This is a genomic window from Streptomyces tubbatahanensis, assembly GCF_022699385.1.
Taxonomy (GTDB): Bacteria; Actinomycetota; Actinomycetes; order Streptomycetales; family Streptomycetaceae; genus Streptomyces; species Streptomyces diacarni.
The window spans coordinates 2,748,253-2,977,402 of the sequence record NZ_CP093846.1; the positions used below are offsets into that span (position 1 = coordinate 2,748,253).

General features: G+C 71.6%; 188 protein-coding genes, 4 tRNA genes, 5 pseudogenes and 2 riboswitches (2 of these 199 running past the window's edge). Of the genes and pseudogenes, 91 read left to right on the top strand and 106 right to left on the bottom strand.

Features of this window, described 5'->3' with window-relative positions:
* Both MMF93_RS11835 and MMF93_RS11840 read left to right on the top strand, forming a co-directional pair.
* Positions 1-2,108: the 3' portion of a DUF6571 family protein gene (locus tag MMF93_RS11835; protein WP_242751284.1), read on the top strand. 196 nt of this gene lie to the left of the window's left edge; 2,108 of the gene's 2,304 nt are visible here — the last part of the coding sequence; the start codon falls outside the window, past its left edge; the stop codon is at positions 2,106-2,108.
* Positions 2,109-2,125: 17 nt separating this feature from the next.
* Entirely contained in the window at positions 2,126-3,190 is a 1,065-nt protein-coding gene (locus MMF93_RS11840; RefSeq protein ID WP_242751285.1) for a hypothetical protein, read from the top strand.
* Positions 3,191-3,294: 104 nt separating this feature from the next.
* On the opposite strand, the gene MMF93_RS11845 is transcribed toward MMF93_RS11840, so the two are convergent.
* Entirely contained in the window at positions 3,295-3,420 is a 126-nt protein-coding gene (locus MMF93_RS11845) for a DUF397 domain-containing protein (protein ID WP_242751286.1), read from the bottom strand.
* Entirely contained in the window at positions 3,383-4,279 is an 897-nt protein-coding gene (locus MMF93_RS11850) for a helix-turn-helix domain-containing protein (protein WP_423835595.1), read from the bottom strand. The genes MMF93_RS11845 and MMF93_RS11850 overlap by 38 nt, the downstream gene beginning before the upstream one ends.
* A gap of 158 nt (positions 4,280-4,437) precedes the next feature.
* On the opposite strand from MMF93_RS11850, the gene MMF93_RS11855 reads away from it, so the two are divergent.
* Positions 4,438-4,674 (top strand): hypothetical protein, encoded by a 237-nt coding sequence (locus MMF93_RS11855; RefSeq protein WP_242751287.1) that lies wholly within the window; start codon positions 4,438-4,440, stop codon positions 4,672-4,674.
* A 135-nt stretch (positions 4,675-4,809) separates the two neighbouring features.
* On the opposite strand, the gene MMF93_RS11860 is transcribed toward MMF93_RS11855, so the two are convergent.
* The 6 genes from MMF93_RS11860 to MMF93_RS11885 form a co-directional block, all read right to left on the bottom strand.
* Positions 4,810-7,176 (bottom strand): FUSC family protein, encoded by a 2,367-nt coding sequence (locus MMF93_RS11860; RefSeq protein ID WP_242751288.1) that lies wholly within the window; start codon positions 7,174-7,176, stop codon positions 4,810-4,812.
* Positions 7,177-7,382: 206 nt separating this feature from the next.
* Positions 7,383-8,888, bottom strand: coding sequence for a CoA-acylating methylmalonate-semialdehyde dehydrogenase (locus tag MMF93_RS11865; RefSeq protein ID WP_242751289.1), 1,506 nt, complete (start codon positions 8,886-8,888; stop codon positions 7,383-7,385).
* A 65-nt stretch (positions 8,889-8,953) separates the two neighbouring features.
* On the bottom strand, positions 8,954-10,840 hold the full coding sequence (iolD, locus tag MMF93_RS11870; RefSeq protein ID WP_242751290.1) for a 3D-(3,5/4)-trihydroxycyclohexane-1,2-dione acylhydrolase (decyclizing): 1,887 nt from the start codon (positions 10,838-10,840) through the stop codon (positions 8,954-8,956).
* Positions 10,837-11,793: a 5-deoxy-glucuronate isomerase gene (gene iolB, locus MMF93_RS11875; RefSeq protein WP_242751291.1), complete on the bottom strand. Its 957-nt coding sequence runs from the start codon at positions 11,791-11,793 to the stop codon at positions 10,837-10,839. Before iolB ends, iolD begins: the two co-directional genes overlap by 4 nt.
* Positions 11,794-11,797: 4 nt before the next feature.
* Positions 11,798-12,694 (bottom strand): Cgl0159 family (beta/alpha)8-fold protein, encoded by an 897-nt coding sequence (locus MMF93_RS11880; protein ID WP_242751292.1) that lies wholly within the window; start codon positions 12,692-12,694, stop codon positions 11,798-11,800.
* A 202-nt stretch (positions 12,695-12,896) separates the two neighbouring features.
* Complete coding sequence (locus MMF93_RS11885; protein ID WP_242751293.1) at positions 12,897-13,952, bottom strand: 5-dehydro-2-deoxygluconokinase; 1,056 nt, start codon at positions 13,950-13,952, stop codon at positions 12,897-12,899.
* Positions 13,953-14,199: 247 nt separating this feature from the next.
* On the opposite strand from MMF93_RS11885, the gene MMF93_RS11890 reads away from it, so the two are divergent.
* On the top strand, positions 14,200-14,394 hold the full coding sequence (locus MMF93_RS11890; protein WP_242751294.1) for a MerR family transcriptional regulator: 195 nt from the start codon (positions 14,200-14,202) through the stop codon (positions 14,392-14,394).
* A 207-nt stretch (positions 14,395-14,601) separates the two neighbouring features.
* On the opposite strand, the pseudogene MMF93_RS11895 reads toward MMF93_RS11890, so the two are convergent.
* Positions 14,602-15,006 (bottom strand): annotated as a pseudogene (locus MMF93_RS11895) (DedA family protein); the annotation flags it as partial.
* 370 nt (positions 15,007-15,376) lie between these two features.
* On the opposite strand from MMF93_RS11895, the gene MMF93_RS11900 reads away from it, so the two are divergent.
* Positions 15,377-15,595, top strand: a complete 219-nt coding sequence (locus MMF93_RS11900) for a heavy-metal-associated domain-containing protein (RefSeq protein WP_242751295.1) — start codon at positions 15,377-15,379, stop codon at positions 15,593-15,595.
* Between the two features lie 517 nt (positions 15,596-16,112).
* On the opposite strand, the gene MMF93_RS11905 is transcribed toward MMF93_RS11900, so the two are convergent.
* Both MMF93_RS11905 and recD2 read right to left on the bottom strand, forming a co-directional pair.
* The gene (locus tag MMF93_RS11905) at positions 16,113-17,429 is read right to left on the bottom strand and encodes a citrate synthase (protein WP_242751296.1); all 1,317 of its coding nucleotides are present in this window, start codon (positions 17,427-17,429) and stop codon (positions 16,113-16,115) included.
* Positions 17,430-17,550: 121 nt separating this feature from the next.
* On the bottom strand, positions 17,551-19,830 hold the full coding sequence (gene recD2, locus MMF93_RS11910; RefSeq protein ID WP_242751297.1) for an SF1B family DNA helicase RecD2: 2,280 nt from the start codon (positions 19,828-19,830) through the stop codon (positions 17,551-17,553).
* Positions 19,831-20,123: 293 nt separating this feature from the next.
* On the opposite strand from recD2, the pseudogene MMF93_RS11915 reads away from it, so the two are divergent.
* From MMF93_RS11915 to MMF93_RS11940, 7 genes and pseudogenes are all read left to right on the top strand, one after another.
* Positions 20,124-21,184, top strand: a pseudogene (locus tag MMF93_RS11915) (LacI family DNA-binding transcriptional regulator).
* Positions 21,181-22,749 carry a sugar ABC transporter ATP-binding protein gene (locus MMF93_RS11920; protein ID WP_242751299.1) on the top strand — a complete coding sequence of 523 codons (1,569 nt, stop codon included), beginning with the start codon at positions 21,181-21,183 and terminating at the stop codon, positions 22,747-22,749. The pseudogene MMF93_RS11915 and the gene MMF93_RS11920 overlap by 4 nt, the downstream one beginning before the upstream one ends.
* Entirely contained in the window at positions 22,739-23,734 is a 996-nt protein-coding gene (locus MMF93_RS33685) for an ABC transporter permease (protein ID WP_423835402.1), read from the top strand. Before MMF93_RS11920 ends, MMF93_RS33685 begins: the two co-directional genes overlap by 11 nt.
* 61 nt (positions 23,735-23,795) lie before the next feature.
* Entirely contained in the window at positions 23,796-24,734 is a 939-nt protein-coding gene (locus MMF93_RS33690) for a substrate-binding domain-containing protein (protein ID WP_423835403.1), read from the top strand.
* 127 nt (positions 24,735-24,861) lie between these two features.
* Positions 24,862-25,920, top strand: a complete 1,059-nt coding sequence (locus tag MMF93_RS11930) for a ribokinase (protein WP_242751300.1) — start codon at positions 24,862-24,864, stop codon at positions 25,918-25,920.
* Entirely contained in the window at positions 25,917-26,306 is a 390-nt protein-coding gene (gene rbsD / locus MMF93_RS11935; RefSeq protein ID WP_242751301.1) for a D-ribose pyranase, read from the top strand. The genes MMF93_RS11930 and rbsD overlap by 4 nt, the downstream gene beginning before the upstream one ends.
* A 57-nt stretch (positions 26,307-26,363) precedes the next feature.
* Positions 26,364-27,191 carry a sugar phosphate isomerase/epimerase family protein gene (locus MMF93_RS11940; RefSeq protein WP_242751302.1) on the top strand — a complete coding sequence of 276 codons (828 nt, stop codon included), beginning with the start codon at positions 26,364-26,366 and terminating at the stop codon, positions 27,189-27,191.
* A gap of 37 nt (positions 27,192-27,228) precedes the next feature.
* Here the strand turns inward: MMF93_RS11940 and MMF93_RS11945 are convergent, their stop codons facing one another.
* On the bottom strand, positions 27,229-28,653 hold the full coding sequence (locus MMF93_RS11945; protein WP_242751303.1) for a S28 family serine protease: 1,425 nt from the start codon (positions 28,651-28,653) through the stop codon (positions 27,229-27,231).
* A gap of 160 nt (positions 28,654-28,813) precedes the next feature.
* Between MMF93_RS11945 and MMF93_RS11950 the strand changes: the two genes are divergently transcribed.
* Together MMF93_RS11950 and MMF93_RS11955 are read left to right on the top strand one after the other, a co-directional pair.
* On the top strand, positions 28,814-29,332 hold the full coding sequence (locus tag MMF93_RS11950) for an NUDIX hydrolase (protein ID WP_242751304.1): 519 nt from the start codon (positions 28,814-28,816) through the stop codon (positions 29,330-29,332).
* 16 nt (positions 29,333-29,348) lie between these two features.
* Positions 29,349-29,570 carry a hypothetical protein gene (locus tag MMF93_RS11955; RefSeq protein WP_242751305.1) on the top strand — a complete coding sequence of 74 codons (222 nt, stop codon included), beginning with the start codon at positions 29,349-29,351 and terminating at the stop codon, positions 29,568-29,570.
* Between the two features lie 121 nt (positions 29,571-29,691).
* On the opposite strand, the gene MMF93_RS11960 is transcribed toward MMF93_RS11955, so the two are convergent.
* Positions 29,692-33,519, bottom strand: a complete 3,828-nt coding sequence (locus tag MMF93_RS11960; RefSeq protein ID WP_242751306.1) for an ABC transporter ATP-binding protein — start codon at positions 33,517-33,519, stop codon at positions 29,692-29,694.
* A 559-nt stretch (positions 33,520-34,078) separates the two neighbouring features.
* Positions 34,079-35,095, bottom strand: coding sequence for an agmatinase (gene speB / locus MMF93_RS11965; RefSeq protein ID WP_242751307.1), 1,017 nt, complete (start codon positions 35,093-35,095; stop codon positions 34,079-34,081).
* 112 nt (positions 35,096-35,207) lie between these two features.
* Between speB and MMF93_RS11970 the strand changes: the two genes are divergently transcribed.
* The gene (locus MMF93_RS11970) at positions 35,208-36,032 is read left to right on the top strand and encodes a phosphatase (RefSeq protein ID WP_242751308.1); all 825 of its coding nucleotides are present in this window, start codon (positions 35,208-35,210) and stop codon (positions 36,030-36,032) included.
* On the opposite strand, the gene tesB is transcribed toward MMF93_RS11970, so the two are convergent.
* From tesB to MMF93_RS11985, 3 genes are all read right to left on the bottom strand, one after another.
* Complete coding sequence (tesB, locus tag MMF93_RS11975; RefSeq protein WP_242751309.1) at positions 35,999-37,018, bottom strand: acyl-CoA thioesterase II; 1,020 nt, start codon at positions 37,016-37,018, stop codon at positions 35,999-36,001. The genes MMF93_RS11970 and tesB overlap by 34 nt on opposite strands.
* Positions 37,019-37,115: 97 nt before the next feature.
* The gene (locus MMF93_RS11980; protein WP_242751310.1) at positions 37,116-38,273 is read right to left on the bottom strand and encodes an acyl-CoA dehydrogenase family protein; all 1,158 of its coding nucleotides are present in this window, start codon (positions 38,271-38,273) and stop codon (positions 37,116-37,118) included.
* A gap of 428 nt (positions 38,274-38,701) precedes the next feature.
* Complete coding sequence (locus tag MMF93_RS11985; RefSeq protein ID WP_242751311.1) at positions 38,702-39,328, bottom strand: SACE_7040 family transcriptional regulator; 627 nt, start codon at positions 39,326-39,328, stop codon at positions 38,702-38,704.
* A gap of 196 nt (positions 39,329-39,524) precedes the next feature.
* Between MMF93_RS11985 and MMF93_RS11990 the strand changes: the two genes are divergently transcribed.
* The 5 genes from MMF93_RS11990 to MMF93_RS12010 all read left to right on the top strand — a co-directional run bounded on the left by MMF93_RS11990 (position 39,525) and on the right by MMF93_RS12010 (position 46,833).
* Positions 39,525-41,204, top strand: a complete 1,680-nt coding sequence (locus tag MMF93_RS11990) for a carboxyl transferase domain-containing protein (RefSeq protein ID WP_242751312.1) — start codon at positions 39,525-39,527, stop codon at positions 41,202-41,204.
* 73 nt (positions 41,205-41,277) lie between these two features.
* On the top strand, positions 41,278-43,536 hold the full coding sequence (locus MMF93_RS11995; RefSeq protein ID WP_242751313.1) for an ATP-binding protein: 2,259 nt from the start codon (positions 41,278-41,280) through the stop codon (positions 43,534-43,536).
* Positions 43,533-44,609 carry a hydroxymethylglutaryl-CoA lyase gene (locus MMF93_RS12000; protein WP_242751314.1) on the top strand — a complete coding sequence of 359 codons (1,077 nt, stop codon included), beginning with the start codon at positions 43,533-43,535 and terminating at the stop codon, positions 44,607-44,609. Before MMF93_RS11995 ends, MMF93_RS12000 begins: the two co-directional genes overlap by 4 nt.
* Positions 44,610-44,614: 5 nt before the next feature.
* The gene (locus tag MMF93_RS12005) at positions 44,615-45,781 is read left to right on the top strand and encodes an acyl-CoA dehydrogenase family protein (RefSeq protein ID WP_242751315.1); all 1,167 of its coding nucleotides are present in this window, start codon (positions 44,615-44,617) and stop codon (positions 45,779-45,781) included.
* Between the two features lie 62 nt (positions 45,782-45,843).
* On the top strand, positions 45,844-46,833 hold the full coding sequence (locus MMF93_RS12010) for a DUF4429 domain-containing protein (RefSeq protein WP_242751316.1): 990 nt from the start codon (positions 45,844-45,846) through the stop codon (positions 46,831-46,833).
* 267 nt (positions 46,834-47,100) lie between these two features.
* Here the strand turns inward: MMF93_RS12010 and MMF93_RS12015 are convergent, their stop codons facing one another.
* Positions 47,101-48,780: a beta-N-acetylhexosaminidase gene (locus MMF93_RS12015; RefSeq protein WP_242751317.1), complete on the bottom strand. Its 1,680-nt coding sequence runs from the start codon at positions 48,778-48,780 to the stop codon at positions 47,101-47,103.
* Between the two features lie 214 nt (positions 48,781-48,994).
* Between MMF93_RS12015 and MMF93_RS12020 the strand changes: the two genes are divergently transcribed.
* Both MMF93_RS12020 and glmS read left to right on the top strand, forming a co-directional pair.
* Positions 48,995-49,273: a hypothetical protein gene (locus tag MMF93_RS12020; RefSeq protein ID WP_114018098.1), complete on the top strand. Its 279-nt coding sequence runs from the start codon at positions 48,995-48,997 to the stop codon at positions 49,271-49,273.
* Positions 49,274-49,407: 134 nt separating this feature from the next.
* The gene (gene glmS / locus MMF93_RS12025) at positions 49,408-51,237 is read left to right on the top strand and encodes a glutamine--fructose-6-phosphate transaminase (isomerizing) (protein ID WP_242751318.1); all 1,830 of its coding nucleotides are present in this window, start codon (positions 49,408-49,410) and stop codon (positions 51,235-51,237) included.
* 349 nt (positions 51,238-51,586) lie between these two features.
* On the opposite strand, the gene MMF93_RS12030 is transcribed toward glmS, so the two are convergent.
* Positions 51,587-52,108 carry a universal stress protein gene (locus tag MMF93_RS12030; protein WP_114025075.1) on the bottom strand — a complete coding sequence of 174 codons (522 nt, stop codon included), beginning with the start codon at positions 52,106-52,108 and terminating at the stop codon, positions 51,587-51,589.
* A gap of 1,057 nt (positions 52,109-53,165) precedes the next feature.
* Here MMF93_RS12030 and MMF93_RS12035 point away from each other — a divergent pair.
* The 3 genes from MMF93_RS12035 (at position 53,166) to MMF93_RS12045 (ending at position 55,530) form a co-directional block, all read left to right on the top strand.
* Positions 53,166-54,689, top strand: coding sequence for a helix-turn-helix domain-containing protein (locus tag MMF93_RS12035; protein WP_242751319.1), 1,524 nt, complete (start codon positions 53,166-53,168; stop codon positions 54,687-54,689).
* Positions 54,690-54,717: 28 nt separating this feature from the next.
* Positions 54,718-55,323: an oligoribonuclease gene (gene orn, locus MMF93_RS12040; protein ID WP_242751320.1), complete on the top strand. Its 606-nt coding sequence runs from the start codon at positions 54,718-54,720 to the stop codon at positions 55,321-55,323.
* Positions 55,324-55,457: 134 nt separating this feature from the next.
* A tRNA-His gene (locus MMF93_RS12045) sits at positions 55,458-55,530 on the top strand.
* 181 nt (positions 55,531-55,711) lie between these two features.
* On the opposite strand, the gene MMF93_RS12050 is transcribed toward MMF93_RS12045, so the two are convergent.
* Positions 55,712-55,933 (bottom strand): hypothetical protein, encoded by a 222-nt coding sequence (locus tag MMF93_RS12050; RefSeq protein WP_114025071.1) that lies wholly within the window; start codon positions 55,931-55,933, stop codon positions 55,712-55,714.
* A gap of 137 nt (positions 55,934-56,070) precedes the next feature.
* Here MMF93_RS12050 and MMF93_RS12055 point away from each other — a divergent pair, with 137 nt between their 5' ends.
* The gene (locus MMF93_RS12055) at positions 56,071-56,550 is read left to right on the top strand and encodes a DUF6233 domain-containing protein (protein WP_242751321.1); all 480 of its coding nucleotides are present in this window, start codon (positions 56,071-56,073) and stop codon (positions 56,548-56,550) included.
* A 58-nt stretch (positions 56,551-56,608) separates the two neighbouring features.
* Here the strand turns inward: MMF93_RS12055 and MMF93_RS12060 are convergent, their stop codons facing one another.
* The 3 genes from MMF93_RS12060 to MMF93_RS12070 all read right to left on the bottom strand — a co-directional run bounded on the left by MMF93_RS12060 (position 56,609) and on the right by MMF93_RS12070 (position 59,782).
* Positions 56,609-57,346, bottom strand: coding sequence for a M23 family metallopeptidase (locus MMF93_RS12060; RefSeq protein ID WP_242751322.1), 738 nt, complete (start codon positions 57,344-57,346; stop codon positions 56,609-56,611).
* Positions 57,347-57,418: 72 nt separating this feature from the next.
* The gene (locus tag MMF93_RS12065) at positions 57,419-58,498 is read right to left on the bottom strand and encodes a LacI family DNA-binding transcriptional regulator (protein WP_242751323.1); all 1,080 of its coding nucleotides are present in this window, start codon (positions 58,496-58,498) and stop codon (positions 57,419-57,421) included.
* Positions 58,499-58,738: 240 nt separating this feature from the next.
* The gene (locus tag MMF93_RS12070) at positions 58,739-59,782 is read right to left on the bottom strand and encodes a chitinase (RefSeq protein ID WP_242751324.1); all 1,044 of its coding nucleotides are present in this window, start codon (positions 59,780-59,782) and stop codon (positions 58,739-58,741) included.
* A gap of 333 nt (positions 59,783-60,115) precedes the next feature.
* Between MMF93_RS12070 and MMF93_RS12075 the strand changes: the two genes are divergently transcribed.
* Positions 60,116-60,346, top strand: a complete 231-nt coding sequence (locus tag MMF93_RS12075; protein ID WP_114018089.1) for a chaplin — start codon at positions 60,116-60,118, stop codon at positions 60,344-60,346.
* A gap of 537 nt (positions 60,347-60,883) precedes the next feature.
* Here MMF93_RS12075 and MMF93_RS12080 read toward each other — a convergent pair.
* Complete coding sequence (locus MMF93_RS12080) at positions 60,884-62,305, bottom strand: sensor histidine kinase (RefSeq protein ID WP_242751325.1); 1,422 nt, start codon at positions 62,303-62,305, stop codon at positions 60,884-60,886.
* Positions 62,302-63,102: a response regulator transcription factor gene (locus tag MMF93_RS12085; RefSeq protein ID WP_242751326.1), complete on the bottom strand. Its 801-nt coding sequence runs from the start codon at positions 63,100-63,102 to the stop codon at positions 62,302-62,304. The genes MMF93_RS12080 and MMF93_RS12085 overlap by 4 nt, the downstream gene beginning before the upstream one ends.
* A gap of 44 nt (positions 63,103-63,146) precedes the next feature.
* Here MMF93_RS12085 and MMF93_RS12090 point away from each other — a divergent pair, with 44 nt between their 5' ends.
* A complete protein-coding gene (locus MMF93_RS12090) occupies positions 63,147-63,716 on the top strand; it encodes a hypothetical protein (protein ID WP_242751327.1) in 570 nt (189 codons plus the stop codon).
* A 61-nt stretch (positions 63,717-63,777) separates the two neighbouring features.
* On the opposite strand, the gene MMF93_RS12095 is transcribed toward MMF93_RS12090, so the two are convergent.
* Positions 63,778-64,635: a spermidine synthase gene (locus MMF93_RS12095; RefSeq protein ID WP_242751328.1), complete on the bottom strand. Its 858-nt coding sequence runs from the start codon at positions 64,633-64,635 to the stop codon at positions 63,778-63,780.
* Between the two features lie 381 nt (positions 64,636-65,016).
* Here MMF93_RS12095 and MMF93_RS12100 point away from each other — a divergent pair, with 381 nt between their 5' ends.
* Positions 65,017-65,442 (top strand): hypothetical protein, encoded by a 426-nt coding sequence (locus tag MMF93_RS12100; RefSeq protein ID WP_242751329.1) that lies wholly within the window; start codon positions 65,017-65,019, stop codon positions 65,440-65,442.
* Between the two features lie 187 nt (positions 65,443-65,629).
* Here MMF93_RS12100 and MMF93_RS12105 read toward each other — a convergent pair whose 3' ends face one another.
* A complete protein-coding gene (locus tag MMF93_RS12105; RefSeq protein ID WP_423835404.1) occupies positions 65,630-66,061 on the bottom strand; it encodes a hypothetical protein in 432 nt (143 codons plus the stop codon).
* A gap of 140 nt (positions 66,062-66,201) precedes the next feature.
* Here MMF93_RS12105 and MMF93_RS12110 point away from each other — a divergent pair, with 140 nt between their 5' ends.
* On the top strand, positions 66,202-67,659 hold the full coding sequence (locus MMF93_RS12110) for an NsdA family TPR-like regulatory protein (protein WP_242751330.1): 1,458 nt from the start codon (positions 66,202-66,204) through the stop codon (positions 67,657-67,659).
* A gap of 85 nt (positions 67,660-67,744) precedes the next feature.
* On the opposite strand, the gene MMF93_RS12115 is transcribed toward MMF93_RS12110, so the two are convergent.
* A complete protein-coding gene (locus tag MMF93_RS12115; RefSeq protein WP_242751331.1) occupies positions 67,745-68,338 on the bottom strand; it encodes a histidine phosphatase family protein in 594 nt (197 codons plus the stop codon).
* Between the two features lie 277 nt (positions 68,339-68,615).
* Here MMF93_RS12115 and MMF93_RS12120 point away from each other — a divergent pair, with 277 nt between their 5' ends.
* From MMF93_RS12120 to MMF93_RS12140, 5 genes are all read left to right on the top strand, one after another.
* The gene (locus MMF93_RS12120) at positions 68,616-69,872 is read left to right on the top strand and encodes a hypothetical protein (protein ID WP_242751332.1); all 1,257 of its coding nucleotides are present in this window, start codon (positions 68,616-68,618) and stop codon (positions 69,870-69,872) included.
* Positions 69,872-71,407 (top strand): hypothetical protein, encoded by a 1,536-nt coding sequence (locus tag MMF93_RS12125; protein WP_242751333.1) that lies wholly within the window; start codon positions 69,872-69,874, stop codon positions 71,405-71,407. Before MMF93_RS12120 ends, MMF93_RS12125 begins: the two co-directional genes overlap by 1 nt.
* A complete protein-coding gene (locus MMF93_RS12130) occupies positions 71,404-72,786 on the top strand; it encodes an AAA domain-containing protein (protein ID WP_242751334.1) in 1,383 nt (460 codons plus the stop codon). The genes MMF93_RS12125 and MMF93_RS12130 overlap by 4 nt, the downstream gene beginning before the upstream one ends.
* Before the next feature lie 132 nt (positions 72,787-72,918).
* The gene (locus MMF93_RS12135; protein ID WP_242751335.1) at positions 72,919-73,323 is read left to right on the top strand and encodes a hypothetical protein; all 405 of its coding nucleotides are present in this window, start codon (positions 72,919-72,921) and stop codon (positions 73,321-73,323) included.
* A gap of 118 nt (positions 73,324-73,441) precedes the next feature.
* Positions 73,442-73,515: transfer RNA gene (locus MMF93_RS12140), tRNA-Lys, on the top strand.
* 77 nt (positions 73,516-73,592) lie between these two features.
* On the opposite strand, the gene MMF93_RS12145 is transcribed toward MMF93_RS12140, so the two are convergent.
* The gene (locus tag MMF93_RS12145; RefSeq protein WP_423835405.1) at positions 73,593-74,783 is read right to left on the bottom strand and encodes a M6 family metalloprotease domain-containing protein; all 1,191 of its coding nucleotides are present in this window, start codon (positions 74,781-74,783) and stop codon (positions 73,593-73,595) included.
* A 460-nt stretch (positions 74,784-75,243) separates the two neighbouring features.
* Between MMF93_RS12145 and MMF93_RS12150 the strand changes: the two genes are divergently transcribed.
* Entirely contained in the window at positions 75,244-77,061 is a 1,818-nt protein-coding gene (locus MMF93_RS12150) for a putative bifunctional diguanylate cyclase/phosphodiesterase (RefSeq protein ID WP_423835406.1), read from the top strand.
* On the opposite strand, the gene MMF93_RS12155 is transcribed toward MMF93_RS12150, so the two are convergent.
* From MMF93_RS12155 to MMF93_RS12165, 3 genes are all read right to left on the bottom strand, one after another.
* On the bottom strand, positions 77,040-78,164 hold the full coding sequence (locus MMF93_RS12155; protein WP_242751336.1) for an LLM class flavin-dependent oxidoreductase: 1,125 nt from the start codon (positions 78,162-78,164) through the stop codon (positions 77,040-77,042). The genes MMF93_RS12150 and MMF93_RS12155 overlap by 22 nt on opposite strands.
* Before the next feature lie 170 nt (positions 78,165-78,334).
* Positions 78,335-79,072 (bottom strand): maleate cis-trans isomerase family protein, encoded by a 738-nt coding sequence (locus MMF93_RS12160; protein ID WP_242751337.1) that lies wholly within the window; start codon positions 79,070-79,072, stop codon positions 78,335-78,337.
* Positions 79,073-79,244: 172 nt separating this feature from the next.
* The gene (locus tag MMF93_RS12165; protein ID WP_114024500.1) at positions 79,245-80,207 is read right to left on the bottom strand and encodes a maleate cis-trans isomerase family protein; all 963 of its coding nucleotides are present in this window, start codon (positions 80,205-80,207) and stop codon (positions 79,245-79,247) included.
* Positions 80,208-80,454: 247 nt separating this feature from the next.
* Between MMF93_RS12165 and MMF93_RS12170 the strand changes: the two genes are divergently transcribed.
* Positions 80,455-81,465, top strand: a complete 1,011-nt coding sequence (locus MMF93_RS12170; RefSeq protein ID WP_242751338.1) for a D-2-hydroxyacid dehydrogenase — start codon at positions 80,455-80,457, stop codon at positions 81,463-81,465.
* Positions 81,466-81,603: 138 nt separating this feature from the next.
* Positions 81,604-83,013, top strand: a complete 1,410-nt coding sequence (locus MMF93_RS12175; RefSeq protein ID WP_242751339.1) for an amidase — start codon at positions 81,604-81,606, stop codon at positions 83,011-83,013.
* A gap of 486 nt (positions 83,014-83,499) precedes the next feature.
* Here MMF93_RS12175 and MMF93_RS12180 read toward each other — a convergent pair whose 3' ends face one another.
* On the bottom strand, positions 83,500-84,021 hold the full coding sequence (locus MMF93_RS12180) for a DUF3830 family protein (RefSeq protein WP_242757501.1): 522 nt from the start codon (positions 84,019-84,021) through the stop codon (positions 83,500-83,502).
* 133 nt (positions 84,022-84,154) lie between these two features.
* On the opposite strand from MMF93_RS12180, the gene ehuB reads away from it, so the two are divergent.
* The 5 genes from ehuB (at position 84,155) to MMF93_RS12205 (ending at position 88,294) form a co-directional block, all read left to right on the top strand.
* Entirely contained in the window at positions 84,155-85,081 is a 927-nt protein-coding gene (ehuB, locus tag MMF93_RS12185; protein WP_242751340.1) for an ectoine/hydroxyectoine ABC transporter substrate-binding protein EhuB, read from the top strand.
* Entirely contained in the window at positions 85,078-85,818 is a 741-nt protein-coding gene (gene ehuC / locus MMF93_RS12190; protein ID WP_242751341.1) for an ectoine/hydroxyectoine ABC transporter permease subunit EhuC, read from the top strand. Before ehuB ends, ehuC begins: the two co-directional genes overlap by 4 nt.
* Entirely contained in the window at positions 85,818-86,468 is a 651-nt protein-coding gene (gene ehuD, locus MMF93_RS12195) for an ectoine/hydroxyectoine ABC transporter permease subunit EhuD (protein WP_114024495.1), read from the top strand. The genes ehuC and ehuD overlap by 1 nt, the downstream gene beginning before the upstream one ends.
* Positions 86,458-87,282 carry an ectoine/hydroxyectoine ABC transporter ATP-binding protein EhuA gene (gene ehuA, locus MMF93_RS12200; protein WP_242751342.1) on the top strand — a complete coding sequence of 275 codons (825 nt, stop codon included), beginning with the start codon at positions 86,458-86,460 and terminating at the stop codon, positions 87,280-87,282. The genes ehuD and ehuA overlap by 11 nt, the downstream gene beginning before the upstream one ends.
* 220 nt (positions 87,283-87,502) lie before the next feature.
* A complete protein-coding gene (locus MMF93_RS12205; RefSeq protein ID WP_242751343.1) occupies positions 87,503-88,294 on the top strand; it encodes an IclR family transcriptional regulator in 792 nt (263 codons plus the stop codon).
* Positions 88,295-88,431: 137 nt separating this feature from the next.
* On the opposite strand, the gene MMF93_RS12210 is transcribed toward MMF93_RS12205, so the two are convergent.
* Together MMF93_RS12210 and MMF93_RS12215 are read right to left on the bottom strand one after the other, a co-directional pair.
* Positions 88,432-88,505, bottom strand: a tRNA-Lys gene (locus tag MMF93_RS12210).
* A 129-nt stretch (positions 88,506-88,634) separates the two neighbouring features.
* Positions 88,635-89,645, bottom strand: a complete 1,011-nt coding sequence (locus MMF93_RS12215) for an ABC-2 transporter permease (protein ID WP_242751344.1) — start codon at positions 89,643-89,645, stop codon at positions 88,635-88,637.
* A gap of 157 nt (positions 89,646-89,802) precedes the next feature.
* Between MMF93_RS12215 and MMF93_RS12220 the strand changes: the two genes are divergently transcribed.
* The 4 genes and pseudogenes from MMF93_RS12220 (at position 89,803) to glxA (ending at position 96,959) form a co-directional block, all read left to right on the top strand.
* Positions 89,803-90,930: a winged helix DNA-binding domain-containing protein gene (locus MMF93_RS12220; protein WP_242751345.1), complete on the top strand. Its 1,128-nt coding sequence runs from the start codon at positions 89,803-89,805 to the stop codon at positions 90,928-90,930.
* A gap of 46 nt (positions 90,931-90,976) precedes the next feature.
* Positions 90,977-91,762, top strand: a complete 786-nt coding sequence (locus MMF93_RS12225) for a FadR/GntR family transcriptional regulator (protein ID WP_274709448.1) — start codon at positions 90,977-90,979, stop codon at positions 91,760-91,762.
* Between the two features lie 251 nt (positions 91,763-92,013).
* Positions 92,014-93,891, top strand: a pseudogene (locus MMF93_RS12230) (glycosyltransferase family 2 protein); the annotation flags it as partial.
* Positions 93,892-94,934: 1,043 nt separating this feature from the next.
* On the top strand, positions 94,935-96,959 hold the full coding sequence (glxA, locus tag MMF93_RS12235; protein WP_242751346.1) for a radical copper oxidase GlxA: 2,025 nt from the start codon (positions 94,935-94,937) through the stop codon (positions 96,957-96,959).
* Between the two features lie 46 nt (positions 96,960-97,005).
* Here the strand turns inward: glxA and MMF93_RS12240 are convergent, their stop codons facing one another.
* Positions 97,006-98,094, bottom strand: a complete 1,089-nt coding sequence (locus MMF93_RS12240; protein ID WP_242751347.1) for a glycoside hydrolase family 6 protein — start codon at positions 98,092-98,094, stop codon at positions 97,006-97,008.
* Positions 98,095-98,274: 180 nt separating this feature from the next.
* Positions 98,275-98,399, top strand: a riboswitch (cobalamin riboswitch).
* A gap of 33 nt (positions 98,400-98,432) precedes the next feature.
* Here MMF93_RS12240 and MMF93_RS12245 point away from each other — a divergent pair.
* Positions 98,433-98,660, top strand: coding sequence for a CbtB domain-containing protein (locus MMF93_RS12245; protein WP_242751348.1), 228 nt, complete (start codon positions 98,433-98,435; stop codon positions 98,658-98,660).
* Positions 98,661-98,682: 22 nt separating this feature from the next.
* Positions 98,683-99,456, top strand: coding sequence for a CbtA family protein (locus tag MMF93_RS12250; protein ID WP_242751349.1), 774 nt, complete (start codon positions 98,683-98,685; stop codon positions 99,454-99,456).
* A 44-nt stretch (positions 99,457-99,500) separates the two neighbouring features.
* On the opposite strand, the gene MMF93_RS12255 is transcribed toward MMF93_RS12250, so the two are convergent.
* The 8 genes from MMF93_RS12255 to MMF93_RS12290 form a co-directional block, all read right to left on the bottom strand.
* Positions 99,501-100,280 carry an HAD-IIA family hydrolase gene (locus MMF93_RS12255; protein ID WP_114024486.1) on the bottom strand — a complete coding sequence of 260 codons (780 nt, stop codon included), beginning with the start codon at positions 100,278-100,280 and terminating at the stop codon, positions 99,501-99,503.
* A 161-nt stretch (positions 100,281-100,441) separates the two neighbouring features.
* Positions 100,442-101,518: a 2-aminoethylphosphonate ABC transporter substrate-binding protein gene (locus MMF93_RS12260; RefSeq protein WP_242751350.1), complete on the bottom strand. Its 1,077-nt coding sequence runs from the start codon at positions 101,516-101,518 to the stop codon at positions 100,442-100,444.
* 73 nt (positions 101,519-101,591) lie between these two features.
* On the bottom strand, positions 101,592-102,389 hold the full coding sequence (locus tag MMF93_RS12265) for an ABC transporter permease subunit (RefSeq protein WP_242751351.1): 798 nt from the start codon (positions 102,387-102,389) through the stop codon (positions 101,592-101,594).
* The gene (locus MMF93_RS12270; protein ID WP_242751352.1) at positions 102,370-103,278 is read right to left on the bottom strand and encodes a 2-aminoethylphosphonate ABC transporter permease subunit; all 909 of its coding nucleotides are present in this window, start codon (positions 103,276-103,278) and stop codon (positions 102,370-102,372) included. Before MMF93_RS12270 ends, MMF93_RS12265 begins: the two co-directional genes overlap by 20 nt.
* Positions 103,271-104,356 (bottom strand): ABC transporter ATP-binding protein, encoded by a 1,086-nt coding sequence (locus MMF93_RS12275; protein WP_242751353.1) that lies wholly within the window; start codon positions 104,354-104,356, stop codon positions 103,271-103,273. The genes MMF93_RS12270 and MMF93_RS12275 overlap by 8 nt, the downstream gene beginning before the upstream one ends.
* A gap of 65 nt (positions 104,357-104,421) precedes the next feature.
* Positions 104,422-105,174: a phosphonatase-like hydrolase gene (locus MMF93_RS12280; RefSeq protein ID WP_423835407.1), complete on the bottom strand. Its 753-nt coding sequence runs from the start codon at positions 105,172-105,174 to the stop codon at positions 104,422-104,424.
* 5 nt (positions 105,175-105,179) lie between these two features.
* The gene (locus tag MMF93_RS12285) at positions 105,180-106,322 is read right to left on the bottom strand and encodes a TIGR03364 family FAD-dependent oxidoreductase (RefSeq protein WP_242751354.1); all 1,143 of its coding nucleotides are present in this window, start codon (positions 106,320-106,322) and stop codon (positions 105,180-105,182) included.
* Positions 106,323-106,495: 173 nt separating this feature from the next.
* Positions 106,496-107,278 carry a GntR family transcriptional regulator gene (locus MMF93_RS12290; protein WP_242751355.1) on the bottom strand — a complete coding sequence of 261 codons (783 nt, stop codon included), beginning with the start codon at positions 107,276-107,278 and terminating at the stop codon, positions 106,496-106,498.
* A 103-nt stretch (positions 107,279-107,381) separates the two neighbouring features.
* On the opposite strand from MMF93_RS12290, the gene MMF93_RS12295 reads away from it, so the two are divergent.
* Positions 107,382-108,455, top strand: coding sequence for a Gfo/Idh/MocA family protein (locus MMF93_RS12295; protein ID WP_242751356.1), 1,074 nt, complete (start codon positions 107,382-107,384; stop codon positions 108,453-108,455).
* A 60-nt stretch (positions 108,456-108,515) separates the two neighbouring features.
* Here the strand turns inward: MMF93_RS12295 and MMF93_RS12300 are convergent, their stop codons facing one another.
* The 4 genes from MMF93_RS12300 to MMF93_RS12315 all read right to left on the bottom strand — a co-directional run bounded on the left by MMF93_RS12300 (position 108,516) and on the right by MMF93_RS12315 (position 112,403).
* A complete protein-coding gene (locus MMF93_RS12300) occupies positions 108,516-109,385 on the bottom strand; it encodes a fumarylacetoacetate hydrolase family protein (protein ID WP_242751357.1) in 870 nt (289 codons plus the stop codon).
* Positions 109,386-109,451: 66 nt separating this feature from the next.
* Positions 109,452-110,219 carry a YidC/Oxa1 family membrane protein insertase gene (locus MMF93_RS12305; RefSeq protein ID WP_242751358.1) on the bottom strand — a complete coding sequence of 256 codons (768 nt, stop codon included), beginning with the start codon at positions 110,217-110,219 and terminating at the stop codon, positions 109,452-109,454.
* 107 nt (positions 110,220-110,326) lie between these two features.
* Positions 110,327-110,689, bottom strand: coding sequence for a DUF6412 domain-containing protein (locus MMF93_RS12310; protein WP_242751359.1), 363 nt, complete (start codon positions 110,687-110,689; stop codon positions 110,327-110,329).
* 184 nt (positions 110,690-110,873) lie between these two features.
* Positions 110,874-112,403 carry a DUF445 domain-containing protein gene (locus MMF93_RS12315; protein ID WP_242751360.1) on the bottom strand — a complete coding sequence of 510 codons (1,530 nt, stop codon included), beginning with the start codon at positions 112,401-112,403 and terminating at the stop codon, positions 110,874-110,876.
* 485 nt (positions 112,404-112,888) lie between these two features.
* On the opposite strand from MMF93_RS12315, the gene MMF93_RS12320 reads away from it, so the two are divergent.
* Positions 112,889-114,187, top strand: coding sequence for an SGNH/GDSL hydrolase family protein (locus MMF93_RS12320; RefSeq protein WP_242757507.1), 1,299 nt, complete (start codon positions 112,889-112,891; stop codon positions 114,185-114,187).
* A gap of 236 nt (positions 114,188-114,423) precedes the next feature.
* Here the strand turns inward: MMF93_RS12320 and MMF93_RS12325 are convergent, their stop codons facing one another.
* From MMF93_RS12325 to MMF93_RS12335, 3 genes are all read right to left on the bottom strand, one after another.
* The gene (locus tag MMF93_RS12325; protein WP_423835596.1) at positions 114,424-115,365 is read right to left on the bottom strand and encodes an ABC transporter ATP-binding protein; all 942 of its coding nucleotides are present in this window, start codon (positions 115,363-115,365) and stop codon (positions 114,424-114,426) included.
* Between the two features lie 92 nt (positions 115,366-115,457).
* The gene (locus MMF93_RS12330; protein ID WP_242757510.1) at positions 115,458-116,222 is read right to left on the bottom strand and encodes an ABC transporter permease; all 765 of its coding nucleotides are present in this window, start codon (positions 116,220-116,222) and stop codon (positions 115,458-115,460) included.
* Positions 116,223-116,325: 103 nt separating this feature from the next.
* On the bottom strand, positions 116,326-117,132 hold the full coding sequence (locus MMF93_RS12335; RefSeq protein ID WP_242751361.1) for an ABC transporter permease: 807 nt from the start codon (positions 117,130-117,132) through the stop codon (positions 116,326-116,328).
* Positions 117,133-117,349: 217 nt separating this feature from the next.
* Between MMF93_RS12335 and MMF93_RS12340 the strand changes: the two genes are divergently transcribed.
* Both MMF93_RS12340 and MMF93_RS12345 read left to right on the top strand, forming a co-directional pair.
* Positions 117,350-120,862 carry a transglycosylase domain-containing protein gene (locus MMF93_RS12340; protein WP_423835408.1) on the top strand — a complete coding sequence of 1,171 codons (3,513 nt, stop codon included), beginning with the start codon at positions 117,350-117,352 and terminating at the stop codon, positions 120,860-120,862.
* 57 nt (positions 120,863-120,919) lie between these two features.
* Positions 120,920-120,990: riboswitch (guanidine-III (ykkC-III) riboswitch) on the top strand.
* Positions 120,991-121,019: 29 nt separating this feature from the next.
* On the top strand, positions 121,020-121,340 hold the full coding sequence (locus MMF93_RS12345) for a DMT family transporter (RefSeq protein WP_114024476.1): 321 nt from the start codon (positions 121,020-121,022) through the stop codon (positions 121,338-121,340).
* A gap of 22 nt (positions 121,341-121,362) precedes the next feature.
* On the opposite strand, the gene MMF93_RS12350 is transcribed toward MMF93_RS12345, so the two are convergent.
* Both MMF93_RS12350 and MMF93_RS12355 read right to left on the bottom strand, forming a co-directional pair.
* A complete protein-coding gene (locus MMF93_RS12350; protein WP_114013724.1) occupies positions 121,363-121,665 on the bottom strand; it encodes a GroES family chaperonin in 303 nt (100 codons plus the stop codon).
* Between the two features lie 73 nt (positions 121,666-121,738).
* Complete coding sequence (locus MMF93_RS12355) at positions 121,739-122,092, bottom strand: DUF3618 domain-containing protein (RefSeq protein ID WP_242751362.1); 354 nt, start codon at positions 122,090-122,092, stop codon at positions 121,739-121,741.
* A gap of 241 nt (positions 122,093-122,333) precedes the next feature.
* Between MMF93_RS12355 and bcp the strand changes: the two genes are divergently transcribed.
* From bcp to MMF93_RS12380, 5 genes are all read left to right on the top strand, one after another.
* Positions 122,334-122,810, top strand: a complete 477-nt coding sequence (gene bcp / locus MMF93_RS12360; protein WP_242751363.1) for a thioredoxin-dependent thiol peroxidase — start codon at positions 122,334-122,336, stop codon at positions 122,808-122,810.
* A 62-nt stretch (positions 122,811-122,872) separates the two neighbouring features.
* On the top strand, positions 122,873-124,381 hold the full coding sequence (locus MMF93_RS12365; RefSeq protein ID WP_242751364.1) for an MFS transporter: 1,509 nt from the start codon (positions 122,873-122,875) through the stop codon (positions 124,379-124,381).
* A gap of 140 nt (positions 124,382-124,521) precedes the next feature.
* A tRNA-Leu gene (locus MMF93_RS12370) sits at positions 124,522-124,603 on the top strand.
* Between the two features lie 268 nt (positions 124,604-124,871).
* The gene (locus MMF93_RS12375; protein WP_242751365.1) at positions 124,872-125,861 is read left to right on the top strand and encodes a DNA cytosine methyltransferase; all 990 of its coding nucleotides are present in this window, start codon (positions 124,872-124,874) and stop codon (positions 125,859-125,861) included.
* Positions 125,862-126,026: 165 nt separating this feature from the next.
* Positions 126,027-127,097, top strand: coding sequence for a DNA cytosine methyltransferase (locus MMF93_RS12380; RefSeq protein ID WP_242751366.1), 1,071 nt, complete (start codon positions 126,027-126,029; stop codon positions 127,095-127,097).
* A gap of 1 nt (position 127,098) precedes the next feature.
* Here MMF93_RS12380 and MMF93_RS12385 read toward each other — a convergent pair whose 3' ends face one another.
* Genes MMF93_RS12385 through MMF93_RS12395 form a run of 3 tightly spaced genes read right to left on the bottom strand, consistent with a single transcriptional unit; the run spans position 127,099 to position 131,104 of the window.
* Positions 127,099-127,968 carry a DUF6339 family protein gene (locus MMF93_RS12385; RefSeq protein WP_341483250.1) on the bottom strand — a complete coding sequence of 290 codons (870 nt, stop codon included), beginning with the start codon at positions 127,966-127,968 and terminating at the stop codon, positions 127,099-127,101.
* A complete protein-coding gene (locus MMF93_RS12390) occupies positions 127,968-128,960 on the bottom strand; it encodes a hypothetical protein (RefSeq protein ID WP_242751368.1) in 993 nt (330 codons plus the stop codon). Before MMF93_RS12390 ends, MMF93_RS12385 begins: the two co-directional genes overlap by 1 nt.
* A complete protein-coding gene (locus MMF93_RS12395) occupies positions 128,960-131,104 on the bottom strand; it encodes a helix-turn-helix domain-containing protein (RefSeq protein WP_242751369.1) in 2,145 nt (714 codons plus the stop codon). Before MMF93_RS12395 ends, MMF93_RS12390 begins: the two co-directional genes overlap by 1 nt.
* A gap of 810 nt (positions 131,105-131,914) precedes the next feature.
* On the opposite strand from MMF93_RS12395, the gene MMF93_RS12400 reads away from it, so the two are divergent.
* From MMF93_RS12400 to drmB, 4 genes are read left to right on the top strand one after another with little or no spacing between them, the layout of a single operon-like run.
* Positions 131,915-136,672, top strand: a complete 4,758-nt coding sequence (locus MMF93_RS12400) for a DEAD/DEAH box helicase (protein ID WP_242751370.1) — start codon at positions 131,915-131,917, stop codon at positions 136,670-136,672.
* Positions 136,669-138,591, top strand: a complete 1,923-nt coding sequence (locus MMF93_RS12405; protein WP_242751371.1) for a UvrD-helicase domain-containing protein — start codon at positions 136,669-136,671, stop codon at positions 138,589-138,591. Before MMF93_RS12400 ends, MMF93_RS12405 begins: the two co-directional genes overlap by 4 nt.
* Complete coding sequence (locus MMF93_RS12410; RefSeq protein ID WP_242751372.1) at positions 138,588-141,899, top strand: helicase-related protein; 3,312 nt, start codon at positions 138,588-138,590, stop codon at positions 141,897-141,899. Before MMF93_RS12405 ends, MMF93_RS12410 begins: the two co-directional genes overlap by 4 nt.
* Complete coding sequence (drmB, locus tag MMF93_RS12415; protein WP_242751373.1) at positions 141,896-143,767, top strand: DUF1998 domain-containing protein; 1,872 nt, start codon at positions 141,896-141,898, stop codon at positions 143,765-143,767. Before MMF93_RS12410 ends, drmB begins: the two co-directional genes overlap by 4 nt.
* Before the next feature lie 66 nt (positions 143,768-143,833).
* Here the strand turns inward: drmB and MMF93_RS12420 are convergent, their stop codons facing one another.
* The 5 genes from MMF93_RS12420 to MMF93_RS12440 form a co-directional block, all read right to left on the bottom strand.
* Positions 143,834-144,268 carry a very short patch repair endonuclease gene (locus MMF93_RS12420; RefSeq protein ID WP_274709450.1) on the bottom strand — a complete coding sequence of 145 codons (435 nt, stop codon included), beginning with the start codon at positions 144,266-144,268 and terminating at the stop codon, positions 143,834-143,836.
* 209 nt (positions 144,269-144,477) lie between these two features.
* Positions 144,478-145,092, bottom strand: coding sequence for an RdgB/HAM1 family non-canonical purine NTP pyrophosphatase (gene rdgB, locus MMF93_RS12425; RefSeq protein WP_242751375.1), 615 nt, complete (start codon positions 145,090-145,092; stop codon positions 144,478-144,480).
* Positions 145,093-145,204: 112 nt separating this feature from the next.
* On the bottom strand, positions 145,205-145,585 hold the full coding sequence (locus tag MMF93_RS12430; RefSeq protein ID WP_242751376.1) for a hypothetical protein: 381 nt from the start codon (positions 145,583-145,585) through the stop codon (positions 145,205-145,207).
* 175 nt (positions 145,586-145,760) lie between these two features.
* Complete coding sequence (gene rph, locus MMF93_RS12435) at positions 145,761-146,486, bottom strand: ribonuclease PH (protein WP_242751377.1); 726 nt, start codon at positions 146,484-146,486, stop codon at positions 145,761-145,763.
* Between the two features lie 117 nt (positions 146,487-146,603).
* A complete protein-coding gene (locus MMF93_RS12440; RefSeq protein WP_114013731.1) occupies positions 146,604-146,837 on the bottom strand; it encodes a PTS sugar transporter subunit IIB in 234 nt (77 codons plus the stop codon).
* Between the two features lie 308 nt (positions 146,838-147,145).
* Between MMF93_RS12440 and MMF93_RS12445 the strand changes: the two genes are divergently transcribed.
* Entirely contained in the window at positions 147,146-148,459 is a 1,314-nt protein-coding gene (locus MMF93_RS12445; protein ID WP_242751378.1) for a PTS transporter subunit EIIC, read from the top strand.
* 259 nt (positions 148,460-148,718) lie between these two features.
* Positions 148,719-149,963, top strand: a complete 1,245-nt coding sequence (locus MMF93_RS12450; RefSeq protein ID WP_242751379.1) for a PTS transporter subunit EIIC — start codon at positions 148,719-148,721, stop codon at positions 149,961-149,963.
* A gap of 94 nt (positions 149,964-150,057) precedes the next feature.
* Here the strand turns inward: MMF93_RS12450 and MMF93_RS12455 are convergent, their stop codons facing one another.
* Positions 150,058-150,819 (bottom strand): MBL fold metallo-hydrolase, encoded by a 762-nt coding sequence (locus MMF93_RS12455; protein ID WP_242751380.1) that lies wholly within the window; start codon positions 150,817-150,819, stop codon positions 150,058-150,060.
* 257 nt (positions 150,820-151,076) lie between these two features.
* On the opposite strand from MMF93_RS12455, the gene MMF93_RS12460 reads away from it, so the two are divergent.
* Positions 151,077-151,490, top strand: a complete 414-nt coding sequence (locus MMF93_RS12460) for a type II toxin-antitoxin system PemK/MazF family toxin (protein WP_242751381.1) — start codon at positions 151,077-151,079, stop codon at positions 151,488-151,490.
* A gap of 50 nt (positions 151,491-151,540) precedes the next feature.
* On the opposite strand, the gene MMF93_RS12465 is transcribed toward MMF93_RS12460, so the two are convergent.
* The 7 genes from MMF93_RS12465 to clpS all read right to left on the bottom strand — a co-directional run bounded on the left by MMF93_RS12465 (position 151,541) and on the right by clpS (position 156,631).
* The gene (locus tag MMF93_RS12465; protein ID WP_242751382.1) at positions 151,541-152,491 is read right to left on the bottom strand and encodes a PLP-dependent cysteine synthase family protein; all 951 of its coding nucleotides are present in this window, start codon (positions 152,489-152,491) and stop codon (positions 151,541-151,543) included.
* Positions 152,491-152,784, bottom strand: coding sequence for a MoaD/ThiS family protein (locus tag MMF93_RS12470; protein ID WP_242751383.1), 294 nt, complete (start codon positions 152,782-152,784; stop codon positions 152,491-152,493). The genes MMF93_RS12465 and MMF93_RS12470 overlap by 1 nt, the downstream gene beginning before the upstream one ends.
* A gap of 128 nt (positions 152,785-152,912) precedes the next feature.
* Positions 152,913-153,023, bottom strand: a complete 111-nt coding sequence (locus tag MMF93_RS33490) for a putative leader peptide (RefSeq protein WP_341483251.1) — start codon at positions 153,021-153,023, stop codon at positions 152,913-152,915.
* A gap of 90 nt (positions 153,024-153,113) precedes the next feature.
* Positions 153,114-153,539 carry a M67 family metallopeptidase gene (locus tag MMF93_RS12475; protein ID WP_242751384.1) on the bottom strand — a complete coding sequence of 142 codons (426 nt, stop codon included), beginning with the start codon at positions 153,537-153,539 and terminating at the stop codon, positions 153,114-153,116.
* 191 nt (positions 153,540-153,730) lie between these two features.
* Positions 153,731-155,263: an amino acid permease gene (locus MMF93_RS12480; protein ID WP_274709451.1), complete on the bottom strand. Its 1,533-nt coding sequence runs from the start codon at positions 155,261-155,263 to the stop codon at positions 153,731-153,733.
* A gap of 358 nt (positions 155,264-155,621) precedes the next feature.
* A complete protein-coding gene (locus MMF93_RS12485) occupies positions 155,622-156,317 on the bottom strand; it encodes a DUF2017 domain-containing protein (protein ID WP_242751385.1) in 696 nt (231 codons plus the stop codon).
* Entirely contained in the window at positions 156,317-156,631 is a 315-nt protein-coding gene (clpS, locus tag MMF93_RS12490) for an ATP-dependent Clp protease adapter ClpS (RefSeq protein ID WP_242751386.1), read from the bottom strand. Before clpS ends, MMF93_RS12485 begins: the two co-directional genes overlap by 1 nt.
* 178 nt (positions 156,632-156,809) lie before the next feature.
* Between clpS and MMF93_RS12495 the strand changes: the two genes are divergently transcribed.
* Together MMF93_RS12495 and MMF93_RS12500 are read left to right on the top strand one after the other, a co-directional pair.
* Positions 156,810-158,129, top strand: coding sequence for a nicotinate phosphoribosyltransferase (locus MMF93_RS12495; RefSeq protein WP_242757513.1), 1,320 nt, complete (start codon positions 156,810-156,812; stop codon positions 158,127-158,129).
* Between the two features lie 494 nt (positions 158,130-158,623).
* Positions 158,624-159,217 (top strand): nicotinamidase, encoded by a 594-nt coding sequence (locus tag MMF93_RS12500; protein ID WP_242751387.1) that lies wholly within the window; start codon positions 158,624-158,626, stop codon positions 159,215-159,217.
* Between the two features lie 191 nt (positions 159,218-159,408).
* Here MMF93_RS12500 and MMF93_RS12505 read toward each other — a convergent pair whose 3' ends face one another.
* Complete coding sequence (locus tag MMF93_RS12505) at positions 159,409-159,675, bottom strand: hypothetical protein (protein ID WP_242757514.1); 267 nt, start codon at positions 159,673-159,675, stop codon at positions 159,409-159,411.
* 913 nt (positions 159,676-160,588) lie between these two features.
* Here MMF93_RS12505 and MMF93_RS12510 point away from each other — a divergent pair.
* Positions 160,589-160,924 carry a hypothetical protein gene (locus MMF93_RS12510; protein WP_242751388.1) on the top strand — a complete coding sequence of 112 codons (336 nt, stop codon included), beginning with the start codon at positions 160,589-160,591 and terminating at the stop codon, positions 160,922-160,924.
* A 37-nt stretch (positions 160,925-160,961) separates the two neighbouring features.
* On the opposite strand, the gene MMF93_RS12515 is transcribed toward MMF93_RS12510, so the two are convergent.
* Both MMF93_RS12515 and MMF93_RS12520 read right to left on the bottom strand, forming a co-directional pair.
* Positions 160,962-161,699, bottom strand: a complete 738-nt coding sequence (locus MMF93_RS12515; RefSeq protein WP_242751389.1) for an RDD family protein — start codon at positions 161,697-161,699, stop codon at positions 160,962-160,964.
* A 97-nt stretch (positions 161,700-161,796) separates the two neighbouring features.
* The gene (locus MMF93_RS12520) at positions 161,797-163,710 is read right to left on the bottom strand and encodes an RDD family protein (protein ID WP_274709452.1); all 1,914 of its coding nucleotides are present in this window, start codon (positions 163,708-163,710) and stop codon (positions 161,797-161,799) included.
* 358 nt (positions 163,711-164,068) lie between these two features.
* On the opposite strand from MMF93_RS12520, the gene MMF93_RS12535 reads away from it, so the two are divergent.
* Positions 164,069-164,479: an SsgA family sporulation/cell division regulator gene (locus MMF93_RS12535; RefSeq protein ID WP_242751390.1), complete on the top strand. Its 411-nt coding sequence runs from the start codon at positions 164,069-164,071 to the stop codon at positions 164,477-164,479.
* Positions 164,480-164,639: 160 nt separating this feature from the next.
* Here MMF93_RS12535 and MMF93_RS12540 read toward each other — a convergent pair whose 3' ends face one another.
* Positions 164,640-166,157 (bottom strand): MFS transporter, encoded by a 1,518-nt coding sequence (locus tag MMF93_RS12540; RefSeq protein ID WP_423835409.1) that lies wholly within the window; start codon positions 166,155-166,157, stop codon positions 164,640-164,642.
* 74 nt (positions 166,158-166,231) lie between these two features.
* On the opposite strand from MMF93_RS12540, the gene MMF93_RS12545 reads away from it, so the two are divergent.
* Positions 166,232-166,765 carry a winged helix-turn-helix transcriptional regulator gene (locus MMF93_RS12545; protein ID WP_242751391.1) on the top strand — a complete coding sequence of 178 codons (534 nt, stop codon included), beginning with the start codon at positions 166,232-166,234 and terminating at the stop codon, positions 166,763-166,765.
* 354 nt (positions 166,766-167,119) lie between these two features.
* Here the strand turns inward: MMF93_RS12545 and MMF93_RS12550 are convergent, their stop codons facing one another.
* The gene (locus tag MMF93_RS12550) at positions 167,120-168,487 is read right to left on the bottom strand and encodes an FAD-binding oxidoreductase (RefSeq protein WP_242751392.1); all 1,368 of its coding nucleotides are present in this window, start codon (positions 168,485-168,487) and stop codon (positions 167,120-167,122) included.
* A gap of 211 nt (positions 168,488-168,698) precedes the next feature.
* Positions 168,699-169,859 carry a 4-hydroxyphenylpyruvate dioxygenase gene (gene hppD / locus MMF93_RS12555; protein ID WP_242751393.1) on the bottom strand — a complete coding sequence of 387 codons (1,161 nt, stop codon included), beginning with the start codon at positions 169,857-169,859 and terminating at the stop codon, positions 168,699-168,701.
* Between the two features lie 151 nt (positions 169,860-170,010).
* Here hppD and MMF93_RS12560 point away from each other — a divergent pair, with 151 nt between their 5' ends.
* Positions 170,011-170,490, top strand: coding sequence for an Lrp/AsnC family transcriptional regulator (locus tag MMF93_RS12560; protein WP_242751394.1), 480 nt, complete (start codon positions 170,011-170,013; stop codon positions 170,488-170,490).
* Positions 170,491-170,515: 25 nt separating this feature from the next.
* On the opposite strand, the gene MMF93_RS12565 is transcribed toward MMF93_RS12560, so the two are convergent.
* From MMF93_RS12565 to MMF93_RS12580, 4 genes are all read right to left on the bottom strand, one after another.
* Complete coding sequence (locus MMF93_RS12565; RefSeq protein WP_242751395.1) at positions 170,516-171,367, bottom strand: S16 family serine protease; 852 nt, start codon at positions 171,365-171,367, stop codon at positions 170,516-170,518.
* A 236-nt stretch (positions 171,368-171,603) separates the two neighbouring features.
* Complete coding sequence (locus tag MMF93_RS12570) at positions 171,604-172,248, bottom strand: IclR family transcriptional regulator (RefSeq protein WP_242751396.1); 645 nt, start codon at positions 172,246-172,248, stop codon at positions 171,604-171,606.
* 398 nt (positions 172,249-172,646) lie between these two features.
* Positions 172,647-174,446 (bottom strand): DEAD/DEAH box helicase, encoded by a 1,800-nt coding sequence (locus MMF93_RS12575; RefSeq protein WP_242751397.1) that lies wholly within the window; start codon positions 174,444-174,446, stop codon positions 172,647-172,649.
* 95 nt (positions 174,447-174,541) lie between these two features.
* On the bottom strand, positions 174,542-175,027 hold the full coding sequence (locus MMF93_RS12580; protein ID WP_242757517.1) for an NUDIX domain-containing protein: 486 nt from the start codon (positions 175,025-175,027) through the stop codon (positions 174,542-174,544).
* 301 nt (positions 175,028-175,328) lie between these two features.
* On the opposite strand from MMF93_RS12580, the gene MMF93_RS12585 reads away from it, so the two are divergent.
* From MMF93_RS12585 to MMF93_RS12610, 6 genes and pseudogenes are all read left to right on the top strand, one after another.
* The gene (locus MMF93_RS12585) at positions 175,329-176,795 is read left to right on the top strand and encodes an FG-GAP and VCBS repeat-containing protein (protein WP_242751398.1); all 1,467 of its coding nucleotides are present in this window, start codon (positions 175,329-175,331) and stop codon (positions 176,793-176,795) included.
* A 251-nt stretch (positions 176,796-177,046) separates the two neighbouring features.
* Positions 177,047-178,189 (top strand): annotated as a pseudogene (locus MMF93_RS12590) (N-acetylmuramoyl-L-alanine amidase); the annotation flags it as partial.
* Between the two features lie 198 nt (positions 178,190-178,387).
* A complete protein-coding gene (locus MMF93_RS12595; RefSeq protein WP_242751399.1) occupies positions 178,388-180,007 on the top strand; it encodes an MFS transporter in 1,620 nt (539 codons plus the stop codon).
* 58 nt (positions 180,008-180,065) lie between these two features.
* Positions 180,066-180,971 (top strand): LysR family transcriptional regulator, encoded by a 906-nt coding sequence (locus tag MMF93_RS12600; protein WP_242751400.1) that lies wholly within the window; start codon positions 180,066-180,068, stop codon positions 180,969-180,971.
* A gap of 99 nt (positions 180,972-181,070) precedes the next feature.
* Entirely contained in the window at positions 181,071-181,640 is a 570-nt protein-coding gene (locus MMF93_RS12605) for a cysteine dioxygenase family protein (protein ID WP_242751401.1), read from the top strand.
* Positions 181,640-182,758 (top strand): YeiH family protein, encoded by a 1,119-nt coding sequence (locus tag MMF93_RS12610; protein ID WP_242751402.1) that lies wholly within the window; start codon positions 181,640-181,642, stop codon positions 182,756-182,758. The genes MMF93_RS12605 and MMF93_RS12610 overlap by 1 nt, the downstream gene beginning before the upstream one ends.
* Before the next feature lie 37 nt (positions 182,759-182,795).
* Here the strand turns inward: MMF93_RS12610 and MMF93_RS12615 are convergent, their stop codons facing one another.
* From MMF93_RS12615 to MMF93_RS12645, 7 genes are all read right to left on the bottom strand, one after another.
* Entirely contained in the window at positions 182,796-185,153 is a 2,358-nt protein-coding gene (locus tag MMF93_RS12615; protein ID WP_242751403.1) for a xanthine dehydrogenase family protein molybdopterin-binding subunit, read from the bottom strand.
* Between the two features lie 48 nt (positions 185,154-185,201).
* A complete protein-coding gene (locus MMF93_RS12620; protein WP_242751404.1) occupies positions 185,202-187,934 on the bottom strand; it encodes a 2Fe-2S iron-sulfur cluster-binding protein in 2,733 nt (910 codons plus the stop codon).
* Positions 187,931-188,803: an FAD binding domain-containing protein gene (locus MMF93_RS12625; RefSeq protein ID WP_114025001.1), complete on the bottom strand. Its 873-nt coding sequence runs from the start codon at positions 188,801-188,803 to the stop codon at positions 187,931-187,933. Before MMF93_RS12625 ends, MMF93_RS12620 begins: the two co-directional genes overlap by 4 nt.
* A 400-nt stretch (positions 188,804-189,203) precedes the next feature.
* Positions 189,204-190,829, bottom strand: a complete 1,626-nt coding sequence (locus tag MMF93_RS12630; RefSeq protein WP_242751405.1) for a beta-N-acetylhexosaminidase — start codon at positions 190,827-190,829, stop codon at positions 189,204-189,206.
* Positions 190,830-190,840: 11 nt separating this feature from the next.
* Positions 190,841-191,803 carry a carbohydrate ABC transporter permease gene (locus MMF93_RS12635; RefSeq protein WP_242751406.1) on the bottom strand — a complete coding sequence of 321 codons (963 nt, stop codon included), beginning with the start codon at positions 191,801-191,803 and terminating at the stop codon, positions 190,841-190,843.
* Entirely contained in the window at positions 191,800-192,798 is a 999-nt protein-coding gene (locus MMF93_RS12640) for a carbohydrate ABC transporter permease (RefSeq protein WP_242751407.1), read from the bottom strand. Before MMF93_RS12640 ends, MMF93_RS12635 begins: the two co-directional genes overlap by 4 nt.
* Complete coding sequence (locus MMF93_RS12645; RefSeq protein WP_242757518.1) at positions 192,795-194,051, bottom strand: extracellular solute-binding protein; 1,257 nt, start codon at positions 194,049-194,051, stop codon at positions 192,795-192,797. The genes MMF93_RS12640 and MMF93_RS12645 overlap by 4 nt, the downstream gene beginning before the upstream one ends.
* Before the next feature lie 327 nt (positions 194,052-194,378).
* Between MMF93_RS12645 and MMF93_RS12650 the strand changes: the two genes are divergently transcribed.
* Together MMF93_RS12650 and MMF93_RS12655 are read left to right on the top strand one after the other, a co-directional pair.
* Positions 194,379-194,951, top strand: a complete 573-nt coding sequence (locus tag MMF93_RS12650; protein ID WP_242751408.1) for a hypothetical protein — start codon at positions 194,379-194,381, stop codon at positions 194,949-194,951.
* Complete coding sequence (locus MMF93_RS12655) at positions 194,951-199,786, top strand: putative T7SS-secreted protein (protein ID WP_242751409.1); 4,836 nt, start codon at positions 194,951-194,953, stop codon at positions 199,784-199,786. The genes MMF93_RS12650 and MMF93_RS12655 overlap by 1 nt, the downstream gene beginning before the upstream one ends.
* Positions 199,787-199,792: 6 nt before the next feature.
* Here the strand turns inward: MMF93_RS12655 and MMF93_RS12660 are convergent, their stop codons facing one another.
* Positions 199,793-200,722, bottom strand: a complete 930-nt coding sequence (locus MMF93_RS12660) for a DUF6000 family protein (protein ID WP_242751410.1) — start codon at positions 200,720-200,722, stop codon at positions 199,793-199,795.
* Between the two features lie 467 nt (positions 200,723-201,189).
* Positions 201,190-202,038: an alpha/beta fold hydrolase gene (locus tag MMF93_RS12665; RefSeq protein ID WP_242751411.1), complete on the bottom strand. Its 849-nt coding sequence runs from the start codon at positions 202,036-202,038 to the stop codon at positions 201,190-201,192.
* Between the two features lie 75 nt (positions 202,039-202,113).
* Between MMF93_RS12665 and MMF93_RS12670 the strand changes: the two genes are divergently transcribed.
* The 3 genes from MMF93_RS12670 (at position 202,114) to MMF93_RS12680 (ending at position 204,330) form a co-directional block, all read left to right on the top strand.
* Positions 202,114-202,473 carry a MerR family transcriptional regulator gene (locus MMF93_RS12670; RefSeq protein ID WP_242751412.1) on the top strand — a complete coding sequence of 120 codons (360 nt, stop codon included), beginning with the start codon at positions 202,114-202,116 and terminating at the stop codon, positions 202,471-202,473.
* Between the two features lie 142 nt (positions 202,474-202,615).
* Positions 202,616-202,864, top strand: a complete 249-nt coding sequence (locus MMF93_RS12675; RefSeq protein WP_242751413.1) for a hypothetical protein — start codon at positions 202,616-202,618, stop codon at positions 202,862-202,864.
* Between the two features lie 110 nt (positions 202,865-202,974).
* Entirely contained in the window at positions 202,975-204,330 is a 1,356-nt protein-coding gene (locus tag MMF93_RS12680) for a DUF1266 domain-containing protein (RefSeq protein WP_423835410.1), read from the top strand.
* Between the two features lie 107 nt (positions 204,331-204,437).
* Here MMF93_RS12680 and MMF93_RS12685 read toward each other — a convergent pair whose 3' ends face one another.
* Positions 204,438-205,277 (bottom strand): M55 family metallopeptidase, encoded by an 840-nt coding sequence (locus tag MMF93_RS12685; RefSeq protein WP_242751415.1) that lies wholly within the window; start codon positions 205,275-205,277, stop codon positions 204,438-204,440.
* Between the two features lie 49 nt (positions 205,278-205,326).
* Here MMF93_RS12685 and MMF93_RS12690 point away from each other — a divergent pair, with 49 nt between their 5' ends.
* Together MMF93_RS12690 and MMF93_RS12695 are read left to right on the top strand one after the other, a co-directional pair.
* Positions 205,327-205,740, top strand: coding sequence for a thiol-disulfide oxidoreductase DCC family protein (locus MMF93_RS12690; RefSeq protein ID WP_242751416.1), 414 nt, complete (start codon positions 205,327-205,329; stop codon positions 205,738-205,740).
* Positions 205,741-205,761: 21 nt separating this feature from the next.
* Complete coding sequence (locus MMF93_RS12695; protein ID WP_242751417.1) at positions 205,762-206,202, top strand: hypothetical protein; 441 nt, start codon at positions 205,762-205,764, stop codon at positions 206,200-206,202.
* A gap of 69 nt (positions 206,203-206,271) precedes the next feature.
* On the opposite strand, the gene MMF93_RS12700 is transcribed toward MMF93_RS12695, so the two are convergent.
* From MMF93_RS12700 to MMF93_RS12710, 3 genes are all read right to left on the bottom strand, one after another.
* A complete protein-coding gene (locus MMF93_RS12700) occupies positions 206,272-207,291 on the bottom strand; it encodes a hypothetical protein (RefSeq protein WP_242751418.1) in 1,020 nt (339 codons plus the stop codon).
* A gap of 14 nt (positions 207,292-207,305) precedes the next feature.
* Positions 207,306-207,998, bottom strand: coding sequence for a hypothetical protein (locus MMF93_RS12705; protein ID WP_242751419.1), 693 nt, complete (start codon positions 207,996-207,998; stop codon positions 207,306-207,308).
* Between the two features lie 84 nt (positions 207,999-208,082).
* On the bottom strand, positions 208,083-208,331 hold the full coding sequence (locus tag MMF93_RS12710) for a hypothetical protein (RefSeq protein WP_242751420.1): 249 nt from the start codon (positions 208,329-208,331) through the stop codon (positions 208,083-208,085).
* A gap of 340 nt (positions 208,332-208,671) precedes the next feature.
* Here MMF93_RS12710 and MMF93_RS12715 point away from each other — a divergent pair, with 340 nt between their 5' ends.
* Complete coding sequence (locus MMF93_RS12715) at positions 208,672-209,481, top strand: helix-turn-helix domain-containing protein (RefSeq protein ID WP_242751421.1); 810 nt, start codon at positions 208,672-208,674, stop codon at positions 209,479-209,481.
* Entirely contained in the window at positions 209,478-209,675 is a 198-nt protein-coding gene (locus MMF93_RS12720) for a DUF397 domain-containing protein (protein WP_242751422.1), read from the top strand. Before MMF93_RS12715 ends, MMF93_RS12720 begins: the two co-directional genes overlap by 4 nt.
* A 134-nt stretch (positions 209,676-209,809) precedes the next feature.
* Here the strand turns inward: MMF93_RS12720 and MMF93_RS12725 are convergent, their stop codons facing one another.
* Complete coding sequence (locus MMF93_RS12725) at positions 209,810-210,157, bottom strand: SbtR family transcriptional regulator (RefSeq protein ID WP_242751423.1); 348 nt, start codon at positions 210,155-210,157, stop codon at positions 209,810-209,812.
* A 123-nt stretch (positions 210,158-210,280) separates the two neighbouring features.
* On the opposite strand from MMF93_RS12725, the gene MMF93_RS12730 reads away from it, so the two are divergent.
* Positions 210,281-211,036, top strand: coding sequence for an SDR family NAD(P)-dependent oxidoreductase (locus MMF93_RS12730; protein WP_242751424.1), 756 nt, complete (start codon positions 210,281-210,283; stop codon positions 211,034-211,036).
* A 173-nt stretch (positions 211,037-211,209) separates the two neighbouring features.
* Here the strand turns inward: MMF93_RS12730 and MMF93_RS12735 are convergent, their stop codons facing one another.
* The 5 genes and pseudogenes from MMF93_RS12735 to MMF93_RS33700 form a co-directional block, all read right to left on the bottom strand.
* Positions 211,210-211,986, bottom strand: coding sequence for a hypothetical protein (locus MMF93_RS12735; protein ID WP_242751425.1), 777 nt, complete (start codon positions 211,984-211,986; stop codon positions 211,210-211,212).
* 266 nt (positions 211,987-212,252) lie between these two features.
* A complete protein-coding gene (locus MMF93_RS12740; protein ID WP_242751426.1) occupies positions 212,253-212,948 on the bottom strand; it encodes a hypothetical protein in 696 nt (231 codons plus the stop codon).
* Positions 212,949-213,725: 777 nt separating this feature from the next.
* The gene (locus MMF93_RS12745; protein WP_114024987.1) at positions 213,726-214,028 is read right to left on the bottom strand and encodes a DUF3039 domain-containing protein; all 303 of its coding nucleotides are present in this window, start codon (positions 214,026-214,028) and stop codon (positions 213,726-213,728) included.
* Between the two features lie 128 nt (positions 214,029-214,156).
* The gene (locus MMF93_RS33695) at positions 214,157-214,774 is read right to left on the bottom strand and encodes a YqgE/AlgH family protein (protein WP_423835597.1); all 618 of its coding nucleotides are present in this window, start codon (positions 214,772-214,774) and stop codon (positions 214,157-214,159) included.
* 6 nt (positions 214,775-214,780) lie between these two features.
* Positions 214,781-215,200, bottom strand: a pseudogene (locus MMF93_RS33700) (YqgE/AlgH family protein); the annotation flags it as partial.
* 363 nt (positions 215,201-215,563) lie between these two features.
* On the opposite strand from MMF93_RS33700, the gene murA reads away from it, so the two are divergent.
* Positions 215,564-216,892, top strand: coding sequence for a UDP-N-acetylglucosamine 1-carboxyvinyltransferase (gene murA, locus MMF93_RS12760; protein ID WP_242751427.1), 1,329 nt, complete (start codon positions 215,564-215,566; stop codon positions 216,890-216,892).
* 66 nt (positions 216,893-216,958) lie between these two features.
* Here murA and sph read toward each other — a convergent pair whose 3' ends face one another.
* The 5 genes from sph to MMF93_RS12785 are packed head-to-tail and all read right to left on the bottom strand — an operon-like array spanning position 216,959 to position 222,042.
* On the bottom strand, positions 216,959-217,939 hold the full coding sequence (gene sph, locus MMF93_RS12765) for a sphingomyelin phosphodiesterase (RefSeq protein WP_242751428.1): 981 nt from the start codon (positions 217,937-217,939) through the stop codon (positions 216,959-216,961).
* Positions 217,936-219,102: an ABC transporter ATP-binding protein gene (locus MMF93_RS12770; RefSeq protein ID WP_242751429.1), complete on the bottom strand. Its 1,167-nt coding sequence runs from the start codon at positions 219,100-219,102 to the stop codon at positions 217,936-217,938. The genes sph and MMF93_RS12770 overlap by 4 nt, the downstream gene beginning before the upstream one ends.
* Complete coding sequence (locus tag MMF93_RS12775; protein WP_114024983.1) at positions 219,099-219,962, bottom strand: ABC transporter permease; 864 nt, start codon at positions 219,960-219,962, stop codon at positions 219,099-219,101. The genes MMF93_RS12770 and MMF93_RS12775 overlap by 4 nt, the downstream gene beginning before the upstream one ends.
* The gene (locus tag MMF93_RS12780; RefSeq protein WP_242751430.1) at positions 219,950-220,879 is read right to left on the bottom strand and encodes an ABC transporter permease; all 930 of its coding nucleotides are present in this window, start codon (positions 220,877-220,879) and stop codon (positions 219,950-219,952) included. The genes MMF93_RS12775 and MMF93_RS12780 overlap by 13 nt, the downstream gene beginning before the upstream one ends.
* A complete protein-coding gene (locus MMF93_RS12785; RefSeq protein ID WP_423835411.1) occupies positions 220,879-222,042 on the bottom strand; it encodes an ABC transporter substrate-binding protein in 1,164 nt (387 codons plus the stop codon). The genes MMF93_RS12780 and MMF93_RS12785 overlap by 1 nt, the downstream gene beginning before the upstream one ends.
* A 338-nt stretch (positions 222,043-222,380) precedes the next feature.
* Between MMF93_RS12785 and MMF93_RS12790 the strand changes: the two genes are divergently transcribed.
* Positions 222,381-223,124: a GntR family transcriptional regulator gene (locus MMF93_RS12790; RefSeq protein WP_242751431.1), complete on the top strand. Its 744-nt coding sequence runs from the start codon at positions 222,381-222,383 to the stop codon at positions 223,122-223,124.
* A gap of 134 nt (positions 223,125-223,258) precedes the next feature.
* The gene (locus MMF93_RS12795) at positions 223,259-223,933 is read left to right on the top strand and encodes an HAD family hydrolase (RefSeq protein WP_274709453.1); all 675 of its coding nucleotides are present in this window, start codon (positions 223,259-223,261) and stop codon (positions 223,931-223,933) included.
* Between the two features lie 782 nt (positions 223,934-224,715).
* Here the strand turns inward: MMF93_RS12795 and MMF93_RS12800 are convergent.
* Positions 224,716-224,997 carry an HU family DNA-binding protein gene (locus MMF93_RS12800; RefSeq protein WP_114013781.1) on the bottom strand — a complete coding sequence of 94 codons (282 nt, stop codon included), beginning with the start codon at positions 224,995-224,997 and terminating at the stop codon, positions 224,716-224,718.
* Between the two features lie 360 nt (positions 224,998-225,357).
* On the bottom strand, positions 225,358-226,803 hold the full coding sequence (locus MMF93_RS12805) for an NAD-dependent malic enzyme (protein WP_242751432.1): 1,446 nt from the start codon (positions 226,801-226,803) through the stop codon (positions 225,358-225,360).
* A gap of 292 nt (positions 226,804-227,095) precedes the next feature.
* Between MMF93_RS12805 and MMF93_RS12810 the strand changes: the two genes are divergently transcribed.
* Positions 227,096-227,302: a cold-shock protein gene (locus tag MMF93_RS12810; protein WP_114013783.1), complete on the top strand. Its 207-nt coding sequence runs from the start codon at positions 227,096-227,098 to the stop codon at positions 227,300-227,302.
* Positions 227,303-227,579: 277 nt separating this feature from the next.
* Here MMF93_RS12810 and MMF93_RS12815 read toward each other — a convergent pair whose 3' ends face one another.
* Positions 227,580-229,150 carry the 3' portion of a HelD family protein gene (locus MMF93_RS12815; RefSeq protein WP_242751433.1) on the bottom strand. It continues 805 nt past the right edge of the window, so 1,571 of the gene's 2,376 nt are visible here — the last part of the coding sequence; the start codon falls outside the window, past its right edge; its stop codon occupies positions 227,580-227,582.

Genomic DNA, 229,150 nt, shown 5'->3' on the forward strand with positions numbered 1-229,150 from the left:
CGTTCGGACAGTGGGGGCGTAAAACAGCCGAGGAATACGACCAAGCCAAGGGCGAGGCCCACGGGGTGGGCGCCCTCTTCCGGCTGGCTCATGCGACTTTGGACGCCCACAAGAAGGCAGTGGAACGTGCCCGTGACGACGCGCAGGATGCCGGCATGGATGTGAACTCACGCGGCCACTGCACGATGAACTTCGACAAGGTCGCGGCGAAGAAGGGCGAGGAAGTCGCCGACGGATACCGCGAGAACCCGAAAGCCAAAGCGGTGGTCGAAGAGAAGTGGACAGACAGGATCAAGCAGGCCGTCAAAGCCACACAAGACGCGGATGCCGGTCTCTGCACCACCTTCATGACCGATCCGAAAGAACCGGAAAAGGGCCTGCCCAACGGTTTCAACGGGGCTGTCGGCGACGACGTCGTGAAAAAGAATGCGGCCCGCGCAGCAAAGACCTACGAAAGTATCAAGGACGGTGGGACGCCCTCTCCTGAAAAGTTGCGCGAAGCGGCCATCTTGGCGCGCGCGCACGGAGACGACCCCGAGTTCAGTCGTACCCTGATCGACTCACTAGGGGGGCCGGAAGGTCTCATCAAGACGCACGACCGCCTCGACGACCTCGCCTACTACGACGACAAGGACCACAAGAAGTCCTACGTGTCGTTGGACAAAGCGCTCGCCACGAACCTAGCCAGCGCCACCAAGAACCCGGACTCGGCTTTCTACAAGAGGTTCCAGGGAAACATGGAGAAGGCCGGCGTCAAGGAATACGACTTGAAAGTTGCCGGCGAGAAGATTCCGGAAGAGAGCGGCAGCACACACCACGGGCAAAAGGTTCGCGGCTACCAGAGTCTGGTTTCCCTCATGCAGCGCGGGGACGGCTACGGCAAACAGTTTCTCTTCGATACAGCCGACGCGATTCGAGAGGCCGAGGACGAGGACCAAGGTGGCGACCCTGACATCTGGGACCTGAGGGGGGACTTCGGCACCAAGCAGGACGCCCACTTCGCTCACGACCCTCTCGACGGAATTCTCGAGGTGATGTCTCACGACCCCGAGGCTGCCACCGAATATCTTGACCCGGGGCCGGAGAATAAGCAGGACGATGATCAGGACTCGGAGGAGAAGCAAGACAACCTCACGTACCTGTTGCAAGGCCGCGACTGGAAGCACGTCGACCTCGGCTCCCCTGACCCGGCGGAGATGCATGATCCGGACAAGGAGAGCAGCGACGCTCGCCAGGGCTTGGCTCGAGCCATCGAGGCCGGAGCGACAGGCGAACAGCCGATCGTGGGCGACGGGGCCGCGCGCCCTCACGCCACACACACGATCCCAGAGGCGAGGATCATGAACCAGGTCATCAACCAGACCGACCCTGGTATGGGTGGCTCCTCACTGCCGGAGAACCTGCAACGTCCGATAGCGAACGCCTTGGCCGACTATGCGCCGGATACCCACGTGACTCTGCACCGCGGCGAAGACATTCGGGATCACATCGGCATATATGGTCCCGAGAGCGACGCGCACCTGTCTGCCAATCCGGAAAAACTCGTCCGTGTCATGCGGGGCGTTTCGGATACACCGGAAGGTTTTGCCATGATGCATCAAGCCGAGCGAGAACAGATCCGGCAAGACATTGCCGAACTGCCGCCGCAGGCAGGACCCAATAGCCGCGATGTCCAAAACACCATGACACACGCAGGTGCTTCCATGGGAGCTTTCGAGGCGATACGGCGGGACCGTGTGCTCGATCTGCGAGATGAGGAAATGAGCGAGGCGGACTGGAACGCCAAGCTCAGGTACCACATTGTCGGCGGGGTATTCACTCCCATACCATTTGTGGGGGATTCGATTCAACGGTCGATTGACACGGGAACCTGGGAGGAGAGCAACAATGTGAAACAGTCAGCAGATACCGAGGCTCGACAAGAGCTTACCCGGCAATGGCTTTCATCGGATTCGCAGATACGATACCTGGTCAACGACTGGGCAGATTCTTCCGGCATAAAAGGACAGGATTCCGCGCTCACTGTGCTGAAATCGACATTCGCGATGAGTGGGCGGGACGCGTCCCGTCGGCAGGCCGACGGGTGGCTCGGCCGCGGAGACGACTGATGCCAAAGCCTAAACATATGGTCGCTGCGTCCGTCGGTCTCGTCGCGTGCGCGACGGCAGCGCTGCTTGTACAGCAGAAAGTGAGCGAGACAGACTTCAAGCCCATGTGCAGAGGAGTTTTCCAGGAAGACGCTGCGCAAAAGCTGTTCCCGAGTGACGAGGTCAACAGCCAGAGTCCTAGATACGGTGGGGCAGTAGGTTCGCAGGGGCTCCTAGCCGAATGTAAGGCAGCCGCCAAGGACAAGAAGCGGCTCGCGACGATCTCGATCGGCACTGCGGCGACGGCGCCCGGAGTCGTCGTACAAGCCAACCAAAAACCCTTGTCAAATCAGGCAACTTCCACTCCTCTAGGCGCTGGTTGGACCGGGGTGCTGACGGTCGACGGGGTCACCGCCGCGCATGCGACAGTGGTGATGAAATGCCGTGCCGGGGAGCGGGAAAACCTGCTTGTCAATGTCAAGTACGATTTGGCTGGAACAGATACCCACTTCTCTGATAGCGCCGAGGAGCGGCTTAGGCTGGCACAGGCCACCACAGTCGTCGCCAGGAAAGCGGATGAAAAATGGAAGTGCCACGCCGAGTTGGGAAAAGAGGTGCGTCAGGCACCTATCGACATGGTGATGAGCGCACCAAAGCCTCTCTCACAGGCCGCAGGAACGTGTCGCAGTCTTCGGAGTATCGCCCGCGAGGCACGAAAATGGGGAATCACCAAGGCCATCGGCACGGAAACGGTTGCTGACGTTCCCGCGCAGGATTGCCTACTCGTAGATGAACGGGGAGAAAAGGTCTATCGCCTTTCCGCCCTCTACGGTCCCCTTGCCCGGGGGTACTCCATCGCCGCAATCATTGACAAGGTGCCAGGAAAGGCGGGGCGAGACGAGGAGACGCCGGGCTGGGCCTGGTCCACAGCACCGTGTCACGGATCGGAGTCGGCTGCCCTCTTCACAGCTGCCAGCTTGACCCCTCCGCCCGGCGAGGAAGACCGACTCGTAGTAAGTGCCGCCTTCGAACGAAAGTTGCTCGACGCCTTCGGGTCGGACCTCGCGGAGCAGCACGGATGTACAAGTCCTGCCCTACCGTGACGCGCATCTCCCGTCTGACTTCCGAGGCATTGTGTCCGTACTCCGCAGCGCCCGAGAGAGTGTGTTCGCGAGCGACGGGATTGAGGTCGCCATCGGCTGGGCTGTCAGCGCACGCGCCGCGCCCACTCGTTGACGAACACGGTCCAGGCCGCTGCCGAGTACACGAGCGGCGTGCGGGCGGGCGCCTTGCTGTCACGCACCGGGACGATGCCGGGGAATCCGTCCGCCACCTCGACGCAGTCCCCGCCCTCCTTGTTGCTGTAGCTGCTTGCGCGCCAGCACGCGCCGCTCAGGTCCACCATGGTCGTTGTACCCCTCCGCTGCGTCAGCGATCATTCGTGCGGACATCGGTCCGGGGAGCGAATCCGCTCGCCCTTGATCGTATGCCCGGCCGAACGAAGCCACGTCGGACGGTTCTTCAAACAACTGCCCGTGGTCTGAGCCCTCTGTGTAGGCGACTTCGGTACCATCGGGCATCGTCAGGAGGGTGAGGGAGCCTCCCAGCATGGGGTGCGCCCCGGAGCTGAACGGAAGCACCTGCACCGTGTGCTGGTCGCATGCTTCGCGTAGCCGTTCCAGTTGCTCCCGCATGGTCTCGTCGCCACCTACGGGACGCGCGATGACGGCCTCGTCGAGAATCACCGACAGTGCGGGAGCGTCTGCGCCCGCAAGGCGAGCCTGCCGTCCCACACGCAGCGCGACACGTTCTTCGAGCATCTCCCTGCTCACCAGCGTCCGTCCGACGCTCAGTACTGCCCGGGCGTAGGCCTCCGTCTGAAGGAGCCCAGGCACGGCTTGTGCCGCATACGTGCGAATGACGACGGCCCGGGCGGCCAGCTCGATGTAACGCCGTGACCAATCCGGGAAGCTCTCCCGGTACACGTACGGCCACAGGTCGTTCAGCAATCCGCCCGCGCCGAGCGCCAGGTCCAGCGCCGCGGTCAGTTCGGCCGTCGGCCGCGCGCCGGAGGCGCGTTCGATCTGGGCGATGCGGGACTGGGTGACGAACACCTTCCCCGCGAGCTCCTGTTGGCTCCAGCCCCGCAGCTCGCGCAGGCGTTTGAGGTGGGTGCCGAAAAGGACGGCCATGCTCGTGGACGGGTCAGGTCGGCCGTTGGCCATGGGCTTACGTCGGCTCATTACTTCGTCACCACTCATGCTGTCGGTGCTGTCGAGATTACGCGCGGTGACGCACTCTTGAGGTCCGGAAGGGAAATCTCCAGCATTCAAGAGGCATAGAGGCAGCCATGGAACGGGAACGAGCGAGCCGCGAGCAGTGTCTGGACTGCGAGTGGTACCGGACGCAGATCAATCGGGCGGCCGGGGACCCGGAGCCGCGGGCCGACCTGGAGGCGCTGTTCGGAGCACACCTGCGGCACAAGCACGGTGACGGCGAGCACGGTGACGGCAAGCACGGTGACGGCGAGCACAGTGACGGCGAGCGCGGTGAGGCCGCGCGTCGCCGCCCGCTGCGGAGTGTGTGACCGTGTGGGGCGAGGGCGAGCGGGTGCGTGACGAGAAGACGGGGAAGGCGGGGACCGTCGTGCAGGTGACGGGGCCCGCGCCGTTCATCTACCGGGTCATGCTGGAGGCGGCCGCCGATGACGGTGCGCCGCCGATCATGATTTATCGGTACGGGCACCAGCTGCGTGGTGCTCCCGTCCGCGTCCCGAGGAGTCGCGAGGGATCACCGCGTGGGCGAGGTCGTCCAACGCGTCGGTGAGGAGTTCGGCGGTGCGCAGGGCGACAGGGGGCGGGTGGTCGGCCTGTTCCCACCAGCGGGTGAGCGCGTCGTGGACGTCGCCCCACTCGACCGGTTCGCTCGATCGGATGGCGGTGGTGGCGGCGGCGACCGCGGGTGCGAGGGCGGCGGAGAAGTCGACGGCACCGGGGTCTGAGGGGGCTTCCCTGTCGGGGAGGTGCGCCTCCAGCAGCATCGTGGCGCGGCCGAGGGTGACGAGCGCGGACTGGGCGTCGCTGGCGGAGCGGCGGGAGAGCGGGGAGTGGGTGCCCCGGTGGCGTACGGGTTCGGCTTCGGCGCGGTTGACGGTCTGTTCCCAGGTCTGGCGTGCCGCGCGGGTGTCGAGCAGGGCTTCGCGGACCTGGCGGGGGGCGCGTTCGGCGGGTTGGGCGAAGGCGTCCATGACGGCGATGGCGTAGCGGCCCGTGGCGGCGAGCCAGTCGGCGAGCCGGTCGCGCAGCAGGGGGGTTTCCCAGGCGGGGAAGAGGGCGTAGCTGAGCATGGCCAGTACTCCGCCGAGTGCGGTGAGTCCGGCGCGTTCGTAGGCGGTCTGGTACCAGTCGGTGCCCAGGATGCCGAGGAGGAAGACGACGTAGGCGCCGGTGCAGATGGAGGTGATGGCCTGGCCTGTGCGCATCAGCAGGTACATGAAACCGACGCTGACCACGGCGAGGGCCGCGCTCAGGTAGGGGCCCGGGCTCGCGAGTGCCATGACGGTGCCGGCGACGGCGACGCCGAGCAGGGTGCCGACGAAGCGGCCCACGCCGCGTTCGTAGGTGCGGGAGAAGTCGGGCCGCAGCACCATGGCGGCGGTGAGGGGGACCCAGTAGCCGTGTGCGGGAGGCAGCGCGTTGCCCAGGAGGTAGCCGACGGAGGCGACGACGCTGACGCGGATCGCGTGGCGCAGGATCGGGGAGCGCCAGTGGAGTTCGCGGCGGAACGAGCGCACGGCGACGGGTACGAGTCCGGCGAGGGTGGGCATGTGCAGGTGGCGTTCGCGGGCGAGCGCGTGCCCCGCGGCGGGGGTGTGTTTGCCGCCTGCCGCCTTGGTCTCCTCAAGGCGGGCCGCCTCGGCCTCCTCGGCTGCCAGGTCCTCCGGGTCGGGGCCGTAGGGTCCGTCGAGGCTGGCGTCGACGAGGGGCGCGCGGTCGGGGAAGCCGCGGCGGCGCCCCTCGCGGTCGGCCACGTGCCAGGTGACGCGGGCCAGTACGCCGCCGCGGGTGACCTCGACGGGTTCCTGCGCGGCTTCGACGGCGTCGTCGGTGAGCGCGATCAGGCGGAGTCCTGCGCGCCGTGCGGGCCCGGAGAGGACGGGTCCGCTCTTGGGTACGCGCAGGACGTCGAGTGCCTGGTCGGGCAGGCGGACGCGTTCGCCGCGCCGTACGGCGCGGGCGGTGGCGTCCAGCACGGTGGCCGCGGCGGACAGGAGTTCGCGTACCCGGTCGCGTTCGGGTCCGACCATCGGCGCGCCGCCGACGACGGGGTCGGCGAGGGAGGCGAGGACGGGGCGGAAGCGTTCGGCCAGCGCGCGGTAGCCGTGCAACTGGCGGGGGCGGCGGCGGGCTTGGCGGGGGGTGACGTAGGCGGCGCTGCGGGCCTCGATCAGGGGTTCGGGGTCGAAGGGTGCCATCGGGTCGTGCCGCAGCCGGCGGGCGTAGTCGGCGACTCCGGCGAGCGCGTCGGCGAGCGCTTCGCGCCGCTCGCCCCAGGGCCTGATGGGGAACAGCACGATGAGTCCGGCCTGCACCACGCCGCCGGCGGCGATCAGCGCGGCGTGGCTGAGCGCGCCCAGTGTGGAGGCGGGCAGGTGGACGGTGATGAGCATCACGGAGATGTTGAACGCGGCGACCACCCCTGAGGTGGGCCCTATTCCCCACGCCATGCCGGCCAGGAACGCCCACAGGGCGAGCAGCAGCACGAACGCCCACGGCCAGCCGACGAGCAGGTAGCCGAGGAAGGTGGAGATCGCCAGTCCGGCGGAGGCGGCCAGCGCCAGCACGGGCCGGGGCCGCCAGCTGCGCTGGAAGGTGGCGATGCCGGAGGCGAAGGCGCCGAAGGCGCTGGAGACCGCGAGTTGCGGCGTGCCGATGAGCAGCGCCAGCCCGACCACGACGCCCACGCCGCACGCGCCGCGTACCGCTATCAGCGGCGTCAGCGACGCGCGCTCCACGGTCAGCCCGGAGCGGGCGGTGTCCTTGAGCGCCCGGAGCCAGGCCAGCGGTGCGGCGTTCATGTTCCCGAGCATGCGATCGAGGTTACCGAGAAAGAGGGGTCATGTGCCGCCTGAGCAGGCGCTCCCCGCCGTGGCGGACCAGGGAAGCTGTGCCACGGCGGCCGGCGGAAGCTCCACCGTGGCGGACCACGGAGGCTCCGCCGCCGTCCGTGGCGGACGGCGGCAGGGCAGGGCAGGGCAGGGCAGGGCAGTCCAGGGCGGGGCGGCCCTACGGGTGGTCAGTGGTTGCTCGGGAAGCCGAGGTTGACGCCGCCGCTGTCTTCCGGGTCGGGCCAGCGGGTGGTGATGACCTTGCCGCGGGTGTAGAACTGCACGCCGTCGTTGCCGTAGATGTGCAGGTCGCCGAAGAGGCTCTGCTTCCAGCCGCCGAAGGAGTGGTAGCCCACGGGCACCGGGATGGGCACGTTGACGCCGACCATGCCGGCCTCGACCTCCAGCTGGAAGCGGCGGGCGGCGCCGCCGTCGCGGGTGAAGATGGCGGTGCCGTTGCCCCACTTGCTGGCGTTGATCAGGGCGATCGCCTCGTCGTAGGTCTCGGCGCGCACGACGCTGAGCACGGGGCCGAAGATCTCGTCGTCGTAGGCGGCCATGCCGGGGGTGACCTTGTCGAGGAGGGAGACGCCGAGGAAGAAGCCGTCGGCGCACTCGGGGTGTCCTGCGACGCTCAGCCCGGTGCCGTCGACGACGACCTCGGCGCCCTGGGCCGCGGCGCCGGTGACGTAGGAGGCGACCTTGTCGCGGTGCTCGCGGGTGATGAGCGGGCCCATCTCGCTGGCCGGGTCGGTGCCGGGGCCGATGCGCAGCGCGCGGGCCCGCTCGGCGATCCGGGCGACGAGCGCGTCGCCCGCGTCGCCGACGGCCACCACGACGGAGACGGCCATGCAGCGTTCGCCCGCCGAACCGTAGGCGGCGCTCACGGCGTTGTCGGCGGCGTGGTCGAGGTCGGCGTCGGGCAGGACGAGCATGTGGTTCTTGGCGCCGCCGAGCGCCTGGACGCGCTTGCCTGCGGCGGTGGCCTCGGCCTGCACGTGGCGGGCGATGGGCGTGGAGCCGACGAAGGAGACGGCGGCCACGTCGGGGTGGGACAGCAGGCGGTCGACGGCCACCTTGTCGCCGTTGACGACGTTGAGTACGCCCTCGGGCAGCCCCGCCTCGGCGGCCAGCTCGGCGAGCCGGTAGGCGGCCGAGGGGTCCTTCTCACTGGGCTTGAGCACGAAGGTGTTGCCGCAGGCCACCGCCAGCGGGAACATCCACATCGGCACCATCGCGGGGAAGTTGAACGGCGAGATGCCCGCGACCACGCCGACCGGCTGCCGGATGGAGGAGACGTCGACCCGGGTGGAGACCTCGGTGGACAGCTCTCCCTTGAGCTTCTCGGGGATGCCGCAGGCCAGCTCCACGATCTCCATGCCGCGGGCGACCTCGCCGAGCGCGTCCGCGTGCACCTTGCCGTGCTCGGCGGTGATCAGCGCGGCGATCTCGTCGCGGTGTGCGTCCAGCAGGGCGCGGTAGCGGAAGAGGAACGCGGTGCGCTTGGCCAGCGAGGAGCGCGACCACTCGCGGTAGGCGGTCTTGGCCGCGGCGACCGCCGCGTCCACCTCGTCCACGGAGGCGAGGGCAACCTGGGTGGGCTGGGCGCCGGTGGCCGGGTTCCAGACGGGTCCGACGGTGCCGGAGGTCGACTCGTACGGCTTGTTGCCGATCCAGTGGCCGAGGGTCTTCATGGGGCCGGGACCTTTCTTGGGACGGGGTTGTGCCGGCTGCCGGCTCGCGCTGCCGCCGGTGGCTGTCACAGGTGGTGGCGCCGCTGGGCGCGTTGCCGCTCGTACTCCTCGCGCGCCGCGCGGGCGGCCGGGCGCGTGGAGGTCTCGGCGACGGCCACGTCCCACCAGGCCTCGGGCCCCGGCGCCGGCACGTCGGGCTCGGTGTCGGTCTCGACGTACACGCAGGTGGGCCGGTCGGAGGCGCGGGCCGCCGCCAGCGCCTCGCGCAGCTGTGCGCAGGTGGTGGCGCGGTGCACCTCCATGCCGAGCGAGGCGGCGTTGGCGGCGAGGTCGACGGGCAGCGGGTCGCCGGTGTAGCCGCCGTCCCGGTCGCGGTAGCGGTAGGCGGTGCCGAAGCGTTCGCCGCCGGTCTGCTCGGACAGGCCGCCGATGGAGGCGTAGCCGTGGTTTTGGACGAGGACGACGTTGAGGGGCACGCCCTCCTGGACGGCGGTGACGATCTCGGTGGGCAGCATCAGGTACGTGCCGTCGCCCACCAGCGCCCACACGGTGCGCTCCGGGTCGGCCAGTGCGACGCCGAGGGCGGCCGGGATCTCGTAGCCCATGCACGAGTAGCCGTACTCGACGTGGTACTGGCGCGGTGAGCGGGTCCGCCACAGCTTGTGCAGGTCGCCGGGCATCGACCCGGCCGCGTTGAGGACGACGTCCTGGTCGCCGACGACGGAGTCGAGCGCGCCGAGCACCTGCGTCTGGGAGGGCCTCGCGTCCGCGTTGGGGGGGTGCGGCGCGAACGCCTCGGAGACGGTGCGCTCCCAGGCCTCCTTGGAGCGGGTGTACTCGGCCTCGTAGTCGAACGAGACGCGGTGGCCGCGCAGCGCGCCGGTGAGCGCTTCCAGCCCTGCGCGCGCGTCGGCGACGGCGGAGAGGCCGGCCATCTTGTGCCCGTCGTAGGCGGCGATGTTGAGGTTGACGAAGCGGGCCGCGCCGGGGAAGAGGGTGCCCGAGGCGGTGGTGAAGTCGGTCCAGCGGGTGCCGACGCCGACGACCAGGTCGGCGGTGCGCGCGAGCGCGTCGGCCACGGCGGTGCCGGTGTGCCCGATCCCGCCCACGTCGCACGGGTGGTCGAACCGCAGGGAGCCCTTGCCCGCCTGGGTGGAGGCGACGGGTACGCCGGTGACGTCCGCGAAGGCCCGCAGCGCCGCTTCGGCCTCGCTGTGGTGGACGCCGCCGCCGGCGACGACGAGCGGCCTGCGCGCGGTACGGACCGCCTCGGCCGCCGCGGCCAGCACGTCGGGCTCCAGCGCGGGGCGGCCCACCCGCCAGGTCCGTTCGGCGAAGAACTGCTCGGGCCAGTCGTGGGCCTCCGTCTGCACGTCCTGCGGCAGCGCGAGGGTGACGGCGCCGGTCTCGGCGGGATCGGCCAGCACCCGCGCGGCACCGAGCGCGGCGGGGATCAGCGCCTCGGGACGCAGCACCCGGTCGAAGTAGCGGGAGACGGGGCGCAGCGCGTCGTTGACGGAGAGGTCGCCCGCGTAGGGGACCTCCAGCTGCTGGAGGACGGGGTCGGGGGCGCGGGTGGCGAAGACGTCGCCGGGCAGCAGCAGGACGGGCAGCCGGTTGAGGGTGGCCAGCGCGGCTCCGGTGACCAGGTTGGTGGCGCCAGGACCGATGGAGGTGGTGACGGCCTGCGCGGACAGCCGGCCCCGGTGGCGGGCGAAGCCGACGGCGGCGTGCACCATGGCCTGTTCGTTGCGGCCCTGGTGGAAGGGGAGCGGCGCGCCGGGGCCCTGGCCGCTCTCGACGAGGGCCTGGCCGATGCCGGCGACGTTGCCGTGTCCGAAGATGCCCCAGCAGGCGTCGATGAGGCGGTGCCGTTGTCCGTCGCGCTCGGTGTGCTGCGCGGCGAGGAAGCGTACGAGGGCCTGTGCGACGGTCAGCCTGACGGTGGTCACCGCTTCGTCTCCCCTTCCCGCGCACCGGCCCGCGCCTCTTCGGGCGAACTGGCGTGCGATGCTGCGGAATCCTTCGCCTCGTACAGCGGAAGCCTGGGATCCACAGGTGTTTCGGCCCACGTACCACGAATCCACGCGTGGTCAGGATGGTCGCAGATATGCCACGCGCGATCCACCCCCGGACCGGCCATCACGTTCAGGTAGTACATGGCGTGTCCTGGCGCGGCCATGGAGGGGCCGTGCCAGCCGTCGGGGATCAGCACGGCGTCACCGCCGCGCACCTCCGCGAGCACGTCGGTGCCGCGCCCGCGGCCGCTGGGGGTGACGCGCTGGTAGCCGACGCCTTCGGTGGCCCCGTGCGGCGCGATCTCGTAGTAGTAGATCTCCTCCAGCTCGCTCTCGACGCCCTCCCGCGCCTCGTCGTGCTTGTGCGGCGGGTAGGAGGACCAGTTGCCGCCGGGGGTGAGCACCTCGACGGCGATGAGCCGGTCGGCCTCGAACACGTGCGCGGCCGCGAAGTTGTTGACCTGGCGCGAGCACTGCCCGCTCCCCCGCAGCTCGACGGGGACGTCCTCGGCGGCGCCGTAGCGCACCGGCAGCCGCCGCTCGCAGCGCGCACCCGTCAGCGCGAACCTGCCGCCCGCCGCGCTGCTGAGCGTCACCTGTGCCTCACGCGGCACGTAGGCGAAGTCGCTGACGGCGGCGAACACGCTCTCCCTGCCGTGCAGGCGGAGCGTCTCCCCCTCGGCCTCCACGGTGCAGCCGCCGGACAGCGGCAGCACGATCCACTCGCTCTCGCCGGTCTCCCACGCGTGCGAGCCGCCCGGCTCCAGCTCCAGCACGCGCAGCGAGGAGTAGCCCCAACCCGCGCTGCGCGGATCGACGTCGAGGGCGTAGGGGCCCGACGCTGCCTGCCCCGCCCGCAGATGGAAACCGTTCGTGGTGTCTGTCATCTCGTCACGACCCTTTCGTCAGTCCGACGGCGGTGTCCACGGCCGCGCTGACGTCTGAGTCAGCCGGGTAGAGCAGAGAACGCCCGACGACCAGCCCGCGCACCGTCGGCAGGCTCAGCGCCCTGCGCCACTTCTCGTAGGTGCCCTCCTGATCGCCGCTCACCTCGCCACCGAGCAGGACGACGGGCAGCGCCGAGGTCTCGCACACCCACGCCATGTCCTCGGGGTCCGCGGTGACCGGCAGCTTGAGCCAGGTGTAGGCGGACGTACCGCCCAGCCCGGAGGCGATGGCGACCGAGCGGGCCACGGCAGGGCCGCTCAGATCGTTGACCAGCCTGCCGTCCACCCGCCCCGCCAGGAACGGCTCGACGAAGACGGGCAGCCCGCGGGACGCCATCTCGTCGATGGCGCGCGCGGTGGCGTGCAGCGTCCGCAGCGAGCCGGGATCGCCGTAGTCGATACGCAGCAGCAGCTTCCCCCCGTCGAAGCGCAGCCGCTCGATGTCCTCAGGACGGTGCCCGGTGAACCGGTCGTCCAGCTCGAAGTCGGCACCCGCCAGCCCGCCCCTGTTCATCGAACCCAGCACGACCTTGTTCTCCAGCGCCCCCAGGAGCAGCAGGTCCTCCAGGATGTCCGCGGTCGCCAACACCCCGTCGACACCGGGCCGGGCAAGGGCGATGACCAGGCGTTCGAGGAGCACGGCGCGGTTCGCCATGGCGAGCGCGTCGCCCCCGACGGCCAGCGCGCCGCGCGCCGGATGGTCCGCGGCGACGATCACCAGCCGCTCGCTCTCGTCCACCAGCGGACGGCGCGCACGGCGAGCCGCCGCCTCGGCGATGGCCTCGGGATGCCGGGTGCGCACGGACGCCAGCTCCGAGAGGCTGACACTGCTGCTGGCCAAGGTGGGCTCGCTTTCGAAGAATCATCGAAGAAATCTGCGAAGGGGCTGCGCAGGATCTGCGAAGGGTCTGCGCGGGGTCCGCGACGGGTGGGGGGCAGGGCGGCGCACGGGGACACGGCGGATCCGCGACACCGCGGGGCGCGGAGACCGCGGCTCGGCGACACCGCGCACCGGAACGGCACCGCCGCGGTAGGGCGCCCGCTCAACCGCGCAGCAGCTCCTCGACCTCGGACGCCGCCGGCATCGCGGAGGAACAGGCCAACCGCGAGGCGACCAGTGCCCCGGCGGCGTTGGCGTACCGCATCAGGTACTCCAGGTCCCAGCCGGCCAGCAGCCCGTGGCACAGGGCGCCGCCGAACGCGTCCCCGGCGCCCAGCCCGTTGACGACCTCCACCGGATGCGGCGGCACCTGCGCGACCGATCCGTCCGCGTGGAGGGCCAGCACGCCCTCGGGACCCAGCTTGACGACGGCCAGCCGGGCGCCGGCCGCCAACAGGGCCTCGGCACAGGCGCGCGGTTCGCGGACCCCGGTGGCGACCTCGCACTCGGCGAGATTGCCCACGGCGACGGTGGCGCGGGCGAGCGCCGCACGGTAGTGGGGGCGGGCCTCCTCGGCGGCCTGGGCCACGCTCAACTCCCCCTCGACGCCGGCGCCCCAGAACATGGGCCGCCAGTCCAGGTCGAAGACGGTGGCGACGGCGGCGCCCCGAGCGCGCGGGCCCGCAGCCGTGCCAGCCGCGGTGCTCTCCGGGGTCCGGTCTTCCGCGCGTGCCGCCAGCGCGGCGAGGGTGGCCGTACGGCTGGGTTCCGCACACAGTCCCGTGCCGGTCATCCAGAAGATGCGGGCGGCGGCGACACCGGCCAGGTCCAGTTCGTCGGCCCGCAGTTCGAGGTCGGGCGCCTTGGGCCGGCGGTAGAAATAGAGCGGGAAGTCGTCCGGCGGGAAGATCTCGCAGAACGTGACCGGGGTGGGGTAGCGCCGCACGGACGTCACCCACCGGTCGTCCACGCCGAAACCGCGCAGCGCCTCGTGGCAGTAGACGCCGAACGGGTCGTCACCCGTACGCGTCACCACCGCGGTGGAGCGGCCGAGCCGCGCGGCGGCGACGGCCACGTTGGTGGCGGACCCGCCGAGGAACTTCCCGAAGCTGTCCACGTGCTGGAGCGGCACGCCGGTCTGGAGGGGGTAGAGGTCGACCCCGATGCGGCCCATGGTGACCACGTCGTGCGGGGTGACCACGTCGTGCGGTGCGGTCATGTATCGCGTCCCCTCTCCTCGGCGGGTGCGTGCCCGGCTCATCGTCCGCCGCCCCGGAGACACCTGTCAACAGTTTGTCCTTACATATTGACCTACCCTCCTGCCCTTCGGTGCGCCCGTCACCAATGTCACGGTTCCACGGGCCAGCTGTCACAGGGCGCCCACAGCGCCCCGCCGAGGATCACTCCGCGTCGTTCACCCCACACAGGCTGACGGCCTGCCCACCAGCCAACCTGGGAGGTGCGAGATGGCCGACCGACGGCTCTGGTCGTACAAGGAGATCGCCGCGCACATCGGCGTGCAGCCCGACACCGTGCGCTCCTACAAGAAACACGGCCTCCTACCGCCGCCCGACCTCGTGGAGGGAGGTAAGCCCTACTGGTGCGCCGACACCATCCGCGACTGGGTCACCCGCAGGCCGGGACACCGCGGAGGCCGCTGAGGCGGACCGCCCGGAGGACCCGCCGAAGGGTTCACCAAAGGACCCGCCACCGTGGGGCGGCACCACTCGTGCCGCCCCACGGGCGCGGCGCCGCAGCCCCCACCGCACCAGCGCGGCGCACCCCGCCAGCGCCCCGGAGGCGCCCACTCCGACCAGCGCCCCGGGCAGCGCCCCCGCGAACGCCCGCCCGCCCCAGTAACCGATTCCCACCGCGTACCCGGCCCACAGCAGCTCCGCAAGCCCCGCACCCAGCAGGAACCGCCGGGCCGGATAGCCGGCGGCACCCGCGGCCAGGCCGCCCAGCAGACGCCCGCTGGGCAGAAAGCGGACGACCAGCACGAAGGGCACGCCGTGCCGCCACACGCGCTCCGCCGTCCAGTCGAACGCGGCCCTGCGGCGCGGACGCGCGCTCAGCAGGGCGTCGAGGCGCCGACCCGCTCTCCGGCCCACCCCGTGGACGACCGCGTCTCCCGCCAGCGCGCTGCCCGCCACGGTCAGCAGCACCAGGGGAAGGGAGAGCCGGCCCTCGGCGGCGAGCGAGCCCGCCGTGGCGATCAGCGCGACGTTGGGAACGAGGGGCGGCAGCGTGGTGAGCGCGAGCAGCACCACCATCCCCCACAGTGCGCTGTCCACACCCCTCACCCGCCCTCCGCCCGTGCGCCCGTCGCACCGGGCGTCTTTCACCTGTCAGAGCAAGCTGACAGGCCCCCGGAGCGGCGGCACAACGCCCCGACGGCCATGCCCGGGGAATCTCAGGGGGCGCCTGGACGCCCCCTCAAGGTGCCCCCTTAGGGGGCGCGGCTCCTGCGGCCGGTGCGGCAGGAACACGGCCGGTGCGCGGCAGGAGCGCGCTTGGCGCATACCCTCTAGGGGTATAAAGTCGGCCTCGCGCCCGCCACCCGGCCCCTCGGGGGCCACCCGTGCGAGCCCCCACTGAGCACTCCGTACGGACACCCCGTACCGCGAGAACGAGGAGTCGGCCATGAGCACCGTCACGACCACGTACAAGGTTTCCGGAATGACCTGCGGCCACTGCGAGGGCGCGGTCTCGGAGGAGATCTCCCGGATCGAGGGCGTCTCGGCGGTGCGGGCCCAGGCCGCCTCGGGACAGGTCGCCGTCACCTCCAGCGGTGAACTGGACGACGCCGCCGTACGCGACGCCGTCGACGAGGCCGGCTACGAACTGGTCGGTCGCGCCTGAGAGCACACCGCTGGACAGCGACCTGAGGACACACCTCTGGACAGCGAAAAGCGCCCCATCGGCCGAGTCCCCCCACGGGCCCGTCGACGGGGCGCTTTCTCTTCCCGGTCATGGATTCCCCCCACGGGATCCTGGCCGGGCGCTCTTCGGGTGACCGTGCGGGCCGGGAGGCCGCTCAAAGCTTCCCGCACACGTTCACCGTTTCTTCACCTCACATCCGTCCCCCAAGACGGACACGAAGTGCGGCGGCGACTCCGCCGGGAGGCCGACGCCACCCGGTTAGACCCCCGAACCCCGCCGATGGTTACCCCCCAATTTCTGTGACCTACGTCTCTTTCGCAACTCTCACAAGCGGAGGGCGGAGATCCGGACACGGAAGGCCCACGCCGCACAACCGGAAGGCCCCGGTCCGCGAGGACCGGGGCCTTCCGAGAGAGCCGAAGAGGGCCGAAGAGGGCTGCCCGGGGGTCGGGGCCGAGGAGGGGAGACGGCCCGCCCCGCCGGGCGACGGCTCGCCTCAGCGGGCCTCGACCGGGACGTACTCGCGCTCGACCACACCGGTGTAGATCTGCCGCGGACGGCCGATCCGGGAGTTCGGCTCCTTGATCATCTCGTGCCACTGGGCGATCCAGCCCGGCAGCCGGCCGAGCGCGAACAGCACGGTGAACATGCTGGTCGGGAAGCCCATGGCCCGGTAGATGAGGCCGGTGTAGAAGTCCACGTTCGGGTAGAGCTTGCGCTCGACGAAGTAGTCGTCGGAGAGCGCGTGCTCCTCCAGGCGCAGGGCGATGTCCAGCAGCTCGTCGCTCTTGCCGAGCGCCGAGAGCACGTCGTGGGCCGCCGCCTTGATGATCTTCGCCCGGGGGTCGAAGTTCTTGTAGACGCGGTGGCCGAAGCCCATGAGCTTGACGCCGTCTTCCTTGTCCTTCACCTTGCGGATGAAGGTGTCGACGTCGCCGCCCGCCGCCTGGATGGACTGGAGCATCTCCAGCACGCTCTGGTTGGCACCGCCGTGCAGCGGGCCCCACAGCGCGTTGATGCCGGCGGAGATCGAGGCGAACATGTTCGCCTGCGAGGAACCGACCAGGCGCACCGTGGAGGTCGAGCAGTTCTGCTCGTGGTCGGCGTGCAGGATCAGCAGCTTGTCGAGGGCGTTGACCACGACCGGGTCGAGGTCGTACTCCTGCGCGGGCACCGAGAAGGTCATCCGCAGGAAGTTCTCGACGTAGCCGAGGTCGTTGCTCGGGTAGACGACCGGGTGCCCGATGGCCTTCTTGTAGGCGTAGGCGGCGATCGTCGGCAGCTTGGCCAGCAGCCTTATGGTCGAGAGGTGCCGCTGCTCCTCGTCGAAGGGGTTGTGGCTGTCCTGGTAGAACGTCGACAGGGCGCTGACGACGGAGGAGAGCATCGCCATCGGGTGGGCGTCGCTCGGGAAGCCGTCGTAGAACCGCTTGACGTCCTCGTGCAGCAGCGTGTGCTGCGTGATCTCGTTCTTGAACCCGCTCAGCTCGTCGACGGTGGGCAGCTCGCCGTTGATCAGCAGATACCCGGTCTCCAGGAAGGTGCCGCGCTCGGCGAGCTGCTCGATCGGGTAGCCGCGGTAGCGCAGGATGCCCTGCTCACCGTCGAGGTAGGTGATGGCCGACTTGTAGGCGGCGGTGTTGCCGTAGCCGGAGTCCAGGGTCACCAGACCGGTCTGGGCACGCAGCTTGCCGATGTCGACGCCACGGTCGCCCACCGTGCTCTCGACGACCGGGTAGCTGTACTCGCCGTCTCCGTAGCGGAGTACTACGGATTTCTCGCTGTCGCGGTTCTCGCTCACGTCATCCCTCACCGACGTAGTGCCTCTTCTTCGAGGTGCCCTGGCTTCTTCCACTCTCCCTTATCCAGCGCTGTGCGGTGCACTGGGGGTCAGCCAGAGGGCTCCATGGTGGCACGGAGTGCCGCCCATCTAGCTATCCTGCACCCTTCTGGCCGTCATGGTCACCCCCCGGAACCCTTCCCGCCTCTCGGGGCGGCCTGCGTCCGGCCAACCGGTGATCGAGCGCCGTGCACCGCCGGCCGGCCGAGACGGTGCGCACCGCCTGGCCGAGTGCCCTGCGTGAGCCGACCAGAACCACCAGCCTTCTGGCCCGCGTCACCGCCGTGTACAGCAGGTTCCGCTGGAGCATCATCCAGGCGCCGGTGGTGACCGGGATCACCACGGCCGGGTATTCGCTGCCCTGCGAACGGTGGATGGTGACCGCGTAGGCGTGGGAGAGCTCGTCCAGCTCGTCGAAGTCGTAGCCGATCTCCTCGTCCTCGTCGGTGCGTACCGTCAGCCGCTGCTCGTCGGCGTCGAGCGCGGTCACGACACCGACCGTGCCGTTGAAGACGCCGTTGGCCCCCTTCTCGTAGTTGTTCCTGATCTGGGTGACCTTGTCGCCCACCCGGAAGACGCGGCCGCCGAACCGCTTCTCGGGCAGCCCGGGACGGGCCGGGGTGACCGCCTGCTGGAGCAGCCCGTTGAGAGCGCCCGCACCGGCCGGGCCGCGGTGCATGGGGGCCAGCACCTGCACGTCGCGCGGGTCGAGCCCGAACTTCGCCGGGACGCGGCGCGCCGCCACGTCCACCGTCAGCGCACCGGCCGCCTCGGTGTCCTCCTCCACGAAGAGGAAGAAGTCGCTCATCCCCTCGGTCAGCGGCGGGGCGCCCGCGTTGATGCGGTGCGCGTTGGTCACCACACCGGACTGCTGGGCCTGGCGGAAGATCCGCTTGAGCCGCACGGCCGGCACGGGCCCCCCGTCGGCCAGCAGGTCGCGCAGCACCTCGCCGGCGCCGACCGAGGGCAGCTGGTCCACATCGCCGACCAGCAGCAGGTGTGCGCCCGGCGGCACCGCCTTGATCAGCTTGTTGGCCAGCAGCAGGTCGAGCATCGAGGCCTCGTCCACCACCACCAGGTCGGCCTGGAGGGGGCGCTCCCTGTCGTAGGCCGCGTCGCCGCCCGGCTTCAGCTCCAGCAGCCGGTGCACGGTGGAGGCCTCGGCGCCGGTCAGCTCGGCCAGCCGCTTGGCCGCCCGGCCCGTGGGAGCGGCCAGCACCACGCGGGCCTTCTTCGCGCGGGCCAGCTCCACCACCGAGCGCACCGTGAAGGACTTGCCGCAGCCGGGACCGCCGGTCAGCACCGCCACCTTGCTGGTCAGCGCGAGCCTGACCGCCTCCTGCTGCTCCGGCGCGAGCGCGGCGCCCGTACGGGAGGCGAGCCAGCCCAGCGCCGCCTCCCAGTCCACGTCCTGGAAGGCGGGCAGCAGGTCCTCGGGCGTGTGCAGCAGCCGGTGGAGCTGGGCGGCCAGTGCGCGCTCGGCGCGGTGGAAGGGGACCAGGTAGACGGCGGTCAGATCCCGCTCGGGGTCCTCGGGATCCGGCACCGCCTCGCGGACGACGCCGCCCTCCTCCTCGTCGGCGGCCAGCTCCCCCAGGCAGTCGATGACCAGGCCGGTGTCGACCTGGAGGAGTTTGACCGCCTCGGAGATGAGCCGCTCCTCGGGGAGGAAGCAGTGCCCCTGGTCGGAAGACTGCGAGAGCGCGTGCCGCAGCCCGGCCTTGACGCGCTCCGGGCTCTCGTGCGGGATGCCGACGGACTGGGCGATGCGGTCGGCGGTCAGGAAGCCGATGCCCCACACGTCGGCCGCGAGCCGGTAGGGGTTGCCGCGCACCACGGAGATCGACGCGTCGCCGTATTTCTTGTAGATGCGCACGGCGATGGAGGTGGAGACGCCGACGCCCTGGAGGAAGACCATCACCTCCTTGATGGCCTTCTGCTCCTCCCAGGCGGCGGCGATCAGCGTGGTGCGCTTGGGACCGAGCCCGGGAACGTCGATCAGCTTCTTCGGGTCCTCCTCGATGACCTGGAGGGTGCGCACGCCGAAGTGGCTGACGATCCGGTCGGCGATGCGCGGCCCGACGCCCTTGACGAGCCCCGAGCCCAGGTAGCGGCGGATGCCCTGGACGGTGGCGGGCAGCACCGTGACGTAGTTGTCCACATGGAACTGGCGTCCGTACTGCGGGTGGGAGCCCCAGCGGCCCTCCATGCGCAGCGACTCGCCTGCCTGGGCGCCCAGCAGCGCGCCGACGACCGTCAGCAGGTCACCGGCGCCGCGGCCCGTGTCGACGCGGGCCACCGTGTACCCGTTGTCCTCGTTGGCGTAGGTGATGCGCTCCAGTACCCCTTCGAGCACGGCAGGCTGGTACGTCATGCATCGAAGGTAACCGCGCGAGACGACAGGCCGGCAGCCCTGTGGACAACTCCTCGTAACCTCCCGGAACTGTCCGCGTAAGGGCAGTAGTTGCGGCTGCACGCGCATCATCACGATCTCGCATCGGCACCGCTCTCAACTTGCGTCACCATGCGCACATCACATTCCATGACCGATGTAATCGTTTCCATGCGCGGCGCGGCGGCCCCTCCGAGTGCCCTGCGCGCGGCGGCACTTCAGCCTCTCCCTCCGGTATCTGATCGCTCACTCCCAGCTTGGAACACGGCACCGCAATGGCAGGCATCAAGGACGTGGCGGCACGTGCGGGCGTCTCCGTCGCCACGGTCTCGCGCGTCCTCAACGACCACTCGGGGGTCCGCGAGGAGACCAGGACCCGGGTGCTGGCTGCCGTCTCCGAGCTGAGCTACCGGCCCAACACGCTGGCCCGCTCCCTGCGCACGGACCAGACCCGCACCCTCGGCCTGGTCATCAGCGACGTGCTGAATCCTTTCTTCACCGAGCTGGCCCGCGCCGTCGAGGACGAGGCGCGCGCCCGCGGCTACAGCGTCATCATCGGCAACGCGGACGAGCAGCTCACGCTCCAGGACCACCACGTGCGCACGCTGCTGGACCGCAGGATCGACGGCCTGCTCGTCTCCCCCGCCGACGGCGACTCCCTCGCGCTGCGCGAGGCGGCGCTCGCCGGTATCCCCATGGTCTTCGTCGACCGGTGGATCGCGGGCCTGGACGTACCGCTGGTGCGCGCCGACGGACGCAGCGCCGTGCGCGAACTCGTCGCTCACCTGTACGCACTCGGCCACCGGAAGCTGGCCATCATCACCGGACCCGTCGCCAGCACCACCAGCAACGAGCGGCTGGCCGCCTTCCGCAGCGCGCTGGCCGAGCACGGCCTGCCGCTGCCCGGCCACTACATCGGACAGGGCGACTTCCAGACGGCGAGCGGCCGGCGGGTGACCGAGAGCTTCTTCACGCTCCCCGAACCGCCCGACGCCGTTTTCGCGACGGACAACCTGATGGCACTCGGCGTCATGGAACAGGTGCGCACCCTCGGCCTGCGGGTGCCCCAGGACGTGTCGCTGGCCGCCTTCGACGACATCCCGTGGTTCCTGCACACCGACCCCCCGATCACCGCCATAGCCCAGCCGACCCAGCAGTTGGGCCACCGCGCGGTCGCCGCACTGACCGACCTGGTGGAGCGGCGCTCCCCCTGGGTGCACCCCCCGGCCCGAGGCCGGGGGAGAAGTCCGGGGGAGGGAGCGCGGGTTCCGTCACGCTCTCCGCCCACCTCATAGCGCGCCGCTCCTGCGGCGAAGACGAAAGGATGCGCCGTTGACCACCCCTGACCCGCCCCCGGCACGGGAGTTGCTGCGCACGGAGGGCATCCGCAAGACGTTCCCCGGCGTGGTAGCCCTCGACGGTGTCGACTTCGACCTGCGCGCGGGCGAAGTCCACGTCCTGCTGGGCGAGAACGGCGCCGGCAAGTCCACCCTCATCAAGGTGCTCTCCGGCGCGTACCGCGCGGACGCGGGGCGGGTGCTGCGCGAGGGCAAGGCGGTGCGCATCTCGGACGCGGAGGCCGCGGAGAAGCTGGGCATCGCCACCATCCACCAGGAGTTCAACCTGGTGCCGCAGCTATCCATCGCCGAGAACATCTTCCTGGGCCGCCAGCCGCGCCGCCTGGGCATGGTGGACCGCAAGAAGATGGAGGCCGACGCCAAGGTCCTGCTGGAGCGGGTCGGCGTCACCGAGCCCCCGCGCACCCCGGTCGGCAAGCTGGGCATCGCCGGGCGCCAGATGGTGGAGATCGCCAAGGCGCTCAGCCTGCGCACCCGCGTACTGATCATGGATGAGCCCACCGCCGTGCTCACCTCCGAGGAGGTGGACCGGCTCTTCGCCATCGTGCGCAGGCTCCGCTCCGAGGGCGTGGGCATCGTCTTCATCACCCACCACCTGGAGGAGATCCCGGCCCTCGGCGACCGGGTCACCGTGCTGCGCGACGGCCGCAGCGTCGGACAGGTGCCGGCGACCACGCCGCAGGACGAGCTGGTGCGGCTGATGGTGGGCCGCAGCATCGAGCAGCAGTACCCGCGCGAGACGGTGAAGGCCGAGGACGCCGCGGCGTCGGCGGCACCCCTGCTGCGGGTGTCGGGACTGCGCAGGCAGGGCGTCTTTCAGGACATCAGCTTCGAGGTGCGGGCGGGCGAGGTCGTCGGCATCGCGGGGCTGGTGGGCGCGGGCCGCACCGAGGTCGTCCGCGCGGTCTTCGGCGCCGACGGCTACGACGCGGGACGCGTCGAGGTGGCCGGCAAGCGGCTGCCCGGCGGTGACGTGTGGGCCTCGCACACCGTGGGGCTCGGGCTCGTCCCCGAGGACCGCAAGGGCCAGGGCCTGCTGCCCGACGCCTCGGTCTCGGACAACCTCTCCCTGGTCTCCATGCGCGAGGCGAGCAAGGGCGGCCTGGTGGACCGCGGCGGGCTGCGCAAGGACGCCGCCCGCATCGCCGACCGGCTGGGGGTGCGGATGGCCGGGCTCGACCAGCACGTGCGCACCCTCTCGGGCGGCAACCAGCAGAAGGTCGTGATCGGCAAGTGGCTGCTCGCCAAGAGCCGCGTGCTGATCCTCGACGAACCCACCCGCGGCATCGACGTGGGCGCCAAGGTCGAGATCTACCAGCTCATCAACGAGCTGACGGCCTCGGGGCACGCGGTGCTGATGATCTCCAGCGACCTCCCCGAGGTGCTGGGCATGAGCGACCGGGTCCTGGTGATGTCCCAGGGCCGGATCGCCGGTGAACTGACCGCGCGGGAAGCGACCCAGGACGCCGTCATGGCGCTGGCCGTCGGCACCTCCGCGCCAGGTAGTACGAGCGAGATGGAGGACTCTCCCCGTGGCCACTGACACGCAGCAGCCGGGTCACCGCCTGGACAAGCGCCCCGGCGGCAGCGGGCCGCCGCAGGCGATACGCCGCTTCCTGCTGGACAACGGGGCGCTCAGCGCCCTCGTCGTCCTGGTCGCGGTCCTGGCACTGGTGAACGGCAACTTCCTCACCACGACGAACCTGCTCAACGTCGGCGAGCAGGCCGCGGTGACCGCGATCCTCGCCTTCGGCGTGACCTTCGCCATCGTCGCCGGGGGCATCGACCTGTCGGTCGGCTCGGTGGCCGCCTTCTCGGGCATCATGCTCGGCTGGTTCACCACGACCCAGGGCATGCCGGCGTTCCTCGGCGTCATCCTGGCCATCCTCACCGGCACGGCCTGCGGCCTGCTCAACGGCGTACTGATCGCCTACGGCAAGCTGCCTCCGTTCATCGCGACCCTGGCGATGCTCTCGGCCGCGCGCGGCCTGCTGCTGGTCGTCTCGCAGGGCAACCCGATCCTGATGCCCGACTCGCTCTCCTGGATGGGCGAGAACATCGGCGGCTGGCTGCCGACACAGGTCATCGTGATGATCGTGATGGGCCTGATCGCCGCCCTGATCCTCAACCGCACCTACAACGGGCGCGCGATGTACGCGATCGGCGGCAACGAGGAGGCCGCGCACCTGTCCGGTATCCGGGTCCGCCGGCAGAAGCTGGTGATCTACACCCTGGTGGGCGCCTTCGCCGCCGTGGCCGGAATCGTCCTGACCTCGCGGCTGGCCTCGGCCCAGCCGACGGGCGCCGAAGGTTTCGAATTGGACGCGATCGCGGCCGTGGTGATCGGAGGTGCGAGCCTCGCCGGAGGCGTCGGCAAGGCTTCCGGAACGCTCATCGGCGCCCTTATCCTCGCAGTTCTGCGCAATGGTCTGAACCTGTTGGACGTTTCCGCTTTCTGGCAGCAGGTCGTCATCGGGGTCGTCATCGCGCTCGCCGTGCTACTCGATACACTGCGTCGTCGCACGTGATCTTTGTGCGACGGGGGGGTTCGCGTAGTTCGTCCATCTGCCGACTGCAAGGAATGCAGCAATGAGCAAGAGAAAGAACACGTCTGTCGTCGTCGTCGCCGCGGCAGTCGCACTGACCGCCTCGGCCTGTGGTTCCGGGGACGACACCAAGGGCGGCAAGGAAAAGCCCAAGATCGGCTTCGCCATATCCGCGCTCAACCAGCCCTTCATGGTCCAGATGAAGGAAGGCGCCGAGAAGGAAGCCAAGGCACAGGGCGCGGACCTGACCGTCCAGGACGCCGCCAACAAGGCGTCCCAGCAGGCCAACCAGATGCAGACCTTCACCTCGCAGCAGGTGGACTCGATCATCATCAACCCGGTCGACTCCGACGCGGCCGCTCCCTCCGTCAAGGGCGCCAACAACGCGGACATCCCCGTCATCGCCGCGGACCGCAGCGTCAACAAGGCCGAGATCGAGACCACCGTCGCCTCCGACAACGTCGCGGGCGGCGAGGCGGCGGCCAAGCAGATCAACGAGCTGCTCGACGGCAAGGGCGAGATCCTCGTCCTCCAGGGCCAGACGGGCACCTCCGCCTCCCGTGAGCGCGGCAAGGGCTTCAAGGACGGCCTCAAGAAGTACCCGGGCATCAAGGTCGTCACCAAGCAGCCCGCGGACTTCGACCGGGCCAAGGGCCTGGACGTGACCTCCAACGCCATGCAGTCCCACCCGGAGATCGACGCGGTCTTCGCGGAGAACGACGAGATGGCGCTGGGCGCGGTCAAGGCGCTGGGCTCCAAGGCGGGCAAGAGCGTCAAGATCGTCGGCTTCGACGGCACCCCGGACGCGATGAAGGCCGTCAAGGCCGGCACCATCAACGCGACCGTGGCGCAGCAGCCGGCCGAGCTGGGCAAGATGGCCGTCCGCAACGCGATGCGCACCATCGACGACGGCAAGGTCCAAGAGCAGATCAAGGTTCCGGTGAAGGTCGTCACCAAGAAGAACGTCGCCCGGTTCTCCTGACCTTCGGGCGGGCCAGTGGCTGTGGCCCGGCACGGGAGAGGCGAAACGGCCCGTCGCGGAGGAAGTGCCGCGCGGGATGTGCCCGCCGCGGGCGAGTGCCCCGGCGGGATGTGAAGGAGCACACCGGATGCACGAGTACGACCTGCTGGTCGTAGGGTCCGCCAACGCCGACCTGGTCATCGGTCTGGACCGAAGGCCAGGGCCCGGCGAGACGGTGCTCGGGTCGGATCTGAGGGTCCACCCGGGCGGCAAGGGCGCGAACCAGGCGGCTGCCGCCGCCCGGCTCGGCGCCCGCACCACGCTGCTGGCGCGCGTCGGCGACGACGCCTACGGCCGGATGCTGGCCGAGGCGCAGCGTCACGCGGGTGCGGCGTTGGCGGGACTCCTCGTGGGCCCGACGGACACGCCGGGCACGGTGGGCAAGGACGGCATCAGGACTCCCGGCGCCACGGGCGCGCCCGAGGCCGTCGAGGGCAAGGACGCACCCACCGGCGTCGCCCTCATCACCGTCGACGCGGCGGGGGACAACAGCATCGTCGTCTCCCCCGGCGCCAACGCCCGCCTCACGCCCGACGACGTGGCGGCGGCGCGGGCACTCTTCCAGGCCGCGGCCGTGGTCTCCCTGCAATTGGAGATCCCCCTGGAGACGGTCGCCGCGGCGGCGCGGGCCGCGGACGAGCACGGGGCGCGCCTCGTGCTCAACCCCTCCCCGCCCGCACGGCTGCCCGAGGACGTGCTGGCGCTGTGCGACCCGCTGGTCGTCAACGAGCACGAGGCACGCCTGCTGCTGGAAGCCCAGTCCCTCGGCGACGAGCCCGAGGAGTGGGCCACCGCGCTGCTGGGCCTCGGCCCGCGCAGCGTCGTGGTCACGCTCGGCGCCGAAGGCGCCCTGGTCGCGGGCCCCGGCGTGGGCGCCGAGGTGACGGACGGGGTCGGCATGGTGCGGGTGCCCAGCCCGCGCGTGCGGGCCGTGGACACCACGGGCGCCGGAGACGCCTTCACCGGCGCGCTCGGCTGGCGGCTGGGCCGCGGCACGGACCTGGAGGAGGCCGTGCGGTACGCGGTGCGTGTCGGCTCCTTCGCGGTCACCCGGGCCGGGGCGCAGGAGTCCTACCCGACCGCGGCCGACGTCGCCAAGGACACCGGGGACGCGCCGGACCACGGCGCCGAGGCGAGCACCCGGTGAAGAAGTCCGGCATACTCAACCGCCACCTGAGCGGGGCACTGGCCGCGCTGGGCCACACGGACCTCGTCGTGGTGTGCGACGTGGGGCTGCCGATCCCCGAGGGGCCCACGGTCGTCGACCTGTCCTTCCGGGCGGGCGTGCCGTCCTTCGCCGAGGTGCTCACCGGGCTCCTGGCGGAGCTGGAGACCGAGGGCGCGACCGCCGCGAGCGAAGTGCACGAGGCCAACCCGGAGTGCGGCGCGCTGCTGGCCTCCCGCTTCCCCGGGCTGCGGCTGGTGCCGCACGAGGAGCTGAAAGCCCTCACCCACCGGTCCCGCCTGGTGGTCCGCACGGGTGAGGCACGGCCGTACGCGAACGTGGTCCTGCGCTGCGGAGTGCCGTTCTGAGGCGTTCCGACGCGTGCGCGGCGTGACTTTCTCCCACGCGTCTGGTCGGGTGGCCGCATGCGACTCGCCTTCTCCACTCTCGGTGTGCCCGGCGCCCCCCTCGACGACGTCCTGCGGATGGCGACACGGACAGGCTTCCACGGCGTGGAGCTGCGGGCCCACCCGGAGGAGCCCGTGCACCCGGGACTCGGCCGGCGCGAGAGGGCCGAGGTGGCCGAGCGGTTCGCGGACGCGGGCATCGAACTGCTGTGCGTCGCGGGGTACCCGAGGATGGCCGCGAGTGGGGATGACGCGCCCGTACTGGCCGAGGTGCGCGCCCTGTTGGAGCTGGCGCACGACCTGGGCGCGCCCTACGCCCGTGTCTTCCCCGGCGGCGACACCGGCCCGGAGGAGGCCGACGTGATCGCCGTACGCCGGCTCACCCAGGCGGCCGGAACCGCCGAAGAGCTGGGCGTACGCGTCCTGCTGGAGACCCACGACTCGCACCGCACCGGCGCCGACGCGGCCCGCGTCCTGGGCGCGGTCGACCGCCCTGGCGTGGGCGCCCTGTGGGACGTGCTGCACACCTGGCGCGGCGGCGAGGAACCGCAGCGCTCCTGCGAACTGCTCGCCCCGCACCTCGGCTACGTGCAGGTCAAGGACGTCCCCTCGCGCCAGGACACCACGCCGCTGCCGCCCGGCGAGGGCGTACTGCCGCTCGCCGAGGTGGCCGAGGTGGTCACCAGGTCGGCGGACGCGCGCACGCCGGCCTACGGGCAGTGGACGGGCGTCGAGTGGCTGTGCTGGGAGTACGAGAAGCGCTGGTACCCCGAGGTGCGCGAGATGGGCGCGCTGCTGCCCGGCGTGCGCGCCCACCTGCTGGAACTGCTCGCCGACGCGGCCTGAAGGCGGCCGCGCCGGCGGGGCAGAGCCAGGTCGGGGGTCACGGACGGAGCGTCCGTGCCTCCTTCCGCGGCGTGTCCAGCTTCTTGTCGTACGCCGTCAGGCGCTGCGGCTTCTTGCCCTTGTCGACGTCGAGGCCGGCGAACTCCAGCACCATGCGGGTGGCGGTCGCCCGGTCGTCCTCGTCGAGCGTGGCGATCTTCGCCCCGTGGTTCTGGCCCGGTGCCCAGAAGACGGCCGTGTCCTCGGTGTGCTTGCCGGGACGGAACGGCTCGGCACCCCACGGGTCGTTCTCGCCGTAGATGTAGAGCATCTGCGAGGAGCTGTGGCGCACCCAGCGGTCGATGTCGCGCATCGCCTTGTCGTGCTTGTTGAAGCGCATCGGGATGTCACGCGGCACGTAGACGCGCGGCGTGTTCAGGCCCGGGTACTTGCGCACGTCGTCGAGGAGCGGCTCCTCGTAGTCGGGCGAGCCCATCTGGGTGCCCGCCTGGTAGTAGTACGGGGTGTAGGGCAGCATGCCCTGGTCGGTCCCGGCGTCCCAGCCGCCGATCTCGTCGGCCCACTTGTAGAGCGTGTCCGTGGAGGCGTCCGGGGAGGGCACCTGGTCGCAGTCGTCGACCAGGTGGTACTGCCAGTAGCCCCACACCAGGTCCTGCGCGATCAGCTCGAACGCCTTGTCGGCGTTGCCGGCCATCGTGAAGGTGTAGTCGTTCTCCTTCGCCCACTTCTTCAGGCGGGGAACCATCTCGCCGCGGCGCTCGAAGATCTCGTGCTGCACGCTGTTGAGCCGGTCCCGGCACTCCTTGGTGCCGACGTTCTCGAAGAACCTGTAGTACGCGGAGTCCTCGTCGTTGCGCACGTCGTTCGGGGCGACGTAGGGGACGGTGCCGTCCATGTCGCGGGGGTAGAAGCGGCGGTAGTACGTCGCCGTCATGCCGCCCTTGCTGCCGCCGGTCGCGATCCAGTTCTTGCTGTAGATCTTCTTCAGCGCCTTGTAGATGCGGTGCTGGTCGCTGGCCGCCTGCCAGATGGTCAGCTTCGACCAGTCGGCGGGCTTGGGCCGGGACGGGGTGAAGAAGCGGTACTCCATGGAGACCTGGTTGCCGTCCGTCAGCTGCGTGGGCTCACTGCGGCTGGGCGTGGTGCTGAGGTTGTAGCCGCCCGTGTAGAAGACGGTGGGCCGGCTGGTGTCCTTGTGGAGGATCGAGATGCGCTGCTTGAAAGTGCCCTTCTTGGGGTGCCGATGGTCGATCGGCTGCTCGTAGTTGAGCACGAAGTAGCGGTACCCGTCGACGGGCTTCTCCTCGATGAGGCTCATCCCGGGCACCGCGAGGATGCGGTCCTTGATGTCGGTGCTCTTGCCGCCCTGGACCGCCGTGGCGGCACCCGCCGACGCGCTGCCGATCCCGACAGTGCCTATGAGCACCACCAAAGACAGCAACCATCTGAGCGTTTTACGCATTCACCCTCCCCATACAACGCCAAAAGTCGACGTGAACCTATCGGCGTGCGTACGGCTCCCGCCAGACCCCGGAGCCCTCCACCTGTACGCATGTGGGGCGGCGCACACCGCTGAGCGGTACCGGACACCGCTGTCACCGCGCCGGTTTACGCTGCGGAGCATGAGTGATTCCGCCACCCCGCCCGCTGTGCTGGCCACGGGTCCCCGCGGGATGCGCCTGCTGGCCTTCCTGCGCGAGCCGGAGGACGCTCGCTTCCCCGACGCCCCCGTCGGCTACGCCCTGGCGGCCGTCCGGCACGCGGGCAGACTGCTGATGGTGCACGTCCGCAGCCGCCGGTGCTGGGAGCTGCCCGGCGGAGGCATCGAGGAGGGCGAGAGCCCGCGCGAGGCCGCAGCGCGCGAACTGCGGGAGGAGAGCGGCCAACTGGTGGACGCGGCGGCGCTGCGCTTCGTCGGCTTCTCCCGGACCGCGCTCGGGCCCGAGCAGCGGGTGCTGTACGGCGCCCTGTTCAGCGGCGAGCTGAGCGAGGTGCTCCCCTTCGCGCCGAACGAGGAGATCTCCGCCATCCACTGGCGCTCCGGCACCGAGCCCCTTCCCTACGGCGAGGTGCAGACGGTGGACGAGTACATGGTCGCGCTCTGCGGGGACGCCTCCGGCCTGGAGACGGAGGAGAGCTGAGCCCTACGCTCCGCTCATGCCTGCACCCCGTGGATTCGCCTACGAGCAGCGCGGGGCGGACGTGGTGATCACCCACCACGGCCGCCCCGTCACCACCCTGCGCGGCGCCCGCGCCGAGCGCTTCCTCGCGGAGGTGCGCGCGGGGGACGAGCAGTTGGTCATGGCCCGCTGGACGGGCAACTACAAGCGCGGCAACGAGCGCGCCGCGCGGGCGCATCCGCGCAACCGCCGCACCTGAGTGCGGCGGCCCGCGCGTACCTCAGCGGCGTGCTCCGGCACGGGGTTCCACTGACTGCGGTATGCGGTCCGCGGGCGGGTGGGGGTGCGCCGCGCCGTTCCCCGCGCCCCTTCGGGGTGCCCTAGACCATCGCGTGTTCCTCGTCGCCGCCCGTAGCCGTGGCGGGCTCTCCCGCGAAGGTGCGCCACAGCTGCGCGTACCGGCCCCGCGCGGCCAGCAGTTCCCGGTGCGTGCCGTCCTCCACGACCCGGCCGTGGTCGAGGACGACGACCCGGTCGGCCCGCGCCGCCGTGGTCAGCCGGTGGGCGACCACCAGGGTGGTGCGGGACCCCGCCAGCCGGTCGGTCGCCTGGTTGACCAGTGACTCGGTCGCCAGGTCGAGCGCCGCGGTGGCCTCGTCCAGCAGCAGGATGCTCGGGCCCACCAGCTCGGCCCGCGCCAGGGCGAGCAGCTGCCGCTGCCCCGCGGACAGGTTGCGGCCGCGCTCGTCCACCTCGTGCAGGTAGCCCCCGGACAGCGAGGCGATCATCTCGTGCGCCCCGACGGCCCGCGCCGCGGCCTCGACCTCGGCGTCGGTGGCCTCCATCCGCCCGTAGGCGATGGCGTCGCGCACGGTGCCGGGGAAGAGGTAGGGCTCCTGCGGTACGACCCCGATCCGGTGCCGGTAGGCGGTCAGCTCGACCTCGCGCAGGTCGTGGCCGTCGACCAGGACGGCGCCCTCGCTCGGGTCGTAGAACCTGGCGACGAGCTTGACCAGAGTCGACTTGCCCGCTCCCGTCTCCCCCACGAAAGCGACGGTCTGGCCGGCGGGGATGGTCAGTTGGACGTCGGCGAGCGCCTGCTCCTGTTTCCGCTCCCCCGCCGGATCGGCCGTGGCGTACCGGAAGTGGACGTCGCGGAACTCGATCTCGCCGCGCAGCGCTCCCGGCTCGGTGGCGGCGGCGGGCACGGGTGTGGTGCTCTCCTCGCGCAGCAGCTCCTGGATGCGACGGAGCGAGACGGCCGCCTGCTGGTATCCGTCGAAGACCTGCGAGAGCTGCTGGACGGGGGCGAAGAACAGCTCGATGTAGAGCAGGTACGCCACCAGCGCGCCCGCCGTCAGGGTGCCGTTGTCGACCCTCGTCGCGCCGACGACGAGCACGGAGGCAGTCGCCAGGGAGGCCAGCAGCTGCACGAAGGGGAAGTAGACGGAGATCAGCCACTGGCCGCGCACCCGGGCCTGCCGGTAGCCGTCGCTGCGCCGCTCGAACTGGTCGGCGCCGCGCTCCTCACCGCGGAAGGCCTGCACCATCCGCAGCCCGGCCACGGACTCCTGGAGGTCGGCGTTGACCACGCTGACGCGCTCGCGCGCCAGCTCGTACGCCTTGACGCTCTGGCGCCGGAAGAAGACCGTGCCGACGACCAGCAGCGGCAGCGTCGCGAAGACCACGAGGGCGAGCTGGAGGTCGAGCAGCAGCAGCGCGACCATGATGCCCAGGAACGTGAACAGTGAGACGACGGCGGTGACGAGCCCCGTCTGCAAGAACGTCGAGAGGGCGTCCACGTCGGTCGTCATCCGCGTCATCACGGCGCCGGCCAGGTGGCGTTCGTAGTAGTCCAGGCCGAGCCGCTGCAACTGAGCGAAAATCTTCACCCGCAGGGCGTACAAGACGCGCTCCCCGGTGCGCCCGGTCAGCAGCAGCGAGCCGACCTGCGCGCCCCACTGTGCGACGACCACCGCGAGCGCCAGCCCCGAGGCGAACCAGACGGCGCCCAGCGCGCCCTGCTCCACGCCGTCGTCGATGCCGTGCCGGATCAGCACGGGCAGCAGCAGCCCGAACCCGGCGTCCAGCGCCGCGAAGACCAGCGCCACCAGCAGGGCGACGCCGAAACCGCGCAGCAGCCTGCGCAGCCCGTAGCTCTCCTCCGCGCGCTCGGCCCGCTCCTCGTCGATGTCGGGGGTGTCGTCGGCGGGCGGCAACGCGGCCACCCTGGCGAGCAGTTCGGGGCTGCCGGGCAGGCCCGCCAGCTCGGAGGCGAAGGTCCCGGGCCGTCCCGCCTGCGCCGCGGTGACGCCCGAGCCGCCCGTGGCGGCGCCGGGCGCCGCGGCGTCGTCCTCGCGCACCCACAGCTGGGGGGTGATCCCCTGGTCCGTGCGGTCGGCGCGCTCCTCCTGGGACGCGGCCAGGCCTGCCGGGTCGCGGCGTACGTCACCCAGCTCGTCCGGGTCGGTCAGCAGCCTGCGGTAGAGGGCGCAGCGGCGCGTCAGCTCCTCGTGGGTGCCGATGTCGGCCAGCCGGCCGCCGTCGAGGACGGCGATCCGGTCGGCCAGCGCGAGGGTGGACTGGCGGTGCGCGATCAGCAGCGTGGTGCGGCCCGCCATCACGCCGCGCAGCGCCTCGTGGATCTCGTGCTCGACACGCGCGTCGACGGCCGAGGTCGCGTCGTCCAGCAGGAGCAGCCGCGGGTCGGTGATCAGGGCGCGGGCCAGGGCGATGCGCTGGCGCTGGCCGCCGGAGAGGGTCAGGCCCTGCTCGCCGACGGCGGTCTCGTAGCCGTCGGGCAGCTCGTTGATGAAGCGGTCGGCCTGCGCTGCGCGGGCGGCGGCGCGGATCTGCTCGTCGGTGGCGTCCGGTGCGCCGTAGGCGATGTTCTCGCGCAGGGAGGAGGAGAACAGGAAGGGGTTCTCGGGCACGAGTCCGATCGCGGAGCGCAGCGAGTCGAGCGTCAGCTCGCGCACGTCCTGGCCGCCGACGCGCACCGCCCCGCCGGTGACGTCGTAGTAGCGCGGCAGCAGCATCGAGACGGTGGACTTGCCGCTGCCGCTCGCCCCCACCAGGGCGACCGTCTCGCCGGGTTCGACGCGCAGGCTGAATCCGTCCAGCACCGGGTCGCCCGCCGTGTAGCCGAAGGTGACGTCCGCGAACTCGATCGAGGCGTCGGTGGTCTCGGGCAGCTCGCGCGCGTACGGGCTCTCGGCCATCTGCGGCTCGGTGTCGATCAGGTCGTACACCCGCTCGACACCGGCGCGGGCCTGCTGCCCGACGGTGAGCATCATCGCGAGCATCCGCACCGGGCCCACCAGCTGCGCGAGGTAGGTGGAGAAGGCCACGAACGTGCCCAGGGTGATCTGGCCGCGGGTGGCCATCCAGCCGCCGAGCGCCAGCATGGCGACCTGCCCGAGCGAGGGCACCGCCTGGAGAACGGGGGTGTAGCGGGCGTTCAGGCGTACGGTGCGCAGCCGCCCGGCGAAGAGCCTGCGGCCGATCGCCCGCAGCTTGCCGGTCTCCTGCGCCTCCTGCCCGAAGCCCTTGACGACGCGGACGCCGGTGACCGCGCCGTCCACCACCGAGGCGACCGCGCCGGCCTGCTGCTGCGCGTACCAGGTGGCCGGGAAGAGGCGCTTGCGGCTGAGGTCGGCCACCCACCACAGCAGCGGGAAGACGGCCACCGACACCAGGGTGAGCAGCGGCGAGAGGACGAGCATCACGCCGAGCGCCACGAGGAACAGCAGCACGTTGCCGATCATCATGGGCAGCATGAACAGCAGGCTCTGTACCAGTTGCAGGTCGCTGGTGCCGCGCCCGACGACCTGTCCCGTGGACAGCTCGTCCTGGCTGCGGCCGTCGAGCCGGACGATCGAGCGGTACATCTCGGTGCGCAGGTCGTGCTGCACGTCCAGCGCGAGCCGCCCGCCGTAGTAGCGGCGGGCGTAGGTGAGGACGTAGATGACGGCGGCCGCGGCCACCAGCAGCCCGATCCACGTCCACAGGCTGCCCTCGCCGCCGACCACCACGTCGTCGATGACGACCTTGGTCAGAAGCGGGACGAGCGCCATGACGCCCATACCGCCCAGCGAGGCGCCCAGCGCCAGCACCACGGCGCGCTTGTAGCGCCAGCAGTACCGGGCCAGCCGTCGGGCCCATCCCGGTTTCTCCGGGCCCTCGGGGGCGATACCCCCACTGTCCACGGCCACGATGCTCCCCGTCCCTTCGACGCTGCCTCCTCCTGCGGAAGGCCCAACATCACAGGATCAGGTTTTCATTCCGGACGGATCGGCGCTCGGTTCGGCTGGACGGAGCGGGCGGACAGAGCCGCCGAGGGCCGTCGGGGGGGGAGCGCGTCGAGCGTGTGAGGAGAGTGACCGGTGGCGGCACGGCGAGCCGCTGGCTCTTCCTGTGCCGCCCCGGTCACCGGCGGCGCGTCCCTGGAGGCGCTCAGGCCGGCACCCCCCACGAGGCCGGCTCTGCTCAGCGCTCCGCACCGCCTTCCCGCGCGGGATCGCTCCTGCAGTCTGTCGAGAACTTCCACGGAATGCACATCGACCGATCAAATTCGGTAACGTCCCGTATTAAACCAGTGGCGCAGTGTGACGGAGCAGAGTGTCCGGCTGTCCCCCGTCAAGTCCGCGTCGACCTGCGTCGTTGATCCGCCCATCGGTACGGACGTGAGCAAACGCGCACGGGCGAGCCCGAACGGCCGACCGCGCCCGCTCGGCAACACGGCCGGAACCCGCTGCCGCGCGCCGCTCACCCGCCGGACGCGGCCCCGCGCGCGGCCGCGATCTGCCGTGTCATCAGCGTCGTCAGTTCGTACGCCGTGTGCGAGGCCGCGACGGAGGTGATCTCCGCGTGGTCGTACGCCGGGGCGACCTCCACCAGGTCAGCCGAGATCAGGTGGCAGTCCGACAGCCCGCGCACGATCTCCAGCAACTCCCTCGACGTCAGCCCGCCCGCCTCCGGCGTCCCCGTGCCGGGCGCGTGCGCCGGGTCGAGCACGTCGATGTCGACCGACACGTACAGCGGACGCGAGCCGATCCGCTGCCGCAGCTGGTCGACGACCTCGTCCACTCCGCGGCGCATCACGTCCGCCGAGGTGACGATGCCGAAGCCCATCTTGGCGTCGTCGTCCAGATCCCGCTTCCCGTACAGCGGCCCGCGCGTGCCCACGTGAGAGAGCGCCGAGGTGTCGAGAACACCCTCCTCGACGGCCCGCCTGAACGGTGTGCCGTGCGTGTAGGGAGCGCCGAAATAGGTGTCCCAGGTGTCCAGGTGTGCGTCGAAGTGCAGCAGGGCGACAGGGCCGTGCTTGCGGGCCATCGCGCGCAGCAGGGGCAGCGCGATGGTGTGGTCGCCGCCCAGCGTCATCAGCCGCGAGCCCGCGTCCAGGAGCTCCCCGGCCGCGTGCTCGACCGTCTCGAGGGCCTCGCCGATGTCGAAGGGGTTGACGGCGATGTCGCCCGCGTCCGCCACCTGCGCCAGCGCGAAGGGTGAGGCGTCCTGCGCCGGGTTGTAGGGGCGCAGCAGCCGGGACGCCTCGCGGATGGCGTTGCCGCCGAACCTGGCACCCGGACGGTAGGACACTCCGGTGTCGAAGGGGATGCCCACTACGGCGACGTCCGCACGGTCGTCCGTCTGGTCGATCCGGGGCAGCCTCGCGAAGGTCGCGGGACCGGCGTAACGGGGGACCTTGGAGGAGTCGACGGGACCGCGCGGCGGGCGCGCGTCGTGCGAGGCGAGGGGGGAGGAGTTGTCGCTGCTGGTCATGCTGGAGAGCGTAGGCCGGACAGGTGGTCGAACCGTTAGACGGTACTGAGCGCCGTACGTCTCCTTTTGGACACTCCGTCCATCGAGCGCCCGTACGAGACACAATGGCCCCATGCCACAGCCTCTCTTGCCCGTGTCGCTCCCCCTGCCTCTCCCGGAAGCGCCCACCCGCCACGAGCTGCTCAGCCATCTGGTGCGCACCCGGATCGCGGGGGATGTCGCCACTCCGCGGGAGAACAACCTCGACCACTACCGCAAGCTCGCCAACGGCGACCGGCACTACTGGCTCGGTCTGGAACTGGGCGAGCGCTGGGCCGACGAGCAGGACGTCCTCGCGGTCATGGCGGAGCGCTGCGGCGTCAGCGACGACCCGGACTACCGCACGGGCCAGGACACCATCGACCCCGAGCTGACCGTCGCCGCGCTCGACCGGGCCGCCGCCGAACTGCGCAAGGCCGCCGAGGGGCGCGCCCGTGTCCTGTTCGCCACCGGACACCCCGGAGCGCTGCTCGACATGCACGGGACGCTGGCCACCGCGCTGCGCGCCGCCGGCTGCGACATCGTGCGCTCCCCGCTGCGGGTCTTCGCGGACGAGGGCGTCATCGTGCAGTTCCAGGGCGTCGCCGTCTACGAGCGGGGCGCCTCGCTGTGGCACACCCACTCCCCCGAGCCGATGGCCGGCGTCCTGTACGGCCTGGAGCAGGCCGGGGAGCGGCTGCCCGACCTGGTGGTGGCGGACCACGGCTGGGCGGGCCGTGCGGCCCAGCACGGCCTGACCACCGTCGGCTTCGCCGACTGCAACGACCCCGCGCTCTTCCTCGGTGAGGCGGAGGGCACGCTGGAGGTCACCGTGCCCCTGGACGATCACGTCGTCGACCCGCGCTTCTACGAGCCGATGACGGCCTACGTACTCGCGGCGGCCGGACTGGCCGGCTGAGCGCCCGAACGCCCCGCGGCGTTGCCACTGTTCGAGCGCGGAACGCTTTCCGAAGTGTTGCCGCCCTCCGAGCGCGGAACGTCCCCCGAAACGTTGCCACCCTCCGAGCGCGGAACCCGCACGACGCCCTCCTGGATGACCGAGACGACCAGCCGGCCGTCCCGGGTGAAGATCCGGCCCTTCGCCAGTCCCCTGCCGCCCTGCGCGGTCGGCGATTCCTGGTCGTAGAGCAGCCACTCGTCCGCACGGAACGGACGGTGGAACCACATGGCGTGATCCAGGCTGGCCCCCACCACGTCACCGACCGCCCAGCCGCCCCTGCCGTGCGCCAGCAGCACCGAGTCCAGCAGCGTCATGTCCGAGACGTACGTGGCCAGACAGATGTGCAGCATCGGATCGTCCGAGGTGCCGTCCAGCTTGCCGTTGGTGCGGAACCACACCTGCGAGCGCGGCTCTGACGGCTTGCCGACGCTGGCGAACGGCGGCGCCTCCACGTAGCGCAGGTCGACCGCGGCCCGCGCCCGCAACAGCCGCTCGGGCACCTGGGGATCGGTGAACAGGTCGTGGTAGCGCGGCAGCATGTCCTCAGCCGTCGGCAGAGTCTCCGGGTCGGGCGCCGACGGCATCGCCTCCTGGTGCTCCATCCCCTCCTCGTACGTCTGGAACGAGGCGGACAGGTGGAAGATCGGCTGCCCGTGCTGGACGCCCACCACCCGGCGGGTGGTGAAGGAACGCCCGTCGCGTATCCGGTCCACCGTGTAGACGATGGGTGCACCGGGGTCGCCGGCGCGCAGGAAGTACGCGTGCAGGGAGTGCGGCAGCCGCCCCTCGGGAACGGTGCGGCACGCGGCGACGAGCGCCTGCGCAGCGACCTGGCCGCCGAAGACCCTCGGGACCACGGAGGCACGGCTGCTGCCGCGGAAGATGTCCTGCTCGACCCGCTCCAGATCGAGCAGGTCGAGCAGGGACGTCAGTTCTTGGCTCATGCGCCCGATTCTGCCGAGGAGCTGTCCTGGGGTGTTACGTCGCAGATCACAGACCCGCGGCACTCAGTCACGTGGTCAGGAGTCACGTGCCCGGGAGTCACAGCCCCATGGACTTCGCGACGATGGAGCGCATGACCTCGCTGGTGCCGCCGTAGATCCGGGAGACCCGGGTGTCGGCGTACAGGCTGGCGATCGGGTACTCCAGCATGTAGCCGTACCCGCCGTGCAGCTGGAGGCACTTGTCGATCACCCGGGCCGCCAGCTCGGTGGTGAACAGCTTGGCGGAGGCGGCGTCGGCGGGCGTCAGCTCCCCCGCGTCCAGCGCTTCGAGAGCACGGTCGCAGACGGCCTGCATCGCGTCCACGTCGGCCTTGCAGTCGGCGAGGACGAACTTGGTGTTCTGGAAGGAGGCGACCTCCTTGCCGAAGACCGTCCGCTCCTTCACGTACTCCTGCGCGAACCGCACGGCCGCCGCCGACTGCGCGTAGGCGCCCAGCGCGATCCCCAGCCGCTCCTGCGGAAGGTTCTGGCCCAGGTAGCCGAACGCCTTGCCCTCTTCGCCGAGCAGGTCCTCGACCGGGACCTTGACGTCGGTGAAGGACAGCTCCGCCGTATCCGAGGCGCGCAGCCCCAGCTTGTCCAGCTTGCGGCCCACCGCGTAGCCCTCGCTCCCGGCGTCCACCACCAGGATGGAGATGCCGCCCCGCCGGTCCTCGGGCGACGGAGGAGCGGTACGGGCGCACACCAGGACGCGGTCGGCCTGGACCCCGCCGGTGATGAAGGTCTTCGCTCCGTTGAGGACGTAGTGGGTGCCGTCCTCCGACAGCTTGGCCGTCGTCTTCATCCCGGCCAGGTCGGACCCGGTGCCCGGCTCCGTCATGGCGATGGCCGTCATCATCTCGCCGGAGACGAAGGCGGGCAGCCAGCGCTTCTTCTGCTCCTCGTTGCCGTACTTGAGGATGTACGGGAGGCAGAGCGCCGTGTGCACGCTCGAACCGCCGAAGCTGACGCCGGCGCGGGCGCACTCCTCGGTGATGACGGCGTTGTACTTGAAGCTGCTCTCGCCCGCCCCGCCGTACTCCTCGGGCACCTCGATCCCGAAGACGCCCAGCTCGCCGAGTTTCTTGTAGAAGTCCTTGGGGACGTAGCCCTGCTCGGCCCACTGCGCGTAGTGGGGCACGACCTGGTCCGCGATGAAGTCACGGATCGTCCGGCGGAACGCCTCGTGGTCCTCGTTGAACACCGTGCGGCGCACAGCACGCCTCCTCGTCGCCTCGGCCATGGCTAAGCGCTTGCTCAGCTTGTAGGGCCAAAGCTACCGACCGGTCACGTCCACTGTCCAGAGCCACTCGCGCCCCGAAGGGGCGCGGGGAACGGCGCGACAAACCACACCCCACCCGCAGCCCGCACACGACAGCCAGGGGCACCCCCTCCCCAAAGCGACACCCGCAGGACGCGGTCCGCGAGCCCGCGAAGACAGGGCAAGCCCTCCATGCGCTGGAGACGCGCCCCGAAGGGGCGCGGGGAACGGCGCGACAAGCCACACCCCACCCGCAGCCCGCACGCGGCGGACAGGGGCACCCCCTCCCGGAAGCGACGCCCGCAGGGCAAGCCCTCAGTCCGCGAGCCCGCGAAGACAGGGCAAACCCTCAGTCCGCGAGCCCGCGGAGACAGGGCAAACCCTCAATGCGCGAGGCCGCGCGGAGCAGCGGCCGAGAAGGCTCCGCGAGCCAGCCGGTGCAGCAGCGCCGCGGTCGTCTCGCGGTCCGGCATCGAGGAGGACCCGCTCAGGTGCGGCGTCGAGTTGAGCAGCCCGAAGACGGTGTGCACGGCGACGCGGGCCTCCAGCTCGGTCAGGTCGGCGTTCACCGCCCGCAGCGCCGAGACCCACAGCTCGACGTACTGCCGCTGGAGCTTCCTGACCTTTTTGCGGTCCGCCTCGGGGAGCCGGTCGAGCTCGCGGTCGTGCAGGGTGATCAGCTCGCGGTCGTCGAGCGCGAAGTCGATGTGCCCCTCGATCAGCGCGTCCAGCGTCTCCTCGGGGCCGAGCCCGGCCGCCAGCGACTCCTCCACCCTGCGCCGCCCGCCGTCGTGGAGCCGTTCGCTGATACCGACCAGCAGCTCGGCCAGCATCGCGTCCTTGCCGGCGAAGTGGCGGTAGAGGCCCGGGCCGCTGATGCCGACGGCGGCTCCTATCTCGTCGACCCCCACCCCGTGGAACCCGCGCTCGGCGAAGAGCCGCGCGGCCTCGCCCAGGATCTGCTCCCGCCGACTTGGTGCAGCTGTGCCCGCCGCCGTCCTGTTGCTCATCCGTCCATTCTAGACAGCCCCGTTAATAGCCGTTAACCTGAAGTCGTCGGTTAACGGGCACTAACTTGTTCTGCCGTGCGGGGGCGGGCCCCGGGCGGTGTGCGGGCTGACCGGCCGGGGCGGCGCGTGGCCGCGGGGGCGCGTGGCGACGGGACGGGACGTGTGCGGTGGTGTGCGAGCGAGGGAGCTGGGTTTGATGGAAGAGCGGGCGGTGCGGAACGCGAGCGGGCACGGGCCCGCCGCGCCACGTCTGGCGAGCACCGTCGACCCGGAGTCGGAGGCGTCGGCGGAGAACCGCAGGGCGCACCGGGAGCTGGCGGGCCGGCTCCGCGAGAAGCTGGCCCGCGCCCGGCTGGGCGGCGGCGCGCGGGCACGCGAGCGGCATGTGGCGCGCGGCAAGCTGCTGCCGCGCGACCGGGTGGACTCCCTGCTCGATCCCGGATCGCCTCTCCTGGAGCTGTGCCCGCTGGCGGCGGACGGGATGTACGAGGACGCGGCCCCGGCAGCCGGGGTGATCGCGGGCATCGGCCGGGTGTCGGGGCGCGAGGTGGTGATCGTCGCCAATGACGCCACCGTCAAGGGCGGCACCTACTACCCGATGACGGTGAAGAAGCACCTGCGGGCGCAGGAGGTGGCGCTGGAGAACAGGCTGCCGTGCCTGTATCTGGTCGACTCGGGGGGCGCGTTCCTGCCGATGCAGGACGAGGTCTTCCCCGACCGGGAGCACTTCGGACGGATCTTCTACAACCAGGCCCGGATGTCGGCCGCCGGTATCCCGCAGATCGCCGCCGTCCTCGGCTCGTGCACGGCGGGCGGCGCCTACGTCCCGGCGATGAGCGACGAGGCGGTGATCGTGCGGGAGCAGGGCACGATCTTCCTGGGCGGCCCGCCGCTGGTGAAGGCCGCCACGGGAGAGGTCGTCACCGCGGAGGAGCTGGGCGGCGGGGAGACGCACTCGCGCGTCTCCGGCGTCACCGACCACCTCGCGGAGGACGACGCGCACGCCCTGCGCATCGTGCGGCACATCGTCTCGACGCTGCCGGCCGGCGGGTCGCAGGCCGGTGCCCTCCCGTGGTCCGTGCGTCCCTCCGAGGAGCCCGCGCTGGATCCCGCGGGGCTCTACGACGCGGTGCCGGCCGACTCCCGCACGCCGTACGACGTGCGGGAGGTGATCGCCCGCGTGGTGGACGGTTCGCGGTTCCATGAGTTCAAGGCGGAGTACGGCACGACGCTGGTGACGGGCTTCGCCCACATCCACGGGCACCCGGTGGGCGTGGTGGCCAACAACGGCATCCTGTTCTCGGAGTCGGCCCAAAAGGGCGCCCACTTCATCGAGTTGTGCGACCAGCGGGGCATCCCGCTGCTGTTCCTGCAGAACATCTCGGGGTTCATGGTCGGTAAGGACTACGAGGCGGGTGGCATCGCCAAGCACGGCGCCAAGATGGTCACGGCCGTGGCGTGCGCCCGGGTCCCGAAGCTGACGGTGGTGGTCGGCGGTTCCTACGGCGCCGGCAACTACTCGATGTGCGGCCGGGCCTACAGCCCCCGTTTCCTGTGGATGTGGCCGAACGCCAAAATCTCGGTGATGGGCGGCGAGCAGGCCGCGTCGGTGCTGGCCACCGTCAAGCGGGACCAGCTGGAGGCCAGGGGCGAAGAGTGGTCCGCCGAGGCGGAGGAGGAGTTCCGTGCCCCGGTCCGCGCCCAGTACGAGACGCAGGGCAACGCCTACTACGCCACGGCCCGGCTGTGGGACGACGGAGTGATCGACCCGCTGGAGACCCGCCAGGTGCTGGGGCTGGCCCTGACGGCGTGCGCCAACGCCCCGCTGCCGCGGCGCGATCCGGAGGCGGCCAGGTTCGGTGTCTTCCGGATGTGACGGCGTCCTGCGGGGTGAGAGGGCGAGCACGGTGGCGGAGCTGAGGGAAGTCGTGAGGGCGAGGAGAGGACCGATGTTCGACACGGTGCTGGTGGCCAACCGCGGTGAGATCGCGGTGCGGGTGATCCGCACGCTGCGCAGGCTGGGCGTGCGCTCGGTCGCGGTCTACAGCGACGCGGACGCCGACGCGCGCCACGTACGCGAGGCCGACACGGCGGTGCGGATCGGTCCGGCCGCGGCCGCGCAGAGCTATCTGAGCAGCGAGCGGCTCCTGGAGGCGGCCCGGCGCAGCGGCGCCCAGGCCGTCCACCCGGGGTACGGCTTCCTGGCGGAGAACGCCGAGTTCGCCCAGCGGTGCGCCGAGGCGGGTCTGGTCTTCATCGGCCCTCCCGCCGCGGCCATCGAGCTGATGGGCGACAAGATCCGCGCGAAGGAGACGGTGCGCGAGGCCGGGGTCCCGGTGGTGCCCGGATCCTCGGGCAGCGGGCTGTCCGACGCCGAACTGGCCGTCGCGGCACGGCAGACGGGCCTGCCGGTGCTGCTCAAGCCGTCGGCGGGCGGCGGCGGCAAGGGCATGCGCCTGGTGCGGGACGAGGCGGCGCTGCCGGACGAGATCGCCGCGGCCCGACGCGAGGCCAGGGGCGCGTTCGGTGATGACGCGCTGCTGGTGGAGCGGTGGGTCGACCGGCCACGGCACATCGAGATCCAGGTGCTGGCCGACGGCCACGGCACGGTGCTGCACCTCGGGGAGCGCGAGTGCTCTCTCCAGCGACGCCACCAGAAGATCGTCGAAGAGGCTCCGAGCCCGCTGCTGGACGCGGCGACGCGCACGGCGATGGGCGAGGCGGCGGCGAACGCGGCCCGCTCGTGCGGCTACCGGGGTGCGGGCACGGTGGAGTTCATCGTGCCGGGGGACGGCTCGGGCGCGTACTACTTCATGGAGATGAACACCCGCCTCCAGGTCGAGCACCCGGTCACCGAGTTGATCACCGGGCTGGATCTGGTGGAGTGGCAGGTGCGGGTGGCCGCCGGCGAGCCGCTGCCCCTCGCGCAGGAGGACATCACGCTGAACGGGCACGCGGTGGAGGCCCGTATCTGCGCCGAGACGGCGCGCCGCGCGCCGGGCGCCGACGACGGGCGGGTCGACTTCCTTCCGTCGGCCGGCCGGGTGCTGCTGCTGGAGGAGGCGCGAGGCGAGGGGGTGCGCACCGACTCCGGGCTGACCACGGGCACCGAGGTGGGCACGGTGTACGACCCGATGCTCGCCAAGGTCATCGCGTGGGCCCCGGACAGGGCCGCGGCACTGCGCGGACTGCGGGCGGCGCTGGCGCGGACGACGGTCCTGGGTGTGGACACCAACACGGCGTTCCTGCGCGGACTGCTCGCCCACCCCGAGGTCGTCTCCGGCGATCTGGACACGGGTCTGGTGGAGCGTGCCGCGGCGGGACTGCTGCCCGAGGGCGTGCCGGACGAGGTGTACGGCGCGGCGGCACTGCTGCGCCACGCGGCGCTGACGCCGGAGCCGGCCACGGCTGCGCCCGGGGCGGTCCCGGGCGGCGGCGGGACCGGCCCCGCCGCGCCCGACACGGTCCAGGGCCCGGGTGGCGGCGGCGCGGCGGCCTGGGTGAGCCCGTTCGCGGTGCCCTCGGGCTGGCGGCTCGGCGGGCAGCGGGCGTGGACGGTGCACCATCTGCGGGTGCCGGGCCACGATCCGGTGGCGGTGCGGGTCCGACCCCCGGCCCCGGACGGCAAACGTCCGCAGGTACCCGTCTCCCGGGGCGAGATGGAGGTCAGTGTCGGGGGCGCCGCCCCCGTGCGCGCCCGTCTGGCCCCGGGCCCCACCGCCGAGGACCACGGGTCCGGCGGGGAGCGGGGCGCCACCGTGCGGCTGGACTGGGACGGGATGAGCGGCGTCTTCACCCGCGCCGTGTGCGGGGACGGCGAGACGCCGGGCGTGTGGCTGGGCCGGGACGGCGAGGCGTGGCAGGTGCGGGTGCACGACCCGGTGGCGGCCGCTTTGCAGCGGGCCGGGGCCGCCCAGGGCGCCGACGCGCTGACGGCACCCATGCCCGGCACCGTCACCCTGGTCAAGGCCGCGGTGGGTGACGAGGTGGCGGCAGGCGAGAGCCTGCTGGTGGTGGAGGCCATGAAGATGGAGCACGTCATCGCGGCGCCGCACGCGGGGCGCGTGGCCCAGTTGGACGTCACGGCAGGCGCCACCGTCGCGATGGACCAGATTCTCGCGGTGGTGGACCCGTTCGAGTCCGCCGCGGACGGCCGAGACGGCGGCGCGACGGACGGCCGAGACGGCGGCGCGGAGGTGGCGGGATGACGGAGCTGCCCATGGCCTTCCCCCTGGAGGGGCTGCCCGCGCGGGTGCGGATCCACGAGGTCGGCCCGCGGGACGGGTTGCAGAACGAGGAGGCGAGCGTTCCGACGGAGGTGAAGGCGGAGTTCGTCCGCAGGCTGGCCGCGGCCGGGCTGACGACGATCGAGGCCACCAGCTTCGTACACCCCCGCTGGGTGCCCCAACTGGCCGACGCGGAACAGCTGTACCCCCGGCTGACCGGGCACGGCGCGGGCGACGCGGCCGGTCCTGACGCGGGTGTCCTGGACGGGGTGCGCCTGCCGGTGCTGGTGCCCAACGCGCGCGGTCTGGAGCGGGCGCTGGCGCTGGGGGCGCGCGAGGTCGCGGTGTTCGCGAGCGCCACGGAGTCGTTCGCGAAGGCCAACCTCAACCGCACGGTGGACGGCGCGCTGGAGATGTTCGAACCCGTCGTGGCCCGTGCCAGGCGGGAGGGGCTCGCCGTGCGCGGGTACCTGTCGATGTGCTTCGGGGACCCGTGGGAGGGCGCGGTACCCGTGGCTCAGGTGGTGCGGGTCTGCCGCGCGCTGGCGGAGATGGGCTGTGCCGAGCTGAGCCTGGGCGACACCATCGGTGTGGCCACTCCAGGCCACGTCCACGCGCTGCTGTCGGCCCTCCGGGAGGCGGGACTGTCGGAGCGGACCGAGGGCGGGCCTCGGCTGGCCGTGCACTTCCACGACACCTACGGCCAGGCCCTCGCCAACACGCTGGCGGCCCTCCAGCAGGGGGTGTCGACGGTGGACGCCTCGGCCGGCGGGCTGGGCGGCTGCCCGTACGCGAAGAGCGCCACCGGCAACCTGGCCACCGAGGACCTGGTGTGGATGCTGCACGGTCTCGGTATCGAGACGGGCGTCGACCTCGCGCGGCTGACCGCGACCAGTGTGTGGATGGCCGAACAGCTGGGCCGCCCCAGCCCCTCCCGCACGGTCCGCGCCCTCGCGGGATCCTCGCCCTCCCCGTATGCCCCGTCCTCCTCCGGCCCCCCGTCCTCCCCGACGGCATCGACTTGTCCGAACTCCCCTGACACCAAGGAGCAGTGAGCAGCATGGCTCTCGACCACCGTCTCTCCCCTGAGCACGAGGAACTGCGCCGCACCGTCGAGGAGTTCGCCCACGACGTGGTGGCGCCCTCGATCGGTGACTTCTACGAGCAGCACGCGTTCCCGTACGAGATCGTGCGCCAGATGGGGGCCATGGGCCTGTTCGGACTGCCGTTCCCCGAGGAGTACGGCGGCATGGGCGGTGACTACCTGGCGCTCTGCCTGGCCCTGGAGGAGCTGGCCCGGGTGGATTCCTCCGTGGCGATCACACTGGAGGCGGGCGTGTCCCTGGGGGCGATGCCCGTCTACCTGTTCGGCACGCGGGAGCAGAAGCAGGAGTGGCTGCCGAAGCTGTGTTCGGGCCAGATGCTGGGTGCTTTCGGGCTGACCGAGCCGGAGTGCGGGTCGGACGCGGGCGGCACCCGCACCACGGCCGTGCTGGACGAGTCCACCGGGGAATGGGTGATCAACGGCACCAAGTGCTTCATCACCAACTCGGGGACGGACATCACGGGCCTGGTCACGGTCACGGCCGTCACGGGACGCAAGGACAACGGCGCGCCGCGCATCTCCTCGATCATCGTCCCCTCCGGCACACCGGGCTTCACCGTCGCTCCCGGCTACTCCAAGGTCGGCTGGAACGCCTCGGACACCCACGAGCTGTCCTTCACCGACGTCCGCGTGCCGAAGGCCAACCTGCTGGGCGAGCTGGGCCGTGGCTACGCACAGTTCCTGCGGATTCTCGACGAGGGGCGTATCGCGATCTCCGCGCTGGCGACCGGGCTGGCGCAGGGCTGCGTGGACGAGTCGGTCGGCTACGCGAACACCCGTATGGCGTTCGGCAAGCCCATCGGTGCGAACCAGGCGATCCAGTTCAAGATCGCCGACATGGAGATGCGGGCGCACACCGCGCGCGTCACCTGGCGCGACGCCGCCGCCCGGCTGGTGGCGGGCGAGCCGTTCAAGAAGCAGGCCGCGCTGGCGAAGCTGTACTCCTCCGAGATCGCCGTCAGCAACGCCCGCGAGGCCACCCAGGTGCACGGCGGCTACGGCTTCATGAACGAGTACCCGGTCGCCCGCATGTGGCGCGACGCCAAGATCCTCGAGATCGGCGAGGGCACGAGCGAGGTCCAGCGCATGCTGGTGGCCCGCGAGTTGGGGGTGGGGGTCTGACGCCACGGCCCGCACCCTTCCCCCGGGTGTGCAGCGCTTCCGCGAGCCCGAATAATCGGAGCATGGCGGAGATTCTGCAGCGAGCCGGAACCTGGACCTTCGACGGGGAGCATCTCAGGATCGTGCCCGGCACCGAGCGTCAGGTGCACCAGCTGCGCAAGGTCCTGGGGGAGATCGTCGTGCCGCTGGCCGCGATGGCCGGTATCGCCTATGAGCCGGGCGGCCGGAAGGGCGGCAGGTTGCGCCTGCGGCTCCGTGAGGGCGCCGACCCCCTCTCCCAGGTGGCCCGGGGGCGGCTGCCCGACTCCTCGGACCCGTACCAGCTCCCGGTGGAGAAGGACCGTACGGGTGTGGCCGAGTACGTCGTCGAGGAGGTGCGCACCGCCCTGCTGCTCGCCGAGGTGCCGGGGACGGCGTGCGACCGCTATCTGCTGCCCGGCCCGGCCGTCCCGCTGACGGCGACCGGTTCGGACGGCACGGTGACGTTCGACGGGGAGAACCTCCAGCTGGACTGGAACTGGATGGCCGAGGAGAGCAAGGCGTCGGCCGGCCCGCGGCGTCTCGGGCTCGGGGATCTGGAGGGCGTGGAGTGGACGCCCGCGCTGGGCTGGGAGAACGGCAGCCTGCGCTTCCGCCTCAGGGGTGACCAGCCCGCGCTCAAGCCGGAGCACGACCCCCACTGCCTGGTGCTGTGGGGCGTGCGGCAGGCGAGGGAGACGAGCGGTGCGGTGCGGCTGGCGGCCGCCGTCGCCGCCCGGCTGCCCCACCCGCACGGCGGCTCCCGCCCGGCGCGGGCGCGGGACGGGCGGGTCCTTCCTGAGGTTCCTGAGGCGGATGCGGCGCAGCACCCGCCCGAGGCGGCCACGGCGGCCGGCGAGCCACGCGCCGAGACGGCCCCCACGGGCGGGGACGTGGGCGGTCCCGGGGCCGCGGGCGCCGACCACGACGTGCTGTTGCGGCGGCTGCGGGAGCTGGGTGAGCTGCACCGCTCGGGTGTGCTGACGGACGAGGAGTTCGCCCTGGCCAAGAAGGCGGTCCTCGACCGCCTCTGACGCCGCGCGCCGGGCCGTCGGGCCGTCGGGCCGGAACGCGGCCGGTGACCGCGCACGCTCGGACGCTCCCGTGGCGGGCTGAGCACGAGAGTCCACCTCGTCGCCGACGCCCGCCCGCCGCTCCCCTGATCTTGCCGTCACAGGCAGGACAGGTGACGCGCCCACGACGCCTCTCCCTACGCGGCACCGGCCCCCGGTACCGACCGGGGGCCGGTGCCGCGTTTCCGGATACGTCCCCGCACGCACGGCCGCGTACGGAAAAAGGTCCTAGCCGTCCCAGGGCACCTGGGGGGACCGGTAGTAGTTCACCCCCATCAGGTCCCAGCGGGGCGCCTGCTGGGCGAGCCGCACGCGGTAGGTGTCCCAGTCGTGGGTGGCGGCCGGGGACCATCCCAGTTCGGCGATGCCGGGCAGTTTCGGGAAGGCCATGTATTCGAGCTGGGCGCTGGTCGAGAGGGTTTCGGTCCACAGGGGCGCTTCCACGCCGAGGACGGCCCGTTCGGGGACGCCGTCGAGGTAGGTGGCCGGGTCCCAGTCGTAGGAGCGCTCGGTGGAGACGTAGCCGGCCCAGGAGAGGCCGAGGGGCGTGTCCTCGTGGTACTTCATGTCGAGGTAGGAGCGGTCCGCCGGGGAGATCACGAGTCGGGTGCCGTTGCGTGCGGCGGCGGCCACCTGGGCGCGTTCCTCGGCCCCGGTCTCGTCGTAGCCCCAGTACTGGGCGATGGTGCCCCGGCGCGGCGCCGCGGTGATCTGGTGCCAGCCGACGGCGGTCTTGCCGTACTTGGCGACGATGGGCTGGACCCGCTTCATGAAGGCGGCGAAGTCCTCCTCGCTGGTGGAGTGGGCCTCGTCGCCGCCGATGTGCAGGTACGGGCCCGGGGTGAGGGCGGCCAGTTCGCGGATCACGTCGTCGACGAAGTCGTAGGTGCGCTCGAGCGGCACGCACAGCGAGCTGAAGCCCACGTCGGTGCCGGTGTAGAGGGGTGGCGCCTTGCCGTCGCAGTTGAGTTCGGCGTACGAGGCCAGGGCGGCGTTGGTGTGGCTCGGCATGTCGATCTCGGGCACGACGGTCAGGTGCCGGTCTGCGGCGTAGCGGACGATGTCGCGGTAGTCGGCCTTGGTGTAGTAGCCGCCGGGGCCGCCGCCGACCTGGGTGCTGCCGCCGTGGGTGGCCAGCCGTGGCCAGGAGTCGATGGCGATGCGCCAGCCCTGGTCGTCGGAGAGGTGGAGGTGCAGCGTGTTGATCTTGTAGAGGGCGAGCTGGTCGATGTAGCGCTTGACCGAGTCGACGGGGAAGAAGTGCCGGGAGACGTCCAGCATGGCGCTGCGGTAGGCGTAGCGCGGCTTGTCGACGAGAGTGCCGCCGGCGATCTGCCAGGGTCCTGACCGGGCGCTGTCGGCCTCGATGGCGGCGGGCAGGAGCTGGCGCAGGGTCTGGATGCCGTGGAAGAGGCCCGCGGGCTCGCGGGCGCTGAGAACGGTGGCGCGTTCGGTGACGTGGAGCCGGTATCCCTCGGGGCCGAGTCCGCGTTCGCCGTTCAGCCTCAGCTGGATGCCGTCGCGTCCGGGGCGGGTGGTGACGGGCAGCCGGTAGCCGGTGGCGGGCCGCAGCAGGTCGGCCAGTTGTTCGGCCACCTGGCGCGCGCCCTTGGAGGCGTCGTGCCCGCTCTTCTTCCCGCGCCCGTGCCCCCGTCCGGGCCCGTGCTCGTGCCCGGGACCGTGCCCGCCGCTCACCCGGATCACGGTCCGCGGGGTGAGGGTGTAGGGCTTGCCCTTGGCCCGTACGGAGGCGGGCGCGGGTATCACCTCATCGAGCGAACGGGGGCCGTGCGCGGTGCCCGGGCCCGACCGCGCGCCGGTGTCGGCGGTGGCCGAGACGGCGGGCAGCGAGGTGGCGGCGAGCAGGGAGGCGCACAGGAGCAGAAGTGGTCGGAGTCGTCGTCCCATTCAGTGATCCCTCCGAGATCCGGTCAGGAATTCTTCGAACGGTCGTTCACTGGGGTGGCGCACTCACAACGAAAGCCGTCTTCGGGACACTTCGTCATGATGGCGGTCCCGAAGACGACCGGGAAGACATCGGATGGCTTCACTTTTCGCCACGCCGTGCCCGCTATCGGGCAGATTTCTTGCGATCGTGACGCCGAGACCGCACTATCGACGAGTGCTCGACGCTCCGACGCCGGTCCACGACGACCTACTCGACCACCTGGTCCGCACCACGCCGCTGCGGCGCGGCGAGGCGGCGCGGGTGGTGCTGGACGTCCTGTCGTACTTCGACGAGACGGCATCCGAGTTCGTCCGGCGCCGGCACCGGGAGCTGCAGGCCAAGGGCCTGACGAATCCGGAGATCTTCGAACGCATCGAGGCCGAGCTGCCGCACCGCGCCGTGGCACCGCCGCAGCTGTCCCTCAGACAGCTGCGCCGCATCGTCTACGGCTGACCTCCCCGGCGCCGTTCCTCCGACGACCACACCGGACGGGGCACGGCACCAAGGGCACTGAGGGCACTAAGGGCACCAAGCCGGCACACCTTCATCAGCAGCACAGCACGACGGAGAGGCAGGGCATCAGCAGTATGTGCGGAATCGTGGGATATATCGGTAAGCGTGACACCGCTCCGCTCCTGCTGGAGGGCCTCCAGCGACTGGAGTACCGCGGCTACGACTCCGCGGGCATCGCCATCCAGACCGGCGGTACCGCGGGCAAACCCGGCGCCCTCAAGACGGCCAAGACCAAGGGCCGCGTCCGCGACCTGGAAGAGCGCGTCCCCAAGCGGTTCTCCGGCACGGCCGGCATCGCGCACACCCGCTGGGCCACCCACGGCGCCCCCAACGACGTCAACGCCCACCCGCACCTCGACCCGGCCGAGAAGGTCGCCGTCGTCCACAACGGCATCATCGACAACGCCGCCGAGCTGCGCGCCAAGCTGAGCGCGGACGGTGTCGCCTTCGTCTCCGAGACGGACACGGAGGTGCTCGTCCACCTCATCGCCGCCGCGCAGGCGGAGAGCCTCGAGGGCCGCGTCCAGGAGGCGCTGCGCCACATCGAGGGCACCTACGGCATCGCCGTGCTGCACGCCGACTTCCCCGAGCGCATCGTGGTGGCCCGCAACGGCTCCCCCGTCGTGCTGGGCATCGGGGAGAACGAGATGTTCGTGGCCTCGGACGTCGCCGCGCTGGTCTCCCACACCCGCCAGGTCGTCACCCTGGACGACGGCGAGATGGCCACCATCAAGGCCGGCGACTACCGCACCTACACCACCGAGGGGTCGCGCACCTCCTCCTCGCCCGAGACGGTCGAGTACGCCGCCGAGTCCTACGACCTGGGCGGCCACGAGACCTACATGCACAAGGAGATCGCCGAGCAGGCGGACGCGGTGGACCGGGTGCTGGCGGGCCGCATCGACGACCGGTTCGCCACCGTCCACCTGGGCGGCCTCAACCTGGACCCGCGCGAGGCGCGCGCCGTGCGCCGGGTGAAGATCCTCGGCTGCGGCACCTCCTACCACGCGGGGCTGATCGGCGCCCAGATGATCGAGGAGCTGGCCCGCATCCCCGCCGACGCGGAGCCGGCCAGCGAGTTCCGGTACCGCAACGCGGTGGTGGACCCGGACACCCTCTACATCGCCGTCTCGCAGTCCGGGGAGACCTACGACGCGCTCGCCGCCGTCCAGGAGCTCAAGCGCAAGGGCGCGCGCGTGCTGGGCGTCATCAACGTCGTCGGCTCGGCCATCGCGCGCGAGGCGGACGGCGGGGTGTACGTGCACGCGGGCCCCGAGGTGTGCGTGGTCTCCACCAAGTGCTTCACCAACACCGTGGTGGCGTTCGGGCTGCTCGCCCTGCACCTGGGCCGCACCCGCGACCTGTCGGTCAAGGACGGCAAGCGGATCATCGAGGGCCTGCGCAGGCTGCCGGCCCAGATCGCCGAGATCCTCAAGCAGGAGCCGGAGATCGAGAAGCTGGCCGAGAAGTACGCGGACGCCCGCTCCATGCTCTTCATCGGCCGGGTGCGCGGCTACCCCGTCGCGCTGGAGGCCTCTTTGAAGCTGAAGGAGGTCTCCTACATCCACGCCGAGGCCTACCCCGCCTCGGAGCTCAAGCACGGGCCGCTGGCCCTGATCGAGCCGGCGATGCCGACGGTGGCGATCGTGCCGGAGGACGACCTGCTGGAGAAGAACCGCGCGGCGATGGAGGAGATCAAGGCCCGCAGCGGCCGGATCCTGGCCGTGGCGCACCAGGAGCAGGAGAAGGCGGACCACACCATCGTGGTGCCCAAGAACGAGGACGAGCTGGACCCGATCCTGATGGGCATCCCGCTCCAGCTGCTCGCCTACCACACGGCGCTGGCCCTGGGCCGGGACATCGACAAGCCCCGCAACCTGGCCAAGTCCGTCACCGTGGAGTAGCGGATGGGCGGAATCCCGCGCGGGCCACCAACCGCGCGGGATTCCGCCTCCCCTGTGCCGGCGTCGCCCATTACGCCGGCAGGTGGGCCGCCGCGCGGGACCGTCACTCCCGGTCGGCGGCACGCCCTCGGTCCGGGGGCGCCCACGTGCTGTCTGTATGCCCCTCACAAGCGCACAACGCACCTCTACGGGCGAGTAGATTTATCGATCCCCACAGAATCAACTCCCGGCGCACACACCGGAGTTGGAGGATCACACACCGGATCGCCCCCGCTCCACACCCGGGGCGCGGGCCGCCGCGACCCCGGCACCGCCGACGCGCTCGGCACCCCGGCACGCCCCGGCCGGGTCAGGGCACCACCACGACCGGGCGCTGGGCGCGGCGCGCGAGGCGGCCGGCCACCGAGCCGAACATCCGTCCCACCAGGCCGTGCGTCGAGCCGACCACGATGGCGTCGGCCGCGTACTCGCTGCCGACCTCCTCCAGTTCGTGGCAGATGTCGCCGCCGCGCTCCACCAGGATCCACGGAACTTCGGACAGGTGCTCGGCGCAGGCGAGTTCGAGCCCGAGGACCTCGGTGCGGTGGTCGGGGACGTCGACGAAGACGGGGGGTTCGCAGCCCGCCCACACCGTGGTCGGCAGCCGGTTGGCGACGTGCACGATGATGAGCCCCGAGGCGGTACGCCGGGCCATGCCGATGGCGTAGGCGAGCGCCCGTTCGCTGGAGACCGAGCCGTCGAAACCGACGACGACGCCGTGCTGGAATGCCGGATCGCAGGAGTGGCGTGGCTCGCCCGCCGCTTCGGGGACCGCCGTGGAGTCGGCGATCTGCCTGCGGTCCGCTGGGTCAGGGATCTCGTGTCCTGCCATGAGTTGTCTCGGCGAATGAGTCCTCTGTGCAGAGGGACGACGGACGGCTTGCGCTTTCTCGATCTGCTCGGGGCCTCACGGCCGGCTCGACGAAGGGGACGAAGACCGGGGAAGACCGGGAATCGTCTTCCCAATTCCCTTACCCAAAGGGTACGGCGGCACTCCCCCCTTGCACAGGTAAGGGAAGGCGGCCGCCGGGGCGGTTGACCCCGGAGCATGCCTGAGCGCGGCCCTCAGCGCAATGCCGCGTTACGCCCCTTACGCGCCTCCTTGACAGGGGCGGGACCCGCCGGGGCCCGCGGGGCCGTGGCACCGCACCGGGCCGGCTCCCCGCCCACCTCGCGCGGCGGCCTGGTCACGCGGGGTCCACGCGTCCGCCGCCACGACCGGCACCGCCGTCCCCGCTCCCGGCCGACACCCTCCGGCACCCGCCGGCACCCGACCGACCCCAGCCGAGACCCGGCCGACTCCAGTCGGCACCCGACCGACCGGCCGACAACCGGCCGCCCGCGGGGCGCCGCCTCAGCCGGCAGCGGGTCGATGCGATGGCGCGAGACGATCGCTCGGGGCGCACACCGGCGCACACTGAGTAACCGGATGTCACGTGCCGTCCGACCCTCCGCCGGACCGGGGATGACCAGGCGCAGCATGCGCCTCCCGCGCCTCTGGGCACCCGTGGCGTGCGCCCCGGGAGTGACTGGATCGTACGTGTGACCCCCCTCGTTTTTCGGCCAACTTGGGAGCACGCCTCATCCCTTCCCGTACCACTCCCCCGACCCCCTGTCACCAGGGAGGAAAGGAGCGCCGAGCGGGTGTGCACCCTACGTTGACGGGGCAGAGAGGGCATGCGTACTTCCCTGCAACGCCTTTGAGTGAAACGCTTCGTGATCGAATGCTTCACGCCAAGTTGCCTTGTCGACATAGCGCCGGATGCCGAACTTGCACCGCCCACCTCATCCGACGCAGTAGATTCGATCTTGGCTTTCGCTGCGGGGGAGAGCGGGGGAGATGTGTATGGACCGAGAGGAACACAACGATTGAGGGGGGCTTAGTTCCAATGAGCCAGGACTCCACGAACGGCCCAGTTGAGACCCGCAAGCTGGCCGCGCGCCGCCGGCGCGAGATCGTGGCGGTGTTGCTCTTCAGCGGTGGTCCCATCTTCGAGAGTTCCATCCCGCTCTCCGTCTTCGGAATCGACCGCCAGGACGCGGGAGTTCCGCGCTACCGGCTGCTGGTCTGCGCGGGCGAGGACGGGCCGCTGCGCACCACCGGCGGGCTCCAGTTGAGCGCGCCGTTCGGCCTCGAGGCGCTCTCCCGCGCAGGCACCGTCGTCGTGCCCGCCTGGCGCTCCATCACCCAGCCACCACCCCCGGCAGCCCTGGAGGCGCTGCGCCGCGCGCACGAGGAGGGGGCCCGGATCATCGGGCTGTGCACGGGCGCGTTCGTCCTCGCCGCCGCGGGCCTGCTCGACGGCCGCCCCGCCACCACGCACTGGATGTACGCGCCGACGCTCGCCAAGCGCTACCCGGCCGTCCACGTCGACCCGCGCGAACTGTTCGTGGACGACGGCGACATCCTCACCTCCGCGGGCACGGCGGCGGGCATAGACCTGTGCCTGCACGTGGTGCGCACCGACCACGGCGCCGAGGCGGCCGGAGCACTCGCGCGGCGGCTGGTCATACCGCCCCGCCGCGGCAACGGCCAGGAGGCCGGCGGCCACCCCCGCCACCTGGACCGCTCCTTACCAGAGGAGATCGGCGCCGACCCGCTGGCCGAGGTCGTCGCCTGGGCGCTGGAACACCTCCACGAGCAGTTCGACGTGGAGACCCTCGCCGCGCGCGCCTACATGAGCCGCCGCACCTTCGACCGACGCTTCCGGTCTCTTACTGGGAGCGCTCCACTGCAGTGGCTGATCACCCAGCGCGTGCTCCAGGCACAGCGGCTGCTGGAGACGTCGGACTACTCGGTGGACGAGGTGGCGGGACGCTGCGGCTTCCGCTCCCCCGTCGCGCTGCGCGGCCACTTCCGCCGCCAGCTCGGCGCCTCTCCCGCCGCCTACCGGGCCGCCTACCGGGCACGGCAGGTGGACGGGGAGCAGGGCGAGGACGCACCGGTCCTCGGCGGGGAGGGCGCGGAGGCCGGAGCGCGCCTGCCGCACCAGCCGCAGCCGGGCCACGGCGGCCAGGGTCCCCTCGTCCAGGGGCCCGGCGGCCAGGGCGGCGGCCCGGGGTACGCGCCGGGAGCCGGGCCCGGTCACGGTCCGGGCCCCGTCCACGCCGGCGCGGGGTACCCGGGCGGGCAGGGGCACGGGTACGGGCAGGGGCACGGGTACGGGCAGGGGCACGGGTACGGGCAGGGGCACGGGTACGGGAGCGGTCAGGAGCCGGGCGGTGAGCAGGGGGCCGCCGCCGGGCACGGGCAGACGGGCGCCCCCGCGAACGGCCCGGCCGCCGCGCACGGCGGGCGCCAGGGGGTGCGCGAGTACCGGAGCGTGCGGGAAGGCCGGTCCGAACAGGGCAAACCCGACTCGGACGCGTTCGCCCCCCGGGTCCCGGGCCAGCGTGGCCGTGGCGCGAGCTGAGCGGGGCGGGTCACGTAGTGTGAAGCGCATGAACGATCGCATGGTGTGGATCGACTGCGAGATGACCGGCCTCTCGCTGTCCGATGACGCGCTCATCGAGGTGGCCGCGCTGGTGACCGACTCGGAGCTGAACGTACTCGGGGACGGCGTGGACATCGTGATCCGCCCGCCCGCCTCCGCTCTCGAGACGATGCCGGAGGTGGTGCGCCAGATGCACACCACCTCCGGTCTGCTCGCCGAGCTGGACGGCGGTACGACGCTGGCCGACGCGGAGGCCCAGGTGCTGGCGTATCTGCGCGAGTGGGTTCCGGACGCCGGGAAGGCGCCGCTGTGCGGGAACACCGTCGGCACCGACCGCGGCTTCCTCGCCAGGGACATGCCGGCCCTGGAGAGCCACCTGCACTACCGGATCGTGGACGTCTCCTCGGTCAAGGAGCTGGCCCGCCGCTGGTATCCCCGGGCCTACTACAACAGCCCGGAGAAGAACGGCAACCACCGGGCACTGGCCGACATCCGCGAGTCGATCGCCGAGCTGCGGTACTACCGCGAGGCCGTGTTCGTCCCGCACCCGGGGCCGGACTCGGAGACGGCGAAGAAGATCGCCGCCCAGCACGTGCTGCCCCCGGCGCCCTGACGGGCCGGACGGCCGCACCGACCGCCGGAGGGCCTGTCCCGGCCCCGTCCCGAAACCCGTGCGCGAGCACACGCCCGAACCCTGTACACTCGTAGCGGCCGGTCAGGGAAGATCCTCTCCCCGCACCGGGCGTGGTGGTCGTAGCTCAGGTGGTAGAGCACCTGGTTGTGGTCCAGGATGTCGCGGGTTCAAGTCCCGTCGATCACCCTCTTCGAGCGAGGCCCTCACCGGCAAGTCCGGTGGGGGCCTCGCTCGTTCGCACCATGAGCGTTCACGGGACGTCCCCGGGTACGCAAAACACCGCGTTCCCGGCCTCCCTGCCGGGAGACGGGAACGCGGTGCTGACGGGCGGGCAGAGCTGAGTGTCTGCCGTTACGGGTCGCTCGGCTCAGTCGTTCTGCATCGGGCCGAAGACGAAGACGACCGAGTCGTTCATGATGTGGTCGTCGTCGGAGACGTGGATCTTCTTCCACTCCTTGCTGACCGACTCGTGCACCGAGTTGTACTGGTGCCCCTTCGGCCAGGCGGCAGCGGAACCCGCGCCCGCACCGGCCAGGCCGAGAACGGCGAAGCCGACGGCGACGGAGCGCACGAGCGTACGCATACGCATGGGAACCTCCAAGGGTTGGTTGGACGAAGCACCACGATGGCTGCCGAAGTGTCACTTTTTGGTACAACACGAAAACGTCGTCGCGGATTGAACCCGGACGGCGCAGCCCTCTCCGTATTCGAACTAATATTCGGTACGTGAGTGAGTGGAGTGACAGGGCAGGGCCGTGGGCGCGGGCCCGGATGCCCGACGGACAGGAACTGGACGTCATCGTCACCGGCCGCTCCCGCACCCCCGACGGGCACTGGTGGTACGAGTGCGAGGCCATCCTGCCCAGCCGCTACCAGCACCCCGACGGGCGCGTCGAGCCCGGCAGCGCGCCGACCGCGATCGTCGTCGCGGCCGAGAGCATCACCCCGCTCCCCGGCGAGCGCTACGAGGCGCTGCCGACGGCCGGCGCGGTGGCCGGGCGCCAGTGGGTGGCGGTCCGCGTACGGGGCGTCGGCCAGGAGGGGCCGTGGTGGTGCGTGCACCGCCGCGACTGCTGGCAGGCCAGGGACGGGTGGCTCACGCGGCGGATCACCGCACGGGAGGCGGTGGCGCTGCTGGCCGACGGCGAGGACGCACGGGTGTGCGACGTCTGCCGCCCTGACCGTGCACTGCGCACGGCGCGCTGAGCGTCCCCCTCCGGGTGAGCGCGCACGCGCCGGCGGCGCTTCCCCGCCGCCACCCGCCTCACACCAGGCGGACGCCGTGGCCCGCGAGGTAGCGGACGGGGTCGATGTCACTGCCGTAGCCGCGCGCGGCCCGCACCTCGAAGTGCAGGTGGGGCCCGGTCGACCGGCCCGTGTTGCCGGAGCGGCCCAGCGGGGTGCCGGGGTGGACGGTGTCACCCGCGGCCACGGAGAGGTGCGACAGGTGCGCGAAGAGGGTGTATCTGCCGTCCGTCATGCGGACGGTCACCGCCTTGCCGTAGTCGCCGGACCAGCCCGCGAAGACCACCGTTCCCGGGCCGACGGAGCGCACCCCGGTGCCCTCCGGCACGGCGAGGTCGATGCCCGTGTGGTGGCCCGCCGCCCAGTCTCCCTTCACCCCGTACGCCTGCGAGACCCGCACCCCCTCCAGGGCGATCGGCCGCACCCAGCGCACGGTCCCCGCCGAGCCGCCCGCGTCAGCCGCGTCCGCGCCCGCACCCGTCCCCTGCCCGGAGGCCCCGCCCGGCGAGGAGGCGTCCGGTGGCGGGGGCTCCGCTTTCCGGGGCGCGCCCACGCCGGCGAGGACGGCAGAGGTCCCCGGGGCGGCGGAGACGGCAGAGGTCCCCGAGGGGCCGGCGGCCGGAAGGCCGGGCGCCGCGAGCAGTACGGCAGAGGCCGCGGCGGCGCCGGCCACCGCACGGCGGAAGCGTCCGCCGCGTGCCGTGAGCGGGTGCGCTCCGCCGGGAGCCCGGTCACCGTCGGTCGTCGTACGAGCCATACCTGTGATGCAACGGCCTTCGGCCGGATCCGCGCACCCCAAAGGAGGCCCAAGGAGTGAGCCGGTCCCCCGTCAGGAGGAAGCGCGGGTGACCAGTTCGGTGGGCAGTACGCGGTGGCAGCGGTCGCCCTCCGCCGTGGTGTGCGCGGCGGAGGCGCCGGGCGTTCCCCTGCCGAGGAGGTCCAGCAGGAGGCGGGCCATCTCCCGGCCCATCACGGGCAGGGGCTGCCGCACCGTGGTCAGCGGCGGGTCCATGTGGCGGGAGACGACCGAGTCGTCGAAGCCGACGAGGGCGACGTCGTCCGGTACCGACCTGCCCGCCTCGCGCAGCGCGTGCCGGGCACCCGCGGCCATCACGTCGGACGCGCAGAAGACGGCGTCCAGCGCCGGGGCGCGCTCCAGCAGGAGGCGCATGGCGCGGTGACCGCCTTCCTCGGTGAAGTCACCGCACGCCACGAGGCGTTCGTCCAGCGGGCGGTGTGCCGCGCGCAGCGCCGCGCGGTAGCCGTCCGTGCGGCAGCGCGCGGCGTGGACGCTGCCGGGCCCGGTGATGGTGGCGACGGTGCGGCGGCCCCGGTCGAGCAGATGTGCGACGGCGTTCCGGGCGCCGCCGGTGTTGTCGCAGTCGACGTAGGGCACCGGTTCGGCGGCGCGGCGCCTGCCGCCGAGCACGGTGGGGATCCCGGCGCGGGTGAGCAGGTCGGGCAGCGTGTGGTCGGCGTGCACGGAGACGAGCAGCACCCCGTCGATCCGGTGCGCCGCCGCGTACTGCGCGAAGCGGTCCCGCTCCTTCTGGGAGTCCAGCAGGGTGAGCAGCAGCTGCATGTCGGCGCGGGCGAGCTCCGTGCCGACCGCGCGGACGATGTCGGAGAAGTACGGCTCGGAGAAGAACCGGGACCCGGCCTCGGGGACGACCAGCGCTATGGCGTCCGCACTGCCCGCCGCCAGCGCGCGGGCCACCCGGTTGGGCACGTACCCCAGTTCGGCGACGGCCTCCTCGACCAGGGCACGGGTGCGGTCGCTGACGCGGGGCGAACCGTTGACCACCCGCGAGACGGTGCCGCGTCCCACCCCCGCACGGCGTGCGACCTGCTCCAGGGTCGGCCGGGGCGGTGCGGGCCTGCCGGGTCGCCCGCCACGCGCTGCTGCCATGGTCCCCTCCCCGCGCCGGCCCCGGACCTGGCGAGACCGGGGCGAGGGAGCTCATTCAACTACAACGGCCGCCGAAGGGGCCCGCGCGTGCGCGGACCCCTTCGGCGGCGCGACGGCGCGACGGGGCGCGACGGGTGGGGGGTGGAACCGTCGCGCCCCGCCGGCCGGGCCGGTGCGCCGGGTACGGGCCCTGGACGGGGGCCGCGACCCGTGCCCGGCCGGGCAGGGGCTGCCGTGGGGTCAGCCCGCGAACGCCTCGGTGAAGTCGTAGGGCTGCTGCTCGACGCTGGAGCAGGTGGGGTCAGCCTGGTCCTTGGGGCCGCCGGGGCAGGGCTTGTCGCGGGTGCCGGACCACATGGAGACCCAGCCCATGCCCTTCTCCTGTGCGAACGCCCGCACCTCCTTGGCGTCCTCGGGCTGGAACACCTCCACGTTGACGTCGTTGACGCCGATCATCGGGGTGATGGCCAGCGCCTTCCACGCCTCCGCCTCACCCAGACCGAGCGCCTCGGCGACCTGCTTGTGCGTGGCGGTCGCCGCCTGGGTGGCGTACTCGCCCATGTCACCGTCGTAGGAGGGCCCGTAGTCCATGGCCATGATGTTGACGGCCGACACCTTCACGCCGTTCTCCTCGGCGTTCTTCAGCAGGGCCACGCCGGGCTCCGTCAGCCCCTCGGGCATCACCGGCAGGGTGTAGGAGACGTCCAGGCCCTCGTGGCTCTTCTGCAGCGCGGCGACCGCCTTGGCGCGCCGCTCGTTGGCCTCGGTGTCGGGCAGCGCGGCCCCCTCGATGTCCAGGTCGATCTTCTTCAGGTCGAAGGTGTCGACGACCTTGCCGTACGCCGCGGCGAGCGCGTCCGGCGAGTCGCAGGCCGTGGCGAGCTCGGAGCCGTTGGCGCCGCCGAAGGAGACGCGGACGTCCCCGCCCTTGGCCCGCAGGTCGGATATCTGCGCGGCGACGGGGTTGTCCTCCAGCTCCTGGGAGCCGCCCCACTGGGGGGTGCACTGGCCGCCGCCGCTGGTGACGAAGGCCAGGTTGTACTCCTTGACGCCGGTCTTCTCCGCGCTCTCCAGCAGGTCGTACGAGGGCTGAAGCGAGGTGTCGACGTACGGCGCGAAAGGCGTACCGGCCGCCTCGGACGGGGCCGCGGCCTCCTCGCCCGCCGTGGCGTTGCCCGCGAGCAGGAAGCCGCCTCCCGCGACGAGGGCGGCGGCAGCGGCGCCGCCGGTGAGCAGTGTGGTCGTACGGCGGGTGCGGCGGTGGTGTCCTGCTGAGTGCGTCATGGCGTCGATGCCTCGCTGAGGTGGGGGACGGGAACGGCCAGCACGCTAGCCGCGGTGAATCGGACGAATGCCGTGTTGCGGACTCCGGCCGGCTTCCTTAGGGCGCGCTTAAGGAAACCGAAAGGGCCTCCTCAGGAGCGGCGGCCCACAACAGGCCGCGGGCGGGCTTTCCGCCCCCGGACCGGAACCGCGTTGCTCCGAACGCCGCAGAAAGCACCCCTCCGTGGGGTGACGGGCGGGCGACGGTCGGAAAGTCACAACGACGGCACCGCGCCCGCTGTGCGTGGATGGTGCCCAAGCGCAAGTTGTCTGTCTCCTGAAAGAAGAAACACCATGCTTCGTTCCGTGACCACGGCCGCTTTCGCCGCCGCCCTCGTCCTGGGCGGTGCCTCCGCCGCGGCCGCCGACGCCGGTGCCCAGGGCGGCGCCGCCAACTCCCCGGGTGTCCTCAGCGGGAACGTCGTCCAGGTTCCGGTCAACGTCGGTGCCAACGTCTGCGGCAACTCGATCGACGTCATCGGCCTGCTGAACCCGGCCGCGGGCAACGCCTGCGCCAACAAGTAAGCGCCCCCGACGCCGCCGGGTCCGGCCCGCCCCACGGGCCGGACCCGGCGGCGTTCTCGTGCGCGGATCCATTTCCGCGCACGGATCCCTCTCCGCGCGGCGGCACTTCCGCGCACGGCCGCATTCCGCGCACGGCCGGGTTCCCGGTACGGCGGCATATCCGCGCGCGGCGGCGTTCCCGAGCACGGTGACTCCCCCGGCCACGACCAGGCTCCCGACGCGGCGGCATACCCGGGCACGGTGGCGTCCCCGAACGGTCGCCACGACGGCGGATCCCCACGCGGCAACGTGACCCTGCACCACGACGTTCCCGCCTGCGGCGGGGCGGCCCCGGGCGCCGGACTTCCCCTGCCCGGCGGCGCCCCGTGCGCGGCAGCGCTCGCACGCACCGCGACGCCCCCGCGCGCGGCAGCGCGCCCCCAGCACCGCGACGCTCCTGCCCGCGCGGCAGCGCGCCCCGTGCAGCCGGACGCCCCCGCGAGGGGGGGCAGGCGTCGGGCGTGGCGCTCGGGTGCGCCGCGCCGTCGTGGTGCGTCCTCAGGCCCGGCGCGCGAGTCGAGCGCGCCGGGCCCCGCGGCGGAGGCGGTGGCTGACGCGGTGGGTTCCCGTGCGGGTGGCGGCACCGTCGCGGCGTACGAGCCGCACGCGTACCTCCGTGCCGCCGAGCACCGAGTGGCCCAGCCGCAGGTCGCCGCCGGTGGACTCGGCGACGCGGCGCACGATGTCCAGGCCCAGCCCCGTGGAGCCCGGGCCGCCGTGGCCGTGGCCACGGCGCAGCGCGGCGTCGGGGTCGGTGATGCCGCGGCCCGCGTCCGAGACGAGCAGGATGGCGGCCTCGCTCGTGGGACCGCCGCTGTGCAGGTCGACGGCGAAGGCGGTGCCTTCGGGGGTGTGCCGGAAGACGTTGCCGAGCAGCGCGTCGACGGCCGCGGCCAGTTCGGCGCGGGCGACCGGCACCCGTACCGGATGCTCCACCCCGGCGACCCGCGCCTCACGGCTCTCGTCCTCGGCCAGCGCCGACCAGAAGGCCATCCGCTCGCGGATCACCTCGGCCGCGTCGCAGGTGGCGGAGGGGGCGGCGTGGGGCGCGAGCGCCTTCTGTTCGCGGGCTGTGGCGATGATGGTGTCGACCTCGCCCTCCAACTGTGCGACGGCGGCCCGGGTCTGCTCGGCGGTGTCGCCCTCGCCGAGGGAGGCGGCGTTGAGCCGCAGGACGGTCAGCGGGGTGCGCAGCCGGTGGGAGAGATCGGCGGCCAGTTCCCGCTCGTTGGCGAGGAGTTGGACGACCTGGTCGGCCATGGAGTTGAAGGCGGTGGCGGCGGAGCGCAGCTCGGTCGGCCCTTCTTCGGGCACCCGGACGTCCAGCTGTCCCTCGCCGAGGTCGTGCGCGGCGCCCGCGAGCCGTTCGGCGGGCCGCACCATGCGGGTGCCGAGCCGGTCGGCGACGGCGACCGAGCCGACGATCAGTGCGAGGCCGACCCCGGCGAGCACCATCCAGGAGGTGGCGACGCCGTGGGTGACCTCGTCGTCGGGTACGAAGACCTCGACGACGGCGATGCCGCCCGTCACGGCGGTGGGCCGCAGGAGCGTGTAGCCGCCGTCGACCTCGACGGTGGTGGCGCGGCCGAGGCGGCGCGCCGCCGCGAGCCGCGCGCGGGGTGCCCGGCTGTGGCCGACGCGTACGGGACCGCTCTTGGCGCCGCCTTTCCCCACTTCGGCGGGTACGTGGACGGCGACGCGTCCCTCGGCGCCGGCCTGGGTGATGGCGACGGCGCGCTGGAGCTGGCGGCGGTCGCGGGTGATGGCCAGGGCGGGGCCGATGGCGGAGGCCTGGCGTTCGGCGCCGGCGAAGGCCCGGTCTCTGGCGGTCTCCTTGACGACGAGGGCGAGCGGGACGGCGAAGGCCACCACCACCATCGCGGTCACGGCGAGGCAGACCTTCACCAGGGCCCATCTCACGCGGGCCCACCCGAACCGGGCGGCGGAGCCGGAGGCTGAGTGGCGGGCGGTGGGGCCGCGGGGTCCGTGGGGCCCGTGGCGGGCGGCGGGACCGCGGGGTCCGTGGCGGGCGGCTCCAGCTTGACGCCGACCCCGCGCAGAGTGTGCAGGTAGCGCGGTTTGGCGGCCGTCTCCCCCAACTTCCGCCGCAGCCATGACAAGTGGACGTCGATGGTCTGGTCGTCCCCGTAACTGAGCTGCCACACCTCGGCCAGCAGTTCCTTGCGCGCGACCACGACACCGGGGCGGCGCGCCAGGAAGGCCAGCAGGTCGAACTCGCGGCGGGTCAGGTCGAGCGGCACGCCCTCCAGCTGTGCCATACGGCGCAGCGGGTCGATGGCGAGCCCGCCCACCCTGATCACGGCGTCCCGGCCGCCGTCGCCGCCTGGGGCGGAGGTGCGCGTGCGGCGCAGCACCGCCGCCATCCGGGCCGACAGGTGGGCGACGGAGAACGGTTTGACCAGGTAGTCGTCGGCGCCCGCGTTCAGCAGCCGGACGATCTCGGCCTCGTCGTCCCGCGCCGTGGCGATGATCACCGGGACGTCGGTGACGCCGCGCAGCATCTTCAGCGCCTCGGCGCCGTCGAGGTCGGGCAGCCCGAGGTCGAGGACGACCACGTCGAAACCGACCTGCGCCACCTCGCGCAGGGCCTCCAGCGCCGTGCCCACGCTGCGGACCGTGTGGGCGGCCTCGGTCAGGTGCCGGATGAGGGCGGAGCGCACGAACTGGTCGTCCTCGACCACGAGCACACTTGCCATGGGCGGAACCGTACGGCATCCGGGAGCCCCCTAGGGTGACGGGGATGCAGCGCACCGGACGACTGACCAGACCGCGCGGGACGCACGCCCTCGCGTGGACGCTCGCCACCGGCGCCGCCACGACCCTCTCCTGGTTCGGCGTGCACACGGTGCTGGACGACACCTCATATGAACCGCCGCGCGCGCTGCCCGTCTCCGACGGCCCCGAGGCGGGCGGCTCGGGCGCGGGCGCCGCGCCCCGTGCCTCCTCGACCCACCGCCCCAGGCCGCACCCGCCTTCCGCTTCGCCCTCGCCCTCGCCGTCCGGGAAGCCGCACCGCACACCGCGGCGGACCCCGTCGACGAAGCCCCGGACCACCTCGGCGGATCCCGGGCGGGGCCGGGGCGGCACCGGGCAGGTCGAGGGCGCGACCGTACGCGGCGGCAGGGCCGTCTTCGACATGGGCGCCGACTCCGCCACGCTGGTCTCGGCGACGCCCGATCCCGGCTGGGAGATGAAGGTGTGGCACAACCAGGGCTACATCAGGGTGACGTTCACCTCGGGCGCCACGTCCTCGTCGGTCTTCTGCCGCTGGGACGACGCCCGTCCGCGCATCGAGACGTTCGACGGCTGAGCGGCGGGCGTGCTCTTGGAGGAGCGCGGCCCTGACGGGCCGGGCGTGCCCTTCGGAGGTCTCAGCCGAACGTGCCCTCGGGCGGTGGCGGAGACGCCTTCGCCGTGGCGTCGGTGACGGGGCGCGCCCCTCCGGTGAAGGCGTCCAGCGCACGGCCCGCCTCCACCCGCCCCGGGTGCGGGTCGCCCGCCGTGCGCCGGGTCAACTCGGCGAAGGGGAGCGGCTCATCGGCTGCCAGCAGCACGGTGTTGCCGAACCGGCGTCCGCGCAGCACCGCCGGGTCGGCCAGCACGCACCGCAGGTCGAAGGCGGCGGCGCAGGTCGCGATCTGGGCGCGCAGATGGGCCAGCGGCGCGCCGTCGGCGATGTTCGCCGCGTACCAGCCGCCGGGCCGCAGCACGCGCCGCACCTCGTGGAGGAACTCGGCGCTGGTGAGGTGGGCGGGGGTGCGGGCGCCGCTGAAGACGTCCGCGATGACGAGGTCGGCCCGTCCGGGCGGCAGCTTGGCCAGCCCCTCGCGTGCGTCGCCGCCGCGTACCCGGATCCGCCACTCCTTCGCCAGGGGCAGGTGGGAGCGCACCAGCCGGGTCAGCGCCAAGTCCGCCTCGATCACCTGCTGGGTGGAGCGGGGTCGGGTGGCGGCCAGGTAGCGGGCCAGCGTGAGGGCGCCGCCGCCCAGGTGCAGTGCGTGCACGGGCCGTCCCGGCGGGGCGAGGAGGTCGACGACGTGGCCGAGCCTGCGCTGGTACTCGAAGGCGAGGTGGGTGGGGTCGTCGAGGTCGACGTGCGACTGGGGTGCGTCGTCCAGCAGCAGGGACCAGGCGCGGGGGCGGTCCAGGTCGGGCACCAGCGAGGCGGTGCCGCCGTCGACCTGAGCGGTGACGGCGTCCCGTCCCCGTCGTCTCTCGCCGCGCGCCATGCCCCCAGTATCCGCCATGGGCCGTACCGCTCTCCGCCCCACCCGCCCGCCCGACACGGTGGCGCCTCCTGTGCCGCCGGATTTCGGGCCGTGTGATTTCTGTGGCGTAAACGACGTCCTTCGCCCCACGCGCAATGCCGTGGATCCATGGCCAGGCCTTTCACCCACATGCGTGATTCCCCGGGTGAACCCACGGAGGTGGCGAACCGTTTCTCCTGGCGCACAGCAAGCGACGGCGGCACCGCACCGACCAGCACAAATATCATATTAAGAGCGAGGAATTATTGATTCCCCATTCTTCCGCGTCGATTCTTTTCCTGTCACTCGAAACCGAGTGAACGGCCATACCGGCCGCGCGACACAAAGAAATGGAACACGCGAATGACGGTTCGTAATTCACTGGCTGTCCTGGGGACGAGCGCGCTGCTGGCGCTCGGATTCGGCGGGGCGATGGCCCCCACCGCGGCTGCGGCCCCGCCGGCCGCTCCGCAGACCGCGCAGGTGGCGGCGGACGCCCACTTCACGGCCAAGGACTCCCGCTCGGGCCGCACCACGAAGGGTGTCGCGCACAAGTCGGGCCGCTACGGCGCCGCCGCCCCGTCGAAGGCCGCGTCGCTGCGCTGCTGGAACGCCGGAATCTCGGGGCGGTACTTCGCCATCTCCTGCTCGGGCAACGCCTACCGCGTGTTCGTCGACTGCTCGAACCGGGTCAGGTACGTCACCCCGGTACTCTCCGGATCCAAGCGCGTGACCATGGCCTGCCCGGGCGGCACCCGCGCGCTGCGGGGCGGAGCCTACGGCCGCTGACGCCCCGCACGCTCGGCTGAGGGCTCCGCGCGGTCCACCGGGACCCGGCAACGGAGACGGTGACAGGACGGCGCCCTCAGCACCCCACCGCTCGGCCCGCCTTTTCCACACACGTGTTTTCGACTTCTTCTGTTTTTTGTTTTCCCGGCTTTTCGCATTTCGGCGACACCGCGCCGCGAGCCACGGGTCAGACCCGGCTCGCGGCCTCGATCGTGCGGGCGGCCTCGCCCAGCGCCGCCCGCAGCTCCGCGGGCTCGGTCGCGTGCGCGTACGCCACGGAGGGCGGCACCAGCCATCCGGTGCCGGCCACGGGCGGTTCACCCGCGGCGCTCGCCACGGCGCGGGCCTCGCGCACGTACGTCTGCGTACAGGCGCTGCCCGGCAGGTCCCAGCAGTCCGCCGTCCCCGGCGGGACGAGGAAACCGAGGGTGTCCCCTGAGCGGTCGTGCAGCACGGGTCCGACCCCGTCCCTGAGCCGGAGGATGTCCGCCGCCTCCAGCCCGTGCCGCGCGGGCACGGTCACCAGGTCGCAGGGTTCGGGTACCGGTCCGGCGCCGATAGCGCGGCTGCCTTCGCCACTGTCCGACAACTCAGACCCCTCCTCGCGGTCGCTGTGCATGGTCCAACGGCTTTTTTCGTCAACGGCTACGGCGGCGAACCAGCGCATTGGATGGCACTTCATGGCAGAAGCAGGGTGAGATATCCCGTTTGTAGCCAAACCCTCGGTGTCGGACCCGTCACAGCCGGTACGTTTCCGCCATGGCGTCGTCACCCTCAACGTCACCCCGACCGCAGCACACTCCCAACACCGCGTTCAGGGCGCTGAGGGGGCACCTCTCCCCCGGAGAGTTCGCGGCGAACGTGCGCCGTTCTGCACGTGAGATCGGTGAACAGGTCTCGTGCGACGCGCGGTACATCGGCCGCGTCGAGTCGGGCGAGATCAGGTGCCCCAACTACGCCTACGAGCGGGTGTTCCTGCACATGTTCCCCGGCACTTCGCTGGCGGACATGGGCTTCGCACCCCGGGAGTCCGTACGCGGTCGCGCGGCGCGCGCTCGCGGGGCGCACAACGCGCAAGAAGCGCCCCGTCTGTCCACCGCGCGCTGCGCCGATCTCACCCACGGTCAACTCCCGCTGCACACCGACCATCCCGACAGCCCCGGTCTCATCGCATTCCCCAACTGTCCCGAGTACGACGAGGAGAGCGACGTGCTACGTCGCGCTTTCATGACGGGCGGACCCGCCGCCCTCGCCGCCGCCTCCCTCGGCGGCGGCGCGCCCCACGCCTGGTCCGCGGACCGCCCCGCCCCCGCCGCGTACGCGGGGGAAACCGAGGCGGGCGCCGTCGAAGAGGCCGTACGGCACATCCGGCTGCTGGACGACCGGCACGGCGGCGCCGGGCTCTACCACCGCGCCGCGGGCCCCCTGCGTACCGCCTACGACCTGCTGGACGCGGGCACCCGCAGCCAGGCGGTCGCCGACCGGCTGCACGCGGGCGCGGGCGAACTCGCCCTCTCCGTCGGCTGGCTGGCCCACGACTCGGGCCGCTACGCCGACGCCCGCTCCCACTACGCCGAGGCGCTGGCCACCGCACGCGTCGCCGCCGACCCGGCCCTGGAGGCGCACGCCTTCTGCAACACGGCCTTCCTCGCCCGGGACGCGGGCCGCCCCCGCGAGGCGGTACGCGCCGCGCAGGCGGGCCAGCAGGCGGCCAAGGCCCTGGGCTCCCCCCACCTGCTGTCGCTGCTCGCGCTGCGCGAGGCCGGCGGCTGGGCGGGCCTCGGCGACACCTCAGGGTGCCGGCAGGCGCTCGCACGGGCCCAACGTCTGTTCGCACGGGGCGTGCGCGACGGCGACCCGGAGTGGATGAGCTTCTTCGGCGAGGCGGAACTGGAGGGCCTGGAGGCGCAGTGCTGGTCGGCCCTGGGGATGTGGGACCGGGCGGCGGACCACGCCCAGCAGGCCGTACGCCTGCAGAAGCCCCACTTCACCCGCAACCGCGCGCTGTTCACCGCGGAGCTGGCCGGCGATCTGGCGGCGCGCGGCGAGGTGGAGGAGGCGGCGGCCGCCGGAGCGCGGGCGCTGGACTTCCTCGGGCCCGTCCAGTCCACCAGGATCAGCGCGATGCTCCAGGCGGCGGCCGACCGGCTGCGCGCCTTCCGCGCCGAGCCGGCCGTCGCGGACTTCCTCAGCCGCCAGGCGGCGGCGACGGCCTGACCGGCGTCCGGGGCGGGACGGGGCTGGAACTGGGGCCGGGGCCCGGGGGGGTCCGGGGGACCCGAGGGGCCCCGGGAACCAGGGGTCAGTCGAGGTGGCCCGTGTCGTTCCAGCGCTCGACGGCGGGGGCGCCGTAGGCCCAGCCGAGGATCGACAGGGAGGCGGGGTCCAGCTTGAGACGGGCCGCGAAGGACGGGTCGTAACCCAGCCAGCGGGCGCCCAGGACGCGCAGGATGTGGCCGTGCGCGAAGACCAGCACGTCGCGGTCGGCCGAACGGGCCCAGTCGACCACCTCGTCGGCGCGCTCGCCCACCTCGGCCAGGGTCTCGCCACCGGTGACGCCGTCCCGCCAGATGAACCAGTCCTCGCCCGCGCGCTCGCGGATCTGCTCGGGGGTGAGGCCCTCGTAGTCGCCGTAGTCCCACTCCATCAGCGCGTCCCAGCCGCGGGCGCCGTCGAAGCCGGCCAGCGCGCAGGTCTCGGCGGCCCGGGAGAGCGGGCTGGTGCGCACCTCGACCCCGGGCAGCCCGTTCCAGGGAGCGCGGTGCAGCCGCTCGCCGAGCAGCTTGGCCATGCGGCGGCCCTCGTCCAGCAGCGGCATGTCCGTCCTGCCGGTGTGCTGCCCGGTCATCGACCACTCGGTCTGACCGTGCCGGACGAGGAGGATGCGCGCTGCCATGGGGACCTCTCGGACGTGACGTGCTGGATCGTCCGGCCGCCCGGGAAGCGGATGCGGGCCCGGGTGCCCGGAAGGCGGCTGGCCGGGTGCCCGGAAACCGCTTCCTCCATCTTCGCGCAGCGTCCCGCCAGGGCGCCCGGCGGGGCGGGGCGCGAGGGGGTGACGGGGCGGCGAGGCAAAGGGGCGGATCGGTCCTGTCCGGTGGGTGCGGGGTGCGTTGTCGGCGGCGGGTGGGAGACTTCGCCGGGTACCGCACCCTCCCCCGAGGCCACAGCCGATGACACCCTCTTCGCTACCGAAGCAGACCCCGCCGTCCGGCACGCCCGAGCCGTCCGGCGCGTCCGGCACGCCCGAGCCGTCCGCACCGGGCGCGCCGCAGGCCCCGGCACCGGCGGGTGCCTCCCCGCGGCGGCTCGCCGCGTTGCGCGGCGGTCCCGACGTGCCGCACAAGCACCTCGACGCGCGGGCGCTGGCCGCCCTCGCCGCGAATCCGGGCTGCCGCCGCCGGGCGCTGCTGGACGGCGCGGGGGTCGACAAGGGAGCGGTGGCGCAGGCGCTGGGCTCCCCCGCGCCCTTCGGCCAGTCCCAGTTCGCGCTGGTGCGCGGCAACGCGTTCGAGGCGCGGGTGAAGGCGGACGGCGGGCAGGTGCTGCTCGCGCTGTTGTGCGAGCAGGTGGGCGAGGCCCGCCCGGAGCCCGAGCAGGTCGTCGTGCCCGACGTGACCGCCGACGGCCCCGCGGGGCGCGCAGAGCGCACCAGGCTGGCGCTGGCCGAGGTGCCGGAAGGCAGCTGGGGCCTGCTCGACCATCCCTGGCTGTCCCTGCGGGTGGCGGGCTCGACCGCCTACCTGGAGCCGGACGCGCTGGCCGTCCATCCGGACGGCTCCCTCAGCATCATCGAGATCAAGTCGTTCCCGATCCTGGACGGCGCGGCCGACACGGTGAAGGCGGGCGCCGCCGCGCGCCAGGCGGCGGTGTACGCGCTGGCGCTGGAGGGGCAGCCACGGGCGGTGCGGGAGAGCGCCCTGCTGGTGTGTCCGAAGGACTTCTCCAACCTGCCCGCGGCCGGGCTGCTCCCGCTGCGCAAGCAGATCGCCGCGACCCGGCGCCAGCTGCGGCGGCTGACCCGGCTGGAGAAGATCGCCGCCGAGCTGCCCGAGGGCGTCCACTTCGCGCCGACCCAGGAGCCCGAGGAGCTGGCCGCCGCGGTGGAGTCGGTTCCCGCGACGTACGCACCGGAATGCCTCTCGACGTGCGAGCTGGCCTTCCACTGCCGCCAGCGGGCGCGCGCCGCGGGCTCGGTGGTCGCGCTGGGCCGCTCGGTGCGGGGCGAGCTGGGCGGCCTGGCCACGGTGCCCGACGTCCTGGCCGCCGCCTCGGGAGACCCGGGCAGCGCCGCCGCACAGGACCCGGCCGCCGCCCTGCTGCGCAGGGCCGCGGCGCTGCGCGCCCAGGCGCTCCAGGACGCGGCGGAGCACGGGCCCGCGCGGGAGTCGTCTCAGGCTCCCGCCGTGCGGGACGCGGAGGTGGGCTGATGTCGCTGCTGAACGCGCTGGCGCGCATGGAGGCCGTCGCCTGCGGGCGGGCCCGGCCGGTGGCGACCGTCCGCCACCGGCATCTTGCCGAGCGCCCGCTCGTCCTCGTCCCGCTGACGACGGCCGGTGAGAACGGCGCACCGCTGGGCGTCATGCTGGGGACCGAGCGCTCGACACCGACAATCCTCACCGTCGCTCAGCCGCGCGACCGCGAGCTGCGGTTCGTGTTCCTGGACCGGCTGGCCGAGGCGGTGCTGCCGCACCTGGAGTCGTGCCAGGACGAGGTGGAGCTCGTCGAGCGCAAGGAGACCGATCCCGAGTCGGGCAAGCGGGTCACGGTCGAGGCCGAGCTGTGCACCGACGCGCCGCAGCTGCTGGTGCCCACCGGTCCCGGTGTGGACTTCGTGCGGCTGCTGGGGCGCTCGACGCGGTTCCGGCGGACCGCCGAGGAGGACCCGGAGTCCGCGCACCCGGCACCGCCCCGGCTGCCGCTGCTGGGCCGCTGGCTGAGCCACTACGGCGAGCGCGCCAGGGTGCCGGGCTCCTCGCTGCTGCTGCCTGTGACGGGGCTGCTGACCCGGCACTGGGCGACGGGCCAGAGCCAGTTGGAGGACCAGCACCTGGGGGCGCTGCTGGCGTGGCTGGCGCCGCCTGACGGGGCGAGCGGGGCCGAGGCGGCGCTCCGCGCGGAGCTGGGCCGTGACGGGCGGGGCCAGCTGCTGGTGCCGCCCGCCGGGCCCGCCACCGACCCGGCGTTCGACAACGAGCTGCTGGCTCCGGCGCTCACCCGCTACGACCGGGGCGTGCCCGGTGCAGAGGAGGAGGTGCACGAGCTGGTGGCGACGCAGCTGCGCCCCACCTGGGAGGCCGTGTGGGAGGGCGTCGGGATGCTGCGCACGCTGCCCGAGGCCGCGCACGTGCCCGACAGGTGGCGGCGCGACCGGCAGTCCTACACCCACCACAGGGACCGGCTGCGGGCCGCCGAGCCGCCCCAGCCGCGCAAGGACGACGCGGTCACCGCCGCCCGCAAGCTGGCCATGCGCGAGCAGCGCCAGGCCGAGCTGGAGGCGCAGGAGGCGCTGGACGATCCGCTGGTGATGGCCGTACGGCGGCTGGCGGGCGAGGCGTTCTCGGCGGAGGTGCTGGAGGTGGAGATGGCCTACTCGGAAGGCAAGCGTCCCTCGCCCCGCCCCCTGGTGACGGTGCACACCCAGGACGCGCCCCTGCTGAGCGACGGGGACAAGCTGCACCGCAGGCTGCCCGAGGGCGGGCAGCAGCGGGCCGAGCTGGTGGAGATGGCGGGGCCGGGCGAGCTGGTGCTGCGGCTGGTGAACGGGATGGGGCGGGCGAAGGAGCCCGCGCCGGGCACCGTGCCGCGCAAGGGCGATCTGGTGTGCTGGACGCTGTTCGAGCACGCGCCGCGCGGCGGGCCCGGGCTGCCGGAGCCCGAGGAGACCCCCTGGACCCACGGCGGCCCGCCCGGTGAGCGGGGCGCGGAGCGGCCCGACCCGGTGACCTCGGAGGATGTGCTGTGACGACGCTCGTGGAGCAGCCCGGGGCCGCCGCGTCCCCGGCTCAGGCCGCCGCGGCGGCCACCGAGGCGATCCTGGCCGCGGCCGTGGACGGCGCGCACCGTGGCGTGGTGGTGAACTCGCCACCCGGCGCCGGCAAGTCGACCCTCGTGGTGCGCGCGGCGCGCGAGCTGGCCGCCGCAGGACACCCGCTCATGGTCATCGCGCAGACGAACGCGCAGGTGGACGACCTGGTCGACCGGCTGGCGACGGCCGATGCCGAACTGCCGGTCGGACGGCTGCACAGCAGCGAGCCGAAGCCGTACGACCCGGTGCTGGACCGCCATCCCTCGGTGCGCACCTCCGCGAAACCCGCCGACCTCGCCGGGCTGGACGTGGTCGTCTCCACGGCGGCGAAGTGGGCGTGGGTGAGCAGCGAGGAGCGGTGGCGGCACGCCATCGTGGACGAGGCGTACCAGATGCGCTCGGACGCGCTGCTGGCCGTGGCCGGGCTCTTCGAGCGGGCCCTGTTCGTGGGGGACCCCGGGCAGCTGGACCCCTTCAGCCAGGTGGGTGCCGAGCAGTGGGCGGGCCAGGCGCACGACCCGTCGGCGAGCGCCGTGGGCACCCTGCTGGCGCACAATCCCGGGCTGCCCCAGCACCGGCTGCCGGTCTCCTGGCGGCTGCCGCACTCGGCGGCCGCGCTGGTCTCCGAGGCGTTCTACCCGTACACGCCGTTCCGCAGCGGTACGGGGCCCGGTGACCGCAGGCTCGCCTTCGGCGCGCCCGCGGACGGATCGCCCTGGGACGCGGTGCTGGACGAGGCGGCGGACGCGGGCTGGGGTCTCCTGGAGCTGCCCGCGGCGCGCACACCCCGCACCGACCCGGAGGCCGTGGCGGCGGTGGCCCGCCTGGTGCACCGGATGCTGGAGCGGGAGGGGCGTACGCACGGTGAGCGGGACGGGAGCGACGGCGGCGGCGCGGTCCTGGGCCCCGAGCGGATCGCCGTGGGCACGGCACACCGCGACCAGGCGGCGGCGGTCCGCGCGGCCCTGGCCGGGTACGCGTCGGCCGAGGGTGACGGGCGCGCCGCCCGGGTCACCGTGGATACGGCCAACCGGTTGCAGGGCCGCGAGTTCGACGTCACGGTCGTCCTGCACCCGCTGTCGGGGCGGCCGGACGCGACCGAGTTCCACCTGGAGACCGGGCGGCTGTGTGTGCTGGCCTCCCGGCACCGGCACGCGTGCGTGGTGGTGTGCCGCGCGGGCGTCGCCGAGCTGCTGGACGACCATCCGGCGACCGAGCCGGTCCAGCTGGGCCCCGCCTCCTGGGCGCCGGACGGCTGGGAGGCCCACCAGGCGGTGCTCTCCCAGCTGGCCGAGCACCGGGTCCCGCTCGCCTGATGTCCCCGGGCCCCGGGACGTCCCGGGCCCGGGGCCTCGCTGCCGGGTCGGGGCGGCTTGTCCTGGACCCGTGCGGGGGCGGGGGTGCCGGGCGCACAATGGGGGGCGGCCCACGACCTTGGAGGTATGTACATGTCTGAGCCGCACTCGGCTCCGGACCCTTCGCGCTCCTCCGCCGGGGGGAGCGGCGGCGGCCCGCAGTACCGCCGCCCCGCGCCCCTGCTGTTCGAGCCGGCCGATGCGGCCCCTGACGACGAGCACTTCTTCGGCCTGGAGTCGCTGACCGACCCCACGGAGCTGCTGGACCGCTCGACGGAGCTGGTGCACGCGTTCCGGGCGGCCGCCGACCGCGCCCAGGAGTACCAGGCCTCGGCCGCGGCGCAGCTCGCCGACCCGCAGCGGTTCGACAAGCTGCCCGACGCCGCCATCGCGGACCGCGGCGGGTGGACCGAGGAGTACGCGCGCAAGATGATCGAGTTCGGCCACGACCTGCTCAGGAACCGGGTGCCCGGCACGCAGCCGCCGCCGCAGGGCTGAGCCGCCGGTCCGGGCCGCGTGCACCGCCGGGCGCGACGGTGCAGGTGGGGAGGGTTCCGCCGGAATTATCGATTTCCGGTTCACCGGATCGGGGTGTTAAGGTCTACGACGTCAGCAGGCGCCGCTAGCTCAGTTGGTTAGAGCAGCTGACTCTTAATCAGCGGGTCCGGGGTTCGAGTCCCTGGCGGCGCACAGACAGCCGAAGGCCCTCCGCGCAGGCGGGGGGCCTTCGTCGTGCGCGCGGACCCGGCACCCGTTACGGGCCGCGCTCAGCCGCGGACGACGCGGATCTCCCAGTCGCCGTCCGCCGTGCGCCCGGTGACCTCGACGCGGACGGCCTCGCCGGGGTCCGACCAGCTCTCCCCCACCCCCAGGGTGGCGTCGGCGAGTGTGCTGTGCACGGAGGTCTGGCGGCAGGCGGAGGTGCCGGGGTGTCCGTCGACCACCTCGATCGGGCCGTGCGTGGAGGGGGTGTCGCTGCGGACCCGGTAGAGGAGCAGGCCCTGGGTACAGGTGTCGCTGTCGTTGCCGGTGCGTTCGCGGACCTCCATGGCCAGGGCGCGGTTCTCGCCGGTGCGCAGGACGACGAGCCGGACGCCGTCGGGCCCCTTGGCGCGCCGGGAGGGTGCCGCCAGCGCCCGCAGGGTGTAGCGGGCCTGCGGAGGTGCCCCGCCGGTGACGGGGACGCATCTGACATTGGCTCGTTCCAGCCAGCCGAGCTTCCACTTGTGCCAGCCGAAGGGCTCGGGCGCCAGTCCGAACTGGCTGCCCATCAGGTCCCAGTCCCCGACGCGGGTGTCCCAGTCGGCCTTGCCGTCGGCGGGGCGCTGGTAGAGGTCGGGCAGGTCGAAGAGGTGACCGGTCTCGTGGGCGAGGACGTGGCGGTCGGGCGGACTCTGTTCGAACACCGTGACGAGACGGTTCAGCTCGGTTCCGTCTGCGGTGATCGGCTCATCGAGATTGACCACTTTTGTCGCATCGGAGTCCACACCGGGGGCGTCGGGGTCGGCGATGAGGTAGACGACGTCGTAGCGGGCCAGGTCGACGTGTGGATCGACGGCCCCCACAGCGTCGTGCAGATAGGAAAGACGCAGGTCAGCGTCCCAGTCGCGCTGGATGCCGTAGAACGAGGCCGGCTTGGGCATCTCGATCCACCGGTTCACCGGACGCGGCCGCAACCGGAATTTTCCGTAACTCGCCCGCGAGAAGAAGTCGGATGTGGCCGGGAAATGGTCGTTCACAAGCTCTCGAGGGGTGGCCATAGGGGTCGCATCGGGGAAAGAGAGAAAGAGAAGGGCGGCATCGAGCGTCCCTTCGGGGCGCGGATAGGAGGCGTTCCAGGTGTCCAACCCCAACGAGTGGTGCGCTTCGGTGCGCGGCAGAGCGCACGGCATGCCCGCCGCAACGGATCGCACGGGCCCGGCGAAGAGCCCCACCCCCATGAAGGCGGTCAGCGCCATGACGATCGCTCCCACCCGGTGCCGCGTGCCGGGACCCAGCCGTCCGGGCCCGCGTACCGGACGGCCGCGGGCCGAGCTGTCAACACCCCCGGGTACCGACGCAGGCGCCACGTGGAGACCTCACCGGAAAAGGAACGGCGGACCCTCCCCACCCTCCCGTCGTATGTCCGGCTCTGCCCTGTTTCGGTAGTCCAGTCGAGTCAACCGCAGTATGACTACTCTTCGTAACGATCGGTCGTGAGCGGTCAGGGGACTGGCAGCACTGGCGCCGAAACGGTCAGCCTCGCGCGCACACCCCTCCCCGGCCGCTCCCGTGACCGGCAACGGCAGCGGAGACACTGGCTCCGCTCTTGCACCAACCTCTATGATCGGCACATTTCCAGCGCGGATCCTCCCCTGGGCGGCCTACGGGCAGCCGGCCGACCGATCCGCACGAGACGAGCCCCCCGCGGAGCGATCGGTGAACGGACCCCTCGAAGGACCGGGAAAAGACTCCGGCGAAGCCCTCGTAACGCAACCCCAGACCATCACGGAAAGTAGCCACAAGCGCTGGCGACGGCGCGCACACCACGGGCACAGCGAGAGCGACTTCCGGGCCGCCTTCCACGCGGCGCAGCTGCCGATGGCCATCGTCGACCCGCACGGCCGCGTACTGACGGCCAACCGCGCGCTGGGCACCCTGCTCGGCGCCGACCCGCAGCGGCTGACCGGGCGCCCCCTCGCCGAGCTGGCGGGCCTCGGCCTGGACGGGCGGGTGCGCGGCGCCTACCACGAGGCGCTCCAGGGGCGCGCCGACCGCATGTCGTGCACGCGCAGGCTCAAGCACGCCGACGGCCACACCCTCTGGGCGGAGATCACCGTGACGCCCACCGTGCACGGCGGCGAGGCCCTGCTCTCGATCGCGGACATCAGCGAGCGCCGCGACCTGCAGGAGCGGCTGCGCCACCTCCAGATGCACGACCCGGTCACCAGGCTGCCCAACCGCACCCTCTTCTTCGAACGGCTGGCCGGAGCACTGGCCGACTCGGCGACCGGCAGAACCGGCCTGTGCTACCTCGACCTGGACGGCTTCAAGGCCGTCAACGACACCCTCGGGCACCGGGTGGGGGACAGCCTGCTGGACGCGGTGGCGCAGCGGCTCACCCAGTGCGCCGAGTCCCGCGGCGGCGACGACGGCGGACACCTGGTGGCACGGCTCGGCGGTGACGAGTTCGCGCTGCTCGTCGAGTCGTCCACCGGGACCGAGCAGGTGACCGCGCTCGCCCAGTCGGTGCTCGCCGCGCTCCAGCGCCCCTTCGACCTGGCCGGACAGCGCCTCGCGGTCTCCGCCAGCATCGGCGTCGTCGAACGCGAGACGGCCGGCACCACCCCGACCGAACTGATGCAGGCGGCCGACACCACGCTGTACTGGGCCAAGGCCGACGGCAAGGCGCGCTGGACCCTCTTCGACCCCGAGCGCAACGCGCACCGCATGACCCGCCAGGCCCTCTCCTCCACGCTGCGCCGCGCCGTGGAACGCGGCGAGTTCGTGCTGGAGTACCAGCCCATCGTCGGCTTCTGCGACGACGTGCTGCGCGGCGTCGAGGCCCTCGTGCGCTGGCGGCACCCGCGGTTCGGCATGCTGGGCCCCGACCGCTTCATCGGGCTGGCCGAGGAGAACGGCGCCATCGTGCCGCTCGGCCGGTGGGTGCTCCAGGAGTCCTGCCGCCAGGCACGGCGCTGGATGCTCGACCACCCCGGGCCGCCGCCGTACGTGAGCGTCAACGTGGCGGTGCGCCAGGTGTGGGACTCGGACCTGGTACGGGACGTCGCCGAGATCCTCCAGGAGACCGGGCTGCCCGCTCACCTGCTCCAGCTGGAGCTGACCGAGTCGGCGGTGATGGGCTCGGCCGGACGCCCTCTCCAGGCGCTCCAGGCGCTCTCGGAGATGGGCGTCCACATCGCCATCGACGACTTCGGTACCGGCTACTCCAACCTGGCCTACCTCAGCCGCCTGCCGGTGCGCGCCCTCAAGCTGGACGGCATGTTCGTCCGCGGCTTCCGCACCGCCCGGCACCAGAACCCGGCGGACGAGACGATCGTGACGGCCCTGGTGCAGCTGGCGCACAAGCTGGGCCTGACCGTCACCGCCGAGTGCGTGGAGGGTCCCGCGCAGGCCGAGCGGCTGCGCAGGATCGGCTGCGACACCGGCCAGGGCTGGCACTACGCCAAGCCGATGGAGGCCGACCGGATCGCCGAGCTGCTGGCGTGGTCGGCTCAGGCGGCGGGCAGCGCGTAGGCGTCGGCGATCAGCTCCAGGGAGCGGACCCGCGCCTCGGGCGCGTGCGCGTTCGCGGTGAGCATCAGCTCGTCGGCGCCGGTCCGCTTCACCAGCGCGTCCAGCCCCTCGCGCACGGCGTCGGCCGTGCCGTAGGTGACGTTGCCCAGCCAGCTGTCGACGAAGTCCCGCTCCACGGGGCTGAACGGGTGAGCCTCCGCCTCCTCGGGGGTGGGGATCAGACCGGGGCGCCCGGTGCGCAGCCGCACCATCGACAGCGCCCCCGTCAGCACCTGGCGGTAGGCCTCCTTCTCGTCGTCGGCCGCCAGCGCCGCCGCACCGATCAGCGCGTACGGCTCGTCCAGCACGGCGGAGGGCCGGAAGGTCTCGCGGTACAGGTCCAGCGCCGGCAGCGTGTTGGCGGCCGAGAAGTGGTGCGCGAACGCGAACGGCAGCCCGAGCTGCCCGGCCAGCTGCGCGCTGAACCCGGAGGAGCCCAGCAGCCAGACCGGCGGCCGGTGCGCGGACGCGCGCGCCTCGGCGCCCTGGGCCTGCACGGGCCCGGGTACGGCGTGGATGCGGGCGTAGCGGTGCCCCCCGGGGAAGTCGTCGTCCAGGAAGCGGATCAGCTCGGCGAGCTGCTGCGGAAAGTCCTCGGCGCCCTCACGCAGCCGCTCGGTGCGGCGCAGCGCGGCGGCTGTGGCCCCGTCGGTGCCCGGCGCACGGCCCAGACCCAGGTCGATCCGGCCCGGGGCCAGCGCCTCCAGCGTGCCGAACTGCTCGGCGATGACCAGCGGCGCGTGGTTGGGCAGCATCACCCCGCCGGAGCCCAGGCGCACGCGGCTCGTGTGCGAGGCCAGGTGGGCCAGGATGACGGCAGGCGAGGAGCTGGCCACGCCCGGCATCGAGTGGTGCTCGGCGATCCAGTAGCGGGTGAAGCCGCGGGCGTCGGCCAGCGCCGCCTGCCGGGTCGAGGCCGCCAGCGCGTCGCTCGCCGTGTAGCCCTCACCCACGTTGACCAGGTCGAGAACGGAGAGGGGCACGGGGGCCGAACCCCGCGCCTCACCCCGGATCCCGGCTCCCCGGTGCCCACTGCCCTGTGCGTCCTCGCCTGACCGGCTCACGGTGGCTCGCCTTCCTCGCGCGTACGGAAACGTGGTCCCACCCGCCCGCACGGGGTACAGGTGTGCGACTCACGCACCGGTACAACACGCCGACAGGCGGCTCTCTTCCCGGCCCGCCCGCCAGGACCGGCGGCCCTGGCGGACGGGGGCACCCCTCAGGGCACCGTCGGTCAGGCGAAGAGGGCGCCCAGTGCCGGGCAGCGCGCCTTGACGTCCAGCAGGCGCAGGCCCTCCTTGGCCGTCACCTGGTTGGCCGTCAGCACGGGCTTGCCCAGCTCGGCCTCCAGCGCCGGGATGTAGGCCGCCGTGTGCAGGGCGGTGTCCGGCAGCAGCACCGCCTCGGCCTCCGGATGGTCGCCGCCCCTGGCCAGGGCCAGCACCTCCTCCTCGCCCCAGGTGCCCACCTCGGCCGCGGTGATGATGCCGCTGCCGCGCATGGCCACGACCTCCGCGCCGGCCGCCCGCAGGAAGCCCCGGAACAGGTCGGCCACGTCCTCCGGGTAGGTCGCCGCGATACTGACCCGTTCGAGGGCGAGATCGCGGACGGCGTGGGCGAAGGCGAAGGAGGTGCTGGAGGCCGGCAGCGACGCCGTCTCCCCCAGCTCCCGCACCTGCTCGTGCGCGCCGTCCCAGCCGAAGACGAAGCTCGCGCTGGTGCACGCCCACACCACCGCCTGGATGCCGTGCCCCTTGGCCTCCTGCACCTTCGCGGCGAGCCGGGCGGCCGAGCCCATCTCCAGCAGGGCGTCCACCCGGTGCGCGTCCTCGCCGATGTCGGTGTGCACCAGCGGCAGCCGCACCTCGGTGCCCGCCTCGGCGAGGATCCGCTCCAGCCTCGGATAGTCGTCCTCGGCCGAATAGCCGGGGTAGAGGAATCCGACCGCCGGGGCCGATGCCGCCTGTGCCATCTACGCCTCCTGTGAGAGCTCGCAGCTGTCGCCGCTGTGGTGTGGGTGCTGGGGGTGACTCCCCGGGCACTGTCGGGCCCGGGTCTCGTCCGGGCCCGGGTCTCGTCCGGGCCCGGGTCTCGTCCGGGCCCGGGTCTCGTCGGACCACGGGCCCCGTGAGGCCCGCATCCGGTCAGGCCGGAGGCTGGGCGCCGCCGCCCCACTCGTCCGGGTGAAGGGGCTGGCCGTACCCGAGGTCGGCGGGCCCCTCCAGGGGCTCGGCCGGTTCGGTGCCGGCGCCCGCGAGCGCCGCCTCCGGCTCGTGCTCCACCGGCGCCTCCTCCGGCTCCACCAGGCCGTCCGTCTCGTGCGCGAACGGCTGGGTGGCGATCGAGGACGTCATGGCGGCGGGGCCGCGCCGGGCGACCGGGTCGAGCAGCGCCTGGTAGGGACCGACCGCCTCCTTGCCGACGGCGCGCAGCGCCGCCCACATGGTGACCTGGTTGGCGGACAGGACCGGCATCCGCAGCTCCGCCTCCAGCTGCGGGATCACGTCGTACGTGGGCAGGTTGGTGCAGGAAATGAACAGCGCGTCCGGTGCGTCCACCACCGCCTCCCGCGCCATGTCGACCACGTCCCGGTACGGCACCCGCCAGATGTGCCGGGTCAGGCCCAGGTAGCAGCGGCCGCTGATGCCGATGCCGGCCTCGTCCAGGTAGTCCTCCAGCGAGTCGGTCACCGACTTGGTGTAGGGGGTGACCAGGGCGATCCGCCGGGCGTCGATCTCCCGCAGCGCCTCCAGCAGGGCGCCCGAGGTGGTGAGCGAGGGGATCTCGCCGGCGTCGGCCATGGCCGAGGTCATGGCCCGCTCACCGGCCGTGCCCCCCACGAAACTCCCGGACGTACAGGCGTAGGCCACCACTTCGGGGGCCACGGCGCTGAGCGCCCGTACCGCCTCACGGAGTGTCTCGTGCTCGCTGACCAGGCGAGCGAGGTCCAGGCTGACCTCGACGGGGACGAACGGAGTGCGGGTCAGATGCAGGGACACGTCGTCCGGCACCCAGCGCCAGAGTTCGCGGTCCAGTGCGAAGTCGAAGGGAGCGACGATTCCCACGCCGCGCTGCGGCAGCGGTCCGCCGAGGAAGGAGACGTCCATTTTTGGGCCCCAAAAGAACGGAGGGGAATGGCTCATGGCCAGAAGGCCCCTGAGTCAAGGGAAGTCAAGGAACCACAAGAACTGCAAAGCCGGTCAGAAGCCGGGACGCCGGGGCAGATGTCTTTGTTGACGAAGGTAGTTTCCGCTCCCTACCGTGGTCAATCCCGCCATCAGAGGCTGGTTCCCGTCCCTCGTCGGCTCACACCTTCAGCCAACCATCCCTGCGTTTCGAAACGGTTTCCTGCCTATGTCCGAAACCTGCGTTCTTGTCCTCGATGCCGAGCCGCTGCCGCGCCTCGACCGACTGGCGGGGCGCGCACGTGTCGTCCACGCCGACGAGAAGACGCTCGCCGAGCAACTTCCCGCCGCCGACGTCCTGTTGGTCTGGGACTTCCTGTCCGACGCGGTCCGCCACGCGTGGCCGGGCGACGGCCCGCGGCCACGCTGGGTACACACCCCCAGCGCCGGAGTGGACCGGTTGCTTCCGGAACTGGCCGACGCGCGCGACACCGTCATCACGAATGCCAGAGGCGTCTTCGACCGGCCGATTGCCGAATACGTCCTGGGCCTCGTACTAGCCATGGCCAAGGATTTCCGTGGCACTTGGGAATTGCAACGACAGAGGCGTTGGCGGCACCGGGAGACATTCCGCGTCGGCGGAAGTCGCGCGACGGTCGTCGGTTCGGGGCCGATCGGCCGGGAAATCGGCCGCGCACTCCTGGCACTCGGTGTCAAAGTAGACCTCGTCGGCCGGACCGCACGGGACACCGACCCCGAATTCGGGCGCGTCCACGCCACCGCCTCCCTCCCCCACCTCGTGGCCGACTCCGACTGGGTCGTGTGCGTGGCACCACTGACCCCGGAGTCCGCGGGCATGTTCGACGCCGCGATGTTTGCGCGCATGAAGCCAGAAGCGCACTTCGTGAACGTCGGCAGGGGTCAGCACGTCGTCGAGGACGACCTGGTCGACGCCCTCCTGGAGCACCGGATCAGCGGAGCGGCCCTGGACGTGTTCGCGGAGGAACCCCTCCCCGCCGACAGCAGGCTGTGGGACGTCCCCGGGCTCCTCATCTCCCCCCACATGTGCGGCGACACCCTCGGCTGGCGCGACGACCTGGCCGAACAGTTCCTGGACAACTACGACCGCTGGGAGCAGGGCCAACCGCTGCACAACGTCGTCGACAAGCGCCTCGGCTACGTCCCCACGGCCCCCGCGGCCGCCGCTGCGCCTGCCGGACCGGCAGCACCGCAGCCCTGAGCCCCTGCGGGCGCCCCGCCAGGACCCCTCCACGGGCCCGGCGGGGCCCGGCATCGGCGTTGTCGGGGCCCCGCCAGGCGGGGCCCCTCGGTTCGGGCGGCCCGTCGGGGGCCGCCCGGTCACTCGGGAGGTTTCGTCATGTCCGATCTCACCGCCCTGACCGCGACCCAGCTCGCGGCGGGCTACGAAACGGGGGACTTCTCCCCCGTCGAGGTCACCCGGGCGGCGCTGGAGAGCGCGGCGGAAACGCAGGAGCGGGTCAACGCCTTCGTCCGCATCGACCAGGAGGCCGCGCTGCGCCAGGCCGAGGAGTCGACGGACCGGTGGCGCCGCGGCGAGCCGCTGGGCCCCGTCGACGGGGTGCCGGTGACCGTCAAGGACATCCTGCTCCAGCGGGGCGGCCCCACCTGGAAGGGGTCACAGGCCGTGTCCGGCGAAGGGCCCTGGGACGAGGACTCGCCCTCGGTCGCCCGGCTGCGCGAGAACGGCGCCGTCTTCCTCGGCAAGACGACGACCCCCGAGTTCGGCTGGAAGGGCGTCACCGACAGCCCCCGCCACGGAGCGACCGGCAACCCGCACGCGCCCGACCGCACGGCAGGCGGCTCCAGCGGAGGCAGCGCGGCCGCCGTGGCGGCCGGCGCCGGGCCGCTCTCGCTCGGCACGGACGGCGGCGGATCCGTCCGCATCCCCGCCTCCTTCTGCGGCATCTTCGCGCTGAAACCCACCTACGGGCGGGTGCCGATCTACCCGGCGAGCGCCTTCGGCACCCTCGCGCACGTCGGCCCCATGACGCGGGACGCCGAAGACGCCGCGCTACTGATGGACATCATCAGCGCCCCGGACCCGCGCGACTGGTCCCACCTGGGCCCTGCGCCCCACAGCTTCCGCGGCGCCCTCGCGGCCGGCGCCGAGGGCGTACGAGGCCTGCGCGTCGCCTACTCGCCCGACTTCGGCGGCCGCGTCCGGGTGGCCCCCGACGTCGCGTCCGCCGTGCGCGGGGCCGTGGCGCTGCTCGAGGAACTCGGCGCGGTCGTGGAGGAGACCGACCCCTCCTTCGCCGACCCCATCGAGTCCTTCCACACCCTGTGGTTCAGCGGCGCCGCCCGCGTGACGCAACATTTCAGCCAAGATCAGCGGGCGGGGCTGGATCCGGGCCTGCGGGAGATCTGCGAGGACGGCGCGGCGCGCAGCGCGCTCGACTACCTGGCCGCCGTCGACGAGCGCATGGCGCTCGGCGCACGCATGGGCGCCTTCCACGAGCGGTACGACCTGCTGGTGACGCCCACCATGCCGCTGACCGCCTTCGCGGCGGGCGTCGAGGTGCCGGAGGGCTCCGGGATGCGGCGGTGGACGGAATGGACGCCGTTCTCCTACCCGTTCAACATGACGCAGCAACCTGCGGCGTCGGTGCCGTGCGGTGCGGATCGGGAGGGGTTGCCTGTGGGAGTGCAGCTTGTTGGGGCTCGGCACGCGGATGCTCTCGTGCTGGGTGCTGCGCACGCTCTGTTCGAGAGCGGCATCGCCTCGGAGGTCCCCTCCGCCTTGTGACCTCCCCGGGGCTGCGCCCCTGGCCCCCTCCATGGTCTTCCCCTTCTTCCGCTGAGGTGCCCTCGGCCGTGGTCGGGGGCTCCGCCCCCAGACCCCCGTGGCCTCGCCGGCCGGGCGTTGGGGCGGCTCCGCCCCCCAACGGCCCCCCGCTACGGGGGACTCCGTCCCCCCTAGGAGCCCCCTGGGGGAGAGCCAGTTCCCTCTTGAGTGAGACGGCTCAGCGCATGCGTTCTGCGGTGCTCTCTGGTGTGGGGGTCCAGGGGGCGGAGCCCCTTGGCGGGGGTTCCTAGGGGGGCGGAGCCCCCGTAGCGGGGGGCATTTGGGGGGCGGAGCCGCCCCAAAGCCTCCCCGGCGAGGGGCCGGGGGTCTGGGGGGCGGAGCCCCCCGGATAGAGAGCAGCCCTTCGGGGGTGGGCTGGCCCCACGGGAAAGGGGGAGGTCTGGGGGCCCGCCCCACGGGGGACATGGGGCGGAGCCCTAGGGAAGGTCAGGCTCGGCGGAAGTTTAGGCTTTCGCCGAGGGCCCCCGCGCGCCATAGGTCCTGACAGGCCTCGGCCATCTCATCGAGGCCTTCCACGATCTGCCCCCACACGATGCCGGGCACCCACCCCGCATCGCCGTTGATCAGCAGATTGTTGCGCTCATAGAACAGTGCGAGGTCGATGACGGTGTTGCGTCCCGCGTGCGCGGCCTCGTTCCCGCGCTGCTCGGCCGCGGCCTCGTAGCCGTAGGACGAGGTCGACAACTGGGTGTCCGTGAACGTGAAATAGCACAGGTCGCCCGGGATGGGCGTGATGGTGGGATTCTCCAGCGGCGGCTCCTGCGGAGCGAACGGGGGGATGAGCGCGTAGATCTCGTTGCGCGCGTACTTCGCGTGGTAGACGTCGCCGCCGAGCGGCAGCGCGTCCCACACGGCGGCGCAGGTGATCGGTGCGCGGTCGTCGAGCAGCTTTGCCGTGCAGCTGACTCCCCGCTTGTCCAACGACACTTCGATGAAGCGATCAGGCATCGTGCCTCCGCACCAGGTGAGCGTGTTGCGCAATGACGGGTCAATGGTGGCCCAGACATCGGGCATGTCGCGACCCCATCACAGGCTGGAAATGATCCGCATATCTTCATCCCGGTTGGGTAGCCGCGCGCCCATGGCTCCACCACAGAGGAACAACACCACTCGTGCCGGGAGACGTTTGAGCCGTCGGTCGCTGCTCGCAGGAGCGGCGTCCTTGGGTGCGGTGAGTGCGCTCGGGGCGACAACCGCATGCAGTCGGGTGTCCAGTGCGGACGCCAAGAACGGGGGGGATCTGCTGGAACGGCTGAAGGCCCAGGGCACGGTGAAGCTGGGCCTCGCCGGTGAACAGCCCTACAGCTACATCGACAAGCACGGCAAACTGACGGGGACCTCGCCCGCGATCGCGCGGATCATCTTCGAGCGGTTGGGCGTCGCGAAGGTCCAGCCGTTCCCGACCGAGTTCAACTCGCTGATCCCGGGGCTCAACTCGCAGCAGTTCGACGTGGTCGCGGCCGGCATGTACATCACGCCCACGCGGTGCGAGCAGGTGCTGTTCGCGGATCCCGAGTACGAGATGCGGGACGCGTTCATCGTGCGCAAGGGCAACCCGAAGAACCTCAACAGCTACGAGGACATCGCGAAGGCCGGCGCCAAGATGGCGACCGGCACCGGCTACGCCGAGATCGCCTACGCGGAGGAGGCGGGACTCAAGGAGTCGGAGATGCTCCTGCTGCCGGACCAGTTGGCCGGGCTGCTGGCCGTCGAGCAGGGCCGCGCGGACGTCTTCGCGGGGACGGCGGTGACCGTCCGCAACGTGGTCAGGCAGACCAAGAGCCGCAAGGCCGAGTACACCGAGGCGTTCACGCCGAAGCTGGACGGCAAGCCGGACCTGGGTACCGGCGCGTTCGCCTTCCGGCAGAACGAGACGACGCTGCGCGACGCCTTCAACCGTGAGCTGCACAAGATGAAGGAGAGCGGCGAACTCTTCCGCATCATGAAGCCGTTCGGCTTCGTGAAGCAGGAGATGACCACGATGACCGCGAAGGAGCGCTGCGCATGACGGACCTGACCTCGGGTTTGTGGGAGCTGCTCCTCCAGGGCGTGTGGGTGACCGTCCAGCTGACGGTCTTCAGCGCCGCGCTGGCCGCTTTCGTCGCCTTCGTGGTGGGTGTGGCCAGGACGAACAGGCTGTGGATCGTCCGGTTCGTCTCCGGCCTGTACATGGAGATATTCCGGGGCACGTCGGCCCTGGTCCTGATGTTCTGGATGTTCTTCGTGCTGCCGGTCGCCTTCGGCTGGCAGCTGGTGCCGATGTGGGCCGCGGTGCTCGCGCTCGGCCTGAGTTACGGCGCGTACGGGTCGGAGATCGTGCGCGGGGCGCTGGCCGCCGTCGCGCCCGCCCAGCAGGAGGCGGGCATCGCGCTCAGCTTCTCGCCCTGGCAGCGGCTGATGAAGATCTCGCTGCCGCAGGCGTGGCCGGAGATGATCCCGCCCGCCAACAACCTGCTGATCGAGCTGCTCAAGGGCACCGCGCTGGTGTCCGTACTGGGCGTCGGCGACATCACCTTCGGGGCTTCGCTGGTGCGCAACGCGCTCGGTGAGAGCGCTCCGGTCTACACGATCATCCTGGTCATGTACTTCATCCTGGCGTTCTTGCTGACGCGTGTGATGCGCGCGGTGGAGCGGAAGGCGAAGGCGGGCATCGGCCAGGCTCCGACGAAGAGCGAAGGCATGCGAAAGCCGGACATCGAGCAGGCGACCGCGGTGTCCCGCTCCAGCCAGGGAGGTGCGGCCTGATGCAGTGGGACTGGTCCGCTGTCGGTGACTTCATGCCGCGCTTTTGGGACGGCGTGCTCGTCACGCTGGAAGCGCTGGTGCTCGGCTCCCTGATCGCTTTCGCGCTCGGCCTGGTGTGGGCCATGGCGCAGCGTTCGCCGCTGAAGGCGGTGCGCTGGCCGGTGACGGCCGTCACCGAGTTCATCCGCAACACCCCGCTGCTGGTGCAGCTGTTCTTCCTCTTCTACGTGCTGCCCGAGTGGAGCGTCACCCTCTCGGCGCTGACCACCGGCATCATCGGGCTCGGCCTGCACTACTCGACGTACACGGCCGAGGTGTACCGCGCCGGCATCGACGGTGTGCCCGAGGGGCAGTGGGAGGCGTGCACGGCGCTGAGCATGCCGCGCGGCCGCACGTGGAGCGCCGTCATCCTGCCTCAGGCGATCCGCCGCGTGGTGCCCGCGCTGGGCAACTACGTCATCGCGATGCTGAAGGACTCGCCGCAGATCGCGGCGATCGGTGCGCTGGAGATGCTCGGCCAGGCGCGGCAGTTCACCGCGACCAGCTTCCAGCCGACCGAGCCGATCACGGTCATCGGCATCGCCTTCATCGTCATCGCCTACCCGGCATCCCTGCTTACGCGAGCCCTGGAGCGTCGTCTTGTCCGTTGAGAAAACCCCGAGCACCGCTGCGAACGAGGCCTCGAACCCGGCCGTCGACGGCAGCGAGCTGATCAGATTCGACAACGTCACCAAGCGCTACGGCAGCAACGTGGTGCTGGACAACCTCTGCTTCGACGTGGCGTCCGGCAAGCACGTCACGCTCATCGGCCCGTCGGGTTCCGGCAAGACGACGATCCTGCGGCTGCTGATGACCCTGGTGAAGCCCGAGGAGGGCACCATCAAGGTGGCGGGCGAGTACCTGTCGCACGAGGAGCGGAACGGCAAGCTGGTGCCCGCGGGGGAGAAGCACTCCCGCGAGGTGCGCAAGAAGATCGGCATGGTCTTCCAGCAGTTCAACCTCTTCCCCAACATGAAGGTGCTGCGCAACATCACCGAGGCGCCGGTGCACGTGCTGGGCATGGGCAAGGACGAGGCCGAGCAGCGGGCGCGTGAGCTGCTGGAGATGGTGGGTCTGACCGAGCACCTCGACAAGTACCCCACCCAGCTGTCCGGCGGTCAGCAGCAGCGGGTGGCGATCGCGCGGGCGCTGGCGATGCGGCCGCAGGTGCTCCTGCTGGACGAGGTCACCTCGGCGCTCGACCCGGAGCTGGTGGCCGGTGTGCTGGACGTGCTGCGGGACATCGCGCACTCCACGGACATCACCATGCTCTGCGTCACGCACGAGATGAACTTCGCGCGGGACATCTCCGACGACGTGTTGATGTTCGACGCGGGCCGGGTCATCGAGTCCGGGTCGCCGGAGAAGATCTTCAGCGACCCGGAGCACGAGCGGACCAGGGAGTTCCTCAGCGCCGTCCTGTGATCGGCACGGGTCGGCTGTCGCTCTCCCCCTGTGCGCCGAGGGGCGCACAGGGGGGCGCATTCAGGGGCGCATCCAGCCTTCTGGCATATGCCGATAGCAGCAACACCCCCGTCCTCCGACGGGGTTGACCGCTACCGTTGGACGTACAGCCGTACTGCCGTACCGCCGTGCCCCACGGACCGGAGACGGTGCGGACGGTCCACAACCCCAGGGGGACACCGTGGCGCTACTCCGACCGTCCTCAGACCCCTCCGAGGAGCCGGAGCGGGAGCCGGTCACGCCCTTCGGCTCGGTGCGCTACGCACTCCGGGTGCTGGAGTCGGCCGCCCGGCACCGGGACGGGGTGTGCGAGGAGACGCTCTCGCGGGAGGCCGAGCTGCCCCACGTACGCCTGGGCCACCTGCTGCGCATGCTGTGCCGCGAGGGCTATCTGTCCCGGCTGGAGGACGGCAGCTACGTCGTCGGCGAGGCGCTGGTGCTGCTCGGCTCGGGGGTGGAGCGCGCCAGGGCCCTGCGCGAGCGCCTGCAGAGCACGCTGGACGAGCTGCGGGACACGGTGGGCGCGGCCGTCTACTTCGGCCGGTACCAGGACGGCGAGCTGGAGAGCGCCCAGGTCGCCGACGGGCCCACGACACCCGCGGTCAACCAGTGGGTGGACTTCCGCTCGGCCGCGCACGCGACCGCGCTCGGCAAGTGCCTGCTCAGCCAGCTCGACCACGACCGGCGCGCCGACCACCTGGCCCGCCACAGGACGCCCCGGCTCACCTCCCGGACGATCACCGACAAGCGCCGGCTGCTGGACAGCCTGGACAGGCAGCCGCCGACGGTGCCGGTCCTCGACCTCCAGGAGTACGCGGTGGGCACCGTCTGCGCGGCGGTTCCCGTGACGGCGGGCTCCGCGGTGAGCTGTCTGGCGCTGTCACTGCCCGTCACCGAAGCGCACCGACTCCGCAGGGCGGCCGAGGTGCTGAGCGAGCGGGCCGCCCCGGTGATGCTGTCCCTGGCGCTGTGAGGCACGGCTCCTGCCACCCGACGCAAGCGCCTCACCTGCCGGAAAGCCGCCCGGCTCGCATCCCACGCCGCACCTGCTCGCCCGCACGCGAAAGACTGTGGCCCCCTTGGTGCTCAAGGGGGCCACAGTCTGTGAGGTGCGCCGTCAGGGACTCGAACCCCGGACCCGCTGATTAAGAGTCAGCTGCTCTAACCAACTGAGCTAACGGCGCCTGTCGGCCGTTCCCGGCCGACGACAGAAATACTACCCCCTTCACGGGGGTGCCCGTGACCACGACGGCGGGCCGCCGCGCTGCGCGACCGCCGCGTCACGCACGGTCGGAACGGGCCTTGGGCCGGTGTCAGATCGGCAGTGTCAGCCCCGGCTCCCGGCGGCGCACGGACCCCGCCAGCAGCAGTACCGTGCCCGCCAGCGCCCAGACGGCCAGCACCAGCAGCGGGGTGCCCAGGGCGTTCCCCGAGAAGTAGACGATGTTGCGCACGGCCGTGGTGCCGGCGCCGGTGGGGATCCAGTCGCCGATGGCCCGCCAGAACGCGGGCACGAGGTGCTTCTGGAAGGCGCCGCCCGCGCTGGGATTGCCCAGGACGACGAAGATGAGCACGGCGAGGCCGATACCGACGATCCCGCAGAAGGCCTCCAGCGCCATCGTGCAGGCCGCCGTGGCGAAGACCAGCAGCGCCCCCAGCCACCACAGCGCCACGAAGTGGTGCGGCAGCGCGTGCAACACGGGGTCGACGATGATCGCACCCCCGAGCCCGGACAGCACGGAGTAGACGGCCACCCCCGCGAGCCGCAGCGCGCCGGCACCCGGCCGGGCCGGACGGGTGCCGGCGACCACGCCCAGCAGCGAGGCCAGCAGGTAGCCGCCCACCAGCCAGCCGACGATCAGATAGAAGGCGGTCAGGCTCTCGTAGTCGCGGTCACCCGAAGGTGCGATGTCGACGACCTTCAGCCGCCGGTCCCCTCCGGCGGCCACCTTCTCCCCGACGCGACGCAGCGCCTGGGCCTGCGGGCCGCCCGCGGCGGAGGCGATCAGCAGGGTGTCCTGGCCGCCGCGCTGATCCATGACGAAGGCACCCTCGGCGTCCCGCTGCTCGATGCGCTCCCGCGCCGCCTGCTCGTCCTCGACGACCGTGGGCTCCAGGGGGTGCCCCGGCAGGCCGTCGAGCCGGTCGGCGGCCTGCTGCGGCGCCACGACGGCGACCGGGATGCCCTGCGGGTCCGGGTGGTGGAAGGACCCGATGTAGGAGAGCAGGAAGCCCAGTTGGACGAGGAACACACCGACGACGAGCGCGAGCGTGCCGGGAGTGAACGCGCCGCGGGCTCCGGCGCCGGAAGTGGCGTTGTGCATGGACCCGTTTCCTTGGAGGCTTCCGTTTTCGGTATCACTGCGAGTGATTTCCCATCCATACCGCATCACCCGCTTCCTTACCGCCTGTTGGCTCCCCGGGCGCGCCGTGTGGCGCCGGCGCATGGCGAAGTCCCCGGCCATGGGCGAGACTCCTGCCATGCCCGCAGTCCTGACGCGCCCGGCGCTCAGCCGCGCCCTGCTCGCCCGCCAGTTCCTCATCGAGCGCGCCCGGATGCCCGTCCTGGACGCCCTCGAACACCTGGTGGGTCTCCAGGCCCAGGCGCCGATGCCGCCGTACTTCGCACTGTGGAGCAGGCTGGCGGGGTTCGACCCCGGCGAGCTGGCGCGCCTGCTGACGGACCGCGACGCGGTCAGGATGACCGTGATGCGCGGCACCATCCACCTCGTCAGCGCCCGCGACGCCCTCCAGATGCGCGCCCTGACCAGGGTCGTGACGGAACGAGTCCTGCGCACCAACTACGCCAAAGCGCTGGGCGAGACGGACGTGTGGCAGGTGGCGCAGGCCGCCCGCGACCTGCTCGCCGAGGGGCCGATGACCGGCAGCGCGCTGGGCGAACGCCTGCGGGAGCGGTGGCCCGGCGTGGAGGCGCGGGCGCTGTCGATGGCGGCCCGCTGCCTGCTGCCGCTCGTGCAGGTGCCTCCGCGCGGGCTGTGGGGGCGCTCGGGGCAGCCGCTGCTGGAAACGGTGGAGTCCTGGCTGGGCCGCCCTGTGCCGGCCGAACCGTGCGTGGAGACGATGGTGCTGCGCTATCTGGGCGCCTTCGGCCCCGCCTCGGTGCGGGACGCCCAGACCTGGTCGGGGCTCACCCGGCTGGGCGAGGTGGTGGAGCGGCTGCGCCCGCAGCTGCGGGTCTTCGCCGACGAGGCGGGACGCGAGCTGTTCGACCTGCCCGAGGCGCCGCGCCCGCACGCCGAACTGCCCGTACCCGTGCGCTTCCTGGCCGAGTACGACAATCTCATCCTCTCGCACGCCGACCGCTCCCGCCTGATGGACGAGCCGGTGCGCCGCGCGCTGGCCACCCGCAACGGGCAGGTACCCGGCACCTTTTTGGTGGACGGCCGGGTGCGCGGCACGTGGAAGGCGGACACGGGGCGCGGTCCTGCGCGCCTGACCCTGACGCCGTTCGAGCGGTTGGCCAACGAGGCGGAGCAGGCGCTGGCCGAGGAGGGAGAGCGCCTGCTGGAGTTCGCGGCGAACGGACCGGAAGGGCCTCGCCAGGTGACCTTCGCCGCACCCTCGTCCGCCGCACCCCGCGTAGGCTGACGCCGCCCGCGTAGGCTCTCACCAGGCGGGTGAAGGAGGCCGGAAGATGCGCAGCGGGGGAAGGCTCGGCCGGATCCAGGAGCGGATCAAGAGGCTGATCATCGAGGAGCGGATGCCGCCGGGCGCGGCGATGCCGACGGAGTCGGAGCTGATGGAGCGGCTCGATGTGAGCCGCAACTCCGTGCGCGAGGCGCTCAAGGCGCTCCAGGCGATGGGCATCGTGGAGATCCGGCACGGTTTCGGCACGTACGTCGGCGCGATGTCCATGGCGCCGATGACCGAACAGCTCTCCTTCCGTACCGTCGCAGGACACTACCGCGGTGAGAGCAGCCTGCTGCAACTGCTGGAGCTGCGCGAGGCGGTGGAGACGGGGCTGATGGCCCGGCTGGTCGCCGAGTACGGGGGCGCGTCCGGCGCGGGCGAGGAGCGGCTGGCCGCCTTGGAGGCGCTCGTCGCACGGATGCGCGAGGAGGCGCGCGCGGGCGCTGTGCGCGCCGAGACGGACCGCGCCTTCCACTCGGCGCTCTACGCGGGGCTCGGCAACGCGCTGCTGAGCGAGGTGCTGGACGCGTTCTGGGACGCGTTCCACCGCGTGCGCACGGACCTGGCCGAGCCGCGCGCCGATCCGGTGGAGACCTGGCGGCAGCACGCGGAGATCCTGGCGGCGGTCCGCTCCGGTGACATGCGGCGCGCGGAAGAGGCCGTGCGTGACCACTTCGGCAACATTCGTGAACGGCTCCGCGCTTCCCCGCCGGAACCCACCACGCACCGGCCACGTTTCGATGACTCATCCGTCACATCTGTCGCCGCCATAACGCCACAACAGGGCTGAACCGCCCCTACCGGCCTTGCGTTCATGTGACGAGTCCGACAACCTGACGGGCGGTTACCGATCAGTCCTGCCGTGCTTGGGGGAGCGCGAAACGGCTGGCACACACGATCGAACGACCGCAGGGGAACCGCGAAACGGCCCGCACCCGTCTCCCGCGCACGGCGGCCGAAGTCTGCCGCGCCCGGGCCGAGGGGGCAGAACACGGGCCAGCACGAGGCACGCAGCGCGCTGCGTGCGGGGGGAAGGTCTCAATGACGACGCCGCCGACGGGTGCCCGGCAGCCGGTCTCGAACCCGCAGGAGAACCAGGACCCGACCCGGACGGCGAAGCTGCGCATACCGAGACCCCCCAGAACCCCCTCGCCGCACCCCTGGGAGCGCGCCGCGCCCCGCTACGACTACGAGCACTACAGCAGGCTCGCGGGCCCGCTCACCCGCCCCGAGCCCGGCACGCCCTACCGCGTGGCCTACCGCAGCCTGCTCGCGGACGAACCGCACCGGCTGCGCGCCGGCTTCCTGCTGTGCCTGGCCCCACTGCTGTCCGCCGGGCTGCTGGTGTGGCTGATGCAGCCCGCCCACTGGACGGAACGCGACGCCGGCGAGGTCTCCGACCTGGTGCTCAAGCTCGACGTCGTCATGCTCGTCTCCATCGGGCTGATCGAGCTGTTCCGCACGCTGAACGTCATATCCAACGCGCACGCCACCCTGGTGGCCCGCGACCCGATACCCGTGGTGCCCGAGGCCGGCACCCGCGTCGCCTTCCTCACCTCGTTCGTGCCCGGCAAGGAGCCGATCGGGATGGTCACCAAGACCCTGGAGGCGGCCGTACGGGTACGGCACCGCGGCACCGTGCACGTGTGGCTGCTCGACGAGGGCGACGACCCCGAGGTCAAGGAGGTCTGCCGCCGCCTGGGGGTGCACCACTTCTCCCGCAAGGGCGTCGCCCAGTGGAACACCCGGAAGGGCGCCTTCCGCGCCAGGACCAAGCACGGCAACTACAACGCGTGGCTCGACGCGCACGGCGACTCCTACGACTTCTTCGCCGGCGTCGACACCGACCACGTGCCGCTGGCCAACTACCTGGAGCGGATGCTCGGATACTTCCGCGACCCGGACGTCGGCTTCGTCATCGGCCCCCAGGTCTACGGCAACTACGACAACTTCGTCACCAAGGCCGCCGAGTCCCAGCAGTTCCTCTTCCACGCCCTCATCCAGCGCGCCGGCAACGCCTACGACGCGCCCATGTTCGTCGGCACCAGCAACGCCGTACGCATCTCGGCGCTCAAGTCCATCGGCGGCCTCTACGACTCCATCACCGAGGACATGGCCACCGGCTTCGAGATGCACCGCCACCGCAACCCCGCCACCGGCAACAAGTGGCGCTCCGTCTACACCCCCGACGTCCTGGCCGTCGGTGAGGGACCCAACGCCTGGACGGACTTCTTCACCCAGCAACTGCGGTGGTCCCGCGGCACCTACGAGACGATCCTGGGCCAGTACTGGCGCGGCTTCGGCTCCATGCCGCTGGGCAAGCTGTTCAACTACACGATGCTGATGATCTTCTACCCGATCTCGGCGCTCAACTGGATCCTCGCCGCCCTCTCCTGCGCCCTCTTCCTCGGCATGGGCGCCTCCGGCGTACAGATCGACCCGACGGTGTGGATGGCGCTGTACGGCAACGCGACCGCACTCCAGATCGGCCTCTACATCTGGAACCGGCGGCACAACGTCTCCCCGCACGAACCCGAGGGCTCCGGCGGACTCGCCGGCATGCTGATGTCCGCGCTCTCGGCGCCCGTCTACGCGCGCTCCCTCTTCGATACGGTCCTCCGCCGCAAGAGCAAGTTCGTCGTCACCCCCAAGGGCAACTCGGCCAGCCCCGACACCCTCTTCGGCACGTTCCGCATCCATCTGTTCTTCATCGCCGTCTTCGGCGGCTCCCTCGTCGGCTCCCTCTTCCTGGGCCACGACCACCCCGCGATGCTCACCTGGGCCGGGCTCGCGCTGCTCATCACGGCGGCCCCGATCATCGGCTGGGCCGCCACCGTCCGCGCCGAGAAGCGCCGCAGGGCGCGGAGCCGCCCCCAGGGCGGCCGGCAGGACGACGCCACCGGGCACGCGGACGCGCCGGGTGCGCCCGTTGTCGCCGGGTACGCGGACACGCAGGGTGCTCCCGTCGCCGCCGCCGGCCACGCCGGAGCGCCGGGTCCGCCCGTAGTCGCCGCCGGGCACACGGGTGCGCCGGGGGCTCCCGCCGCCGGGCACGGCAAGGCGCAGGGTGCCCACGGAGCCGCCACCGGGCACGGCAAGGCGCAGGATGGTGCGCCCGTTGTCGCCGCTGGGCACGCCGGAGCGCCGGGTCCGCCCGCCGCTGGGCACGGCAAGGCGCCGGGTGCACCCGTTGTCGCCGAGCACGCCGATGCGCCGGGTGCGCCCGCTGCCGCCGCCGGGCACGCCGAAGCACAAGGTGCACCCGTTGTCGCCACCGGGCACGCCGAAGCGCAGGGTCCGCCCGCCGCCGGGCACGGCAAGGCGCAGGGTGCTCCCGGTGCAGGCGCGCTGGGTGAGGCCGCGCCGCCGTTTCCCGCCGCAGCGGCACCCGCCGGCGCGCCGCACGGGGCCCTCGCCGGGCACGACGAGGGCCTCCCCGGCACGGGGCGCCGCGGCCTTCCGCAGCCCGCCGCGCCCTCCGCCGGGGCGGCACCGGCCGGCCCCGGCCAGTGGGCGCCGGGAACGGGCCGCAGGCGGCGTCAGCCGACGGTCCCCGAGGCCCCCGGGCCCTGGGGCGCCGCGGACGCCGGCACGGCTCCCGCGCACGGGCGCCTCCCGGAGCGGGACACCCGCCCAGCTGCCGCCCACGGCGATCCGGGCCCGAACGGGCACCTCACGGATGCCGACGCCCACCGGGCCGCCACCCACGGGGGCAACGGGCCGGGCGGACACAGGGCCGCGGCCCGGACGTATCCCGGTACGGGCGAAGGCTGGGCCGACGGCCCCTCTCCGAGCAGCGGGGCGGGCGCGCGAAGCGGGCCCGCCCCGGCGGCGCCGTCGCCCGCGTCCCCGCCCCCGCCCCCGCCGTGGGGCGAACCGCCCCACGGCGGTCCGCACGGGTGAGCGAACCCGCCGCCCTCCTTTGAACAGCACGCGCCGATCGCCCTTAGGGGACCCGAACCATGACCTCCCGCTCGACCCGCCGCCAGGCCAGACGCCGTTCCAAGAACCGCCGCGTCAAGCGCATCGCGATCGGTACCGCGGTCGTCGTCGCCATCGCCGGATTCAACGGCCCCGCGCTCTACGGCTTCGCGTCGGCGAAGTACCACGACTACGAGATCAACCGGTCCGAGTACAAGGCGGCCAAGGGCCACTGGCAGATCGTCGACGTTCCCGAGAAGTACCGCATCAACACCATCCACGCCGCGCTGCTGAACACCGGCAAGGTGCTGCTGGTGGCGGGCTCGGGCAACGACGCGAAGAACTTCGCCGCCAAGAGCTTCCGCACCGTGCTGTGGGACCCGGCCAAGAACACCTTCAAGAACATCCCCACCCCCAACGACCTGTTCTGCTCCGGGCACAACCAGCTTCCGGACGGCAAACTGCTGGTCGCGGGCGGCACCCAGCGGTACGAGACGCTCAAGGGTGATGTGCAGAAGGCCGGCGGGCTGATGCTCCTCTACAACGAGAATCCCGACCGCGCCAAGATGATCGAGAAGGGCACCCGCTTCACCGGCCGCGGGAACGGCAAGACCTTCGTCTCCCAGAAGGCCGTCAACCTGCCGCCCGCGAAGAAGGTGAAGGACCCGGACACCGGCGAGGTCGGCACCGAGGCCAGCGTCACGCGCGTCTACGCCGAGGCCGAGAAGGAGGGCCGCGAGTACCAGACGGGCACGCAGGACAAGTACACGGTCAGCGGCCTGACGGGCTCCTGGAAGCGGAACGTGTACGGCATCGCGCAGAAGATGTCCTTCGACAAGAAGGACTTCCAGGGCATCAAGGACGCCTACGAGTTCGACCCGGTGGCCGAGCGCTACCTGACCGTCGACCCGATGCACGAGGCCCGCTGGTACCCCACCCAGGTCACGCTCCAGGACGGCCGGGTACTGACCGTCTCAGGACTCGACGACATCGGGCAGGTCGTCCCCGGCAAGAACGAGGTCTTCGACCCGAAGACGAAGAAGTGGCACTACCTGCCCGACACCCGCTTCTTCCCCACCTACCCCGGGCTGCACCTGATCGGCGAGAACCGCCTCTTCTACAGCGGTACGACGGCCGGCTACGGGCCCGCGGACAAGGGCCGCGAGCCCGGCATCTGGAACATCGAGACCAACGAGTTCACCGAGATCCCCGGCATGAGCGACCCCGACGTGCTGGAGACGGCGATGTCCGTGCCGCTGCCGCCCACCCAGTCGCGGAAGTTCATGGTGCAGGGCGGTGGCGGTGTCGGCGAGTCCCCCACGTCGACTTCCAAGACCCGCATCGTCGACCTCAAGGACGAGAAGCCCCGCTTCCGTGACGGCCCCGACCTCTACGACAAGGTCCGCTACCCCAGCAGCGTCATCCTGCCCGACGACACGGTGCTGACCACCAACGGCTCGGGCCAGTACCGCGGCAAGAGCGACAGCAACGTGCTCAAGGCCGCGCTCTACGACCCGAAGGCCAACGCGTACGAGGAGGCCGCCGCGCCCCTCGTCGGCCGCAACTACCACTCGGGCGGCCTGCTGCTGCCGGATGGCCGCGTGATGACCTTCGGTTCCGACTCGCTCTACGCCGACAAGGCCAACACCAAGCCGGGCCAGTTCGACCAGCGCATCGAGATCTACACGCCCCCCTACCTGCACAAGGGCAAGAAGCAGCCCGACCTCGGGGACGTCGGGGGCAGCCGCAGAACGGTGGAGGTCGGCGACCGCGTCTCCTTCCGGAGCGAGGACGCCGACTCGCTCAGCAAGCTCCGCCTCGTGCGGCCCGGGTCGTTCACGCACGTGACGAACGTGGAGCAGTCGTCGGTCGCGCTGAAGATGACCAGGTCGGGCGACGGCAAGGTGACGACGACCATCCCCGACGATCCGTCTCTGGTCACCCCGGGATGGTGGATGGTCTTCGCCGTGGACGACGACGGGATCCCCTCCAAGGCGCGCTGGATCAAGGTGGAAGTGGACCCGACCGCCGCGCACGCCACGGTCACAGGCCAGGATCCGGAGTAGGCGGCGCGGCCTCCCTGGGTCAGTCCCTGGCGTTGCGGGCCAGCGGTCACTCCTTGGCGTTGCGGGCCAGCTGGAGGGCGTAGGCCGGCCACCACCGGCCGGCCGCGGGCCCGCCCTTGCACTCGCCGTCGGACTCGCCCGGGCGCTTGATCCACAGGTAGGCGTCCACCAGCTCATGGCCCGTCTTGACCGTCGGCGCCTCGCCCAGGGCGCGGCCCGGCGGGTTGCACCACGCCTCCTCGTCCGCGTGCGCGCCCTCCAGTGGTCCGTTGCCGTTGCGGCTGGTGTCGATGACGAAGGGCTTGTTGCCGACCTTGGGGGACAGCTGCTTGCCGTAGGCGATGTTCGAGGCCGTCGTCTGGTAGTTGGACACGTTCAGCGAGAAGCCGTCGGCCTCGGCGATGCCCGCCCGGTTCAGCGGCTCGACGAGGGCGCCGGCGTCGCGTATCCAGTCGGGGTTGCCCGCGTCGAGGTAGACCGTGGTGCCGGGCAGGCGCTTGAGGGCGGTGACGGCCTCGGCCAGCAGCCGGTAGCGCTCGTCGTGGAACGCGGCCGGGGTGCAGCCCTCGGCCACCACGTGGGCGAGGGCGTCCGGTTCGACGATCACCGTGGCGGCTCTGTCACCGATGCCGGCGACGACGGCGTCCAGCCACGTGCGGTAGGCCGCCGCGTCCTTCGCGCCGCCCTTGCTGTACTGCCCGCAGTCGCGGTGGGGCACGTTGTAGAGGACGAGCAGCGCGCCGCGGTCCGCCTCGGCGGCGGCCTTGGTGACCCGTTCGGTCTGGCGGCGCGGCTCTTCGGTGCCGATCCACTCCGCCACCGGCTGCGCGGCGATCTTCTTCATCCCGGCGGCCTCGGCCGCCTTCCCGTCCCGCTCGTAGGCGGCGGCCTGGCGTGCGGCGTTCGACTCCGGGTCCACCCAGTAGGGCGCCTGGGACCTGGGGCGCTGCTCGATGGTGGGCGAGGGCTTCGAGGAGCCGGAGTCGCCGCCGCGCCCGTCGCTGGAGGAGCAGCCCGCCAGCAGCAGTGCCGCGCCGGCGAGCGCAGCGGCCACTGCCCGCGCACCGCGCCGGGTGGCGGCGCCACGCCGGACGCGCGTCCCACGCGGCGGCCGGCGACCGTGACTGCCGTACATCCACTCCCCCTTGGTCCCCCGGTTCGTCGCCTCATCGTGCCACAGGGGTCACCGCCCGCAGTTGGCCTGTGGATAACTCAACAGCCGGGCAGGAACCGCTGGTTGCCCGCACGGTCGCCACGGGGTGTGACGGAGCCCTTATTGACAGTGCACATGCGGGCTGGGAGCCTCCTGAGCGGCAAAACTACCGAGGCGACAGTGCGCAGGAACCCGGTGCGACTCCGGGACGGTCCCGCCACTGTGTCCGTACGCGGCGAAGCGCGCCCGTACGGGAGTCAGGAACTGACCTGTCGCCTGACCACCGATGGGGCGTGGAAACCCCAGAAGGAGGCATGCGGATGTCCCCGCACACCGTCGGCACGGCCACCGCGCCCGAGGCCGCCGCCGCGCACCCGGCGACGGTCAGGACCCGGGACTGGCTCATCGTGGCCGCCGCCGCGATCGTCGCACTGCTCGCGCTCTACGCCGTCTTCGTCGACAACGGCAACCTCGTCTCGGCCACCGGCTCGTACCTGCACGAGTTCTCCCACGACGGCCGCCATCTGTTCGGCGCCCCCTGCCACTGACGAGACGGGGGTACCGCTTCTCATGTCCGTCTCCGCTCAGACGACTCCCTATCCCCTGCTGCCCCTGCTCGGCCGCGGCCTCGCGGCCGGCGGGCTCGCCGGGCTCGCCTCGGGGCTGTTCTCCCTCGTGCTGGCCGAACCGCTGATGGACCGCGCGATCCGGCTGGAGGAGCAGCGCTCGGCCACCGAGGCCGCCGGGCACGCGGGCCACGCCCACTCCCACGCCGGCGAGGCGGAGGAGCTCTTCAGCCGGGGCACCCAGCACCTGGGGCTCCTGGTGACCGCCGTGGTGGCGGGGCTGGCGATCGGCGTGTTCTTCACGGTCGCCTACGCGCTCGTCCACCGGGCCGCGCCCCCGGGCGACGGCCGCGGCTGGCAGCGCTCCATGGGGGTGGCGGGGGCCGGGTTGCTCGCCCTGTCTCTGCTGCCCGCGCTCCGCTACCCGGCCAACCCGCCGGGGGTGGGCGACGGCGGCACCGTCACCGAACGGCAGGCGCTGTGGCTGGCCGCGCTCGTCATCGGCGTGCTCGGCATGGTGCTCGCCCACCAGGTGCACCTGCGGCTCGGCCGCTCGGGACGGGGGCTGCCCGTGCGCCAGTCGGCGGCGGCCGCCGCGGTGGTCGCCACCTTGGCCGCGCTCTTCCTGCTGCCGGACAACCCCGACGCCGTACCGGTGCCGGCCACCCTGCTGTGGGACTTCCGCGTGCTGTCGCTGGGCGCGCATCTGGTGCTGTGGGGTGTTCTCGGCGCCCTGTTCGCGGCCCCGCTGCCCCGGCGGCGCCCGGGCAGCGTGTGACGGACCGGCGGGGCACCGCTCGCCCCGTGGTGCCCCGCCGGTTCTCAGACCCGCTCGACCAGGTCCGCGATCGAGTTGACGACGCTGGAGGCCCGGAACGGGTACCGCTCGATCTCGTCGGGCCGGGTCAGCCCCGTCAGCACGAGGAAGGTCTCCAGGCCCGCCTCCATGCCGGCGCGGACGTCGGTGTCCATGCGGTCGCCGATCATGGCGCTGGTCTCAGAGTGGGCACCGATCGCGTTGAGCCCGGCCCGCATCATCAGCGGGTTGGGCTTGCCGACGAAGTAGGGGTGCGCTCCCGTCGCCTTGGTGATGAGCGCGGCCACGGATCCGGTGGCGGGCAGTGCGCCCTCCGCCGAGGGGCCGGTCTCGTCGGGGTTGGTGGCGATGAACCGCGCCCCGTCGTTGATCAGCCGGATGGCGCGGGTGAGGGCCTCGAAGCTGTAGGTGCGGGTCTCCCCCAGTACCACGTAGTCGGGGTCGGCGTCGGAGAGCACGTACCCGATGTCGTGCAGCGCCGTGGTCAGCCCGGCCTCTCCTATCACGTAGGCGGTGCCGCCGGGCCGCTGGTCGTCGAGGAACTGCGCGGTGGCCAGTGCCGAGGTCCAGATGTTCTCCGTCGGCACGTCGAGGCCGATGCGGGCCAGCCGCGCGTGCAGGTCCCTCGGGGTGTACATCGAGTTGTTGGTGAGCACCAGGAACGGACGCCCCGACTCCTTGAGCCGCTTGATGAAGGAGTCGGCGCCGGGGACCGGGATCCCCTCGTGCATCAGCACACCGTCCATGTCGGTGAGCCAGGACTCGATGGGCTTGCGCTCTGCCACGGGTGGGCTCCTGCCGGGTCGTGGTGGTCAGGGCGGCGGTGTGGGACGTACCACGGTGTACGGGAACCGGCCGCCGCGCTCAGCGTAACCGCAGCGGCCGGTGCAGGTCAGCCGTGACCTTCACGCGGTGGTCAGGGGCGCTGTGGCGGCGCGGCTCGCCGTCAGCTGCCGGTGGCCCGCTTCCAGCCGGAGAGGTAGGAGTCGAGGTCGCCTGCCACCTCCTCCCAGTCCGGGCGGAAGACCTCGACCCCCTTCATCAGCGCTGCCAGCTCCTCGGCCTGGTCGTCCCGCGCCTCGATGTCGTCGCGCACGGTGAAGCCGCCGCCGACGGAGGAGACCTCGCGCTGGGGCCGCTCGCCGAGGAGGAAGTCCAGCAGCTTCTCGCCGTTCTCCGTGTGCGGGCCGCCCTTGACCAGGCCCGCCGTGTAGGGCAACGCGAACGTGGTGGGCTTGGCGCCCTTCTTCGCGGCGGGGAAGAAGATGCCGAGGTGCGGCATGGTCTCGGCCTGCGCGTAGTTCATCTGCACGTCGCCGTTGGCGACCAGCAGCTCCCCCTTGTCCACTTTCGGGGCGAGCTTGCTGGTCGAGGAGGAGGGGCCGACGTTGTTCTTCTGGAGCGCGCCCAGGTAGTCCATCGCCCGCTTCCGGTCGCCGAAGTCGTGGATCGCCTTGATGAGCAGCGCCGTCCCGTCACCGGCCACGCCCGGTGTCGAGTACTGCAGCTTGCCCTCGTATTTCTTCGACAGCAGCTCGTCCCAGGTCTCGGGCGGCTTCGGCAGCTTCTCGGTGTTGTGGATGAACCCGAAGTAGTTGTTGACCAGGGGCGTGTAGTGGCCGTCGGCAGGGCGCTCCGACTCGGGGATGTGCGCGGCGCCCTCGGGCGCGTACCCGCGCAGCAGGCCCTTGCTGTCGGCCTGCTGGATGAACGGGGGGAGGGTGACCAGGACGTCCGCCTGGGTGTTGTTCTTCTCCCGTTCGGTGCGCTGCACCATCTCGCCGGAGCCGCCCTCGACGTACTTGACCGTGATACCGGTCTCGCGCTCGAACGCCTCGAACTGCTCGTCGTACCAGCCGTTGCCCCTCTCGCCCTTGAGGCCGTCGGCGCTGTAGACGGTGACGACCTTGTCGTCGCCCGCTGCGGCCGACCCCGTGCCCCCGCAACCGGAGAGCGTCAGCGCGGTCAGCGGCAGCACGAGCACCGCCGGGGCGTACCGGGACAAGCGGATGTGCGGGGACATGGGCATGCGCACCTTTCGAAGAGCGGAGAGACAGCGGGGCGAGGCTCGGGAGGCCGACGGGACCTGCCGGTCCTCAGCGGTAGGAGGCCCTCGTACGGATACGGGAGACGGCGAGGAGCACCAGCGAGGTGGCCGCCATCAGCACCACCGCGAGCGCGGAGCCGGTGAAGAGGGAGCCCCGGTCGGTGGCGGCGAAGATCTGCACGGGCAGCGGCATCCAGTCGGGCGGGTAGAGCATCATCGTGGCGCTCAGCTCCCCCATCGACAGGGCGAAGCACAGCCCGGCCGCCGCCGTCAGCGACGGCAGCAGCAACGGCAGCTTCACCCGCCACAGCACGTACCAGGGGCGCGCTCCCAGCGAGGCGGCAGCCTGCGCGTAGGCGGGGTCGAGCCTGGCCAGCGCCGCCGACACCGACTGGTAGGCGAACGCGGTCACCAGCACGGTGTGCGCCAGCATGACGATCCACCGGGTGCCGTTGAGCAGCACAGGCGGACGGCTGTACGCCACCAGGACGGCCAGTCCCACCACCACGGAGGGCACCGCCACCGGCAGCATGAACAGCGCGTCCATCAGGCGGCGGCCACGCCGCCCCAGGGACGCCGCCGACAGCGCCGCCCACGTGCCCACGGCCAGCGCCGCCACGCTCGCCAGCAGCGCCGTCTGCAAGGAGACGCTCAGCGCCGCGAGCGACTCGCCTCGGGTGGCCGACGCGTAGTGGACGCCCGTGGGTCCCGAGGGCAGCGCACCGCTCCAGTTCGTGGACAGCGACGCCGTGGCGATCACCAGCAGCGGCAGTGCGAACAGCGGAACGAACACCACCGCGAAGACGGCCCACACCGCCCAGCGCCCCTTACGCGTGTGCACGAGCACGGCGGCTGCTCCTTCCGGTGAGGGAGCGGTAGAGGCCGTAGAGGCCCACGGAGAGCACGACGTCGACCGTGGCGACCACGCACGCGGAGACGTAGTCGGACTCCAGGATCGCCTTGCTGTAGACCAGCATCGGCAGCGTCACCACGTCCTTGGCCCCCGTGAACAACACGATGGCGAACTCGTTCAGGCACAGCACCAGCACCAGAGCGCCGCCCGCCATCAGCGCCGGATACGCCTCGGGCAGGATCACCTGCCGGACGATCCGCGCGGGGCGCGCCCCCAGGGACGAGGCCACCTCCAGCTGGGCGGTGTCCAGCTGCGCGAACGCGGCCAGCAGGGGGCGCATCACGAACGGGGTGAAGTAGGTGACCTCCGCCAGCAGCACACCCCACGGCGTCGTCAGGAAGTGGAACGGCCCCTCCTCGGCCCCCGTCACCCCCGTCCACAGGCCGTTCGCCATCCCCACCGTGCCGTACAGGAAGAGCAGCGCGAGCGTGATCAGGAACGAGGGGAAGGAGAGGAACACGTCGATGAACCGCGCCACCGATCTGCTGCCGGGAAACGGCACGAAGGCGACGACCAGCGCGAGCGCGAACCCGATGACGACGCAGCCGAGAGTGGCTCCGAGAGCGAGGGCGACGGTCGTGGCCAACGCGTCGGTGAACGCCTCGGAGCCGAACACCTGCCGGTAGGCCGCCGTCCCGCCCGAGAAGCTCTCCCGCACCACCAGCACGAGCGGGTGGAGGAAGGAGACGGCCAGCACGGCCAGCGGCGGAAGGGCCCACAGCCAGACGCGCCCGGTGCGGGCGGACCCGCCGGGCCGCTGCGCGGCGGACCGCGCCCGAACGCGCGGCCCGGCCGGCCTGCGGGAGGCCAGGGTCTCAGTCATCGAGCAGCACCCCGTCCTCCGCCGCGAAGGACACGGCGGCACGGTCGCCGACGTGGGGCGTCGAGGCCGACTCGGGGACGTCGGCGACGACCTCGTGCCCGGCGACCTCGACGGCCACGCGGTGGGTGGCACCCCGCCACTGGACGGCTGTCGCCACGCCCCGCAGCACGTTGGCACCGCCGTCCCCGAGGACGATCCGGTGCGGGCGTACGCACAAGGTGGCGGCCGCTTCGCCGGCGCCCGGCCCCGGGGTGGCGCCCGGCCCCGGGGTGGCGACGCGCAGCTCCGTGTCGCCGAACCTGACCTTCCCCTCGCCCGCCCGGGTGACAGGCAGCAGGTTGGCCGAGCCGACGAACGACGCCGCGAAACTCCCCCGCGGCGCCCGGTAGAGCTCCCACGGAGTGCCGACCTCCTTCAGCCGCGCCCGGTCCATGACGGCGACCCGGTCGGCCAGCGTCAGCGCCTCCACCTGGTCGTGGGTGACGTACAGGACAGTGACGTCGGGCAGTTCGCGGTGGAGCCTGTCGAGTTCGGCGAGCATGCCGGAGCGCAGCCGCGCGTCCAGTGCGGAGAGCGGTTCGTCGAGCAGCAGCACTCCGGGCCGTACGGCCAGTGCGCGGGCGAGGGCGACGCGCTGCTGCTGCCCGCCGGACAGCTCGCGGGGGTAGCGGCGGGCGTACCCTCCCATACCGACCATCTCCAGCGCTTCGGCGACGCGTTCCGCCACCTGTCCGCGCGGTGTCCTCCTGGCCTTGAGCCCGAAGGCGACGTTGTCGGCGACGCGCATGTGCGGGAAGAGCGCGTACTGCTGGACGACCATGCCGACGTCCCGGGCGTGGGGCGGCAGGTCGGTCACGTCGCGGTCGCCGATCCGCACGCGTCCGCGCGCGGGGCGGACGAATCCCGCGACGGCGCGCAGGGCGGTCGTCTTGCCCGATCCCGAGGGGCCGAGGAGCGCCATCACCTCGCCGGCCTCGACCTCCAGGTCGAAGTCCTCCAGGACGGCCGTGCCGTCGTAGGCGACGGTCACCTGCTCGAAGCGGATGCCGCGTCCTCGTGCGCTGGTGTGCTCAGACACCGTGTGCTCAGCCGTCGTGTGCTCAGGCGTCGTGTGCTCAGACACCGTGTGCTCAGACACCGTGCTCAGGCATCCGGGCGCTCCAGCGAGGACAGCAGCTCGGGCAGGCGGGCGACGGAGTCCAGCACGTGGGTCGCCCCCGCCTCGCGCAGCGCCTCCGTGCCGTGCGCCCCGGTGAGCACCCCGGCCACCACGCCCGCGCCCGCGCGTACGCCGGAGCGCATGTCGTACGCCGTGTCACCGGCGACGGCGACGCGGCGCACGTCATCGGCCGCGCCGGTGCGCAGCAGCGCGGCGAGCACCAGGTCCGGGTGGGGCCGGCCACGTCCCAGCGGGCCGGTGTCGGCGGGGCACAGGGTGGCGGCGACCAGGTCGCGCCAGCCCAGCGCGGCCAGGATCGCGTCCTGGGTGGCCCGCGCGAAGCCGGTCGTCAGGGCGACGGTGCGCCCCGCGGCGCGCAGCTGTTCGATGGCCTCGCGGGCTCCGGGTACGGGGGCGCAGTGCCCGTCGGCCACCAGCCGGCCGTAGGCGTCCTCGAACGCGGCGTTGGCCTGCCGCGCCCGCTCCTCGTCGCCACCCGCCAGGTGCCGGAAGACGGAGATCTTGGACTCGCCCATGGTGGCGCGGACGTGGTCGAGCATCGCCGCGAACTGCGGCGTGCCGGGTGCGGTCCCCAGGCGTATCGCCGCCGCGCCGAACGCCTGCTCGACCAGGCCGTCGTCCGCGACGGTGGTGCCCGCCATGTCCAGCACGACGAGCGTGATGCCCGCCGCGTCCGGTGTGCCTGGCGCCCGGTCCTTCGGTGTCACTGTCGTCAACGTCCTCACCAGCCCAGCTCGTCGGCGGTCCGTTCGGCGATCGCGGGCGCGCAGGTCATGCCGCGCCCGCCGGGCCCGGTCACCAGCCACGCCGACGTCCGCTCCGGCACGGGCTGCCGCAGCACCACGCGCCCCGGCTCCGTGCACTGCGCGTACACCCCGGCCCAGCGCCTGCGCACGGGGGGCAGCGCCCGCCCCAGCAGCCGTTCGGCGACGGCCGTCAGATGCCGGTAGGGCCGCTCGTCCACGTCGAAGCCGAACGGCGTCTCGTACTCGTGGGTGTCGCCGATGGTCAGGGAGCCGTCCGCGCGCTGCACCATCAGCAGCTGCATCCGGTGCTCGGCGGCGACCGGCGGCTGCGGCTGGGCCGCGGCCAGCGCGTCGAGCGCGGCGCCGCCGTAGGCCGGGTAGTAGCGGAAACTGTCCGCGTCCGCGACCGCCGTGGTCAGCCGCTCCTCCAGTGGTTCGGTCTGCATCATCTGCAGCCGCACCCGGCGCACCGGCGGCTCGGGCAGCAGTGCGCGGACCAGGCCGCCCAGCCAGGCGCCGGTGCACAGGACGACGGCGTCCCCCTCGTGCAGGTCACCGTGGTCGTCCCGCACCGCCGCGGTGGCACCGGGCGGCAGGTCGCGGACCTCGCGCCCGCCCAGGAACGTGTAGCGGCCCGCCGCCCGCTCGCGCAGCGCCTTCGTCAGGGCGCGCTGCGCGGGGCGCGGCTCGAGCGCCGCGTCCCGCTCGCAGAACAGTCCGCCCCGCAGCGCGCTGCCCCGCAGCGCCGGGTTGAGCTCCCTGACCTCCTCGGGCGTCAGCAGCGTGGAGCCGCGCCGGGCGGCGTCGGGGCGCTGGGCGGCGGCCCGGGCTACGGCCAGTTCGGCCTCGGTGGTGACGGCCGTCAGCGAACCGCAGGCACGGAAGCCGAGCGCCGGGACCTCCTGACCGATCCGCTCCCACAGCTCCCGGGCGCGCAGCGCCGCCTCCAGCTCGGGCCCTTCCGCCCTTCCGCCGACCCACACCAGGCCGAAGTTCCGCACGGAGGCGCCGCGGGCCGCCTCCTCCCGTTCGAGGTGCACGACCTCGTGACCGCGCTGAACCGCCTGCCAGGCGTGCAGGGTCCCCAGCACGCCGGCTCCCACAACTATGACTCGCATGTCCGCGACCCTCCCGGGCCCCGATGGCCCAAGAGCGACGGCCGGGTGAACGGCCCGGCAATTCTGGTCCGGACCCGTTATGTTCTCGTGACCACGACTCGGGTGGCTCCGCGGGGACGGACAGGGCTGCCGGAGACCGCCGAACGACGTCCCCTCCAGCCGCAGCGTGAACCTCAGCCCTCCAGCCGCACCGTGAAGCTGAAGCGGTCGCCGCGGTAGAGCAGCCGGACCCGCTCCAGCGGCGCCCCCTCGTCGTCCCGCGAACGCCGGTGGATCAACAGCATCGGCAGCCCGGGCGGCGTTCCGACCAGCAGCGCCTCCCGCGGGGTCGCCAACACCGTCTCCAGCCGCTCCTCCGCCGCACCGAAGCGGATCCCCAACCCTTCCCGCAGGTACGCGTAGAAGGACGAGTCGGCCTCGAAGTCCCGCTCCAGCTCCGGCACCCGCTCGACCGCGACGTACGTGGACTCCAGGCCGACCCGCTCGTCGTCCGCGAACAGCAACCGCTCCAGATGCCAGACCGGATCCCCCTCGGCGATCCCGAGGTCGGCGGCGAGCGCGGCCGGGCAAGGGTGCCGGTCCAGGCCGACCAGCGTGCGCCCCGGCACCCGGCCCTGGCGGCGGACGCCCTCGGTGTAACTGGCCAGCGCGAGCGGCTGCGCCAGCTTCGGCCCGGCCACCACCGTGCCGCGCCCTGCCCGCCGCAACCGCCCCTCCAGCAGCAGTTCGCGCAGCGCCTGGCGGACCGTCTCCCGGGACACCTCGTGGCGCGACGCCAGTTCGCGCTCCGTGGGCAGCACGCCGCCCTCGCCCAGCTCCTCCAGCAGCGGAACCAGCCGTGCCTTGAGCCAGTAGTACTTGGGGACCCGCCCGTGCTCGGGAACACCGGCCCGCACGGGCGCGGCCCCGTCGGCGGGGATCTCGTAGGGTGCGGAGCTTTCGCGCGAGGTAGCCACCTCGGCATCCTCGCAGGGCACGCGCTCACCGCGGACGGAACGTACTCGGGCCTCGGGGCGGGCGGTGCGTGCCCGGCCGCACCCGCTTTGCAAGGGTGGGGGCATGAACCGCATGGACACCTCCCCCTCGCCGCTCCGCGTCGGCCTGCTCGGGTTCGGCCTGGCCGGCTCGGTCTTCCACGCCCCGCTGATCGCCACGACGCCGGGGCTCACGCTCGACACCGTCGTCACCTCAGACCCCGAGCGGCGCGAGCGGGCGCGGGAAGCGGGCGCCCCGGGCGGCGAAGTGCGGACGCTGCCCTCGGCCGACGACCTGTTCGCGGACCCGGACAGGCTCGACCTCGTGGTCGTCGCCACGCCGAACCGCACCCACGTGCGGCTCGCCCACCACGCGCTTGACGCGGGGCTGCCCGTCGTCGTCGACAAACCGCTGGCCCCCACCGCCGCCGAGGCCCGCGAACTGGCGGCGAAGGCCGAGGCGAAGGGGCTGCTGCTGGCCCCGTTCCAGAACCGGCGCTGGGACAACGACTTCCTCACGCTGCGCTCCCTCCTCGCCGAGGACGCGCTGGGCGAGGTCCACCGCTTCGAGTCCAGGTTCGAACGCTGGCGGCCCCGGCCCAAGGGCGGCTGGCGCGAGTCCGGTGACCCGCAGGAGGTGGGCGGCCTCCTCTACGACCTGGGCAGCCACCTCGTCGACCAGGCGCTGACCCTCTTCGGACCCGCCGCCTCCGTCTACGCGGAGGCCGACGTGCGCCGCCCGGGCGCCGAGGCGGACGACGACACCTTCATCGCCCTCACCCACGAGAGCGGCGTCCACTCCCACCTGTGGATGAGCGCCACCGCCTCCCGGCTCGGCCCCCGCTTCCGGGTGCTCGGCAGCAGGGCCGGCTACGTCAAGTACGGCCTCGACCCGCAGGAGAACGCGCTGCGCGAGGGCGCCCGCCCCGCCGAGGGCACCCCCTGGGGCGTGGAGCCCCGGGACGCGTGGGGCACGCTGGGCGCACTGGAGGACACCCGCGCGGTCCCCACCCTGGACGGCGACTACCCCGCCTTCTACGACGCGATCGCCACCGCACTGCGTGAGGGCACGCCCCCGCCCGTGACGGCGCACGAGGCGGCGGCCGCCCTCCAAGTGCTGGAGACGGCCCGCTCCTTCACCCGCGCCCGCACCGTGTGAGGCCCGGGACACGCCACGGGCCCCACGAGGAGACCGCTGCCTCACGTGGGGGCCGCCCACTCACGCCGACTTCATCACCTGGCGCTGCCGGCCCAGGCCCGCGATCTCCAGTTCGACGACGTCGCCCTCGCGCAGATACGGCTTGGGCTCCGGCTGGCCCATGGCGACGCCCGCGGGGGTGCCGGTCGAGATGACGTCGCCCGGGTACAGCGTCATGAAGTGGGAGAGGTAGCGCACCACTTCGGCGACGGGGAAGATCTGGTCGGCGGACGTGCCGTCCTGGCGCAGCTCGCCGTTGACCCACAGCCGCATCGTCAGCGCCTGTGGGTCCGGCACCTCGTCCGCCGTCACCAGCCAGGGGCCCAGCGGGTTGAACGTCTCGCAGTTCTTGCCCTTGTCCCACTGGCCGCCGCGCTCGATCTGGAAGGCGCGCTCGGACACGTCGTTGGCGATCGCGTACCCGGCCACGCAGGCCAGCGCCTCGTCGTGCGAGGCCAGGTAGCGCGCGGGCCTGCCGATGACGACGGCCAGCTCGACCTCCCAGTCGGTCTTCTCGCTGCCGCGCGGGATCAGCACCGTGTCGTCGGGCCCGACGACGGTGTCGGGCGCCTTCATGAAGACGATCGGCTCCCCGGGGATCGCGGCGCCCGTCTCCCGCGCGTGGTCGTGGAAGTTCAGCCCGATGCAGACCACCTTGCCGATCCGCGACAGCGGCGGCCCGACCCGCGCGGCCCCGGCCTCGGTACCCGCGGCCAGCTCGGGCAGCCGTCCGGCGGCAGCGGCCTCGCGGACCCGTGTGAACGCGGCCTCGTCCGCGAGCAGCCCCGCGTCGATGTCGGGGACGATCCCCGACAGGTCGCGCAGGGTGTTGTCCTCGTCCAGCAGCGCGGGGCGCTCAGTCCCCACCGATCCGACGCGCAGCAGTTTCACGTCGCTCTCCCTCCCAGGCGAATCAGCTGATCCTCCAAGAGCCCGTTCAGAACCACAAGACCGCGTTCACGTACTGGACCGTAGCCTCTGCTTCCGCTTCCTCTCTGGTCCCTCGCGCCCCTCGCGCCCGGGAACGCTCCCGACCCGCAGCGCGGCCCGCTCGCACGCGGTCCAGGTCATCGACGTCACCACGTACAGCGCGGCGGCCAGCGGCACCACCGCGACCGTGACCACGGTCCCGAACGAGAGCAGCGGCAACAGCCGCGTCAGCCCCGCAGGCTGTACGGGCGCCTCCGCCGCGCCGGCCGTTCCCGCGGTCCGGGCCGCCGCCGCCCGCCGCGTTCGCACGTACGTCCAGGCCGCCACCGCGAGCGTCAGCGCGAACAGGCCCACGTACACGAGCCCTTGTGCGCCCACCGGACCGCCGTGCCCGAGCACATCCATCCAGCGACCGCCCAGCGGAGCCCCGAGCAGGGTGTGCTCCAGCAGCGCGTCATCGGTGGTGAAGACGTGGTACATCACGAAGAACACCGGCAGTTGCAGCAGCGTCGGCAGGCATCCGGCCACCGGCGAGACGCCCTCGCGTGCGTGAAGCGCGCTCATCTCGCGCCGCAACCGGTCCGGGTCGCGGCGGTGTTCGCGCTGCAACTCGGCTGCGCGGGGGGCGAGCGCGGCGCGCCCCCGCTCACCCCGGGCCGCGGCGCGGGCCAGCGGATGGAGGGCGAGCCGCACGCAGAGGGTGCACACGACGATGGCGGCGGCGGTGGCCGAGGTACGGAAAGCGGGTTCGAGCGCGTCGGACAGGAACGCCACGACCGCGGCGAAAGAAGACATGAGGCGGGAGCCCTCCACGGGTCTCGTCGTGCCGATGGCTCACGGGGAGCCGGAACGGGATCGGCGTGACGAGCCGCACGGGTGCCGGGCGGCGGCGGGGGCTTGCCCTAACCGGGCGCGGGAGCGCCCAACTCGCCGGGCGGCGAGGCTGCCCCGGGTATGCGTGCGGCCGTCGTCGGGCGAGCGCCCGGCGCTCGGGGACGCGGCCGCCCGGCGGCGTCCGGATCGCGTTGGGGGAGGAAGGCGGTGCGCCGCTCGCGGTCGCGTATCGCCGTGCGCACCCGGCCGCGGGCCGGCGGCGCGGCGGCGCCCACTCCGGCGAGCGCGCCGCACAGCAGCGTGACGGCGGCCGTGGCGGCGACGGCCGCGAGGCCGGTGGCCAGCCCGCTGTGCGTCAGGAAGAGGCCGACGAGCAGCAGCAGGAGCACGGCCGCGTGCATGCGCCACGCGCTCAGCGTGCGGTACGCCATGTGAGCCCTCCCCCCTCGTCAACCAGCGGCCCTGGGTGCCACCTTCGACCACATTAACGGCCACCACCGACAACCGGTTCCCGCCGGTGGCCCGTCAGACCACGGCGAGCCTGTCCACCAGCAGCTCCACCCGCCGCCCGGCGTCCCCGGGGGCGGCCGGCCCACGCAGGTCAGGTCAGGGACGTCAGGCCCCCAGCACGTGGGCCGCCGTGTGGATCGCCAGGCCGGCCAGTGAGCCCACGACGGTGCCGTTGATGCGGATGAACTGCAGGTCGCGGCCGATGTGGGCCTCGATCTTGCGGGAGGTGTGCTCGGCGTCCCAGCCGGCGACGGTCTCCGAGATGAGCGAGGTGATCTCGTCCCGGTAGCTGGTCACCAGGTGGACCGCGGCGCCCTCGATCCAGCCGTCCACCTTGCCCTGGAGCCGGCCGTCGGACGCCAGGCGCTGCCCCAGCGACAGCAGGGCGGCACGGGCGCGCACCCGCAACTCGCTGCGCTCGTCCTCGGCCGCGGCCACCAGCATCGACCGTACGGCTCCCCATACGGAGGCGATCAGGTCCTGCACCTCGTCGCGGGCCAGCGTCTCGTTCTTGAGCCGTTCGACGCGGGCGCGGGTGTCGGGATCGGAGCGCAGGTCGGCGGCGAAGTCGGTGAGGAAGCGGTCGACGGCGCCGCGCGCGGGGTGGTCGGGCATGTCCCGCATTTCCGTGACGAAGCGGAGGAGTTCGCGGTAGACCCGCTCGCCGATCCTGCGGTCCACGAACCGCGGCGTCCAGCCCGGCGCCCCGCCGGCGACCGCGTCCATGACCGAGCCGCCGTGCTCGTCCAGCCACTCGGCCGCCCGCGTGCACACCAGGTCGACGACGCGGCGGTGGCCGCCGTCCGCGACGATCTTCTCCAGCATCGCGCCGAGCCCCGGCGCCACCTCCTTGGCCGTGGCGCGGCGGGTGATGGCCTCGCTGACGACGGCCTGCACGTCCGCGTCCCGCAGTACGGTGAGCGCGCCGCGCAGCGCCGTGGACAGTTCCGCCGTCACACGGTCCGCGTTCTCCGGCTGGGCGAGCCAGGACCCGAACCGGTTGCCGATACCGACGGCGCGCAGCCGGGTGCGGACGACGTCGGCGGACAGGAAGTTCTCGCCGACGAAGTCGCCGAGGCTCTGGCCCAGTTGGTCCTTCTTCGTCGGGATGATGGCGGTGTGCGGGATGGGCAACCCCATCGGGTGACGGAAGAGTGCCGTGACGGCGAACCAGTCGGCGAGCGCGCCGACCATGCCGGCCTCGGCGGCAGCCGCCACGTAGCCGGTCCACGCACCCGCGCCCGCGTGCTCGGCCCAGGTGGCCAGCGCGAAGACGGCGGCCATCAGCAGCAGGGCGCCCGTGGCGATCGTCTTCATACGGCGCACGCCACGCCGCCGCTCCTCGTCCACCGCGGTGAACCCCCCGGGCCCGCCCCCGCCGGGTCCGCCACCCGCGCCGGCGGGCCCGCGCCCGGAACCGCCGAGCCCGCCGAGTCCGCCATCGGACCCGCCACCGGACCCGCCGTCCGAGCCGTGTCCTGACCCCCCGGACGTACCGCCGGAACCATCCGACCCGCCACCGGGCTCTGCGGGCCCACCGGACTCGCCGGGCCCACCGGGTTCGCCGGGCGCGCGTGCGCCGTCCGCCGCGCCCCCGGCGCCCGGGGAGGAGCCCGGGACACCCGATCGGCTCAACGTGCCGTGTTCGCTTACCCCGGAAGCCGCGAGGCCTCCGGGGGCCTCGCCGCCTCCGGATCCTCCGGAAGCGGGACGGCCGCGTGTGACGGCTTTCACGTGGGCATCATCATGACCAAGCAACTCGCCCTCATTTGTCCGTTCCATCCGCTCCCACCGTCCCCGTGGACGCCCCTGATCACCGCCCCGCCTCCGGTCCTCGGACCGGTTCGCGGAGTGTCATTCTCCCTCGCCCGGAACCGAGTGGAACGGACGACGGCTCTGCCGCGTCTGTCTGATCGGCAGCATTGAAACAACATCAACTACGACCCGGTGCCGCGTCGCAACGACCCTCCCCCAGCGCCAGGGCGGGAGGTATCTCAGACCCCGGAGCGCACGGCCCCCGGAAGGGATCTGTGCCCCTTTCGTGGGATCATGGCACTGCCGACCGTCCGGAGCCGGGGCTCCGTCCAGTTCGAGGAGAACCAGCGCGCGTGACCAGGAACATGGGCTATGCCCTGCTCGCCGGACTTGCGGCGATCGTGGTCCTCGTGTCGACCGCGATATTCATCGGGGCGGGCAGCGGCGAAGGGGGACTGGGTGAGGACTCACCGCAGTCCCGCAACCCGGCGGCCCCGGCCTCCTCGGGCCAGTGGGTCGGCACCTGGTCCGCCGCCCCGGCCGCGGCCGAGCCGCGCAGCCGCGACGGGTTCGCGCACATGTCGATACGGAACGTGGTGCACACCGCCGTGGGCGGCACGCAGGCGCGCATCCAGCTCTCCAACCTGTTCGGCAACCGCCCGCTGACGATCTCCCACGCGACGATCGCCCTGGCCGCGGCCCCGAGCAACCCGACGGCCGCGGCGGGCAGCATGCGCCGCCTCAGCTTCGGGAACAAGCCCTCGGTCACCATCCCGGCCGGCGGCGAGGTCACCAGCGACGCGGTGCGGCTCAACGTGCCGCACGCCGCCGACCTGCTGGTCACCACGTACTCGCCCACCCCTTCGGGCCCGGTCACCTACCACCCCTACGCCCGGCAGACCAGCTACGTGGCCGGGGGCGACCGCACCGAGGACACCTCCGGCACCGCCTTCAACCAGCAGAGCCCGTACTGGCGGTACCTGACCGCCGTCGACGTGTGGAGCAACGAGACCGACGGTGCCGTCGCGGTGCTGGGGGACTCGATCACCGACGGCATCACCTCCAGCCCCGGCGCCAACCACCGCTGGACCGACTTTCTGGCCGAGCGGCTGCGCACCGAGCGGGGCGCGCCCCGGCTCAGCGTGCTGAACTCGGGCATCAGCGGCAACCGGGTCCTGGTCGACGGCAGCAAGTTCTCGCCGAACAACGGCCCGAGCGGGCTGACCCGTGTCAACCGCGACGTGCTCTCGCGTACGGGTGTGAAGGTCGTCGTCGTGGAGATGGGGCTCAACGACATCATCAAGCCGCCGCGGCAGCGTGATCCAGTCAAGATCGTGAACGGACTGCGCGACCTCGTGCGCCAGGCGCACACCCGCGGGCTGCGGGTGGTGGGCGCCACGCTGACGCCGTTCGGCGGACACCGCGGTTACACCCCGCGGATGGACGCCGTGCGCCGGGCGGTCAACGAGGAGATCAGGGCCGGCAAGGTGTTCGACGCCGTCGTCGACTTCGACGCGGCGCTGCGGGACCCCGCGCACCCCGAGCGGCTGCGCGCGGCGTACGACTCCGGTGATCACCTGCACCCGAGCGACAACGGGTACCGAGCGATGGCCCAGGCACTCGACCTGCAGACGTTGAAGGGGTCGCGGCCCGCGAAGCTGTGACGGCTGTCGGAGGTGCGACAGCCGTCGGAGGTGCGACAGCCGTCGGGGGTGCGACAGCCGTTTGCGCGGAGCACCCATAGTGGAACGCCCATCAGCGGAACGCCCATCAGCGGAACGCCCGTCAATGGTGCGCCGGCGGCCGTCGGTGATGCGGCCGGACCCTCGCCGTCGTGGCGAGCGCCGTAGCGGCCGGTCAAGGGTGACCCTGCGACCCGCTGCGCCCCGGCCGGGGCGCCTCAGGCCGCGTACATTCTGGCGATCACGTCCTCGATGGCCGGCTCGCGCAGGGACAGGTCCACCAGCGGGTAGTCGGCCGCGATCCGGGAGACCAGCGGTGCCGCGCTGGCCGTGGCGGGGAAGGTGAGCCACTGGCGCGGGCCCTCGGTGCGCACGGTACGGGCCCCCGGGATGCCCTCGATCGGCGGGAGCTCCCGCTCCAGGTCCACCACCAGGGTGCGCTCGCCGCTGCCGATCTCGTGCAGCCCCGCGAGGGCCCCGTCGTACATCAGGCGGCCGTGGTCGATGACCACCACCCGCTCGCACAGGTGCTCGATGTCGCTCAGGTCGTGCGTCGTCAGCAGCACGGTCGTGCGGCGCTCAGCGTTGAGGCGCAGCAGGAACTCCCGCACCCGCGCCTTGCTGACGACGTCCAGCCCGATCGTCGGCTCGTCCAGATACAGCACGTCAGGGTCGTGCAGCAGCGCCGCCGTGATGTCGCCGCGCATCCGCTGCCCCAGCGAGAGCTGCCGTACGGGAACGTCCAGCAGCCCGCCCAGCTCCAGCAGTTCCACGCAGCGCGCCAGGTTCTCCTCGTAGCGGGCCCGCGGGATGCGGTACATGCGGCGCACCAGGCCGTAGGAGTCGCGCAGCGGCAGGTCCCACCACAAGGTGGTGCGCTGCCCGAAGACGACACCGATGCGGCGCACCAGACGGGTGCGGTCCCGTGCGGGGTCCACCCCGGCGACCCGCAGCCGCCCGCCGCTGGGCGAGAGGATGCCGGTGAGCATCTTGATCGTCGTCGACTTGCCGGCCCCGTTGGGTCCGATGAACCCGGTCATCTCGCCGCGCCGCAGCGTGAAGGAGATCTCGTCGACCGCGTGCACCTCGCTGCTGGTGCGGCGCAGCAGCCCGCTCCTGCGCCGCACCCGGAAGGTCTTCCTCAGATCCCGCACGTCGATGAAAGCGCCGTCCGTGTCCGTGTCTGTTTCCGTGGCCCGCACGGACTCGCCCGCGTCCTCCTGCACGGCTTCCCACCCCTTCTCGTCACCCGTCAACTCCCCGTACTGCGGTAGGAGCGCAGCCCCGCCCGCCACACCACCCCCGTGCCCGCGCAGCACAGCAGCGCCACGGCGGGCGCGGCGAAGTCCACCCAGCCCGGCAGTCCCAGCGGATCGTCACGGCCGAGCACCCGCAGCGCGGGCAGCCAGTTGACGAAGGCCAGCGGCACCACGAACGTCGCCCCGCGCACCAGTTCCTTGCCGAAGACGGTGGGCGGGTACTGCAACAGCGTGGTGCCGCCGTAGGTGAAGGCGTTCTGCACCTCGGAGGCGTCCTGCGCCCAGAACTGGAAGGCGCCGCCGAGTACGAACAGGCAGCCGAATATGAGGCCGCCGCACAGCACCATCGACACGGTCAGCAGCACACTGCCCGCCGTCCAGTCCAGCTCCAGCCGCGTCAGCGACCAGCCCAGGACGAGCGCTCCCTGGATGATCCGCCCCAGCCTGCGCAGCGCGAACCTGTCCGCCGCGATCTGGCTGAGGACGGGCACGGGCCGCGTCAGCAGGATGTCCATGGTGCCGTCGCGCACCCGGCGGCCGATCCGCTCCGCCTCCCCCAGCAACAGGTCGGCCAGGCCGAAGGCGACGCAGGAGGTGCCGTAGAGAAAGGCCACCTCGGGCAGCGCGAAGCCGCCCAGCGCGTCCACCTGCGAGAACATGATCATGATTGCGGCGAAGTCGAGGAACGTCGTCGTGAAGTTCGCCACCAGCATCATCGCGAACGACGCGCGGTACGCCATCGTCGAGCGGACCCACATCGCCGCGATGAAGCCGTACGCACGCAGCCCCCAGGCCACCCGGCCCAGCGCCCGGCGCGCCGACGGTCCGCGTCCCGGCGCCCGGTGCTCCACCGCGCCCTGTTCAGCCACCCTGGACCACCACCTTGCGGGTCGCGGCCGCCTGGAGCAGCCGCCCCGCGGCCAGCAGCACCACCGCCCACGCCAGCTGGAAACCGAGCCCCGCCGCACCGCCGCCCCCGCTCTCCCCCAGCAGGACGTCGGCGGGTACCTGGAGCGTGGCCGCCCACGGCAGCCAGCGCACCGCCTCGCCGAACGCGCCGGGGAAGACCGTCAGCGGCAGCAGCATCCCCGAGAAGAACACGCTCAGCAGGGTGGACAGGGCGCTGAGCCCCGTCGCGTCCAGCAGCCAGAAGCCGCACAGCGCGAACAGATAGCGCAGCGCGAAGCTGACCACCACCGCCAGGAACACGGCGCACAGGAACAGCAGCCAGACTGTGGGAGAGGACGGCAGCGTCAGCTCGAAGGCGAAAGCGCCGACGGCCAGGGGCACCAGGCCGCGGCCCAGCAGCTGGAACGCGGCCCGCCCCAGGTCGGAGGCGAACCACCACAGCTGGAGGTCGACGGGCCGGTAGAGGTCGATGGCGACGTCGCCGTTCCTGACGCGTGCGTGGAACTCGTCCTGGAAACCGCCGCCCATCAGCGCGGCGGTGGCCAGCATCGCCTGCCCGATCCACACGAAGGTCAGCGCCTGCGACTGGTCGTAACCGCCCAGCTGCGGACGCTCGTACCACAGAGCGATGAACGTATAAGCGAGAATGAAGCCGAAGACGGTGTTGGTGAAGACGCCGGCCGCCGTGGCGACGCGGTAGGTGGCGTACCGCCGGAAGCCGCTCGCGGCCACGGCGAGATTGAGACGGAGCAGATGCATCCTTTCGAGCTCCTCCACCGTCTTTCCAGTAGCACTTCCGTACGAGGACCGAGCGTGGGCGAAGCGACGGAGCCTAACCCGGCGGCCCTGTGGACGGCCATCGAATATCCACAGGGCCCGCCACGCCCTGGGTTCGGTCTGCGGTACGGAGGCTGCGAAAGTGCTCTACGGGGCGTACGACGCAGCGCCCGCCATTGGACGAGGAGTCCCTGCGAACATGAGTGACGAGCCGAACAGCGACGCCGAAGGCCGAGAGCCGGAGTCGGACGGCCCGCCCGAGAAGAGCCCGGCCCAGGGGGACGCTCCGGCCAAGAGGGACGCTCCGGCCGAGAGGGAGCATCCCGGCAAGCCGGCCGGCCCCGCGGCGAACCCCGCCCCGAAGCGGACCGCCCGCGGCGCGAAGCCCGGCCCCCGGACCCCCGCCCCCACGCCCGCGCCGGGCGGCCGCCCGAACGCGGGGGACTCCAGCGGCAGCGGCACCCCCGGTGACAGACCCACCCCTGCCGAGGGCGCCTCCGCGGAGGACGCGTCCGCGGAGGGCACCTCTGACGGGGAAGCCTCCGACAAGGGCACGCCCAGCTCGGGCGCCTCCGGCTCGCGTGCGTCCGGCTCACGCGAGTCCGGCTCGCGCGCTTCCCGCAGTGGCGACACGTCCGGCGACGAGTCGGCCTCGGGCGAGGGCGGAGCCGTCGGCGGCGCACGCCCTGACGGCGCGGTGTCCGACAGCGGAGTACCTCACGGCGAGGCGTCCGGAGCGGGCGAGGCGCCCGGTAAGAGCCGCATACCGATGACGAGCAGCACTCCCGGCAAGAGCCGCATCCCCACCACCAGCAGCACTCCCGGCAAGAGCCGCATCCCCACCACCAGCAGCACGCCAGCCACGAGCGGTCCCGCCGAGGACGAGGCCTCGGACGGCGCCGCCGAGGACGACGACGCGCACTCTGCCGACCCCGGCACCTCCCCCGGAACCGGCACGGGCGGCCACGGCCCCCGCGGCCGTTCGGGCCCCCCGGAGGGCACCACGGCAGCACATCCGCGGCCCGGCGCGGAAAGCAGCGCGGCGGAGAGCGACGCGGCAGAAAACAAGGCCCCGGAAGGCAACACACCGGAAAACGGCGCGGCGGGGAGCGCCGCGCCGGAAAGCGGTGCGACGCGCGCCATACGGACGACCAGTTGGGGGGCCGCCGCAGCCGCCGCGGAAGCCGGCGGGGCCGCCACCGGCGGTCCGGCCGGCGGTGGGGACTCGGCCACCGGTGGCGACACGGCCGCCGGGACCGCCGCCGTGGGCCCGGCCTCGCCCGCCGAGACAGCCATCATGGGTCAGGCCGCCGCAGGATCCGGCGGCCCCGGTGCCCCGGGCGGTTCCGGTGGTCCGGACGGCCCGGGCGCCGCGCAGACGCCGCCCGCCGCGAGCGACGAGGCGGGAATGATGGAGAAGAAGGGCAAGAAGGAGAAGGGCAAGAAAGGCAGGGAGAAGCGTCGCCGCACCGGCTGGCGGCGGCTTCTGCCGACCTGGCGGATGGTCCTGGGCGGCCTCCTGCTGATCGTCCTGCTCATCTCCGGCGCGCTGGTCGCCGGCTACCTGCTGGTGAGCATTCCGGCACCGAACGAGGCGGCCGCGGCGCAGACCAACGTCTACCTGTACGCCGACGGCAGCCAGATCGCCCGCGACGGCGACATAAACCGCGAGAGCGTCCCGCTCAGCAAGGTGCCCAAGGAGACGCAGCACGCGGTGCTGGCCGCCGAGGACCGCGACTTCTACCACGAGTCCGCGGTGGACCCGCAGGCCATGGCCCGCGCGGGCTGGAACATGCTCACCGGGGGCGGTCGCCAGTCCGGTTCGACGATCACCCAGCAGTACGTGAAGAACTACTACCTGAGCCAGGACCAGACGGTCACGCGCAAGGCCAAGGAGTTCTTCATCGCGCTGAAGCTGGACAACGAGGTCAGCAAGAACGAGATCCTCCAGGGCTACCTGAACACGAGCTACTTCGGCCGCAACGCCTACGGCATCCAGTCGGCGGCGCACGCCTACTACGGCAAGGAGGTCAAGGAGCTCACCACGGAGGAGAGCGCCTATCTGGCGGCGCTGGTCAACTCGCCCAACGCGTACGACACCCGCGCCCACCCGGAGAACAAGAAGCGGGCGCTGGCGCGCTGGAACTACGTGCTGGACGGCATGGTCGAGGAGGGGTGGCTCAAGAAGAGCGACCGGAAGGGGATGGAGTTCCCCGAGCCTGACGAGCCCAAGCCGGCCCGGAACATGTCGGGGGAGCGCGGATACCTGGTCGAAGCGGTCAAGAACTACCTCATCAACAACAAGATCATCGACGAGCAGCGGCTGCGCGCCGGGGGCTTCCGGATCACCACGACCTTCCAGCCCAAGAAGCAGAAGGCCATGCGCGACGCCGTCGACGACAAGCTGATGTCGAAGCTCGACAAGAAGAACCGGAAAATCGACAAGTACGTCCGTGCGGGCGGCGCGTCCGTGGACCCCAAAACCGGCGAGGTCGTCGCCATGTACGGCGGCATCGGGGCCACCAAACAGTGGACGAACGCCGCGACGAACCGCGAATACCAGGTCGGTTCCACCTTCAAGCCGTTCGTGTTCACCTCGGCGGTGCAGAACAAGTCCACGACGCAGGACGGCCGGCCGATCAAACTGAACACGGTCTACGACGGCACGAACAAGCGCGAGGTCGTCAGCGACGGGCAGGGCACCGACTACGCGCCCGCCAACGAGGACGACCGCTCCTACGGGCAGATCCCGGTCACCACGGCCATGGACAAGTCGGTGAACAGCGTCTTCGCGCAGATGGGCATCGACGTCGGCCCCAAGAAGGTCAAGCAGACCGCCATCGATCTGGGGCTGCCCAAGACGACGCCGAACCTCACCGAGGACGGGTCCATCGCCCTCGGTGTCGCCGCGGCGTCGCCGCTGGACATGGCCGAGGCGTACGCCACGCTCGCCAACCACGGCAAGCACGGTCACTACAGCATGGTCAGCAAGATCACCCGTGGCGGCGAAGTCGTCGACCTGCCCGATCACGACTCCAAGCGGGCCGTCTCCCGGGCCGCCGCCGACACCACGACGGCCTCGCTGCGCAGCGTCGTCGAGGGCGGCACCGGTACGGCGGCACAGGCCGCGGGGCGCCCCGCGGCGGGCAAGACCGGTACCGCCGAGGAGGACAAGGCCGCCTGGTTCGCGGGCTACACCCCCGACCTGTCGACCGTCATCGGCGTGATGGGCAAGGACCCCGCCAACGGTGCGCAGAAGCCGCTGTACGGGGCCGGGGGGCAGCCGCGCGTCAACGGTGGCGGCTTCCCCGCGGAGATCTGGGGCGCCTACACCAAGGAGGCGCTGGAGGGCCGCCCGGCCAAGAAGTTCGACCTGGACACCGCGGGCAGCGGTGACGTGCCGAGCACCCGGTCGCCCGGCACGTCCCAGCCGCCGTCCGGGCCGCCGACCTCCCAGGGTCCTTCCGATCAGCCCTCGCAGCCGCAGGAGCCGTCGGACGATCCCTCGACGCCCGAGCCGCCGACGACCGGACCGCCGACGAGCCCGGGCCCGAGCATCCCGGAGACCGGCGGGGTCGACGGCGGTGATCCGGGCGGCGGCCCGGGCGGCGACGGGGGCAACGGCGATCCCGGCGGCGGCCCCGGCGGTGACGGCGCCGTCGGCGGCAACGGCGATCCCGGGGGCGGCGCCCCGGGGGTCCGCGAGTGGTGACCGGCGCCTGGTGACCTGAGCCACCCCGCCCGACCGTGCTCTTTGCTACGGTCCAGGGACCGGCCCCCGCGTAGGTGGGGCCGGTCCCGACGAGACGCGCCGTACCGGGCCCGACAAGACGACGCACCCCCGCAAGCGTTTTTACGGAGGTGCCGTCATGGCCTGGATCATGCTTGTCGTCGCCGGTCTCGTCGAGGTCACCTGGGCGATCGGCCTCAAGTTCACCGAGGGCTTCACCAAACTGTGGCCCAGCGTCTTCACCGTCGCGGGCTTCGCCACCAGCATGATTTTGCTGGCGCTGGCCGCCAAGAGCCTGCCCATCGGAACCGCCTACGGCGTGTGGGTCGGCATCGGCGCGGCCGGAGCCGCGGTGGTCGGCATGCTGATGCTGGGCGAACCCGTGACCGCGGGCCGCATCTTCTTCATCGCTCTGCTGCTGGTGGCGGTCGTGGGATTGAAACTGACCTCAGGCCACTGACCGGCTCAGGTAGCGGGTGCGCTCAGAGGTAGAGGCCCGTCGAGCCGTCGCTGTCCTGGAGGCGTTCGGCGGCCACGGCGTGCAGGTCGCGTTCGCGCATCAGGACGTACGCGACCCCGCGCACCTCGACCTCGGCCCGGTCCTCGGGGTCGTACAGCACCCGGTCCCCGGGCTCGACCGTGCGCACGTTCTGGCCGACGGCGACGACCTCGGCCCAGTCGAGCTTGCGTCCGACGGCCGCCGTCGCGGGAATCACGATGCCGCCGGAGGAGCGGCGTTCGCCCTCGCTGGTGTCGGTCCGCACCAGCACGCGGTCGTGCAGCATGCGGATCGGCAGCTTGTCATCGTGGGCGGGGGCAGGGGTCTTTGGGCTCACCGGGAGACCGTATCTCAGCGTCTCAGCGGTGTCGGCGGCGAGCCTTCCCCCGGCCTGCGGGCTTGCGGCGGGAGGTGAGCGCGTAGGTACCGCCGATCGCGGCGACGGCCAGCACGGCGACGGGCACGACCCGTTCGAGGCGGAGGTTGCCCTCCTCGGTGACGAACTGGGAGCGCACGTCGGTGACCGTGCGGTTGGCGACGACGTAGGCGCGTCCCGCCGTGCGGTCCACCGCGGCCGCGGCCTTCGCCTTGACGTCGCCCATGATCGTCTTGGGGTGAACGCGCACGGCGATCTCGTCGAGCGCTGCGGCGAGATCCTGCCGCCTGCGGACGATGTCCGCCTCGATGTCCGCGGGGGTCCTGGCTTCCGGCACCGAGTTGCCTCCGTCGCTGTCAGTCCTGCGTCCTACCGTGTCAGCGGCCATCCTGTCAGCTCAGCGGGGCCGATGCCCCACGGCACCCCCGAACGGCGGCTTCCGGCTACGCTCGGGCAGGCCCGCTGAGGCAGGCCGAGGCCGCCGCCGACCCGCTGAGAGGTACCGCACTACTGGTGAGTACCGCCGCGGGGAGCTGGGGAAACCACGAGTGCACGTACCCGCAGTGAAGGAGCTTCCGATGAGTCAGCGACTCGAGCCCGGCGACACCGCCCCCGACTTCACGCTGCCCGACGCCGACGGCAAGGACGTCTCGCTGGCCGACCGCAGGGGCCGCAAGGTGATCGTCTACTTCTACCCGGCGGCCATGACGCCCGGCTGCACGAAGCAGGCCTGCGACTTCACCGACAACCTGGAGCTGCTGGCGGGTGAGGGGTACGACGTCATCGGCGTCTCCCCGGACAGGCCGGAGAAGCTGGCGAAGTTCAGGGAGAAGGAGTCGTTGCAGATCACGCTGGTCGGCGACCCGGACAAGGAGACGATGGAGGCGTACGGCGCCTTCGGTGAGAAGAAGCTGTACGGCAAGACCGTCACCGGCGTCATCCGCTCCACGGTGGTCGTGGACGAGGAGGGCAAGGTCGAACGCGCGCTCTACAACGTGAAGGCGACCGGCCACGTGGCGAAGCTGATCAAGGACCTCGGGCTGGTTTCGGGGTAATTGCACCCGGCGCGAGGGGGCCGTGTTGCGTTCGAGTACGCCAGGTGCGGTACTCATGAGGGATGAACCACGAAGAGGATCAGCCCGCCGACCCGGCTGCCCTCAGGCGGCACCGGCACCTCTTCCGTGCTGTCAGACGCAGCCGGAAGCCAAAAGTCCGCCGTAGCGACATCACGGTCACGGACGAAGCCACGGTCAAGCGCGCCACGAAGGCCGCGGCCGTCGGTAATGCCATGGAGTGGTTCGACTTCGGGATCTACGCCTATCTCGCGGTCACCATCGGCAAGGTCTTCTTCCCCGGCGGCAGCACCCAGCTCCTGGCCTCGTTCACGGCCTTCGCCGCCTCCTTCCTGGTGCGGCCACTGGGCGGCCTGTTCTTCGGGCCGCTCGGCGACCGCATCGGGCGCAAGAAGGTGCTCGGCCTGACGATGGTGATGATGGCGGCGGGCACCTTCTTCATCGGCCTGATCCCGTCCTACGAGTCCATCGGCATCGCCTCGCCCGTCCTGCTGCTCATCTGCCGCCTGGTGCAGGGCTTCTCCACGGGCGGTGAGTACGGCGGCGCGGCCACCTTCATCGCCGAGTACGCGCCCGACAAGCGGCGCGGCTTCTTCGGCAGCTTCCTGGAACTGGGCACGCTCACCGGCTACACCGGCGCGGCCGGCCTGGTCCTCATCCTGAACACCGCGCTCGGTGACGACGCCATGCTCCAGTGGGGCTGGCGTATCCCGTTCCTGGTGGGCGGGCCGATCGGCGTGGTCGGTCTGTACCTGCGGATGAAGCTGGACGAGACCCCGGCCTTCCAGAAGCAGGCAGCGCAGATGTCGCACTCCCCCGAGGCCTCCGCGACGGAGACGAGCGAGCCGAGGCTGTCGGAGAACGTGCCGCAGAAGGAGCTCAAGACGATCTTCGCGCAGCAGTGGCGCACGCTGCTGCTGTGCATCGGCCTGGTCGCCGCCTACAACGTCACCGACTACATGCTCCTGTCGTACATGCCCGCCTACCTGACCGACGCCCTCGGGTACGAGAACTCGATGGAACTGGTCGCGGCCATCATCGCGATGGTGGCGATGGCGCTGGTCATCCAGCGGGTCGGACACCTGAACGACCGCTTCGGCCGCAAGCCCGTGCTGATGGCGGGCATGGTCGGTTTCGTCCTGCTGACGATCCCCGCCTTCGCCCTCTTCCAGCAGGGCAGCTTCGTGGCCGTGCTTATCGGGCTGCTGGTGCTGGGCGCCTGCCTGGTCTGCCTGCTGGGCACCATGTCGGCGACGCTGCCCGCGCTCTTCCCCACCGACGTGCGCTACGGGTCGCTGTCCATCGGCTACAACGTGGCCACGGCGGTCTTCGGCGGTACGGCGCCCGGCGTCATGACGTACCTGGTCAACAGCACGGGCAACAACCTCGCCCCCGCCTACTACGCCTCGGGGGCGGCCGTCATCGGCATCATCGCCGTCCTGTGCATGAAGGAGACGGCCCGCAAACCGCTGGCGGGCTCGCCGCCCTCCGTCAGCACCCACGAGGAGGCCCGCGCCCTGGCCAGGGCCGAGACCAACGAGCCCACCTTCTGACCAACCCGGGCGACGGCCCGGGACCGGGGGACGGCGACAACGACAACACGGACACGCGAGGGCCCGGGCCGGCGACGGCACGGACCCTCGCCGTCACCCGGACGGTACCCGCGCCCGCGCGGGCAGTACGATACGTGCGCGCGCGAGTGCCGGAATTGGTAGACGGGACGGCTTTAGGTGCCGGTGTCTTCGGACGTGGGGGTTCGAGTCCCCCCTCGCGCACCCCGCCACCACGGGCCGCACCGCCCCTGGTTCTACTGACCTGCGACGACGGTCTCATCTCGCTGCTGTCGTGCGCCCTCACGCCGAGCCGCACAAGAGGGCTCGCCCTCCTGCCACCCAGAGAGTCGCGGCCTACCGTGCGCTCGGCGCTCGCTTCTCACAGGCCGTGCGCATCAAGGCGATGTCCGCATATCTCCGTGAGTGGACGGGGTAGCCACACCCCGTCTACCCTCGCCCGGTTCTCCGATGACGACCAAGAACGGTGATCATGGATGATTTCGCGTCCGGACGGCTCGACTGTCTCGCCGTGTGCGCCGGCGCCGGCGGCCTCGCGCTTGGCCTGGAGCAGGCCGGGTTCGACCCGGTTCTCCTGCTGGACAACCGCCCCGTGGCCTGCGAGACCCTTCGCCTGAACCGGCCACAGTGGAACGTCCTCGAAGCCGACCTGCTGGACTTCGACCCTGTCGACCACAGCGAAACCTATGACGTGGATCTTCTCGCTGCCGGCCTGCCCCGGGTCAAGGCGACCGCGGCCGTCACACGGGAGGACAGGGACGAGGAGATTCGGATACTCGAGGCCACCGTCATGCTCATGCACGGTGTGCGACCCCGGGCCCTGCTCATCGAGAACGTTCCCGACCTCGTCTCGAAGCCCACGTATGAGCCGATCCGCGAGTACGTCGCGACCGAACTGAGGCACCTCGGGTATCGATATCGCTGGCTCGTCGTCAACGCCAAGGACTACGGCGTTCCTCAAGATCGCAAGCAGGGACTCCTCGTGGCGTTCACAGCGGACGATCTCGATCGTTTCGTCCGTCCCGCCCCGGATACGAACCCCCCGCTCACCGTGGGCGAGGCGCTGGGCGTTTCCATGGCCGCGCGTGGCTGGCCCGAGGCGGCGGCCTGGGCGGCGCAGGCCGATCGGGTCGCGCCGACGGTGGTGGGCGGATCGTGGAACCGTGGCGGGGCCGACCTGGGACCCACGGGGTCGAAACGCTCCTGGGCTCGGATCGGTGTGAACGGCGGCACCATCGCCGACGAAGTGCCCGGAGCGGAATTCCACTTGGACCCCGACGTCCCCCACGACAAGGGCTTGGTGGCGCTCACCGTGGAACAGGCGGCGCGGCTGCAGGGTTTCCCCGACGATTGGGCCTTCGCAGGGCGCAAGACGGCTCGTTACCGCCAGGTGGGACACGCCTCTCCACCACCTGTCGGCCGAGCCGTCGGCCTTGCGATCCGAGCCGCCCTCGGCCACTGAGCGGTTCCGGGTGGTCGAAGCAACCGAGTCGGATCGGCCTATGAGGCACAGGACAACGGGGTAATCTATGGGGCAGTTGGTGGACAAAAACGCTGGTGATAGGCGCCATCGGGCTCTGCCCGCCGCCACCGGTCCTTCGCATCGAAAGCACTGGCAGGAGATCAAGTGAGCTGCTACGAGATCGTGGATCTCTTCGCCGGCCCCGGCGGACTCGACGTGGCGGCACACCGACTCGGCATCCCGGTGACCGGGATCGAGTGGGACGCGGACGCGTGCGCTACGCGTCGCGCGTACGAGAAGGACCTCAAATGCTGTGACCCGCGCATGCGCACGGAAGAGGGCGACGTCAGGCTCTTCGGCCCCGAGAAATTCCCGACGGCGAACGTGCTCACCGGCGGCCCGCCGTGTCAGACCTTCACCGTGGCGGGAAGCGGCGCGGGGCGCCGCGCCCTCGACCGGGTACTCGCGTTCATCGAACGCATGGCGCATGACGAGGACGTCCGGGACGACGTGGCGCTGCTCGACGACGAGCGCACCGGGCTCGTGCTGGAACCGCTGCGCTGGGCTCTCGAGGCCATCAGGCGGGAGAACCCCTACGAGGCCATCATCCTCGAACAGGTCCCGGCGGTCCTGCCCGTCTGGCGGGCCATGGCGACCGTGCTTCGCGAGCGCGGTTACTCGGTCGCCGAACCGGAGGTCCTCCACACCGAGGAGTACGGGGTGCCGCAGACCCGGCGTCGCGCGATCCTCCTCGCACGGCTTCAGACGCCCGACAACCCCACCGAAGCACGTCTTCCGCGACCCACCCATCAGCGTTACCGCAAAGATGTCGCTCCGATCCCCGAGCCCCCGGCCGCCCTCACTCCCTGGGTGTCCATGGGTGAAGCGCTCGGCCGCAGTGACTTCACGGTGATCTCCAACTACGGCACCGGCGGCGATCCCAAGTCCCGAGGCCGCCGTACGGACAAGGAGCCGGCCTTCACCGTCACCGGCAAGATCTCCCGCAACCGCGTGATCGCGAAGCAAGGTGGCGTGCGGCACGACAGCCGCTTCGGTAACGAAGAAGCGGGCCTCCTGCAGACCTTTCCCCGCTATTACCCCTGGAGTGGCAAGGCCATCGCCCAACAGATCGGCAATGCAGTGCCCCCACTTCTCGCCGCTCATATTCTGACGGCAGCCCTCGACCTTCCTCCGCGTGCCGACGGCAGGGTCGTCTTGGGCTACGACAACTTCTGACTCACGTCGTCTCCCTGTCCCGGATCGGCGCCTCGGCGAAGAGCTCGCGGAAGTACTCGACCAGCGTTTCCACGGACTCCTTCGGGGTGCGTTCCTCCTCAGGGCCTTCGGGCAGAACACGGCGGCTTACGGGCATCGCGTTCTCGGCGCCGTCAACCCATGCCTGGACAGCGGCGGGGGCATGTTCGACGTCGGGTGCCAACGCGTCGAAGAAGAGGGTCGCCGCTGCGGCATTCACCGCCCTGAGCAAGGCACTGGTCTCACGGGAGGCACTCAGCGTGCCGTCCGCGAGGAGGCGAATGACGGCCTGCACAGTTGGTCGATGGTCGCTGACCTTCTGCCGCAGCGCGGTGTTCAGCATTTCCTGGTCGCCGCACGCGGTGACGACGGGTTGGTAGTCAGGCCCGTCGCGGAAAAACTCGGCGGCCCACCACAGTCGGGAGAATGCCTGCTTGTCACCGGGACCCTTGAAGTACTTCACGTTCACAGGTGCCGGCTCCGCGCGTCGCCTGCCCGCGGGCAGGTGCCGCCAGAGCACGTAGTCCGGGGCCACGCCCAAGGCCAGGTAGTTCCACAGCCCGGGGTCGGCCGCCTCGGACCGGGTGAGACGGAGGGTGGCGTGCAGCCGAGGAGCGAGCCAGGCATCCGCCTTGGTGCGGTTTTCCTCGTGGCCGTACATCGCGTCCTCGACGAGATCGCGAATGGCGGACCACTGAAAGCGCCGCTCCTCGGCGAGAGGTGAGGCGATCTCGTTGAGCTGGATGGACTTGACGTTCTCCGCCCCCGTGAGCAGCCCTTCGGTGAGGAAGGGGCTCGCGCTTCGGTCGGGCAGGAGCTTCAGGTAGAAGGGCTGACTGGTCGGCTTGCCCATCATTCGTCGTCCTCCCGACGCAGTCGTTCCAGCCCTCGCACAGCTTGAATCAAGGTGGAGCTCGCGCCACCCCTGCGGGCAGCGGCGTAGTGGATGCGTGGCTGCACGTCGGTCCAGCCACCGACACCGACGCGCCGCTGGTGCAGCGTGCGCAAGGCGGTTTCCACAGGCTGCTCGGGAAAGATGTCGGGGAGCATCTCCCGCAGTACGGAGCCTCGCCATCCTCCGGGAAACAACGGTCGCCCCCACTCGTCGAGTTCGAGGTCGCCGAGGGCTGCGTGGAAGACGGCAAGCCAGATGTCCGAGGCCATCTGCGCGGCGAGCAGTTCGCCCACGGCGCTTTCGATCCCCCGCCCGTCGGCATCGAGTAGCGCCTCGATGCCTTCGACGTCGGTGTTGATGTGCACGGTGGGAAGCTTCCCGGACGGATCGACGATCCAGGGCGCGTCCTTCATCCGTCGTAGCCAGTGCGGTCCTTCCGCGAAGCTGTGCCGGACAGTCTCGAACGGCCGGTCGCGGACCGGCACGTCGGCGGAGACGTCGATGAACCAATCGTCCTTCGACTCGCCGATCAGCCGGCCCGGAACGCCCTCGACGGTGGCGACGACCTGAGCCGAAAGCCGGGCCCGATCGGAGATGTCGGCGCGGGCGAGGTTCAGTTCGCCGGTCCAGTGGCACGGGTTGCCGGCCGTCGGTGCGAGGCATGCGGTCAGGCGGGTGTTGGTGGCACCCTCGGTGAGCAGCGCGTACACCCTGAGGTCCGTCCACGGCGAGTCGGGACGAGCCGAGCTTTCCGGCACTGTGGCACTGATCTTGAGGGTGGCCGCGTCCCACCCTTCCGTCTCGGCGGTGCCGAGGGCGAGGACCCGGTCGATGACAGAGCGGGCCGAGGCGGACAGCGCCTCGCGCGGGGAGCCGGGTACGGTGACAGCCGCTCCGTCCACCGCGATCGCCGTGGCGGCGCGCAGTCGGGGATAGGGATAGACCTTCATCACACGTCCCCTTCCACGAGGTCGAGTTCGACGACGAGGCCGGAACGACCGCCGCGCACGGGCTGTGTGGCCGGATCGGTGACGGCCCGGAAGACGGCGCTGTGGGCACCGGAAGTGAACCGGAGGATGCCGTCGACGACCTCGCAGTCACGTACACCTTCCATTTCGGCCCAGGCGATGCGGAATCCGGGACCCGAGCGGGCGGCCAGGACGGCGGTGGGGCGAGCGCCCCACCCGTCACCGCCGCGTGGAACGGTGATTTCACCGGTGATCTGCCAGGCGCCGTCGGGCAGCACCACGGGCTGCAAGTCGGCCAACACGGGCCGGGCTGTGGCGCCCCCGCGCGGCCTCGGCTTGGGGTTGGTCTTCGGTGCGATGCGTTTGGCCAGGTTGCCGCCCTCCCGCTGCGCGCTGCTCTTCCGCTTCGGCTGCGCCAACAGTTCCTTCACCTGCGCGTGCGCGGCGTGGATCATCGTCGTGACGCGACGGTGAGCGCTGGACGCGTACTCGTTGGTGAGGTCTTCCGTCTGCATCCACTTGTTGTGCTCGGGAGGTTCGGCGGCACGAAGGAACCGCTCGGCCTCCAGCGCGTACGGCGCCTTCTCACCGGCGGCGGTACCGGTGAGCAGAACAGCTTGGAAGGGATTGGCGCCCATCCGGACACCGGGCACGTTCTTGGCCCGCACCGTCATGCGGTTGCCGCGCATCGCCGCCATGACATTCGTGGGGTCCTCGCCGTCGACGGCGTCGGTGACGAGTAGCACCGCCTCGTGCACCCCAGTGGTGGAGCGTCCGTCTCGGCCGCCGGGCAGCTTCAGCGGAACGGTGGCCTGGGCGACCTGTCCTGCTTCGGTGAGGCGGGCGACGGTGCCGCGATCGAGGAATGCCTTCAGCGCACGTGTGCGGGAGGGTTCGGCGACTGCCGGGTCTACACGTTCTTCGGCGATCAGTTCCCTGCCGTCGCGCAGGGTGCGGACGGACGCCTCCAGCTGGGGGCGGGTGTCTTCCGCAGCGGTCATGGCCGCCCAGAAATTACGACCCAGAGCTTCGACCAGGCGCCGGTGCATACGGCGCAACTCGTCCCCATTGTCGTCCGGCTCCTCGTCTTCCCCCAGCGGCTTGCCCGCGGCCAGCCCGGCGACATCGTGCGCGCCGACGACCAGGAAGGATGTGCCGGGTTCGGCGTTCTCACGGACGAGATGGAGGCGGCGGACGGTGTCCTCCTCGGCCCACCAGGAACGGGCGATCCGGGCGCCCGGGGTGTCCGGATCCGCGCGGCCGAACCACGCGGGCCCGGCCAGCGCCTCATCGCCGACCCGCCGCCACGGCAGTTCGAGGCGCCCGACGACACGGTGCCCGGTGCGGCCCTCGTAAGGCTCGGACAGCGTGGAGTTGATCAGCACCAGGCCGAGCCGGCTCGTGCCCCACAGGGTTGCCTTTCCCAGACCGTACGAGCCGCCCGAAGTCCCGTTCGCCTCGTTGTGGCTGTCGAGCGTGCGTCGGACGACGGCCGCGTAGACGCTGTCGTCGTACTCGTCGCCGGTGAGACCGACGGCGTTGTAGTCGTCCACGCGGAGCAGAACGAGCCGATCGCGTTCGTGAAGATCCTTGAGGCCCGCCTTGACTGCCCTGCTGACCTTCTGACGGGCGTCTCCCGCGACAGCCGCGTAGTGGGGATACAGCTCGTCCCACTGCACGGCAGCGAGGAAGTCGGCGAGCTTCTCACCGGTGATCTCATGGAGTGTGAAGCGCAGCCGCACCGGCCTGCCGTTGTCGATGAGACGCGCGTCGAGGCTGTTCTGACCGGTCTCGCGAGCCAGCACTCCCACGTCCGCGTCGAAGGCGAAGGTGGCCGCGTTGCCCATCTCCCGCCCCCGGTCGGCGTGTTCCGGCCGGTGGTACCAGCCGACGGGAAGGCCGGCCGTGGTGTCGGTGTCGCGGGTGTGGACGGTGGCCACGTCGGTCCCCAACGCCTGAGCGATGAGGGCGACCACCTCGGGACGAGGGGTGGAGCGCTTGGTGACCCAGGCGGAGACAGCGGCACGCGTGACACCGACCTCTTCCGCCAGCTCCGTCTGGCTCTTACCCGTGAGTTTCAGCTGCCGTGCCAGCCACGGGCCGAACTCGGTTCCCGTCGTCTCCACTCTCCACCTGCCCGGCTAGACGTCGCGCGCGATACGCGGCCTCACCCTACCTCAGTCCGGTTGACATGAGGCGCCCTTGTCAACTGCCCTTTGACTCGCCATGCGGGGAGAGTTCCCATTAGGAAAGAGAAGGGTCATCCGGAAGTGGTGATTCCGCTTTTCGCCCACCCAAACGACTTGCGGCCCACTGACGACACGCTCTAGCGTTATCGGCCCGCGACCGGATCCTCACCCAGGATCGGACCGCGCAAACCGGGCCAGAGCTCTGCCGTTTTCCAGGTACACCCCGCACGGAAAACACTCGCACCGCCGAAATGCCATGCACGGCTTCCGTCTTGTCTTCTCCGAGGAAGAGGATTACGCCCTTGCCGACCGCCCCCGAGCCTCACGAATCACGCGAGGAGAGGCTCTCCCGCTACCAGAAAATGGTGGCCGAGTTCTCGATGTGCACCTCCGATGAAGAGCGCGCCACGTGTCTTCGCCGACACGGGGAGACGGAAGCTTCCATGCGATCCTTGCGGGACGCCTTGGAATGCATCCATTGCCCTGGGAAATGGGGGCACGGATGCCCTGGGAAATGGGGGCACGGAAATCGTGAACGGTGCAGCGGGAGCGTTCGTTACCCCCGTCACCGCCACCAGCTGGCGCGCCGTGGCGTGTGCTACTGCCGACGCACCTGAAGGCGCTAAGCCACCGCGTCCGCCAGCGGGATCGCGTCACCCTGTGGGTCGCGTGCGCTCCGGCGCGACCCACAGGCCCCCCACCCTCCCTCTCACCTGCTTTCATCGACCATTCTCCGATCGGAGCGTCATGAACGACATTCCATTGCCCGTGATCAAGCAGGTCATCGACATGTCGGAGACGGTTTTGCGGGTCTACGCCGAGGACCCCAAGATCGTCACCGAGAACGCGAATGCGGAGCGCCGCATCACCAAGGGTGGGTATGGTGATCGTCAGCTCTTCGAAGTGGTGCAGAACGGTGCCGACGAGGTGGCTGCGGAACCGGGAGGGAAGGTCCACGCCGTCCTGACGGAGTCGCACCTCTACTGCGCGAACCAGGGGACTCCCGTCACCCCGGAGGGTGTCGACACGATTCTCCGGATGGGGGTCTCGAACAAGCGTGGCGGCCAGATCGGCAGATTCGGCGTCGGCGTCAAGTCCGTCCTGGTCGTCACGGATACTCCGCAGTTCTTTTCGGAGAGCGGATCATTCGGATTCGATCGCACGTGGGCCCTGGAGCGTATCCGTTCGGTGCCCAACGTCACCGAGACTCTCGGCGACGACTTCGAGGCCCCCGTCCTGCGCATGGCCCGTCCGCTGGACGAGGCCGCCGAGCGTGCCGCCGACCCCGTCCTGGACGAGTTGCTGGGCACGTACACGACCGTCGTGCGACTGCCGCTGCTGGAGGGCATGGCGGACCGGCTGAGCGAGGACATGCTCGGGCACACCGGGAACGGGCGCCCGCTGGGCCGTGAAGAGTTCCCGGCCGGATTCCAGCTCTTCTCGCCGCACGTCGGCACGGTCACACTGGAGGACCGCCGCCGGCGGCCGATCCAGCGCCGTGTGCTCACCGTCACGCACGACGGCGTTCACCACAGCGTGCACGAGGTTCGCACCCAGAAGACGCCCGAAACCCGCAACTGGTGGGTCTTCCGCACCACGCACGAGCCGTCCCCCGCCGCCCGCGCGGACGCCGGCGAGCTGCACGACCGGGTGAGTCTGGACCTGGCGTGGGCCGTCCCGAAGTTCGTCCTCGACGAGAAGACGGGCCTGCACCAGGCCCAGTCGGGGCGTGGACGGATGTGGTCGTTCTTCCCGACCAAGTACGAGATGACCCTGACGGGCATTCTCAACGGGGCGTGGAAGACCAACGAGGACCGGCAGAACCTGCTGGACGCCAGCGCGTTCAACACCGAGATGCTGCGTGTGGCCGCCGAGCTGGTCGTCGCCTCGCTTCCCGAACTCGCTCCGGCCGAGGATCCGGCCGCCTACCTGCCTCTGTTGCCCGGCCGCACCAAGGCCGTGGAGATGCTCAGTTGGGCGGATGAGTCCCTCACCCGGACCATCTGGGACGCCACGTCCCGCCACCCCTCCCTCCCCGATCAGGACGGAGTGCTCCGCCTCCCCCGCGACCTGCACGTCCACCCAGCCCTCGGCAAGGACAAGGCACTCGCCCGCTGGCTCGAGATGTGGCACGCGTACCCGGGCCGTCCCACGAACTGGCTGCATCCCTCGGTCGAGGCCACGGACCTGCGCTCCGGCAAGGTCGAGCACGTGCTGTCCGCCGCCCGTAAGGAGCGGTCAAGCCTGCAGGAGTGGCTTGAGGCGGTGGTCATGGACGGCAGCCCGAAGGCCTCGGCCGTCGCCCTGGCCATCGTGGCCGACATCGTGGAGACCGCTCCGAGCTTCGCCGCCGAGGCACGGACCGCGAAAGTCCTGCTCACCGAGGACATGGGCATGGTGCCCCCCGCCGCGGGCCAGATCTATCTGCGCAGCGACGACAGCAGCCTGCGCGAGACCCTCACCTACGTCCACCCCGAACTGGCCGCCGACCCGGAGGCCGCCCGCGCTCTGCGCGCCCTCGGGGTTCGCGAAGCGGACGCGGAAGGGCGGTTCCTCTCCGTACTGGAGGCCGGCTTCGACGGCTACGGTCCGCGCCAGTGGGAGCAGTTCTGGGACCGCCTGCACCGGGCCGGCAGCAACCGCCTCGGTCATCGGATCATGCAGAAGGTCGACGACGCGGCCGCGGTGCTGCACGTGCGCACGGTCGCCGGCCGGTTCGTACCGGTGCGGGACGCGATGCTGCCCGGCCCAGTGGTCACAGCGGAGTCCGACCCCACGATCGCGGTCGACCCGACGTTCCACTCCGACGACCGCTCCTTCTTCCACGACCTGCGATTGAGCGACCGGCCCACCCCCGGCCACGACGTGACCGACACCCCTTGGTTCGACGACTACCGTGAGGCCCTGCGCAAGGGGTTGGCCCGCAAGCCGGAGTTCGCGAACCGGGCACCGAGCCTCGCGACGATCAAGGCCGAGGGCTCGGCCGTCGGAGGGCCTCTACACCTACTGGAGCGCATGTCCGAGGAGGCCCGTGCCCGCTTCCTCACCGAGCTGCCCACCGAGGCACTGATCGATTTCTGGACCGTCCAGGTCGGCAACCGCTCCACCACCCGCCAGCAGGCTCCGTCCCCCATCCGTTGGGTGTTGAGGAAGCACGGCCGGGTTTGGACCTCGCAGGGCGTCAAACCGCTCAAGCAGGCTGTCGGCCCTCAGCTGGCCGAGTACGGCGCCTTCCTCCCGGTGGCCGACCTGCCGGTCGAGAAGGCCCGCAAACTGCACCTGGCGACCACGCTCGAAGAGTTGCCGAGTGCCCGCTGGCAGGAGCTCTTCGACGAGCTGTCCCGCAGCGAGGACGACGCGTTCGTCGGCTCGATGTACGTGCTGCTCACGCGCCGGGAACTGGACTTCCCCGAGGGCCTCACCCGCTGCCGGGTCGGCGACGCCTGGGAGGCTCGCGAGGACGCGGAGATCGCCGTCACCGCCGACCCCGGTCAGTACCGGGCGCTCCGCGCTGAGAGGGTTCCGGCGCTGCTCGTCGGTGCCGCCGAGGACGCGGAGCTGATGATCAGCTATTGGAACATGATGCCGTTCACTGACGTGATCAGCGTCGAGACCCGACACGTCGCGAGCGACGAACCCGTGCCCGTCGGTGAGCTGTTCCCGTCGCTGCGGAAGATCGTCGCCGGCAAAATCGCCCAGTACTCGGTGGTGCGCTGCTCGGAGTTGGAGGAGGTGACCCGCACCCCCAACGGCGTCACCCCCAGGCCGTTGCGAGGAGCCCTCCTCGGTTCGCAGGTCCTGGTCGCCGACGACGCCGATCGCCTGCAGGTCCTCGTCACCGTCGCCGCCGAGCTGCGCCTCGGCCTCGACGAGAGCCGCTGCCGCCTGCTGCTCGACAACGAGCGCAAGGACGCCGAGGACAAGGAGCGGCGAGATGCCCGGAAGCGGGTGAGGGACACCGAGGACGTCGTCGAGAAGCTGCTCCTGCTGCTGGGCGCGGACACCCTGCGCGAGCGCCTTCCGGAGACGCTGCTGGATGCCGAGCGAAGCGCGACGGGCGACGACGTGTCGGACCGTCGGGCCGCCGAACTCGCCCTCCACGTGCACGAGGAGGGCATCCTCCAGGTGCACGCCCGTGACCTGCAGCAGCGATACCCCGACGCGCCCGGCAGCTTCCACGGCTCCGCGCCCGCCGTCCGCTTCGTCTCCGAGCTGGGCTTCCCCGGATCGTTCGCCGGATTCCGCACGCCCACCCTGGAGTCGCGGATCGACGTCGACGGGCCGCGGGACTTCCCACGTCTGCACGCCTACCAGGAAAAGCTGGCCGAGCAGATCTTCGCGATGCTCGACCGGCTCCAGCCGCAGCGAGCGATGCTGTCGCTGCCGACAGGAGCGGGCAAGACCCGCATCGTCGCCGAAGCCGTGATCCGCTGGATCAAACAGGCCGGTGAGCTGTCCGGACCGATCCTGTGGGTCGGCCAGACGGAGGAGCTGTGCGAGCAGGCCGTGCAGAGCTGGAAGTTCGTTTGGGAGAAGGTGGGCGCCGCCGGACCGCTGACGATCAGTCGGCTCTGGAGCACTCGCGAGGTCGGACCGGTGGACGATCGTCCGCACCTGGTGGTGGCCATGGATGCCAAACTGGACATGGAGACGTGTTTGGCGGATCCCTCGTACGACTGGCTCCGGCGGGCGGCGCTGGTGATCGTCGACGAGGCCCACGCCGCCACCGCTCCGCGCTACACCCGGCTCCTCAAACTGCTGGGGCTCACCGCCCACCAGACCGAGAGGCACCTGCTCGGACTCACCGCGACTCCGTTCCGTGGCCGCAGCGAGGAGGAGACGAAACGGCTGGTCGAGCGGTTCGGTGCCAAACGACTGGACGAGGGGGCCTTCGCCGAGGAGGACCCGTACACCGAGCTGCGGAAACTCGGGGTTCTCGCCCGCGTGGAGCATCAGGTCATGCACGGCGGTTCGATCACTCTGAGCCGTGAGGAGATCGAGCACGTCGACAAGATGAGGGTGCTGTCCCGCGCGGCCGAACTCCGGCTGGCCCAGGACCACGAGCGCAGTGCCCGCATCGTCGAGCAGATCGCGGAAATGCCCAGGGACTGGCCGGTGCTGGCCTTCGCCACCTCGGTTGACCACGCCAAGACGCTCGCCGCCCAGTTGAAGGACCTCGGCATCACCGCGGCGTCCATCGACGGCGGCACCTCACCACAGGATCGACAGTCCCGTGTCGAGGGGTTCCGCAGCGGACGCATCCGGGTGCTCACCAACTTCGGTGTGCTCACCCAGGGCTTCGACGCGCCCGCCACCCGCGCGGTGGTCGTCGCCCGGCCCGTCTACAGCCCGAACGTCTACCAGCAGATGATCGGACGCGGACTGCGCGGAGTGCTCAACGGTGGTAAAGAGACCTGCCTGATTCTCGACGTCCGCGACAACATCGAGAACTACGACCACAACCTTGCCTTCACCGAGTTCGAGCACCTCTGGAGCCGTCTGTGACCCACCCGAGTCCGGCCGCGCCACCACTCACCGACGAGCAGCGCGCCGTGGTCGAACAGCCCTGGGACACCCGCCTGCTGGTGATGGCGGGCGCGGGCTCCGGCAAGACGCACACAGTGGTGCGACGCCTGGATCACCTGGTCGGCGGCGACGACCCCGACGAAGCGCTGGAGGCGGGCGAGATCCTCGTCCTCAGCTTCTCCAGAGCGGCGGTGCGCGAGTTGGCCGAGCGGATCGCCCGCCACGGTGAGCGGGCGAACCGTGTGCGGGCGCGCACGTTCGACGCCTGGGCCCTCGACCTGCTGCTGCGCACCTACCCCGACACGGAGTGGCACGCCGAGTCCTTCGAGGCCCGGATAGCGGCGGCGGTGAAGGCCGTCGCGGCCGGCGCCCTGGAGGTGACCGAGGAGGGCCCCCCTGCGCATGTCGTCGTCGACGAGGCACAGGACCTGGTCGGGGAGCGCCGGAACCTGGTGGAGACGCTGCTCGACAAACACCAGGAGGAACTGGGATTCACGATCGTCGGCGACAGCGCTCAGGGCATCTACGGATTCCAGGTACCGCCGGAGAGCCGTGTGGCGGAGAACGGCTGGTTTGTCGACTGGCTGCGCGGCTCCTACCCGGACGACCTGGTCGAGCTGGAGCTGACCGCCACCTTCCGTTCCCGCACGCCTGAGACGCGCACCGCCCTGCCGCTGTCCGGGCGTGTGCAGCGGCTGGGTGGGAACGACGCCGAGGTGGAGTCCGAGCGACTGTACCGGGAGCTGTCCGACGCGCTCTTCGACCAGCTGGGGTTCGACTCCCTCGACGACGAGCTGTTCCTCATGGCGCTGCGGGACAACCCGACGCGGACGGCGATCCTCACCCGGGACAACCGCCAGGCACTCATGGTCTCCGAGAAGCTACGCGACCACGGTGTCCCACACGCCCTCAAGCGGAAGCTGGAGGATCGCTTCGCGCCCGGCTGGATCGCCGACCTGTGCGCCCGCACGGACGCGAGCGTGCTCGCACGAAGCCGATTCGTCTCCCTCTTCGCTGAGCTCAACCCGCAGCCCGGCATCGAAGGAGACGAGGCGTGGCGGGTGCTGCTGCGGCACGCCCGAGCGGGTTCCGGAAGGGCCGAGCAGATCGACCTCACCCGGGTCCGAGAGCTGATCACCGCCGGCCGCTTCCCCGAGGAACTGGCCCCCGCCGACACTGCGCCACTCACCGTCTCGACCATCCACCGGTCCAAGGGGCTGGAGTACGACCGTGTCGTACTCCTCGACCCGCCCAACTGGTCGGTACTCCCGAACATGACGAAGGATCCGGTCGACCCTGTGGCCGAGGTGCGGGGACTGTATGTGGGCATGACCCGGGCCCGTGACCAGCTGCTGCACGTACCGGGCCCGGAGGTACGACAGCTGCGTACCGAGCCCGGGTCGGGCCGCGCCTACCTGGGGGGTTGGCGACGCTGGGAGCGTTACGGCATGCAGCTGCGCGGCCGCGATGTCCGTCGGGACGTCCCACCGGGCTACGACACGGGTGCAGAGCCCGCGCGCGTCCAGGAGTACCTGCGCGGCGCGGTCCGCCCCGGCGACCCGGTGGCACTTCACGCGCCCTTGGCGTTGCCCGAGGGGAACGGCCAGAGCCCGCGCTATCTGATCGTCCACGGAGAAGAGGAGCGGATCGTTGGCGAGGTCTCGGAGGGCTTCCGACGCGAGCTTTACGCGGTGCGCAAGGTGAGCGAGACCTGGGAGATCCGTGACTGGCCGGCGTGGATCGTAGGCGGTCACGTGGACTGCCTGGAAGCGGTGGGCGGCGCCGCCTCGGTCGCCGCAGACTCCGGGGTGGCGGGCAACGGGGTGTGGACCGCGGTGCGGTTGGCCGGCCTGGCCCGGTTTGCAGGGTTCGGAAGCGACGACGAGGAGAAGGCGTGAGCACGTCCGACGGGCGGCACGCCGCCCACTACCGGGTTCGCGACGGGTTGGTGGACCGGCTGCGCCGCGAACTCCTCGGACCCGACGGGCCGGACCATCCCGACCGGGACGAGGTGCTGACGGACGACGCACCGATCACCCGCTACCTGACGGGCGTGCTCTTCCCGCTCCGGGCCGAGGGCAAGGGCGGGGGCAAGGGGGCCCCGTCCGAGGGGGGACCCGACCCTCGGGCCGACGACCTGACCCCAGAGATCCGGGTTCGGGCGGCGGACGACGACCCTGCGGACGCGGCACCGTCGTCGGCCGGACAGCGTCGGCCCTCCACCATGGGCATCACCTTCGCCGTCGCACTGGGCGAAGCCTCACGGATCGTGATCCTCGCTCGCGCCGCCCGCTACGAACCCACCGACGCCCAGGGCCGTCCGATCGCAGCCCGCCGGACCGAGGCGCGCACGACCGATGCGCAGACCGAGCAGTGGCGACGTCGCGAACTCACGCTCGCCCCGGTCACGGTCGACGTCACCGTTCCCGAAGCGGCGCTGAAGACCGAGCTGGCGGAAGGGCTGCGGCTCTCGGTGCGGGTCCGTCCCGCGGCCCCGGACTCGGAAACCGTCACGGTGACCGCCACCCTCGTCAACACCCACACCGTCTCCGAACGCGACCTGGCCGACGCCTTCACCGTCTTCCAGGCCGGGCTGACGGTACGCGCGGCTGACGGTGCCAGCTGCTTCGTGGAACGACCGGGGGGCGGGGGCACGGACGATCCGGACGTGCGCACCAACCGTCTCCTGTACCGGCATGTCCCCACCTTCGCGGTCGGCCACGGCTGCGCGGCCGAGTGGGACTGGAGACCCGCCGCTGTCGGTGTGGCCGAGAAGGTGGACGCCGCCGTGGAGGAGGTCCGCACCGAGTTCGTCCCGAGCCACGAGGTGCTGCTGACCGAGTCGAACCCGACGATCGACGCCTCCGCCCTCGGCATGATCGGACTGGCACACGACTCGAAGGCGGAGGTGCTGGACGCCCTGACGCGTCTGGTCCATGGCTACGAGGAGTGGATCGCAGCCCGCCGCCTCGACGCGGAAGCTCTGGCAGGCACCGCCCACGAGCAGGCTGCCGAGGAGCGGATCACCGACTGCGTCGAGACGCTGGAACGGATGCGGACCGGCGTCGCTCTGCTCGACGAGAAGCCTGACGTGCTGCGCGCCTTCCGGCTGGCCAACGAGGCGATGGCGGCTCAGCGTGCCCGCAGCGCCTGGGTCAAAGGCGGCAGGACGGGCGAACCGGATCTGGCGGAAGCCCGGTGGCGTCCCTTCCAGATCGCGTTCGTCCTGCTCTGCCTGGCCGGGATCGACGATCCCGAACACCCGGACCGTTCCGTCTCCGATCTGCTGTGGTTCCCCACCGGTGGTGGCAAGACCGAGGCCTATCTCGGCTTGATCGCTTTCACGACCTTCCTCCGCCGACTGCGGTGCGGCGCGCGCGGCGCCGGCGTCACCGTGCTCATGCGGTACACCCTCCGTCTGCTCACCCTCCAGCAGTTCGAACGCGCCTCGATCCTGATCTGCGCGATGGAGGAACTACGCCGTCGCGATCCGGCCGCGCTGGGCGACGAGGAGGTCTCCATCGGTATGTGGGTGGGCAGATCGGCAACGCCCAACTCGCTGGACTCGGCAGCGGAACGACTCCGCAGCGCGAGCGGTGGCCAGAACCTCCAGACCGAGAACCCGGTCCAGCTGCATGCCTGTCCCTGGTGCGGCACAGGGCTCGACGCCCACGCCTACGAAGTGGACTTCGCGGCCACCCGGATGCATGTCCGATGCCCGGACACGGCGTGCGAGTTCCACGACGGTCTGCCGGTCCACATCGTGGATGAGGCCGTCTACGCCGCCCGCCCCACCTTGGTCATCGCCACTGTCGACAAGTTCGCCTCGATGCCATGGCGGCCGCGCACCGCCGCCCTGTTCAACCGCGATCGGCAGGACGGCACGCCCGCCCCCGAGCTGATCGTCCAGGACGAGCTGCATCTGATCTCCGGCCCGCTCGGCACCCTCACCGGTCTCTACGAGACAGCGGTCGACGCTCTCGCCGAGCATCCCAAGGTGATCGCCTCCACCGCGACCATCCGCCGCGCCGCCGACCAGGGCCGCAGCCTCTTCGACCGTGCCGTACGACAGTTCCCGCCGGCGGGTTTGGACGGCCGCGATTCCTGGTTCGCCGTGGAGACCCCGCGCGAGGACAAGGCCGCACGCCGCTATGTCGGTCTCTTCGCGCCCGGAACCAGCCAGGCCACGCTGCTCATCCGCACCTACGCGGCCCTCCTTCACCAGGCCATGCACGCGGACTGCCCGGACGAGGTGCGTGACGCGTACTGGACCCTGGTCGGCTACTTCAACAGCCTCCGCCTGCTCTCGGCCGCCGAGCTCCAGGTGCACGACGACGTCGTCGACCAGCTCAAGGTGCTGGCCAGAGCCGACGGCTGCGAGCCACGCGACAGCAGCGGCTATGCCGAGCTGACCAGTCGGGTCGACGCCAGCGACGTCCCCGCCCGGCTCAGGCAGATCGAGAAGAAGTGGCCGAGCGCCGACGCCGTCGACGTCCTTCTGGCCACCAATATGATCGCCGTGGGCGTCGACGTCGACCGGCTCGGCCTGATGGCCGTCATGGGCCAGCCGCAGACCACCGCCGAATACATCCAGGCCACCAGCCGGGTCGGCCGACAGCACCCCGGCCTGGTCGCCGTCATGCTCAACGCGACGCGTGCCCGGGACCGTTCACACTACGAGAACTTCACCCACTTCCACTCCGCTCTCTACCGTGAGGTCGAGTCGACGTCGGTCACCCCCTTCTCGGTCCGGGCACGCGACCGTGGTCTGCACGCCGTCGTCGTGGCCCTGACCCGGCTGACAATCCCGGAGGCCTCCGAGAACGAGGCGGCCGCCCGGATCGACCGCTTCGTCGACCGTGTCCGGAGCAAGGTGAAGCCGCTTGTCCTCTCCCGCGTGCGGCATGTGGCCACGGCCGAGGAGGAGGTGAAGGCCACCGACCTCGCTGTCGAGGGCTTCCTGTCCCGGTGGGTGCAGGAGGCGGATCTCCACCCGGGCCTCGTGTACGAGTCGCCGCACAGCTCTCGTCCCGCCCTGCTCGCCCCCTTCGACGACCGCGCAGAGGGGTCACAGGCATGGGAGACGCTGTGGAGCCTGCGCGACGTCGACGCCGAGTCGAGGCTGTTCCTCGAACCGACCTTCACCACTCCGCATGCTTCCGCCGCCCGCCCGCAGGGCGCGACCACCCCGGAGGTCTCCGCATGACCCCGTCGCCCCGCCGCCGTCGGCGTCCCGCCTCCGACCTGGGCACCGCTGCCCCGCCCCGTCGCACCCATCCGGTCAAGGGTGCTGTCCGCCGGGCCCAGTTGATCACCACCTACGGCGTCGGCGCTCTCATCGCCGTCGACAACGAGTCGTTCATCGTCTCCGGCCTCGACGACGCGGACCGCTCCTGGTCGAGAACCGAGGCGAAGAAGATCGTCGAACCTCGGCTGACGTCCCTGCTCGGCATCGCGTACTTCCGTCTTCCACCCGCGTCCGGTGACAGCAGCGAGGATGGCGTCCGCGTCAAGCGGTTCCCGTGGTGGCAGTCCTGCTCGAAGTGCGAACTCCTGGGCCCGTACAAGGACTTCGGCAGCCCTGCCGGTAAGAGCGTCTGTCCGACCTGCTCGGACAACCCGCTCACCCCGTCACGCTTCGTGATGGCCTGCGAGCAGGGCCACATCGAGGACTTCCCCTACTGGAAGTGGCTGCACCGGAAGGGGCGTGGACAGGGCGTGAGCAGCGGCAGGTGCGGTGGCACGATGCGGTTGCGCTCAACCGGCTCGACGACGTCGCTGCGCGCCGTCGTGCTGTCCTGCAGCTGCGGCGTCCCTGACGTCTCCATGGAGGGTGCTTTCCGCCAGCGGGACCTCGCCGACCTGGGGATCACCTGCTCGGGGAGGCGGCCATGGCTCGACGGCGCGCCCGCCGAGCACTGCACCAAGCCTCCGCGGACGCTTCAGCGTGGTTCTTCCTCGGTCTGGCAGCCCGTCCTGCGCTCGGCGCTGTCCATCCCTCCGTGGAGCCGCGACGACCCCCTGGCGGGTGCCGTCCGGGAGCACCAGGATGCGCTTCGCGGCTACGACGACCCCGCACACATCGCGATCCATCTCAGGGGGGCGCTGAAGGGCGTCGATGTCGACCTCGAAAGGGTCATGGCACTCCTGCACGACGGATCCCTCGACCAGGACGTCCCTGTGGAGGACCGCTATCACCGGATCCTCCGCGACGAGTACGACAGCCTCTCCGCGGGCAACGCGGACGACGTGCAGCAGCAGGACCACGACGAGGACTTCGTGTGCGTACCGCCGAGCACCGGCGCCGAACTGCTCACACCGTTCGGCCTGCGCGCTCCGATGCTGGTCAAGCGGCTCCGCGAGGTGCGCGCCCTCACCTCGTTCACCCGCGTCGTCGACCCACAGGCTGTGGGCCCCACGTACCACGCCCCGCTCTCCCTCCACCGCAGGGACTGGCTTCCCGCCCTGGAGGTCCGGGGCGAAGGCCTCTTTCTCCGCCTGGACGAGAACCGTCTCCTTCAGTGGGAGCGGAACGTCACAATCCGTACGCGGATCGACGAGCTCCGTACCAACCACACGGCGCACCTGCGCGAGTACCACACTGGTGACGGGGAACCGCGCGTCTCCCCCGCCTCCCCCCGGTACGTGCTCCTGCACACCCTCGCCCACATCCTGATCTCGGAGTGGAGCCTGGAGGCGGGCTACCCGTCGTCGGCCCTGCGAGAGCGTTTGTACTGCGACGAGGACATGGCGGGCCTGCTGGTGTACACCGCGACCAGCGACTCGGCCGGCAGCCTCGGTGGCCTCGTCGCGCAAGGCGAACCGACCCGGCTGGCCGCTTCTCTCGACTCGGCCTTGCGTCGGGCGTCCTGGTGTTCGACAGATCCGCTGTGCGTCGAATCCAGAGCGACCGGTGTCGGCGGTGCCAACCATGTCGCCTGTCACGCCTGCGTGATGCTCGCCGAGACCAGCTGTGAAATCAACAACCTGCTACTGGACCGAGCGATGCTCATCGGCACCCCCGAGGACCCGGGGCTGGGATTCTTCACCGGAACCCTGGACCCGACCGTATGAGATCCGCGCCTTACCGCACCCTTGGGGCGGAGGCACCACCCTGCCTCCGCCCCAAGGGTCTCAACCTCACGCCCCGCTCTTCTTGGCGCTCTTTCGCTCGTCCACCATCTTCTTGATCCGTGCCGCGGCCTCGCCCGCCTCCTCGTGCTCCCAGACCCGCACCGCGAGCCAGCCCGCTTCGGCCAGCCGGGCGTCGGTGTCCCGGTCGCGGGCCTGATTCCCCTCGATCTTGGCTCGCCAGAACTCGGCGTTGTTCTTCGGCCAGGTCGCGTGCTCCGGGCAGCCATGCCAGAAGCACCCGTCGACGAAGACCGCGACCCGCGCGGGCCCGAACACCACGTCCGCCTCCCGCCGTACCCCCTTCACCGGCCGCCGGTGTACGCGATACCGCAGCCCTGCCGCGAACAGCATCCGCCGCAACGCGATCTCGACGTCGGTGTCCCGTGACCGTTGCCGACTCATCCGAGCCCGAGTTCGCGCGGTGGTCTCCAGCTTCTTCACCCGTCCATCCTCCGCTGATACCGACGACCGGGTGGTTTGCGACAGCTCCTCGAAAGGAAAGAGCTGATCCGGGTCACACCCGCTCCTGCCTACCGGGCAGAGCCCCCCTCGCGCACCCCACCACCACGGGCCGCACCGCCCCTGGCGGCTCGGCCCGGAGCGGCTCGGGCACGGGCGGCCTCAGCCCAGGGCCAACGCCCCCCGCAGGCTCAGCCCAGGGCCAGTGCCTCCCGTACGAGGGGGGCGAGGGCCCGGAACGCCGTGCCGCGGTGGCTGATCGCGTTCTTCTCCTCGGCGCTGAGCTCCGCGCACGTCCTGCTCTCCCCGTCCGGCTCCAGAATCGGGTCGTAGCCGAAGCCGCCGCTGCCCGCGGGGGTGTGCCGCAGGGTGCCCCGCAGCCGGCCGGCCACGACCTTCTCGGTGCCGTCCGGCAGGGCCAGCGCGGCGGCGCACTCGAAGTGGGCCGCGCGGTGCGGCGCTGCGATGTCGGAGAGCTGGGCGAGCAGCAGGTCCAGGTTGGCGGCGTCGTCGCCGTGGCGGCCCGCCCAGCGTGCGGAGAAGATGCCGGGTGCCCCGCCGAGCACGTCCACGCACAGACCCGAGTCGTCGGCGACGGCCGGGAGTTCGGTGGCCTGGGCGAGCGCGTGCGCCTTGAGGAGGGCGTTCTCGGCGAACGTCACCCCGGTCTCCTTGACGTCGGGGATCTCGGGGTAGGCGTCGGCGCCCACCAGCTCCAGGTCGAGTCCCGCGTCGGCGAGGATCGCCTGGAGTTCGGTGACCTTGTGGGCGTTGCGGGTGGCCAGGATCAGGCGCTGGGTGCTCATGACTCCAGTATCGCGCCGGTCGGTGCCCGGGCGGGCGGCGGGGAGCGCGGCGGGCGGAGGCTCGCGCGGGCGGTGACGTGGGAGCAGGCGCCGGCCGGGGCGGGCGGGTGGCTCAGCCCGGGGTGCAGACCTTCGTCAGTTCGTCGGCCGCGTCGGTGACGGGCTGCGTCTCGGGGGCATGGCCCGCTTCGACGTCCGCGCGCACGCTGTCGACGGCGCCGCGCAGCTGGGAGACGGCCTTGCCGACGTCGCCGTCGTCCGTCTCGTCCTCGATCTTGGTGAGGTTCTTGTCTATGGAGTCGAGGGACTCCCGGGCCTGGGTGGGGTCCTCGCCGGCGTCGGAGATCGCCTGCTGGAGGTCGTCGACGGACTGGGCGATGGTGGACGCGGTGGTGGCGCAGTCCAGCGCGCGGTCCACGGCGGAGCAGCCGGCGGCGGCCGGCACGGCGAGCACGAGGACCGCTGCCGCGGCCACGACCTTCCAACGGAGCACCTGCTACGTCCCTCCCCCAAGACTGGTCGGGCCGCACGGTTCGACACGTGCGGCCCGCACCCAGTCAGACGCGTAAAGCACCGGCAAAGTTCCCCCGCACCGGGGAAGTTCCCCCGCACCGGGGAAGTTCCCCCGCGCCGGGGAAGTTCTACAGCGGCCGACGGCCCCGGAGGGCTCAGCGGCCGAGCGCGGTGCGCTGTGCCCCGTCCAGCTGGGCGCAGCCCGCTACGGCGAGGTCGAGCAGTCCGTTCAGCTCCTCGCGGGCGAAGGGCGCGCCCTCGGCCGTGCCCTGCACCTCGACGAAGCGCCCGTCGGAGGTGCAGACGACGTTCATGTCGGTCTCCGCGCGCACGTCCTCCTCGTAGCGCAGGTCGAGCATCGGGGTGCCGTCGACGATGCCGACGCTGACGGCGCTGACGCCCCCGGCCAGCGGCTGCGCCTTGGACTTGATCAGTTTGCGCTCCTGGGCCCAGGAGACCGCGTCGGCCAGCGCCACGTAGGCGCCGGTGATCGCCGCCGTCCGGGTGCCGCCGTCGGCCTGGAGGACGTCGCAGTCGAGCACGATGGTGTTCTCACCGAGCGCCTTGTAGTCCACGACGGCGCGCAGGGAGCGCCCGATGAGGCGGGAGATCTCGTGCGTGCGGCCGCCGATCTTGCCGCGCACCGACTCGCGGTCGCCGCGGGTGTTGGTGGAGCGCGGCAGCATGGCGTACTCGGCGGTGACCCAGCCCTCTCCGCTGCCCTTGCGCCAGCGGGGCACTCCTTCGGTCAGGCTGGCGGTGCACAGCACCCGGGTGTCGCCGAACGAGACGAGGACCGAGCCCTCTGCGTGCTTGCTCCAGCCGCGCTCGATCGTGACGGGGCGCAGCTCCTCGGCCGTACGGCCGTCGATACGTGACATGCGTGCGAGCGTATCCCCGGCCGGGGGAGTGGGCCGAACGCGGGAACCGAGGAGACCCGCACGTCCTGGCCCGCCGGGACCGGACGGGGCTCCGCGGGCCTCCGGCCGGGGCGGGGCTCACAGCTGGTCGTTGATCTCCTCGGCGATGGGGTCGGCGTCGGTGCCGACGACGACCTGGATCGCGGAGCCCATCTTGACGACGCCGTGCGCGCCGGCGGCCTTCAGCGCCGTCTCGTCGACGAGGGAGGGGTCGCCCACCTCGGTGCGGAGGCGGGTGATGCAGCCCTCGACCTCTTCGATGTTGTCGAGCCCGCCGAGTCCGGCGATGATCTTCTCAGCCTTGGTGGCCATGTCCTACTCCTGTGTTCCGGCTGCTTCCGGCCTTTTCGGGCCTTTTCCGGCCTGAATGAACGCGAGACGCGAGACGCGAGGCGGTGTGGATTGCGTGCTTGTCACGTTAGTCCACGATCAGCCCAGCTCGGCGGGCATCCATCAGTTTTCTGACGAATGATGGCGGTTACCGGCGCCGCGAGGTGTCCTGCCGTCACCACGGCCGGGCCGCCACGAGCGCTAGAGGTCTACACCAGTATGCGCCAGCCGTCCGGCGGGCGGACGAGGGGCCGACCAGGTCGAGGGGCCGACCAGTCAGGAGGAGGCTCGTGAGCGCGAACGCCGCAGCCGAGCCGGGCACCCCGCGCAGGAAGTGGGTGTCCGTCTTCTTCCAGGGTCTGCAGAAGATGGGCCGCAGCCTCCAGCTGCCCATCGCGGTGCTCCCGGCAGCGGGCATCCTCAACCGGCTCGGGCAGCCGGACATCTTCGGTGACGAGGGCCTGGGCTGGACGGACGTCGCCAAGGTGTTCGAAGGGGCGGGCAGCGCCCTGCTGGACTCGGCGCTCGGGCTGCCGCTGCTCTTCTGCGTCGGCGTGGCCATCGGCATGGCGCGCAAGGCCGACGGCTCGACGGCACTGGCCGCCGTCGCCGGCTTCCTCGTCTACTACAACATCCTCCAGCAGTTCCCCACCTGCCCGCCCGGGTCGGGGTTCGACACGGAGATGGGGACGTGCGTCGGCAAGGACGGGTCGGCCTCCGGGGCCGCCACGTACCAGAACCCGGGGGTGTTCGGCGGCATCGTCGTCGGACTGCTGGCGGCCTGGTTCTGGCAGCGCTTCCACCGGGTCAAGCTGGTGGACTGGCTCGGCTTCTTCAACGGCCGCCGCCTGGTGCCGATCATCATGGCGTTCGTCGCGCTGGTCTTCGCGGTGCTGTGCCAGTGGGTGTGGCCGCCGATCGGTGACGGGCTCACCACCTTCTCCAAGTGGATGACCGACCTGGGCGCCTGGGGCGCGGGCATCTTCGGCGTCGCCAACCGTGCTCTCATCCCGATCGGCATGCACCAGTTCCTGAACACCTTCATGTGGTTCCAGTTCGGCAGCTTCAAGAAGCCGGACGGCGAGGTCGTGCACGGTGACATCAACCGCTTCCTGGCGGGCGATCCGAGCGCGGGCCAGTTCACCTCCGGCTTCTTCCCGATCATGATGTTCGCGCTGCCGGCCGCCGCGCTGGCCATCACCCACGCCGCCCGCCCCGAGCGCCGCAAGGTGGTGGGGGGTCTGATGCTCTCCACGGCGCTGACGTCGTTCGTCACGGGGGTGACGGAGCCGATCGAGTTCTCGTTCCTGTTCGTCGCCCCGGCGCTGTACGTCATCCACGTCCTGCTCACCGGCGTCTCGATGGCGCTGACCTGGGCGCTGGGGGTGCACGACGGGTTCAGCTTCTCGGCCGGGCTGATCGACTACGTCATCAACTGGAGCCTGGCGACCCGGCCCTGGCTGATCATCCCGATCGGCCTGTGCTTCGCGGTGGTCTACTACGTCCTGTTCCGCTTCATGATCGCCAAGTTCGACCTGAAGACCCCCGGCAGGGAGCCGGAGGAGGTCGCGGACGAGATCGAGCAGGACAACACGAGGGCTTAGCGGCGCCACCCCGGCCGCACCACGCGGCCGGGGTGGGGCGGGACGGCGGCCAGGGGGGGGCCGAGGTGGGGCCGGGGTGGGCCAGGGTGGGCCAGGGTGGGCCGGGGGTGTGGCTCACATCGCCTGGAACGACCCGTTCCGTCACGCGCGCGCCCGTGCTACTAATGGTCTACACCACTTCGTGGACTAGACCACCAGCGGGCCCTCACCCCCTTTCTCAGCCGTGCGGCGCCCGCCTCCACCCGGAGGACACACCCCCATGAGCACGGACACCGCTGCGCCCGCGAAGAAGAAGCGGGGCTCCGGCCTGTTCCAAGGACTGCAGAAGGTCGGCCGCAGCCTGCAACTGCCGATCGCCGTCCTGCCCGCGGCCGGCATACTCAACCGGCTCGGCCAGCCCGACGTCTTCGGCGACGAGGGCCTCAAGTGGCACGACGTCGCCGCCGCGTTCTCCGGCGCCGGCGGTGCCATCTTCGACAATCTGCCGCTGCTGTTCTGCATCGGCGTCGCCATCGGCTTCGCCAAGAAGTCCGACGGCTCCACCGCGCTGGCCGCGCTCGTCGGCTTCCTCGTCTACAAGAACGTACTGGAGGCCTTCCCCGTTCACGAGGCGGTCGTCAAGGCGGGCGAGGACACGCCGCCCGTCTACAACGATCCCGGCGTCCTCGGCGGCGTCCTGATGGGCCTCCTGTCGGCGATCGTCTGGCAGCGCTTCCACAAGACCAAACTGGTCGACTGGCTCGGCTTCTTCAACGGCCGCCGCCTGGTACCGATCCTGATGGCCTTCGTCGGACTGGCCGTCGGCGTGGTCTTCACCCTCATCTGGGGCCCCATCGGCGACGCCATCACCTCCTTCGGCGAGTGGATGACGGGCCTGGGCGCCACCGGAGCGGGCATCTTCGGGCTGATCAACCGGGCGCTGATCCCCGTCGGCATGCACCAGTTCCTCAACACCGTGGCCTGGTTCCAGCTCGGCGACTACAAGAACGCCGCGGGCGACGTCGTCCACGGCGACATCGCCCGGTTCTTCGCCGGCGACCCGAGCGCGGGCCAGTTCATGTCGGGCTTCTTCCCGATCATGATGTTCGGGCTGCCCGCCGCCGCCATCGCCATCGCCCACTGCGCCAAGCCGCACCGCCGCAAGGCCGTGATGGGCATGATGGTCTCGCTCGCCCTGACCTCGTTCGTGACCGGCATCACCGAACCGATCGAGTTCACCTTCATGTTCATCGCGCCCGTCCTGTACGTGGTCCACGCGCTGCTGACGGCCGTGTCGATGGCGGTGACCTGGCTGTTCGGGGTGCACCACGGCTTCAGCTTCTCCGCGGGCTTCATCGACTACGCCATCAACTGGAGCCTGGCGAGCAAACCCTGGCTGATCATCCCGATCGGCCTGTGCTTCGCGGCGATCTACTACGCCCTCTTCCGCTTCCTGATCGTGAAGCTGGACATCAAGACGCCGGGGCGCGAGCCGGACGAAGAGGTCGAGGACCTCACCAAGTAGCCGCCCGGCGGGCCGTACCGCGCACAGCGGTGCGGCCCGTCGCCCTGGGCGCGAGACCGGCCCGGCTACACGAGGTGGCGGGCAGGGGCGGGACTCACAGTTCGTAGACGGCCCCGGGGCGTGCCATCTCCACGGGCCCGTCGAAGGCGGTCTTCGCGTCCCGCAGGTTGACCTGCGGATCCGTCCACGGCGGCACATGGGTGAGCACCAGCTGCGAGACACCGGCCTCGGTGGCGACCTGCCCGGCCTGCCTGCCGTTGAGGTGGAGGCCCGGGATCTGCTCCTTGCCGTCCGTGAAGGAGGCCTCGCACAGGAAGAGGTCCGCGCCTCGCGCGGCACGCTGAAGGTTCGGGCACGGCCCCGTGTCCCCGGAGTAGGTGAGGACCTTGCCGCTCGCCACGTGTTCGACCCGGAAGGCGTACGCCTCCACCGGGTGGTCGACCCGTTCGCTGCCGACCCGGAAGGGCCCCGCCTCGAACGTGCCGCCCGCCGTCAGCTCGCGGAAGGCGAAGACCTCGCTCATCGACGAGTCGGACGGGGTGTCGGCGTAGGCGGTGGTGAGCCGCTGCTCGGTGCCGGGCGGGCCGTGCACCGGGATCGGGCCGCAACGGCCGCCCTCATGGCGGTAGTAGCGGGCGACGAAGTAGCCGCACATGTCGATGCAGTGGTCGGCGTGCAGGTGGCTGAGCGCGATGGCGTCGAGGTCGTAGAGGCCGCAGTGGCGTTGGAGCTCACCGAGTGCGCCGTTGCCCATGTCCAGGAGCAGCCGGAAGCCGTCGTCCTCGACGAGATAGCTCGAACAGGCCGACTCCGTTGACGGAAACGACCCGGAACAGCCGACGACGGTGAGCTTCATGGAGTGGGAACCTCCGTTGACGGCATGCGGGAGAAGTCCCCGTGTCGTGGACGAGGGGAATTCCGAGCGTAAGCCGCGCGGGTCCCGGTGCGTCCTCGGTGAGGCGTCGGTGTGGGCGGAATCACCAGCCCGGGGTAGCGTCGGTCCCCGGCGGCTGACGGTACGAACGCCGCGCAGCGCGGTACGGCGGCATCCGCACGCGGCCAAGAGCGAACGAACACCTGGGCGACGAGCGACGGGGCGAAGGGAGGCACGGCGTGGACACCACCTGGTGGCTGGCGCTCGGCGTCGTGATGCTGCTCGCCTTCGTGGCGGCGCTGGTGGACGGGCGCGGACGCCTCGGTCCCCGGCGCCGGGGCGCCGCCCGCGAGGCCCGCGCCGCCCGCCGGGGCCAGGCGCCCCTCCCCCGCCCGGGGGAGGTCTGGCGCACCAGCCTGCCGGACGGCACCGAGGCGCTCTTCCTCGTCTTGACCGTCCGCACGGACGGCGCCCGGCTGGCACGGTTGACCTCCGAGCCCTCCGCGCTGCGCGTCCTGCCCTCCGACGCCGCCGAGGGCCCCGCCTACCTGGAGCCGGGAACGGTCGCCGAGGTCGGTCTGGCCCGGCTGCGCGGCCGCCACGGAGAGGTGGACGCGGACGCCTGGGAGCGGGTCAGGCACCTGGCCGAGTGACCCGGCCCGGGAACGGGACACCAGCACCCCGAGCCCGCCCCCGAGGGGTCCTACGCCCAGAGCTGGCCCTGCACGGTGGCGACCGCCTCCTCGTCCGTGGCGGCGGTGTAGAGGCCCGTCGACAGGTACTTCCAGCCGCCGTCGGCGACGATGAAGACCACGTCCGCGCTCTCGCCCGCGCGCAGCGCCTTGCGGCCCACCCCGATCGCGGCGTGCAGCGCCGCCCCCGTCGAGACGCCCGCGAAGAGGCCCTCCTGCGCGAGGAGTTGTCTGGTACGGGTGACCGCGTCCTCGGAGCCGACCGAGAAGCGGGTGGTGAGCACCGACTCGTCGTACAGCTCGGGCACGAAGCCCTCGTCCAGGTTGCGCAGCCCGTAGACCAGGTCGTCGTAGCGCGGCTCGGCGGCGACGATCCGGATGCCGGGACGCTGCTCGCGCAGATAGCGGCCTGCGCCCATCAGCGTGCCCGTGGTGCCCAGGCCGGCGACGAAGTGGGTGACCGACGGCAGGTCGGCGAGGATCTCGGGGCCCGTCGTCGCGTAGTGGGCGCCCGCGTTGTCCGGGTTGCCGTACTGGTAGAGCATCACCCAGTCCGGGTGCTCGGCCGCCAGCTCCTTGGCCACCCGCACCGCCGTGTTGGAGCCGCCCGCCGCCGGGGAGGAGACGATCTCCGCTCCCCACATGGCGAGCAGCTGGCGGCGCTCCTCGCTGGTGTTCTCCGGCATGACGCAGACGATCCGGTAACCCTTGAGCTTGGCCGCCATCGCCAGCGAGATGCCGGTGTTGCCCGAGGTGGGCTCCAGAATGGTGCAGCCTGGCTGCAACCGCCCTTCCTTCTCGGCCTGTTCGACCATGTGCAGGGCGGGGCGGTCCTTCACGGAGCCGGTCGGGTTGCGGTCCTCCAGCTTCGCCCAGATCCGCACGTCCTCCGAGGGCGAGAGCCGGGGCAGCCGGACGAGCGGCGTGTTGCCGACGGCGTCGAGCGGGGAGTCGTAGCGCATCAGCGCATGCCCACGGGAAGCGACCCTCCGGCCACGGCGGGCAGGATGGTGACGCTGTCGCCGTCGCTGAGCTGGGTGGAGATGCCGTTCAGGAAGCGCACGTCCTCGTCGTTGAGGTAGACGTTCACGAAGCGGCGCAGCTCACCGCCGTCCACCAGACGGTCCTGGATCCCGGCGTGCCTGCTCTCCAGGTCGGCGAACAGCTCGCCGACGGTGGCGCCCGTGCCCTCGACCGCCTTCTGGCCGTCGGTGTAGGTGCGGAGGATGGTCGGAACGCGGACCTCGATGGCCATGAGAGTGCTCCTGTCGGAGAGGAAGAGTGGCTTCTGCTGGCTTCTGCTGTGGGCAGGCGGGGGCGCACACGCCGTCACTGAGGGGGGCGGGGGGCGCCGGGCGGACACCGCGCCGCGTGGGGCGCGGGTCAGGCCGGCCGACAGATCGCGCTGGCGAGGCGGCACAGGTCGACGTGCAGGCGCGCCACGAGCAGCATGCCCGGGGTCTTGTCGAAAGCGCTCACGTCGTGGACAACCATGGGCTCATCGTAACGATTCCCGGACAGGGAAGCGGATCTCGGTTTCATCATGCGGACGAATCCGTCTCATCATCGCGGGAGACGCGCGCGTCAGTAGCTCTCGACGATCTCCACGTCCTCCTCGGTCACCTCGCCGTCCACGATGCGGAACGAACGGAACGAGAACGGGCCTTCGTCGTTTCCGCACTCGGCGGTGGAGACCAGGACGTAGTGGGCGCCCGGCTCGTTGGCGTAGGAGATGTCCGTCCGCGACGGGTAGGCCTCGGTGGCCGTGTGCGAGTGGTAGATCACCGCCGGCTCCTCGTCGCGGTCGTCCATCTCGCGGTAGAGCTTGAGCAGATCGCCGGAGTCGAACTCGTAGAAGGTGGGCGAGCGGGCCGCGTTCAGCATCGGGATGAACCGCTCGGGGCGGCCCTCACCGACCGGCCCCGCGAGCACGCCGCAGGCCTCGTCGGGGTGGTCCTGGCGGGCGTGGGCGACGATCCGGTCGTGCAGCTCCTGCGTGATGGTCAGCATGGGGGCAAGGATATGCACGCCCCCGCACACGCGTCCGGCCCCGCCCGGCCCCGCCCGGACGCGGACCACGGCAAGGCCCCGCCCGCGGCGGACGCGCGAAGGGCCGGGCCGTACCGGTGTGCGGTACGGCCCGGCCCAGGGGCGCTGCGGGCTGCGCGGCGCGCCCGACCGGCGGTCGGGCGTACCGGGACTCAGTCCTGGCCGGTGGCGGCCTCCGGCGCGAGCGTGCCGGCGCCCGGGGCCGCGTCGGCGAGCGCGGGGGCCGCTTCCCCGCTCCGCGAGGTGCGGTGCGCGTGCGCGGTGTGGCGGGCGTGCAGCAGCCAGTAGGCACCCAGCACCACGGCCCATCCGGCACCGACGTACAGCGAGATCCGCGCCGTCGAGTCGAGCGCGACGATCACCAGCACCATGGTGAGGAAGAGCAGCGCGACCCAGCTGAAGAGGCTGCCGCCCGGAGCGGGGAAGCTGGACTTCGGCAGCCGCCCGGCGACGACCCCGCGCCGGTAGAGCAGATGGCTGATGAGGATCATCATCCACGTCCAGATACCGCACGCGGTGGCCACCGAGGTGACGTAGGCGAACGCCTTCTCCGGCACCACGTAGTTGAGCACCACGCCGATGCCCATGAGCAGCACCGAGACGGTGATGCCCGCGGCCGGGGAGTGCCGTGCGTTCAGCTTGCCGAAGTACGTCGGCGCCTCCCGGTTCTCCGCCAGGTCACGCAGCATGCGGCCGGTGGAGTACATCCCGGAGTTGCAGGAGGAGAGCGCCGCGGTCAGCACGACGAAGTTGACGATGCCGGCGCCGAGCGGAATGCCGATCTTGCCGAAGGCCGCCACGAAGGGGCTCACGCCGTCGGAGAACTCGGTCCACTTGACCACCGAGAGGATCACGAGCAGCGAGCCGACGTAGAAGATGATGATGCGCCACGGCAGCGTGTTGATCGCCTTGGGCAGCGTCGTCTTGGGGTCCTGGCTCTCGCCCGCCGTGATACCGACCAGCTCGACCGCGATGTAGGCGAACATCACGCCCTGGAGCGTCATCAGGCTGGAGCCGATGCCGGTCGGGAAGAAGCCGTCGTGGGCCCACAGGTTGCTGACGGCCGCGGTGTCGCCGGCCTGGGAGAAGCCCAGGGTGAGCACGCCGAGACCGATCACGATCATGCCGATGATCGCGGTGACCTTGATCATCGAGAACCAGAACTCGACCTCGCCGAAGACCTTCACCGAGATCAGGTTCACCCCGAACAGCACCACCAGGAAGACCAGCGCGCTGACCCACTGCGGAATGTCCGGGAACCAGTAGTGGATGTAGATCGCCGCCGCGGTCAGCTCGGCCATGCCGGTCACGACCCACAGCAGCCAGTACGTCCAGCCCGTCACGAAGCCGAAGAACGGCCCGAGGAACTCGCGGGCGTACTCCGCGAAGCTGCCGGAGACGGGCCGGTACATCAGCAGCTCGCCCAGCGCCCGCATGATGAAGAAGATGACGACGCCCGCCAGGGCGTACATCAGGATGATGCTGGGTCCCGCCTTGGCGATGTTCGCACCGGCCCCCATGAACAGGCCGACACCGATGGCACCGCCGATGGCGATCATCTGGACCTGGCGACTGCCCAGCCCTCGCTGGTAGCCCTCGTCGGAAGGCCCGGCTCCGTCGCCGCTGCCGCCCGTGCTTGCGGATCCGGGTTCTCCCCTGCCGTCCGCGACCTGCTCGGAGGTCATGTGGTGCGCCTTTCTCCATACCGACCCGGCCTGTCCGGATCGGGTTCCGATCCCCCCGGATGGAGTTGTGCGTGCCGGCGATCGGCCGGCGTGTGCGCCACTGCGCGGGCAGGGGTGGTGCCCGCGAGACAGCGGATCGTGCAGGTGTACCACGGAGGACTGTCCACGACGAGTGGTACAGACCACAGATAGAAGGGGCAGAGACGGACATCGCACCCGGAAAAATTCCCGCTGTGATCCGTTCGTTAACCGGTCTTTACTCACCATTTAACGAACAGTGGAGCGGGGAAAACCAGGACGAAAAGGGGTGATCCGCCGGGGCCCGGGCCCCGGCGGCCGAGGCCGGAAAGGAAAGCGTTCAGGGCGTCAGTGTCTCGACCAGTGTCTCCTGCAGGCTGCCGAGCCACAGGTACGCCATCACCAACGGCTTGCGCTCGTCGGAGTCGGGCAGCGAGTACAGCTCATCGTCGCTGTCCTCGGACACCTCCAGGCGGGTGCCGAGCGCAAGCCGCAGATCGTTGAGCGTGCCCAGCCACCGCCGGGACTCCTCGGGGCCGAGCGTCAGCACGGCGCCGCGGTCGCCCGGCGTCAGCGCGTCCAGCGACCGGACGACGGCCAGCCCGTCCTCCCGCTTGCGCGCCCGCAGGTCGTTCTCCGTGTAGCGGCGGAACTCCGCCGAGGCGGACCGGTCGTGCCGGGCCCGCGCGGCCTCGTCGCTGCCAGGCTCCGCCTCGGGGGAGGGCCCGGGGCCAGGACCTGGGCCATAGGCGTCGGGGAAGAGCCGCGCCAGCACCGGGTCGGCGGGCGGCTCGCTGGGCCCGTCGGCGAACGACGGCCAGGAGACGGCCTCGATGCCCGCCAGCTCCTCCTCCATGCTCTCGCCCCTGACGCCCTCGCCCGGCGGGGTCTCCGACCTCGGCGGCTCGGCCGGCTCGGTGCCGGGGCCGATCAGCTCCAGCAGCTGCACCGTCAGGCTCCGCAGGATCGAGATCTCCACCTCGTCCAGCGCGATGGCCGCGCCGCCGGACTCGGCCGGCTCGAACTGCCCCGCCATCAGCGGTCCTGGGTGAGCGTGGCCCACAGCCCGTAGCCGTGCATGGCCTGCACGTCGCGCTCCATCTCCTCGCGGGTACCGCTGGAGACGATGGCGCGCCCCTTGTGGTGGACGTCGAGCATCAGTTTCTTCGCCTTCTCCTTCGAATAGCCGAAGTACGCCTGGAACACGTAGGTCACATAGCTCATGAGATTGACCGGGTCGTTGTGCACGACGGTCACCCAGGGCACATCCGGCTCAGGAACCTCCACGGGCTCCTCGCTGGTCTCCGGGCGCTCGATCTCCATCGGGGTGGCGACACTCACAGGTCCCATGCTGCCACCCGGCACCCACGGGCGCCCAAACGGCGGCCACGACGACCGTATATCGTCAGCCTGACGAAATCCGGGGTACGCTCGCAGCGACCTACCCGAACACACGAGGTGAGCAGCAGTGCTGGAATCCCCCCAGGGACAGCCCCCGCACGAGAACCGGCAGGAACACGCCCGGCGGATGGAGACAGGCCTGCCGGTGTCCGTCCCCTCGACGGCGCTCTTCACCGACCAGTACGAACTGACGATGCTCCAGGCCGCGCTGCACGCCGGAACCGCCGAGCGCCGCTCCGTCTTCGAGGTCTTCACCCGCAGGCTGCCCGAGGGCCGCCGCTACGGGGTCGTCGCCGGCACCGGACGCGTCCTCGACGCCGTCGAGAACTTCCGCTTCGACGACCAGATGCTCCGCTTCCTCGGCGAGACCCACGTCGTCGACGAGCCCACCCTGGAGTGGCTCGCCGGCTACCGCTTCCGCGGCGACATCCTCGGCTACCCCGAGGGCGAGGCCTACTTCCCCGGCTCGCCGCTGCTGCGCGTCGAAGGCACCTTCGCCGAGTGCGTGCTGCTGGAGACGGTGATCCTCTCCATCCTCAACCACGACTCCGCCGTCGCCGCCGCGGCCTCCCGCATGGCCGTCGCCGCCGGCGGCCGCCCGCTGATCGAGATGGGCGCCCGCCGCACCCACGAACTCGGCGCCGTCGCCGCCTCCCGCTCCGCCTACGTCGGCGGCTTCGACACCACCTCCGACCTCGCCGCCGGATTCCGCTACGGCATCCCCACCGTCGGCACCAGCGCCCACGCCTTCACCCTCCTCCACGACACCGAACGCGACGCCTTCCGCGCCCAGGTCGACTCCCTCGGCAGCGGCACCACGCTGCTCGTCGACACCTACGACGTCGCCGAAGCCGTCCGCACCGCCGTCGACGTGGCGGGCCCCGAGCTCGGCGCCGTCCGCATCGACTCCGGCGACCTGCTGCTCGTCGCCCACCGCGTACGCCAGCAGCTCGACGAGCTCGGCGCCACCAAGACCAGGATCGTCGTCACCAGCGACCTCGACGAGTACGCCATCGCCTCCCTGGCCGCCGCGCCCGTCGACGCCTACGGCGTCGGCACCCAGCTCGTCACCGGCAGCGGCCACCCCACGGCCTCCATGGTCTACAAGCTGGTCGCCCGCGCCGACAGCGACGACCCCGCGGCCCCGCTGCGGCCCGTAGCCAAGCGCTCCCTCGGCGGCAAGACCTCCCTCGGCGGCGCCAAGTGGGCCGCCAGGCCGCTGGACGCCGACGGCGTGGCCGAGGCCGAGATCGTCGGCAGCGGCCCCGTGCCAGACGAGCTCGCCGGCCACCAGCTCCAGGTCCGGCTCGTCGAGAACGGCACCGTCGTCGGCCGCGAACCGCTCGAAGCCGCACGCGCACGCCACCGGGCCTCCCTCGCACGGCTCCCCATGTCCGCGATGCAGCTCTCCCGCGGAGAACCCGTCCTGCCGGTCGAACACCGCTGAGGTGGCCCGTGCGGGCGCTGCCGAGACCGACCGCTGCGCCGCTGAGGTGGGCCCCGTGCGGAGGGCGCCGAGACGGCCGGGCGGTGGCCGCAGAGACGGCCGTGGGGCATCGTCGGGACGGCACGTGGGCCCGCGGCGGGGGCGCGACCGTGGGACACCGCTGAGACGCCGGTGGGACGCGGCTGAGACGGCCGTCGGGCATCGTCGGGACGGGCGGTCGCCGGGACGGGGCGGGCCGGGCGGGGACGGGGGCCCCGCCGCGCACCGCCCCGCACGGGGGCACACCGGCGGCCGCCGCGTCCCACGCGGCCGGCCGACCGCGCGAAGGGCGCCCGCGTACTGCCGCGGGGGCCCGCGGTTGTCTAGTCTCGAAACCGACGGGCGGCGGCCCGGCACCCCACAGCACCGGCGCCTCTCGCCCCGGGCGACCCGCCACGGCCGCCACCCCGGTCCGTCCCCCACCCAGTCGACCCACCAGCCGAAAGGTGTGCACCATGCACCGGGCACTGATCGTCGTGGATGTCCAGAACGACTTCTGCGAGGGCGGCAGCCTCGCCGTCACCGGCGGCGCCGACGTGGCGGCCGCCATCACCGACCTGATCGGGGACGCGTCCGCCGGCTACCGCCACGTCGTCGCCACCCGGGACACGCACATCGATCCCGGCGGCCACTTCTCCGACACCCCCGACTTCGTCCGCTCCTGGCCGCCGCACTGCGTGGCCGGCACCGAGGGCGTCGGCTTCCACCCCAACTTCACCCCCGCCGTCGCCTCAGGGGCCATCGAAGCCGTCTTCGACAAGGGCGCGTACACCGCCGCCTACAGCGGTTTCGAGGGCGCCGACGAGAACGGCCGCTCCCTCGCCGCGTGGCTGCGCGAGCGGAACGTCGCCGAGGTCGACATCGTCGGCATCGCCACCGACCACTGCGTACGCGAGACCGCGCTGGACGCCGCCGGTGAGGGCTTCCGCACCCAGGTGCTGCTCGACCTGACGGCGGGCGTCAGCGAGGAGACCGTCCAGCGCGCTCTCGAGGAGCTCCGCGACGCCGGCGTCGAGCTGACCGGCAAGCCGGTCGTCACGCCGGCGTAGTGCCCTTCCCGCGGACCTGGCCCCGGCAGGGGGGTGCCACTGTTCGCAGTGGCGCGGTCCGCGGGCGGGCTGTGGCTGGTCGCGCCACTCCCCTCGCCCCTTCGGGGCCGCTGCCACGTCTCCCGGCCCCGGCGGGCGGCCCCGAGGCCCCAGGGGGCTCCCGAGGCCCCAGGGGGCTTCCGAGAACAGCTCTAGGCCGGGGTCGCCCGCAGGAGGGCGGCGATGGGGCGCCAGGAGTTGTGCGCGTCGTCGGGGACGGCGCGCCACACCAGGCCCTCGGGGTGGTGCAGCACCGCGGTGATCTCGTCCGCGGTGGGCGGCTCGGTGTTGCCCCGCAGGTAGATCGCCCGCAGACCCAGATTGCGCAGGCGCGTCAGCGCACGGGGCCGGTTGCCCGCGTGCACCAGCACCCTGACCCGCTGCTCCTCGCCGGGTCTGCGCACGGTCGCCTCCCGCACCGTGTGCGGTTCGTCGGCAAACGCCGACCAGCGGCGCGAGGCGGGCAGCAGCCCTGAGCGGCGGGCGGCGCCGCCCCCGCCTCCGTCCGCGCTCCGCGCGCTCGGGGCAGCGGGCGCCGCGCCGTGCGGCTCGCGCGGCACCGGAAGCGTCAGCGCGACGATCACGCTGCCGTCCGGCAGCCTGACGAATCCGCCTCCTGACATGATCACCATCTCCCCCGTGAGACTCGTTCGGGTACGTCCTGTCCGGGGCCGCCGAGCAGCAGCCCCACCAGGCATCTAAACGCGATCGCGCGCCGATCGCCAGGGGGTAACGGATGATCATGTTTTGACCTGCAACGATGCAAACAAATTCATTCCTGGGTTGCACGACCGTCGATCACATGTTCCCGAAACCGCTCATTCTGGATCTTCACGCCCTCTTTACAGCGGGTAATCAGCCCACCCGTGCGCCCCTTTTGCCTGCATTTACACCCTTTGCCAGTAGTAGTTGAACCGGAGACCATCTCCCGCGCCTCCATTGGACGGACCGCTGACGACACCCCGGGACACGGCGGGCAGTTGCGGAAGCGGAACGTCCAACTCCCCATCAGATAACGGGTGCGAACATCGGTACGGGGGACCTTGAGGGGAGCGCGTACCACCCCAGCGCGCGGGAGACCACGACGGGGCCCACGGGTCCCGTCCAAGAGCCCTCACCCGTCCGCCAGTTGGGACGCCGAGGCCGCTATGCGTCTGTGCGCCCCCCGTGCAACAGGGGCGTGGGTCAGCTCACGCTTGCGGCGCTTTCCGCCAGGGCATCCCGGACCGTAGAGTCGTTCGATGGCGCCCCGTTCGTACCGAGTCAACGAGTAGCGCGCAACGACCCGTTCACGTCCAGACCGTGTCCACTCCCCCCGAGGACGGATCCGCCATGCCGCGTCCGAACCCCGCCCAACTCCTCTACGGCTCGGCCACCGTCATCTGCTCCACCCTCGCCATGCTGCTGCTCTCTCAGGCGCGTTCGGTCGCCTGGACAGCCGTGATCGCCGTCACGGCGCTCGCACTTGGCCTGCTGGTGGCACTGACCGCCCCCTCGGCACACGCCAAGCTCAGGCGGCGTGCGGCCGTTGGGCGGATGACGACCCCCTCCCCCGCCCAGCCGGCCCGGCACGTACGGCCCGACACCGTCACGGGCCCGCACGCCACCGCCGCCTCCGCGGCGCCCGCTGCCTCCGCGGCGCCCGCGGCCATGGGGGCCCGCCGCTGAGGCCGGCCGCCGCCCGTCACCTCTCCCACGGTCCGGCTCAGTCCGCCGCGACCACGACCGTCCTGGCCGCCTTGTCGTGCAGACACTGCTGGTACGGCTTGTCCCACGTGCAGAACAGCACGTTCACCAGCCAGAACAGGAAGCCGATGCACGGCACCAGCGGGGGGATCTGGTAGACGGCGGCCCGCAGCCACCCCGGCGAGCCCGCCGGCACGGCGCCGTTCTGCAGCATCGCGACCCGGACGCGCATCAGCTTCTTGCCGACCGTCTGCCCCGACGTCGTCAGCATCAGGCCCTCGTACACCAGGTAGACGAGGGTGTAGGCCAACTGCGGCCAGTAGGCGTATCCGTCGTAGCCGTTGTCGTACGAGTAACCGCCCTCAACCAGCCCGGCGATGATGCCGACGGGGATGCCGATGAGGAGCGCGTCGATGATGCGGGCCAGCAGGCGCTTGCCCCGGGACGCCAGCGGAGGCATCCCCGCGAGGGGGTCGGCGGCACCGGCCGGGCCGCCGTACGGGTTGTCGTACGGGCTGCCGTAGCCTCCGGCGCCGCCGCCCCCGTAGCCACCGCCACCGCCGTAGCCTCCACCGCCCGGGGGTGGCGGATTGCCGTAGGGGCCGCCCGTGCCGTCCGGCGGCGGGGGCGGAGGCGGTGGAGGCCCCTGGCCCGACGGTTCCCGCCCGGGCGGCTGCTGGGACCCGCCAGGGTCCGAGGGCGGCTGCTGCGGCTGCTGCTTACGGAACGGGTCGTCGTCCGGCTGCTCCGTGCTCATGGCCCGAGTGCACAGCCCCGCGCCGTCGGCCGCATCCTCAGCGAGCCGTTCGGGGGACCAGGCAGGCACGACAGCGGCCCGCCGGGGCCGTGGCCCGCTAGAGGCGGAGTTCGGCGCTCGTGTCGCCCTTGGCCACGAACGTGCCCGCCACCTTGTCGTGCCAGCACTGCCGCCAGGGGCGGTCGAACAGGCACCACACGACGTTGACCACACCGATCACCAGGACGCCGAGGGCGCCGTGTACCAGCCACCGCAGCAGCGACTTCGCGAACCCGGGCTGTCCGTACCCCTCGATGTTGACCACGCAGATCCCGAAGAGCTTCTTGCCGAGTGTGCGGCCCCAGCGGGCCGTCGGCAGCACCTCGTAGAGGAGCCCGAAGACGACGAGGACACCGAGGACGAGCGCGAGATAGCCGCCGGTGGTGCCGTCCACCAGCCACACCTGCCGGGTCACGCCCGCCTGCTCGACGGCGTCGATCTTGGCCTCGATGTGGTCGACGGCCTTGCCCACGAACGGGAACGCGGCAGCGGCACCCACCGCGAGGGTGAGCACCAGGTCGACGAGCCTGGCACCGAGCCGCCTGCCCAGCGCCGCGGGCCGCGCCTCCTGCGCCGCCACCCGGGAGAACGGGTCGTCGACGGGCGGCCGCCACGGCGTCACGGCGTCGGGCCCTCCCGACTGCGGCTGCGCGGGCAGCCCCGCCACCTGCTGGGGAGCGGCCTGCTGGGGAGCCGGGGAACCCGAGGGCGCGGGCTGCGACCAGGAGGGCGCGACCGCCCCCTGTCCCAAAACGCCAGACGCCTCCCGCTGCCCGGGCAGAGCCGGCGCCTGTTCCTGCCGGGGCACCAGCTGGCCGGGGGCGTGGGCCTGCGGCTGGGCCTGGGCCGGTGCCTGTGCCTGTGCCTGTGCCTGTGCCTGGGCTTGGGCTTGCGGCTGCGGCTGCGGCTGCGGCTGCGAGGGGACCTGGGCTCGCGCCGGTGCCGGTTTCTCGGCCGGTGCGGCAGCGGCGGGAGAGGCGGCGGAACCGGCGGTGGTCGGCTGCTGTCCGGCGGCATGCGGAGCTCCGAGGACCTGTCCGGACGCCACGGGACCTCCCTGGCCGCCGTGCTCGCTACGCCCCACCGGAGGGACGCCCGCCGCTGCCGCGGTGCGCGCGGGCGCGCCCTGCTCGCTCGCGTCGGCACGCCCAGAGGCCGGGCCGCTCGTGACGGCCGGCCCCGCCGGACCGGGCCCGTCCTGCGCCGGGTTCGCGCGGCCGGGGCCCGCCTGGTCCGGCTCTCCGGGTCGCTGGCCCGGGACGGCTGCGGCGCCGCCCTGCCCCGCGCTGTCGGCTGCGCGGGCCGCGGCACTGTCCGCTCCGGCGGGGGTGGAAGGCGCGGCGGGTGTGCCGGTACTGCGGCCTGAGCCGAGCACGTCGGAGCGGCGGAGGCCGACCGTGTGTTCGCGTCCGCCCGACGCTGCGGGGTTCACGCTCTCGGGCGTGGACGTGGCTGCGGGATCGGGCGCCGTTCCGCCGGAGGGCGCGTCTGTGCCCCAGCCGCCGCGCGGGTCCGCAGGCGGGCCGAACCCGGCCTGCGCGGGCACGTCCGCCCGGCCGCCCGCGGGACCGGCGCCGGGCCCTGCGTCTGCGGGTGCTGCCGCCTCGCCGCTTGTGGTACCGGCCTCGGCGGAGGTACCGGCCTCGGCGGAGGTACCGGCCTCGGCGTCGGGGTCGGCATCGGCATCGGCGTCGAGGAAGACCGGCCCTGTCTCGTCGGACGGCGAACGGCGCGGCCTGGCGGGCGGCCCCGCGGGTCCCTCCTGGCCTGCTGTGGCAGGTGGCGTGGGGGCGGTGGCGGGAGAGGACGCCACGGGCGGGGGCGCGGGCATGGGTTCGCCCTCGCGCGGCTCCGGGCGACTGGTGCCGGGCACCCACGACGTGCCGTTCCAGTAGCGGATGTACCCGGGGATGGACGGATCCGGGTAGTACCCCGCACGGGGTACCTCACCATGAGCACCGGAGGGCCCCACTGCCTCCAACTCCCCTCACCAACGACACCTTTGACCTGTCCCCGGCGGCGCCCCGTACAGGGCCGCCACCGGCGGCGCGGCGGGAACCTCCGCCTGTCCAAGGAGGACAGTAACGAAGAAGACCGCCCGGGGAGGAAGCAGACGGGTGTGAAGCCCGCCTTCGAGCGAACCTCGAACGGCTCCCGGCCGCCCCCGTCACACGCTCGTCACCTGCCGGTACCCGGTGCCGTGCGGCGTCGGTGGGGAATCTTGGGAAAAAAGTCCCGGAACCCGTGTAACGAACCGCGGTGGACGGCCTCTAACCCTGTGCGGGCCTCGGGCAGCGGCCCGCACAGCGACAGAGGAAAGGGCGCAGGCTATGCACACCGTCGTCGAACGTGAAGTCGAGATGAGGCTCGTCCTCGCGCCGGAGCGCAGTGTGGCCGTCCCGGCTCGGCTCAGCTACCGCACGGACGATCCCTTCGCCGTCCACGTGGCCTTCCACATCCACTCCGAGACCCCGGTCCACTGGACGTTCGCCCGGCAACTGCTGGTCGAGGGCGTCGCCGAGCCGTGCGGGGACGGTGACGTGCGGGTATGGCCGACCAGCGTGGCGGGCCGGAAGGTGGTGTGCATGGCCCTGAGTTCCCCGCACGGGGACGCGTTGCTGGAGGCGCCCTCCCCGGTGCTGACGGCCTGGCTCGAACGGACGCTGCACGCGGTCCCGGTGGGCGGCGAGCAGAACGCGATGGGTCTGGACGCCCAGTTGAGCGAGCTGCTGCGGCCATGAGGCGGGACACGCGGGAGACCGTCCCGCGAAAGAGCACCGCACGGGGCTCTCCCGACGTACCCCCGGCACCCGTTCGGGTGGCCCGCCATCACAGGTCCGGCGGCGACCGTCAGCGCCGGCCCGGTGGCGTCCTTCGGCGCCGGCCCACCGGCGTGCGTCATCACCTGTCCGGGTGCGGTGGTGTGGCGGGCACCGGGTCGGGGTCGGGGCCTCCGGTCCCGGGTTCGCGCAACAAAAGCGCGGCCAGCGCGCCCAGCAGCATCAGTGCGACGCCGACGTACAGCGCGCGGTCGGCGCCGTGCGCGAGAGCTCGTGCGGGGTCGGTTCCCGCACGGGTGGTGGAGGTGGCGACGACGACGGTGAGGGAGAGGCCCATGGACGAGCCGATGTAGCGGGCCGTGTTGTTGGCGCCGGAGCCCATGGAAGCGCGGTCGGCGGGGACGCTCTCGACGGCGAGCCGGGGCAGTGCCGCGTTGAGCAGTCCGCTGCCGATGCCGGCGATGAGGAAGCCGGGGACGGTGCGCTGCCACGATCCGGCGGCCGGCGCCCCGAGCATGGTGGAGGCTCCCGCGGCGGAGAGGAGGAACCCGGCGGCGACCTGGTGCCGGGCGGAGAACCGGTCGGGCAGCCGCCGGGCCTGGAGTGCGACGAGGAGCGCGGTGCCGGACCAGAGGAACAGCAGCCATGCGGTGCCCAGTTCGCTCATGCCGACGGACTGCTGGAGGAGTGCGGGGAGGTAGCTGAACATGCCGATGACGCCGAGTCCCGTGAACAGCGCGGCGCTGGTGGCGGCGAGGAACGGGGGCCTGCGGAGAAGGGCCAGGTCGAGGAGGGGTGCGGACGCCTTGGTCTCCGTGAGCACGAACGCGGCGGTGAGGGCGGCCGCTGCGGCGACCAGTCCGTACACCTGCGGGCGCAGCCACCCGTCCCGGCCGAGGGTGAGGGCGGCGAGCAGGGCGGTCAGGGCGAGGCCGAGCAGCAGGGCGCCTGCCACGTCGGGCTTGCCGGCGCGGGGGTTGCGGGATTCGGTGAGGGCGCGGGCGCTGAAGGCGGTGAGGGCGAGCGCGGCGACGGCGTAGGCGAGGGAGGAGAGGCGCCAGTCGAGGACGCCCAGTCCGGCGGAGGCCACGGGCCCGAGGGCGATGCCGCCGCTGAGTGCGGCGCCCCAGATGCCGGTGGCGCGCACGCGCGCGGGTCCGGCCGGGTAGGCGTGGGCGAGCAGGCCGAGGCTGCTGGCGATGAGGGCGGCGCTCGCGGCGCCCTGGGCGATGCGGGCGAGGGTGAAGGCGACGGTGCCGGTGGCGAGGGCGCCGAGCGCGGTGGTGACGGCGAGGGCGGCGAGGCCGGTGACGAAGACGCGTTTGCGTCCGTAGTCGTCGGCGAGGCTGCCCGCGACGAGGAGGAGGGCGGCGAGGCCGAGGGGTGTGCCGTTGAGCAGCCAGGACTGGCCGGCGAGTGTGGTGCCGAAGTCGGCGGTCATGCCGGGGAGGGTGAGCATGGGCGCCGTGTAGTTCATCAGCGCGACGAAGGTGGCGAGGCCGGTGGCTGCCAGGACGGTGCCGGGGGCGGCGTGAGGGCGTGCGCCGGGGTCGGCGCCGGGGTCGCCGTGGTGACGGCTGCCTGGTGACCGTGGGGCGGTCAGCACGGAGAGCTCCTCCGGATCGGTTGGTTCGTTCAATGAACTGATGAGAGCGCCGAGACGCTACCACAGAAGGTTCGATGAATGAACTGACAGCTTGATAGGCTGGCCGTATGGCGCTGAAAAAGGGCTACGCCGCCCAGGACTGCTCGCTCGCCCGCACTCTCGAACTGGTCGGCGAGCGCTGGACGATGCTGGTGATCCGGGACGCCTTCTACGGCGTCCGGCGCTACAGCGACTTCCTCGCCCACCTCGACATCCCGCGCGCCGTTCTCTCCACCCGGCTGCGGACACTGACCGAGTCCGGAGTGATGGAGCGCCGCCGCTACGAGCAGTCCCCGCCCCGCGACGAGTACGTGCTCACGGAGAAGGGCCGCCGGCTGTGGTCGGCGCTGTTCGCCCTGCTCATGTGGGGACAGGAGTTCACCACAGGAGGCGCCACGGTGCGCAGGCGGTACGTACACGCCGCCTGCGGACACGAACTGGAGGCGGGCGGCGGCTGCCGGCCCTGCGAGCGGCCCGCCGTGCCGCCCGAGGACATCGAGGTGCATCCGGGGCCCGCCGCCGAGGGCCCCACCGCCCGCCACGACCCGGTCAGCCGCGCCCTGTCGAAGCCGCACCGACTGCTGCGACCTCTGGAGACCTGAATCCGCCGCAGCCCGGCGCACTGATTTTCCGCAGCCTCGTGAACTTTTGTCCGGCGCGGTTCATCTCACCTCATGTACCGGTCGGCGCCGTGCGGTTGAGGCGCCGGCGGTCTGCGGGCCGGGTCGGCGCCCCCGTCGCCGATCCGGCCCCGCTTCACGTCCGGCGGCGTAGGAGTGTGCGGGACGCGTAGGACCGCGTACAACCGTGCAGGACCGTGTACGGCGCGGCCGGGCGAGAGCCCGAGCGCCCACGCCGACACGACCTCGCGCTCAGAGCTCAGGGCTCGGAGCTCAGAACTTAGAACTCAGGCATACGGCCAGGGTCCACGGCCCACAGCTCGGGCCCGGCAGGGGTCAGAACAGCTTGCCCGGGTTGAGGATGCCGTGCGGGTCGAAAGCGCTCTTGACGGCGCGGTGCAGATCCAGGCTGACCGGGCCCAGCTCCTCGGCCAGCCAGGTCTTCTTCAGCAGGCCGACCCCGTGCTCGCCGGTGATGGTGCCGCCCAGCCGCAGCCCCAGTTCCATGATCTCGTCGAAGGAGATCCGGGCGCGGCGGGACTCGTCCTCGTCGGCGGCGTCGAAGCAGACCGTGGGGTGGGTGTTGCCGTCCCCGGCGTGGGCGCAGACCCCGATGGTCAGGTTGTGCCGTTCGGCGATCTCGGCGGTGCCGGTGAGCAGGTCGGCGAGGCGGGTGCGCGGGACGCAGACGTCGTCGATCATCGAGGTGCCCTTGACGGCCTCCAGCGCGGTCAGCGCGGCCCGCCGGGCCTGGAGCAGCATCTCGGACTCGGCCGGGTCCTCGGCCGGCACCACCTCGCTCGCCCCGGCCGCCGCGCACAGGTCGCCGACCGCGCGCAGCTGCGGCGCGGGGTCAGGCGTGTCGAAGGCCGCGAGCAGCAGGGCTTCGGTGGTCTCGGGGAGCCCCATCTTCGTCATGTCGTTGACGGCCCGCACGGTCGTGCGGTCCATCAGCTCCAGCAGCGCGGGCGTGTGTCCGGCCTCCATGATCCGGCAGACCGCCTCGCAGGCCGCGTCCGTGGAGGGGAACTCGGCGGCGAGCGCGAGTTGCCGGGAGGGCTCGGCCTTCAGGGCGAGGGTGGCGCGTACGACGATGCCCAGGCTGCCCTCCGAGCCGACGAGCAGCCGGGTGAGGTCGTATCCGGCCACGCCCTTGGCGGTGCGGCGTCCGGTGGTCAGCAGCCGGCCGTCCGCGAGGACGACGTCGAGCCCGAGCACGTATTCGGCCGTCACCCCGTACTTGACGCAGCACAGCCCGCCGGATCCGGTGCCGATGTTGCCGCCGATCGTGCACATCTCCCAACTGGAGGGGTCGGGAGGGTAGAAGAGCCCGTGCTCGTTCACGGCTCGGGAGAGCGTGGCGTTGACGACTCCCGGTTCGACGACCGCGATCCGGTCAACCGGGTTGATCTCCAGGATGCGGTCCATCCGTACGAGGGACAGCAGCACGCATCCGTCGGTGGCGTTCGCCGCTCCGGACAGGCCCGTGCGGGCGCCCTGCGGGACGACGGGGACCCGCAGGGCGTTCGCGGTGCGCAGGGTGTGCTGGACCTGCTCGACGGTGCGCGGCAGGACCACGGCCGTCGGGGCGCCCGCGGGGCAGAAGCTGGCCATGTCGTTCGCGTAGGAGGCGAGGACGTCGGGGTCGGTCAGCAGCGCGTCCTCGGGGAGGCCTTCGGCCAGCCGTTCGATCAGCTCGCTCATGTCCCCAGCCTGGCAGGCGGCGGACGGCACGGGAAGGCCCCGAACCTGCTGCCCTGCCGACCTGCTGACCTGCCGTTCCTGCTGTGCCTGCTGTCCTTGCTGTCCCTGCTGCTGCGGCCTGGGCACCGCCCTCCCACCGGGCCGCTGTCGCGGGCGGCGGGAGGGCGGGGCCCAAGCTCCCCTCCTACTGGTCCTACAGGTCCTACAGGTCCTACAGGTTGCCGCGCCGGTCCTGCTCCCGCTCGATGGCTTCGAACAGCGCCTTGAAGTTGCCCTTGCCGAAGCCCATGGAGCCGTGCCGCTCGATCATTTCGAAGAAGACGGTCGGACGGTCCTGGACCGGCTTGGTGAAGATCTGCAGCAGGTAGCCGTCCTCGTCGCGGTCGACGAGGATCTTCAGCTCGCGCAGGGTCTCCACGGGCACGCGGGTCTCGCCCGCCCACTCCCCCAGCGTGTCGTAGTACGCGTCGGGGGTGTCGAGGAACTGGACGCCCGCGGCCCGCATGGCCCGCACCGAGGAGACGATGTCGTTCGTGGCGAGCGCGAGGTGCTGGACGCCCGCGCCGCCGTAGAACTCCAGGTACTCGTCGATCTGGGACTTCTTCTGGGCGACGGCGGGCTCGTTGATGGGGAACTTGACCTTGAGCGTGCCGTCGGCCACGACCTTCGACATGAGCGCGGAGTACTCGGTGGCGATGTCGTCGCCGACGAACTCCTTCATGTTCGTGAAGCCCATGACCTTGTTGTAGAAGCCGACCCACTCGTTCATCCGGCCGAGTTCGACGTTGCCGACACAGTGGTCGATGGCCTGGAACACCCTCTTCTCCGGCGGGGCGACCATCGGGGCCATGGCGGTGAAGCCGGGCAGGTAGGGGCCGTCGTAGCCGGTGCGTTCGACGAGGGTGTGGCGGGTCTCGCCGTAGGTGGCGATGGCGGCGCGGACGACGGTGCCGTTCTCGTCCTTGGTCTCGTACGGCTCCTCGATACCGCGGGCGCCGTGTTCGACGGCGTACGCGTACGCGGCGCGGGCGTCGGGGACCTCGATGGCCAGGTCGATGACGCCGTCCCCGTGCGCGGCGACGTGCTCGGCGAGGAAGCGGCCCCAGTCGGTGGTGGGGCGGATGACGGAGGTGAAGACGAACCGGGCCGAGCCGGACTCCAGCACGTAACTGGCCGTCTCGCGGCTGCCGTTCTCGGGGCCCGAGTAGGCGACGGTCCGCATGCCGAAAGCGGTCGAGTAGTAGTGGGCCGCCTGCTTGGCGTTGCCGACGGCGAAGACGACCGCGTCCATCCCCTTGACCGGGAAGGGGTCTGCCTGCCGTGCGGTCTGCGGGGCTGCTGCGCTGGTGGGTGTTCCCGGGGATGCAGTCATGGCGGAAGCGTCCCGCCGGTCCGCAAGGTGCGCAATAGTTTGCGTTTTTACTGGGCATCTTGTTCAGCAGAACCCGGGTGCGGGCGGACGATGTGCGCAATCTGTGCACCCTCGCTCCGCCCCCACACTCACGCCGCAGGGAGAGGACGCCATGGGCATCGACCGGCTGGACGCGCGCATGCTGGAACTGCTCGCCGAGGAGCCCAGGATCGGGGTGCTGGAGCTCTCCCGGCGGCTCGGTGTGGCCCGCGGGACGGCGCAGGCGCGGCTCGACCGGCTGACCTCGGGCGGCGTCATCCGCGGTTTCGGCCCCGAGGTCGACCCGGCCGCCCTCGGCTATCCGGTCACCGCGTTCGCCACCCTGGAGATCAAGCAGGGTCAGGGCGCCGACGTGCGGGCGCACCTGGCGACGGTGCCCGAGGTGCTGGAACTGCACACCACGACCGGCAGCGGCGACATGCTCTGCCGGCTGGTCGCCCGCTCGAACGCCGACCTGCAACGGGTGATCGACCTCGTCGTCGGCATCCAGGGCATCGTCCGCGCCTCCACCGCCATCGTCATGGAGAACCCGGTACCCTCCCGCATCGTTCCCCTCGTCCGCCAGGCCGCCGACGACAGCGGACACCGGTGAGGAGGACGTCGCTGCCCGACCGCGCTCAGCAGTGCGGGATCTTCCCGTCCGTGCGGATTTCCTCGAGCGCGTCGAGTGCGCCGTCCAGTGTGCTCACCGGTACCAGCCGCAGCCCCGCGGGCAGCTGGGCGCCCGCCTCGCCGCACTGCGACGCGGGGACCAGGAAGTAGGTGGCTCCGTCGCGCCGTGCGGCCTGGGTCTTGAGCGGGATGCCGCCGACCGGGCCGACCTCGCCCTTCCCGTCGATGGTGCCCGTACCGGCGATGGTGCGGCCGCCGGTGAGCCCGCCGCTGCCGGTACCGTCGCCGTCCAGTTTGTCGACGATGCCGAGCGCGAAGAACAGGCCGGCGCTGGGTCCGCCCACATCGCCGAGGCGCAGCGTGACATCGACGTCGTCCGGGGACATGTGCAGCTGTCGCAGGGCGGCCGTGACAGCCTCGTCCTGGGAGTTCTTCATCTCCTGGGCGATGCGCCGCTCGGCGTCCCGGGTGTCGCCGCCGCCGGGGTAGACGGCCTCGCGGGGCATCACGGCCCGGTCCTCGCGGAACCAGGAGCGCACCACGTCCGGCAGGCGCACGGTGGCCTCGGGCTGGGTGGCGGCGATGGTCACCGACAGCAGCCGTCCCCCGTCCTTGCCGTCCGTACCGTCCTCGGCCCGCGGCCGCGTGCCCTCGACGGAGATGACGGGTTCGCCGCCGCGCTTGCCGAGCACGTTCGCGGTCTCCCCTGGCTGGGCGAGCGAGTACGGCAGCGGTGCGCACAGCGCCACGACGAACAGCAGGACGACGGGCAGCGCGCACAGCGCGAGGACGCGGCCGCGGGTCAGCCGCGGGCGCGGCCCGCCGGGGCCCTGGGTGCGGGTGCTGGATTCGGACACCCCCGCAATCTACCGACCCCGGCAGGTGCCGAACGCGCGCGGGGCCGCGCCCTGCCCCTCCCCGCCGGTGCGGCACCGTCGGGGCACGGTCCAGGGCTCGACACCGGCCGCCGGCTCAGCACGGCGCCACCGCCCAGCACAGCGTCGCGGCTCCACACAGCGAGGCGGCTCCACGCAGCATGGTGGCTCAGCACAACGCAGCTGCTCAGCTCAGCGCAGCGGATCCGCGCAGCGGCTCAGCGCAGGGCGTCCGCGACCTGGTTGGCGGCGCGGACGACGCGGTGTCCGATGCGTTCGGGGACCGTCTCGGAGAGCATGACCACGCCCACGCTGCCCTCGATGCCGCTGACCCCGAGGACGGGGGCGGCGGCGCCGCTGGCGCCCGCCTCCAGTTCGCCGTGGGTGAGGACGAACCCGGGCTGCCGTTCGTCGTCGGGTCTGCGCCCGTCGAGGATCGCCCGGCCCGCGGCTCCCTTGTCGAGGGGGTGGCGGAAGCCGGTGCGGTAGGCCACGTGGTAGTCCGTCCAGCTCGGTTCGACCACCGCGACCGCCAGCGCCTCGGTGCCGTCGACCAGGGTGAGGTGCGCGGTGGCGCCGACCTCCTCGGCGAGCGCGCGGAGCGCGGGCAGCGCCGCTTCCCTGACCAGGGGGTGGACCTGCCGTCCGAGGCGGAGCACACCGAGTCCGACGCGGGCCCTGCCGCCCAGGTCGCGGCGGACCAGGGCGTGTTGTTCCAGGGTGGCGAGCAGCCGGTAGACCACCGTGCGGTTGACGCCGAGCTTGTTGGACAGCTCGGTGACGGTGAGGCCGTGGTCGGTGTCGGCCAGTAATTTGAGGACACGCAGCCCTCGGTCGAGCGTCTGAGAGGTCTCCGCGGTCACGACGCCCCCCTCCCTCGGGTGAGTGACGGCAGCCGCGGATGCCGACGCGTGAGGGGTCGCCTCCCCGGCCTCCGGCCTGGGTCGGCACCCCGAGCGCAGCGCTGGAGGCCGCCGGTCGCGGTGGCACTTGCAAGAGCTGGTGCGTCACAAGCTGGGCAAGCTGAGTGTCAACGGGATAACCGGCCGCCCGTGGCGGCACCGCCACGGGTCGTGTGTCCGGGGAATGTAGCGAGGCGCACCGCTGACCGGAAGAGTCTGTCCAGAATCCGGTCTCCGGGTGCCCGCGTTCGCCGTGAACATCCCGAAAAAGCCGCCCTCGCGGCGTGCGGGAACGGGCCCGTGCGGGGTACGGAAACGGGCTTTCCGCGCGGAGAGCGGGCCCGTTCGGGCACCGCTCGCTACTTCATGCGTGTCGCCCACTCGCGAACCTTGGCGATGCGGGCCTCGATCTGCCCGGCCGTCGCCTCCGCGCTGGGCGGCCCGCCGCAGACGCGGCGCAGCTCGGTGTGGACGACCCCGTGCGGCTTGCCGCTCTGGTGGACGTAGGCGCCGACGAGGGTGTTGAGCTGTTTCCGCTTCTCCAGCAGTTCCTTGTGCGTGACGACGGGGCGCTGCTCGGCGGGCTTCTCCAGCAGGTCGGCCTCGCTGTCCGGCTTCTTCCTGCTGTGCGCGATCTGCCGTGCCTGCCGTTTCTGGAGCAGCATCTGCACCTGGTCGGGCTCCAGCAGCCCGGGGATGCCGAGGTAGTCCTGTTCCTCCTCGCTGCCCGGGTGCGCCTGCATGCCGAACTCGGCGCCGTCGTACATCACCCGGTCGAAGACGGCGTCGGACTCCAGCGCCTCGAAGGGCAGCTGGTCCTGTTCCCCCGTATCCTCGTCTTTTTCCTGCTCGGCCTCCTTGAGCAGGTCGGCCTCTTCGGCGTACGGGTCGTCCTCGGTGTCCTTCTTCGGCTTGTCGAGGACGTGGTCGCGCTCGACCTCCATCTCGTTGGCGAAGGTCAGCAGCGTGGGGATCGTCGGCAGGAAGACCGAGGCGGTCTCGCCGCGCCGCCGGGAGCGGACGAAGCGGCCGACGGCCTGCGCGAAGAACAGCGGGGTGGAGACGGTCGTCGCGTACACGCCGACCGCGAGGCGCGGCACGTCGACGCCCTCGGAGACCATGCGGACGGCGACCATCCACCGCGTCTCGCCGTGCCTGAAGTCCTCGATGCGCTGTGAGGCCCCGGTGTCGTCGGACAGGACGACGGTGGGCCCGGTGCCGGTGATCTCGCGCAGCAGCTTGGCGTAGGCGCGGGCCTGGTCCTGGTCTGAGGCGATGACGAGGCCGCCGGCGTCGGGCACCGCCTTGCGGACCTCGCTCAGCCGGTGGTCGGCCGCGCGCAGCACGGCGGGCATCCACTCCCCGCGCGGGTCGAGCGCGGTGCGCCAGGCCTGGGAGACCGCGTCCTTGGTCATCGGCTCGCCGAGCCGCGCCTCGATCTCGTCCCCTGCCTTGGTGCGCCAGCGCATGTTGCCGCTGTAGGAGAGGAAGATGACGGGCCGCACGACGCCGTTGGCGAGCGCGTCGCCGTAGCCGTAGGTGTAGTCGGCCACCGAGCGGCGCACCCCGTCGCCGTCCTCGGCGTACTCGACGAACGGGATCGGGTTGGTGTCCGAGCGGAAGGGCGTACCGGTCAGTGCCAGGCGCCGGGTCGCCGGCTCGAACGCCTCCAGGCACGCCTCGCCCCACGAGCGGCTGTCACCGGCGTGGTGGATCTCGTCGAGGATGACGAGGGTCTTGCGCTGTTCGACGCGGTTGCGGTGCAGCATGGGCCGCACGCCGACGCCCGCGTAGGTGAGGGCGACCCCGTGGTACTCCTTGCTCAGCGGGCCCGCGCTGTAGTCGGGGTCCAGCTTGATCCCCACGCGCGCCGCCGCCTCGGCCCACTGCTTCTTCAGGTGCTCGGTCGGCGCGACGACGGTCACCTGCTGCACCACGTGGTGGTGCAGCAGCCAGGAGGCGAGCGTCAGGGCGAACGTGGTCTTGCCCGCACCCGGGGTCGCGACCGCCAGGAAGTCGCGCGGCTGCCGCTCCAGGTACGCGTCCATCGCCGCCTGCTGCCAGGCCCGCAGCTTGTTGGCGGTGCCCCAGGGGGCACGGCCGGGGAAGGCGGGTGACAGGTGCGTGTTGTTGCTGGGGGTGGTGGGGGTGGTAGTCACGGTCTCCGGGGCGACGGGTGCGGGTACGGGCGGCACGGCGGCCGCCGGGTCGGCCGCCGGTTCTGCGGCCGGTAGGGCGTTGGCCGTCCGCAACCCTACCGGGGCCGCGGGGTGTCCTGGCCGGCTGCCGGGGGCTGTGACCAACGTCCCGCCAGCCACACCCCGGGGCCCTCCGCCAGACAGCGCCGGAGCGCTGCCTGGCTGCTGGGCACCATGGCCTCGGGGAGCGCGCCGGTGGGCACCCAGCGGACCGCCGCGTGCTTGTCGGGCTCCCGGTTGCACGGTTCGCCGTGCCAGCGGTGCGCCTCGAAGACGACGACGAGGTAGCCGTTCGGCGCCTCCACACCCCACGGCCCGTGGACGACGTGGGCAAGGCTCAGGTCCTCGGGCGCCACCGTGAGCCCGGTCTCCTCCCACAGCTCGCGTACGGCGGTGCGGGTCACCGGTTCGCCCGGTTCGCTCTTGCCGGTGGGCAGGTCCCACAGGCCCTGGCCGAACTTCGCGGCGGGGCCGCGTTCGAGCAGGAGGACGCGTCGGGCGGCACGGTCGTGTACGACGACGGCCGCGGCGAGCAACGTCATGGCTCCCAGCGCGGGTTCGGGGCCTTCGGGTCGGGCTGAGCGTGCCACGGGGGTGTCCTTTCGGCCGGTGTCCGGTGCCCAGTGTCCGACGCCCGCGTGTGGCGTCCCGCATGTGGCGTCCCGCGTGCGTGCGCGAGCGTTTCTGTGCGGTTCCGAGGGGAGTTGATGACGGAGGTGCAACCCTGCGGCCGCCTCGTGTGTCTCATGTATGAACGACCATCGCACCGGTCCCGGCCCGTCCCCGCAGGCAACACCCGTCTACTGCGCCGGGGGTTCGGAGCGTCCGACCACAGGAGGACACGTGCTCCACCGCAACAAAGCCACCGCCACGGCCACCGTCGCCCGCGTCATCGGGGTGACGGCCGCGCTGCTGGCAGGCTCCACCGCCGTGGCGGTGCCGGCCTACGCGGCGCCCGCCGCGGCGGCCGACGGCAGCGCCGCGGCCGCGTCCGGGGCCGCCGCGCCGAAGGCGGACTTCGACGGGGACGGATACGCGGACACCGTCAGCGGCGCCCCGAAGGCGACCGTCGCGGGCAAGCAGTACGCGGGCTATCTCACCGTCACCTACGGCTCGGCCAAGGGCACGAGCACCACGAAGCGGCAGCTCTTCAGCGCCAACAGCGAGGCCGTGCCCGGCAGTGTCGAGGACTACGGGAACTTCGGCGGCCAGACCGCGGCCCGGGACTTCGACGGGGACGGGGTCACCGACCTGGCAGTCGCCGGCGGCGGGGGCGCCGTCATCCTGTGGGGCGAGAAGGGCAAGGGTCTGACAAGCGGCAGCAAGGTCTCCGCCGACGGCGGCGCCCAGCTGGCCGCCGGGGACTTCGACGGCGACGGCAAGGCGGACCTGGCGCTGGCGGGCGGCCAGTTCGACGACACGGTGGAGGTGCTCTACGGCGGCTTCACCCGGGAGGGCAAGCCCGCCAGGACCGGCCAGGTCAAGACCGGCCACACCTTCGCGCCCACCTCCCTGACGGCGGGGGACGTCACCGGGGACGGCGCGGACGACCTGGTCACCACGCACGCGTTCGAGGAGATGTCCGAGTCCAGCGAGTTCTACACGGGCTCCAAGGACGGCCTGGTCGACAAGGCGCAGGACGTGGACGACGCGGAGACCGCCGTGATCGCCGACGTGAACAAGGACGGCTTCGGCGACCTGGTGATCCGTACCGTCCCCGGCGGCGTCGTGGAGGACCTGCCGCACGACCACGGCACCGTCAAGGTCCTCTACGGTTCCGCGCAGGGCCCGAGCACCGAGAAGACCACCACGCTCACCCAGAACAGCCCGGGTGTGCCCGGCGCCAACGAGGAGGGCGACGAGTTCGGCAAGGCGCTGGCCGCGGGCGACGTCAACGGTGACGGGTACGCGGACATCGCCGTTGGCGTGCCCGGGGAGGACATCGGCAGCGGCGCGGCGGGCAAGGACACCGGCGCGGTGGTCCAGCTGCTGGGCGGCAAGGACGGCCTGACGGGCGCCGGCGCGAAGAACTGGGACCAGGGCACCGCGGGCGTGCCCGGTGCCGTGGAGGCCGGGGACCGCTTCGGCGCGGCGCTGGGCTTCGGCGACACCGACAACGACGGCCGTGACGACCTCGCGGTCGGCGCCCCGGGCGAGGACGGCGACGCCTCGGCCACGGACGCGGGCGCGGTGTGGGTGCTGCGGGGTGCCGACGGCGGTCTGACGGCCGACGGCGTCGTCTCCTACGGCCCCAAGACCCTCGGTGGCCCCGAGAAGGGCTCCGGGCTGGGCTCCGCCTTCTCCCGCTGACCTCCCGCTGACCTCCCGCTGACCGTAGACACCGGTGCCGGGGTCCGACCTCGCGGAGGTCGGACCCCGGCTTTTCCGCGTCCGACTGGGCTTCGCCTTCAACTGGTCCTGGTGCGAGAGGTGCTGAGGCGACGTCACCTTACGGGTGAGGTCACGGTGACGCACCGCGAAGTCGTTGTCATGTCCTAACCACGTCGGTACTGTGACGGGCTCAGGCGCCTCAGCTCCATCCCCCCACACCAGGAGCAGCCATGTCCCCTGAGTCCCCTCAGTCCCCTCAGTCCCCTCACACCCACGTCCGGCGGCGCGGCAGGCTGAGCGCCGCCGCCCTCTCCGTCGCCGCCGCGGCAGCGCTGCTGGTCACCGGGGTCGGCGGCCAGCCGGCCACCGCCGGACCATCCGACGGCAGCGAGCCGGGACCCTCCATGAACGAGTCGTTCAGCGACGCCGCCGAGGAGTACGGCGTCCCGCGCGACCTGCTGGCCGCCGTCGGATACGGCGAGACGCACTTCGACGGCCACAACGGCAAGCCCAGCCAGGCGGGCGGATACGGCGTGATGCACCTGGTCAGCAACCCCACCAGACACACGCTGGAGAAGGCCGCGCAGCTCACGGGCGAGCCCGTCTCCGAGCTGCGTAAGGACACCGACGCCAACATCCACGGCGGCGCCGCCGTGCTGCGCGCCTACGCCGACAAGCTGGGCATGAGCGCCGCGGACCGCCACGACGTGGACGCCTGGTACCCGGCCGTCGCCCGCTACGGCGGCGCCTCGGGCGCGACCGCGAGACTGTACGCCGACACCGTCTACGACCTGCTGGAAGACGGCGTGCGCGGCACGGGCCAGGGCGGCGAGAAGATCACGGTGGCCGGGCGCGACGTCCACCCCGACAAGGCCGGGATGAGCGCCTCCTCCCCCGCCGCCGAGAGCCCCGACTACCCGGACGCCACCTGGACGCCCGCCGACCCCGCCAACTACCGCGCGGGCCGCGCCGAGAAGCTCGACAAGATCGTCATTCACGTGACCCAGGGCTCCTACGCGGGCTCCATCAGCTGGTTCCAGAACCCCGAGGCCAAGGTCAGCGCCCACTACGTGGTGCGCTCCTCCGACGGCGACGTCACCCAGATGGTGCGCGACGCGGACACCGCCTACCACGCCAGGAGCGCCAACGCCTCCTCGCTGGGCATCGAGCACGAGGGCTACGTCGACGATCCTTCCTGGTTCACCGACGCCATGTACCGCTCCTCCGCGAAGCTGACCCGCCACCTCGCCGACGAGCACGGCATCCCGCTGGACCGGGAGCACATCATCGGCCACAGCGAGGCGCCCGGCAACGACCACACCGACCCGGGCGAGCACTGGGACTGGGACGCCTACATGAAACTGGTCAAGGGCTGACCCTCCCGCGGGGCCCGGCGCGAGCCGGGTCCCGCCCCGCTCCCGCGTGGCGCCCGGCACCTGGGCACCGATCTCGTGAGTCCTCGCGAGACCCCGTGAGGCCCCGTGAGACCTCGCGCCTAGGACCGAAGAACGAGCGGGTGCCGACCCACAAGTAGGTGTCGGGCCGCGGGTCCGGCGCCTACCGTGGGGCACATGTCAGCGTCCGAGACCCCGCAGGCCGCAGGTCCGGCCGCCCTCCGCAAGGAGTCCGTGCTCAGCGCCGCGCACCGGCCGTTGACGCTCGGCATCGTCTCCGTCGTCCTCCTCATCGCCTTCGAGGCGACCGCCGTGGGGACGGCGATGCCGCTGGCCGCCGACGAACTGGACGGCATCTCCCTGTACGCGTACGCGTTCTCCGCGTTCTTCACGACCTCCATCGTCGGCATGGTCACCTCGGGGCAGTGGTGCGACCGGCGCGGGCCGCTGCCGCCGCTGGCCACCGGCATCGCACTGTTCGCCGCGGGCCTGGTGCTCTCCGGTACGGCCGCCGCCATGTGGATCTTCGTGCTGGGCCGCGCCGTGCAGGGCGTCGGCGGCGGACTCGTGATCGTCGCGCTGTACGTGACCGTCAGCCGCGCCTACCCCGAACACCTGCGCCCCACCGTGATGGCCTCCTTCGCCGCCTCCTGGGTGGTGCCCTCCATCGTCGGCCCGCTGCTCTCGGGAACCGTCACCGAGCACCTCGGCTGGCGCTGGGTGTTCCTGGGCATTCCGGCGCTCGTCGTGGTGCCGCTGCTGGTGATGCTGCCGCCGCTGCGGCGCCGGGCCTCGGGGCCGCCCGAGGGCGCCGCTACGCGCCCGGCCGCCGGGGCCGGCAAGCCCGTCGACGGTGACGCGCGGCGCATCCGGCTCGCCCTCGCCGTCGCGCTGGGCGCGGGGCTGCTCCAGTACGCCGGCCAGGACCGCAGTTGGATCGCCGTGGTGCCCGCCGCCGCGGGCATCGCCCTGCTGGTGCCCTCCCTGCGGGTGCTGCTGCCCCGCGGGACCGCCCGCGCCGCCCGGGGTCTGCCCGCCGTCATCCTGCTGCGCGGTGTGGCCGCGGGGTCCTACGTCGTCGCCGAGAGCTTCGTCCCCCTGATGCTGGTCACCCAGCGCGGTCTGTCCGTGACGATGGCGGGGCTCACCCTCGCCGCCGGCGGCGCCCTGTGGGCCCTGGGTTCCTTCGCCCAGTCGCGGCCCGGCATGGAACCCCACCGGCGGCGGCTCGTACGGCTCGGCATGGCCCTGGTCGTCGTCGGCATCGGCTACACACCGCTCGTGCTCGTCCACTCGGTGCCCGTGTGGTCGCTCGCCGTCGCGATGGGGGTGGGCTGCTTCGGCATGGGGCTGACGATCTCCTCGCTGAGCGTGCTGTTGCTGCGTCTTTCCGCCCCCGAGGAGGCCGGCCGCAACTCCGCCGCGCTCCAGCTCTCCGACGGCCTGTCCAACGTGCTGCTGCTCGCGGTGACCGGCGCCCTCTTCGCGGCGCTCGGCGGCGGCTCCGTCACCGTCGGCGCGTCAGGGCCGCACGGGGGCTCGAAGGCGGCGACGGCCGGTGAGCCCGGCGCGTTCGCCGCCGTGTACGCCGTCTCGGCCCTCGTCGCCCTGGCCGGGGTGTGGGTGGCGGGACGGCTCCGCCCCCGCGAGGCCGCCGCCGCTCCCGGCTCCGGCGGCGGGAGTGACGGAAGCGGTGCCCAGTCTCGTTCGGCGGCGTCCGAGGCGCGGCCGTCCGAGGCGCGGCCGTCCGACGGCGCGGTCGCACCGGCGGCCGTCCCGCTGGAGCCGAACGGCTGATCCAAAAGCCCGGAACCCGGCCAGAACCCCGTACCCAAATTCCGCTTATGGTTCGGTCATGTTCGACTCGCGGCACATCCGCACCTTCCACGAAGTCGTGCGCGCGGGCTCCTACTCCGCCGCCGCCCGCGCCCTCGGCTACACCCAGCCCGCGATCACCCAGCAGATGAAGGCGCTGGAGCGGTCCGTGGGCTCCCCGCTGTTCCTCCGCGTCGGGCGGACGATGCGGCTCACCGAAGCCGGCGAGACGCTCGCCCGGCACTCCGAGGTGATCCTGGAGAGCATCAGCACGGCCCGGCAGCAGATGGAGTCCCTCACCCGGCTGCGCGCCGGCAAGGTCACCGTCTGCTCCTTCCCCAGCGCGGGCGCCACCCTCGTCCCCGAGGCCCTCGCCTCACTGGCCGCCGAGCACCCCGGCATACGGGTCGAGTTGCGGGAGGAAGAGCCCCCGGAGTCGCTGCTGCGCGTCGTACGCGGCGAGTGCGACATCACCCTGGCCTTCACCTACCCCGGGCTGCGCGAACAGGTGCCCGAAGAGCTCGTCGAGATCCCCCTCCTGGAGGACCAGCTCACCGTCCTGCTCCCCACCTGGCACGCCATGGCCCGGCGCCGCGCCGTCAAACTCGACGCGCTGGCCGACGAGCGGTGGATCGCAGGGTGCCTGCGCTGCCGGACCAACTTCCTGCACGAGTGCGCCGAACTCGGCTTCGCGCCACAGATCGCGTTCACCACCGACGACAACCTCGTGGTGCAGAGCCTGGTCGCCGAAGGTCTGGGCATCGCCATGGTGCCGGGGCTCGTCCTCTCCTTCCTCGTCCACGAGAAGGTCACGGGGCGCGCCCTGGACCCCGCCTCCCGGCGCCAGGTCTCCGCGTACGTGCTGCGCGAACACCTCCGCGTCCCGGCGACCGCACGCGTACTGGACGCCCTCCGCCGCGCGGCGGACCGGCGCGTGGGCTGCTGAGCCCCGGCGGCGCGCGCTCCCCCATCCATAAGCACCGCTGAGGGAGACCCCAACGAACCGTCGTTGGACGCCGGGAAGGCCCGGCACGACGCTGCCCCTATGACAGCGACGACGACCGAGACACCCACCCCCACGACGGAGCGCCTGCGCGCCCTCATCGCGGACGTGCGCGAGGCCGTCGGCCGGGGCCTGCCGCCGGACGTGACCGCCTACCTGGTCGGGGAGAAACTCGCACCCCACCTCGGTGCCGAGGGTCTGCTGACGCCCGCCCAGTGCGAGCCCGACCCCGCGCACTACCGCCAGCACGTGCTGCACGCCGAACGCGACGGCAGCTTCTCGCTCGTCGCCCTCGTGTGGCTGCCGGGGCAGGGCACCGCCGTCCACGACCACGTCTCCTGGTGCGTGACCGGCGTCCACCAGGGCGAGGAGCACGAACGCCGCTACCGGCTGCTGCCCGCCGAGGCCGCGGGCGGCAGCGCCCGCCTCGTCGCCACCGAGGACGTCGTCAATCCGCTCGGTTCCGTGTGCGGGTTCGCGCCGCCCGGCGACATCCACCGGGTGTGGAACGGCTGCGACGGGCTCGCCGTCTCCCTGCACGTCTACGGCGCGGACATCTCGCGGCTCGGCAGCAGCGTGCGCCGCGTCTACGACCTGCCGGCCGACGCCTGATGGCCCTGCTGGGCCACCGCGCCGGCACGGGCGCCTCTCCGGCGTCAGCGGGGTCGCCGGAACCGGCGGGCTCGCCGGGGCCGGCGGGCTCGCCTGGGTCGCGAGCTCCCGTGTCCGCGCCCCCGGCCCGGACGCCCAGCAGGCTGCCGGGGCTCGCCCTGGCGGCCCTCGGCGTCGTCGCCGCCTCCGCCGTGCACCTGCTGCTGCCCGCCGTGCCGATGCTCACCGCGGCCGTGGTCCTCGGCATTGCCGCCGCCCACCTCCCCGGAGTACGCGGGCTCGTGCGCGGCGCCGCGCGGCCGGGGCTCACCCTCGCGGGCAAGCGCCTGATGCGGCTCGGCATCGTCCTGCTCGGCCTGGAGTTGAGCCTCGGCGACGTACTCGGCCTCGGCTGGGCCACCGTCGCCATGGTCCTGTGCGTCGTCGCCGCCACCTTCGCCGGGACGGTCTGGCTCGGCCGCAGGCTCGGCCTGCGCGGCGACCAGCCCGTCCTCGTCGCGACCGGCTACTCGATCTGCGGCGCCTCGGCCATCGGCGCGGTCAGCGACGTACGCGGCAGCGAGGAGGAGGACGTCGCCACCTCGGTCGCCCTCGTCACCCTGTGCGGCACCCTCGCCATCGCCGTCCTGCCCCTGCTCCACGCCCCCCTCGGCCTGGACGCGGGGCAGTTCGGGCGCTGGGTCGGCGCCGGAGTCCACGACGTCGGCCAGGTCGTCGCCACCGCGCAGACGGCGGGGCCCGCGGCGCTGGGCCAGGCCGTCCTCGTCAAGCTCCTCCGCGTCATGATGCTGGCCCCGCTCGTCGCCGCCATGGCGCTCGCCCTGCGCCGGCGCAGGAAGACACCCGCCGGGGCGCAACGGCCGCCGCTCGTGCCGCTGTTCGTCGTCGGCTTCCTCGCCCTGGTGGCGCTGCGCACCACCGGGTGGCTCCCGGACGCCGCCGTCGGCGGCGCCGGGTGGCTCAGGGAAGTCCTGCTGGCCGCCGCCCTGTTCGGGCTCGGCAGCGCGGTGCACCTGCCGACGCTGGCCAGGACCGGGGGCAGGGTGGCCGCCCTCGGGCTCTGCTCCTGGATCGTCGTCGCGGGCGCCTCCTACGGCGGGGTCCTGCTCACCACCTGAACCCTGCGGGTCCGGGCCCGTGGGCGGGTGACGCGCGTTACCCGCCCACGGCGGCCTGGGGCCGGATGGGCAGGCGGTTGACCGGCCGGCCCGTGGCGGCCCGCACCGCCGAGGCCACCGCCGCCGGGGCCGTGACGACCGGCACGCTCGAGGCGGCCTTCGCGCCGAACGGCGCGACGACGTCGCGCTCCTCGACCAGTTTCACGATCCGGATGTCGGGCGCGTCCAACGCCGTGGGCAGTGCGTACGCCGTGAAGTCGGGGTGCCGCACCTGCCCCTTGGCGACGCGCAGGTGCTCGGTGAGCGCCGCGCCGATGCCCTGGGTGATCCCGGCCTCCAGCCTGGCACGCAGCTGCCGCGGGTTGAGAACGGCGCCGACGTCCTGGGCGAGCGCGACCTCCACCACCCGTACGGAGCCGAGTTCGATGTCGACGTCGACGACGGCCCGCACGGCGGCGAAGGCGAGGCCGACGAACGCGTCTCCCTGCCCCCAGGCGTCCAGCGGTTCGGTCGGGTGGGGGCGGCACTGGGCGGTGGCCCACAGTTCCTTGCCCTCCAGCATCTCCGCGACCGTCGTGGACAGGACACCGTCGTAGGAGGTGATCTTCCCGTCCGCGACGCTCAGCAGCTCCGTGGACATGCCGAACTTGGCCGCGAGGGGCTGGAGCAGTTGCGTGCGTACCATCTTGGCCGCCCGCTCGACGGCTCCGCCCGACACCCAGGTGTGCCGTCCGCGACCGCCGGCGCCGGACGGGGGCTGGTCGGTGTCGACGGAGGCCACGTGCACCTCGTCGATGCCCAGGACGTCCTGCACGATCTGCCGAGCCAGCGTGTCGAAGCCCTGTCCGGCCTCGACGGCGGCGCACATCACCGTGGCGACGGGCCCGTTGACCTTCACCGTCGCCGTCGAGACCTCGTCGGTCCCCTCCGCGCCGAGCAGGTGCACCATGCCGAGCGCGTAGCCGACGCCGCGCCGGACGGCCGAGGGGTCGCCCGCGCCCTCGGGCCCGCCGGGCAGCAGCCAGTCCTCCTCCGGCGCGTCCTTGGGCAGCGGCGGCAGCGGCGCCTCGCGTACGGCGTCGAGCAGTTCGCCCACCGGGGCCGGGCAGGTCACCGTCTGGCCCGTGGGCAGCAGGTCGCCGGTGGCCAGCGCGTTGCGGGCCCGCACGTCGGCCGGGTCGAGCCCCAGCCGCTCGGCGAGCTTGTCCATCTGCCCCTCGTAGGCGGCGCACACCTGGAGTGAGCCCTCGCCGCGTACGTGCCCCGACGGCGGGTTGTTGGTGCGCACCACCCAGCCGTCGATCACCGCGTGCGGCACGACGTACGGGCCGCACGCGAAGGAGACGGCGGTGGCCAGCGCGTCCGCTGAGGTGTCGGCGTACGCGCCGCCGTCGAGCAGGATCTGCGCCTCGACCTTCACCAGCTTCCCCTCGCTGTCCGCGTGGTGGCGGTAGCGCAGGAGGGTGGGATGGCGGTGGGTGTGGCTGAGGAAGGACTCCTCGCGGTTCAGTGCGATCTTCACCGGGCAGCCCGTGCGCATCGCCAGCAGCCCCAGCGGCACGTGGAGCCCGGCGTCCTCGCGGTCGCCCATGGCCCCCGGCACGCCGGTCACCACGATCTTGACCTGCTCCGGCGGCAGCCCGAAGCAGGCGGCGGCCAGGTCGCGGTCGGTGTGCGGGTCGGTGGTGGCGGTGTAGATCTCCACGCCGCCGTCCGGGCGGGGCACCGCGAGCGCCGCCTCGGCCCCGATCGGCGCCGGATCCTGGCGGCCGACCCGGTAGAGCCCTTCCACGACGACGTCGCCGCTCACCTCCGGGTCGCCGTAGCGCAGCGGGATGTGGCGCAGCAGGTTGCCGTCCGGGTGCAGCGGTTCCGCCTCGAACGCCTTCTCCGGGTCGGTGACGGGCTCCAGCACCTCGTACTCGACGGCGATGGCGGCGGCGGCCAGCCGTGCGGTGTCCGGATGGTCGGCGGCGACGGCGGCGATGGGCTCGCCGTGGTAGCGCACCACGTCCCGGGCGAACGCGGGCTGGTCGGCGATCTTGCGCCCGTGCGCCGCGTCGCCGGTGACGTCCGCGTGCGTGACCACCGCCTGGACGCCGGGCATCCTGGCGGCTTCCTCCGTATCGATCGCCACGACGCGCGCGTGCGGGTGGGGCGAGCGGTGCACCGCAGCCCACAGCAGTCCGTCGGCCCACAGGTCGGCCGCGTACGGGAAGGTGCCCTGCGCCTTGGCGTAGGAGTCGGTGGGCAGCACCGAGGCGCCCAAGCCGTGCGGCTCGGGCTCCGAACGCGCGCTCGGTGGCAGGGGTGTTCCACCCGGGGGCGTCGCCGTCGCGGCGCCGGCGCCCGCGCCCTGCCCGGCGCCGGTGGGGCCGTCAGCCGTCTGAGTCATGCCGCCGCCTTCCTGTGCCCTTTCCCAGCGTGCGGATTCCACGCCGCCTCACGAGTCGCCGCCGCCGTTCGCGGAGTGCCCGGGGTGTTCGGGGTGCCGGTTCTGGTGCGGGATCTGCGCCGCCGGATCGTACCCGTAGCCCGTGGCCTGCGGTTGGCCGTAGGCGTCGTACCCGTACCCGCCCTGCTGTCCCGGCTCGGGAGCGAGGGGGACCCCGTCACCGTAGGTGCCGTGCTCGTACGGCGGGCCCTGCTCGTAGGGGCCTTGCTCGTAGGGGCCTTGCTCGTGCGGGCCCTGCTCGTAGGAGCCGTGCTGGTGTTCGTACGCGCCCTGTTCCCAGGCGTCCTGCCCGTACGCGCCGTTGTGGTGGGAGCCGTTGTGGTGGGAGGCCGGGTCGCCGTGCTGGTGACCGTAGGCGCTCTGGTCGTGCGGACCCTGCCCGTACGCCCCCTGCGGGAACGCTTCCTGCCCGTAAACGCTGTGCGGGTGCTGACCGTGCGGGTCCTGGGCCGGCGCCGCGGTCCCCTCGCGGGTCGCCGCGTGCGCCGCCTCGGCCTCGGCTGCCTCGCGCTCCGCCTTGGCCGCACGCTGTTCGACGACCGTGTGGACCGCGTCCAGCACCCCGCGGTAGCCCGAGCACCGGCACAGGTTGCCGCTGATCGCCTTGCGGGTCTCCAGGTCGCTCGGCGCGTGGTTGCCCTCCAGCAGGTCGTGCACCGTCATCGCGAGCCCAGGCACGCAGAAACCGCACTGCACGGAACCGCTCTCGGCGAGCGCGCACTGCACGTCGGAGGGCCGGCCGTCGGCCGACAGCCCTTCGACGGTCCGCACCTCGCTGCCCGCCGCCGTCGCGGCGGGCACCAGGCACGCGGCCACCAGCCGCCCGTCCACCTGCACCGAGCAGGCACCGCACTCGCCCTGCGCGCAGCCGTCCTTGGCCCCGGCCAGGCCCAGCCTCTCGCGCAGCACGTACAGCAGCGACTCACCGATCCACGCGCTGGCGACGGGCCGGTCCACGCCGTTGACGTGCAGGACGTAGGAGACGTGCGGGTGCTCGTCCTCCGTCTCGACGGCCTCGGGCACGGCGTCCACGACGGCCTCGGCCCCGGCCTCGCCCACATCGCCGTCACCGACGCCCTCCGCACCTTCGGCCTCGGCGGCCGCTTCGGCAGCTCCAGCCGCTTCAGCCGCTTCAGCCGCTTCAGCCGCTTCAGCCGCTTCAGCCGCGATGGTCGGGCCTTCTGGCTCCGGCGCCTCACCGGTCCCGAGCCGCCCGACGTCCCCGGACTCTTCGCTCTCCCCGCCGTCCGCGCGGGGCTCAGGGGCTTCGTCTGTCCGCGGAGCGGCACCGTCGGCGGTGTTCCCGCCGGACTCCTGCCCCTCCGTACCGGCGGTCGGGTCCGTACCGGCGGTCGGGGACGGGTGCGCGACCTGGGCGGCCACCGGTTCAGGCGCCTGCCCGGGTGCTGCCTGCTGTTCGGGGGCGGCCTCGCCCAGCGGCGTCACCTCCGCGTCGGTACGGCTCTCCGGCTCGGCGGGCGGCGCGGGCGGCTCGGTCGCGACGATCTGCGCGGGGGGTCCTTCGGGTCCGTCGGACCCGGCCGCCGGCTCGGCGCTGCCCGGCCCCGCCTGCGCGGGAAGGGTCGGCGAGAGGCCGGGCACGGCGCCGGGCGCGGAGCCATTCCCGCCGGGGTGACCCGGTGCGCTGCCTTCCGGCACGCCGGGGGCCGGGGACGCGCCCCGCTCGCTCGACGGGGCGCTCGGAAACGCGTAGTGCGACGCCGGGCGCACGGGCTCCTGCTCGCCCTCCCGCGGCAAGCCGGGAACAGCGGTTCCGGCGGCGCCGGTCGGACCGGCGGGCTCCTGGGACGGCATGGGCCCCGGGCCCGGCTCGCCCCAGTGCGGGGCAGGCGCGGGCGACGAGGGAACCCACGAGCGCTGCCCGGCACCCAGGTCCGCGGCAGCGGCCTCGGCCGGCGGGGGCGAGGCGGGTGGAGCGGCTGAGGCCGACGGAGGCGGGAGGGGGGAGGGGTCGGCGGGACCGCTCGCCGCGGCGGTGTCCTGTGCTCTCTCCTCGCGGACGACGCCCGTTCCGAGCGGGCGGCGGCCGGTACGGGCCTCGTGCGAACCGGCGAGCGCGGCGGCCGCTGAGCCGCCCGGGACGTGCCCTTGGCCGTGGCTCTCGGCCTGGCTCTCGCCGCCGTACGCGGGCTCGCCGCCGAACACGGACTCGTGCCCGGCGCCGTGCTGGCCCGCTCCCTGCTGGCCGGCGCCCTGTTGCCCGGGCACCTCGCCCTGGTAGCCGGACTCGGGCCCGGCGAACGGCAGCACCCAGTGCCCCGCGGCGGCGGGGTCGGTGCCGACCGCGGGCGGCAGCGGCACACCGGCGGCGCCACCCGCCGCCGCGTCGGCCGAGGCCTGGGACGGGTCGATGGCGGGCGGGGTGTAGCCGCCCTGGCCCGTGCCGGGAGCGGCCAGCGGCACGTCGTCCTGGAAACCGCCGGGCGGCAGCTGTACGAACGCGGTCGCGTCGGCGTCGTACTCGCCGCCGCCCCAACTGCGCGGCACGTGCTGCCCGTACGCCGGATCGGCTGGCTGCGCTCCGTACGGGTCGTACGGGGCGTTTCCGCCCTGTGTCACATACGGTTCCTCGCCCCAGGCGCCGGTGCCGTTGCCGCCCTCGTCTGCGTCCGTGTGCGCGTTCACGTGTCGTCCGTGCGGGTCCGCACCCGCGTGCGGTCCCGCGCCCCCGTTCCCGTTGTCCTGTGGTGTACCGCTCATGCGAGAGCCCTCCCGAGTCCACGGCGGGCCAGTGTCGCCACCGTACGCCGCAAGTGCAGCGCGGCGGGCGGAAGCTGGGGCACCGCGCCCGCGGCCCCTTCCTCCCCCTCCTCCGGTGGCGGGTCGGGGATACAGGCCATCGCCACGTACTCCCCGAAGGCGTTCAACGCCTCGGGAGCCAGAGCACGGCGGCCGTCCCAGTCGATGAGCGAGGCGATCCAGCTCTCCGCCTCCAGCGGGCGCAGCGGCATCGGCGCCACGGCGCCCACGGCGCATCGCACGTTGCGGCGCATCGGGTCGAGCACGACGGCGACGGAGGCCAGCGCGCGGCTCGGCCCGGTGCGGCTGGTGGCCTTCAGGAACGTCTGCGGGGCGTGCAGCAGCGGCACCTTCACGTAGCCGACGACCTCGCTGGGCTGGAGCATCTCCATCCCCGCCAGCAGGTGACTGACCGGCAGTTCGCGGCGGGCGCCCTCGGGGCCCGCGATGGACAGCGTCGCCTCCAGGGCCGCCAGCACGGGCAGCGCGTCGCCGGTGGGGGACGCGCTGACGATGTTGCCGCCCAGCGTTCCCGCGTTCCGGATCTGCGGCGGCCCCGCGGCGCGTGCGGCCGCGGCCAGCGCCGGGATCAGCGCGGCGAAGTCGGGGCGGCCCATCCGGGCGTGGGTGAGGCCGGCGCCGAGCACCGCGTGCCCGTCCTGGTACGACCAGCCGCGGATCTCGCTGATCCGGCCGAGTCCGACGAGCGCGGCCGGGCGCAGCTGCCCCGAGTTGACCTCGCACATCAGATCCGTGCCACCCGCGACGGGGACGGCGGCGGGGACCGTCGACAGCGCCGAGACGGCCTCGTCCAGGGTGGTCGGCAGCATGACAGGGGGCACAGCCTGCGCGGCCCGGCCGCCGCCTGGTGCATGCCGTACGTGCGTGCTCAACCTGCTGCCCCTTCCCCGACCTACCGGGCTTCCCGGCTGCACTGCCGTACGGTACGTGCTCACAGCCCGGACGAGGCAACTCTGGCATATCTCGGCCCGTGGCCGACACGAGGGCCAGCAATGGGCCCTTTCGCGCGGTAGGAGCCCACTTCTCCTTCTTCTCCCTTTCCACCCCGCTCCGTCCGCAACCACGGATCCCGGTCACGGACGGAAGCGGCCTCGGCGGTACGGGCACAACCAGCGGAATGAAGCCCCGTAAACCCGTAAACCCGTAAAAAGGGACGGGTTTTCGGGCCAACCGGAGGTCAGTCGAGCCGGAGGTCAGGCCAGCCGGGGGTCAGTCGAGGGGGCGGCCGGGGATGCCGGGCCGCTGCTGCCAGGGGCGGGGTCCGTCCAGGGGGCGGTACTCGACGCCGGCGGCGTCCAGACGCGGGAGGTGCGCCCCCACGAGCCTCTCGACGAAGTCGTCGTAGGAGCCGCCGGATCCGCTCCACGCGACCTCCGCGAGCGCGGCGAGCCGTGGGAAGACCTGATAGTCGACGCGCTGCGTACTCTCCGCGCACTCGGTCCACATGTTGGCCTGTATGCCCAGCACCCGCTCGCCGCGCCCCGCAGCGGCGAGCCGGTCAGGCACGGGGGAGAACGCGTACACGTCGCGCAGGGTGGCGACGCGTCCCAGCGGCACGGGCTCGTCGGGCCCGGGCGCCTGCCGCCTGTCGAGGTACAGCTCGTGCTCGGGGCACATCACCACATCGTGTCCGGCCTCGGCGGCCGCGGCGCCGCCGTCGGTGCCCCGCCAGGAGGAGACGACGGCGCCGGGGGTGAGGCCGGGCCCCTGGAGGGTTCCGCCGTCGAGGATCTCGTCCCAGCCGACGAGCCGCCGCCCGCGTGCGGCGAGCCACCGGTCGAAGTGGCGCACCATCCAGGCCTGGAGCGCGTCCTCGTCGCGCAGGCCCTCCTGGGCGATGCGGGCCTGCGCGACGGCCGAGGCCCGCCACTCCTCCTTGGGGGTCTCGTCGCCGCCGATGTGGATGTAGGGGGAGGGGAAGACGTCGAGGACTTCGTCGAGTACGTGTTCGTAGAAGCGCAGCACGTCGTCCGTGGGGGCGAGGAGGTGGGGGCTGACGCCCCAGTCGGTCCACACGCCGAGCGCGGCGGTGTCGACGACGTCCGTGCTGCCCAGGTCGGGGTAGGCGGCGATGGCCGCCTGGGAGTGGCCCGGGAGTTCGATCTCGGGGACGACCGTGATGTGGCGTTCCGCCGCGTAGGCGACGATCTCGCGCAGGTCGTCCTGGGTGTAGTAGCCGCCGTGGCGGCGTTCGTCCCACAGCGGGGAGGCGCGGTGTCCGACGCGGGTGCGGGGCCGCCAGGCGCCCGCCCCGGTGAGCTGGGGATAGCGGCGGATGTCCATGCGCCAGCCCTGGTCGTCGGTGAGGTGGAAGTGGAAGACGTTGAGCTTGTGCGCGGCGAGCAGGTCGAGGAGGCGCAGCACGCCGTCCTTGGGCATGAAGTGCCGGGCCACATCGAGCATCATGCCGCGCCAGCCGAAGCGTGGCGCGTCCTCGATGCGGCAGCGCGGCACCTGCCACTCCTGCCCGGGACGGCCCGCACGGCGGAAGGCCGCGGGCGGCAGGAGTTGGCGGAGTGTCTGGGCGCCCCAGAAGATCCCGGCGGCGTCACCGCCCTCGATCAGGACGCGGGTGGGGGTGACGTCGAGGCGGTAGCCCTCGGCGTCCAGCCCGTCGCCGACGCGCAGTTCGACGGTGGTTCCGGCCCTCGCCGCCGCGGCCCCGTCCCCTTCGCGGAACGGCAGCACGGTGTGGCCGCGCAGCCATCGCGCGACGCCGTGTGCGGCGGGCTCGGCGACGAGTGCCGTGTCGGTGCTCCAGACGAAGGGCGGCCCGTCGGCTTCCTGTACCTGACGGGCGCGCGGCACGAGTGAAACCAAGCCAGTGCCCGGCATTTTCGGTCCTCCTATTTCACGGCGCCACCGAGGCCCGAGACCAGGCGCCGGTGTACGCAGACGAAAAAGACGAGTACGGGCAGCGTCATGACCGTGGAAGCGGCCATCACCCCGCCCCAGTCGGGTGTCTCGGTGTCGAAGAAGACCAGCAGCGCCATGGGCAGGGTGGAGTTCTCCGTGGCGCTGATGATGAACGACTTGGCGAAGAGGAAGTCGTTCCAGGTGGAGATGAAGGAGAAGACGCTCGTGGCGACGAGGCCGGGAAAGACGAGGGGGAAGAGGATCTGCCACAGGAAACGCGTCCGGCTCGCGCCGTCGATGAACGCCTGTTCCTCCAGCGCCTCGGGGACGGCCTTGACGAAGCCGCGCAGCATCCAGATGGCGAAGGGGAGGGAGAAGGCCAGGTGCGGCAGGATGAGGGAGAACAGCGAGTTGAGCGCTCCCACGTCCCGCATGAGGAAGAACAGGGGAATGGTCAGCGCCTCGACCGGCACCATCTGCGCGGCCAGGAAGAGCACGAGCAGGGTCGTGCGCAGCCGGAACCGGAAGCGGGTGACGGCGGTGGCGGCGAGGAAGGCGATGAGCGCCGAGGCGAGGACGACGGCGCCCGCCACCAGCAGGCTGTTGAGGAAGTAGCGCCCGAACTCCTGCTGCTCGAACACGCGCCGGAAGGAGTCGAGCGTGGGCGTGAGCGTCCAGGGAACGGGCCGGTCCGAGCGGATCTCGCCGGCTGGTTTGAACGCGGAGAGGACCATCCAGTAGAGCGGGAAGGCGACGAGGAGTGCGATGAGCACGGCGGCGCATTCGGCCGCCAGTCGCCAGGGTTTCCGTATCCGGAGGCGGATGCGGCGGGCGGGCGCGTTGGCGTGAGCAGCGGCCTTGGCGTGGGAAGGGGCGTTGGCGGGGGCGGGGGTGTTCGCGGGGGCGGGGGTGTTCGCGGGGTCGGAGGCGTTGGCGGGGGCGGGGGCGCTCATATCTCCTCCCCGTTTCTGCGCAGCAGTTTCAGGTAGAGCAGCGTGACCGACAGCAGGATGAGCAGCATGACGACGCCGATCGCGGAGCCGAGGCTGTACTGGGAGGACGCGAAGGCCTTCTGGTAGGCGTAGACGTTCAAAACGAGGTTCTGTTTCGCGATGCCGCCACCGCCGGTCATCACGTAGATCTGGGTGAACACCTTGAAGTCCCAGATGATCGACTGGATGGTCACCACGATCAGGATCGGCCGCAGCAGGGGCGCCAGCACGCTGCGCCAGGTGCGCCACACGCTCGCCCCGTCGAGGGTGGCGGCCTCGACCACCTCGGTGGGTACGGCGCGGATTCCGGCGTACGTCGTCACCATCACCAGGGGGAACGAGCACCACACGACCTCGAAGAAGACGAGGGCGAACGCGCTGAGACGTCCGTACGTCCAGGCGAAGTCGCCCAGTCCCAGCACACGGTTGACGGGGCCGAAGTCCGGGTCGAAGAGGAACACCCACACGGTGGATCCGGTGATGGCGGGGGTGGCCCAGGCGCCGAGTGCGGCGAGCATCAGCAGCAGCCGTGGCAGCGCCCGTACGCGCGTCAGCAGGACCGCGAGCGCGCACCCGACGGTCATGGTGCCCAGCACGCAGGCGGCGGCGAAGACGACGGTCGCCAGCAGGACGTTCCAGAACTGCGGGTCGCTCAGCAGTTCGGCGTAGTTGCCGAACCCCTGGAAGCTCGTGGGCTCCCCGCCGCTGACCTGCGCCTGGGTGTAGTCGAGGAACGAGATGAGCCCGAGCTGGTAGACGGGGTAGACCAGCAGCCCCGCCAGGACGACCAGGGCCGGCGCGAGGTAGAGCCAGGGCGTCCAGCCGCCGCGCCGGGCGCCGGCGGGACGCCCCGAGCGGGCGGGCCGGGTGGGACGGGCCCTCGGGGGACCGCCCGCGTCCGCGCGGCCCGGCGTGCGGCGGGGGCGGGACTTCGCCCCGTCGGTGGCGACGCTCACTCGGCGAACGCCTCGTCCATCTTCTCCGCGGCGCCGGCGGCGGCGCCGTCCACGTCGTCCTTGCCGCTGACGATCCGCTGGAACATCTCGGGCAGGATCAGTGAGGAGTCGATCGTGCCCCAGGCGGGGCTCGCCGGCACGAACTCGGTCCCGGCGTCGAGCGTGCGCACGAACGGTTTGACGAACGGCTCGCGCTCGGCGACCTTTCGGCGGGTGTCGCTGAAGGTCGGCAGGAAGCCCATCGCCTCGAAGAGCTGCTCCTGGGTACGCTTGCCCGCCAGTTGCTGGGCCAGCTGTACCGCGAGGGTGCGGTGGTCCGTGCTCTTGAGGACGCCGATGTTGTTGCCGCCCGCGAACGCGGGGGCGATGTCGCCCTTCTCGACGCCGGGCAGCGGGACGACCCCGTACTTCCCTTGGACCTTGCCGTTCTCCATGGCCTGGCGGTTGAAGTCACCGCCGATGGCCATGCCCGCCTTGCCGCCCGCGAAGGCCTCGACTGTCTCGTTGCCGCCCATCTTGGCGCACTTGCCCGCGGGGCAGTTGTCGTCGCCGAAGAGGGAGGTGTAGGCCTTGATGCCCTTCTTGGCGGGCGCGGCGTCGAGCGCGGAGGTGAACGAGCCACCCTTCTCCCGCGCCAGCTCGCCGCCGTGCGCCCAGATGAACGGCATCGCGCCGTAGGTGTAGGCGCCGCCGACCGCGATGCCGTACATGTCCTTGTGCGCGGCGCGGATCTTCTTCGCCGTGGTGGCGAGTGCGTCCAGCGTCCTGGGTGGCTCCAGGTTGAGTGCGTCGAAGACGTCGGTGCGGTAGTAGAGGGCCCTGACGCCGACGAAGAGCGGCAGCCCGTACTGCTTGCCCTCGACGGTGACGGACTTCTTGGCGGTGGGGTCCAGATCGCGGGCGGCGTCCCAGGAGCCGAACTCGTCGCTGAGGTCGGCCAGTCCCCCGTCGGCCACGTATCCTGCGGTGTCGGTGTTGCCGTACTCGATGACGTCGGGGGCGGAGTCGGGGTCGTTGAACGCCCCCTTGATCTTCTCGGCCCGGCTGTCGATGGGGATGTACTGGACGTCGACCTCGACGCCGTCGTGCTGCTTCTCGAACCGGCCGGCGACCTTGTCGACGACCTTCTCCTTGGGTTCGTTGCCGACCTCGCGGAAGAGCCACACCCGCACGGTGCCGCTCTTGTCGTCCTGTCCACCGCTGCCCGAGGAGGTGGAGGGCGCGCACCCCGCGAGTCCCGCGGCCAGTCCCATGGCCAGGAGCGAGACTCCGGCGGCCCTGACGCTCTTGACACGCTTGATGCCTTTGATGCCTCTGATGCCCTTGACGCACTTGTCGGCTTCGGCTTTCACGGCGAGACCCCCAGCACTGGTATTGCACCCTACGCAACGACTGTTTCGCACTGCACAACCTGCACGTGAGCCGTGAGGCTACGAGCCCGGTGCGGGCAGGGCAATAGGTCTGAACCAATTAGTCCTGGCGGCGCCCTGTACCCCTTGCGGTCGAACAGTCGCTCACAGGTACGGTGTTCGGCCGGGACCGGTCGAGTCGGCTGGTCGGGCCAGGGGAGGGGCCGAGGTATGAGTGAGAGCGGTGGTCCGCCCATGCCGGGGGACAAGCTGCGGGCGTGGCTCGCCTACCGGGGCGATCTCCAGGTACCCGAGGCGACGGTCACCCAACTGACCAAGGGCATCAGGGGCGCGCTGGACGAGCTGCGCGAGGTGGGTACCGATGTGGACGCCGCGCAGGGCAGCGGGTTCGAGGAGATGAAGCTCACCAAGATGGAGGTCGGGGACGACGCGCTCTCCGAATCGTTCGAGGGCTTCTGCGAACAGTGGGAGTGGGGCGTGCGCGGCCTCATGTCCGACGCCGACGCCATCGCGGAGGGGCTGGGCCTGGCCGCCGGGATGACCTGGGAGGAGGACCGCTACCGCTCGGTGAAGATCAAGGGCGCCGTGAACGCGGTGAACCCGATGGGCAACCCGTACGCGTCGGAGGACGGCCTCGATTCGGCCGGCTTCCTGGACATGACCACGGGCCGGGTGGACGGCAAGCCCGGCGCGGACGGCGGGGCCGGTGCGGACGGCGGGGCCGGCGCGGACGGCGGGGCCGGCGCGGACGGCGGGGCCGGCGCGGACGGCGGGGCCGGCTGATGGGGCTCGGGGACCTGGTCAACGCGGCCACCGACGCGGGGAAGGACGCCTACAACGACTTCGTACCCGACCCGGTCAAGAACAAGGTCGAGAGCGTCGTCGAGGCGGGCGGCGAGGCGGTCGGCACGGGGTCCGACCTGCTGGCCGACCAGCTGGACAAGTGGGGCTGGAAGCCGGGCGCCCGTTTCGTCCGCGACGCGGGCGACGCCGTCACCAACCAGACCGGCGGAGACGTCCACGAACGGGAGCTGGGCGAGACCGAGGAGGCGAACAAGCTCGTCCACGGCTCGCCCTCCACGCTGGAGTCCACGGCCGACCATCTGCGCGACTTCCACACGGCGTTCGACCGGGTCGGCCGAGGTCTGCGCGGCCTGGACTCCGACCACCTGCGGGGAAAGGCCGCCGACGCCTTCCGCAGCACGGTCGAGGTGCAGCCCGCCAGGTGGTTCACGGCAGCCGACGCCTGCGAGAAGGCCGAGAACGCCCTCAACGACTTCGCCGGGACCGTGCGCTGGGCACAGGGCGAGGCCAGGCGCGCCATCAAGCTGTACAACGAGGGCAAGGCCGCCTCCTCGGCGCACACCGCGAAGGTCTCGTTCTACGAAGACGCCCTCAAGGCGTACAAGGACACGCCGAAGAAGGACCGCGTCCCCGGATCCCTGCCGGACAAACCTCCCGCCAAGGACCCCGGCGAGGCGAAGATGGACGAGGCGCGCGAGAAGCTGAGGGAAGCGCGCCGGCAGCGGGACGAGGCGGCGCGTGCCGCCAACACGCTGATGCGCGCCGCCCGTGACGCGGCCCCGCCCAAGCCCTCCTACCTCAACCAGGCCCGCAGCGGCTTCAAGGGCGGGCTGCTGGCGATGGAGCACCGGGCGGGCGGCTTCCTCGGCGCGGGCACCGACATGCTCAACGTCAGCAAGGGCATGAGCCCGATCAACGGCCACAACCTGCTCAACCCGGACGACTACGCCACCAACCTCAACAGCACGGCCGCCGGGATGAAGAACCTCGCGGCGCACCCGGACAGCGCCCTGAAGCAGGCCTACCGCAGCTTCCTGGACGACCCGGAGGAGTTCTTCGGAGGCGTGGCGCTCGACGCCCTCACCGGGGGTGGCGGCAGGGCCGCGGGCACGGCCGCCAAGGCGTCCCGCCTCAGCCGCGCGGCCGAACCCGCGCACCCGCCGCGGCCCGCGCACCCGCCCCACCCGGCGGCGCACCCACCCCAGCCCACCCACCCGCCCAAGACGAGCCACGAGCCCGACCACCCGGGCCGGGAGTCGCTGGAGAGCGAGCCGGACAACGCCAGCCGTCCGGACGGTGACCGGCCCAGCGGCGAGGACCCGGTCGACTTCGCCACAGGCCGGATGCTGTTGCCGCAGACCGACGTGGTTCTGCCCGGCGTGCTGCCGCTGGCCTTCCGCCGCCACTTCGAGTCGTCCTACCGCGCGGGCCGCTGGTTCGGCCCCACCTGGTCCAGCACCGTCGACCAGCGGCTGGAGGCCGACGAGCGGGGCGTGGTCCTGCACGGCGAGAACAGCCTCCTGGTGGCCTATGCGCACCCGGAGCCCGGCGGCGCTCCGATGCTCCCGGAGAAGGGACCGCAGTGGCCCCTGGAGCTGCGCGCTGACGGCGACTTCGCCCTGCACGACCCCGACACGGGGCTGACCCGCTTCTTCGCACCTGCGGCCGACCTCGCCGACCGGGCGGGTGTCGCCCTGCTGGCGGAGATGTCGGACCGCAACGGCAACCGCGTCACGTTCGAGTACGACGAGGAGGGCACCCCTCTCGCCCTCGTCCACTCCGGCGGCTACCACCTGCGTGTCGAGACGGACCCGGCGCGGCGCCGGGTGACCGCGCTGCACCTGCGCGGCGCGGCGCCGGGCGGCGGCGACCAGGAGCTCGTCCGCTTCGGCTACGACCCGCGGGGCAACCTCGCCGAGGTCACCGGTTCAACCGGTGACGCGTTGCGCTTCGGGTACGACGAGGCCGCACGGATCGTCTCCTGGACGGACACCAACGACTCGCACTACGCGTACGCCTACGACGCACAGGACCGCTGCGTGTGGCAGTCCGGCGTCGAAGGCCACATGCACGCCGCATTCGACCACAGCCCGCCCGGCCCGGCGACCGGCCACCGCGTGACGAAGGTGACCAACTCCCTCGGTCACCGCACCTACTACCTGGTGAACCCCCGCAACCAGGTCGTCGCCGTCACCGACCCCACCGGCGCCACCACCCGCGTCGCACGGGACGCGCACCACCGCGTGCTGTCACGGACCGACCCGCTCGCCCGTACGACCCGGCTGGAGCGGGACGACGCGGGCCACGTCGTCCGCGCCGTCCGCCCCGACGGCAGCGCGCTCACGCTCTCCCACAACGCCCTCGGGCTCCCCGTCGAGGTGACCGAGCCGGACGGTGCGGTGTGGCGGCACGCGTACGACACGCGCGGAAACCGCACCGCCACCACCGACCCGACAGGCGCGACGACCCGCTACACCTACGACGCCCTCGGCCGCCCGACCTCCGTGACCGACGCGTCGGGGCAGACCACCCGGATCCGCTGCGACGCGGCAGGCCTGCCGGTCGAGATCACCGACCCGCTCGGCGCCCTGACGACCTACCGCCGCGACGCCTTCGGCCGCCCGACAGCCGTCGTAGGCCCCCTCGGCGACACGACACACCTGGCATGGACCGTCGAGGGCCGCCTGTCCCGCCGCACCGCACCCGACGGCGCCACGGAACGCTGGGAGTGGGACGGCGAGGGCAACTGCACCCGGCACCTCGACGCCGCGGGCGGCGAGACGGTCTACGAGTACACCCACTTCGACCTGCTCGCGGCCCGCACAGGCCCCGACGGCATCCGCTACACCTTCACCCACGACACCCGCCTGCGGCTGCGCCAGGTGACCAACCCCCAGGGCCTGACCTGGACCTACGACTACGACGGCGCCGACCGCCTCGTCGCCGAGACCGACTTCGACGACCGCACCCGGCGCTACACGCTCGACCCGGCGGGCCAACTGACAAGCCGCAGCACCCCGCTGGGCGATCTGATCACCTACGAACGCGACACCCTCGGCCGCCTGACCGCCAAGGACGCGGCGGGCACCGTCACGACCTACGCCTACGACTCGGCGGGCCGCCTCACCCACGCCCGCAACCCGGACACCGAACTGCTGCGCCAGTACGACCGGGCAGGGCGGATGAAGACGGAAGTCGTGGGCGGGCAGGCCCTCACATACGCGTACGACCCCGCGGGCCGTCCACTGCGGCGCACGACCCCCACGGGCTCGGTCACCCGCTACACGTACGACGCGGCAGGCCACCGCACGGCACTCACGGTGGACGGCCACACGCTGGCCTCGACGTACGACGCGGCGGGCCGCGAGCGGCGCCGGGACATCAACGGGCGCGCCTCCCTGGCCTGGTCCTGGGACCCGGCCGGCCGGCTGACGGAACAGTCCCTGACCGGCCCCGCGGCGGACACCCTCTGGAACCGCTCCTACACCTACCGCCCCGACGGCCACCTGACAGCCGTCGACGACTCCCGCGACGGCACCAGCCACTTCACCCTCGACACGAGCGGACGGGTCACCCGCGTGACCGCCCGCGACTGGCAGGAAACCTACGCCTACGACGAGGCGGGCAACCAGACCGCGGCCACCTGGCCCCCAGCCCACGCCACTCCCGGGGCCCAAGGCGCCCGCACCTACACCGGCACCCGCATCCGCACGGCGGGCCGCCTGCGCTACGAGCACGACGCGGCGGGCCGCGTCGTGCTCCGCCACAAGAAGAACCTCTCCCGGCGGCCCGACACCTGGCACTACACCTGGGACGCCGAGGACCGCCTGACCCGGGTCACCACCCCGGACGGCACCCGGTGGCACTACGCCTACGACCCACTGGGCCGCCGCGTGACCAAGCACTCCCCCACGGAACGGGTGGACTTCACCTGGGACGGCCCCACCCTCGTCGAACAGACCACCACGGGCCCCACCCCCCACCCGGTCACCCTCACCTGGAACCACCAGGGACTCCACCCGGTCTCCCAGACCGAACGGATCACGGACCCGCTGTCCCAACGGGAGATCGACACCCGCTTCTTCGCCATCGTCACCGACCTCATCGGCACCCCCACAGCCCTGGTCACCGACTCCGGCGAAACGGCCTGGCACACCCACCAGACCCTCTGGGGCACCACCACCTGGAACACCGACGCCACCGCCTACACCCCCCTCCGCTTCCCCGGCCAGTACTTCGACCCCGAAACCGCCCTCCACTACAACTATTTCCGCCACTACGACCCCACCACCGCCCGCTACATAACCCCAGACCCACTGGGGCTGGCCCCCGCGCCGAATCCGGTGGCGTATGTCGGCAACCCGAATTCTCGAATAGACCCACTTGGACTAGCACCGGAAGCGTGTCCGAACGGCGGGTCCTGGGATCCTGCCGAAGAGCCGTTTCTCTACAGAGGCGTAAGTCACGCGTCCGAACATGATCCTGACTGGCGCAAGATGTACGACAACGCACTTCAAGGCAGAGCTGAGCCTCGTGGCGGCCACGAAGACGTCCAGCGGCATGTCGGGGGAGACGGTGAGACCGACAGCGTCTTCACCTCGTGGACAACTGACTACGAGGACATGGCGCTCGAGTGCAGCCGGATGGGCAATGGCCCCGGTGTCGTACTCCGGATTCCGAACACAGACGACGTCGGATATTTCCGCGTTCCTGGCGTCTCCTATCCCTACCCGGAGGGCGAGGTCACTCTCCGCGGAACCGTAGCAGGTGCAGAGATAAGCATAAACGGCGGACCATGGCACCGGCCCGGCTGATACTCCCTAGCCGTGGGACAGTTCACTCATGCGCGCGACTGCGGAGTCAAACCCCGCGAATACCTCGAACATGATGCCGCCTCCGAATTTTGACACCACCCAACGCCCCGCGCCTGCCGCAGGATTCAACCCATACAGAGCCGTGCAGAAATCCCCATCCGCGGCAACCGCCAAGGGAACAGCGGCACGCAGTTCACGTGTCACACCGGGATGTGAGGTGAATCGCCGGTCCAACTCCATCCGGGCGCCTTCGTCCGGAACGATCCCCCAAGTCTCACCACCCGGCATCGAGCACTCGGAAAGAGGGGCAAAGGTTTCCTGTGGATCAAACCGTGAATCCGCGCGTACTGACTTCTCACCGAATCTGTCCACGAAGCCGCACAGGAAAGAGATCAGTTCAGCTTCGGGGGGCGATGGAAGCGAGTCCATCCAGCCGTCTTCCGGCAGGATGAACGACGAACCCTCCCGGCTCGGAGTGGTCCGACTGTTCTGGCGGTACTTCCAGCCCGCGATCGCCCACTCATAGGAGGCACCCCGTTCATTCGACTCGGCACCTCGGCGTACGTAGTCGCGAAGGCACTGGACACCTTGTGCTCGACCAAATGAAGTCAGCGCGAGCACGTACCCCAAAGCAGCCCGTCCGTCCCGGCCATTCAGAAGAAGACGCCCCAGCAGCCCTTCGAACCAGTCGCGCGAGCTCATCGCAATCATCCAGGATGCCGTTATCTTCGCTCGCCAGTCCCCGGACAAGAGGCGTGCCAGCCCTTCATCTTCGACATCCTGGGCTGTCTTTCCCAGCCTCTCCCCGAACTCCGACTGTGCCACGTCCGACATCTGGCGGAGATTCCACCCTTGAAATTTCATGTAGGGGCGCCCGGGAATGACGTACCGTCGGGTCAGGGCGAGCAATTGAAGGTCATCATTCGGCATCACCATGGGAGGATTATGCCACGGCCGTGCCACATGGAGCTACACAACCATCTCCACACGAACGGCGCGACCCAATTTCAGGATTCCAGCGTGCGTGGGAGAAGGGCGATGCGGCCAATGCCGACGAAGTAACGCGAAGAGTTGACACTAAGGCCTCCATCCTCAGCGAGGATGGAGGGTACCTGAGTACACAGAATACCGTTGCCTGTGGAGATGATGATCACCGCGCCGGGTTTCAGTGCTCTGTGTGCTTCTGAGGCCGCTGCGGACGTGTCAAGGAAGGACGGAAATTCTTGTGCCGTTGGCCGTGCCTGAATCATTGCGGAGGTTCGCGGGCAACTCGAATCAACAAGAAGATCGGAACTTGATTCCTGGAAGCAAGTTCCGACCTTCGATGGGGCAGATTGCGGCCCTCTATCCCTGACATGGCAGGACGGAGGTTACGACCGCACCTGGGGATCTGAAATTGCTACTCAGAGCTCGTGATCGGACAAGAACGCACGCACCAACTCGTTGAAGCGAGCGGGCTCCTCGGTGAAGGCGGCGTGATGGGCACCGGAAATACGGACCACGCCCGAGCGCCAGAGTGAGGTGAACGGCAGAGAGTCCATGTACTGCTGGTTGACGAACGGATCGTCGGCACCGTCAATCATCGCAAGCGGAACCGGAGGCGTAAGCGCAAGTTGCCTCTTGTCTACGCCATCGCCAGCCAATACAGATTCGAACATTCGCTTGCGTGCACGCCCGTCCGCCCTGCTCACGTCTGCGCGAACTGTGGCTGACGCAGGGACGAACGTGGACTGTTCGGCCATTTCCGTTGCCTGCTCGGGGCTCAACGCCTCCTGGCCGATATATTCGAACGTGGGGTTATCGAGGAATCCCTGGAAGAGGGTCTGATCGTTTACCGGAGGCGTTCCCGTCGTGACGAGCGCCACCGCCCCCGGAAACTTGTGCACGAGTTCATATCCAACGTATCCGCCCAGGGACCAGCCAACGACAATGACGCGTTCGATACCTAGAGAATTCAGCACCTCGATGAGGGTGTCCGCATATCCATGGTGGGTATAGGCGAGGGAGGGTTCGGACGCGTTGTCTGAGTCGCCATGGCCAAGAAGGTCCGCCGCCAGCATACGTCGCTGCATAGCGTCGTCTGTGAGCTGCGCTCGAAACACCTTCCGCGAGACGGAGTTTCCGTGGACGAACAAGAGCGGAACTGCTGAGGCTCGACCGTTCGGATCGGTGTCGAAGAGCGCTACCCGCCCGTAGCGCGTCTCGACGATTCTGGAGTGGAGTTCGGCGCCGTCCAGCTTTTTAGCAGTCATGTAAAATAGCCTAGAATCTCACATGATGTGAGGTTCAAGCATGAAATATGTGATGTAGGCCACACGGAGGTCGGGATGCGTATCGGAAGGCTCTCGGAGCTCACGGGCGCCAGCGTGCGCTCCTTGCGCTACTACGGCGAGACAGGGCTGCTTGAGGTGCGTCGAGGTCCTGGCGGGCATCGCCTCTATGATTCGGCGGATGTCGCTCAAGTGCACTTGATTCAAGCGCTCTTGTCTGTGGGCCTTTCGACTCGGGAAATAGGCGAGATCAAGCAGCATTGCAAGAAAATGCCTCATCAAAAAGAATCCCAGGCAACAGCAATGCTCCGCAAGCAGCGCGACATCGTGGACAGCTGCATTCATAAGCTAGTCGGAGCAAGGTCGCGGCTGGATAGCTTCATAACGGAGGCGGAAGCGCGGGATCGCGTGTCCTGAGTCGTTGATTCGTGTGCAGAGAGCTCTTTCCAGCCTGACGGGAGGTTGGAAAGAGCTCAGTGAGTACCCTGCGGACCGCCGCGCTGCATCCGGCACGATCTTGACTGACCGTGCGTTGACCTGAGCGTCACAGAGGGTCAGAATGCTTGGCAGTCCCGACCTCCTCGCCGCCCCCTACGGAGGACACCGCCCCATGGCCCTGCGGTCTCCGCGTCTGCCGACCCCGCCGTCCAATCCGTACGGGGCGCATCCGGGGGCCGGGTGGGCGCCGCCGCCCGGGCCGGCGGACGCCCAGCGTGCGGCAGCCGCCAGGAAGCGGATCGTCATCGGGGCGGTCGTCGCCTTCCTGGCGCTCGTCTACGTCGTCCCCCTCTGCAGCCGGCTGTTCTGACAGCCCGATGGCGCGAGGCACGGCGTCGGGGCACGACATCGACGTACGACGGCGAAACGCACGCGGGAAGCGGCGAAGCGGACACGACTGCGAGGTTGCGAGGTCATCTGATGTGGAAGCGGGGGGCGGCCGGGGAGGTCGCAGGACCGGATGTGACCAAAGCCGGGGGCGGCGGAGGGGCCGCTGGGGCGGCGACCACCCACCCCGAGTCCCCGGACCACCCGGGGACTCGGGCGGCGGCGTGGCGGGAGATCCCCAGCGACGTCGAACGGCGGCTGTACGAGGCGAAGTCGCGGCATGACTGGGCCGCCTACCTGGACGTGCTGGCCGGCGAGCCGCTGTACCACGCGGCTCCGCGCGGCTGGCTGGAGGCGAATCCGGGGCGGGTCGCCATCACCCCGGTGTGGCGTCCCGAGATCCGGGCCTGGTGCACCCCCGTCTACACGGAGGCCATGCTTCCGGCCCCGATCGACAACCCCGTCTTCTTCTCGCAGAGCCTGGGGTGGTTCGCGCGGGGCTGGGAGGCGACCGACCCTCCGTGGCTGGCGGTCAACCCGGGCTCGCCCTGTGAGGCGTATTTTCCGTCGGGGCCGGGTTTCCGCGCACTGTGGCAGCGCCACGCGGACAACGTCACGCACGCGTGCACCCCTGCGCACGAGACGCTGCGCACCTTGTGGGTCGGCGGACCGCGCACCGGCGCGGTCGCGCGCGGACTGGCGTGCGGGGCGCTGATGTCGGTGAAGAATGGCAGGTACTGGAACGCTCTCGGTCACGGTCACGGCTACACCGACGAACGGCGCCTCCTGGACCGCTGGTGGGGCGTCACGACGCGGGAGACGTGGCAGCGCCACCAGGAGGACCTGCTCACGGCGGAGATGAGCAGCCCGGTGTGGGAGTTCGCGCTGGGGGTGCGGCACAGTCTGGCGCAGGACTTCGGCGGCCATGTGGAGACCGGTCACTGGCGGCAGGCCACCGAACGGGTGCTGCGCAGCAGGGTGTCCACCGCCCGCGTCGAGCTCACCCCGGAGGGCGTCACCCGTACGGAGGGCCCGTCGGAGGAGGAGATGGAGGCGCAGGTCGCGGGCGTCAAACGGCTCATCGGGCGCATCACCAGGTACGAGGCGCGCTTCCGCGCCGACGGGTTGCTGCCCGAGGGTCGGTTCGTCCGCTCGGTGGCCGCCTGGGACTACGGCCGCGCCTCCAACATGGCCCGCTTCGGGCTGGGCGCACGCTTTTGCACCCTGGCCGAGGCGGAGGAGGCCGTGCTGCGCGCGGGGCGCGTGAGCACCGCCGCGTACCGCTCGTGGGAGGACTTCTCCGCGGGGTACGCGCTCGGCCGCTGCCTCCACTTCGACGACGAGGAGTTCGGCCCCTTCTACGAGGAGACGCTGACCGGGCACCGCCTGCTCACCACGGAGCCGGAGAGCCCCTGGCTGACCATCCCGTTCCGCTCCGAGGGGGACTGATCCGAGGGGAGTGATCCGAAGGGAGTGATCCGAAGGGACTGATCCGAGCGGACTGATCCGAGCGGACTGACTCCAGGGGCTGACGGCTCGGGAAACCGGGCGACCGTTCAGCAGTACGGCGCCTGCCCCGTGAGGGAGGCCGCCACCTGCTGGAAGACCCCGAAGAGCCGGAAGAGTCCGGGCAGCTCGCCCCGCACCAGGACCGTACGGTCATCCGTCCGCGTCACCCCGGGTACGCCCTCCAACTGCTGTGCAACGGAGGCCGACTGCCAGCGCACCGCGAGAGCGTGCTCCGTCGTGTCGGGCACCCTGCGCGTACGGGAGGCGGCGTCGCGCAGCCCCTCAGCGGTCGCCTCCTCGATGGCGGCCCGCGCTTCCTGAGCGGGGCGCAGCCGGGCGGCGAAGCGGTCGCGGGCGTACTTCACCGGCGCCGTGCGCACGTGCGCGTCCCACTCCTTCACCTCCTCGCACGCCACGTCGCAGCCCGAGAGCGCCACCACGGGCACGCCGATCGCGGTGGCTGTCGCGTACGAGAAGCCGATCTCGCCCATCGCGTGTGCGTCGTCGAGCCACATGTCCTCGATCTCGTGCCCCATGTAGCTGTGGCTGAGCACTCCCAGCGAGCCCGCCCGCGCGTGGTAGCCGACGCACACGACGGCGTCGAACGAGGCGTCCAGGTCCTGGAGCATCCCCATCGGCTTCGGCTTGCCGCGTACCAGGGAGGCCGCCGGATGCAGGTCTTCCACGAGCAGGTTCCGCATCGTGCTGTGCGTGTCGTTGACGACGACCTCGCCCGCACCGCCGGCCAGGGCACCCCTGATGGCCGCGTTGACGTCCTCCGTCATCATCACGCGCCCACGCGCGTAGTCCCGGCCGCCCATCTGCACGTCGTCGGCGCCGACCAGGCCCGTGACGCCCTCCATGTCCGCACTGATGTACACCTTCATGATCCGAGTCTGTCAGCGCGGACCCCCGTGCGGAGCGACAATCGAGGACATGCCGACCCGACCCGTACTGCTCTACGACGGAGACTGCGGCTTCTGCACCACGGCGGTGCGCCTTGCAGAGCGGCTCGTCCGGCCGCGCTGCGCGACGGTGCCGTGGCAGTACGCGGACCTCACGGCCCTCGGCGTCACGCGCGAGCGCGCCGGCTACGAGGTGCTGTGGGTGACACCGACGGGCGCGGTCCACGGGGGCGCACAGGCTGTCGCCAAAGCCCTGCTGAGCGCGGGCGGCGCCTGGCCTGTGGTGGGCGCCTCGCTGACACTGCCGCCGCTTCGGTGGGCGGCGGCCGGCCTCTACCGCCTCGTCGCCGCGAACCGGCACCGCCTGCCCGGCGGCACCGCCGCCTGCGCGGCGCCCGGGCCGGACCTGGCCCCCACCCGCCACACCCCGCAGGACACCCCCTGAACCGTCGCTAGGCTCACCCCCATGACGACACCCGCGCCGCCACCGCCACCCCAGCCCCAGCCGCAACCGGCTACGGCGCCGCAGCCGGTGCCGGCCCCGGCTGCGGCGCCGGCGCTACGGGCCATCGAGTGGGACGGCACGACCTGGGACGACCCCTCCGAGGACCAACTCCACGACCTGCTCGCCGACATGAACCTGCGGTTCCGGTTCGTCGTCGTCGAGCGGCTCGGGAAGGAACCCGCGGGCCACCACTACATGCAGGTCCACCTCAACGACGACTTCAGCTACCAGGTCGAATACCGCGAGGGCGGCCCCGAACACCACTTCCAGGCCCACGTACCCGCCCAACCGGAGATGCTGCGCCCGCAGCCGGTGGCAGGCGTCCTCCAGGCGTGGGCGTTCGAGAAGCCCGGCTGGCGCGAGGCCCTCGACTGGACCCCGTGGGACGGCTCCCCGAACTGAGCGCTCAGCCGGCTCGGGGGCCGGGCTCCCGGTCGGCGGCGGAACCGGCCGCGGGCCGTCCCCTCACCGTCAGTTGACGGACTGGATCTCCTGGACGGTGACGTTCCGGGTGCCGCCGAACCGGCCGTCCGGCAGCTCGTCGTCACCGGCCCCGCCGGTGCCCTCCCACGAGGCGTCCCACGTGAGCGTCGCCTTCAACGGGTAACCGCCCCCGTCCTGCGTCGCCCGCAGATACGTCACCCCGCACGGCGGCGTCTTCTTCCCCGAACCCTTCTCGTACGGGCTCCCGATCCCACCGTCCTCACCCACCGGGCACTCCCCCGAGCCCGGATGCAGCCTCGCGTCCTCCGTCCCCGCGGAGAGCGCCAACGACTCCGGCTTCACCGTCGTCGTCGCCGAAATCTTCACGCCCCCACCCAGATCGACGGACGCCGTCACCGACAACGGCCTGTACGTGCCCTTGTCCAGCCACACCCACGTCGGCAGATTCACCGTCTGCCGATCCTTCGGATTGAGCTCCACCTCAGTGTCCGGAACCTGGATCCGCTCGTACGCCAGAGCGGACAGAATCTTCGGACTGATCGCGTTCTCCACGTCCGGCTGCTCACCGTTCTTCACCCAGAACGGCAACTCCGTACACGACTGCGCCTTCGCCGCATCCGGCTCATTCGGATTAGGCACCGCCGCCCAAAAACTCCCCTCCCCCTGCTTCTCCAGATTGAAGTCCTTGTACTTTCCCTCGGAGTACATGTGCCGGATGTCACGGTCGGTGTCCTGCTTCAGGCGACCGTTGTTCGGAGTCCGTCCCGTCAACGAGTAGGGAGAGTCCTCAACCTTCGCCTTCAACTCCTCGGGGGTGTAGGCGGGGGCGTACCAGCACGGTGGCGGTGACCAGTTGCTCCCCGCCGGCACGGACAGATTCCCGCCCCCGCCAGAACCTTCCGTGGAACCAGAGCCTGAGTATTGCACGACTCCCGCGTTGGCACCGTAGCTCTTGCCCTCTTTACTGGCCCCTTGGTCCACGTCGAAGCCGGCATGCGCATCGGGCACTTCCAGGCCGAGCGCCACCACGGCAGCAGCCGTCAGCACGCCGGCCCTGCCTGCTATTTTCCGCATTGCTTCACCGCCTTCTCAGTGACCTCGACACTCCTCGCTTTCCATGATTCGCCACCCGACGAGGATTTTTGCATTACCACACTGAAGCGGACGAAGTTCTTGTCATCCGTGGCACTGTTCCGGATGACCTTGCCAGTCTTGATCTCCTTACTGAAAATCTCCGACTGATCAGAGCAGAAGGCAACCTCGACGAGTTTGCCGTCGACGGGTTCACCGACCTGCTCCTTGTACAAGCGCTCCGAGCCCGTCACCGTGTAATTCTTCTCCGCATGCTGCTTCCTCATGTGAGTCGCATACTCGGCAGCAGTCTGAAGGGGCACGGTGTGTTCAGCGAGAACGGGATCATCGGGGTCGTCCTTCACCATTCCTCGCCTGACCACTCGCAGGTAGTCCGCCGCCCCATCCAACGCGGCGGCCTTCTCCTCATCGGAGGGCTGCTTCCAGTCGAAGACGAGTTTCACGTCGTCGGGTAGCTCGATGTCGGAGGTGCGAAAGTCCGCAGCGTCGCCCTCGGCGGGGGCATCGCTCTTGCTCGGGCTCGCGGACTTGTCCGCCGAGCCCCCCGCCCCGTCGATCTTGTCGTCCTTGGAGCCGCCACCCCCTCCCCCACACCCGGCGAGCAGGAACACGGCGGCAGCGGTGGCGGCGGCCAACGGGTGGACGGGGCGGGCGAGTCGCACGGCGGGCTCCTGAGCGTCAGGTGACTGTCGTGAACCTGACGGTAGCAAGCGTGAGCAGCTGATCGCTCGGTGTATTGGCACGCCTCAGCCCCAATTCCCGTACCAACTCCGCCGGTTTACCTCGCGCAACCGCGCGCTCAACTCCCGGGCACGCTGGGACACCACCAACTTCCGCACGGCCCGCAACGCCCGCCGCTCCCGCTCGGTGGCGACGCGCACAGCGGACACGTGGGTACGCCAGGTGCGCCGGCCGGGCCGCACCAGCGTGAGCCACGCCCCGTCGATGCGCACGACGAGCGCGGGCTGCTGCCGCGTCGTGTCGTACACCGGCACCCCGGGCCTCACCTCGCCCCCTCGCCATGCGTGGCGCGCTCCCGTGCGCAGTGGGCCCGCCACAACACCCGCACGTCCACGGCCCGACTCGCGTCCCCGGCCCGCTCCGCCACTTCGTGCTCCCGCGCGTGACGGTCACACGTCGTGCACCCCTCAGTGGCGCGCGGCGGTCGCAGTGCGGGGAACTCGGGAAGGTCGTCGGGAGGAAGGTGCTCAACTCGCTCGTACATCAGGGCCCCTGTGAATGGTGCTGATTCTCCGTTCTCAGCGACGAGCATCACTCAGTACGGATACGCTCACCAGGAGTAACAATGTGCGAGCGACCGAAGGAACACAGCCCATGCCCGCACCCCGGCAACTGGACCCCACCTACTCCGTGGCCGCCTATCTGGGCCACAAGATCCGCCGCGAGCGCGAGAAGCGGAAGTGGACCCAGCAGGTCCTCGCCGCGAAGGTGTTCGTCTCGCGTGTCCGCGTGGCCAAGGTCGAACTCGGCAGCGACCCGCCGAACCCGAGCCTGGCCTCCCGCTTCGACCAGGTCCTCGGCTTCGAGGACGACTTGTACAACCTGGCGCGGGTGCTCGAAAATGTCCAGGTGCGGGACTACGCCCAGGCGTATCTGGCCCGGCAGCTCGAAGCCATTGCCATCCACGGTTACTCGATCGTGGTGCCTGGGCTCCTCCAGACCGACGACTACGCGCGCGCACTGATGCTCGCCGGGCAGGCCGGGGACCCCGAGGAGATCGACCGCTACGTCGAACGCCGCGTGGCCCGCCAGGAGGTGTGGAAGCGGACGAAGCCACCGTGGATGTGGACCCTCCTGGACGCGGCCGTGCTCCGCCGCGAAACCGGAGGCCGGTCGGTGATGCGCGGCCAATTGACCCGCCTGCGGGAGATGTGCGAACTGCCGCAGATCAATGTGCAGATCCTTCCGGAGAACACGACGGCCATCGCAGGCTCCCTGTGGCTTCTCACCTTGCCCAACGGCGACCGGGGAGCCTATACGGAAGGGTTCAGTGTTGGCGCATACATGGAAGAAACGGCCCAGGTCACACGCTTCCAGCGGGTCTATGATTGGCTGCATACCAACGCGTTGAGTGCGGACGCATCCATGAAGCTGATCGAGCAGGCCATCGAGGGGTACGCATGATCGACCTGACGTCCGCCGCGTGGCGCAAGTCCAGCTACAGCGGCAATGACAACGACGACTGCGTCGAGGTTGCGGACAATCTCGACGGCACCGTCCCCGTCCGCGACTCGAAGCGCCCCGAGGGGCCGGTACTGACGTTCCGTCCGGCGGCTTGGTCGCCGTTCATACGGCAGGCGAAGCGCGACCGGCGCTGACCCGGATCTCGGATACGGTCCCCGCACCCGGTCCGTCCGCGACGGCGTACTTCCAGGCTGGTAAGCGCAACGGGGCGCCGGAGCATCGCGACGTGAAGACCGCGTACTGTCGCGCGGCCGTACCGGCCCGCTGATCACGCTCCGCCGGTGCCGGGAGACCGGAGGCCGTCGAGCGCGGTGTCCAGAATCGGCCCGATGTACTCGTCCTCCCCGTTGATCGTGGCGACGGCGAGGACCAGGTCGAGAACCTGCTCGATCGACAGGTCGGCGCGCACTTGGTGCGCCGCCTGCGCAGCCGCCAACAAGGGACGGCCGGCATCCAGTACGCGGTCGCGGCCGCCGAAGACGGGGTCGGAGACGTCGGTGTGCTTGAGGAGTTCCGCGGCGAGGCGGTGCTTGCTGGACAGGAACGCCGCGAACCGGTGCAGCCAGACCGTGAGTGCGGCGACGGGCGACTCACCCCCTCCAGCAGTGGCCGCCACGCAGAGACCGTCGACCTCGTCGGTGAACAGCGTCTCCAGTAGCTCCCGGCGCCCGGGGAAGTTCCGGTAGAGCGTGGCCAGCTATCCGCTTGTCTCGCGAAACGTGCGTAGAGGAGTCACCCGATGGCACACAAGCGCATCGCATTGATCACGGGCGCCAATCAGGGCGTGGGATTCCAGGTGGCGAAGGAGCTGGCGGCGGACGGCGTAACCGTCCTCGTCGGCGCACGCGACTTCGGGAAAGGGAAGGCCGCGGCGGAGGAGATCGGAGAGCGGTCGATGCCGGTACAGCTCGACGTGACCAGTCAGCCCTCGATCGACAATGCCGCCGAGCGCATCCGCTCGGAGTTTGGCCGACTCGATCTCTTGGTGAACAACGCGGCGATCTCGCGGGCCACCAGGAACGAGGTAGCGCTGGAAGACTACATGGCGCATTACGCCGCCAGCAATATTTCTTTGGGAGAGATGCGGACGATCTGGGAAACCAACGTGTTCGGGCCGCTGGCCGTCTACCAAGCCATGCTTCCGCTACTGCGTCTTTCTTCCGATGCCCGCATCGTGAATGTCGGAAGTGGCGCGGGTTCACTGACGCTCAACTCTGATCCTTCGCTTCCGGAGCGGAAGATGTTCAGCCCCGGCTATGCCGGCTCGAAGGCCGCACTCAGCATCATGGCCTTGTCCATGATGGTCGAACACGGCGAAGACGACATCAAGGTGAACCTTGTTTCGCCCGAGTTCACCAGCACGGCTTTGAACAACCATCAGGGCTCCGCGACGCTGGAGGAAGGATCCCGGGAGGTCGTGCGTGTAGCGAAGTTCGGGCCGAACGATCCGTCAGGCACGTACACGCGCTGGGAAAATCAGAGCATCCCGTGGTGATCCGCGTTCCTGGGCGCCCCTCCGGGCGCCCACGTTCGAGCCCGCGTTCCCCGACCTGAGCCGGGCAGTCCCCGGCGTCCCCGGCGCCGCCCGGTTCGTCGGCTACGGGCCGCCGGGGAAAGTCTGTGGAGCGCCCACCTCATGACGGCACGAGCCAGCTGACGGACACGACGCTAGTTGACGGACTGGATCTCCTGAACGGTGACGTTCCGCGCGCCGCTGAACTCGCCGTCCGGTAGCGCGTTGTCGCTCTCGCCACCGCTGCCCTTCCACGACGCCTCCCAGGTGAGGGTCGCCCTGAGCGGGTAAGCGGCGCCGTTGTGCGACGCCCGCTGGTACGTCACCCCGCACGGCGGCGTCTTCTCCGCGTCGCCCTTCGTGTACAGCGTGCCGACCCCACCGTCCTCGTTCGCGGCGCACTCACCGGACTCCGGGTGCACCACGGCCTCCTCGGTACCCGGGGACAGGTGGAGGGAGCCCGGCTTCACGGTCGTCGTCGCCGAGATCGACTGGCCTGCGCCCAGATCGACGGAAGCCGTGACCGACAGCGGCTTGTACCTGCCCTTGTCCAGCCACACCCACGTGGGCAGATTCACCGTCTGCCGGTTCTTCGGGTTCAGCTCGACCTCCGTCTCGGGAACGGTGATCCGCGCGTACGCCAGCTTGGAGAGGATCTGCGGGCTGATCGCGTTCTCCACCTCCGGGCGCTCCCCGTTCTTCACCCAGAACGGCAGCTTCGTGCACGACTCCCGCTTCGCCGCGTCCGGCTCGTCCGGGTTCGGCACCGCGGCCCAGAACTTCCCCTCCCCCTGCTTCTTGAGGTTGAAGTTCTTGTAGTCCCCGTCCGTGTAGTTGTCCCAGATCGCCGTGTCGATCTCCTGCTTCTGTCCCCCGTTGTCCGGCTGGCGCCCTGTGAGGGAGTACGGGGAGTCCTCCAGTATTTTCTTCAACTGCTTCGGGGTGTACGTCGGTGCATACCAGCAGGGAGGAGGGGTCCAATTCCCGGTCGGTGTCGAGAGATTGCCGCCACCGGTGCCCTCGCCAGCCGGAGTTCCGTCGCCGGAATAGGTGACGGTTCCCTTGGCTGCTGCGTCGGCTTCGTTCCCCTGAAAGGTTCCCTTCTGACTGCCCCTGCCGGCGTCGATGCCGGCATACGCACTGGGCGCAGCGGTCATGACCGTCAGAACACAGCCCCCGAGGACCGCTAATCCGACCGTTATCCTGCGCATTGTTTCACCGCGCCTTCGATGACATCGGCCGTCTTCGCCTTCCACGGCTCACCAGTATTCGAGGACTTCTGCATGACGAGCTCGAAGTGAAGGTAACTCTTGTCCGACGGGCTGTCCTTGATCACTTTGCCGGTCTTGGCAACCTTGCTGAAGATCTCGGCCTGATTGGCGCAGTAGTCGACCTCGACCAGTTTCCCCTTGGCGATGTCGCCCACTTTCTCCTTGTAGTACCGCTCCTTACCAGTCACGGTGTAGCCCTTTTTGCTGGTCACCTTCACCAGAGAGGTCGCGTACTCCTGGGCGCTGCCCAGCGGCACCGTGCGGTTGACCAAGGTGGGGTCATTGGGCTTCTGCTCAGCCATCGCGTGCATCATCGCCCGCATATAGTCCGCCGCACCGTCCAACGCCGCGGCCTTCTCCGGATCGGAGGGCTGCTTCCAGTCGAAGACGAGGTCGACGTCCTCGGGAAGCTCGATGTCGGACGTGCGGAAGTCGGCGGGCTTGTCCTTGGCGGAGTCGTCGTCCCCGCTCGGGGAGGGCGACGTGTCGTCCTTCGAGGAGCCCGCTCCCTCGATCTTGCCGTCCTTGGACGAGCCTTCCCCACCCCCGCCGCATCCGGACAGCAGCAGCGCTGAGGCGACTGCGGCGGCGGCCAACGAGGCGGCTGGGCGGTTCAGTTGCACGGCGGGCTCCTGAGCGTCAGGTAACTGTCGTGAACCTGACGGTAGCAGGGAGCGACCATCCCGCCGAGCGACTTCCGTGCGCTCAAGGCCGGTGAAACCGGGGCCGGCGGCCGTGGGATGCGGAGGCCGCGTGTGTCGCGGGCCCTGGAGGAGTGGGCCGCCGCGCGGGGCTGGTCCGAGCTGAGGCCGGAGACGCGTGACGCCCAGCCGGACGCCGTCCGCTTCCACACCCGCTCCGCATACACCCGTCGGCGCCTCCGCGGGGCGCGACCGCTCGTGGTGCTCCGGCCGACGGCTTGCCTGACCGGCTTCGGCCACCCAGGTCACCACCCGGCCCCCGGGGCCGGGGCCCGGTCGCCCCGGTCACTTCCGCGGAGCGGCCTCTTCCGCAGGCCGGAGAGATTTTTCTGAGCTCGCCGTGAACTTTTTCGCGGGGACCGCCATCGAACCCCTCGGTACCGAAGATCGGTCCCCTCGTTCCGGGCAGCGGCGAGCGGTCGCCTCCGTCCGGGGTGGCGGGACTTTCGACGTGGTGGGGGGCGCTCTCAGGGACGGGGACGCCTCCCGCCGCTCCCCCATGCCCGGGCCGGGCAAGGCCGGGGCGAGCCGCCCACCACGCACTCAGCGCGCGCCGCGCGGCAGGCAGCACACGCCGCGCCCCGACCCGCTCTCCCGGAGGAGAGCGGACGAGGCGCGGTTCGCATACTGCGGCACTACGCGGGTGCGCGCGCGGGCGTGGGGCGCTCAGCGCTGAGCCGGCGCTGACAGGCCCGGGGGCTACTTCTTGCCGCCGCCCTTACCGTCCTTACCGCCCTTGCCGTTGTCCCCGTTGGGGCCCATGGTCTCGTAGATCTCCTTGCACATGGGGCAGACCGGGTACTTCTTGGGGTCACGCCCCGGGACCCAGACCTTGCCGCAGAGCGCGACGACGGGCGTACCGTCCATCGCGCTCGCCATGATCTTGTCCTTCTGGACATAGTGGGCGAACCGCTCGTGATCGCCGTCACCGTGCGATGTCTGCGGGGTCGGTTCGACGAGTGTGCCGGTGCCCGCCCCGCGCTCGGGCTCAAGAGTGCTCATGCGGTCCAAGGGTACTCATGCGCCCGTGACACGTCAGGCATGGGCGGTGACCCGCGTCACCCTCGCGGGGGCCTCCCGCGCCGGACGTGCCGCCCGTGGCGCCGGGGGCCCGGGCCGCGGGGCCGCGCTCAGTTCAGCGAGGGGTCGTCGGGGTACGTCGCGACCAGCGCCAACTCGCTGCGCTGCCGCCGCAGTACGGACCGCCACAGCCGCTCGGGGTCGGGCGAGGAGACGTCGCCGGGCTCGGACTCGACCACGTACCACGCACCCTCGGACAGCTCCTTCTCCAGTTGCCCGGGGCCCCAGCCCGCGTACCCGGCGAAGATCCGCAGGGAGCCCAGTTCCGCTGCGAGCAGTTCGGGTGGTGCCTCCAGGTCGACGAGGCCGATGGCGCCGTGCACCCGGCGCCATCCGAGGGGGCCGTCGGTGTCGAGCACGGCTTCCATCGCCTCCATGGCCTCCATGGAACCCGCCGCGTCGCCGGTCCCGCCGGTGTCCGGCTCGACGGCCCCGTCCCCGGCCCCGGACCCGGCATCGGCGGCAGCCCCGGTTCCGGCCCCGGAGGCGGATCCGGAGGCGGATCCGGAAGTCCCGGTCGGGGCCCCGGCGCCCCCGGCGTCCGCACCCTCTCCCGCGTCCGCGCCGGAGCCGCCACCCGCGCCGGAGCCGGCACCCGTGCCGGTAGCCGCTTCCGCACCGGCACCCGTGCCCGCCGCGTCCGCACCCGGGCCCGCGCCCCCACTCACATCCTCACCGGCCTCGGAGCCGCCCTCGGCAACACCGGCCCCGGCATCGGCGGCGCCGCCGCCACGAGCGCCGCCGCCACGAGCAGCGCCACCCCCGTCGCCCTCGCCATCGGCACCCGCACCCGCTCCCGTGCCCGCGTCACCGGTGCGCAGCCCCGTTCTTCGGGAGGGGACCACGGCGACGCCGAGGGCGGCGTCGAGGGAGACGGGGCCGCCCTGGAAGACGACGCCCGGCTCGCCGGCGAGGGGAGCCCACGGCTCCAGGATGTCGCCGACGTTCACCGGGGTGGGGCGGTTGAGGACGACGCCCAGTGAGCCCGCCTCGTCGTGGTCGAGGAGGAGCACCACCGCGCGGTCGAAGTTCGGGTCGGCCAGCACCGGTGTGGCGACGAGCAGTCGCCCGGTGAGCGAGGACACCTCGGTCATACCGCAATGATCCCGCACCCGGGCCTTTCGCGGGGACCCAACGGCCGGATCGAAGGGCGTTCGGGACGTGAGCGGGGGCGAAGAGGGGGGAGGGAAGGGGGAGGAAAGGGGGCCGGGGGACGTGCCGGTCGTCCCGCCGTGGCACAGTGGCCGCCCCGTCGCAGACCCGTCGCGGCCCCGTCGTGACGGGGCCGCGCCCGCGGTGGACCACCCGCCGCAACACGGTACGCAATGGACATCTAACCCAACGTGTTATTGCTTACCTGTGACAGTCGCAGGCCCCCCTCGGGCTTGGGTTCGCCCCGGACGGGGCCATTACGCTTGCCTGTTGTCCCATCCCGTCTCGCGGAATCGCGGAGATCCATGACCGACAGCCCAGCCGACGTACTCCTCGTCCACGGTGGCGCCCCGCTCGAGGGTGAGCTTCGTGTGCGGGGTGCGAAGAACCTCGTTCCCAAGGCCATGGTCGCCGCGCTGCTGGGCGGCGAACCGAGTCGCCTGCGCAACGTGCCGGACATCCGCGATGTCCGGGTCGTACGTGGCCTGCTCCAGCTGCACGGTGTCACGGTGCGTACGGGGGACGAGGACGGCGAGCTGGTGCTCGATCCGTCCCACGTGGAGAGCGCCAACGTCGCGGACATCGACGCGCACGCGGGCTCGTCCAGAATCCCGATCCTGTTCTGCGGCCCGCTGCTGCACCGGCTCGGTCACGCCTTCATCCCGGGCCTGGGCGGCTGCGACATCGGCGGGCGTCCGGTGGACTTCCACTTCGACGTGCTGCGCAAGTTCGGCGCGACGATCGAGAAGCGCGCGGACGGGCAGTACCTGGAGGCCCCGCAGCGGCTGCGCGGCACCAAGATCCGGCTGCCGTACCCGTCGGTCGGCTCGACGGAGCAGGTGCTGCTGACGGCGGTGCTGGCAGACGGCGTCACGGAGCTGTCGAACGCGGCGGTCGAGCCGGAGATCGAGGATCTGATCTGCGTCCTGCAGAAGATGGGCGCGATCATCTCGCTGGACACGGACCGTACGATCCGCATCACGGGTGTGGACAAGCTGGGCGGTTACACGCACCGCGCCCTGCCGGACCGGCTGGAGGCGGCCTCGTGGGCGAGCGCGGCGCTGGCGACCGAGGGCAGCGTGTTCGTGCGGGGCGCCGAGCAGCGCTCGATGATCACCTTCCTCAACACCTACCGCAAGGTCGGTGGCGCCTTCGAGATCGGTGACGAGGGCATCCGCTTCTGGCACCCGGGCGGCCCGCTGAACGCCATCGCGCTGGAGACGGACGTGCACCCCGGTTTCCAGACGGACTGGCAGCAGCCGCTGGTGGTCGCGTTGACGCAGGCCTCGGGGCTGTCGATCGTGCACGAGACGGTGTACGAGTCGCGTCTCGGCTTCACCTCCGCGCTCAACCAGATGGGCGCGCACATCCAGCTCTACCGCGAGTGCCTGGGCGGCATGCCGTGCCGGTTCGGGCAGCGCAACTTCCTGCACTCGGCGGTGGTGTCGGGGCCGACGAAGCTCCAGGGCACCGATCTGATCATCCCGGACCTGCGGGGCGGCTTCTCGTATCTGATCGCCGCGCTGGCCGCGCAGGGCACCTCGCGGGTGCACGGCATCGACCTGATCAACCGCGGTTACGAGAACTTCCAGCAGAAGCTGGCGGATCTGGGCGCCAAGTTCGAACATCCGTGACCGCACGCGTCACCGCCGCGGGCCCGCTCCCTCGCGGGAGCGGGCCCGCGTGCGTGCGACCCGCGGTCAGCCCGCCGTGAGCGGGTAGTGGTCGGAGAGGTTGTCGTAGGTGTACTCCTTGCCCCAGCTGGTCACCGTCCAGGGCTCCGTCTGCTCCTTGACCACGTGGTTCGTCCAGTTGTCCGGGCGGGCGTGGCCGCGGCGGTGCAGGACGTAGTCGAGGTCCTCGGACGGGTCGTCGGGGTAGCGGTCGGCGGCGACGGAGTTCTCCTTCGTGTCGAAGGAGTAGGGGTGTCCCGTGCGGGCGTCGGCGGGGGCGAGACCGGCGTCGGAGAGCATCGAGGCGTACGCGTCGCCGTGGCGGTCGACGTTCAGGTCACCGGCGACGACGACCTGTTCGCCGGCCGGGATGTGCCGGGCGTCCAGGAAGGCGTCGATCTCCTTGAACTGGCCGGCGCGTACGGAGACGTCCTCGCCGCTGCCGCAGGAGGAGTCGGTGGCCTGCGTGTGGGTGCCGACGACGTGCACCCTGGTGCCGCGCACGTCCAGCACCGCGTAGAGGAAGCCCTTGTTGGAGAAGGCGTCGGAGCCGCAGCCGTCCGTGAAGATGTGCTGTTCCTTGTGCACGACGGGCCACTTGCTGAGCAGGGTGACGCCGCCGTCCTCGGGGGTGACAGCGGAGTACGCGCCGCTGGTGGCGTCCCAGCCGCTCGTGCTCCGGCCCACCACCGGGGTCTGGTACGGGTAGCGGTCGGCGGCGTTCTTCTTGAGCGCGTCGGAGGCGGAGTTGTCGAACATCTCCTCCAGCACGACCACGTCCTGGCCCTGGAAGAAGTCCGCCTCCGGGATGGCCTCGGCCCGGTGGTCCTGGCCCCAGTTGGGGTAGAGGTTCTTGCTGAACAGGAAGGTGTTGTAGTTGAGCACCTTCAGCCGCGGGGTCTCGGAGGATCCGGCGGCCGCTGCCGGGGTGGCCGCGCCGAGCGCGGCGGTGACGGCCAGGACGAGGGTTCCCAGGGCGGCGCGCGACGGGCGACGGGAACTGTTCACGCGGCCTCCTCCACGAGGACGGGGTGGTCGTGCGGGGTGAGCGTGCACCGGGAGCCCGGGGTGAGGGCGCCGGCCTCCCAGCTGGGCAGGTCGGCCTTGGCCTCGGCACCGGAGGCGGTGGTCAGGTGGAGGCGGGTGGTGCCGCCGAGGAACGTGGCGACGCGCACGGTCGCCGTCTCGCCGGGGCCCAGGCCGTCAGCGGTGACGGCCGCGCCGTCACCGGTGACCGCCGCGCCGGGCTTCCCGGCCTCCCCGGCGGTGACCCGCAGGCTCTCGGGCCGCAGCAGGACCTCGACCGCGTGTCCGGCGTCGGGGCAGTCGCCGTGGACGGGCAACCGCTGCCCCAGCACCTGAACGGTGCGGTCCTCACTCATGACGCCGGGCAGCCGGTTCATGGTGCCGACGAACTCGGCGACGAACGGCGTGGCGGGGCGCTCGTACAGCTCGCTGGGGGGCGCGCACTGTTCCAGGCGGCCGTCCTTCATCACGGCGACGCGGTCGGCCATCGACAGCGCCTCCTCCTGGTCGTGGGTGACGAAGACGGTGGTGATGCCCAGCTCCAGCTGGAGGCGGCGGATCTCCTCGCGCAGTTGGAGGCGCACCTTGGCGTCCAGTGCGGACAGCGGCTCGTCCAGCAGCAGGACGCGGGGCCGGATGGCCAGCGCGCGGGCGAGGGCGACGCGCTGCTGCTGGCCGCCGGAGAGCTGGTGCGGGTAGTGCTTGTCGCGTCCCGGCAGCCCGACGAGTTCCAGCAGTTCGGCGGCGCGCTCCGCCCGCTCGGCCTTGGGGGTCTTGCGGACGCGCAGCCCGTAGGCGACGTTCTCGGCGGCCGTCATGTTGGGGAAGAGGCTGTAGGACTGGAAGACCATGCCGATGTCGCGCCGGTTGGCGGGGGTGGCGGTGACGTCCTCGCCGCCCATCAGGAGTTCGCCCGCGTCGGCGGTCTCGAATCCGGCGATGATGCGCAGTGCGGTGGTCTTGCCGCAGCCGGAGGGGCCGAGGAGGGCGACGAGTTCGCCGGGTGCGATGTCCAGGTCGAGTCCGTCGAGCGCCGTGGTGGTGCCGAAGGTGCGGCGCAGCCCGCCCAGCCGCAGGCCGACGCCGCCGGAGCGGGTCTCGTCGGCCGGCGGGCTCTGGTGCGCGGTCGTGGCGGTGGTGGTCATGCGGTGGTCTTCCTCCCCTTACGGGCCCGCCCGCCGGCGAGGTTGGTGAGCAGGAGCAGCAGGCCCCAGGTGATGAGCAGGCTGAGCATGGCGGCGGCGACGGAGAGCTGGGCCTCGTACTCGCCGACGTGGACCATCCAGACGGAGAACGGCTCGAATCCGAGCACCGTGGCGACGGTGTACTCGCCCAGCACCATGGCCAGGCTGAGGACGGCGCCGCTGACGAGGGCGGGCCGCAGGTTGGGGACGACGACCCGCCACAGGGTGGCGAGGCGGGAGGCGCCGAGGCTGCGTGAGGCCTCCACGAGGGTGGCCAGGTCCACGGCGCGCAGCCCCGCGTCCAGCGAGCGGTAGAGGAACGGCAGCGACATGACGGTGTAGACGAGGACGAGCACCAGCGGGAAGTTCTTGTTCACCAGCACCTGGAAGGTGCCCCACAGGGGCGTGTCGGCCAGGTCCTGCTGCCAGGACAGTACGGTGCTGACCCCGGCGACCAGGGCGACGGGCGGCACGATGAGCGGCACCATGCACAGCACTTCGACGACGCGCCGCAGCTTGGGCAGCCGCAGGGTGACCACGACCATGGTGGGCACCATCAGCAGCAGTCCCAGGGCGACGGTGGCCAGGCCCAGCCGCAGGGAGAGGCCGAGACTGGTGGCCATGCCGTCGTCGCCGAGGCCCTTGGCGTAGGCGTCGAGGGTGACGCCCTTGGCGGGGTCGTCGACGGTGAACCAGAGCGAGGCGGCGACGGGGACGAGGAAGTAGAGCCCGGCCAGCAGCAGCACGAGGGCGCTGCCGTACGAGCGCTTCCGGCGCGCGGGGCGTGCGCGGCGCGCGGGGGTCACGGTCAGCCCAGCCATCGGTTGCTCCGTCGTTGCAGCGGGATCTGTACGGCCATGACGAGCAGCGCGATGACCACCATGTTGAGGCTCATGGCGAGGGCGAGGTTCTCCTGGCCGACGAGGACGTTGCCCGAGAGGGCGTTGGCGATCTGGATGGTGATCAGCGGTACGGAGCTGCCGGTCATCACGGCGGCGGTGGCGTGCGAGGCGAAGGCGGTGCCGAACATCAAAACGGCGCCGCCCAGCAGCGAGGGCAGCAGCACGGGCAGCCCCACGTGGCGCCAGAACTGGGCGCGGGTGGCGCCGCAGGAGGCGGCCGCCTCCCGCCACTGGGCGCGCACGCCGTCCAGCGCGGGCAGGATGGTGACGATCATCAGCGGCACCATGAAGTACAGGTAGGCGAGGACCAGTCCGGCGAACGTGTAGAGGCTGAAGCCGGTCGCCTTCAGGTGCAGCAGCCGCGTCACGGTACCGGTGGTGCCGAGCGTGGCGATGAAGGCGAAGGCGAGCGGGGCGCCGCTGAAGTTGGCGAAGACGCCGGAAGCGGAGACGACGGCCTTGCGCAGGGCGCTGCGGCGCGAGGCCAGCACGGCCTGGGCGATGACGGTGCCCAGCACGGTGGCCACCACCGCGCTGAGCAGGGACAGTTTGACGCTGCCCGCAAGGCCGGTGGCGTACGCGCCGGACAGGGAGGTGCGCACGTTCTCCAGGCTGTGGTGGCTCGCGCCGGTGTCCGGGTCGATGACGGTGAACGCGTTGTAGGCCAGGGTGCAGGCCGGCAGGCCGAAGCAGACGGCCATGAAGGCGAAGAACGGCACGACGGCGGGCCAGCGCCACCGGCGCACGGCCGCGGCGCGCCGGCGCGCCGGGCGCGCGGGCGCCGGTGGTGCCGGCTCCTGGCTCGTACGGGCGGGGGCGGGGGTCGTCACAGCCATCAGCTGACCGCCGCGCCCCAGCCCTGGCTGATGGTCTTCTGCGCCTTGGCCTCCTGCTCGGCGCTGGGGAACTTCGGCGTGCCGTCGACCTCGGGCAGCTTGGCCGCGGCCTTCTCGTCGGCGGTGCCGTCCTTCTCCATCTCCTCCAGCAGCGCGGGCCGGGAGAAGCCCTTGAGCCAGATGTTCTGGCCCTCGGGGCTGTAGAGGAACTCCAGCCACAGCCGGGCCGCGGCCGGGTGGGGGGCGTACGTGTTGACGCCCTGGTTGTAGTACTGCGAGTACTGGCCGTCCTGGGGAACGTTCACCTTCCAGTCGACACCCTTGGACTTCAACTCGGCGCCGTAGCCCAGGTTGAGGTAGTCCCAGTCGATGGAGATGGGCGTCTCGCCCTTCTGGATGGTCGCCTTGGTGGACTCCACGGGCACGTAGTTGCCCGCCTTCTTGAGCTTCTTGAAGAAGTCGAGACCGGGCTGCACGTCGTCGAAGCCGCCGCCGTTGGCCAGGGCCGCGGCGATGATCGCGGAGAACGCCGAGGAGGACTCGTTCGGGTTGCCGTTGAGAGCGACCTTGTTCTTGTACTGCGGCTTGAGCAGGTCCTCGAAGGTCTTGGGGCACTCCTTGACGGCCTTGGCGTCGCAGCCGATGGAGATGTAGCCGCCGTAGTTGTTCATGTAGGACGCGTCGGGCTGCTTCTGCGAGTCGGGTATGTCCGCCCAGCCCTTGACCTTGTAGGGCGTCAGCAACTTCTTGGACTTGGCGGCCCGCATGAACGAGGTGCCCAGGTCGAGGGCGTCGACGGCGCGGTCCTGGCCCTTGCGCTTGGCAGCGGCGTTCAACGCGCCCTGGCTGCTGCCGCCCGGGTCCTCGTTGTGCACCTCGATGCCGTACTTCTTCTCGAAGGCCTTGATCATCTCGCCGTAGTTGGCCCAGGTCGGCGCGAGGGCGTAGACGTTGAGCTCGCCTTCCTTCTTGGCCGCCTCCACCAGCTTGTCCATGCCGCCCAGGTCCGCGGCCGAGTGCGCCTTCGCCGCCTCGCTGTCGCCGCCCTGCGCCGGTGCCGAGCCGCACCCCGTGGCCACGGCGGAGAGGGTGACGGCCGCTGCCGCGACAGCCAGCAGTCGGCTGCCACGGGGTCCTCGGCGGCTGTGATGGTGTGCCTTCACGTCTCTAACTCCCGGGGTTCGCGCCCGCCACCTGTATGGACAAGCTCGATTCATTGAGCTTGGGCAAGCTAACAGCACCCACCCGGCGGCGCCAAGCCAGGGGCACCCTCAAACCCCCAGCTCAAAGCGTTATTTGCGAACAGGTTTAGCACCGCTGAACTGGGGTTATACGCATCTGCCATACCCGTGGATGTGCACTTCGTTGCGCACAGGTGGCATGATCGGGCCAAGCCCGCGCACCAGCACAGGACCTCGCACCACCGACGAGACCGCGCGCACACACCGACGAGCGCGCGCACGCACCGACGAGACCGCGCAGCACCACGAGGAGCCGCCCCATGTCCGAGCCCCGGCGTCACGAGCGGATCGCCGACGAGTTGCGGCGCGCCATCGCCGACGGGCACTACCCGGTCGGGGCCGCGCTCCCCTCCGAAGCCGAACTCGCCGCCGCGCACGACGCCTCACGCGGCACTGTGCGCCAGGCCGTCGCCGCGCTGCTCGCCGAAGGCCTCATCGGCTCCCGGCAGGGCGCGCGCCGCGTCGTGCTGTCCACCACGCCCAGCCAGAGCTTCACCGAACTGCGCAGCTTCGCCCAGTGGGCGCGCGCCGGCGGGCGCACCGCGGGCGGCCGGGTCCTGGCCTCCTCCTGGGACGTCGCCCGCACCGAGGAGGCCGGCCTGCTCCAGGTACGGCACAAGGACCCCGTCCTGCGCGTGCTGCGGCTGCGCACCCTCGACTCCGAACCGGTACTGCTGGAGCGCACCGTCTACGCCGAGTGGATCGGCTCGGCCGTCGCGGCACTGCCCGAGGACTGCGAATCGGTCACCCAGCGGCTCTACGACGACACCGGGCTCGTCCTCGCCCACGGCGAGCACCACCTCGACGCCGTCGCCGCCGGCACCGCCGACGCCGACCACCTGCGGCTGCGGCGGGGCAGCCCACTGCTGCGCGTCCGCCGCACCACCACCACCGCCGAAGGACGGCCCGTGGAGACCTCGGACGACCGCTACCGTCCAGGATCCGTCGTCTTCACCGTCCGCAACTCCACCCAGACCAACCCGCTCGCGCGCACCCGCGCCTGAGCGGCCCGGCGCGGGCCCCCGGGCCCGCGCCGGCCCCCGCCTCCGCCCGCGCCCGGCCCCCACCCCGGGGCCGGGACCCGTGGGCCCGGGGCCCGATTCCGTCCGTCCCCTTCTCGGAGAACTGCGAGCACGCATTGCCCACCACCCTCACGCCCGCCGCCCTGCCTGCCGCCCTTCTGTGCGACATGGACGGCACCCTCGTCGACACGGAACGCGACTGGCTCGCCACCCTGGCCGACCTGCTGGCCGCACACGGCGCCGAAGCCGACGAGGCCGCGCTGGAGCCCTTCGCCGGGCTCCCGCTCGACGGAGCGGCCGCCCTGGTCGCCGAGCGCACCGAGATGGCGGCCGAGGCCGCCGAGGCCCAGCTCGGCGAGACCTTCGCCGCACGGGTGCGGGCCGGAGTGACGGTGCAGCCGGGCGCCCTGCGCCTGCTCGACAGCGCCCGCGCCCTGGGCGTGCCTGTGGCACTTGTCACGGCCTCCGAACGCGTGATCGCCGATCTCGTGCTGGACACGCTGGGGCCGCACCGCTTCACCTGCTCGGTGGCCCACGGGGAGACCGAACGGGGCAAGCCCCACCCCGACCCCTACCTCGCCGCCGCGCGGCTCCTGCGGGTGGCTCCCGAGGCCTGTCTGGCCGTCGAGGACACGCCCACGGGGGCCGCGTCGGCGCGGGCCGCGGGGTGCCGGGTGGTGGCCGTCCCCACGGTCGACGGCATCCCCTCCGGGGCCGGCACCCTCCTGGTCCGGTCCCTCGAAGAGGTGGACCTCACGCGGCTCCCCTTCCCCGCGCCCCTTTTGCCCTAGCCGGGCCTACGGGCCCAAGAGAGTGCCGCTGAGCCCTGCGGGCTGCATGGTGGCCGGGTGCGGGCGCGCAGTTCCCCGCGCCCCTGCGAGGCGCGCCCCCGACGCCGTCCCGCACCGCCCCCCCGGGGCCGGGGGCCAAGGGGGTGCCACTGGCCCACGCGGGCCGGCTGCGGGAACGCTGTGGCTAAGCGCGCAGTTCCCCGCGCCCCTGCGGGGCGCGCCCCCGACGCCGTCCCGCACCGCCCCCCGGGGCCGGGGGCCAAGGGGGTGCCACTGACCCACGCGGGCCAGCTGCGGGGGCGCTGTGGCTGAGCGCGCAGTTCCCCGCGCCCCTGCGAGGCGCGCCCCCGACGCCGTCCCGCACCGCCCCCCCCGGGGCCGGGGGCCAAGGGGGTGCCACTGGCCCACGCGGGCCGGCTGCGGGAACGCTGTGGCTGAGCGCGCAGTTCCCCGCGCCCCTGCGAGGCGCGCCCCCGACGCCGTCCCGCACCGCCCCCCCCGGGGCCGGGGGCCAAGGGGGTGCCACTGACCCACGCGGGCCGGCTGCGGGAACGCTGTGGCTAAGCGCGCAGTTCCCCGCGCCCCTGCGAGGCGCGCCCCCGACGCCGTCCCGCACCGCCCCCCCCGGGGCCGGGGGCCAAGGGGGTGCCACTGGCCCACGCGGGCCGGCTGCGGGGGCGCTGTGGCTGAGCGCGCAGTTGCCCGCGCCCCTGCGGGGCGCGTACGCGGGAACATGCGAAAGGGCGGCCTCCCCGAGGGGAGGCCGCCCTTGGTGCGGGGTTTTACTTGCCCTTCGCAGCTTCCTTGAGCTTGGAGCCCGCCGACACCTTGACGCTGTACCCGGCCGGGATCTCGATCGGGTCACCGGTCTGCGGGTTGCGCGCGGTGCGCGCAGCCCGGTGGGTGCGCTCGAAGGTGAGGAAGCCGGGGATGGTGACCTTCTCGTCGCCCTTGGCGACGACCTCGCCGACGGTCTCGGCGAATGCCGACAGGATCGCGTCGGCGTCCTTACGGGTCACCTCGGCCCGCTCGGACAGAGCGGCCACCAGCTCACTGCGGTTCATAATTCGTACTCCCGTGTTCTTCTTGCCGATGAGGCGTGCCACGCGGCCAAGCCGCATTTCGGACCAAGCGAAGCCGATGCTGCCAGGGCCCTACGACAGTCTCCGGACCCGGGTCCGCCTTCGGGCCCGCGCGCCCCGTGGGGTATCCCCCCGGACGACGTCCTCGGCGGGGTTACCCCCTCGGACAAGTCCTTGGGGATGCATCCTGCCCCTACCTGCGGCGGGAAAGCCAATCCGATGTCTTCCGGACGTCTCCGGTTGCGGCCACCCTAGAGGGCCGCCCGGGTGAACCTTCCCCCGACGCGCCGGGCCGGGGGCTCGGGTGAGCCCCCGGCGGAGCGGGGCGGGAGGCCGGCCGGGTCAGGCCTGGGTGGGGGTGGCCCTGGCCGGCTCGCTCAGGGCGCTCTTGCCGGTGGCCTGTACGGCCTCGCGGACCGCTCCCGCGACCGCCCCTGAGACCTTCTCGTTGAAGACGCTGGGGATGATGTAGTTCGGGTTCAGCTCGTCCTCGCCGACGACGTCGGCGAGCGCGCGGGCGGCGGCCAGCATCATGGTGTCGGTCACGGTGCGCGACTGCGCGTCCAGCAGGCCGCGGAAGACGCCGGGGAAGACCAGCACGTTGTTGATCTGGTTGGGGAAGTCGGAGCGGCCCGTCGCCACGACCGCGGCGGACTCGCGGGCCGCCGCGGGGTCGACCTCCGGGTCGGGGTTGGCGAGCGCGAAGACGATGGCGCCGTCGGCCATCTTCGCGACGTCGTCGCCGTCGAGCACGTTCGGGGCGGAGACGCCGATGAAGACGTCCGCGCCGACCACGACCTCCTTGAGGGTGCCGGTGTGGCCCTCGGGGTTGGTGTTGTCGGCGACCCACCGCATCGGCGAGTTCTGGTCGGCGTCGGCGACGTCCTTGCGGCCCGCGTGCACGACGCCGTGGATGTCGGCGACGACGGCATGCTTGACGCCCGCCTCCAGCAGGAGCTTCAGGATGGCCGTGCCGGCGGCGCCCGCGCCCGACATCACCACGCGGATGTCCTCGATCCGCTTGTCGACCACGCGCAGCGCGTTGTAGAGCGAGGCGAGGACGACGATGGCGGTGCCGTGCTGGTCGTCGTGGAAGACGGGGATGTCGACGGCCTCCCGCAGCCGCGCCTCGATCTCGAAGCAGCGGGGCGCGGAGATGTCCTCCAGGTTGATGCCGGCGAACCCGGGCGCCAGGGCCTTGACGATCTCCACGATGGCGTCGGTGTCCTGGGTGTCCAGGCAGATCGGCCAGGCGTCGATACCGGCGAAGCGCTTGAAGAGTGCCGCCTTGCCCTCCATGACGGGCAGCGCGGCCTTGGGGCCGATGTTGCCCAGGCCCAGCACGGCGGAGCCGTCGGTGACGACGGCGACGCTGTTGCGCTTGATCGTCAGGCGCCGGGCGTCCTCGGGGTGCTCGGCGATCTGCGTGCACACGCGCGCCACGCCGGGCGTGTAGATCATGGACAGGTCGTCACGGTTGCGAATCGGATGCTTGGACGACATCTCGATCTTGCCGCCGAGGTGCATCAGGAAGGTGCGGTCTGAGACCTTGCCGAGTGTGACGCCCTCGATGGAGCGCAGCTCGGCCACGATCTCGTCGGCGTGCGCCGTCGAGCTCGCGGCGATCGTCACGTCGATCCGCAGCCGCTCGTGGCCCGAGGCGGTGACGTCGAGGCCGGTGACCGAGCCGCCGGACGACTCCACGACCGTGGTGAGCTGACTGACCGCCGTCCCGCCTGCGGGGACCTCCAGGCGGACCGTCATCGAGTAGGAGACGCTTGGCGCCATTGCCGACTTCCCTCTGCTTTCCCTTGTCACGTTGTGCACGTGCGCGCCCCACTCCGCCGCGTTTTTTACGGCCAGCGGCGCGGCACGTCAACAGATATTCCCACCTACCCCCCGGTACGCGGTAACGCGTCCCTGGTTTCGGAAATCGTATTCCACCATCCGAGAGGCTGTCACCCCCACAGGACCCCCCACTCCTTCGCAGGAAAATCGCCATCAATCTCCCTGAAACAGACAGAATCCGGCCTAAGATCGGCCCGCACACTGCCTCTGCACTTCATGGGAGACCCGCAACATGGCTCAGGGCACGGTCAAGTGGTTCAACGCCGAGAAGGGATACGGCTTCATCGCTCAGGAGAGCGGCGGACCGGACGTCTTCGTGCACTACAGCTCGATCGACAGCGAGGGATACCGGAGTCTCGAGGACTCCCAGCGCGTCGAGTTCGAGATCACCCAGGGCCGCAAGGGGCCCCAGGCCGACGGGGTCCGCGTGGTCGGCTGACGCCGAGGCACCCCCGCACGACGAGAGGGCTCCCGCCGTGGTGACGGCGGGAGCCCTCTCGCTCCGCGAACGTTTCAGTGACACCGACCCGCCAGCTCGCCTCGCGGCAAGTGGGCGCTCGAAGCGCCTATGGTTGGGCCCGGGGGCATGGATCGGGCCGGTGCCACCTCCAGGCTAACAAACCACCCCGGGCTCGCACTTCCCCTCGACCGGTCCTCCTTGAACGGGGGCTCCACCCGCAGGTCGCCCCCCGTCAGCCCGCCGGTCGGCCCGCCGGTCAGTCGGCCCGCAACAGGTCGGGGGCGCCCGTCTCGTCGGGGAGGTCCGCTGCCGTGCTGAGGACCTCGAGGCGCTGGGTGGCGCGGGTGAGGGCGACGTACAGGGTCCGCAGCCCGGCGGGCGACTCGTCGGCGATCTGGGCCGGTGAGACGACGAGCGAGGCGTCGTACTCGAGCCCCTTCGCCTCCAGGCTGCCGAGCGCGACGATCCGCTCCCCGAGCCCCGCGAGCCACCCGCGGGCCTCCTCGCGCCTGGCCATGGCGACGACGACACCGACGGTGCCCTCCACCTCCTCGAGCAGCCGTGCGGCGGCCTCGCGGACGGAGGCGCCGAGGTCGTCGCCCGCCACGGTGAACCCGGGTTCGACGCCGGTGGAGCGCACGGCGCGCGGCGGCGCTGTGCCCGGCATGGCCAGGGCGAGCACCCGGTCGGCGAGGACAGCCAGCTCGGCCGGGTTGCGGTAGTTGACGGTGAGCTCGAAGCGGCGCCTGGGCCGCTTGCCGAGGGCTTCGTCGCGGGCGGCGGCGGCCTCGTCGGGGTCGGTCCAGGAGGACTGCGCGGGGTCGCCGACGATCGTCCAGGTGGCGTGGCGTCCGCGCCGCGCCACCATGCGCCACTGCATGGGGGTGAGGTCCTGGGCCTCGTCGACGATGACGTGCGCGTACTCGGTACGTTCCTGGGCGCCCCCGCCCGGGCCCTGGTACGCCCGCCGCGCACCGGCGTCGCGGTCGGCCGCGGTGGTCAGCTCCTCCAGGCCGGACAGCTGGTCGAGGGGGTCGGCCTCGCGTTTCCTGGGGCGGGCCGGAGCGCCCAGGAGGGTGCGCAGTTCGTCGAGGAGCGCGATGTCGTGGACGGACAGTTCGCCCTCGCCGAGGGGGGTGAGCCGGGCGGCGAGCGCGCGGGCGAGGGTGCGGATCTCCGCGGGCCGCAGCACGCGCCGGGCCCAGCGGGCGAGCCGGCTCTCGTCTGCCATGGCGCCGAGGACCTGGCGCGGGGTCACCTCGGGCCACCAGGCGTCGAGGAAGGCGGTGAAGTCGTCCTCGCCCGCGATGTCCTCGTCGAAGCCCGCCCGTAGCTCCGCCGCCAGTTCGGGGTCGTCGTGCCGGCGGCGGGCACCGGACTTGTCCCACAGGGCGTCGAGCAGGAGTTTGCGCGCGCGGGGGCGCATCAGGTTGACGGGCGCCGTGCCGCCGAGGACCTGCTGGCGTACGGCGGCGAGCTCGGTGGCGTCGAGTTCGACACGCGCCCCGAACGCGACCACGCGCAGCCGCTCGGGCACGGGGGCGCGCAGGCCCATATCGAGCGCCCCGCGTGCGGCTTTGCGCAGCACCTTCACCATGCGCGCCGAGCCCTTGACGCGGGCGACGCGCTGTGCGTCGTACGTGGTGGCCGTGGCGCCCGCCGTCTCCTGAGCGAGGGAGCCCAGCGCGCGGATGGCGACCTGCCCCTCCTCCCCGAGGGAGGGCAGGACACCTTCGGTGTAGGAGACCAGGAGCGGGGTGGGCGAGACGATGAGGATGCCCCCGGCGTAGCGGCGCCGGTCCTGGTAGAGCAGGTAGGCGGCGCGGT

Excerpts from the sequence above, each read along its gene's own strand:
- orn (WP_242751320.1), top strand. The coding sequence starts at position 54,718 with ATGAACGATCGCATGGTGTGGATCGACTGCGAGATGACCGGCCTCTCG.
- MMF93_RS12015 (WP_242751317.1), bottom strand. The coding sequence starts at position 48,780 with ATGGGACGACGACTCCGACCACTTCTGCTCCTGTGCGCCTCCCTGCTC.
- MMF93_RS12400 (WP_242751370.1), top strand. The coding sequence starts at position 131,915 with ATGAACGACATTCCATTGCCCGTGATCAAGCAGGTCATCGACATGTCG.
- MMF93_RS11990 (WP_242751312.1), top strand. The coding sequence starts at position 39,525 with ATGGAAGAGCGGGCGGTGCGGAACGCGAGCGGGCACGGGCCCGCCGCG.
- MMF93_RS12260 (WP_242751350.1), bottom strand. The coding sequence starts at position 101,518 with ATGTCCCCGCACATCCGCTTGTCCCGGTACGCCCCGGCGGTGCTCGTG.
- MMF93_RS12595 (WP_242751399.1), top strand. The coding sequence starts at position 178,388 with ATGTCAGCGTCCGAGACCCCGCAGGCCGCAGGTCCGGCCGCCCTCCGC.
- MMF93_RS12215 (WP_242751344.1), bottom strand. The coding sequence starts at position 89,645 with ATGCACAACGCCACTTCCGGCGCCGGAGCCCGCGGCGCGTTCACTCCC.
- MMF93_RS12535 (WP_242751390.1), top strand. The coding sequence starts at position 164,069 with ATGCACACCGTCGTCGAACGTGAAGTCGAGATGAGGCTCGTCCTCGCG.
- ehuB (WP_242751340.1), top strand. The coding sequence starts at position 84,155 with ATGGCTCCACCACAGAGGAACAACACCACTCGTGCCGGGAGACGTTTG.
- MMF93_RS12780 (WP_242751430.1), bottom strand. The coding sequence starts at position 220,879 with ATGGCTGTGACGACCCCCGCCCCCGCCCGTACGAGCCAGGAGCCGGCA.
- MMF93_RS12615 (WP_242751403.1), bottom strand. The coding sequence starts at position 185,153 with ATGACTCAGACGGCTGACGGCCCCACCGGCGCCGGGCAGGGCGCGGGC.
- ehuD (WP_114024495.1), top strand. The coding sequence starts at position 85,818 with ATGCAGTGGGACTGGTCCGCTGTCGGTGACTTCATGCCGCGCTTTTGG.
- MMF93_RS12075 (WP_114018089.1), top strand. The coding sequence starts at position 60,116 with ATGCTTCGTTCCGTGACCACGGCCGCTTTCGCCGCCGCCCTCGTCCTG.
- MMF93_RS12545 (WP_242751391.1), top strand. The coding sequence starts at position 166,232 with ATGGCGCTGAAAAAGGGCTACGCCGCCCAGGACTGCTCGCTCGCCCGC.
- MMF93_RS12495 (WP_242757513.1), top strand. The coding sequence starts at position 156,810 with ATGGAGACAGGCCTGCCGGTGTCCGTCCCCTCGACGGCGCTCTTCACC.
- MMF93_RS12500 (WP_242751387.1), top strand. The coding sequence starts at position 158,624 with ATGCACCGGGCACTGATCGTCGTGGATGTCCAGAACGACTTCTGCGAG.
- MMF93_RS33490 (WP_341483251.1), bottom strand. The coding sequence starts at position 153,023 with ATGGTTGTCCACGACGTGAGCGCTTTCGACAAGACCCCGGGCATGCTG.
- MMF93_RS12170 (WP_242751338.1), top strand. The coding sequence starts at position 80,455 with ATGTCCGAAACCTGCGTTCTTGTCCTCGATGCCGAGCCGCTGCCGCGC.
- MMF93_RS11850 (WP_423835595.1), bottom strand. The coding sequence starts at position 4,279 with ATGGCCGTCCTTTTCGGCACCCACCTCAAACGCCTGCGCGAGCTGCGG.
- MMF93_RS12320 (WP_242757507.1), top strand. The coding sequence starts at position 112,889 with ATGGGCTATGCCCTGCTCGCCGGACTTGCGGCGATCGTGGTCCTCGTG.
- MMF93_RS12440 (WP_114013731.1), bottom strand. The coding sequence starts at position 146,837 with ATGGCCACCAAGGCTGAGAAGATCATCGCCGGACTCGGCGGGCTCGAC.
- MMF93_RS11930 (WP_242751300.1), top strand. The coding sequence starts at position 24,862 with ATGCACGAGTACGACCTGCTGGTCGTAGGGTCCGCCAACGCCGACCTG.
- MMF93_RS12350 (WP_114013724.1), bottom strand. The coding sequence starts at position 121,665 with ATGCTGCACGACCGCGTGCTGGTGCGGACCGACACCAGCGAGGGCGAA.
- drmB (WP_242751373.1), top strand. The coding sequence starts at position 141,896 with ATGACCCCGTCGCCCCGCCGCCGTCGGCGTCCCGCCTCCGACCTGGGC.
- MMF93_RS11855 (WP_242751287.1), top strand. The coding sequence starts at position 4,438 with ATGGAACGGGAACGAGCGAGCCGCGAGCAGTGTCTGGACTGCGAGTGG.
- MMF93_RS12175 (WP_242751339.1), top strand. The coding sequence starts at position 81,604 with ATGTCCGATCTCACCGCCCTGACCGCGACCCAGCTCGCGGCGGGCTAC.
- MMF93_RS12625 (WP_114025001.1), bottom strand. The coding sequence starts at position 188,803 with ATGCTGCCGACCACCCTGGACGAGGCCGTCTCGGCGCTGTCGACGGTC.
- MMF93_RS12630 (WP_242751405.1), bottom strand. The coding sequence starts at position 190,829 with ATGCCGGGCACTGGCTTGGTTTCACTCGTGCCGCGCGCCCGTCAGGTA.
- MMF93_RS12000 (WP_242751314.1), top strand. The coding sequence starts at position 43,533 with ATGACGGAGCTGCCCATGGCCTTCCCCCTGGAGGGGCTGCCCGCGCGG.
- MMF93_RS12650 (WP_242751408.1), top strand. The coding sequence starts at position 194,379 with ATGAGTGAGAGCGGTGGTCCGCCCATGCCGGGGGACAAGCTGCGGGCG.
- MMF93_RS12560 (WP_242751394.1), top strand. The coding sequence starts at position 170,011 with ATGGGCATCGACCGGCTGGACGCGCGCATGCTGGAACTGCTCGCCGAG.
- MMF93_RS12605 (WP_242751401.1), top strand. The coding sequence starts at position 181,071 with ATGACAGCGACGACGACCGAGACACCCACCCCCACGACGGAGCGCCTG.
- MMF93_RS12550 (WP_242751392.1), bottom strand. The coding sequence starts at position 168,487 with ATGAGCGAGCTGATCGAACGGCTGGCCGAAGGCCTCCCCGAGGACGCG.
- MMF93_RS11995 (WP_242751313.1), top strand. The coding sequence starts at position 41,278 with ATGTTCGACACGGTGCTGGTGGCCAACCGCGGTGAGATCGCGGTGCGG.
- rdgB (WP_242751375.1), bottom strand. The coding sequence starts at position 145,092 with ATGAGCACCCAGCGCCTGATCCTGGCCACCCGCAACGCCCACAAGGTC.
- MMF93_RS12620 (WP_242751404.1), bottom strand. The coding sequence starts at position 187,934 with ATGAGCGGTACACCACAGGACAACGGGAACGGGGGCGCGGGACCGCAC.
- MMF93_RS12390 (WP_242751368.1), bottom strand. The coding sequence starts at position 128,960 with ATGAAGGTCTATCCCTATCCCCGACTGCGCGCCGCCACGGCGATCGCG.
- MMF93_RS11890 (WP_242751294.1), top strand. The coding sequence starts at position 14,200 with ATGGCCGACCGACGGCTCTGGTCGTACAAGGAGATCGCCGCGCACATC.
- MMF93_RS12375 (WP_242751365.1), top strand. The coding sequence starts at position 124,872 with ATGGATGATTTCGCGTCCGGACGGCTCGACTGTCTCGCCGTGTGCGCC.
- MMF93_RS12690 (WP_242751416.1), top strand. The coding sequence starts at position 205,327 with ATGCCGACCCGACCCGTACTGCTCTACGACGGAGACTGCGGCTTCTGC.
- MMF93_RS12035 (WP_242751319.1), top strand. The coding sequence starts at position 53,166 with ATGAGCCAGGACTCCACGAACGGCCCAGTTGAGACCCGCAAGCTGGCC.
- MMF93_RS12120 (WP_242751332.1), top strand. The coding sequence starts at position 68,616 with ATGACACCCTCTTCGCTACCGAAGCAGACCCCGCCGTCCGGCACGCCC.
- MMF93_RS12065 (WP_242751323.1), bottom strand. The coding sequence starts at position 58,498 with ATGGCAGCAGCGCGTGGCGGGCGACCCGGCAGGCCCGCACCGCCCCGG.
- MMF93_RS12745 (WP_114024987.1), bottom strand. The coding sequence starts at position 214,028 with ATGAGCACTCTTGAGCCCGAGCGCGGGGCGGGCACCGGCACACTCGTC.
- rph (WP_242751377.1), bottom strand. The coding sequence starts at position 146,486 with ATGTCACGTATCGACGGCCGTACGGCCGAGGAGCTGCGCCCCGTCACG.
- MMF93_RS11985 (WP_242751311.1), bottom strand. The coding sequence starts at position 39,328 with ATGAGCAACAGGACGGCGGCGGGCACAGCTGCACCAAGTCGGCGGGAG.
- MMF93_RS12310 (WP_242751359.1), bottom strand. The coding sequence starts at position 110,689 with ATGGCGTACCGCACGCTGAGCGCGTGGCGCATGCACGCGGCCGTGCTC.
- MMF93_RS12135 (WP_242751335.1), top strand. The coding sequence starts at position 72,919 with ATGTCTGAGCCGCACTCGGCTCCGGACCCTTCGCGCTCCTCCGCCGGG.
- MMF93_RS12100 (WP_242751329.1), top strand. The coding sequence starts at position 65,017 with ATGACGGTTCGTAATTCACTGGCTGTCCTGGGGACGAGCGCGCTGCTG.
- clpS (WP_242751386.1), bottom strand. The coding sequence starts at position 156,631 with ATGGGACCTGTGAGTGTCGCCACCCCGATGGAGATCGAGCGCCCGGAG.
- MMF93_RS12240 (WP_242751347.1), bottom strand. The coding sequence starts at position 98,094 with ATGTACGGCAGTCACGGTCGCCGGCCGCCGCGTGGGACGCGCGTCCGG.
- MMF93_RS12580 (WP_242757517.1), bottom strand. The coding sequence starts at position 175,027 with ATGACGTTGCTCGCCGCGGCCGTCGTCGTACACGACCGTGCCGCCCGA.
- MMF93_RS11885 (WP_242751293.1), bottom strand. The coding sequence starts at position 13,952 with ATGACCGCACCGCACGACGTGGTCACCCCGCACGACGTGGTCACCATG.
- MMF93_RS12110 (WP_242751330.1), top strand. The coding sequence starts at position 66,202 with ATGGCGTCGTCACCCTCAACGTCACCCCGACCGCAGCACACTCCCAAC.
- MMF93_RS12465 (WP_242751382.1), bottom strand. The coding sequence starts at position 152,491 with ATGCGCTACGACTCCCCGCTCGACGCCGTCGGCAACACGCCGCTCGTC.
- MMF93_RS12005 (WP_242751315.1), top strand. The coding sequence starts at position 44,615 with ATGGCTCTCGACCACCGTCTCTCCCCTGAGCACGAGGAACTGCGCCGC.
- ehuC (WP_242751341.1), top strand. The coding sequence starts at position 85,078 with ATGACGGACCTGACCTCGGGTTTGTGGGAGCTGCTCCTCCAGGGCGTG.
- MMF93_RS12070 (WP_242751324.1), bottom strand. The coding sequence starts at position 59,782 with ATGACGCACTCAGCAGGACACCACCGCCGCACCCGCCGTACGACCACA.
- MMF93_RS12085 (WP_242751326.1), bottom strand. The coding sequence starts at position 63,102 with ATGGCAAGTGTGCTCGTGGTCGAGGACGACCAGTTCGTGCGCTCCGCC.
- MMF93_RS12655 (WP_242751409.1), top strand. The coding sequence starts at position 194,951 with ATGGGGCTCGGGGACCTGGTCAACGCGGCCACCGACGCGGGGAAGGAC.
- glmS (WP_242751318.1), top strand. The coding sequence starts at position 49,408 with ATGTGCGGAATCGTGGGATATATCGGTAAGCGTGACACCGCTCCGCTC.
- MMF93_RS12675 (WP_242751413.1), top strand. The coding sequence starts at position 202,616 with ATGCTTGGCAGTCCCGACCTCCTCGCCGCCCCCTACGGAGGACACCGC.
- MMF93_RS33690 (WP_423835403.1), top strand. The coding sequence starts at position 23,796 with ATGAGCAAGAGAAAGAACACGTCTGTCGTCGTCGTCGCCGCGGCAGTC.
- MMF93_RS12180 (WP_242757501.1), bottom strand. The coding sequence starts at position 84,021 with ATGCCTGATCGCTTCATCGAAGTGTCGTTGGACAAGCGGGGAGTCAGC.
- MMF93_RS12160 (WP_242751337.1), bottom strand. The coding sequence starts at position 79,072 with ATGGCACAGGCGGCATCGGCCCCGGCGGTCGGATTCCTCTACCCCGGC.
- MMF93_RS12285 (WP_242751354.1), bottom strand. The coding sequence starts at position 106,322 with ATGCGAGTCATAGTTGTGGGAGCCGGCGTGCTGGGGACCCTGCACGCC.
- MMF93_RS12680 (WP_423835410.1), top strand. The coding sequence starts at position 202,975 with ATGTGGAAGCGGGGGGCGGCCGGGGAGGTCGCAGGACCGGATGTGACC.
- MMF93_RS12340 (WP_423835408.1), top strand. The coding sequence starts at position 117,350 with ATGAGTGACGAGCCGAACAGCGACGCCGAAGGCCGAGAGCCGGAGTCG.
- MMF93_RS12775 (WP_114024983.1), bottom strand. The coding sequence starts at position 219,962 with ATGGCTGGGCTGACCGTGACCCCCGCGCGCCGCGCACGCCCCGCGCGC.
- MMF93_RS12010 (WP_242751316.1), top strand. The coding sequence starts at position 45,844 with ATGGCGGAGATTCTGCAGCGAGCCGGAACCTGGACCTTCGACGGGGAG.
- MMF93_RS12685 (WP_242751415.1), bottom strand. The coding sequence starts at position 205,277 with ATGAAGGTGTACATCAGTGCGGACATGGAGGGCGTCACGGGCCTGGTC.
- MMF93_RS12030 (WP_114025075.1), bottom strand. The coding sequence starts at position 52,108 with ATGGCAGGACACGAGATCCCTGACCCAGCGGACCGCAGGCAGATCGCC.
- MMF93_RS12455 (WP_242751380.1), bottom strand. The coding sequence starts at position 150,819 with ATGAAGCTCACCGTCGTCGGCTGTTCCGGGTCGTTTCCGTCAACGGAG.
- MMF93_RS12695 (WP_242751417.1), top strand. The coding sequence starts at position 205,762 with ATGACGACACCCGCGCCGCCACCGCCACCCCAGCCCCAGCCGCAACCG.
- MMF93_RS11865 (WP_242751289.1), bottom strand. The coding sequence starts at position 8,888 with ATGAAGACCCTCGGCCACTGGATCGGCAACAAGCCGTACGAGTCGACC.
- MMF93_RS12335 (WP_242751361.1), bottom strand. The coding sequence starts at position 117,132 with ATGCATCTGCTCCGTCTCAATCTCGCCGTGGCCGCGAGCGGCTTCCGG.
- MMF93_RS12800 (WP_114013781.1), bottom strand. The coding sequence starts at position 224,997 with ATGAACCGCAGTGAGCTGGTGGCCGCTCTGTCCGAGCGGGCCGAGGTG.
- MMF93_RS12790 (WP_242751431.1), top strand. The coding sequence starts at position 222,381 with ATGTCCGAGCCCCGGCGTCACGAGCGGATCGCCGACGAGTTGCGGCGC.
- MMF93_RS12470 (WP_242751383.1), bottom strand. The coding sequence starts at position 152,784 with ATGGCCATCGAGGTCCGCGTTCCGACCATCCTCCGCACCTACACCGAC.
- MMF93_RS12060 (WP_242751322.1), bottom strand. The coding sequence starts at position 57,346 with ATGGCTCGTACGACGACCGACGGTGACCGGGCTCCCGGCGGAGCGCAC.
- MMF93_RS12245 (WP_242751348.1), top strand. The coding sequence starts at position 98,433 with ATGTCCCCGCACACCGTCGGCACGGCCACCGCGCCCGAGGCCGCCGCC.
- MMF93_RS12090 (WP_242751327.1), top strand. The coding sequence starts at position 63,147 with ATGCAGCGCACCGGACGACTGACCAGACCGCGCGGGACGCACGCCCTC.
- MMF93_RS12050 (WP_114025071.1), bottom strand. The coding sequence starts at position 55,933 with ATGCGTATGCGTACGCTCGTGCGCTCCGTCGCCGTCGGCTTCGCCGTT.
- MMF93_RS11945 (WP_242751303.1), bottom strand. The coding sequence starts at position 28,653 with ATGCGTAAAACGCTCAGATGGTTGCTGTCTTTGGTGGTGCTCATAGGC.
- MMF93_RS12610 (WP_242751402.1), top strand. The coding sequence starts at position 181,640 with ATGGCCCTGCTGGGCCACCGCGCCGGCACGGGCGCCTCTCCGGCGTCA.
- MMF93_RS12270 (WP_242751352.1), bottom strand. The coding sequence starts at position 103,278 with ATGACTGAGACCCTGGCCTCCCGCAGGCCGGCCGGGCCGCGCGTTCGG.
- recD2 (WP_242751297.1), bottom strand. The coding sequence starts at position 19,830 with ATGACGTACCAGCCTGCCGTGCTCGAAGGGGTACTGGAGCGCATCACC.
- MMF93_RS12305 (WP_242751358.1), bottom strand. The coding sequence starts at position 110,219 with ATGTCTTCTTTCGCCGCGGTCGTGGCGTTCCTGTCCGACGCGCTCGAA.
- MMF93_RS12165 (WP_114024500.1), bottom strand. The coding sequence starts at position 80,207 with ATGGACGTCTCCTTCCTCGGCGGACCGCTGCCGCAGCGCGGCGTGGGA.
- MMF93_RS11970 (WP_242751308.1), top strand. The coding sequence starts at position 35,208 with ATGCCACAGCCTCTCTTGCCCGTGTCGCTCCCCCTGCCTCTCCCGGAA.
- MMF93_RS12250 (WP_242751349.1), top strand. The coding sequence starts at position 98,683 with ATGTCCGTCTCCGCTCAGACGACTCCCTATCCCCTGCTGCCCCTGCTC.
- MMF93_RS12485 (WP_242751385.1), bottom strand. The coding sequence starts at position 156,317 with ATGGCGGGGCAGTTCGAGCCGGCCGAGTCCGGCGGCGCGGCCATCGCG.
- tesB (WP_242751309.1), bottom strand. The coding sequence starts at position 37,018 with ATGAGCCAAGAACTGACGTCCCTGCTCGACCTGCTCGATCTGGAGCGG.
- MMF93_RS12385 (WP_341483250.1), bottom strand. The coding sequence starts at position 127,968 with ATGGGCAAGCCGACCAGTCAGCCCTTCTACCTGAAGCTCCTGCCCGAC.
- MMF93_RS12670 (WP_242751412.1), top strand. The coding sequence starts at position 202,114 with ATGCGTATCGGAAGGCTCTCGGAGCTCACGGGCGCCAGCGTGCGCTCC.
- speB (WP_242751307.1), bottom strand. The coding sequence starts at position 35,095 with ATGACCAGCAGCGACAACTCCTCCCCCCTCGCCTCGCACGACGCGCGC.
- iolB (WP_242751291.1), bottom strand. The coding sequence starts at position 11,793 with ATGACAGACACCACGAACGGTTTCCATCTGCGGGCGGGGCAGGCAGCG.
- MMF93_RS12365 (WP_242751364.1), top strand. The coding sequence starts at position 122,873 with ATGAACCACGAAGAGGATCAGCCCGCCGACCCGGCTGCCCTCAGGCGG.
- MMF93_RS11860 (WP_242751288.1), bottom strand. The coding sequence starts at position 7,176 with ATGCTCGGGAACATGAACGCCGCACCGCTGGCCTGGCTCCGGGCGCTC.
- MMF93_RS12715 (WP_242751421.1), top strand. The coding sequence starts at position 208,672 with ATGCCCGCACCCCGGCAACTGGACCCCACCTACTCCGTGGCCGCCTAT.
- MMF93_RS12095 (WP_242751328.1), bottom strand. The coding sequence starts at position 64,635 with ATGGCGCGCGGCGAGAGACGACGGGGACGGGACGCCGTCACCGCTCAG.
- MMF93_RS12480 (WP_274709451.1), bottom strand. The coding sequence starts at position 155,263 with ATGACCTCCGAGCAGGTCGCGGACGGCAGGGGAGAACCCGGATCCGCA.
- MMF93_RS12115 (WP_242751331.1), bottom strand. The coding sequence starts at position 68,338 with ATGGCAGCGCGCATCCTCCTCGTCCGGCACGGTCAGACCGAGTGGTCG.
- MMF93_RS12770 (WP_242751429.1), bottom strand. The coding sequence starts at position 219,102 with ATGACCACCACCGCCACGACCGCGCACCAGAGCCCGCCGGCCGACGAG.
- MMF93_RS12515 (WP_242751389.1), bottom strand. The coding sequence starts at position 161,699 with ATGAGCACGGAGCAGCCGGACGACGACCCGTTCCGTAAGCAGCAGCCG.
- MMF93_RS12805 (WP_242751432.1), bottom strand. The coding sequence starts at position 226,803 with ATGGCGCCAAGCGTCTCCTACTCGATGACGGTCCGCCTGGAGGTCCCC.
- MMF93_RS12645 (WP_242757518.1), bottom strand. The coding sequence starts at position 194,051 with ATGGGACTGGCCGCGGGACTCGCGGGGTGCGCGCCCTCCACCTCCTCG.
- MMF93_RS12600 (WP_242751400.1), top strand. The coding sequence starts at position 180,066 with ATGTTCGACTCGCGGCACATCCGCACCTTCCACGAAGTCGTGCGCGCG.
- MMF93_RS12660 (WP_242751410.1), bottom strand. The coding sequence starts at position 200,722 with ATGGTGATGCCGAATGATGACCTTCAATTGCTCGCCCTGACCCGACGG.
- hppD (WP_242751393.1), bottom strand. The coding sequence starts at position 169,859 with ATGACTGCATCCCCGGGAACACCCACCAGCGCAGCAGCCCCGCAGACC.
- MMF93_RS12475 (WP_242751384.1), bottom strand. The coding sequence starts at position 153,539 with ATGCTGACCATCACGCAGGAGCTGCACGACCGGATCGTCGCCCACGCC.
- MMF93_RS12225 (WP_274709448.1), top strand. The coding sequence starts at position 90,977 with ATGCGCAGCGGGGGAAGGCTCGGCCGGATCCAGGAGCGGATCAAGAGG.
- MMF93_RS12125 (WP_242751333.1), top strand. The coding sequence starts at position 69,872 with ATGTCGCTGCTGAACGCGCTGGCGCGCATGGAGGCCGTCGCCTGCGGG.
- MMF93_RS11840 (WP_242751285.1), top strand. The coding sequence starts at position 2,126 with ATGGTCGCTGCGTCCGTCGGTCTCGTCGCGTGCGCGACGGCAGCGCTG.
- MMF93_RS11940 (WP_242751302.1), top strand. The coding sequence starts at position 26,364 with ATGCGACTCGCCTTCTCCACTCTCGGTGTGCCCGGCGCCCCCCTCGAC.
- MMF93_RS12635 (WP_242751406.1), bottom strand. The coding sequence starts at position 191,803 with ATGAGCGCCCCCGCCCCCGCCAACGCCTCCGACCCCGCGAACACCCCC.
- MMF93_RS12345 (WP_114024476.1), top strand. The coding sequence starts at position 121,020 with ATGGCCTGGATCATGCTTGTCGTCGCCGGTCTCGTCGAGGTCACCTGG.
- MMF93_RS12330 (WP_242757510.1), bottom strand. The coding sequence starts at position 116,222 with ATGTGGGTCCGCTCGACGATGGCGTACCGCGCGTCGTTCGCGATGATG.
- MMF93_RS12665 (WP_242751411.1), bottom strand. The coding sequence starts at position 202,038 with ATGACTGCTAAAAAGCTGGACGGCGCCGAACTCCACTCCAGAATCGTC.
- MMF93_RS12730 (WP_242751424.1), top strand. The coding sequence starts at position 210,281 with ATGGCACACAAGCGCATCGCATTGATCACGGGCGCCAATCAGGGCGTG.
- MMF93_RS11950 (WP_242751304.1), top strand. The coding sequence starts at position 28,814 with ATGAGTGATTCCGCCACCCCGCCCGCTGTGCTGGCCACGGGTCCCCGC.
- MMF93_RS12295 (WP_242751356.1), top strand. The coding sequence starts at position 107,382 with ATGAACCGCATGGACACCTCCCCCTCGCCGCTCCGCGTCGGCCTGCTC.
- bcp (WP_242751363.1), top strand. The coding sequence starts at position 122,334 with ATGAGTCAGCGACTCGAGCCCGGCGACACCGCCCCCGACTTCACGCTG.
- MMF93_RS12145 (WP_423835405.1), bottom strand. The coding sequence starts at position 74,783 with ATGGCGCTGACCGCCTTCATGGGGGTGGGGCTCTTCGCCGGGCCCGTG.
- MMF93_RS12105 (WP_423835404.1), bottom strand. The coding sequence starts at position 66,061 with ATGCACAGCGACCGCGAGGAGGGGTCTGAGTTGTCGGACAGTGGCGAA.
- MMF93_RS12510 (WP_242751388.1), top strand. The coding sequence starts at position 160,589 with ATGCCGCGTCCGAACCCCGCCCAACTCCTCTACGGCTCGGCCACCGTC.
- MMF93_RS11900 (WP_242751295.1), top strand. The coding sequence starts at position 15,377 with ATGAGCACCGTCACGACCACGTACAAGGTTTCCGGAATGACCTGCGGC.
- MMF93_RS12220 (WP_242751345.1), top strand. The coding sequence starts at position 89,803 with ATGCCCGCAGTCCTGACGCGCCCGGCGCTCAGCCGCGCCCTGCTCGCC.
- murA (WP_242751427.1), top strand. The coding sequence starts at position 215,564 with ATGACCGACAGCCCAGCCGACGTACTCCTCGTCCACGGTGGCGCCCCG.
- glxA (WP_242751346.1), top strand. The coding sequence starts at position 94,935 with ATGACCTCCCGCTCGACCCGCCGCCAGGCCAGACGCCGTTCCAAGAAC.
- MMF93_RS12810 (WP_114013783.1), top strand. The coding sequence starts at position 227,096 with ATGGCTCAGGGCACGGTCAAGTGGTTCAACGCCGAGAAGGGATACGGC.
- MMF93_RS11955 (WP_242751305.1), top strand. The coding sequence starts at position 29,349 with ATGCCTGCACCCCGTGGATTCGCCTACGAGCAGCGCGGGGCGGACGTG.
- MMF93_RS12450 (WP_242751379.1), top strand. The coding sequence starts at position 148,719 with ATGAGCACGGACACCGCTGCGCCCGCGAAGAAGAAGCGGGGCTCCGGC.
- MMF93_RS12720 (WP_242751422.1), top strand. The coding sequence starts at position 209,478 with ATGATCGACCTGACGTCCGCCGCGTGGCGCAAGTCCAGCTACAGCGGC.